At 64.1% G+C, this 224,419-nt stretch carries 199 protein-coding genes, 2 tRNA genes, 4 pseudogenes and 1 riboswitch; of the genes and pseudogenes, 98 read left to right on the top strand and 107 right to left on the bottom strand.

The window, feature by feature from the left end:
- Both tssM and DXT59_RS21335 read right to left on the bottom strand, forming a co-directional pair.
- A partial coding sequence (gene tssM, locus DXT59_RS21340) for a type VI secretion system membrane subunit TssM (RefSeq protein WP_116138846.1) occupies positions 1 to 3,818 on the bottom strand: 3,818 nt, incomplete at its 3' end.
- Positions 3,819 to 3,907: 89 nt separating this feature from the next.
- Positions 3,908 to 4,771 carry a M15 family metallopeptidase gene (locus DXT59_RS21335; RefSeq protein ID WP_116138845.1) on the bottom strand — a complete coding sequence of 288 codons (864 nt, stop codon included), beginning with the start codon at positions 4,769 to 4,771 and terminating at the stop codon, positions 3,908 to 3,910.
- Positions 4,772 to 4,896: 125 nt separating this feature from the next.
- Between DXT59_RS21335 and DXT59_RS21330 the strand changes: the two genes are divergently transcribed.
- Entirely contained in the window at positions 4,897 to 5,787 is an 891-nt protein-coding gene (locus DXT59_RS21330) for a phage tail protein (protein ID WP_116138844.1), read from the top strand.
- 7 nt (positions 5,788 to 5,794) lie between these two features.
- Here DXT59_RS21330 and DXT59_RS21325 read toward each other — a convergent pair whose 3' ends face one another.
- Together DXT59_RS21325 and DXT59_RS21320 are read right to left on the bottom strand one after the other, a co-directional pair.
- Complete coding sequence (locus DXT59_RS21325; RefSeq protein ID WP_116138843.1) at positions 5,795 to 6,925, bottom strand: alpha/beta fold hydrolase; 1,131 nt, start codon at positions 6,923 to 6,925, stop codon at positions 5,795 to 5,797.
- Between the two features lie 143 nt (positions 6,926 to 7,068).
- Complete coding sequence (locus DXT59_RS21320) at positions 7,069 to 8,238, bottom strand: zinc-dependent alcohol dehydrogenase (protein ID WP_116138842.1); 1,170 nt, start codon at positions 8,236 to 8,238, stop codon at positions 7,069 to 7,071.
- 204 nt (positions 8,239 to 8,442) lie between these two features.
- On the opposite strand from DXT59_RS21320, the gene DXT59_RS21315 reads away from it, so the two are divergent.
- The 10 genes from DXT59_RS21315 (at position 8,443) to DXT59_RS21270 (ending at position 25,762) form a co-directional block, all read left to right on the top strand.
- Positions 8,443 to 8,937 carry a YciE/YciF ferroxidase family protein gene (locus DXT59_RS21315; protein ID WP_116138841.1) on the top strand — a complete coding sequence of 165 codons (495 nt, stop codon included), beginning with the start codon at positions 8,443 to 8,445 and terminating at the stop codon, positions 8,935 to 8,937.
- A 55-nt stretch (positions 8,938 to 8,992) separates the two neighbouring features.
- Entirely contained in the window at positions 8,993 to 9,538 is a 546-nt protein-coding gene (locus DXT59_RS21310) for a phasin family protein (protein ID WP_116138840.1), read from the top strand.
- A gap of 377 nt (positions 9,539 to 9,915) precedes the next feature.
- Entirely contained in the window at positions 9,916 to 10,500 is a 585-nt protein-coding gene (locus DXT59_RS21305) for a GNAT family N-acetyltransferase (RefSeq protein WP_240324611.1), read from the top strand.
- A gap of 122 nt (positions 10,501 to 10,622) precedes the next feature.
- On the top strand, positions 10,623 to 10,964 hold the full coding sequence (locus DXT59_RS21300; RefSeq protein ID WP_162878182.1) for a DUF6916 family protein: 342 nt from the start codon (positions 10,623 to 10,625) through the stop codon (positions 10,962 to 10,964).
- Between the two features lie 33 nt (positions 10,965 to 10,997).
- Complete coding sequence (locus DXT59_RS21295) at positions 10,998 to 11,609, top strand: phage tail protein (RefSeq protein ID WP_116138838.1); 612 nt, start codon at positions 10,998 to 11,000, stop codon at positions 11,607 to 11,609.
- A gap of 45 nt (positions 11,610 to 11,654) precedes the next feature.
- Positions 11,655 to 19,772: a DUF4347 domain-containing protein gene (locus tag DXT59_RS21290; RefSeq protein ID WP_162878181.1), complete on the top strand. Its 8,118-nt coding sequence runs from the start codon at positions 11,655 to 11,657 to the stop codon at positions 19,770 to 19,772.
- The gene (locus DXT59_RS21285) at positions 19,769 to 21,385 is read left to right on the top strand and encodes a TolC family protein (protein WP_116138836.1); all 1,617 of its coding nucleotides are present in this window, start codon (positions 19,769 to 19,771) and stop codon (positions 21,383 to 21,385) included. The genes DXT59_RS21290 and DXT59_RS21285 overlap by 4 nt, the downstream gene beginning before the upstream one ends.
- Positions 21,382 to 22,206, top strand: coding sequence for an efflux RND transporter periplasmic adaptor subunit (locus tag DXT59_RS21280; RefSeq protein WP_116138835.1), 825 nt, complete (start codon positions 21,382 to 21,384; stop codon positions 22,204 to 22,206). The genes DXT59_RS21285 and DXT59_RS21280 overlap by 4 nt, the downstream gene beginning before the upstream one ends.
- A gap of 5 nt (positions 22,207 to 22,211) precedes the next feature.
- Entirely contained in the window at positions 22,212 to 23,615 is a 1,404-nt protein-coding gene (locus DXT59_RS21275; RefSeq protein WP_116138834.1) for an efflux RND transporter periplasmic adaptor subunit, read from the top strand.
- Positions 23,616 to 23,650: 35 nt separating this feature from the next.
- Positions 23,651 to 25,762, top strand: a complete 2,112-nt coding sequence (locus DXT59_RS21270) for an HlyD family efflux transporter periplasmic adaptor subunit (RefSeq protein ID WP_116138833.1) — start codon at positions 23,651 to 23,653, stop codon at positions 25,760 to 25,762.
- A gap of 41 nt (positions 25,763 to 25,803) precedes the next feature.
- Here the strand turns inward: DXT59_RS21270 and DXT59_RS21265 are convergent, their stop codons facing one another.
- Positions 25,804 to 26,292 (bottom strand): helical membrane plugin domain-containing protein, encoded by a 489-nt coding sequence (locus DXT59_RS21265; RefSeq protein WP_116138832.1) that lies wholly within the window; start codon positions 26,290 to 26,292, stop codon positions 25,804 to 25,806.
- Positions 26,292 to 29,267, bottom strand: coding sequence for a formate dehydrogenase subunit alpha (fdhF, locus tag DXT59_RS21260; protein WP_116138831.1), 2,976 nt, complete (start codon positions 29,265 to 29,267; stop codon positions 26,292 to 26,294). Before fdhF ends, DXT59_RS21265 begins: the two co-directional genes overlap by 1 nt.
- Before the next feature lie 264 nt (positions 29,268 to 29,531).
- On the opposite strand from fdhF, the gene DXT59_RS21250 reads away from it, so the two are divergent.
- Positions 29,532 to 29,756, top strand: a complete 225-nt coding sequence (locus DXT59_RS21250; protein WP_116138829.1) for an MARCKS-like protein — start codon at positions 29,532 to 29,534, stop codon at positions 29,754 to 29,756.
- Positions 29,757 to 29,763: 7 nt separating this feature from the next.
- Positions 29,764 to 30,288, top strand: coding sequence for a hypothetical protein (locus DXT59_RS21245; RefSeq protein ID WP_240324610.1), 525 nt, complete (start codon positions 29,764 to 29,766; stop codon positions 30,286 to 30,288).
- A 19-nt stretch (positions 30,289 to 30,307) separates the two neighbouring features.
- On the opposite strand, the gene DXT59_RS21240 is transcribed toward DXT59_RS21245, so the two are convergent.
- Positions 30,308 to 31,228 (bottom strand): LysR family transcriptional regulator, encoded by a 921-nt coding sequence (locus tag DXT59_RS21240; protein ID WP_116138828.1) that lies wholly within the window; start codon positions 31,226 to 31,228, stop codon positions 30,308 to 30,310.
- A 107-nt stretch (positions 31,229 to 31,335) separates the two neighbouring features.
- On the opposite strand from DXT59_RS21240, the gene DXT59_RS21235 reads away from it, so the two are divergent.
- On the top strand, positions 31,336 to 32,424 hold the full coding sequence (locus DXT59_RS21235; RefSeq protein WP_116138827.1) for a zinc-binding dehydrogenase: 1,089 nt from the start codon (positions 31,336 to 31,338) through the stop codon (positions 32,422 to 32,424).
- Positions 32,425 to 32,433: 9 nt separating this feature from the next.
- Here the strand turns inward: DXT59_RS21235 and DXT59_RS21230 are convergent, their stop codons facing one another.
- The 4 genes from DXT59_RS21230 to DXT59_RS21215 form a co-directional block, all read right to left on the bottom strand.
- Positions 32,434 to 34,143: a lactate permease LctP family transporter gene (locus tag DXT59_RS21230; RefSeq protein ID WP_116138826.1), complete on the bottom strand. Its 1,710-nt coding sequence runs from the start codon at positions 34,141 to 34,143 to the stop codon at positions 32,434 to 32,436.
- 105 nt (positions 34,144 to 34,248) lie between these two features.
- Positions 34,249 to 35,694 (bottom strand): LutB/LldF family L-lactate oxidation iron-sulfur protein, encoded by a 1,446-nt coding sequence (locus tag DXT59_RS21225; RefSeq protein WP_116138825.1) that lies wholly within the window; start codon positions 35,692 to 35,694, stop codon positions 34,249 to 34,251.
- Positions 35,691 to 36,413: a LutC/YkgG family protein gene (locus tag DXT59_RS21220; RefSeq protein WP_116138824.1), complete on the bottom strand. Its 723-nt coding sequence runs from the start codon at positions 36,411 to 36,413 to the stop codon at positions 35,691 to 35,693. The genes DXT59_RS21225 and DXT59_RS21220 overlap by 4 nt, the downstream gene beginning before the upstream one ends.
- A gap of 2 nt (positions 36,414 to 36,415) precedes the next feature.
- Positions 36,416 to 37,249 (bottom strand): (Fe-S)-binding protein, encoded by an 834-nt coding sequence (locus tag DXT59_RS21215; RefSeq protein ID WP_116138823.1) that lies wholly within the window; start codon positions 37,247 to 37,249, stop codon positions 36,416 to 36,418.
- A gap of 130 nt (positions 37,250 to 37,379) precedes the next feature.
- On the opposite strand from DXT59_RS21215, the gene DXT59_RS21210 reads away from it, so the two are divergent.
- Positions 37,380 to 38,117: a FadR/GntR family transcriptional regulator gene (locus DXT59_RS21210; RefSeq protein WP_240324609.1), complete on the top strand. Its 738-nt coding sequence runs from the start codon at positions 37,380 to 37,382 to the stop codon at positions 38,115 to 38,117.
- On the opposite strand, the gene DXT59_RS21205 is transcribed toward DXT59_RS21210, so the two are convergent.
- Positions 38,110 to 39,321, bottom strand: coding sequence for a multidrug effflux MFS transporter (locus DXT59_RS21205; protein WP_116138822.1), 1,212 nt, complete (start codon positions 39,319 to 39,321; stop codon positions 38,110 to 38,112). The genes DXT59_RS21210 and DXT59_RS21205 overlap by 8 nt on opposite strands.
- Positions 39,322 to 39,425: 104 nt before the next feature.
- On the opposite strand from DXT59_RS21205, the gene DXT59_RS21200 reads away from it, so the two are divergent.
- Positions 39,426 to 40,340 (top strand): LysR substrate-binding domain-containing protein, encoded by a 915-nt coding sequence (locus tag DXT59_RS21200; RefSeq protein ID WP_116138821.1) that lies wholly within the window; start codon positions 39,426 to 39,428, stop codon positions 40,338 to 40,340.
- On the opposite strand, the gene DXT59_RS21195 is transcribed toward DXT59_RS21200, so the two are convergent.
- Together DXT59_RS21195 and DXT59_RS21190 are read right to left on the bottom strand one after the other, a co-directional pair.
- On the bottom strand, positions 40,330 to 40,551 hold the full coding sequence (locus DXT59_RS21195) for a response regulator transcription factor (RefSeq protein ID WP_116138820.1): 222 nt from the start codon (positions 40,549 to 40,551) through the stop codon (positions 40,330 to 40,332). The two genes, DXT59_RS21200 and DXT59_RS21195, sit on opposite strands and share 11 nt — an antisense overlap.
- 159 nt (positions 40,552 to 40,710) lie before the next feature.
- Complete coding sequence (locus DXT59_RS21190) at positions 40,711 to 42,963, bottom strand: multicopper oxidase family protein (RefSeq protein ID WP_116138877.1); 2,253 nt, start codon at positions 42,961 to 42,963, stop codon at positions 40,711 to 40,713.
- A 456-nt stretch (positions 42,964 to 43,419) separates the two neighbouring features.
- Here DXT59_RS21190 and DXT59_RS21185 point away from each other — a divergent pair, with 456 nt between their 5' ends.
- Positions 43,420 to 44,322: a LysR substrate-binding domain-containing protein gene (locus DXT59_RS21185; protein ID WP_116138819.1), complete on the top strand. Its 903-nt coding sequence runs from the start codon at positions 43,420 to 43,422 to the stop codon at positions 44,320 to 44,322.
- On the opposite strand, the gene DXT59_RS31615 is transcribed toward DXT59_RS21185, so the two are convergent.
- From DXT59_RS31615 to DXT59_RS21160, 5 genes are all read right to left on the bottom strand, one after another.
- Positions 44,273 to 44,572 carry a helix-turn-helix transcriptional regulator gene (locus DXT59_RS31615; protein WP_420823409.1) on the bottom strand — a complete coding sequence of 100 codons (300 nt, stop codon included), beginning with the start codon at positions 44,570 to 44,572 and terminating at the stop codon, positions 44,273 to 44,275. The genes DXT59_RS21185 and DXT59_RS31615 overlap by 50 nt on opposite strands.
- 252 nt (positions 44,573 to 44,824) lie before the next feature.
- The gene (locus DXT59_RS21175; protein ID WP_116138817.1) at positions 44,825 to 47,089 is read right to left on the bottom strand and encodes a xanthine dehydrogenase family protein molybdopterin-binding subunit; all 2,265 of its coding nucleotides are present in this window, start codon (positions 47,087 to 47,089) and stop codon (positions 44,825 to 44,827) included.
- On the bottom strand, positions 47,086 to 47,598 hold the full coding sequence (locus tag DXT59_RS21170; protein ID WP_116138816.1) for a (2Fe-2S)-binding protein: 513 nt from the start codon (positions 47,596 to 47,598) through the stop codon (positions 47,086 to 47,088). Before DXT59_RS21170 ends, DXT59_RS21175 begins: the two co-directional genes overlap by 4 nt.
- Positions 47,595 to 48,869: a c-type cytochrome gene (locus DXT59_RS21165; protein ID WP_116138815.1), complete on the bottom strand. Its 1,275-nt coding sequence runs from the start codon at positions 48,867 to 48,869 to the stop codon at positions 47,595 to 47,597. Before DXT59_RS21165 ends, DXT59_RS21170 begins: the two co-directional genes overlap by 4 nt.
- Positions 48,866 to 50,080, bottom strand: a complete 1,215-nt coding sequence (locus DXT59_RS21160; protein ID WP_116138814.1) for an MFS transporter — start codon at positions 50,078 to 50,080, stop codon at positions 48,866 to 48,868. The genes DXT59_RS21165 and DXT59_RS21160 overlap by 4 nt, the downstream gene beginning before the upstream one ends.
- A gap of 283 nt (positions 50,081 to 50,363) precedes the next feature.
- Between DXT59_RS21160 and DXT59_RS21155 the strand changes: the two genes are divergently transcribed.
- Positions 50,364 to 51,293: a LysR family transcriptional regulator gene (locus DXT59_RS21155; RefSeq protein ID WP_116138813.1), complete on the top strand. Its 930-nt coding sequence runs from the start codon at positions 50,364 to 50,366 to the stop codon at positions 51,291 to 51,293.
- A 39-nt stretch (positions 51,294 to 51,332) separates the two neighbouring features.
- Here the strand turns inward: DXT59_RS21155 and DXT59_RS21150 are convergent, their stop codons facing one another.
- Entirely contained in the window at positions 51,333 to 52,448 is a 1,116-nt protein-coding gene (locus tag DXT59_RS21150; protein WP_116138812.1) for an alkene reductase, read from the bottom strand.
- A gap of 197 nt (positions 52,449 to 52,645) precedes the next feature.
- Here DXT59_RS21150 and DXT59_RS31610 point away from each other — a divergent pair.
- Positions 52,646 to 52,729, top strand: a pseudogene (locus tag DXT59_RS31610) (STM2901 family protein); the annotation flags it as partial.
- Positions 52,726 to 53,103 (top strand): DUF1493 family protein, encoded by a 378-nt coding sequence (locus tag DXT59_RS21145; RefSeq protein WP_116138811.1) that lies wholly within the window; start codon positions 52,726 to 52,728, stop codon positions 53,101 to 53,103. The pseudogene DXT59_RS31610 and the gene DXT59_RS21145, both read left to right, overlap by 4 nt.
- Before the next feature lie 173 nt (positions 53,104 to 53,276).
- Here DXT59_RS21145 and DXT59_RS21140 read toward each other — a convergent pair whose 3' ends face one another.
- Positions 53,277 to 53,759: a DUF488 domain-containing protein gene (locus tag DXT59_RS21140; RefSeq protein ID WP_116138810.1), complete on the bottom strand. Its 483-nt coding sequence runs from the start codon at positions 53,757 to 53,759 to the stop codon at positions 53,277 to 53,279.
- Between the two features lie 765 nt (positions 53,760 to 54,524).
- Between DXT59_RS21140 and DXT59_RS21135 the strand changes: the two genes are divergently transcribed.
- The 3 genes from DXT59_RS21135 to DXT59_RS21130 all read left to right on the top strand — a co-directional run bounded on the left by DXT59_RS21135 (position 54,525) and on the right by DXT59_RS21130 (position 57,951).
- A complete protein-coding gene (locus DXT59_RS21135; RefSeq protein WP_116138809.1) occupies positions 54,525 to 54,971 on the top strand; it encodes a hypothetical protein in 447 nt (148 codons plus the stop codon).
- Between the two features lie 234 nt (positions 54,972 to 55,205).
- Complete coding sequence (locus tag DXT59_RS30745) at positions 55,206 to 55,685, top strand: hypothetical protein (protein ID WP_162878180.1); 480 nt, start codon at positions 55,206 to 55,208, stop codon at positions 55,683 to 55,685.
- 457 nt (positions 55,686 to 56,142) lie between these two features.
- Positions 56,143 to 57,951 (top strand): DEAD/DEAH box helicase, encoded by a 1,809-nt coding sequence (locus tag DXT59_RS21130; protein WP_205417461.1) that lies wholly within the window; start codon positions 56,143 to 56,145, stop codon positions 57,949 to 57,951.
- A gap of 91 nt (positions 57,952 to 58,042) precedes the next feature.
- Here the strand turns inward: DXT59_RS21130 and DXT59_RS21125 are convergent.
- From DXT59_RS21125 to ybgC, 8 genes are all read right to left on the bottom strand, one after another.
- Positions 58,043 to 58,118: transfer RNA gene (locus DXT59_RS21125), tRNA-Lys, on the bottom strand.
- A gap of 72 nt (positions 58,119 to 58,190) precedes the next feature.
- Positions 58,191 to 58,940 carry a tol-pal system protein YbgF gene (gene ybgF / locus DXT59_RS21120; RefSeq protein WP_116138808.1) on the bottom strand — a complete coding sequence of 250 codons (750 nt, stop codon included), beginning with the start codon at positions 58,938 to 58,940 and terminating at the stop codon, positions 58,191 to 58,193.
- A 22-nt stretch (positions 58,941 to 58,962) separates the two neighbouring features.
- Complete coding sequence (gene pal, locus DXT59_RS21115) at positions 58,963 to 59,466, bottom strand: peptidoglycan-associated lipoprotein Pal (RefSeq protein ID WP_116138807.1); 504 nt, start codon at positions 59,464 to 59,466, stop codon at positions 58,963 to 58,965.
- A 19-nt stretch (positions 59,467 to 59,485) separates the two neighbouring features.
- Entirely contained in the window at positions 59,486 to 60,778 is a 1,293-nt protein-coding gene (tolB, locus tag DXT59_RS21110; protein ID WP_116138806.1) for a Tol-Pal system beta propeller repeat protein TolB, read from the bottom strand.
- 110 nt (positions 60,779 to 60,888) lie between these two features.
- On the bottom strand, positions 60,889 to 61,875 hold the full coding sequence (tolA, locus tag DXT59_RS21105; RefSeq protein ID WP_116138805.1) for a cell envelope integrity protein TolA: 987 nt from the start codon (positions 61,873 to 61,875) through the stop codon (positions 60,889 to 60,891).
- Entirely contained in the window at positions 61,872 to 62,324 is a 453-nt protein-coding gene (gene tolR / locus DXT59_RS21100; protein WP_116138804.1) for a protein TolR, read from the bottom strand. Before tolR ends, tolA begins: the two co-directional genes overlap by 4 nt.
- A 10-nt stretch (positions 62,325 to 62,334) precedes the next feature.
- A complete protein-coding gene (gene tolQ, locus DXT59_RS21095) occupies positions 62,335 to 63,012 on the bottom strand; it encodes a protein TolQ (RefSeq protein WP_102647856.1) in 678 nt (225 codons plus the stop codon).
- A 151-nt stretch (positions 63,013 to 63,163) separates the two neighbouring features.
- Entirely contained in the window at positions 63,164 to 63,634 is a 471-nt protein-coding gene (gene ybgC, locus DXT59_RS21090; protein WP_116138803.1) for a tol-pal system-associated acyl-CoA thioesterase, read from the bottom strand.
- 195 nt (positions 63,635 to 63,829) lie between these two features.
- Positions 63,830 to 63,929, top strand: a riboswitch (ZMP/ZTP riboswitch).
- 159 nt (positions 63,930 to 64,088) lie between these two features.
- Between ybgC and glyA the strand changes: the two genes are divergently transcribed.
- From glyA to DXT59_RS21050, 6 genes are all read left to right on the top strand, one after another.
- Positions 64,089 to 65,336 carry a serine hydroxymethyltransferase gene (gene glyA, locus DXT59_RS21080; RefSeq protein WP_116138802.1) on the top strand — a complete coding sequence of 416 codons (1,248 nt, stop codon included), beginning with the start codon at positions 64,089 to 64,091 and terminating at the stop codon, positions 65,334 to 65,336.
- A gap of 6 nt (positions 65,337 to 65,342) precedes the next feature.
- Entirely contained in the window at positions 65,343 to 65,822 is a 480-nt protein-coding gene (nrdR, locus tag DXT59_RS21075; protein ID WP_116138801.1) for a transcriptional regulator NrdR, read from the top strand.
- 160 nt (positions 65,823 to 65,982) lie between these two features.
- Complete coding sequence (locus DXT59_RS21070) at positions 65,983 to 66,564, top strand: GspH/FimT family pseudopilin (RefSeq protein WP_240324607.1); 582 nt, start codon at positions 65,983 to 65,985, stop codon at positions 66,562 to 66,564.
- A gap of 424 nt (positions 66,565 to 66,988) precedes the next feature.
- Entirely contained in the window at positions 66,989 to 67,858 is an 870-nt protein-coding gene (locus tag DXT59_RS21060) for a PilW family protein (RefSeq protein ID WP_116138798.1), read from the top strand.
- A 62-nt stretch (positions 67,859 to 67,920) separates the two neighbouring features.
- Positions 67,921 to 68,385 carry a pilus assembly PilX family protein gene (locus DXT59_RS21055; RefSeq protein WP_162878179.1) on the top strand — a complete coding sequence of 155 codons (465 nt, stop codon included), beginning with the start codon at positions 67,921 to 67,923 and terminating at the stop codon, positions 68,383 to 68,385.
- A gap of 59 nt (positions 68,386 to 68,444) precedes the next feature.
- On the top strand, positions 68,445 to 68,927 hold the full coding sequence (locus DXT59_RS21050; protein ID WP_240324606.1) for a type IV pilin protein: 483 nt from the start codon (positions 68,445 to 68,447) through the stop codon (positions 68,925 to 68,927).
- An 80-nt stretch (positions 68,928 to 69,007) separates the two neighbouring features.
- On the opposite strand, the gene DXT59_RS21045 is transcribed toward DXT59_RS21050, so the two are convergent.
- The 4 genes from DXT59_RS21045 to DXT59_RS21030 form a co-directional block, all read right to left on the bottom strand.
- Positions 69,008 to 69,394 carry a DUF3318 domain-containing protein gene (locus DXT59_RS21045; protein ID WP_240324605.1) on the bottom strand — a complete coding sequence of 129 codons (387 nt, stop codon included), beginning with the start codon at positions 69,392 to 69,394 and terminating at the stop codon, positions 69,008 to 69,010.
- 160 nt (positions 69,395 to 69,554) lie between these two features.
- Positions 69,555 to 69,941: a phage holin family protein gene (locus DXT59_RS21040; protein WP_116138795.1), complete on the bottom strand. Its 387-nt coding sequence runs from the start codon at positions 69,939 to 69,941 to the stop codon at positions 69,555 to 69,557.
- A 126-nt stretch (positions 69,942 to 70,067) separates the two neighbouring features.
- Positions 70,068 to 70,370, bottom strand: coding sequence for an ElaB/YgaM/YqjD family protein (locus tag DXT59_RS21035; RefSeq protein ID WP_116138794.1), 303 nt, complete (start codon positions 70,368 to 70,370; stop codon positions 70,068 to 70,070).
- A 339-nt stretch (positions 70,371 to 70,709) separates the two neighbouring features.
- A complete protein-coding gene (locus DXT59_RS21030; RefSeq protein WP_116138872.1) occupies positions 70,710 to 71,900 on the bottom strand; it encodes an acyl-CoA dehydrogenase in 1,191 nt (396 codons plus the stop codon).
- An 82-nt stretch (positions 71,901 to 71,982) separates the two neighbouring features.
- On the opposite strand from DXT59_RS21030, the gene DXT59_RS21025 reads away from it, so the two are divergent.
- On the top strand, positions 71,983 to 72,813 hold the full coding sequence (locus DXT59_RS21025) for an IclR family transcriptional regulator (protein WP_162878178.1): 831 nt from the start codon (positions 71,983 to 71,985) through the stop codon (positions 72,811 to 72,813).
- Here the strand turns inward: DXT59_RS21025 and DXT59_RS21020 are convergent.
- Positions 72,810 to 73,625, bottom strand: a complete 816-nt coding sequence (locus tag DXT59_RS21020) for an EAL domain-containing protein (protein ID WP_116138793.1) — start codon at positions 73,623 to 73,625, stop codon at positions 72,810 to 72,812. The genes DXT59_RS21025 and DXT59_RS21020 overlap by 4 nt on opposite strands.
- 222 nt (positions 73,626 to 73,847) lie before the next feature.
- Here DXT59_RS21020 and DXT59_RS21015 point away from each other — a divergent pair, with 222 nt between their 5' ends.
- The 3 genes from DXT59_RS21015 to fahA are packed head-to-tail and all read left to right on the top strand — an operon-like array spanning position 73,848 to position 77,901.
- Positions 73,848 to 75,203, top strand: a complete 1,356-nt coding sequence (locus DXT59_RS21015; protein WP_116138792.1) for an MFS transporter — start codon at positions 73,848 to 73,850, stop codon at positions 75,201 to 75,203.
- A gap of 47 nt (positions 75,204 to 75,250) precedes the next feature.
- A complete protein-coding gene (hmgA, locus tag DXT59_RS21010; protein ID WP_116138791.1) occupies positions 75,251 to 76,591 on the top strand; it encodes a homogentisate 1,2-dioxygenase in 1,341 nt (446 codons plus the stop codon).
- A gap of 2 nt (positions 76,592 to 76,593) precedes the next feature.
- Complete coding sequence (gene fahA, locus DXT59_RS21005) at positions 76,594 to 77,901, top strand: fumarylacetoacetase (RefSeq protein ID WP_162878177.1); 1,308 nt, start codon at positions 76,594 to 76,596, stop codon at positions 77,899 to 77,901.
- Positions 77,902 to 77,943: 42 nt separating this feature from the next.
- Here the strand turns inward: fahA and DXT59_RS21000 are convergent, their stop codons facing one another.
- A complete protein-coding gene (locus DXT59_RS21000; protein ID WP_116138789.1) occupies positions 77,944 to 78,750 on the bottom strand; it encodes a crotonase/enoyl-CoA hydratase family protein in 807 nt (268 codons plus the stop codon).
- A gap of 167 nt (positions 78,751 to 78,917) precedes the next feature.
- On the opposite strand from DXT59_RS21000, the gene DXT59_RS20995 reads away from it, so the two are divergent.
- Both DXT59_RS20995 and DXT59_RS20990 read left to right on the top strand, forming a co-directional pair.
- Positions 78,918 to 79,475, top strand: coding sequence for a plasmid fertility inhibition factor family protein (locus DXT59_RS20995; RefSeq protein ID WP_240324604.1), 558 nt, complete (start codon positions 78,918 to 78,920; stop codon positions 79,473 to 79,475).
- Between the two features lie 173 nt (positions 79,476 to 79,648).
- A complete protein-coding gene (locus tag DXT59_RS20990; protein ID WP_116138788.1) occupies positions 79,649 to 80,866 on the top strand; it encodes a pyridoxal-phosphate-dependent aminotransferase family protein in 1,218 nt (405 codons plus the stop codon).
- 43 nt (positions 80,867 to 80,909) lie between these two features.
- Here DXT59_RS20990 and DXT59_RS20985 read toward each other — a convergent pair whose 3' ends face one another.
- The 3 genes from DXT59_RS20985 to DXT59_RS20975 form a co-directional block, all read right to left on the bottom strand.
- Positions 80,910 to 81,563 carry a hypothetical protein gene (locus tag DXT59_RS20985; protein ID WP_116138787.1) on the bottom strand — a complete coding sequence of 218 codons (654 nt, stop codon included), beginning with the start codon at positions 81,561 to 81,563 and terminating at the stop codon, positions 80,910 to 80,912.
- 49 nt (positions 81,564 to 81,612) lie between these two features.
- Complete coding sequence (locus DXT59_RS20980) at positions 81,613 to 83,007, bottom strand: selenium-binding family protein (protein WP_116138786.1); 1,395 nt, start codon at positions 83,005 to 83,007, stop codon at positions 81,613 to 81,615.
- A gap of 205 nt (positions 83,008 to 83,212) precedes the next feature.
- Complete coding sequence (locus DXT59_RS20975; protein ID WP_116138785.1) at positions 83,213 to 84,421, bottom strand: MFS transporter; 1,209 nt, start codon at positions 84,419 to 84,421, stop codon at positions 83,213 to 83,215.
- 269 nt (positions 84,422 to 84,690) lie between these two features.
- Between DXT59_RS20975 and xdhA the strand changes: the two genes are divergently transcribed.
- The 7 genes from xdhA to DXT59_RS20940 all read left to right on the top strand — a co-directional run bounded on the left by xdhA (position 84,691) and on the right by DXT59_RS20940 (position 93,836).
- Positions 84,691 to 86,226, top strand: a complete 1,536-nt coding sequence (gene xdhA, locus DXT59_RS20970; protein ID WP_116138784.1) for a xanthine dehydrogenase small subunit — start codon at positions 84,691 to 84,693, stop codon at positions 86,224 to 86,226.
- Positions 86,227 to 86,271: 45 nt separating this feature from the next.
- On the top strand, positions 86,272 to 88,659 hold the full coding sequence (gene xdhB, locus DXT59_RS20965; protein WP_116138783.1) for a xanthine dehydrogenase molybdopterin binding subunit: 2,388 nt from the start codon (positions 86,272 to 86,274) through the stop codon (positions 88,657 to 88,659).
- Positions 88,656 to 89,216 (top strand): xanthine dehydrogenase accessory protein XdhC, encoded by a 561-nt coding sequence (gene xdhC / locus DXT59_RS20960; RefSeq protein WP_116138782.1) that lies wholly within the window; start codon positions 88,656 to 88,658, stop codon positions 89,214 to 89,216. The genes xdhB and xdhC overlap by 4 nt, the downstream gene beginning before the upstream one ends.
- A gap of 295 nt (positions 89,217 to 89,511) precedes the next feature.
- Positions 89,512 to 90,627: an NADH:flavin oxidoreductase/NADH oxidase gene (locus DXT59_RS20955; RefSeq protein WP_116138871.1), complete on the top strand. Its 1,116-nt coding sequence runs from the start codon at positions 89,512 to 89,514 to the stop codon at positions 90,625 to 90,627.
- A 47-nt stretch (positions 90,628 to 90,674) separates the two neighbouring features.
- Positions 90,675 to 92,162 carry a TAXI family TRAP transporter solute-binding subunit gene (locus DXT59_RS20950; RefSeq protein ID WP_116138870.1) on the top strand — a complete coding sequence of 496 codons (1,488 nt, stop codon included), beginning with the start codon at positions 90,675 to 90,677 and terminating at the stop codon, positions 92,160 to 92,162.
- A 52-nt stretch (positions 92,163 to 92,214) separates the two neighbouring features.
- Positions 92,215 to 92,856 carry a DsbA family protein gene (locus tag DXT59_RS20945; RefSeq protein ID WP_116138869.1) on the top strand — a complete coding sequence of 214 codons (642 nt, stop codon included), beginning with the start codon at positions 92,215 to 92,217 and terminating at the stop codon, positions 92,854 to 92,856.
- Entirely contained in the window at positions 92,856 to 93,836 is a 981-nt protein-coding gene (locus DXT59_RS20940) for a LysR family transcriptional regulator (protein WP_116138781.1), read from the top strand. Before DXT59_RS20945 ends, DXT59_RS20940 begins: the two co-directional genes overlap by 1 nt.
- Before the next feature lie 21 nt (positions 93,837 to 93,857).
- On the opposite strand, the gene DXT59_RS20935 is transcribed toward DXT59_RS20940, so the two are convergent.
- The 4 genes from DXT59_RS20935 to DXT59_RS20915 all read right to left on the bottom strand — a co-directional run bounded on the left by DXT59_RS20935 (position 93,858) and on the right by DXT59_RS20915 (position 100,307).
- A complete protein-coding gene (locus DXT59_RS20935; RefSeq protein ID WP_240324603.1) occupies positions 93,858 to 94,856 on the bottom strand; it encodes a helix-turn-helix domain-containing protein in 999 nt (332 codons plus the stop codon).
- Positions 94,857 to 95,021: 165 nt separating this feature from the next.
- A complete protein-coding gene (locus tag DXT59_RS20930) occupies positions 95,022 to 96,986 on the bottom strand; it encodes a hypothetical protein (RefSeq protein WP_240324602.1) in 1,965 nt (654 codons plus the stop codon).
- Positions 96,987 to 97,108: 122 nt separating this feature from the next.
- Positions 97,109 to 99,148 (bottom strand): hypothetical protein, encoded by a 2,040-nt coding sequence (locus DXT59_RS20925; protein ID WP_116138779.1) that lies wholly within the window; start codon positions 99,146 to 99,148, stop codon positions 97,109 to 97,111.
- A 904-nt stretch (positions 99,149 to 100,052) separates the two neighbouring features.
- Positions 100,053 to 100,307, bottom strand: a complete 255-nt coding sequence (locus DXT59_RS20915) for a hypothetical protein (protein WP_162878176.1) — start codon at positions 100,305 to 100,307, stop codon at positions 100,053 to 100,055.
- A 112-nt stretch (positions 100,308 to 100,419) separates the two neighbouring features.
- On the opposite strand from DXT59_RS20915, the gene DXT59_RS20910 reads away from it, so the two are divergent.
- The 9 genes from DXT59_RS20910 (at position 100,420) to DXT59_RS20870 (ending at position 112,494) form a co-directional block, all read left to right on the top strand.
- Positions 100,420 to 101,409, top strand: coding sequence for a GlxA family transcriptional regulator (locus tag DXT59_RS20910; protein WP_116138867.1), 990 nt, complete (start codon positions 100,420 to 100,422; stop codon positions 101,407 to 101,409).
- 107 nt (positions 101,410 to 101,516) lie between these two features.
- Positions 101,517 to 102,986, top strand: a complete 1,470-nt coding sequence (locus tag DXT59_RS20905; protein ID WP_240324616.1) for a mannose-1-phosphate guanylyltransferase/mannose-6-phosphate isomerase — start codon at positions 101,517 to 101,519, stop codon at positions 102,984 to 102,986.
- Between the two features lie 44 nt (positions 102,987 to 103,030).
- On the top strand, positions 103,031 to 104,428 hold the full coding sequence (locus tag DXT59_RS20900) for an undecaprenyl-phosphate glucose phosphotransferase (RefSeq protein ID WP_116138775.1): 1,398 nt from the start codon (positions 103,031 to 103,033) through the stop codon (positions 104,426 to 104,428).
- A gap of 40 nt (positions 104,429 to 104,468) precedes the next feature.
- Positions 104,469 to 105,617, top strand: a complete 1,149-nt coding sequence (locus DXT59_RS20895; RefSeq protein WP_205417459.1) for a polysaccharide biosynthesis/export family protein — start codon at positions 104,469 to 104,471, stop codon at positions 105,615 to 105,617.
- 41 nt (positions 105,618 to 105,658) lie between these two features.
- Positions 105,659 to 107,902: a polysaccharide biosynthesis tyrosine autokinase gene (locus DXT59_RS20890; protein WP_116138773.1), complete on the top strand. Its 2,244-nt coding sequence runs from the start codon at positions 105,659 to 105,661 to the stop codon at positions 107,900 to 107,902.
- A gap of 42 nt (positions 107,903 to 107,944) precedes the next feature.
- A complete protein-coding gene (gmd, locus tag DXT59_RS20885; RefSeq protein ID WP_116138772.1) occupies positions 107,945 to 109,072 on the top strand; it encodes a GDP-mannose 4,6-dehydratase in 1,128 nt (375 codons plus the stop codon).
- A 9-nt stretch (positions 109,073 to 109,081) separates the two neighbouring features.
- Positions 109,082 to 110,032, top strand: a complete 951-nt coding sequence (locus tag DXT59_RS20880; protein ID WP_116138771.1) for a GDP-L-fucose synthase family protein — start codon at positions 109,082 to 109,084, stop codon at positions 110,030 to 110,032.
- Positions 110,033 to 110,038: 6 nt separating this feature from the next.
- Entirely contained in the window at positions 110,039 to 111,226 is a 1,188-nt protein-coding gene (locus DXT59_RS20875; protein WP_116138770.1) for a glycosyltransferase family 4 protein, read from the top strand.
- Positions 111,223 to 112,494, top strand: coding sequence for a glycosyltransferase WbuB (locus DXT59_RS20870; RefSeq protein WP_116138866.1), 1,272 nt, complete (start codon positions 111,223 to 111,225; stop codon positions 112,492 to 112,494). The genes DXT59_RS20875 and DXT59_RS20870 overlap by 4 nt, the downstream gene beginning before the upstream one ends.
- A gap of 45 nt (positions 112,495 to 112,539) precedes the next feature.
- Here the strand turns inward: DXT59_RS20870 and DXT59_RS20865 are convergent, their stop codons facing one another.
- Entirely contained in the window at positions 112,540 to 112,980 is a 441-nt protein-coding gene (locus DXT59_RS20865; RefSeq protein ID WP_162878175.1) for a hypothetical protein, read from the bottom strand.
- Between the two features lie 178 nt (positions 112,981 to 113,158).
- On the opposite strand from DXT59_RS20865, the gene DXT59_RS20860 reads away from it, so the two are divergent.
- Both DXT59_RS20860 and DXT59_RS20855 read left to right on the top strand, forming a co-directional pair.
- Positions 113,159 to 113,734: an LbetaH domain-containing protein gene (locus DXT59_RS20860; protein WP_240324601.1), complete on the top strand. Its 576-nt coding sequence runs from the start codon at positions 113,159 to 113,161 to the stop codon at positions 113,732 to 113,734.
- Positions 113,735 to 113,873: 139 nt separating this feature from the next.
- Complete coding sequence (locus tag DXT59_RS20855) at positions 113,874 to 115,601, top strand: FAD-dependent oxidoreductase (RefSeq protein ID WP_116138768.1); 1,728 nt, start codon at positions 113,874 to 113,876, stop codon at positions 115,599 to 115,601.
- On the opposite strand, the gene DXT59_RS20850 is transcribed toward DXT59_RS20855, so the two are convergent.
- Together DXT59_RS20850 and DXT59_RS20845 are read right to left on the bottom strand one after the other, a co-directional pair.
- Entirely contained in the window at positions 115,591 to 116,754 is a 1,164-nt protein-coding gene (locus DXT59_RS20850) for a glycosyltransferase (protein WP_116138767.1), read from the bottom strand. The two genes, DXT59_RS20855 and DXT59_RS20850, sit on opposite strands and share 11 nt — an antisense overlap.
- Entirely contained in the window at positions 116,751 to 118,148 is a 1,398-nt protein-coding gene (locus DXT59_RS20845; RefSeq protein WP_162878174.1) for a hypothetical protein, read from the bottom strand. Before DXT59_RS20845 ends, DXT59_RS20850 begins: the two co-directional genes overlap by 4 nt.
- Positions 118,149 to 118,410: 262 nt before the next feature.
- Here DXT59_RS20845 and DXT59_RS20840 point away from each other — a divergent pair.
- A pseudogene (locus DXT59_RS20840) lies at positions 118,411 to 119,550 on the top strand (acyltransferase family protein); the annotation flags it as partial.
- Here DXT59_RS20840 and DXT59_RS20835 read toward each other — a convergent pair.
- Complete coding sequence (locus DXT59_RS20835) at positions 119,518 to 120,873, bottom strand: glycosyltransferase (RefSeq protein WP_338065187.1); 1,356 nt, start codon at positions 120,871 to 120,873, stop codon at positions 119,518 to 119,520. The pseudogene DXT59_RS20840 and the gene DXT59_RS20835 sit on opposite strands and share 33 nt — an antisense overlap.
- Positions 120,874 to 121,090: 217 nt before the next feature.
- On the opposite strand from DXT59_RS20835, the gene DXT59_RS20830 reads away from it, so the two are divergent.
- Entirely contained in the window at positions 121,091 to 122,359 is a 1,269-nt protein-coding gene (locus DXT59_RS20830; RefSeq protein ID WP_420823408.1) for an oligosaccharide flippase family protein, read from the top strand.
- A 577-nt stretch (positions 122,360 to 122,936) separates the two neighbouring features.
- Positions 122,937 to 124,667 (top strand): S10 family peptidase, encoded by a 1,731-nt coding sequence (locus DXT59_RS20825; RefSeq protein WP_240324614.1) that lies wholly within the window; start codon positions 122,937 to 122,939, stop codon positions 124,665 to 124,667.
- A 52-nt stretch (positions 124,668 to 124,719) separates the two neighbouring features.
- Here the strand turns inward: DXT59_RS20825 and DXT59_RS20820 are convergent, their stop codons facing one another.
- The gene (locus DXT59_RS20820) at positions 124,720 to 125,502 is read right to left on the bottom strand and encodes a sulfite exporter TauE/SafE family protein (protein WP_116138862.1); all 783 of its coding nucleotides are present in this window, start codon (positions 125,500 to 125,502) and stop codon (positions 124,720 to 124,722) included.
- A gap of 273 nt (positions 125,503 to 125,775) precedes the next feature.
- On the opposite strand from DXT59_RS20820, the gene DXT59_RS20815 reads away from it, so the two are divergent.
- Positions 125,776 to 126,852 (top strand): glycosyltransferase family 4 protein, encoded by a 1,077-nt coding sequence (locus tag DXT59_RS20815; RefSeq protein ID WP_116138765.1) that lies wholly within the window; start codon positions 125,776 to 125,778, stop codon positions 126,850 to 126,852.
- A gap of 9 nt (positions 126,853 to 126,861) precedes the next feature.
- Here DXT59_RS20815 and DXT59_RS20810 read toward each other — a convergent pair whose 3' ends face one another.
- Positions 126,862 to 128,337 (bottom strand): sodium:solute symporter family protein, encoded by a 1,476-nt coding sequence (locus DXT59_RS20810; RefSeq protein WP_116138764.1) that lies wholly within the window; start codon positions 128,335 to 128,337, stop codon positions 126,862 to 126,864.
- Positions 128,334 to 128,549, bottom strand: coding sequence for a DUF3311 domain-containing protein (locus DXT59_RS20805; RefSeq protein WP_116138763.1), 216 nt, complete (start codon positions 128,547 to 128,549; stop codon positions 128,334 to 128,336). The genes DXT59_RS20810 and DXT59_RS20805 overlap by 4 nt, the downstream gene beginning before the upstream one ends.
- Before the next feature lie 406 nt (positions 128,550 to 128,955).
- On the opposite strand from DXT59_RS20805, the gene DXT59_RS20795 reads away from it, so the two are divergent.
- Genes DXT59_RS20795 through DXT59_RS20785 form a run of 3 tightly spaced genes read left to right on the top strand, consistent with a single transcriptional unit; the run spans position 128,956 to position 130,585 of the window.
- The gene (locus tag DXT59_RS20795) at positions 128,956 to 129,606 is read left to right on the top strand and encodes an RNA polymerase sigma factor (protein ID WP_338065185.1); all 651 of its coding nucleotides are present in this window, start codon (positions 128,956 to 128,958) and stop codon (positions 129,604 to 129,606) included.
- A 29-nt stretch (positions 129,607 to 129,635) separates the two neighbouring features.
- The gene (locus DXT59_RS20790; RefSeq protein ID WP_116138860.1) at positions 129,636 to 130,085 is read left to right on the top strand and encodes a hypothetical protein; all 450 of its coding nucleotides are present in this window, start codon (positions 129,636 to 129,638) and stop codon (positions 130,083 to 130,085) included.
- Positions 130,082 to 130,585, top strand: coding sequence for a periplasmic heavy metal sensor (locus DXT59_RS20785; RefSeq protein WP_116138761.1), 504 nt, complete (start codon positions 130,082 to 130,084; stop codon positions 130,583 to 130,585). The genes DXT59_RS20790 and DXT59_RS20785 overlap by 4 nt, the downstream gene beginning before the upstream one ends.
- Here DXT59_RS20785 and DXT59_RS20780 read toward each other — a convergent pair.
- Positions 130,582 to 131,067 (bottom strand): aminoacyl-tRNA deacylase, encoded by a 486-nt coding sequence (locus DXT59_RS20780; protein WP_116138760.1) that lies wholly within the window; start codon positions 131,065 to 131,067, stop codon positions 130,582 to 130,584. The genes DXT59_RS20785 and DXT59_RS20780 overlap by 4 nt on opposite strands.
- 214 nt (positions 131,068 to 131,281) lie before the next feature.
- Between DXT59_RS20780 and DXT59_RS20775 the strand changes: the two genes are divergently transcribed.
- From DXT59_RS20775 to DXT59_RS20765, 3 genes are all read left to right on the top strand, one after another.
- The gene (locus tag DXT59_RS20775) at positions 131,282 to 131,659 is read left to right on the top strand and encodes a YbjQ family protein (RefSeq protein ID WP_116138759.1); all 378 of its coding nucleotides are present in this window, start codon (positions 131,282 to 131,284) and stop codon (positions 131,657 to 131,659) included.
- Between the two features lie 128 nt (positions 131,660 to 131,787).
- Positions 131,788 to 133,182: a DUF1800 domain-containing protein gene (locus DXT59_RS20770; protein ID WP_116138758.1), complete on the top strand. Its 1,395-nt coding sequence runs from the start codon at positions 131,788 to 131,790 to the stop codon at positions 133,180 to 133,182.
- Positions 133,183 to 133,186: 4 nt separating this feature from the next.
- Positions 133,187 to 134,335 (top strand): DUF1501 domain-containing protein, encoded by a 1,149-nt coding sequence (locus DXT59_RS20765; RefSeq protein WP_116138757.1) that lies wholly within the window; start codon positions 133,187 to 133,189, stop codon positions 134,333 to 134,335.
- A gap of 45 nt (positions 134,336 to 134,380) precedes the next feature.
- Here DXT59_RS20765 and DXT59_RS20760 read toward each other — a convergent pair whose 3' ends face one another.
- The 4 genes and pseudogenes from DXT59_RS20760 to DXT59_RS20745 all read right to left on the bottom strand — a co-directional run bounded on the left by DXT59_RS20760 (position 134,381) and on the right by DXT59_RS20745 (position 137,331).
- Complete coding sequence (locus DXT59_RS20760) at positions 134,381 to 135,100, bottom strand: Crp/Fnr family transcriptional regulator (RefSeq protein WP_116138756.1); 720 nt, start codon at positions 135,098 to 135,100, stop codon at positions 134,381 to 134,383.
- 59 nt (positions 135,101 to 135,159) lie between these two features.
- Positions 135,160 to 135,801, bottom strand: a pseudogene (locus DXT59_RS20755) (2-hydroxychromene-2-carboxylate isomerase); the annotation flags it as partial.
- 65 nt (positions 135,802 to 135,866) lie between these two features.
- A complete protein-coding gene (locus tag DXT59_RS20750) occupies positions 135,867 to 136,529 on the bottom strand; it encodes a CoA-transferase (protein ID WP_116138755.1) in 663 nt (220 codons plus the stop codon).
- Between the two features lie 25 nt (positions 136,530 to 136,554).
- Positions 136,555 to 137,331, bottom strand: a complete 777-nt coding sequence (locus tag DXT59_RS20745; protein WP_116138754.1) for a CoA transferase subunit A — start codon at positions 137,329 to 137,331, stop codon at positions 136,555 to 136,557.
- A 317-nt stretch (positions 137,332 to 137,648) separates the two neighbouring features.
- Here DXT59_RS20745 and DXT59_RS20740 point away from each other — a divergent pair, with 317 nt between their 5' ends.
- The 4 genes from DXT59_RS20740 to DXT59_RS20725 all read left to right on the top strand — a co-directional run bounded on the left by DXT59_RS20740 (position 137,649) and on the right by DXT59_RS20725 (position 143,593).
- A complete protein-coding gene (locus DXT59_RS20740) occupies positions 137,649 to 138,854 on the top strand; it encodes a paraquat-inducible protein A (RefSeq protein WP_116138753.1) in 1,206 nt (401 codons plus the stop codon).
- Complete coding sequence (locus DXT59_RS20735) at positions 138,851 to 140,161, top strand: MlaD family protein (protein WP_240324600.1); 1,311 nt, start codon at positions 138,851 to 138,853, stop codon at positions 140,159 to 140,161. Before DXT59_RS20740 ends, DXT59_RS20735 begins: the two co-directional genes overlap by 4 nt.
- Positions 140,158 to 140,736 (top strand): PqiC family protein, encoded by a 579-nt coding sequence (locus DXT59_RS20730; protein WP_116138752.1) that lies wholly within the window; start codon positions 140,158 to 140,160, stop codon positions 140,734 to 140,736. Before DXT59_RS20735 ends, DXT59_RS20730 begins: the two co-directional genes overlap by 4 nt.
- A gap of 178 nt (positions 140,737 to 140,914) precedes the next feature.
- Positions 140,915 to 143,593 carry a hybrid sensor histidine kinase/response regulator gene (locus tag DXT59_RS20725; RefSeq protein WP_116138751.1) on the top strand — a complete coding sequence of 893 codons (2,679 nt, stop codon included), beginning with the start codon at positions 140,915 to 140,917 and terminating at the stop codon, positions 143,591 to 143,593.
- 18 nt (positions 143,594 to 143,611) lie between these two features.
- Here DXT59_RS20725 and DXT59_RS20720 read toward each other — a convergent pair whose 3' ends face one another.
- The 4 genes from DXT59_RS20720 to DXT59_RS20705 all read right to left on the bottom strand — a co-directional run bounded on the left by DXT59_RS20720 (position 143,612) and on the right by DXT59_RS20705 (position 146,630).
- Entirely contained in the window at positions 143,612 to 144,538 is a 927-nt protein-coding gene (locus DXT59_RS20720; RefSeq protein ID WP_116138750.1) for an anti-sigma factor family protein, read from the bottom strand.
- On the bottom strand, positions 144,525 to 145,175 hold the full coding sequence (locus tag DXT59_RS20715; protein ID WP_240324599.1) for an RNA polymerase sigma factor: 651 nt from the start codon (positions 145,173 to 145,175) through the stop codon (positions 144,525 to 144,527). Before DXT59_RS20715 ends, DXT59_RS20720 begins: the two co-directional genes overlap by 14 nt.
- 103 nt (positions 145,176 to 145,278) lie before the next feature.
- Entirely contained in the window at positions 145,279 to 145,668 is a 390-nt protein-coding gene (locus tag DXT59_RS20710) for a cupredoxin domain-containing protein (protein WP_116138749.1), read from the bottom strand.
- Positions 145,665 to 146,630 carry a metallophosphoesterase family protein gene (locus DXT59_RS20705; protein WP_116138748.1) on the bottom strand — a complete coding sequence of 322 codons (966 nt, stop codon included), beginning with the start codon at positions 146,628 to 146,630 and terminating at the stop codon, positions 145,665 to 145,667. Before DXT59_RS20705 ends, DXT59_RS20710 begins: the two co-directional genes overlap by 4 nt.
- Positions 146,631 to 146,798: 168 nt before the next feature.
- Here DXT59_RS20705 and DXT59_RS20700 point away from each other — a divergent pair, with 168 nt between their 5' ends.
- Entirely contained in the window at positions 146,799 to 147,464 is a 666-nt protein-coding gene (locus DXT59_RS20700; protein WP_116138747.1) for a DUF2239 family protein, read from the top strand.
- A 6-nt stretch (positions 147,465 to 147,470) separates the two neighbouring features.
- Here the strand turns inward: DXT59_RS20700 and DXT59_RS30740 are convergent, their stop codons facing one another.
- On the bottom strand, positions 147,471 to 147,728 hold the full coding sequence (locus DXT59_RS30740; RefSeq protein ID WP_162878173.1) for a hypothetical protein: 258 nt from the start codon (positions 147,726 to 147,728) through the stop codon (positions 147,471 to 147,473).
- Positions 147,729 to 147,834: 106 nt separating this feature from the next.
- Positions 147,835 to 148,830, bottom strand: coding sequence for an LLM class flavin-dependent oxidoreductase (locus DXT59_RS20690; protein ID WP_116138745.1), 996 nt, complete (start codon positions 148,828 to 148,830; stop codon positions 147,835 to 147,837).
- A gap of 196 nt (positions 148,831 to 149,026) precedes the next feature.
- On the opposite strand from DXT59_RS20690, the gene DXT59_RS20685 reads away from it, so the two are divergent.
- The 4 genes from DXT59_RS20685 to DXT59_RS20675 all read left to right on the top strand — a co-directional run bounded on the left by DXT59_RS20685 (position 149,027) and on the right by DXT59_RS20675 (position 151,927).
- Positions 149,027 to 149,443, top strand: a complete 417-nt coding sequence (locus DXT59_RS20685) for a MarR family winged helix-turn-helix transcriptional regulator (protein WP_116138744.1) — start codon at positions 149,027 to 149,029, stop codon at positions 149,441 to 149,443.
- Between the two features lie 58 nt (positions 149,444 to 149,501).
- A complete protein-coding gene (locus DXT59_RS30735) occupies positions 149,502 to 149,771 on the top strand; it encodes a hypothetical protein (RefSeq protein WP_162878162.1) in 270 nt (89 codons plus the stop codon).
- Positions 149,772 to 149,871: 100 nt separating this feature from the next.
- Entirely contained in the window at positions 149,872 to 150,750 is an 879-nt protein-coding gene (locus DXT59_RS20680; RefSeq protein ID WP_162878172.1) for a hypothetical protein, read from the top strand.
- A 334-nt stretch (positions 150,751 to 151,084) separates the two neighbouring features.
- On the top strand, positions 151,085 to 151,927 hold the full coding sequence (locus DXT59_RS20675; protein WP_162878171.1) for a hypothetical protein: 843 nt from the start codon (positions 151,085 to 151,087) through the stop codon (positions 151,925 to 151,927).
- A 94-nt stretch (positions 151,928 to 152,021) separates the two neighbouring features.
- Here the strand turns inward: DXT59_RS20675 and DXT59_RS20670 are convergent, their stop codons facing one another.
- A complete protein-coding gene (locus DXT59_RS20670) occupies positions 152,022 to 152,924 on the bottom strand; it encodes an RHS repeat-associated core domain-containing protein (protein ID WP_116138741.1) in 903 nt (300 codons plus the stop codon).
- 271 nt (positions 152,925 to 153,195) lie between these two features.
- Between DXT59_RS20670 and groES the strand changes: the two genes are divergently transcribed.
- A complete protein-coding gene (gene groES / locus DXT59_RS20665) occupies positions 153,196 to 153,486 on the top strand; it encodes a co-chaperone GroES (protein WP_116138740.1) in 291 nt (96 codons plus the stop codon).
- A 44-nt stretch (positions 153,487 to 153,530) separates the two neighbouring features.
- Positions 153,531 to 155,171, top strand: a complete 1,641-nt coding sequence (gene groL, locus DXT59_RS20660) for a chaperonin GroEL (RefSeq protein ID WP_116138739.1) — start codon at positions 153,531 to 153,533, stop codon at positions 155,169 to 155,171.
- 122 nt (positions 155,172 to 155,293) lie between these two features.
- On the opposite strand, the gene DXT59_RS20655 is transcribed toward groL, so the two are convergent.
- Positions 155,294 to 156,160, bottom strand: coding sequence for a hydroxymethylpyrimidine/phosphomethylpyrimidine kinase (locus DXT59_RS20655; RefSeq protein ID WP_116138856.1), 867 nt, complete (start codon positions 156,158 to 156,160; stop codon positions 155,294 to 155,296).
- Between the two features lie 241 nt (positions 156,161 to 156,401).
- Between DXT59_RS20655 and DXT59_RS20650 the strand changes: the two genes are divergently transcribed.
- The 8 genes from DXT59_RS20650 (at position 156,402) to DXT59_RS20615 (ending at position 163,138) form a co-directional block, all read left to right on the top strand.
- Positions 156,402 to 156,572: a rubredoxin gene (locus DXT59_RS20650; RefSeq protein ID WP_116138738.1), complete on the top strand. Its 171-nt coding sequence runs from the start codon at positions 156,402 to 156,404 to the stop codon at positions 156,570 to 156,572.
- 58 nt (positions 156,573 to 156,630) lie between these two features.
- Complete coding sequence (locus tag DXT59_RS20645; protein ID WP_116138737.1) at positions 156,631 to 158,025, top strand: hypothetical protein; 1,395 nt, start codon at positions 156,631 to 156,633, stop codon at positions 158,023 to 158,025.
- Between the two features lie 247 nt (positions 158,026 to 158,272).
- A complete protein-coding gene (locus DXT59_RS20640) occupies positions 158,273 to 158,851 on the top strand; it encodes a YqgE/AlgH family protein (protein WP_116138736.1) in 579 nt (192 codons plus the stop codon).
- Complete coding sequence (gene ruvX / locus DXT59_RS20635; protein ID WP_116138735.1) at positions 158,848 to 159,270, top strand: Holliday junction resolvase RuvX; 423 nt, start codon at positions 158,848 to 158,850, stop codon at positions 159,268 to 159,270. Before DXT59_RS20640 ends, ruvX begins: the two co-directional genes overlap by 4 nt.
- Positions 159,270 to 159,785, top strand: coding sequence for a bifunctional pyr operon transcriptional regulator/uracil phosphoribosyltransferase PyrR (pyrR, locus tag DXT59_RS20630; protein ID WP_116138734.1), 516 nt, complete (start codon positions 159,270 to 159,272; stop codon positions 159,783 to 159,785). Before ruvX ends, pyrR begins: the two co-directional genes overlap by 1 nt.
- 83 nt (positions 159,786 to 159,868) lie before the next feature.
- On the top strand, positions 159,869 to 160,900 hold the full coding sequence (locus tag DXT59_RS20625; RefSeq protein WP_116138733.1) for an aspartate carbamoyltransferase catalytic subunit: 1,032 nt from the start codon (positions 159,869 to 159,871) through the stop codon (positions 160,898 to 160,900).
- Positions 160,901 to 160,967: 67 nt separating this feature from the next.
- Positions 160,968 to 162,245, top strand: a complete 1,278-nt coding sequence (locus tag DXT59_RS20620) for a dihydroorotase (protein WP_116138732.1) — start codon at positions 160,968 to 160,970, stop codon at positions 162,243 to 162,245.
- A gap of 50 nt (positions 162,246 to 162,295) precedes the next feature.
- The gene (locus DXT59_RS20615) at positions 162,296 to 163,138 is read left to right on the top strand and encodes a lysophospholipid acyltransferase family protein (protein ID WP_116138731.1); all 843 of its coding nucleotides are present in this window, start codon (positions 162,296 to 162,298) and stop codon (positions 163,136 to 163,138) included.
- A 90-nt stretch (positions 163,139 to 163,228) separates the two neighbouring features.
- On the opposite strand, the gene DXT59_RS20610 is transcribed toward DXT59_RS20615, so the two are convergent.
- Positions 163,229 to 164,083 (bottom strand): symmetrical bis(5'-nucleosyl)-tetraphosphatase, encoded by an 855-nt coding sequence (locus tag DXT59_RS20610; RefSeq protein WP_116138730.1) that lies wholly within the window; start codon positions 164,081 to 164,083, stop codon positions 163,229 to 163,231.
- Between the two features lie 110 nt (positions 164,084 to 164,193).
- On the opposite strand from DXT59_RS20610, the gene rfbB reads away from it, so the two are divergent.
- Genes rfbB through DXT59_RS20585 form a run of 5 tightly spaced genes read left to right on the top strand, consistent with a single transcriptional unit; the run spans position 164,194 to position 168,259 of the window.
- A complete protein-coding gene (rfbB, locus tag DXT59_RS20605; protein ID WP_116138729.1) occupies positions 164,194 to 165,255 on the top strand; it encodes a dTDP-glucose 4,6-dehydratase in 1,062 nt (353 codons plus the stop codon).
- Positions 165,256 to 165,267: 12 nt separating this feature from the next.
- Positions 165,268 to 166,149, top strand: coding sequence for a glucose-1-phosphate thymidylyltransferase RfbA (gene rfbA, locus DXT59_RS20600; protein WP_116138728.1), 882 nt, complete (start codon positions 165,268 to 165,270; stop codon positions 166,147 to 166,149).
- The gene (gene rfbC, locus DXT59_RS20595; RefSeq protein WP_116138727.1) at positions 166,146 to 166,697 is read left to right on the top strand and encodes a dTDP-4-dehydrorhamnose 3,5-epimerase; all 552 of its coding nucleotides are present in this window, start codon (positions 166,146 to 166,148) and stop codon (positions 166,695 to 166,697) included. The genes rfbA and rfbC overlap by 4 nt, the downstream gene beginning before the upstream one ends.
- Entirely contained in the window at positions 166,690 to 167,640 is a 951-nt protein-coding gene (rfbD, locus tag DXT59_RS20590; RefSeq protein WP_420823406.1) for a dTDP-4-dehydrorhamnose reductase, read from the top strand. The genes rfbC and rfbD overlap by 8 nt, the downstream gene beginning before the upstream one ends.
- Before the next feature lie 40 nt (positions 167,641 to 167,680).
- Positions 167,681 to 168,259 carry an NUDIX domain-containing protein gene (locus DXT59_RS20585; protein WP_116138726.1) on the top strand — a complete coding sequence of 193 codons (579 nt, stop codon included), beginning with the start codon at positions 167,681 to 167,683 and terminating at the stop codon, positions 168,257 to 168,259.
- A 43-nt stretch (positions 168,260 to 168,302) separates the two neighbouring features.
- Here DXT59_RS20585 and DXT59_RS20580 read toward each other — a convergent pair whose 3' ends face one another.
- From DXT59_RS20580 to rfbF, 19 genes are all read right to left on the bottom strand, one after another.
- Positions 168,303 to 169,340, bottom strand: a complete 1,038-nt coding sequence (locus tag DXT59_RS20580) for a glycosyltransferase family 2 protein (protein WP_162878170.1) — start codon at positions 169,338 to 169,340, stop codon at positions 168,303 to 168,305.
- Entirely contained in the window at positions 169,337 to 170,701 is a 1,365-nt protein-coding gene (locus DXT59_RS30730; RefSeq protein ID WP_162878169.1) for a hypothetical protein, read from the bottom strand. Before DXT59_RS30730 ends, DXT59_RS20580 begins: the two co-directional genes overlap by 4 nt.
- A gap of 8 nt (positions 170,702 to 170,709) precedes the next feature.
- A complete protein-coding gene (locus DXT59_RS20575; protein WP_162878168.1) occupies positions 170,710 to 171,756 on the bottom strand; it encodes a nucleotidyltransferase family protein in 1,047 nt (348 codons plus the stop codon).
- 188 nt (positions 171,757 to 171,944) lie between these two features.
- Entirely contained in the window at positions 171,945 to 173,120 is a 1,176-nt protein-coding gene (neuC, locus tag DXT59_RS20570; RefSeq protein WP_162878167.1) for a UDP-N-acetylglucosamine 2-epimerase, read from the bottom strand.
- 26 nt (positions 173,121 to 173,146) lie between these two features.
- Complete coding sequence (locus DXT59_RS20565; RefSeq protein WP_162878166.1) at positions 173,147 to 175,207, bottom strand: hypothetical protein; 2,061 nt, start codon at positions 175,205 to 175,207, stop codon at positions 173,147 to 173,149.
- Positions 175,208 to 175,285: 78 nt separating this feature from the next.
- Positions 175,286 to 176,089, bottom strand: coding sequence for an SDR family oxidoreductase (locus DXT59_RS20560; protein WP_116138721.1), 804 nt, complete (start codon positions 176,087 to 176,089; stop codon positions 175,286 to 175,288).
- Positions 176,090 to 176,115: 26 nt separating this feature from the next.
- On the bottom strand, positions 176,116 to 177,027 hold the full coding sequence (locus DXT59_RS20555; RefSeq protein ID WP_116138720.1) for a Gfo/Idh/MocA family oxidoreductase: 912 nt from the start codon (positions 177,025 to 177,027) through the stop codon (positions 176,116 to 176,118).
- 9 nt (positions 177,028 to 177,036) lie between these two features.
- Entirely contained in the window at positions 177,037 to 178,041 is a 1,005-nt protein-coding gene (gene neuB, locus DXT59_RS20550; protein ID WP_116138719.1) for an N-acetylneuraminate synthase, read from the bottom strand.
- Complete coding sequence (locus DXT59_RS20545; protein WP_116138718.1) at positions 178,038 to 178,658, bottom strand: acetyltransferase; 621 nt, start codon at positions 178,656 to 178,658, stop codon at positions 178,038 to 178,040. Before DXT59_RS20545 ends, neuB begins: the two co-directional genes overlap by 4 nt.
- A gap of 2 nt (positions 178,659 to 178,660) precedes the next feature.
- Positions 178,661 to 179,818: a LegC family aminotransferase gene (locus DXT59_RS20540; RefSeq protein ID WP_116138717.1), complete on the bottom strand. Its 1,158-nt coding sequence runs from the start codon at positions 179,816 to 179,818 to the stop codon at positions 178,661 to 178,663.
- A 50-nt stretch (positions 179,819 to 179,868) separates the two neighbouring features.
- Positions 179,869 to 180,873 (bottom strand): NAD-dependent 4,6-dehydratase LegB, encoded by a 1,005-nt coding sequence (locus tag DXT59_RS20535; protein ID WP_116138716.1) that lies wholly within the window; start codon positions 180,871 to 180,873, stop codon positions 179,869 to 179,871.
- A gap of 71 nt (positions 180,874 to 180,944) precedes the next feature.
- Positions 180,945 to 182,270 (bottom strand): acyltransferase family protein, encoded by a 1,326-nt coding sequence (locus DXT59_RS20530; protein ID WP_162878165.1) that lies wholly within the window; start codon positions 182,268 to 182,270, stop codon positions 180,945 to 180,947.
- Between the two features lie 95 nt (positions 182,271 to 182,365).
- On the bottom strand, positions 182,366 to 184,159 hold the full coding sequence (locus DXT59_RS20525) for a thiamine pyrophosphate-binding protein (protein WP_162878164.1): 1,794 nt from the start codon (positions 184,157 to 184,159) through the stop codon (positions 182,366 to 182,368).
- Positions 184,160 to 184,296: 137 nt separating this feature from the next.
- Positions 184,297 to 185,370: an NAD-dependent epimerase/dehydratase family protein gene (locus DXT59_RS20520; RefSeq protein WP_116138713.1), complete on the bottom strand. Its 1,074-nt coding sequence runs from the start codon at positions 185,368 to 185,370 to the stop codon at positions 184,297 to 184,299.
- 10 nt (positions 185,371 to 185,380) lie between these two features.
- The gene (locus tag DXT59_RS20515; protein ID WP_116138712.1) at positions 185,381 to 186,322 is read right to left on the bottom strand and encodes a glycosyltransferase family 2 protein; all 942 of its coding nucleotides are present in this window, start codon (positions 186,320 to 186,322) and stop codon (positions 185,381 to 185,383) included.
- Entirely contained in the window at positions 186,319 to 186,750 is a 432-nt protein-coding gene (locus DXT59_RS20510) for a GtrA family protein (protein WP_116138711.1), read from the bottom strand. The genes DXT59_RS20515 and DXT59_RS20510 overlap by 4 nt, the downstream gene beginning before the upstream one ends.
- A gap of 42 nt (positions 186,751 to 186,792) precedes the next feature.
- The gene (rfbH, locus tag DXT59_RS20505) at positions 186,793 to 188,115 is read right to left on the bottom strand and encodes a lipopolysaccharide biosynthesis protein RfbH (RefSeq protein ID WP_116138710.1); all 1,323 of its coding nucleotides are present in this window, start codon (positions 188,113 to 188,115) and stop codon (positions 186,793 to 186,795) included.
- Positions 188,112 to 189,179, bottom strand: a complete 1,068-nt coding sequence (gene rfbG, locus DXT59_RS20500; protein ID WP_205417458.1) for a CDP-glucose 4,6-dehydratase — start codon at positions 189,177 to 189,179, stop codon at positions 188,112 to 188,114. The genes rfbH and rfbG overlap by 4 nt, the downstream gene beginning before the upstream one ends.
- Entirely contained in the window at positions 189,176 to 189,946 is a 771-nt protein-coding gene (gene rfbF, locus DXT59_RS20495; RefSeq protein ID WP_116138709.1) for a glucose-1-phosphate cytidylyltransferase, read from the bottom strand. The genes rfbG and rfbF overlap by 4 nt, the downstream gene beginning before the upstream one ends.
- 484 nt (positions 189,947 to 190,430) lie before the next feature.
- Between rfbF and DXT59_RS20490 the strand changes: the two genes are divergently transcribed.
- The 4 genes from DXT59_RS20490 to DXT59_RS20475 are packed head-to-tail and all read left to right on the top strand — an operon-like array spanning position 190,431 to position 195,148.
- Positions 190,431 to 191,276: a glycosyltransferase family 2 protein gene (locus DXT59_RS20490; RefSeq protein ID WP_116138853.1), complete on the top strand. Its 846-nt coding sequence runs from the start codon at positions 190,431 to 190,433 to the stop codon at positions 191,274 to 191,276.
- Positions 191,273 to 192,229: a UDP-glucose 4-epimerase family protein gene (locus DXT59_RS20485; protein WP_116138708.1), complete on the top strand. Its 957-nt coding sequence runs from the start codon at positions 191,273 to 191,275 to the stop codon at positions 192,227 to 192,229. Before DXT59_RS20490 ends, DXT59_RS20485 begins: the two co-directional genes overlap by 4 nt.
- Positions 192,230 to 192,242: 13 nt before the next feature.
- Positions 192,243 to 193,259: an MraY family glycosyltransferase gene (locus DXT59_RS20480; protein ID WP_116138707.1), complete on the top strand. Its 1,017-nt coding sequence runs from the start codon at positions 192,243 to 192,245 to the stop codon at positions 193,257 to 193,259.
- The gene (locus tag DXT59_RS20475; RefSeq protein WP_420823407.1) at positions 193,259 to 195,148 is read left to right on the top strand and encodes a polysaccharide biosynthesis protein; all 1,890 of its coding nucleotides are present in this window, start codon (positions 193,259 to 193,261) and stop codon (positions 195,146 to 195,148) included. The genes DXT59_RS20480 and DXT59_RS20475 overlap by 1 nt, the downstream gene beginning before the upstream one ends.
- A gap of 39 nt (positions 195,149 to 195,187) precedes the next feature.
- On the opposite strand, the gene DXT59_RS20470 is transcribed toward DXT59_RS20475, so the two are convergent.
- From DXT59_RS20470 to DXT59_RS20450, 5 genes are all read right to left on the bottom strand, one after another.
- Positions 195,188 to 196,294, bottom strand: coding sequence for an MraY family glycosyltransferase (locus DXT59_RS20470; protein ID WP_116138706.1), 1,107 nt, complete (start codon positions 196,292 to 196,294; stop codon positions 195,188 to 195,190).
- 104 nt (positions 196,295 to 196,398) lie between these two features.
- Complete coding sequence (gene galE, locus DXT59_RS20465; RefSeq protein WP_116138705.1) at positions 196,399 to 197,433, bottom strand: UDP-glucose 4-epimerase GalE; 1,035 nt, start codon at positions 197,431 to 197,433, stop codon at positions 196,399 to 196,401.
- Between the two features lie 37 nt (positions 197,434 to 197,470).
- On the bottom strand, positions 197,471 to 198,649 hold the full coding sequence (locus DXT59_RS20460; RefSeq protein WP_116138704.1) for a glycosyltransferase family 4 protein: 1,179 nt from the start codon (positions 198,647 to 198,649) through the stop codon (positions 197,471 to 197,473).
- Positions 198,650 to 198,653: 4 nt separating this feature from the next.
- Positions 198,654 to 199,487, bottom strand: coding sequence for a glycosyltransferase (locus DXT59_RS20455; RefSeq protein WP_116138703.1), 834 nt, complete (start codon positions 199,485 to 199,487; stop codon positions 198,654 to 198,656).
- Positions 199,484 to 200,740, bottom strand: a complete 1,257-nt coding sequence (locus DXT59_RS20450) for an MATE family efflux transporter (RefSeq protein WP_116138851.1) — start codon at positions 200,738 to 200,740, stop codon at positions 199,484 to 199,486. Before DXT59_RS20450 ends, DXT59_RS20455 begins: the two co-directional genes overlap by 4 nt.
- 201 nt (positions 200,741 to 200,941) lie before the next feature.
- On the opposite strand from DXT59_RS20450, the gene DXT59_RS20445 reads away from it, so the two are divergent.
- Complete coding sequence (locus tag DXT59_RS20445) at positions 200,942 to 202,336, top strand: phosphomannomutase/phosphoglucomutase (RefSeq protein WP_116138702.1); 1,395 nt, start codon at positions 200,942 to 200,944, stop codon at positions 202,334 to 202,336.
- A 44-nt stretch (positions 202,337 to 202,380) separates the two neighbouring features.
- On the opposite strand, the gene DXT59_RS20440 is transcribed toward DXT59_RS20445, so the two are convergent.
- Complete coding sequence (locus tag DXT59_RS20440; protein WP_116138850.1) at positions 202,381 to 203,226, bottom strand: DUF2242 domain-containing protein; 846 nt, start codon at positions 203,224 to 203,226, stop codon at positions 202,381 to 202,383.
- Positions 203,227 to 203,545: 319 nt separating this feature from the next.
- On the opposite strand from DXT59_RS20440, the gene waaC reads away from it, so the two are divergent.
- Genes waaC through waaA form a run of 3 tightly spaced genes read left to right on the top strand, consistent with a single transcriptional unit; the run spans position 203,546 to position 206,766 of the window.
- Positions 203,546 to 204,487 (top strand): lipopolysaccharide heptosyltransferase I, encoded by a 942-nt coding sequence (waaC, locus tag DXT59_RS20435; RefSeq protein ID WP_240324613.1) that lies wholly within the window; start codon positions 203,546 to 203,548, stop codon positions 204,485 to 204,487.
- Positions 204,488 to 204,509: 22 nt separating this feature from the next.
- A complete protein-coding gene (locus DXT59_RS20430) occupies positions 204,510 to 205,394 on the top strand; it encodes a Kdo hydroxylase KdoO (protein ID WP_116138701.1) in 885 nt (294 codons plus the stop codon).
- A 49-nt stretch (positions 205,395 to 205,443) separates the two neighbouring features.
- A complete protein-coding gene (gene waaA, locus DXT59_RS20425; RefSeq protein WP_116138700.1) occupies positions 205,444 to 206,766 on the top strand; it encodes a lipid IV(A) 3-deoxy-D-manno-octulosonic acid transferase in 1,323 nt (440 codons plus the stop codon).
- A 19-nt stretch (positions 206,767 to 206,785) separates the two neighbouring features.
- Here waaA and ureG read toward each other — a convergent pair whose 3' ends face one another.
- From ureG to DXT59_RS20350, 15 genes and pseudogenes are all read right to left on the bottom strand, one after another.
- The gene (gene ureG, locus DXT59_RS20420) at positions 206,786 to 207,406 is read right to left on the bottom strand and encodes an urease accessory protein UreG (protein ID WP_116138699.1); all 621 of its coding nucleotides are present in this window, start codon (positions 207,404 to 207,406) and stop codon (positions 206,786 to 206,788) included.
- A gap of 19 nt (positions 207,407 to 207,425) precedes the next feature.
- Positions 207,426 to 208,106 (bottom strand): urease accessory protein UreF, encoded by a 681-nt coding sequence (locus DXT59_RS20415; RefSeq protein WP_116138698.1) that lies wholly within the window; start codon positions 208,104 to 208,106, stop codon positions 207,426 to 207,428.
- A gap of 4 nt (positions 208,107 to 208,110) precedes the next feature.
- Positions 208,111 to 208,749, bottom strand: a complete 639-nt coding sequence (ureE, locus tag DXT59_RS20410) for an urease accessory protein UreE (protein WP_116138697.1) — start codon at positions 208,747 to 208,749, stop codon at positions 208,111 to 208,113.
- 12 nt (positions 208,750 to 208,761) lie between these two features.
- On the bottom strand, positions 208,762 to 210,468 hold the full coding sequence (ureC, locus tag DXT59_RS20405; protein ID WP_116138696.1) for an urease subunit alpha: 1,707 nt from the start codon (positions 210,466 to 210,468) through the stop codon (positions 208,762 to 208,764).
- A gap of 48 nt (positions 210,469 to 210,516) precedes the next feature.
- Positions 210,517 to 210,822: an urease subunit beta gene (locus DXT59_RS20400; RefSeq protein ID WP_116138695.1), complete on the bottom strand. Its 306-nt coding sequence runs from the start codon at positions 210,820 to 210,822 to the stop codon at positions 210,517 to 210,519.
- A gap of 18 nt (positions 210,823 to 210,840) precedes the next feature.
- Complete coding sequence (locus tag DXT59_RS20395; protein WP_116138694.1) at positions 210,841 to 211,143, bottom strand: urease subunit gamma; 303 nt, start codon at positions 211,141 to 211,143, stop codon at positions 210,841 to 210,843.
- A gap of 75 nt (positions 211,144 to 211,218) precedes the next feature.
- On the bottom strand, positions 211,219 to 212,109 hold the full coding sequence (locus tag DXT59_RS20390; RefSeq protein ID WP_116138693.1) for an urease accessory protein UreD: 891 nt from the start codon (positions 212,107 to 212,109) through the stop codon (positions 211,219 to 211,221).
- A 62-nt stretch (positions 212,110 to 212,171) separates the two neighbouring features.
- Positions 212,172 to 212,864: an urea ABC transporter ATP-binding subunit UrtE gene (gene urtE / locus DXT59_RS20385; RefSeq protein WP_116138692.1), complete on the bottom strand. Its 693-nt coding sequence runs from the start codon at positions 212,862 to 212,864 to the stop codon at positions 212,172 to 212,174.
- Positions 212,865 to 212,922: 58 nt separating this feature from the next.
- Positions 212,923 to 213,723, bottom strand: a pseudogene (gene urtD / locus DXT59_RS20380) (urea ABC transporter ATP-binding protein UrtD); the annotation flags it as partial.
- 47 nt (positions 213,724 to 213,770) lie between these two features.
- On the bottom strand, positions 213,771 to 214,973 hold the full coding sequence (urtC, locus tag DXT59_RS20375; RefSeq protein WP_420823405.1) for an urea ABC transporter permease subunit UrtC: 1,203 nt from the start codon (positions 214,971 to 214,973) through the stop codon (positions 213,771 to 213,773).
- Positions 214,970 to 216,586: an urea ABC transporter permease subunit UrtB gene (gene urtB / locus DXT59_RS20370; RefSeq protein ID WP_116138689.1), complete on the bottom strand. Its 1,617-nt coding sequence runs from the start codon at positions 216,584 to 216,586 to the stop codon at positions 214,970 to 214,972. The genes urtC and urtB overlap by 4 nt, the downstream gene beginning before the upstream one ends.
- Before the next feature lie 109 nt (positions 216,587 to 216,695).
- The gene (gene urtA / locus DXT59_RS20365; protein WP_116138848.1) at positions 216,696 to 217,994 is read right to left on the bottom strand and encodes an urea ABC transporter substrate-binding protein; all 1,299 of its coding nucleotides are present in this window, start codon (positions 217,992 to 217,994) and stop codon (positions 216,696 to 216,698) included.
- A 340-nt stretch (positions 217,995 to 218,334) separates the two neighbouring features.
- Positions 218,335 to 218,658: a rhodanese-like domain-containing protein gene (locus DXT59_RS20360; RefSeq protein ID WP_116138688.1), complete on the bottom strand. Its 324-nt coding sequence runs from the start codon at positions 218,656 to 218,658 to the stop codon at positions 218,335 to 218,337.
- A gap of 15 nt (positions 218,659 to 218,673) precedes the next feature.
- Positions 218,674 to 219,327, bottom strand: coding sequence for a protein-L-isoaspartate O-methyltransferase family protein (locus tag DXT59_RS20355; protein ID WP_116138687.1), 654 nt, complete (start codon positions 219,325 to 219,327; stop codon positions 218,674 to 218,676).
- 89 nt (positions 219,328 to 219,416) lie between these two features.
- Positions 219,417 to 219,674, bottom strand: a complete 258-nt coding sequence (locus DXT59_RS20350) for a hypothetical protein (protein WP_116138686.1) — start codon at positions 219,672 to 219,674, stop codon at positions 219,417 to 219,419.
- A 108-nt stretch (positions 219,675 to 219,782) separates the two neighbouring features.
- Between DXT59_RS20350 and DXT59_RS20345 the strand changes: the two genes are divergently transcribed.
- From DXT59_RS20345 to DXT59_RS20335, 3 genes are all read left to right on the top strand, one after another.
- On the top strand, positions 219,783 to 220,097 hold the full coding sequence (locus DXT59_RS20345) for a YkgJ family cysteine cluster protein (RefSeq protein ID WP_420823404.1): 315 nt from the start codon (positions 219,783 to 219,785) through the stop codon (positions 220,095 to 220,097).
- Between the two features lie 52 nt (positions 220,098 to 220,149).
- On the top strand, positions 220,150 to 220,743 hold the full coding sequence (locus tag DXT59_RS20340) for a DUF1439 domain-containing protein (RefSeq protein ID WP_116138685.1): 594 nt from the start codon (positions 220,150 to 220,152) through the stop codon (positions 220,741 to 220,743).
- An 81-nt stretch (positions 220,744 to 220,824) separates the two neighbouring features.
- Positions 220,825 to 221,661, top strand: coding sequence for an undecaprenyl-diphosphate phosphatase (locus tag DXT59_RS20335; RefSeq protein ID WP_116138684.1), 837 nt, complete (start codon positions 220,825 to 220,827; stop codon positions 221,659 to 221,661).
- Positions 221,662 to 221,710: 49 nt separating this feature from the next.
- Here the strand turns inward: DXT59_RS20335 and trmB are convergent, their stop codons facing one another.
- The 4 genes from trmB to DXT59_RS20315 all read right to left on the bottom strand — a co-directional run bounded on the left by trmB (position 221,711) and on the right by DXT59_RS20315 (position 223,867).
- Positions 221,711 to 222,466 carry a tRNA (guanosine(46)-N7)-methyltransferase TrmB gene (gene trmB, locus DXT59_RS20330; RefSeq protein WP_116138683.1) on the bottom strand — a complete coding sequence of 252 codons (756 nt, stop codon included), beginning with the start codon at positions 222,464 to 222,466 and terminating at the stop codon, positions 221,711 to 221,713.
- Positions 222,467 to 222,638: 172 nt separating this feature from the next.
- Positions 222,639 to 222,845 (bottom strand): hypothetical protein, encoded by a 207-nt coding sequence (locus DXT59_RS20325; RefSeq protein ID WP_162878163.1) that lies wholly within the window; start codon positions 222,843 to 222,845, stop codon positions 222,639 to 222,641.
- 244 nt (positions 222,846 to 223,089) lie between these two features.
- A complete protein-coding gene (locus DXT59_RS20320; protein ID WP_116138681.1) occupies positions 223,090 to 223,524 on the bottom strand; it encodes a lysozyme inhibitor LprI family protein in 435 nt (144 codons plus the stop codon).
- Between the two features lie 268 nt (positions 223,525 to 223,792).
- A tRNA-Gly gene (locus DXT59_RS20315) sits at positions 223,793 to 223,867 on the bottom strand.
- Positions 223,868 to 224,419: the final 552 nt, after the last annotated feature.

Below are 224,419 nucleotides of genomic sequence, written 5' to 3'. Positions count from 1 at the left end.
CTCGGAGCCGAGCCGCCCACCGCCGCGGCCGCGGCCGTGCGCGCGGCGGCCGCGTCGGCGACCGATTCGGGCAGGCGCACGCCGGCCAAGCTCGCTTGCTGCGGCGTCCCGCCGCCGCCGCTCGACGGCTGCGACGTGCTGATGATCTTCATGCTCAGCGCGACCGTCACGCTGCCTTGCGTCCACGACAGCGCAAACGTGCCGTCGGCATTGCGCGTGCGCTTGGCCGAGTTGATCAGCTTTTCGAGACCGTAGCGGCCGGGCTCGTTGACGAGTTCGATCGTGCGGCCGTCGAACGAGGTCGCGGTCAGCGTGGCGCCGGGCGATCCCTGCGGATTCGGCCAGACGAAGTTGGTCCACTGCGGCGGCGTATTGCGATAGCGCAACTGCTGACCGTCGATGCTGATCGTGTACTCGGTCGTGCCTTGACCCGGCTGCGGCAGGATCTGGAATACGGTCTGCGGTTCGGCCGAGCCGCCGCCCCCTGCCGCCGCGCCCGAGAGCGGCGCCACCCAGCGTGCGAAGCCGTTCGTGAATTCGGGCGACAGCGCGAGGCCCATGCCGCCCCACGTGCGCGGCGAGAGCGTGTCGCCGCGGCGCACGGCGAGCTGTCCGAGCGTCGTACCGACGAACTTCGAGATCGCGCCGTCGGGGCCGAACACTTGCGCGATTTCGCTCGCGCCGGCCTCGACCTTGGCGCCGCTCGCGAACGGGTACTTGCCGGCGAGCGAGGTCTGGAACGTTTGGAAGACCTGCGCGTTCCACACCTTGTTGACTTCGTTGCTGGCCGGTTCGATGACGACGGCGAATGCCTGCATCAGCGGACGCACGAGCAGCGGGCGCAGCGTCTTGCGCTGGTCGTCGCTCAAGCCCGTCAACATTTGCTCGTCGACGAATTTGAGCGAATCGGCGAGTTCCGAGCCGTTGCCGTCGAGCGTTTGCTGCATGAGTTCGCGCGCGCCGGGCCCCGGATCGCCTTGGTTTTTCAGGATGTTGAAGCGCGTGCGGACCTTCGACAGCGTCTCCATATAGCCGCCCAGCAACGACGCGTTCTCTTGCTTGGCGACGATTCGCGCAAGGCCGCTGAACGCGACGCCGACCGGTCCGGCGGCCGTGGTGCCGTCGAGATTGACGTCGAGGTCCACGCCCGCGTTCTGCGCGGCTTGCTGTTTCGACGAGAACAGGCGCTTGAACCAGCCCGTCACGCCGTTCTGAGCCTTTTGCAGCGGGCCGGCGGCGAGCGCCGGGTTGTCCCAGGACGTTTGGTCGTAAGCCGTTTCGAGGACCTTGCGAATCGGCGAGTCTTGTGGATCGCCGAGCCGGTTCATGGCATCGACGGCTTGTCCGAAACTGCCGAAATCGCGCACGGCGATGCCTTGCATGAAGCGTTGCCAGTGTTGCGCGTATTCGGTCTTGTACATGCCGACGAGCGCCTTTTGAATCTGCTCGGGGCTGCCTTCGAGCGTCAGGTCGTCCTGCGAGGAGGTGCCGAGCACCCAGTCCTTCGCTTGAAGTTCCTTCGTCGCCGCATCGCGTATCGCCGGTTTCACGTAACCGAACCACGCTTCGCGCGTGAACGTGCCGGGGATCGCGTAGCTGCCGCCCACGAGATTCGCGTTGTTCTCGCCGACGATGCGCGCGATCGTCATCGGTGCGTAGCGCGTCGATGCGCGCGCCTTGATCTCTTCATAGACACGCTGGCGGGCCGGCATGCCGCGCACGACGCGGCGCAGGTTCTCCCGCGTTTGATCGATCAACGAGAGATTGGCGTCGATCATCGGCCAATCGTCGTCCGATACGCGCGCAAGGTAGAACGTGATCATGCGCTCGGCGCTGCGGATCATCTCGTCGCGCGACATGTTTCCGCGATTCGTTTCGAGCCAGCCGCGCCAGAAGCGCGCCAGTTGATCCGTGAGGTGCGCGGCTTCGACATGGCGTTTGTCGGAGAGCATCAGATACGTTTTGAGCGCGTTGTAGGCGTCTTCGACGTTGGTCGGCGAAGCGTCGCTGTACAGACCGCCTTGGGCCGCATTGCCGTTCGTGCTGACGCCGCCGCTCGCGCTCGTGCCGCCGGCGCGCGCGGACACGGCAATCGCGCCCGACTCCGGCGGACGCGTGAGCGGGGCCAACTGATCGGGATGCGCGTCGACTTCCTTCAAGAACGAGGCGAGATTCTGCGACACCGGATCGAGCATCAATTGCTTGACGCCTCGGTAGTACTCGGTCAACAGGCGCTGTTCCATCCGATCGCCCTGATAAAGTCCGAGCGAGACCGAGATCGGCCGCTTGCGCTTGAATTGTTCGAGTTGCTCGATACGGTCTTCGAGGATGTCCATTGCCTGCAAGCGCGACTGTAGGTCGTTGCGGTTGCTTTGCAAGCGGACGATGTTGTCGAGGTCGGCCTGGACGTTCGAGGCGAGTTGCTGATTGCCGATCGTCGACCAGGTCCAGCCGCCCAGCGCGAGCGCAAGCACGGCGACGAACGCGAAGAACGTGCCGTAGCGCATCCGAGTTTTCGCGGGACTCGCGAATTGCCGCACGGTTTGGCGGTCGGCGAAGATGACCTTAGAAAACAGATCGCGCAGGAAAAACCCGTTCTTGGAGGCGGCTGCCTGCGGCTTGGGCAGATCGTTCACGGCGAGGCCGAAACGCTGGCCGATGCGTTGCGCCGCGGCGCTGCTCGTTTCGCCTTCTTGCAGCGCGCTCGTGAAGTAAAAGCCGCGCAGGATCGGCTTGTATTGGAACGGATTGCTCTCGAACAGCGTGGCGAGGAACACGCGCAGCGCGGGCTTGATCGCCAGAAATTCGAGCGGGAAGCTTAGTTGCCCCGGGGAGAGCATCGTGCCGCGGTTGATCGACATCTGCGCGACGCTGATTTCCTTGAGGCCTTCGTAGAGTTCCTCGAAGCGTTCGTCGAACAGCGCGACGACATCGCGCTTTTCGTCGCGCTCGTAGGGCAGGGTGGCGCCCCACACGCGGTCGTACTCGTGGCGTTCGCCGCCGCTGAAGAACTCGGCGAATCCGGTGATGAGGTCGGCCTTCGTGAACATGACGTAGACCGGCGCGAATACCTCCAGCTTCTCGGTCAGCTCCTGCACGCGCTGACGCAGGCTGCGCGCGAGGTTGATCGTCGCATCGGGGCGGCTGTTCGTGAGCTCGGCGATGCTGGCCGTGACGATGATGCCGTTGATCGGCGCTTTCGGCCGGTAGCGCTTGAGCAGGTTCAGAAAGCCGAGCCACTCGGTGCGGTCTTCCTCGTGGACCGAGTAGCGGCCGGCCGTATCGAGCAAGATGCCTTCGGTCGTGAAAAACCAATCGCAATTACGCGTGCCGCCGATCCCGTGCACGATCGCATCGCTCTTTTCGGCGAACGGAAATTGCAGCCCCGAGTTCAGTACCGCGCTGCTCTTGCCCGCCGCCGGATTGCCGATGACGATGTACCAGGGCAGTTCGTAAAGCGCCGCGCCCCCCGAAACCTGACCGATCTTCGAAGTCTTGATCGTGCGTACCGCTTCGGCCAGACGCGTGCGCAGCACGTCGAGATCCGCGCTCTTCGCGCCGCTCGCCTGCGGCGCTTTGCCGGTCTCGGCTTGCTGCTCGAGCATCTCGCCGAGTTTGCGGCTCGCACGGCGCGCCGCGATGCGCCGCCAGAGCCAAACGGCGACGATCAGGGCGAGGATGACTGCCATCGCCGCGATAGGCCAGGCGAGCGGAAGATCGAACCAGAGGGTGGCGCCGAATAGGACAGCCGCGATGACGATCACCCCGATGACGGTCATCGTGCGTTTGCTGGTCAGCGCATTCAGGAAGCGTTGCATAAGGCTTTAACTTGGCGTTCTAGGTCGAATGGCCCGGCGCTGCGTGGCGCGAGGCTTTTGCGTATCGGCGCGTGGCGTTCGATGTTCGTCTATTGACCGGCTGGCGCGCCGGTGGGTTTGCGCCCTAGGACGAATCCGGGCTTGTGGTATTCAACGTGGCCGAAATCCATCAATTTCCATCGGCCGCCCCATACCAGGCCGACTTGCTCGGCCGTTTGCCCATATAGTTCGTAGCCATGCATGGCCCACGGGTCTTTTTCGGAAATGACGACCTTGCCGTCGCGCAAAAAGGCGTTGTCGGCGGCAAGTCCGTATTGGTGATAGCTCTGATATGCGGCCGCATTGGTCACGCCCCCCAACTGCGCGAGCCGGTTTTGTCGATCCGGGCTCCGATAACCTTCCAAAAGCACCATTTCGTACCCGTACTGCTCGCGCATGATCTTGTACACGAGCAATAGGCGGGTTCTGAAATCGGCATCCAGCAAATTCCAATCGCGGCTGGCGTCGCGCAGTGCCGGACGGACCTGTTCGACTTCTTTGGTCTCGAAGACCTCGGGCGGCAACGGCGGCGGTGGAACGAGCTGCTCGCCATTGAGCAATGCGGCGATTTTCTCGTCCGGCACGCGGGTATCGCCATCGAACTGAAACAATTGGCGGCCGCGCAATGCAATTGCAATCAATGGAGGCGCCGCAAGGATACCTGCCGTAATCAAAATCATCAAGCGCCGCCGAATCAGTATTTTTTTCGTGTCGACAAGCGCGCCATGGGAAATTCTTACTGATTTATCGATACCGCTTCTCAGATGCGACATTCCCCGCGATGTACGGCGCGACATGCGTCTTTGTAATGCAAGGGCGGCCGAGAAGAGGGCGCCGCGCGCGGCGGGCAATAGGAACAAGGCCGCGATGGTGACGGCAACGGCGAAATAAGCGGCGAGTGCAACGGCAATCAAGATGAGCCCCGGGGGGAAATAAATTGTATTTTGTAATGCTTGCTCTTAGAATCTGGCCTGCTTGCCAAGGGAGGCCGGATTCCTATTATCACGGCGAATTAAACTACGATTCAACGAGATACTGAATGAGTGCACCGGAAACCACTTCGAAAGGGCGGCCGAGCCTACTTTCCGAGACGGCGCCCGGTGCCCCGGACAGCAGTTCCCGCATTCTCGCGAGCCTTGAAGGGCGCGTGTCGGCGCAACCGGTTGCTCGACGCCGGCGCTCGAATAAGAAGCCGCTGGCCGCGGCTGCGTTGGCGATCGTCGCGGGCGCCGGCGCCTTAGGCGCCTGGCAATGGCAGCGCACGCAGCCGAGCGGACATGCTCCCGTTGCCGCCGCAACCGTCGCTCACGCCGCAGCCCGCACCGGCAAACCGGAGGGCCCGGCCGTCGCGAGCGGCGTCGCTTCCGCCGCCGTGCAAGCCGCCGCATCGACACCGCAAGCCGCCGTCATCGTCGCGGACGATACGCCGGCGTCCGCCTCGAGCGCCGTTGGGGCCGATCCTTTATCGCGCGCGCTCGCAAGCGGCGTCGCGGCATCGCCGGCAAGCGCACCCCCGGTTCAAGCTGAGAAGGCACCCGCGAAGAGTGCGGCGTCGAGCGCTGCGCCTGCGCATAGCACGCGCGACAATACGAAAAATCGCCACGATAAACAGCAGGCGTCCCATGCCGCCGTGGTCAAACGTCCCAAGGCGCATGGCTCGACGGAACGCGAAGATCCCGATGTCGATTTGCTGGCCGCCCTCGTTGCAAGGACGAAGCCGTATGATGCGCATGCGGCCTCCGATAGCGTCGGTGCGAAAGCCGCGGCCGCGAAGGCGCATCCGGTCAGCTTGGCCGCTCAGGTCAAGCAATGCGATAAGTCGAATTTCTTCGAGGCGCAGGTGTGCCGCTGGCGCGTCTGTTCCGATCACTGGGGCAAGGATCCGGCATGCCCCAGCGCAAACTCGAACGCGAACGCGCAAGCGCGATGATCGTTCGCTAGCGTACCTGCGCGATCCATGTGCCGATGGCGGGCCATGCTTGCGCCAGAGTGCGCGAGCCCATGAACAGCCCGATGTGCCCGCCCGGTACTAGGCGCTTGGTGATCAACGCGGGCGGCGTGCCTAAATACTTCTCGGCGTCGAACACTTGCTCTTTCGTCGTGATGTCGTCGGCTTCGCCGGCCAGCAGGTAGACGGGGCAGGTGATCGTGCGCAGATCGAGCGTCTTTCCGAGGGCAACATAAGTCCCCTTGGCGAGCCGGTTCTCCTTGAAGAGTTGCGTAATCGCTTGGAGATACCAGCGCCCCGGCAAGTCGATCGGATTTTCATACCAGCTCTCGAACGCTTCTTCTTTTTTCAGATAGGCCGGGTCGTCGATGTGTTCGTACAGATCGATATGCTTGGCCATATAGTGCTGCTCGGGATGCATGTTTTTCCAACCGCGCAACATGTACTGTCCTCGCATGAGGCCGCCCCCGAGTTCGACGAGTTCCTCGTAGAACGAGGTGGGATAGGTGTGCGCCATCCGCTTGACCGGGCCATCGCCGGCATCGGTATCGATCGGCGAGCCGGCCAGTACCAGCGACGCCACCTTCTCGGGAAAGCGCGCGGCGTACATCGCCGACATCCATCCGCCTTGGCACAATCCGACAAGATTGACGCGCCCGCCGAGTTCATCCACGCAGACGTTCAATTCGGCGAGATATTGATCGATTTCGAGGTCGCGCATATCCTCGGTCGCCGACTTCCAATCGGTTAGAAAAAGCCGCGTCACGCCGTGTTCGCGCAACGTGGTCATGAGGCTTTGGCCGGGCTGGTAGTCGGCGATCATCGCCGTGTGGCCCGCGTACGGCGCGTCGACGATGGTCGGGAATGCCGCGCTTCCCACGTGCGCCGCCTCGCTCGACGAGTAGTCGCGAAAGAACATCGTGCGCAGATCGAGCCGCACGGTGTTGGGCGTCGCAAGCTGCGGCCGCAATTCGACGTGCAGCTTTTCCTCTTCGGCGAGAAAGGCGAGATTCTTGGCGTAGAGCGCCGCGCCTTCCTCGACCATCGCGCAAGCGGCCGCCATCGGCCAAAATAGCGGCACCCCAAGCGCCGCCAAGTGATGCGGGCGTTTCGCGGACATCGACTCACTCCTTTTCGGCAAGTTCGTTCTATTTCGGCTTTGCGGGCCGGGCCGTTCGCGCGCAGCGTCGCCGCAAACGGCATCAATTGTGTGTCGATTCGGAGTGAGTTCGTCTTGACGCGGGTCAACCCGAGGCGGGCGCCCTATGGTTTGAGCACGACCTTGATGCAGCCGTCGACTTTGTCGCGGAAAGTCTTGTATAAATCGGGCCCTTGCGCGAGCGGCGCGGTATGCGTGATGACGAATGACGGATCGATACGCCGGCGATCGATCAGTTCCAGCAACTCGCCCATCCAACGATTCACGTGCGTCTGTCCCATGCGAAACGTAAGGCCCTTGTTCATCGCGGCGCCGAACGGAATCTTGTCGAGTAAGCCGCCGTACACGCCCGGGATGGAGAGCGTTCCGGCCGGGCGGCAGACGTAGATCATTTCTCGCAGCACATGCGGTCGATCCGTCTCGAGCATGACCGCTTGTTTGACGCGATCGACCATCGAATCGAGCGAGCGTCCCGTGTGCGACTCCATGCCCACCGCATCGATGCATACTTCCGGGCCTTTTCCCTGCGTCAATTCGTTCAAGCGTTCGATGACGCTTTCTTCGTCGAAGTTGATCGGCACCGCGCCCGCCGAGGCCGCCATCGCCAAGCGTTCCGGGATGCGGTCGATGACGACGACTTGTTTTGCGCCGATCAATAGCGCGCTGCGCACGGCCATTTGCCCGACGGGGCCCGCGCCCCAGATGGCGACGGTATCGGTCGGCTGCACGTCGCACTGCACGACGGCTTGCCACCCCGTCGGCAGGATATCGCCGAGAAAGAGCACTTGCTCGTCGGTGAGTCCGTCGGGCACCTTGATATGCGTTTTGTCGGCGAACGGGACGCGCACGTATTCGGCCTGCCCGCCCGCATAGCCGCCCGTCAGATGCGAGTAGCCGAATAGGCCGGCCGTCGCATGGCCGAACACCTTATCGGCCATCGACTTGTTGCGGTTACTACGTTCGCAAACGGAGAAGTTGCCGCGCCGGCACTGGTCGCATTCGCCGCAGATGATCGTAAACGGCACGACCACGCGGTCGCCCGGTTTTAGCGCGTGATTGTCCTTGCCGACCTCGACGACTTCGCCCATGAATTCGTGACCCATGACGTCGCCGTGTTCCATGCTCGGCATGAAGCCGTCGAATAGATGGAGGTCCGAGCCGCAGATCGCGCAGGTGGAGACCTTCACGATCGCATCGCGTCCGTCTTCGATCACGGGATCGGGCACCGTATCGTAGCGAATATCGTGTTTACCGTGCCAACAGAGAGCTCGCATGTCTGTTTCCTTGGAGTGAGCGAAGACGTCCGGTTCGGGTGGGGAAGTCCGCAGCGTGTGATTTCGAGGAACGCCGAAGGTGGGCAGCAACGCGCGTTCCCAAGGGCGCCCGGCCAAGGCACGAGCGTTGCGGGAGTGCGGCAGACCCGAGAGCGCGCGAGTGCGTTCGGGCGCCACTTACTCTTGACATAAAGGACATTCACCATGGCACGCAAAACATTGGACGATCTGTTCATTCACGCTTTGTCGGACATCTACAGTGCCGAGAAGCAACTGACCAAAGCGCTGGGCAAGCTCGCTCGGGCGGCGACGAACGAGCAACTGTCGCAGGCGTTCGAGACGCACCTGCAGGAAACGCACGGTCAAGTGGAGCGCATCGATCAAGTCGTCGAGAAGTGCGGCATCAAACTGAAGCGGATGAAGTGCGCCGCGATGGAGGGCCTGATCGAGGAGGGCGAGGAACTCATCGATGAAATCGAGAAGGGACCCGTTCTCGATGCGGGCTTGATCGGCGCGGCTCAGAAAGTGGAGCACTATGAAATCGCCTCGTACGGCACGCTATGCGCGCTGGCTAAGCAGCTTGGGCAGCAAGACGCCGTGACGCTGCTCAAGGAGACGCTCGAAGAGGAGAAGGCGACCGATAAGAAGCTCACCGAATTCGCCGAGAAGGTGGGCAATCCCCAAGCGAAGAATAGCTAGGGTGCGCACCTGCTTGATTCCCTGTGTTCGTTTCTCTTTCCGATGGAGCCAAACGATGAGTTCACCTGCAATCGACTTTTCGGGCGAAGCCGCGCGCGCGAGTTCCGCGGCGCAAGCGGCGTTCGCGTCGATGGCCGACATCGCCAATCAAACCTTCGACGGTTTCGAGCGGCTGACGCGGCTGAACCTGCAAACGGTCAAGACCACGCTGGCCGAACAGCACGGCATTGCGCTCGCGGCCGTGGACTCGCGCTCGCTGGAGTGGATGATCACGCTGCCGAGCGCGCAAGCGCAGGCCGGGTTCAAGAAGACGCTCGCTTATTGGCAGCACTTGAGCGCGATCGCCACCGAGACGGCCGCGAACAACGCTGGCGCGAGCTGGGAAGGATTGAGCGCGTGCACGAACTGGCTCGCGTCGGCGTATTCCGAGGCCGCACAGTCGCGCACCGGCGGCCCGCTCGTCCTCGCCTCGCCCGACGAAACGCTACCCGTGCCGGTGGAGGAGCCGAGCCTCGCGGCGAGCGGCAAGGCAAGCGGCAAGAAACGTTCGATCGATATCGTCGACGATTCTGGAAATGTCGTTTCCTCGGTGAAGCAGTAGTATTCGTTTCGAATAAAAGTGGCGCGTCGATTCTGAGATTGCGATAAGCCGTTTTTTACCGATTAATCGACGCAAGATATATCGCGCCAACGTTTGCGACCGCGTTAAACGGGGCGGGTGCCTCGCTTAACGCGCGTCGCGTCTCTTCCCAATTTCTGGCCGATCCGCTCGGGCTCTGCCTTTGCCGCGAGCGGCGTCCTGTCGATCCGGGTATCTCCGTAGCGATTGCACGACAGACGCGATTGCTAGTGACGATTCTCTAGACTAATATCCAGGTCGTTAAGCCGGGGCTAACAATTGTTGATTTTCTCGGGCCGATTGACCACGGCTCGGAGCAAATCGAAGCTCTTCCCTCACCACGATAGTTGAGATCTCAGTTGGCCGATCACGTCGAAACCAACGCGGCGGTTCAATCGCAGCGCATTGCCGGTGTCGGCGATCGGTTGCTCGTGCGTCCGGCGCTCGAATGCGACCGCGCGTTTCTCTACAGCGTGTTCGAAAGTACGCGCGCGGAAGAATTCGCGCGGTCGGGATTGGACGAGCAGCGCATCGCGCAGTTGCTGGCCGAACAGTTTTCGATGCAGGACAAGTATTACCGCAGTCACTACCCGAACGGCTGCTTCGATGTTATCGAGTTGGACGGGTGTCCGATTGGTCGGCTTTATCACGATTGGGGCGGCAGCGAGGCGCGGTTGATCGATATCGCATTGCTGCCGGCGCATCGCGGAGCGGGCATCGGAACGCGGCTTTTGCAGGCGTTCGTGGCGCACGCGGCGGCGCGAGCGATGCCGATCGTGCTGTATGTCGAAATGGACAACCGCGTCCAGGCGCTTTATCGCCGGCTCGGCTTCGAGGCGGACGGCGAGAACGGCGTGTATCTGCGGATGCGGCGTCCCGGCGTGGCCTTCGAAGGTGCGCATGCGTTGCCTGTGCGAGGGCTGGTGTGCGACGGCGAGAGGTGACGCCGAGCGGTAAGTGCATAGGTGGCGGTTCGCTCTCGGGCGGCCGCGAATAAGTAGCGAACGAGAAACCACGGTCGGCCTAGCCGCCCGCAATAGATTCACCGATAGAGCCGGGGGCTTGCTTGTCGTCTATTCCTTCTCACGCGGAGTTGCTCGAGGCCATCGGGCAACGCTTCACGTTTGGCGCATCGAACGGAGCCACGCTCGAGGCCATCCTCGCGCATGCGCCTGCCGGCATTCCCATGAACGACAGTTACGTCTGCTATTCGGCAACGTTCGAGTTGCCCGCGGGCGCGTATTTGCCGCAAGACGTCTATCGAATCGAATCACCGGCGGGCCGTTCGTGGCAGTTGCTCGCCACGCCGACCCCGCCAACCCAGGATGGACGCTCGACGGTCACGATCGTCGTGCATTGCCGTGCGGACGAGTGGGCCGAACCGGCCGGCTCCCGCGATGTTGTTTAACGAATCGATTCAATTCACGACAGGAGACGTTCGATGAGTGATCCGTTTTTGGGCGAGATCCGGATGGCCGGCTTTAACTTCGCGCCTTACGGCTGGGCGCAGTGTCAGGGGCAGACGATCGCCGTTTCTCAGAACCAGGCGCTGTTTTCGCTGCTTGGGGTGTCCTTCGGCGGCAACGGCGTGAGCACGTTCCAATTGCCGGACTTGCAAGGCCGCTCGCCGGTGGGCATGGGGCAGGGGTTGGGGCTGTCCGCCGTGACCATCGGCGAGCAAGGCGGCGCCGAGAATACCCAGTTGCTGTCGTCGAACATGCCGCAGCATACGCATACGGCCACGGTGACGGGCGGCGGTACGGTGACGGGAGCGATTTCGATTCCGGCGACGACGGCCACGGGCAACCAGAGCGGCTCGCCGAGCAATACGGCGGTGCTCGGGCCGTGCAGCATCACCGGTCACGCGGGCAGTCTTTACAGCACGGGCACGCCGAATACGACGCTTGCGCCGTTCAACGTCAGCCTGCAAGCGGCGGCGCCGGCAGTGCAAAACAGCATCGCGGGCAGCGGTCTTCCGTTCTCGCTGCGCAATCCGTATCTCGGTATCAACTTCATCATCGCGCTGCAAGGGATCTTCCCCTCGCGCGGGTAATGAATGCGTGCCGCGCGAGCGGCACGGCTTTTAGGACATCAAGCGATGAAATTCGCCGCCAGCCTCTCGAAGCTTCTCGCCGCCATGCGCGCATCCGAACCGAGCGCGCGCAGCGCAACGGCCGTGACGCCGGCGCCGCTTATCGTCGCGCTCGAGCCGCGCATCGTCTATGACGCCTCGGCCGCGTCCATCGGTGCTGCCGTCGCGGCCCAGCACCATCAGGCGAGTGCCGAGGCCGGCGCGGCGAGCGTGGCGCGCGGTTCGGCGGCGAGCGCGGCGGAGCCCGGCTTGGCCTTGCAGTCGCAGATGGCGACGGCGGCCGCACGTGCCGTGGACTCGGCGGCGGCGCAGGCGCGCGCGGTGCACGGCTATATGCCGCCCGGCGTCGGGGCGCAGGCAGCGATCGTCGTGCCGCGGCAAGGCGACGCCGCTTCAGCGAACGGCGGTGCGGGCGACGCACCGGTTTTCCGAGCCGTGCACGGTTTTACGGATGCCGTTGCCTCGGCGGCGGATAAACAGGTCGTCTTCATCAATTCGAACGTTTCCGATTATCAGACGCTGATTGCCGGTCTCCCGCAAGGTACGCAATACGTCATTCTCGATTCGACGAAGGACGGTCTTGCGCAGATTGAACAGTATCTGCAACAGCACCCGGGCGTGGGTGCCATCCATCTCGTCTCGCATGGCTCCGACGGGCTGGTGCAAGTGGGCAGCACTTGGCTCAACCAAGGCGATCTATCGGCATATAGCGCGGAGCTTTCGCAGATCGGCGCGGCGATGAAGCCTGGTGCCGACTTTTTGATTTACGGCTGCGACGTCGCGCAAAACGCTGACGGTAAGGCGTTCGTACAGCAGATTGCCGCTATTACGGGGCTCAACGTGGCGGCATCGACCGATGCCACCGGCGCGTCCTCGCTCGGCGGCGATTGGACGCTCGAATACGACGCCGGTGCGGTGCATACCGGCGTGATTTTTTCAGCGGCGGCGGAGCGAGCCTACGATCGCGTGCTTGCGGTCTATGACGAAACCTATGACGCCGATGTCGGGTTCGATACCGGCCCAACCGGCGTTACTTCGACTACGTTGGACGGCCTGGTTTATACAGGCGACCAGCCGGTCGAATATAACGTTTACGGCGGCGCGTCATTGCCGAACAGCAACTCGGGCGGCGAGTTGATCGTCAACGGGCCGGGCACACCGATGTCGACGTTGACGATCCAGCGGCAGGACGGTGCGTTGATGGCGAGTCTAAACTTCGACATCGACATATTCGTCAGCAACGACGTTACGGTACAGGGACTCGATTCCTCGGGCGCCGTTGTCGGGACGATCGACCTGAATGTGAACGCAGGCGCCACCGCCTATACACCAGGTCATACCGCAAGCAGCACCATATTCCATGTCGATCTGTCCAGCAATCCGGCGTTCTCGCAGATCAAGAGCCTGAAATTCATAGAGTCCAGCGGGAACGGTACCCCTCTCGCCCCTATTCTGGACAACATCGTTTATCTCGCCCCCTCATCGCCGCCGGCGCTCACGGCCACAGGCGGTTCAACCGCGTTTGTCGCGGGCGACAACGTCGCTTCCACGCCCGTTGCCGTCGATGCGGGCATTACGCTGACCGACGGCAATTCGAGCACAGCCGTAAGTGCCACCGTGTCGATCACGGGCAATCTGCACACTAGCGAAGACCGGCTCGCCTTCACGAATACGAGCGCAGCGACCTACGGCAATATTGCATCGTCGTACAACACGTCCACCGGGGTGCTTACGCTGACGTCCGCCTCGGGAACCGCGTCGATCGCGCAATGGCAGGCCGCATTGCGGGCTGTGACCTATACGGATACGGCGGTCACGCCGAATACGGCCACGCGCGGGATCGCCTTCCAGGTGACGAACGACGGCTATACCGCCGGCAACAGCACCAGCAAGTCCGTAACGGTCGCCGACACCGATCAAACACCGAAGGTGACGACGGCGAGCCATACGGTGAGTTATCAAGCGGGCGGATCGAACCCGACGATCGACACGAGCATAACCGTCACCGATCTCGACAACACGACCCAATCGTCGGGCACCGTATCGATCAGCGGCGGCTTCCATAGCGGCGACGCGCTGAACTTCACGAACGACGGCTCGACGATGGGCAACATCTCGGGTTCGTACAATGCGGGGACCGGCGTGTTGACGCTGATCTCGGCAGGGGCAACGGCGACGGACGCGCAATGGCAGCACGCGCTGGCGGCGGTGACCTTCTCGAGCACGAGCACGACGCTCGGCAATCGCACGATTTCCTTCGCCACGAGCGACGGCACGAAAACGAGCGCGGCGGCGACCGATACGGTCAATGTGATCAGCCCGGTCCAAGTCACGACCGATTCGGGCTCCGCGGCATTCGTGGCCGGCGACAACGCGACCTCCGCACCCGTTGCGGTCGATTCCGGTTTGACGGTGACCGATACCGCTGCGACGACGCTCGGATCCGCGACCGTCGCTATCACGGGCAACTTTCAAAGTACCGAAGATGCCCTCGCGTTCACGAACGACGGCTCGACCATGGGCAATATCACCGGGTCGTACAACACGGGAACCGGTATTCTGACGCTGACGTCTGCGAGCGCGACGGCCACGCTGGCGCAATGGCAGAGCGCGCTGCGATCGGTGACCTATACCGACACCGTCGTCACGCCGAACAACGCGACACGTACCGTCGCGTTCACCGTTGTCGATGGCTTGGGCAATACGAGCGCGACCTCCACGCGTACCGTCACCGTTACCGACACCGACCAAACGCCGATCGTACACGCGACAGGAGGGACAACGAATTACGTGGGCGCATCGGCGGGGGTGACGATCGACAGCCACGTCACGGTGAGCGATCTCGACAACACGACGCAGACCTCGGCCACGGTCGCCGTGACAACCGGTTTTCATACCGGCGATGTCCTGAGCTTCACGAATGACGGCTCGACGATGGGCAACATCCAAGCGTCGTACAGCGCGGGGTCGGGCGTGCTGCTGCTAACCTCGATCGGCGGCACCGCGACGAATGCGCAATGGGCCAGTGCGCTAAGCTCCGTTACGTTCTCGAGCACGAGCACGACCTACGGCAATCGCACCATCTGGTATCAGGTCAACGACGGTACGAAGAACAGCGCGCAGGCGGCGGATACGGTCCACATGACGGCGCCGCCCGCGATCACGACCGATTCGGGCTCGGCGGCGTTCGTCGCTGGGGATAACGTCCCTTCCACGCCGGTGGCGATCGATTCGGGCCTAACGGTAACGGACGGCAGCGCGGCGACATTTGCGTCCGCGACAGTCGCGATCACGGGCGGCTTCCAGAGCGCTGAAGACCAGTTGGCGTTCGCGAACGACGGCGCGACGATGGGCAACATCGCGGCGTCGTACAACGCGACGACCGGTGTAATGACGCTTACGTCTAGCGGTGCGACGGCCACGCTTGCCCAATGGCAGAGCGCACTGCAGTCGATCACATATACCGACACGGCGGTCATACCGAACAACGCCACGCGCACGATCAGCTTTACGGCGGTGGACGGCGCGGGCAACACGAGCGCCACAGCCACGCGCACGGTAACGGTGACGGATACCGACCAGACGCCGAAGGTATCGACGACGGGCGGCACGACGAACTATGTCGCCGGCACGGCGGCCGCGACGATCGACGGGGGCATCACGGTCAGCGACGCCGACAATACGACGCAATCGTCGGCGACGGTCTCGATCACGGGCGGGTTTCATAGCGGCGACGTGCTCTCGTTCACCAACACGAACTCGACGACGTTCGGCAACATCGTCGGGTCGTATAACTCCGCAACCGGTGTGCTGACGTTGACCTCGTCGGGGGCGACGGCGATCGATGCGCAATGGTCGAACGCGTTGTCGGCAGTGACGTTCTCGGCTGGCGCGAGCGCGACGCCAGGCAATCGCACCGTTTCGTTCGCCACGAGTGACGGTACGAAGACCAGCGCAACGGCAACCGATACCGTCACGGTGCTCGGCCCTCCGACGATTACGACCGACTCGGGCTCGGCGGCGTTCGTCGCCGGCGATAACACCGCTTCGACGCCGGTGGCGATCGATTCGGGCTTGACGTTGTCGGACGGCGTTGCGCCGACGCTGGCTTCGGCTACCGTGGCGATTACGGGCAACTTCCATAGCGGCGAAGACGTCCTCGCGTTCACGAATAGCAACGCGACGACGTTCGGCAATATCGCGGCTTCGTACAACGCGGCGACGGGCGTGCTGACGCTCACGTCGTCGGGTGCGACGGCTACGCTCGCGCAGTGGCAAGCGGCACTCGATGCCGTGACCTACACCGATACGGCGGTGACGCCGAACAACGCGACGCGCACGATCAGCTTCTCGGCGGTCGATTCGGGCGCGAACACGAGCAACACGGCGACGCGCACGGTGACGGTGACCGATACCGATCAAACGCCGATCGTGTCGACGACGGGCGGCACGGCGAACTATGTCGGCGGAACGTCCGCCGTGACAATCGACGGCGGTGTCACCGTAACCGACCACGACAACACGACGCAAGCGTCGGGCACAGTCGCGATCACGGGCGGGTTTCACAGCGGCGATACGCTGGCGTTCGTCAATACCAATTCGGCGACGTTCGGCAATATCGTCGGATCGTATAACGCCGCAACCGGTGTATTGACGTTGATTTCGTCGGGCGCGACGTCAAGCGATGCGCAATGGTCGAATGCGTTGTCGGCAGTGACGTTCTCGGCGGGCGCGAGCGCGACGCCGGGTAATCGCACGGTTTCTTTCGCGGTCAACGACGGAACGAAGACCAGCGCGATAAAGACCGACACGGTCGCGGTACTCGGCCCGCCGACGATCACGACCGATTCGGGTTCTGCTGCCTTTGTCGCGGGCGATAACACCGCTTCCACTCCGGTGGCCATCGATTCGGGCCTGACGTTGACCGATGGCAGCGCGCCGACGTTGGCCTCCGCCACGGTGGCGATCACGGGCAACTTCCAGAGTGGCGAAGACGTCCTCGCGTTCACGAATAGCAACGGGGCGACGTTCGGCAATATCGCGGCTTCGTACAATACGGGCACGGGCGTGCTGACGCTGACCTCGTCGGGTGCCACGGCCACGCTCGCGCAATGGCAAGCGGCGCTCGATGCGGTGACCTACACCGACACGGCGGTCACGCCCAACAACTCGACGCGCACGATCAGCTTCTCGGCGGTCGATACGGGCGCGTACACGAGCAACACGGCGACGCGCACGGTGACGGTGACCGATACCGATCAAACGCCGATCGTGTCGACGACGGGCGGGACGACGAATTATGTCGGCGGCACCTCCGCTGTGACGATCGATGGCGGCATCACGGTCAGCGACTTGGACAACACCACACAATCATTGGGCTTCGTCTCGATCACGAGCGGGTTCCACAGCGGCGATACGCTCTCATTCATCAATACGAGTTCGGTGACGTTCGGCAACATCGTTGGGTCGTATAACGCGGCAACAGGTGTATTGACGCTGACCTCGTCGGGGGCGACGTCGAGCGATGCGCAATGGTCCAACGCGTTGTCCGCGGTGAAATTCTCGGCGAGCGCGAGCGCGACGCCGGGCAATCGTACGGTGTCGTTCACGACGAACGACGGTACGAAGGACAGCGCCGCGGCAACCCGCACAGTCGACTTGCTCGATCCGCCGACGATCACGACCGATGCCGGTTCGGCCGCATTCGTCGCGGGCGATAACGCGGCATCGACGCCGGTTGCCATCGACTCGGGCTTGACGTTGACCGACGGCGGGGCGCCCACATTGGCCTCGGCCACCGTGGCGATCACGGGCAACTTCCATAGCGGCGAAGATGTCCTCGCGTTTACCAACAACAATGCTGCGACGTTCGGTGATATCTCCGCTTCGTATAACGCGGCAACGGGCGTCTTGACGCTGACTTCCTCGGGTTCGTCCACGCTCGCGCAGTGGCAAGCGGCGCTCGATGCGGTGACCTACGCCGACACGGCGGTCACGCCGAACAACGCGACGCGCACGATCAGCTTCACGGCAATCGATTCGGCGGCGAACGCGAGCAACACGGCCACGCGCACGGTCACGGTGGCCGACACCGACCAAACGCCGATCGTGACGGCAACGCGCGGGACGGCCAGCTACGTGACGGGCGCAACGGCGGCGATCGTCAATCCGAACGTAACCGTGACCGATCTCGACAATACAACGCAATCGTCAGGCACCGTTTCGATCGCGAGCAATTTCCATAGCGGCGAGGATGTGCTGTCGTTCACGAATACGAACGCGGCAAGCTTCGGCAACATCGCGGGAACGTTCAACGCGGCGACAGGCGTGCTGACGCTCACCTCGTCGGGTGCGACGGCAACCGACGCGCAGTGGGCGAACGCGCTGAGCGCCGTGACGTTCGCTAGCAACGGCACGCACTTCGGCAACCGCACCGTATCGTTCGCCACGAGCGATGGCGTCAAAACGAGTGCCGCGGCCAGCGCAACGGTGTCGTTCGTCGACAAACCTCACGTCACGCTCGATTCGGGCGCGGCATCGTTCGTCGCCGCCGACAACGCCCCCTCGACGCCGGTCGCCATCGCCCCTGGCCTCACGCTCGCCGATGCCAGCACGACGCTCTCGTCGGCGAGCGTGGCGATCACAGGCGGCTTCCACGCGGGACAAGACGTGCTGACGTTCACGAACGACGGCGCGACGATGGGCAACATCGCGGCCGTCTACGACGCGAACACCGGCGTGCTGACGCTGACGTCGGCGGGCGGCACGGCCACGCTCGCGCAATGGCGCTCGGCGCTCGCCTCGGTCACCTACACCGATACGGCCGTGAAGCCCGATAGCACCGCGCGCACGATCAGCTTCACGGTGACGGACGGCAACGGCACGGCGAGCGACGCGACTTCGCGCGCCGTCACCGTGACCGACACCGATCAAACGCCGACGATCGCCGTCAGCGGCAACGCGACGTTCACCTGGCAAGCCACCGGCTCGACGCCTGTGGCGGTGGCACCGCAAGTGACCGTGGGCGACCGCGACGCGACGGCGACGCTGACGTCGGCGCAGGTGCGGATCACGGGCGGCTTCGATGCCTCGCACGATACGCTGGCGCTGGCCGGCGGCACGGCGGCGGGCGGGATCACGGCGAGCTACGATGCCGCCACCGGCGTCCTCACGCTGACGAGCAGCTCGGCGACGCTCGCACAATGGCAAAGCGCGCTGCAGTCGGTCACGTATTCGAATTCGCAATTCCGGGCCACGGGCAGCCGCACGCTGAGCTATACGATCAGCGATGGCGTGAAGACGAGCGTTGCCGCGGCGAGCACGGTCACGATCGTCGCCGGGCCCTCGGGCGGCACGCCGACGGCGGCCTTGCCCGTCACGACGACGCCCGCGGCGGCCGCGTCCACGGCCACCGGATCGTTTGCGACCGGCCCGGACAACACGGCGCCGCCCGATGTGCTCGACGAATTGGGCGCCACACGCACGATCGGGTCCGTGCCCGCCGTGCCGACGATGACGTTCTCCGATCCGAATGCGCACACCTCGGCGTTCTCGCTCAATCGGGCAACGGTGTCGCGCTTCGACGCCACCGCGCTGAACGCGGCGTTGGCGGTTACGCCGTCGCCGTTGCCGACGTCGTTCTCCGATCTAGCGGTGCCGGTGCCGGAGCACGATCCGTTCTCGATCGACGTCGCGACATTGTTGCCGCCGTCGCAAGCGATGGGCGGCGGTGCGTTCGACGTGACCGTGAGGCTCGCCGACGGGCGCTCGCTGCCGGGCTGGCTGCACTACGACGCGGCGAACGGCGCGCTGCGCGGCAAGGTGCCCGCGGGCGTGCAAGACGTGCGCATCGTCGTCGAAGCGCGCGATGCGTCCGGGCATATCGCACGCCGCGAAGTCGTGCTCGCGCCGCATGCGCGAGGCACGGCGCACGATATCGCGCATCCGGCGCGGCCGGGCGCGCATGCGCATACGCATTCGATTTCGAACGGCCATGCCGTTCGCGGCGCCGGGCAGCCGCTAGCCGCGCGCCCCGCCGGCAAACCGTCGCTCGATCAGCAATTCGCGCAGGCGCGCGCGGCGCTTCACGTCCAGCGCCCGAGCGGCGCCGTGCGCCGCGTATGAATACGAACTTCCGTCATCTTCCCAAACCAATGAGCGCTCAAACGACCATCGCCGAACTCAATCGTTCGTTCCCACGCGTCCCCGAGACGATGCGGGCCGCCAGTCACTTGCGCCGGTCGCTGATCGGCGTCGCGGTAGCCGCGTTGTGGCTATCGGGCTGCGCGATTCATCCGGTGCCGTTCACCGATGCCGAGCGTACGCAAACGGCGCATGCCGATCGCACCGCGATGTTCGCGGACCAGCCGGCGCTCTCGGGTCCCGTGACGCTTGAAGAGGCGATGGCGCGCGCGATTCGCTACAACCTCGACCATCGCTTGAAGATGATGGAGGAGGCGCTCGCGCAAAAGCAACTCGACCTCGCGAGCTTCGATATGCTGCCGAAGCTGACCGCGCAGGCGGGGTATTCGAACCGCAACAATTTGCTCGTATCGTCGTCCGAGGACTACTTCACGCGCGGCGAGTCGCTGCCGCCTTCGTTCTCGAGCGACAAGAACGACCGCACGGCCGATCTCTCGTTCTCCTGGAACATCCTCGACTTCGGCGTGAGCTACTTCGAGGCGAAAGAGCAAGCGGACCGCGTGCTCGTGGTCGAGCAGCGCCGCCGCAAGGTCGTGCAGTTGATGATGCAGCAAGTGCGCGAGGCGTATTGGCAAGCAGCGGGAGCGGAGCGTTTGTCGAGCCGCATTCAGCCGCTGCTCGTGCAGGCGAAGCAGGCGCTCGACGAATCGCGCCAATCGCAATCGGAAGGGTTGCGCTCGCCGCTCGATACGCTCGGCTATCAGCACGCGCTGCTCGACATCATGCGTCAGCTCGAAGCCGTGCGCGATCAGCTCGACGAAGCGAAGCCGCGGCTCGCCTCGCTCATGAACATCGCGCCGGGGACGGACTTCAAGCTTGCGCCGCCCGAAGGCTTCAGCGTGCCGGCGTTCGATATGCCGATGCCGCAAATGGAGGAGACGGCGCTCGAGCGCCGGCCCGAACTCGTCGAGGCGAGCTACAACGAACGGATCAGCGTCAACGAGACGCATAAGGCGATCGCCAAGCTGTTGCCCGGGATCGAATTGCAACTCGGGACGCACTACGACAGCAACAGCTTCCTCATGTTTCATTCGTGGCGCGCGGCGGGCGTCAACGTCAGTTGGAATCTGCTGAACCTGCTCAATCAGAAGAACATTCGCGGCGCCGCCGATGCCCAGCACGAAGTGGCGCGCGCGCAGCAGCTCGCGCTCTCGATGGCCGTGCTGACGCAAGTGCACGTGGCGAGCGCCGAGTTGTCGGCCAAGCAGCGCCAGTTCGATTTGTTCAAGCAAATGAACGACGTCGATGCGCAGATCTTGCAGCACACGCACAATGCAACGGTCGCCAGCGCACAAGGCAAGCTCGAGGAGATTCGCGCGGCGACTTCGGCGATGATGTCGGAGTTGCGCCTCTATCAAAGCTACGGCGAACTCGAAAGCGCATATGGGCAATTGCTGGCCACGCTCGGTCTCGATCCGGTGCCGGCCGGCGTCGGCAACGGCACGGGCGATTTGAAGACGATCGAGCAATCGATCGAGACGGAGCAAGCGCGCTGGGCGTCGTTCGGCAGCGCGGACGGAGTCAAGAAACAATGAATCGATGGTGCAGGGCAGGGCTTCGCAGTGCGGCCCTGATGATGGTGGTCCACAGCGCATTGGCCGCGGCGCCGCAAGCCGCGGCTCCGCATTCGCCGGCTCCGGCGGTTCCCGGCGCACCCGCCGCCGCGCTCGCTGCCGGCCATCCGCAAGATGACGGCCGTATCCGTATTCAACTCGTCGCGCGCGATCAAGTCGATCTATCGAGCGAGATCAGCGCGAAGATCGCCTCGATGCCGTTTCGCGACGGCGATGCCTTCCGCGCGGGGCAAACGCTCGTTTCGCTCGATTGCTCGCTCTACGCCGCGCAGCTTCGGAAGGCGCAAGCCGAAGCCGACGCGGCCGTGCAGCTCAAGCGCGTCGACGACCGGCTCTCGCAATTGCATTCGATCGGCGAGATCGACGTGCAGCAGGCCGATGCGAAGGCGAAGGCCAGCGCGGCCGAGGTTGCCTATATGCAAGCCACGGTTCGAAAATGCGGTATTTCCGCACCGTTCGACGGGCGCGTCGTCAAGCGCAGCGCCGCCGCGCAGCAGTTCGCCGAACCGGGCAAGCCGTTGCTGACGATCGTCGATACGAGCCACCTCGAATTGAAGATGATCGTGCCGTCGAAATGGCTTGCATGGCTCAAGCCGGGCCATGCGTTGAGCGTCAACGTCGATGAAGTCGGCAAGACCTATCCGGCCACCGTCGCGCGCATCGGCGCGCGCGTCGATCCCGTGACGCAGACGGTCGACGTCACCGCCGCGCTCTCGGGCCGCGCGCCCGAGTTGTTGCCCGGCATGAGCGGCTGGGCAAGCTTCGCCGACGCGGGCCGCTGATCGCCATGAACGCTCCGCTGCAGATCGAGGCGGGTACGCTCGCGGTCCTTTGGCAGTTGTCGGCGCGCGCGCGGGAAGCATCGAGCGAAGAGACGCTCGGATTCGTCATGGTCAACGAATCGCTCTCGCTCGTGCCCTATCGCCAGGCGGCATGGTGGCGCGCGCGAGCGCCCGTGCCCGGTGCGGTGGCGGCTGTTTCCGGCCTGCCGCAGAGCGATCCGGGCGCGCCCTACGTGCAGTGGCTGGGCCAAGTTTGCCGTTTGCTCGAGCGTCGAACGATCGACGGGCAAACGGCTGCGCGGCAAGCTCAAGCGCCGGACGGTGCTGCCGCGCAGGGTACCTGGCCGCATGCGCTAACCGCCGATAGTTTGCCGGAAGCACTTGCCGCCGATTGGAACGACTGGTGGCCGACGCACGCGCTCTGGGTGCCGCTCAGCGATCGCGCGGGCCATTCGCTCGGCGGTGTCGTCTTTGCGCGCGAGCAGCCATGGACGCATGTGGACGAAGCGTTGTTCGCCGAATTGGCGCGCGTGTGGTCGCATGCGCTCGCCGCCTTTGCGCCGCGCGCGTCGTGGCTCGAACGCGCCAAGCTGACGGTGAGTGCCGGCAAGCATCGGCGCCGCGCGCTGGCCGCCGTCGCCTTGGCGCTCGTCGTGCCCGTGCCGCTGACCGTGCTCGCTCCGGCCGAAGTGACGGCCAAGGATCCGTTCGTCGTGCGCGCACCGCTCGACGGCGTGATCGATCGGCTATTCGCGCAGCCGAATCAGCGCGTGGCGGCTGGCGCGCCGCTCTTTGCGCTCGATTCGACGGCGCTGGCCTCGCGCTATGCGTTGGCGAACAAGAATTACGCGACGGCTCAGGAGGAATACCGGCAGACGGCCCAGCTTGCCGTGACCGACGACAAAGACCGCCTCGATATGGCGCTGCGCAAAGGCAAGCTCGACGAAAGCGCGATCGAGCTCGACTACACGGCGCACGAACTCGCGCGGGTAAGCGTGAACGCGCCGCGCGCGGGCGTGGCCGTCTTCTCCGATCCGAACGATTGGAACGGCAAGGCCGTGTCGATCGGCGAGAAAGTCATGCTGCTCGCCGATCCGGCCAGCGTCGAGCTGACGGCCTACGTACCCGTTGCCGACAACGTCGACGTGGTGCCGGGCGCGACGCTTACGCTTTACCCGAAAAGCTCGCCGCTGGCTTCATACGATGCGCGCATCGATACGGTCGCCTATCGAGCCGAGCCGACGCCTGAAGGCGTCGTCGCATACCGCGTCAAGGCGACGTTCACGGGTTCGGCCAAGCCGCCGCTCGGCGTTATGGGGACCGCGCGCATTCACGGCCGCTGGGTGCCGCTTGCCTACTACCTGCTACGCCGGCCGTTGGCGACGGTTCGGCAGTGGCTCGGCTGGTAGGCCGTGGCCCGTGCAACAAGTGAGCTAGCACTTCGATGCCCCGCCTTCCGTCCCTTCGCCAAGAACTGAGCTTGACGCCCGGCGCCGCCACGCCCGATGGCGCACCGACCTGGATGCTGCACGACCCGGCCGGCAATCGCTTCTTTCAGATCGGCTGGCCCGCGTTCGAAATGCTCTCGCGCTGGCCGCTCGACGATGGCGAGGCGATCGTCGCCTCGGTCAATGCCGAGACCACGCTGCGCTTGACGCTCGATGACTTCGAGTCGCTCGTGCGGATGCTGCATCAGCAGCACCTGCTCGTGGCGGCGAGCCCGGCCGACACGGGGCGGCTCGCGAGCGCGGCCGCGGCGAGCAAGCTCTCGCATGCGATGTGGCTGCTCAAGCACTATTTGATGATCCGGGTGCCTTTGTGGCGGCCGATGCCGTTTCTTAGGCGTTTCGCGCGCTATGCCGAGGTCGCGTATCGGCCCGCGTTTTGGATCGTCGTCGCGCTGACGGCGATGGCGGGCCTCGTGCTCGTCTCGCGCCGATGGGATGAATTCATCCATACGTTTCACGGATACGCCGATCTGCGCGGCGTGATCGCGGTGGGCATCGCGCTCGGGTGCGCCAAGGTATTGCACGAGTTCGGGCACGCGTTCACGGCGCATCGCTATGGTTGTCGGGTGCCGACGATGGGCGTCGCGTTGCTCGTGATGGTGCCCGTGCTTTACACCGATACGACCGAGGCGTGGAAGGTGCCGGGCCGGGCGGAGCGATTACGTATCGGCGCGGCGGGGATGCTGACGGAACTGGCGTTGGCGGCTTTCGCGACCCTCGCCTGGAGCGTACTGCCCGATGGGCCTGTGCGCGCAGGTGCGTTCTTGCTCGCGACGACCACATGGATCGGCACGCTGACGATCAACGCGAGCCCGTTCATGCGCTTCGACGGCTATTTCCTGCTGTCGGACTGGCTCGACATGCCGAATCTGCACGATCGCGCATTCGCGTTCGGGCGCTGGTGGATGCGCGAACGATTGTTCGGCCTCGGCGATCCTCAACCCGAGCCGTGCGCGCCGAGGCGCCGGCGCTTTCTGATCGCATTTTCGTTTGCGACCTGGCTGTATCGGCTCGCCGTCTTTTTCTCGATCGCGCTCGTCGTTTATCACGCGTTCTTCAAAGCGCTGGGCCTCGCACTCTTTTGCGTCGAGTTCGGCTGGTTTATCGCGCGGCCGATCGTGCGTGAAGCGGTCGCTTGCTGGCGCGCTCGCGCGTCGCTGCGGTGGCGGCGAGAGACGCGGCGCACGGCGTTCATCGGCGCCTCGCTTGCGGCGCTGCTCGTGCTGCCCTGGCATGGCGGCGTGAACGCGCCGGCTGTTTTTGGGCCGCTGCGGGCGCAGGGCTTGTACGCCCCGGAAGCCGCGACTGTGACGGGCGATGCGTCCGTTGCGCATGACGGCGAGCGCGTGCACGCGGGCCAAGTGTTGGCCGTGCTGGCTTCGCCCGATCTCGCGCATAAACTGCAAACGGCGCAGGCCGAGGAGACGCTGCTGCGCTGGCAGGTCGAGCAGCAGTCGTTCGACGCTCGGCTGCTCGAGCAAGGCGTTGCGCTGCAACGGCGCTGGGAGGCGGCGCGCGAAACGGTGAAGGGGCTCACGGCGCAAGTGGCGCAGCTCACGCTGCGCGCGCCGTTCGACGGCGTCGTGCAAACCGATGACGAGTTGGCACCCGGCACGTGGCTGCCGCGCGGCGAGCATGTGTTCGATGTCGTGGGGCCCGCGGGCGTGAAGGGCGAAGCGTTCATCGGCGAGAACGATGCCGCGCGCGTGTCGCCGGGCGACCGCGTGACATTCGTCGCGTCGGTACCCGAACTGGGGGCATTGACTTGCACGGTGGCGGCCGTCGATCGCGTCAACGTCGCGACGCTCGATACGCCGTCTCTCGCTAGCGTCTACGGCGGGCCGCTGCCCGTGCAGACGCAGCCCAATACGCATCAACTCGTGCCGCTCGCGGCGACTTACCGCGTACGCATCGATGCGTGTCCGGCGACGAAGGCTTGGCCGCGCGAGGTCGTGGGCGAGGCGGCGATCGGTGGTTCGCGGCAAAGCTTCGCCTGGCGCGGGTTGAAGTGGCTCGCCTCCGTGTTCCAGCGCGAAAGCGGTGCGTGAGGTGGACAGGCAGGCAATCGGCCGCCGGTCGATGGCGCCCGCTATGCCGAACTCGGTTTGCCCGAGAACATGGAGATGGGCTTCTCGGCGGGGCGTTCCAACCCGGCCGAAAACGCCTTCATAGCCTCGATGAGCGGTATCAAAGCTTGCCAGAGCGCATCGTCGTGCAGCATCTTATAGGCGCCCGTGAAGCCGGGCGCCGTATGCCCTTCGCGGTCGGCATCGGGTTGCCAAGCGCCGACGCATTTGAGCGCATCGCTCAACGCGAACATCGTTTTATAGAACTGGCTCGGTTCGATACGCGAGAGCGCCATCAACACGATCGATAGATTTTGGATCGCGTTCAACGTACCGGGCCTGGCGAGCCCGTCGACGAGAACCTGCGCGACGGGGCTCTTCGCGCAGACCAGATCGTTCGCGAACCGCAATATGCCGTGCTCATGCAGGCTTCGCACGAGACGGTCGAGCGCTTCGCGCGCGTCGGGTTCGGTCCTGGAAGGCTCGGGTTCGTAATCGATGGGTTCGGCCATCAGAATCTCTCCGGATGAGGCAGCGGGCGAGGCGGCTCGACATAGTCTTCGCGCGCCCATTTCACCGAGGCGTCGATGCCGGCGTTCGGCGTGCGCGTGTGATTGCGGTAGTTGTTGCTCGGTAGCGGCGGCCCGCCGTTCGGCCGCGGCAGACATTCGAGCTTGACCGCGAGCTCTTTGTACGCGGGCGTGTTGACGTCGGGATCGTGATGCTCGCCGGTCATTTCGTTGATGCCGGGTTTGCCTTGGTGGATCGGCAAGAACAGCGTATTGCCGCGCACACGGTCGGTCACGAGCGCGATCATGTCGGCCGATCCGCGGCGCGAGGTCAGCCGCACCCACGTGCCGTCGACGATACCGCGCGCCTGAGCGAGTTCGGGACTTACCTCGACGAACCAGTTCGGCGCCTCGCGCCAAATGCGGGGGCCGCGCCCCGTTTGGTTCGTCGACTGGAAATGTTCGAGCATGCGGCCGTTGTCGACGAGCAAGTCGTACTCTTCATCGGCTTCTTCGGCGGGCGCTTTCCATTCGAGCGGATAGAGTACGGCGCGTCCATCGTCGGTATGGAAGCGATCGGTGTAAAGCAGCGGCGTATCGGTGCCGTCCGCCTTGACGGGCCAGACGAGCGAGCGCCATCCTTCAAGGCGCTCGTAGCTGACGCCCTTGAACATCTCGGCGATGCCGGCCACCTCATCCATGATTTGCGACGGATGGGTATAGCGCCAGTCGTGCCCCATGCGCGCCGCGAGGTCGGTCGAGATGCGCCAATCGGGCCGGCTCTCGCCGAGCGGCGGCATGACTTCGTAAAAGCGCTGAATGCGCCGCTCGGTGTTCACGAACGTGCCGTCTTTCTCCGTACTGGGGCAGCTCGGCAGCACCACGTCGGCGAACTGCGCCGTACGGCTCAAGAAGATGTCCTGCACGACGAAAAAGTCGAGGTTTTTGAACGCCTCGTGTACGTTTTCCGAATCGGCGTCGGAAAACGCCGTCTCCTCGCCGATCACGTACATCGCGCGGATGCGCTTTTGCGCCGCTTCCTCGACCATCAAGAAGTTGTCTTGGCCGACCTTGTCGGATAGACGTTCGGGCTCGACGCCCCACGCCTTCGCCCATTTCGCGCGGATAGCCGGATCGGTGACCTTCTCGTAACCGGGGTAGACGTTTTTCAAGCAGCCGAAGTCGCTCGCGCCCTGCACGTTGTTATGGCCGCGCATCGGATAGCCGCCTGTGCCGGGGCGGCCGTAATTGCCGGTCACGAGCAGCAGGTTCGACAGCGCGGTGCTCGCGTCGGCGCCGTGGCTATGCTGCGTGATCCCCATGGCCCACAGCAGGCAGACGCTCTTCGCCTCGCCGATCATTCGCGCCGCCCGTACGAGTTCCGCTTGCGAAATGCCCGTGACTTGCTCGGCGAATTCGAGCGTGAACGGTTCGAGCGAGCGCCGGTATTCGTCGACGCGATTGACGCGGTTGGCTAGGAATTCGGTGTCGGCTAGGCCATGGTCGAACATATATCGAGAAAGCGCCGAGGCCCATACGAGATCGGTGCTCGCCTTGGGCCGCAAGTACAAGTCGGCGCGCTCGGCCATTTCGTGGCGGCGTGTGTCGACGACCAGTAGCTTCTGCCCGCGGTGCTTGTGCGCGGACTTGATGCGCGAGGCGATGACGGGGTGGTTTTCGGCGGTGTTGCTGCCGACGATGATCACGAGGCCCGCCTGTTCGATATCGGCAATCGTGCCCGCATCGCCGCCGTAGCCCACCGTTCGGAACAGGCCCATCGTCGCCGGGTTCTGGCAATAGCGCGACGAGTTGTCGACGCTGTTCGTGCCGATGATGAGGCGCGCGATCTTTTGCGTGAGATAGGCTTCCTCGTTGCTGGCTTTGCTCGATCCGATGAAGCCGATGCTGTCGGCGCCGTGCCGGTCGCGGATGTCGAGCAGCTTGCGCGCAACGAGCGCCAGCGCCTCGTCCCAACTGGCCGGACGAAAGCGGCCGTGTTCGCGGATAAGCGGGGTGGTGAGACGTTTCTCGTCATTGATGAAGTCCCACGCGAATTTGCCTTTGATGCAAGTGGAGATGCCGTTGGCGGGTGCCTCGGCCATCGGTTGAACTTTCAGCAGATGACGTTCGCGCGTCCACATCTCGAACGAACAGCCGACGCCGCAGTAGGTGCACACGGTCTTGGTGCGCTTAATCTCGGGTTGCCGCCAATGCATGTCCATGACCGAAATACCGGTGATGGGCGGCGCACCGATCGTGTTTTCGAGCGCCTTGACGACTTCGATCAGCGGCCGTTTCAGCGCTTGCGGCATCGCGGTGAAGGGCCCGGCGTCGGGCTGCATCGTTTTCTCCAGCAGCGCATTGCACGGACATACGGTGACGCAATGACCGCAGCTCACGCAACTCGATTCGTCGATGCTCTGGCCGCCGTCCCAGAGCACGCGCGGGTGTTCCATCGTGTAGTCGATGCTCAGCGTCTCGTTCACTTCGACGTTTTGACAGGCCTCGACGCAGCGTCCGCACAAGATGCATTGGTCGGGGTCATAGGTATAAAACGGGCTGCTCTGGTCTTTTTCGTAGGGCTTGCGCCGGTAGGGATAGCGCTGGATCGGCGGGTTCATCTCGGCGACCGTGTTGTGCAGCGTGCAATCGCCCGTGTTGTGCTCGCAGACGGTGCAATACAGTTCGTGCTTGGCGAGTATCCGATCGAGGCCCTCGTGCCGCGCGGCCTTGGCTAGCTCGCTGCCGCTGACGATCGCGAGGCCTTCACGGCTGCGCACGGTGCAGCCGCGTACGAGTTGCCCGTCGACCTCGACCCAGCAAACGTCGCATGTTTGTAATGCGCCGAGCGACGGGTGGTAGCAGACATGCGGCAGATGCACGCCGTGCGCATCGAGGAACTCGACGAGCGGTTGGTCGGAACGGCCGCTCAGCGCTTTGCCGTCATAGGTCAGCGTGCAGGAGGTCGCGTCTGCCATGAATGTCCCCATCGTTGCGTCGTTCGGTTCGGCTGCTGCCGCCCTGCGTATCGTTCGGCGAAACGTCAGCAGTCCGAAACGATGTCGAAAGCGACGAGGCAACGATGCGAAACAGCGACAAGCGAACAGCCGTCAGCATCGTTCGTTCCCGCTCGATGCTCGCCACGCCGGGCGCGATGCGAGCGCCGCGTGCGCCTTGGGATCGACGGCGCGGCACGCGGGATGCTTAAGTCGTTAAACGCTGTTTCGAGGACGGAGAATTCCATGTCGAATGCGCAAGAACGCGAACGCGGTGGCCAGCAAGACGAACCCGTGCAGGGGCAGCCGGTGCCGGGTCATACGGAAAACATGCCCGTTGGACCGGACATGCCGCAGTCCCCTGGTGGCGGAGCAATGGAAGACACCGGCCCGGGAGCACGGCCGGACACCAAGCCCGGCACGCCGCCGGGCACGCAAAGCGAGCGCGATCGGTTGCGCGGTGAGAGCTGAGGGCGCGATGGCAAAACCACTGACGTTATTAAGGATCGGCAAGCGTGCCGCCGGTGTGGCCGAAGCTTCGCGCGGCTCGCTCGATTTACGGCGCGCGGCGGCGTCAGGAACCGTAGCTGGGTTGTGCGCGGCGGGGGCGGCGGCGTATTGCGCGAGGCAGGAGGGCGCCACGGCCTATGCGCCGCTCAATGCCGTCACGCATTGCGTTTGGCCTGAGCGTGCGCAGCGCGAGCAAGGTTTCAGCGTGCGGCACACTGTATTCGGGCTCGGCATCCACCAAGCGGCGGCGATTTTTTGGGCGCTGCTGTTCGAGCGCATCGTGCCGCGCGAGCCGCGCCGGCATCCGGCGGCGCTGCTCGCGGCCGCTGCCGGGACGGCGGCGACCGCTTACGTCGTCGACTACCACTTCGTGCCGAAGCGCCTGACGCCGGGCTTCGAAGCCCATCTCGGGCCGCGCTCGATGACGCGCGTTTATGCCGGCATCGCCTTGGGACTCGCCGCGGCGGCGTTGCTGCGTTCGTCCAAGCGGTGAGATGACGCCGCCCGATACCTCAGAGCGGCCAATACTCGCAGACATCGGCGAGTGCATTGCGCAGCCAGATGCTCGCGGGATCGAGCTGGCTGCGCGGATGCCATGCGGCGAACATCGTAAAGCCTCGCGCCTCGAAGGGTAGATCGAACATGTCGAGCGTGTCGCGGTAGCGCGTGACGAGCCGTGACGGCAAGGTCGAGACATAGTCCGTCCGCGCGAGCAGCTCCGGCACGACGGTGAAGTGCTGCACCGAGAGTGCCACGCGGCGTGCGCGTCCGATCGCCTCTAGATGCTCGTCCATGAAGCCGAAGAAGCTGCCGCCGCTCGTGGAGACGAGCACGTGGTCGAGCGCGCAGTACGTATCGAGATCGAGCGGGGCCGCGCCGCGCGGATGCCCCTTGCGTTGCACGAAAACGAAGCGTTCCTCGTAGAGTTTGCGCGCCTTGGCCCAGGCGGGCACGCCGCGTTCGGAGCCGATCAGCAGATCGATTTCGCCGCGCTCGAAACGTTCGATGCCGGCCGCGTGCTCCGAGGCCACGAAGGCCAATTGCACGTTGGGGCCCGCGTGGCCCGCCCACCATTGCATCAATCGGAATCCCAGCACGGCTACCGCTTGGTCGCTCCCGGCGATCGTGAAGCTGCGCGTATCGGCAAGCGGATCGAACGTCGGTTCGCTGCGCACGACGGCTTCGAGTTGCGCGAGCGCTGCCTTGAGCGGCGCCATGAGTTCGGTCGCGCGCACGCTGCGCGTCATGCCTCGGCCGCTCGGTGCGGGGATCAAGAGCGGGTCGCCGAAGATTTGCCGCAAACGCGCCAACTGCGTGGACACCGCCGGCTGCGTCAAATGCAGCCGCTCGGCCGCTCGCGTCACGTTCGACGCCTCCAGCAAGGCGTCGAGCGAGACGAGCAGATTCAGATCGATACCCCTGAGATCAACCATATTGATAGGTCGGATTGCATTAATTGACTTCAAGAATACGTTGGCCCTCGCTACAGTTCAACCGTCCGATCTCGATCGGCGCCAACAAACTGAACGGAGGGAAGACGATGAAAGCATGGATGCTCGACGAACCCGGCAAACCGCTTGCGCTGCGCGACCAACCCGTGCCACGGCCGCGGCGTGGAGCCGTTTTGCTGCGGATGGAGGCGGTGCCGCTGCTCAGCTATACGCGCGCCTATCTCGAGGGCAAGTTGCCGTATGCGTTTCCACCTGGGCCGTTCTCACCGGGGACCAACGGCATCGCCCGCATCGAGGCGGTGGGCGAAGGCGTGTTCGCCTTCCGGCAAGGACAGCGGGTGGCCGTCCATCCATATTGGCGAGCCGACGAAGGCGTCGCCGAGCCGGAGCAGGCGTTGATCGGCTTGACCGGCATCAGTGCCGGTAGTGCGTCGATGCTGGCCGATTTTCCGCACGGCACGTTACGCGAACTCGCCGAGTTTCCCGCATCCATGCTCGTCGCGCTGGACGGCCTCGATGCGCTGCCGTCGACTCGGCTCGCCGCCCTGGGCAAGTTCTCGGTGCCGTTCGGCGGTTTACGGCGCGGTGGGCTCGCGGCCGGCGAAACGGTCGTGGTCAATGGCGCCAGCGGCTACTTCGGATCGGCGGCGGTGCTCGCGGCGTTGGCGCTCGGTGCGAGCCGCGTCGTGGCATTGGGCCGCCGCGCGCAAGCGCTGGCGCCGCTCGCGGAGTTGGGACGCGGCCGCGTGAAAAGCGTCGTACTGACCGGCGACGGGGCCCGCGACGTCGGTGCGATCCGCGAGGCGGCGGGCGGCGGCGCCGATCTCGCGTTCGATATGGTGGGCCATGCAACCGATGCGGAGGCGACGCTAGCGGCACTGCGCAGCTTGCGCCGCAATGGACGGCTCGTGCTAATGGGAAGCATGGAAACGCCGCTGCCGATCCCTTACGGCGAAATGCTGATCAACAACTGGGCGCTGATCGGCAACTTCATGTACACGCGTGCCGATTACCTCGCGCTGGTCGCACTCGTGGCGTCGGGGCAATTGTCGCTCGACGGCGTCGATATCGCCGCATATGCCTTCTCGCAATTGGAAACGGCGATCGACCGCGCGGGCAGTGCACAAGGGCTGCAATGCACGGTCGTGTCGAACGAAGGCGATCGCGCGTGGGGCTGAGGCGCGGCTTCAATTCACGAGCATGCCCGTGAGCCAATAGGCCTGCGCGAGCGTCATGATGCCGACCACGGCTGCAAAGAGCAGGCTATGACGCAGCGTGAAGCGAAACAGAGACGCTTCTTGGCCGACGAGGCCCGTCGCCGCGCACGCAACCGCAATCGACTGCGGCGAGATCATCTTGCCGGTCACGCCGCCGGTTGTATTGGCGGCGACCAGCAGGGTATCGGACACGCCGATTTGATGCGCGGTCGTATGTTGCAGCGAGCAAAAGAGGGCGTTCGACGACGTATCGGAGCCCGTCAGGAACACGCCGAGCCAGCCGAGCAACGGCGAAAACAACGGAAATGCGGCGCCCGTGCCGGCCAGCAGCAGCGCAAGCGTCGAGGACATACCCGAGTAGTTTTCGACGAAGGCAAACGCGAGCACGAGACCGATCGACAGCACGGGGCGCCGCAGTTCGCCGAGCGTTTCGAAGAACGTGTGAGCGGCGACGCTCGGACGCATGCGAAGCAGTACGGTCGAGATCAACGCCGTCAGAAAGATTGCCGTGCCGACGGCGGAGATGAAATCGAGCTTGAAGACGGCATCCAAGGCTTTGGGCGTCGTGACGATCGGTGCCGCCTTGAATACGAGCCGATCGAGCCCGGGTACGTGCAGCGAAAGCACGGTGCTCGCGAGCGCGCCATGCGCCGCGAACAAGGCTTTGAACGAGGGCAGACTCCAGATCGTGACGATGATCGTGAGCAGGCCGAACGGCGCCCACGCGCGCAGCGTTTGAGCGCTCGTGTACGGCGAGTGTTGCCGGCTCGTTCCGGCTACACGCATCGCGGCGGGCGTGCCGCCGAAGCCCGAGAGCGCCGCCGCGCCGCCACCGGTCGCGGCGACTGCCGATTGCGTCGCGGTGCGCGGCTGCCAGAGCTTGAGGAATGCGGTCAGCGCGACGAGGCTGACGAGGGCCGAGGCGATGTCGGGCAGTTCCGGTCCGATATGGTTCGAGGTGAAGTACTGCGTGATCGCGAAGCTGCCCCCGGCGACGAGCGCGGCGGGCCACGTTTGTTTGACGCCGCGCACGCCGTCCATGATGAATACGAGCCAGAACGGCACGAATAGCGAGAGCAGCGGCAATTGCCGGCCGGCCATCGCCCCGACATGGAACGCGTCGATTCCCGTGACTTGTCCGGCGACGATGATCGGAATGCCCATGGCGCCGAATGCGACGGGTGCCGTGTTCGCGATCAGACAGAGCCCGGCGGCATAGAGCGGGCTCAAGCCGAGCCCCACGAGCAACGCCGCTGTAATGGCGACGGGCGCGCCGAAGCCCGCGGCGCCTTCGAGAAACGCGCCGAACGAAAACCCGATCAAGAGCACTTGCAGCCGCCGATCGTCGGTGATCGACAGCACCGAGGCGCGGATGATCTCGAATTGCCCTGTCTTCACGACGATCTTGTATAGGAACACGGCCGTCACGATGATCCAGGCAATGGGCCACAGGCCATAGGCGAATCCGTATCCGGCCGCCGCGAATGCCATTCGGGCCGGCATGCCGAACGCCGTCACGGCGACGAAGAGCGCGAGCGCAAGCGTAATCGCTGCCGCGACATGGCCCTTGAGTTTCATGACGGTAAGCGCCGCGAAATAAAACACGATCGGGATGGCGGCGGCCAAGGACGACAGCGCGAGGCCGCCGAGCGGTGTATAGGTTTGGCTCCAGATTTGCATGTCGGTCTCCTCCGTAAATGCAAAGACAAGGCAAGGCCCGGCCGCGTCGCGATGCGCGCGGCCTGAGCGTGAATCGCCTGTTGCCGGGCTGTGCCGGCGCGTCGTTTATTCGGGTTGGCCGCGTGCGCGCAGCATGTCGGCTAGGCTGCGCGGCGCAGGCCTGAGCGGCGTGCGATGGTCGGTCCATCCCATCTGCCGTGCGGGGGCCAGCGCGGCGAGGCGCGTCGCGGCCCAACGAAAGAGGCGATAAACGCGCGGGTGGGCGAATGCGCCGCGCCAAAACCGCCAGACGATATGTTCGCCGCGCGTGTAATTCGCACCTTGGCCGCGCAGCGGGTGTGCGACGTGATCGTCGGGTGCGCGGTTCGCCTCTGTGCGCAGACGGATCAGCAATCGCGGGATGGGAATGCGCACGGGGCACACGTCCCCGCACGCGCCGCAGAGCGACGATGCGGTCGGCAGGTCGGCCGTCGCTTCGAGACCGAGCAGATGCGGCGAGATGAGCTTGCCGATCGGGCCGGGATAGGTCGTGCCGTAGGCATGACCGCCGATTCGCGTGTAGACGGGGCAGTGATTCATGCATGCGCCGCAGCGGATGCATTGCAGCGTCGCGCGCAACTCCTCGTCCTCGTACGCTTGCGTGCGGCCGTTATCGAGCAGGACCACGTGCATCTCGCGCGGTCCGTCGAGTTCGCCCTCGCGGCGCGGGCCCGAAATCAAATTGAAGTAGGTGGTGATCGCTTGGCCCGTCGCCGAGCGGGTGAGCAAGCTCGCGAGCGGCAGGATGTGCTCGAGCTTGGCGACGACTTTCTCGATGCCGACGATCGCGATATGGACATCGGGTACCGACGTCGAGAGTCGGCCGTTGCCTTCGTTTTCGACGAGCCATAACGTGCCCGTGTCCGCTGCCGCGAAGTTCGCGCCCGAGAGTCCGATGTCGGCATCGACGAACGCGTGGCGCAGCGCGCGTCGTCCCATTTGAATCAGGGCATCGACGTCTTCGGTGTATTCGGCCCCGTGGATATGCGTCTCGAACAAGCGCGCAATGTCCCGCTTCGTTTTATGGATGGCGGGCATGACGATATGCGAGGGTTTTTCGTCCGCCAGTTGCACGATGAATTCGCCGAGATCGGACTCGGTACACGTGACGCCGTGCTCGGCCAGATAGTGATTGAGTTCGATCTCCTCGCTCGCCATCGATTTGCCCTTGATGACGCGCTTGGCTCGATGCGCCTGCGCAATCCCCAAGATGACGGCATTGGCCTCGTCGGCCGTGGCGGCCCAATGCACATGCGCGCCTGCCGCGATGAGATTCGCTTCGAGTTGCGTCAGCAATTGGGGCAAGCGGGCGAGCGCGTCTTGCCGGATCGCTTCGCCTAGATCGCGCAGCGCCTCGCGTTCGTCTGCATCGGGAAACTGCGCGGTGCGCTTGTCTTGCAAGAACGACATCGCGCCGCGAAAGCTCGCGCGCAACGCGGGATCGTCGAGCGCCTCGCGCGCGCGCGTTTTGAAGTCGTTCGGCGCGACGAAATGAAGATGACGACTACTCATCGACGATCCTCCGCTGGGGCCGCGCCGGCGCCGCCGTCGTTCGTCACGATGACGACCCACAACCGGCGCGGGCCGTGCGCACCGTATGCGAGCGTTTGCTGAATATCGGATGTCTTCGACGGGCCCGACACGAGTGCCAAATTGGCGGGCATGCCTGCGCCCCAGCGCTCGGTGCGAGCCGCCTCGTGCAGGTCGCGATGCAACGTATCGGCATGTACCAGGGTGATATGCAGCGGCGGGGCAAGGGAGATCGTGCGCGGCGAGCCGCGGTCGGGTTCGATGATGACGGTGCCCGTTGCCGCAATACCGGAGCGCGCGACCGTGAACCCCGCTTCGACGGTATCGAAGAGTTCGCGCTTCCACGTCTCGATCGGCTTCGCGAACGCGAGCGGCTCGATCGTGCCGGGCAGGGCGGCGGCGAGTAGCGCGCCCTCGGCCCGCGCCGGATCGAGCAGCAGCCGCCGAACGCCCGCATCGGCGAGGCGGCGTGCCAAATCCGGGGCCCACGTCGCCGCGCTCGCGCGCCAAACGTCGGCGTGCGCAGCGCTCAGCGCACGTTCGAAGGCATCCACGCGTTGCGCGCGGGCCGCTCCGGCAAGGGGGCGCCAGATGGCGTAATGCTCGTCGATGCGGCGATCGAGCGAGGCCGTATCGCGCTTCGGTGAGGAAGCCGCGGCGGCTTGCAGCCGCCCCAAGATGCGTTCGCGAGACGTGAGCATGATTACTGGTCCTCCGTCTTCGATGAACGCCCCTGCACGGCCCGTGCATCTCCGCCCGTGCGCCGCCATAGGAAAGTGGCGAGATGCTCGACCGCAAGCGGGGCACCCTCGTGCCGCGCCGCATGGCCGATGTTGAGCATGCAGCCGCAGTCCGCCGTCACGAGCCGATCGCACCCCGTCGCGCACGCCGATGCGACTTTGTCGCGCACCATCGCGCCGGAGATATCGGGGTGCTTGAGCGAGAAGGTGCCGCCGAATCCGCAACATTCCGCTTCGCGTTCGTGATCGATCCGTGCAACGCCGGGGAGCGCATCGATCAGTGCGACGCCGTGCTCGCGCGTCCCCATTTCGCGCCGCGCCGCGCACGACGTATGCAATACGACGCGCTCGGTTGGCGGCTGCTCGTCAGGTTGCGCGGCAGGCACCGCATCGGCGAAATCGACCTCGAGCACGCGTACGAGGAATTCCGCGAGTTCATAAATCCGCTCGCCGAGCCGCTCGGCTCTCGCTTCGTTGACGGGGTCGCCCACAAAGAGCCGTGGCCAATGATGGCGCATCATGCCGGCGCAGGATCCGGAAGGCACGACGATGGGCCAGGGCTGGGGAAACAAATTCAATTGGGCTCGCGCGACCGCGCGAGCGTGTTCGGGATTGCCGCTGCTGTAAGCGGGTTGTCCGCAGCAGCTTTGCGCTCTCGGAAAATGCACCGTCAGCCCCTCGCGTTCGAGCAGGCGAACGGCATCGAGGCCCGCTTGCGGAACGAATAGATCCACGAGGCAGGTGGCGAACAGATAAACATCCGTTGGCCGGCGGGGCGGGTAGTGCCGATGCGGCATGTCTCTCTCCAAAGCCGTATTTCGACGACGGCATTGGGCGCATAATTGCGGCAATCGCCGAGGACCGCAAATTGGTTGGACCACCATGGCGATGCGCTCGCCGGACGGCGGTCGGGGGGAGGACAGGCGGATGAAGCAGATTAAGCAGATTAAGCAGACGATAGGTGACCGCTCGCGCGTGCAGGCCACGATGCGCGCATTGGAAACGGCGTTGCTCGACGGCACGTTCGCAGCCGGCGCGCGGCTGCCGGCCGAGCGCACGCTGGCGGAGCGTTACGCGGTCTCGCGCAATACGGTGCGCGAGGCGATCCAGCGATTGGCCGCGCGCGGGCTCTTGCTGAGCCGCCCGGGCGCGGGCGTATACGTGACGGACCGTTTGCGGACCGGGGTCGCGTCGCCTTGGGGCGAGCTCGTCGCCGACCATCCGGCGCTGCGCGAAGACATCTTGGAGTTCCGCCGCGTGCTCGAAGGTGCGACGGCGTACTTCGCGGCGATGCGTGCCACGAAGGACGAGATCAAATCGATCGAGACGTTGATGCGCACGCTCGAGAACGCGCGGCGCGACGATGACGTGGCGGCCGAAGCGCAAGCCGATACGCGGCTGCATGAAGCGATCGCGAAGGCATCGCACAACGCCATGTTTTTGCATCTGCATGCTGGCGTGCTGGGCGTTTTGCGCGAGCACATCACGATCAACGGGACAGGACTGCGCGAACAGGGCGGCGATTCGTCGGCATTGTTGCTCTTGCAGCATCGCACGCTCTGCGATGCGATTTGCGCGCGCCGCCCCGAGGAAGCGCGCACCGCGATGCAGACTCACATCGATTTCGTGCGCGCCAAACTGAACGAACGCACGAAGCTCAGCTAACCGTCGCGCGAATATTGGTCCAACCACGCGACCGGCGCAGCACGGGGAACGCCACGCATCCGATCGCCGCGACGGCCGTGACGAACCCGGCGAGGGCGGCGACGGTGCCGGGCAGGGCCGCGACGAGATAGATGGCGAGGGACCCGGCGATCATGTGCATCGCGCCCATGAGTCCCGACGAGGCGCCGGCGCTTTCGGGAAAGCTCGTGACGCCGCCCGCGAAGGAAAGCGGGAGCATGAAGCCGTTCGCGAGCGTCACGACCGAGATCGCGAGAATCATCGGCAGCGGCGTGGCGCGGCCGAAGCTCGCGGCGATCAAGCATGCCGCGCCGGCGGCGAGAATGGCGAGGCCCACGCCGATGAGCCGGTCGATGCCATATGTTTTGGCGAAGTGACGCGACGTCAAATTGCCGGCGATATAGGTGACCGATAGGCTCATATAGCAGTAGCTGATCGTCTTCGTCGACAGCCCCATCCCCACCAGCAGCACCGGCGAGGCGGCGAGATAGCCGAGATAGACCGCATAGCCCACGCACAGGATCAGCGCGTACGACCAAAACCGCGACTGGACGAGCAGCATCGGGTAGCTACGGAACGTGCGCGCCAGATTGCTATGCCGATTCGCCTTGGGCACCGTCTCCGGAACGTAGACGGTCAGCAGCACGGCGGCGGCAATTCCCAGCGCGGCCGTGAACAAGAACGGCGCGCGCCAAGAGACGTAGGTCGTGATATAGCCGCCGATGAGCGGTGCGAGCGCGGGCGAGGCGCCGACGATCGGCATGATCGTCGTGAACGTATGCGCGGCTTTCTTCGCATCGAAGATATCGCTGACGATCGCGCGGCCGATAACCATCCCGGCGCCCGCGCCGAGTGCCTGAACGATGCGTGCGAGACCGAACGCCGTGACGTTCGGGGCCAGCGAGCAGCCGACGGAAGCGGCGGCATAAAGCAGCATGCCGCCGATGACGAGACGGCGCCGTCCGTAGGCGTCCGAGAGCGGACCGTAAAGCGCTTGCGCGAGCGCGAGCCCGACGATGTAGACGCTGAACGTGTGCTGCAAGGCGGAGATAGGCGTACCAAACGCCCGTGCCGCCAGCGGCATGCCCGGTAAATTGATGTCGGAGGCGACGAGTCCGCTCGCGCTCAGTAGGACGAGCGTCACGAGCAGTACCCCTTGAGGAATGGTGCGGCGAGCCTGATGCATGGCGATGCTTCCATGGTGCTGATCACAGGACGGAAGCTTAGCGACTCGATATAATGCCGTCCAAGACTTAATCGATCACAGTTGATGCGAAAAAGGACTCAACCATGGAGCTGCAGCAACTGAGGTACTTCGTGGCGGTGGCCGAAACCGAGCATGTCGCGCGCGCCGCCGAGCGGCTGCACATCTCCCAGTCGCCGCTTTCCCGGCAGATCCGGCAACTCGAGGATCATCTCGGGTTGCAACTGTTCGAGCGGATCAAGCAGCGCGTGCGGCTCACGCCGGCCGGGCGCGATTTTCTCGAACAGGCGCGCGCTTTGTTGAGCCAGGCCGAGCGTATCGAGGAACGGGCGCGACAGGTCGGCAAAGGCGAGGCGTGCTCTCTGTCGATCGGGTATTGCGAGGGCATTATTCACAACGGGCGGTTGCCGGCCGCGCTGCGCCATTTCAGGGCCACGCATCCCCGGGTCAATTTGAAGCTCGCGGCCATGCGCTCGGGCGAGCAGATCGATGCGCTCGAACGGTCGCTGATCGACATCGCGTTCGTCTATAACCTGCCGAAGCCTAGCGAATCGCTGACTAGCCGTTTGCTGACGAGCGAGCCGTTCGTGCTCGCGATCGCGGACGATCATCCGTTAGCGGCGAAGCCGGAGATAGCGCCGAGCGATTTGGACGGCATGCCTTGGATCGCTTTGCCGAAGGCGCTGAACCCCGCGGCGCGCGAGCGCTTTCTAGCGGCCTGCGCGGCATCGGGCTTCACGCCCGATATTCAATTCGAGGTGGCGCAGGTTTCGACGACGCTCGGTCTCGTCAGCGCGAGGCTCGGGGCGGCGGTCATGCAATCGAGCATGCAGCGGATGAGCCCGCCCGGGGTCGTGTTCAAGCGGATCGACTGGCTGCCGCTGGCGGTGGACATCCACTTGTTGTGGCGCGCGCGTGCGCAGACGGCGGGCGTACGTCACTTTATGCGAGCGCTCGAAGAAACGGGGGAGACTGCCGCGCGCCAAGCGCTCAGCGCTTGAGCAGATCGTGCGAGTAGGCGAGCGCGACCACGTGGCTGCGGCTCGATGCCTTCAGTTTCTCGCGAATGTTGGCGACGTGAAATTTGACCGTGCGTTCGCTGATGCCGAGGATGGCGCCGATCTGCGCATTCGTTTTGCCTTCCTTCAGCCAATCCAACACCCCGAATTCGCGCTCGGTCAGCGGCGCGAACACCTCGTTCAAATGGCTCATAGCTTCTCCGCTTGCGCGCCCCGCGCCGCGTTTTCGTCATACGCGGCGGGGCCCTGCTAGGCATACCGGAGAAAGCATATAGCGACGAGCCCCGCGAATGCCATCGGCCAAGTCACATGCAGGCTATGTGCGATTGACCATGCCGCCGCGGGCTTCCCATCACTTCGCCGCGAACGTCTGCGTATTGCCGGTACCGCATATCGGCGCCGTGAAGGCCAGTTGGGCCGAGCGTTGCTTGCCGTAGCGCAGCGTGTCGACAAACGCATCGACGTTCGCCTTGGCGCGCGTGAGCGGGGCCGTCAAGTGCGAGATCAGGGCCGTTGTCGGCGTCACGATCGAGACATTGGCCATCATCCCCGCGTCCTCATGGTCGAGCACATGGCAGTGCATGACGAATTCGCCCGTGAAGTCCTTGTACTGCGTGCGCATGACGACCGTGTAGCCGGGTTTGATGAATATGGTATCGAGAAATACGCCGCGCAACGTGCAGTACTCCGCATCGCCGGTGGCCAGCTCGGCTGCCGTGCAATTGCCGCTCGAATCGTAGATCGAGACGCCATGCGTGTTGAGGACATCGACGATCTCGAACGGATTCACGTGGATATGAAAGATGTGTCCGCCGTTGCCGCCGGCGGCGATGCGCCATTCGTCCGTCGTGCCGAGGACCGCCGTATAGTCGATCCGCGCGGGATCGTATAGCTGCGAGTTCATGACGAATTGCGGCTTGCCGTTCGCGACGGCGACGTTCATCAGCATCGGCACTTGCTTGTTGATCGGCCCGGTGAGCGGCTGCTCCGGCGCGTAGACATGCGTGTCGAGCGTACGCAGATTCGCCAGAACGTCGGCGGGCAAATCGCCGTTCGCATCGACGAGCGAATTGCGCACGTATTGCCAGTATTTCGAGTGACCGAGGCCGTCGGGCGCATAGTCGGGCACGGTGGTGCCTTGGCCGATGCGCACGAACGCGAGCAAGCGGCGATCCTTGACCTTGTCGGCGCCGGATTGGTACGCGATCGTCGATGACGCATCCGCGGCTTCGTCGAGGATGCAATACAGCCCCGGCTGCGGGAATGCAACGAGCACATCGCGGCGATAACCGGGGTTCAGCGTATCGACGTCTTCCTCGATCATGGCATCGCGGGTCAACCCGTCGTCGGCGATTTCCACTTGCTTCACGACTTCTCCGCCGCACAGTTGATCGAGCGTGGTGGCAGTTTGCGCGCGGGTGTGCGCGCCGGCCAATAGCGCCCGCGCGGCTCGCGCGGCGTTGTCGATGTCGCTCGCGCTCGCCACGGCGTTCCGGGTCCCACCGACGACCGCCAGATTCGCTTGCACCACTTTCAGGTTGATCGTGTCGCGATCGCCGCCGTGCACGAGCCGCCAACGCTGAATCTGGCCCGCCGGCAAAAAACCGGTGGCCGTCGGAAACATCGGCTGCACGACACCGTTGATTTGCGTAAAGCGCCCGGAGATCTCCCACGTCGAATTTTTCTGGCCCGTGTGACCGGGGCGCGGATCGGCCACGAAGTTCAACTGGTTCGTGTAGTTGCGCAACTCGCCCACGCTGCCGGACGGGCACACCCATGCGAACGTTACGGGATCGGCAAGCGGGGCGGTGGCTTGCGCATCGGCGAAGCAGCCGTATTCGATCTGCTGGAACAGGAAGACGTGTTCGGGGAACGGCGTGCCCGAGCGATCGTGCAGGATCGTATCGATGTCGGCGAGGCCGCCGTTGGCCGCGCGATTGGCCGCCGTGCGTTTACCGCGAACGATCAGCACGCCTTCCATACCGCTGGCGGCGTCGATCGCGGTCGAGCCGTGGTGGTGCGAGTGATACCAAAACGTTCCGGCCGGATGGTCGGCCGGAATTTGGTAAGCGTAATTGGCCGAGCTGCCCGGCGGGACGCTCATGAAGACGTTGTCGCTATTGCCGGAAGGCGAGACATGCATTCCATGCAGATGCAAATTCACGGTGTTGAAGCAATGCGGACTGTCGTGCGATGGATTTTGCGGGCACGTCGCGTCCGATTCGGCCGGCAACGTATTGTTGACTTGCATCTTCAACGTTTGCCCGGGATTGACGTAAATCGTCGGCCCGGTCGGGCATCCATTGTAGGCGCGCACGTTGACTTGGTCGTAGGCGTCCGTCAAAGGGTTGTAGATGCTGTAGGACGAGTAGCCCGCGGTCAGCGTGATCAAGCTCGATCCATAGGCGACATAGCCGGGGCCGCCGCAGACGGGCGTTGCCAAGGCCCGGGCGCCGCGTGCGACGGGCTGTGCGAGCGCGGCTCGCGGACCGGGATCGAGATCGACGAACGAACGCGCCGAGCTTGGCGCAGCCGCCGCAGGCGCGCAAAGCGAGAGCGACGCGCAAGCCGCCACCGCGGCGAGCAACCGAGTGAACAACCGCATAAATAACTCCGCGTAGCGATCGGTATGGTGTGGGGGAATTGCAAACGTGCTGTAAGCCGGGCCGGCGAACTGCTCGGCACTCGCCACTAGCACTTGGAAAAGCCTAGCAATGAAGCGATTAAAAAAGAATTTCTGCGCCTGAAATGAATGTTTATTGTCCGAAAATCACTTTTTTATTTGATTACGGGCGGAATCGGAGGGCCGAAGGCTGCGCCTTCTGGCGCGTTCGTCGGTCAAGTTCGCAGGAAAAAATTCATAACGTTGTGAGTGCGGACGCTAAGCTTCGGGGATGGCGACCTGGGTCCCGCCGAAAAGTACACGCGCAGACGCCTAGTGTACGGCGTACGGGCGGCGCGATCGAGGTTCCGGCATCCACACGCGCGAGATGGAGCGCCGTGCTTTACTTTTGCTTAAAAAGTGATCTATAAACCAAGTCGTTTTGTTTTCAAATCAAAAATGAAGATCACACTCGACGAGTTGCAAGCGTTCGTGAGCGTTGTCGATAGCGGTTCCATTACTGCCGCCGCGCAGCAGCTCGACCTGACCGTGTCGGCGACGAGCCGCACGTTGGGACGGTTGGAGGAGAAGCTCAAAACCACGCTGCTGCGGCGTACCACGCGGCGGCTCGAGCTGACGGAGGAGGGGCGCGCGTTTCTGAGCGACGCGCGAGCGATTATCGCGTCGGTCGAGGGCGCGGAGGAGCAAATGGCCGCGCGCCGGGAACGTCCATCGGGGCGGCTGCGCGTGGATGCCGCAACGCCGTTCATGCTGCACGTGATCGTGCCGCTCGTGCAGGGCTATCGGGCGCGTTATCCGCAGGTCGAGCTCGAACTGAACAGCAATGAAGACATTATCGATTTGCTGGAGCGGCGCACCGACGTCGCCATCCGGATCGGCCCGCTCAGGGATTCCACGTTGCATCGCAAGGCGGTCGGCCGTAGCCGCATGCGCATCCTGGCGAGTCCCCCCTATCTCGACGCGCATGGGCACCCCAAGCGCGTAAGCGATCTGTCACGGCACGCGTTGCTGGGATTTACTCGGCCCGAGACCCTCAATGTCTGGCCCATAGCCGGCGTGGACAATGAGCCGTATCGGATCGCGCCGGCCATCGTTTCGTCGAGCGGAGAAACCCTACGACAACTGGCCTTGGCGGGGGCGGGTATCGTTTGCCTGTCCGACTTCATGACCGCGGGCGATCGTCGCGACGGGGCGCTGGTGCAACTCTTTGCGCGTCAGACGCAAGAGGTATGGCAGCCCATCAACGCGGTGTACTACCGCAATACCGCGACCTCGGCGCGCGTAGCTTCATTTATCGATTACCTGATCGACGCCGTGCGCGGGACGGAATTCGCCCGCTAGTTCTATCGCGCCAGGCCGCGGGTGTTTGTCCGACGATCCGCTTGAAGACTCGCGTGAAATGGGCCTGATCATTGAAGCCGTATTTGTGGGCAATATCGGCCGTGCAAATGGAGCGCGCGACCAAATCGGACTGGGCGGCGGCGATGCGCGCGTTCAATCTCCATTGATGGGGCGTTTGTCCCACGCCCAGCCTAAACGCCCGAAAAAAATGGGCGGTGGATTGATTGACGGACGCGGCGACTTCCGTCATCGACAGCTCGGCGGCCAAGTCGGACTCAAGGATAGTCAGCGCATCGCACAGCCACGTAATCCGGCGCACGCCGCGAGGAGCGAGGCCCTGAGATCCGGCACTTTCGAGGTTTATCGTCATGGCGCTCCACCGTCGGGTCGGCCGCAAACCGGGCCGCAGTAAAAGTCTGCCTGACGGGGCCGGCAATTTACACCGGTTCAGAATCAAGACATATTTGAAAGAAAATCAAGAATCGTTTCATATTGCCTCTCCTCACGCTTCTATCAGCTTTCTGAGCTTCTCGCCCGCGAGCGGCAACTCGCGTATTCGCTTCCCGGTGGCATCGAACAAGGCGTTGGCGAGGGCGCCGGCGGTCGGGCCCATCGAGGCTTCGGCCGCGCCCAGGAACGGGGCGCCCGGACGATCGATCAAATGCACCTCGATACGCTGCGGAACCGAGGAAAATCGCAGGATCGGATAGGTGCCCCAGTCGAAACTGCGGATACGCTCGGTGTCATAGCGCAGCGCCTCGTAGAGCGTCCAGCTTGCCGACTGCACGATGCCGCCTTCGATCTGATTGCGAATGCCGTCCGGATTGACGATCTGCCCGGCATCGACCGCGGCCACCGCGCGTTCGAGCGTGACATGGCCCGTTTCGGGCTCGACCGAGACCTCGACCGCCATCGCCACATAGGCCATCAAATTCTTGTACTGCGCGAAGGCGAAACCCACGCCGTGATTTCGGGCGCGGGGTGGCCGCGGCCAGCCGAATCGACGCGCGGCCAATTCGATGACGTCACGGGCGCGCGCATTGCGCATATGCCGTAGACGAAACTCGACGGGATCGATGCCGGCCATGTGCGCCAGGTCGTCCATCGTGCTCTCGATCGTCAATACGTTGAAGTGCGCGCCCAGGGACCGCATCGCCGACGTTTGCAAAGGCATCGTCGGCGAGAAGTTGTTCATCACGTCCATGTTGGGCAGCGAGTAGAGCGGAATCCCGTTCCGGTCACCGCCGCCCTCCGGTTGCAGCATCGGCACGGACGGCGCGGAAACGAACGGCTTTTCCAACATGCGTGCCGGCAACAGGCGACCCGCGTTGACGATGCGTTCGTTATGCGAACTGCTCCATAGCGCGTACTTCCAGTCGACGATCTGTCCGCTCGAATCGAGGGAAGCCGTGACTTCGGTGACCATCGCGGGTGTGAAGTGATCCCACGTGTGTTCCTGTTCGCGCATCCACTGGACGCGGATCGGGTGTCCCGGCATCGCGCTGGCGATGAGCGCGGCGTGGGCCGCCACGTCGTCCGCACCGTTATGGCCGTAGCATCCCGAGCCTTCCGTGTGGATGCATCGAACGTTCGCTTTCTCCATCGAGAGCATTTCGGCCAGCGCATCGCGCAGCGGATAAACGCCTTGCGAATGCGTCCAGACCGAGAGCGATGCGCCGTCGAAAATCGCGACGGCGCAAGATGGCCCGATCGAGCCGTGCATCAGATAGCGCTTCGTAAAGCGCGCGCTTAGCGTCTTGACCGCCGGCGCCGCCGGTTCATGGAAATCGGCGATCTTGATCTTCTGCGTCGAGATCTTCTTTAGATCGTCGTGGACGGTGTCCGGATTGGGCAGCGCTCGCCCGGCCGTCCATCGGCTGCTTGCCGAGAGTGCGCGTTGCGCCACGATCGCCTGCCATTCGCCCTCGGCGACGACGGCAAGCATGCTGCCGTTGCGGGCGATCTTGACGACGCCGGGCATCCTCGCGACCGCCGCTTCGTCGCAGGAAATCAATTTGGCGTCGTAGACGGGAGGCATCACGACGCGGGCATGCAGCATGCCCGGAAGCGACATGTCTTGGACGTAACTCACGCCGCCCGTGACTTTGGACGGTATGTCGAGCCGCGGCACGGACGTGCCGATCGTCCGGAACGTCTTCGGGTCTTTGAGCGGGGACTTGGCGCTGGCCATCCGGTGCAGATCGACGAGGCCGACCGCTTGCCCATAGGTCATCTCACGTCCGTCTCTCGTGCGGATGACGGCGTCGGTCACGACGAGCACCGCGCTGTCGACGTTGAAGTGCTTTGCGGCCGCATCGACGAGCAGTGAACGAACCTGGGCAGCCGCATTGAGTAGGGCGCTGCCGCTATCGGCGATCGTATGGCTGCCCGCCGTCAGCCCTTCGTCGGGCGATGCGCCTGTGTCCGCCGTCAGGAATGTGATCAACGGCGGCGCCATGTCCAACTCTTCGGCCGCGATTTGCAGCAGCGCGGTGCGCACGCCCGTCCCGAGTTCGACCTTGCCGGTGAACACGGTGACTTTTCCCTCGGGCGTGATCTTGATCCAAGCATCGAGAAAAGGATTGGTTTTGAGACTCCCCGCGAGCGCTTGGGTAGCTTTGCCGATATGGACGGCCGCGCCTTCATCGGCAATGACTTCTTGCGCGAACGCGGCCTTGCCCGGCGCCATGCTGAACGCGACGAACAAGGCGCCGGAGATCATGAACCGCCGGCGGCCCTCGTCGATGAAATCGTCTTGGTTGCTCATCGTGTGGCCTTCGCTTGCGTGTGAAGTTGTGCCGTGGCGGACGCGCCTTCGGGCTCGGGCAGACCCGCGACTTCTCGAATGGCGGCGAGAATACGCGTATGCGTGCCGCACCGGCAGAGGTTCGGTTCCATATGCGCGCGCACTTCCTGCTCGGTGGGGTGCGGGTTGCGCTCCAGCAGCGACTGGGCACGCATGATCATGCCGGCGATGCAATAGCCGCATTGCGCCGCTTGATGCTTGATGAACGCATGCTGCAGCAGCCCCGGATGCTCGGCCGTGCCGAGGCTTTCGAGCGTTCGTACCGGGCGCGGACCGATCGCGCTAACGGGTATCACGCAAGAGAAGGTGGCCTCCCCGTCCACGATGACCGTACACGCGCCGCATTGGCCCATCCCGCAGCCGAACTTGGCGCCGTGCAGTTTCAGATCGTTGCGCAAGACGTAGAGCAGCGGTGTCGATGGATCGATGTCGAGCCGATGTTGTACGCCATTCACATTGAGGGAAATCATTGCGCGCGGTCCTCCTTTCTGAGTTGTGCGGCCATCGACTCGACGTCGCGCCAGGCCGGCTTGTTCGAATAGGCTCCGCGCAGGTACGCGGCGAGGTCGGCGATTTGACGATCGTCGTAGACGTCGATAAAAGCGGGCATGTAGTTCGTCGCGTCCTCACCGTGCCAGTTGATCCCGTTCAGCATCATCTGCACCGCGTTGCGCGGCGTCGATGCATTGACGGCGGTGCTGAACGCGAGCGTCGGCCGCTCGCCAATCACTTGCATCGGCGATCCCGGGCCGTGGCATTGCGCGCACGATGCGTTGAACAAGACGGCCCCGCGCTGCTCCGCGGCCGTGGTCTCGCGTTGCGATGCCTGCGCAACCGAGGGCGGGGCGGCTTTCTGAAGCGAGAGGATATAGGTGGCGATGGCCTCGACGTCCTGTTCGGGCACGGTTGCGAGATCTCTGGTGACGGGCAGCATCGGCCCCGCGGCGGCGCCGTGCTCCGAGGCTCTTCCCGTTCGCAGATAAGTCACGAGCTGCGCCTTCGTCCAGGGCTTGGCGGCGCTGCCGAGCGCATTGAGCGCGGGTGCTTCCCAGCCGTCGACGATGCCGCCGTCGAACGCCTGGCCGGATTTTTCTCCGCCGATTGCGTTTAGCGGCGAGTGGCACGATGCGCAATGCCCGAGCCCATCGACGATCAACTTGCCCTGGTTCCACTGGACGTCGTGCGTGGAATCCGCGTTGCGCGGCCCGGGACGTAAGAACAGCACATTCCAAAACGCCACGAACTGCCGGAAGTTCAGTGGAAAGATCAACTGGTTGCGCTGTGTTGCGACGTTCACGGGTTCGCGGCTCATCAAGTAGGCATACGCTGCCGAGATCTCGTGGTCGGACATGCGCGTGAAGTGAACGTAAGGAAACGCCGGATACAGGTGGTGTCCGTCGCGCGCGATTCCGTAGCGCACCGCACGCTTGAACGCCGCTTCCGACCAAGTCCCGATCCCGGTCTGCGAGTCGGGCGTGATGTTCGTCGCGTAGATCGTGCCGAACGGTGTGTGCAATGGCAGGCCACCCGCGAAGGGCTTCCCGTCCTTTGCCGTATGGCACACGACGCAATCGCCGAGCGCGACGATACGGGCGCCTTCTTGCTTGAGCGTTACGTCGAAACTATCCGGTGAAGGCGTGGCGATCGGGGCGATCGACGGCTCGTACACGATGGCAGACGCAACCGCGAGCCCCGCGACGATCAGCCCGGCGAGACCGATCCAAAGTCCCCTACGTTTCATGGCGTTGGCGTCCCTGTGTTTTTTGCGGAAAAAAGAAAATGAGCGAAAGCGATCAGCGGGAACGCGGCGGCGACGCCGGAGATCAGCGTCCAGCCGCCGTATTGGTACAGTACGCTCGCGATTGCCGAGCCGATTGCGCCGCCGACGAAGATCGTCGTCATATAGAGCGCGTTCAGACGATTGCGGCTTTCGGCATGCAGCGCATAGATCTCTCGTTGGCCGAGCACCATGCTCATTTGGACGGCGAAATCGAGCACGATGCCCGTCACGACGAGGCCGATCCAACCAGACGATGAGTGCATGAGCGCGGGTGCGAAGGCGAGGGCGCCCGCGATCAGGGCGATGAACGTCGCGCGAATCGAATGGCCCGCATCGGCGAGACGGCCTGCCACCGGCGCGGAGGTGGCGCCGATTGCACCGACGAGCGCAAAGAGCCCAATCTCCGATTGTGAGAATCCGTAGTGCCGCGTCAATTCGACCGGCACCGCTGTCCAAAAGAGGCTGAACGAGGCAAACATCAAGCCTTGGTATAGCGCTCGTTGACGCAGCACAGGCATCGTCCGCACCAGATGCACCAGTGATCCGATGAGCTCGAAGTAGGTCGCGCTGTGATCGGGCTGCCGCTTGGGAATCGTGAGCGCGAGGATCGAAGTCACCAGAGCCATCAAGACTGCCGCGGCGCCGAACACGAAGCGCCACCCGAAATGATCGGCCACGACACTCGAGATCGGACGCGAGAGCAAGATGCCGAGCAGCAAGCCGCCCATGATCGTGCCGACGATGCGCCCGCGCGAGTGATGCGGTGCGAGATGGGCGGCGAGCGGAATGAGAATTTGCACGGCAACCGAACTAAAGCCGATCAGCAGCGAAATGATGAGAAACCATCCGGCCGATTGCACGAACGTGGCGGCGGCGAGACTCGCGATCGACACAAGCGCCGTCGTGATCATGAGCTTGCGGTTTTCGAGCAGGTCGCCGAGCGGAACGATGAAGAACAAACCGAGCGCATAGCCGATCTGCGTGAGCGAGACGATGAGGCTCGTCATGCCGCCGGACATATGCAGCGAGGGCCCAATGAGTTCGGTGATCGGCTGAGCGTAGTAAAGGTTCGCCACGATCGCGCCGCAACTGAATGCGAAGAGCGCGATGAGACCTTGAGTGAGTTGCGCGGCCGGCGCCCCGCCGTGCAGCGACTCCGAGGGGGAAGACATGAGGGGACTCCTTGTTCCGATAAGATCGCATCGATGGTGCTCAGCTTAGGCTGGTGCTCTGCCGTACGACAATGGGAGCGGCGTGCAAACCGGCGTTGCGTTTTGCGCAACGGTGCGACGGCGCAATGAGCATCGAGTCGCAGCAAGATTGCACGGGGCTCGCTAAAAAGTCCTGAACTGCCGCTGAAATTTTCGGAGCGCGGATGACGCTTGGCCGAATTCGGACGCGCAAGCCGCCGGATGAGACGCGCCATTCCAAGACTTAAAGAGGACAGTTAGCGCTATGGATAAACTGCTTGCCCTGAATACGCTGCTCGAAGTCGCCGATGCCGGTGGCTTTGCGAAAGCCGCGCAGCGTCTGGGCGTGGCGACTTCATCGGTAACGCGGCTCATGGACGCGCTGGAGGAAGCCGTCGGTACGGCATTGCTCACCCGCACGCCGCGCCGCGTGAGCTTGACCGATGCCGGTGCTGCGTACGTCGAACGGATTTCGAAGGTGCTCGACGAGCTCGCCGATGCCGACGAAAGTATCCTCGATAGCGGCGCCGATCCGGCGGGGTCGTTGCGCGTGACGGTCCCATCGAGTTACAACCGAATCGTGCTCGCGCCGCATTTCGTTGCTTTCCTCAACGAGTATCCGCGTGTAGCGCTCGACGTCGTCGTGGCGGACCGCTTTCTCGATCTCGCGCTGGAGCGGATCGACGTCGCCGTGCGGATCGGGCTGCCCTCGGAAAATCCGAATCTCGTTGCGAAGCCGCTCGCGGAGAACCCCCGTTTCGTCGTTGCCAGCCCGGAGTACGTTGAGCGAGCCGGCATGCCGCTCATGCCCGCGGATCTGGAGGAGCGCGAATGTCTGCGGATCACCTATGGCGGGAGTTATCGAGCCCGCCAGGTCTGGACCTTCTCGCGCGGCGACGACGTAGAGAAGGTCAACGTGCGGGGACGGTTGATCTCGAACAACTTGGACATGTTGCTCGAAGGCGTGCTCGCCGGTCACGGCATCGCGCTTTTGCCGGACTGGCTCGTGAACGAGCATCTCGCGGCGGGCCGCCTGATACGGTGCTTTGGCGACCGCAGCGTGACGCCGTTAGGTGGGCAAGCCGTTGTGTATGCCGCGTACCTTCCGAATCGTCGCCAGTCGACGAAAGTTCGCGCCTTGCTGCAGTTCTTGGAAGCGCGGATCGGATGCAATCGGGGCGATGCAATGCAGTAGGCGCATCGCCGCGATTGCGCCGGATCTTTGCCATCGAGATTACGCGGCAATCGGAGGGTAATCGATGTATCCCGTTTCGCCGCCGCCGAAGAACGTGCTGGCGTCGGGCTCGTTGAGCGGACGCTCTTCGCGCAATCGCCTTGGGAGATCCGGATTGGCGATAAAGGCTCGGCCGAACGCGATGATGTCGGCGCGGCCGCCTTCGAGGGCCTGCTTCGCCGAGTCGGGCGTATAGCCGCCGGCGAGCATCAATACGCCTTCGAACCGCTCGCGCATGAGCTTGATGATGGTGTCCCAGCGCGGATCGTACTGCTCGTCCTTGACCGTGCCGACGATGGCCGGCTCGACGAGGTGCAGGTAGGCCAGGGCGCGTTCGTTTAGGCGCTCCGCGATATAACCGAAGGTCTGTTCGGGCGTGTCGTCGCCCATGCCCATGAAACGACCCATCGGCGTGAGCCGCACGCCCACGTTGTGCGCGCCGACTTCGGCACTGACCGCATCGACGATTTCGAGCAGCAGGCGCGCGCGGTTTTCGATGCTCCCGCCGTATTCGTCGCTGCGGCGATTGCTGCTGCTGTTGATGAATTGGTCGAGCAGATAGCCGTTGCCCGCGTGGATCTCCACGCCGTCCATGCCCGCGGTCATGGCATTGCGCGCGGCGGCGCGGAAATCGCCGACGATCTCGGCAATCCCTTCGCGCGTCAGGGCCTGCGGGACGGGGACATCGGCCCATACGCCCTTGCCGGCCTCGTCGACGACGAACGTTTTGCCTGGGACGGGCATCGCGCTCGGGGCGACGGGCAAGCCGCCGCCCGGTTGGAACACCGGATGAGACACGCGACCGACGTGCCACAGTTGTAGGAAGATCGTGCCTCCTTCGGTATGGACCGCCTCGCTAACGGAACGCCAGCCTTCTACTTGTTCGGGCGTGTGGATGCCCGGGGTCCATGCATAGCCTTGGCCTTGTTGCGAGACTTGCGTGGCTTCGGTGACGATCAACGCGGCGCTCGCGCGCTGGCGGTAGTACTCGACGTTGATCGAAGTGGGGATGTTGCCGGGTTGGCCCGCGCGCGAGCGAGTGAGCGGTGCCATCGCAATGCGGTGCCGTAGCGTGTGGCGGCCTAGTTGCAGCGGTTTGAACAGCGTGTCGGACATTTCGTTCTCCGTCGGTTCGGTTTTAGTGGTCCAAAAGTAACGGCAATTCGAACGAAGGAGAATCCGATCACGGCGCTATTCAGTTTTGCGTTGGGCGCAACCGTTGGGGAGGGGGCGAAAGGGCTGTGTCGTGAGGTATCCGACTAGCGCCTGTCTGTCGGCGGCCACGTGACTCCATCGTGTACAGTACCGGCTTCGCGCGGGATTCGTTCATGATCATGCGCAATACGGTAGTGACCTACAACCGCCTTGCGAAACCGGATGATCGGATATCCCTATGAACGATACAACTTGGGAGCGCCTGGAGGCGTTCGCACGGGAAGAACTCGGGCAACCTCTATTTGGCGGCCGACTGAAGTTGCAGCCTACGTCGCGCCTCGAGGAAGACCTCGGCCTTACGGGGCTCGACGCCGTCGAATTCATCGATAAATGGGCGGAGACGTTTAACGTGCAGGCGGACGGCTTTCCGTATAGGCGCTACTTCGGACCGGAAGGCCAGCAGCTACTGTCGTCGTTCATGGGGCTGTTTGCGAAGCGCTTTCGCCGGACGGCGCTCGTCCCTTTAACGTTGGGGATGCTCGCCGAAGCCATGCGTCGTGGGAAGTGGGATACCGCGGAAATTGAGGCGACGGCACAGAGCGGCGCAGGACAATAGCGCGGGTGATACTTCCTTGCTAGGACGTATTGGATTAAACCAATGAGCAACGGATTAAAAGGAACGATCGCGTGGGGGGCAGTTCTCGAATGTTCCGCAAAACCCTGTCCTGCAACGCGAGAGGTGCCATAGGTTCCAAGACCAGTGGCTGATCATCAGCTTGATCTACCCGCCTAAGCGCAAGCCGTCTGACGAGCGGCAGGGCTCGCTTTTCTAGCTTTGGACGCTGAGATGTGCTCGACATCCGCACCGCAATGCTCTCGCACTGCGCTGGCGACCATCGAGCGGTGGCAAAGGTTGAAATCAGCTTCGTAGCAGAGCAGCGCGCAGTTCGACGAATTCACCAGATCGGACAGGTTCGCAATAGCCGTCTTTTGTGTCTTAAGGTACTTAAGGAAGCTTTCGGTGTATCGCTTCCAGTCGCCATCTTCGCGGTAACGGTCGCGCACGGGCTTCGGGCAACCGAGGTCGACTATGTGAACATATTCGAGGCCCGACACGTTTAGCGTGCTCGCCAGCGCTTTCTTTGAGAAATCAGGTTTGCGCGACAGCGGCAGTTCCCGGACGTCCACTACGGTCTCTATGCCATGCTCCGCGAGCAGTGCCAGAAAAGTGCCGATGTCCAGCCCTTCATAGCCAATGGTGAAAACAGTCATGGATGTACTCCGGCGCGGGGTGGTCGGGTGACGATACCAGTCAGCCCGGCGAAGAACCGGACTTGCTTCCGGTAAGTTGCAAGGGATTCGCCGTTCATTCGGGACGCTATCGGAACGGCTGGATGGCCCTGTCGGGGTAGTGGCGCAGTTTCAGATGTACATGCCGTCTGCGATCACAGGGAGCACTATCGCCGCCAGTCTTTGGAATCTGCAGCGCATCAGGGAACGTTGGCTCGACCTTAAACTGCGCGCGATACCGGCTTAGCGAGATGGACAGCATATTTGCATTGATCTAATTGTCCCGCGCTAGCTTCGCGACCGCTGCACCAAGTTTACATGCAGCGGCGGAAAGCCATTGTCGAAACTCGCCATCAGAATTCGGGCGTGTCTTGCGGCTCCCCGGCCTTGCTTCTGGCTCTGTCACAGTGGTGTCGATTAAGTCAAAAACGATGAGCACGACTTCGATGTGGGTTTTCGCCGTCGTCTGCGGCGGTCGTCGCGAGACGCCAACATTTTGTACGCAACATTTGCCATCAGATGTTCACTGAAAAGTAGTGCAAGATCGGGTAACGTAATGTTGACGCAAGAATTGCCTAGAACGATTCATGCGAAGTTGGCCCCGAATTTTCAGACGGATGGACAGAGACGCAATGCCACCACCGAACATGTTAAGTTGTATGCATTCTTAAAAATGGGGGCGCCGTTGATCAACGGATGCGGGAGCGCAACCGAGCTTGGTTCCTAAGTGGCTTCGGAGTTCGACTCATGCGGGCGCTGATTATTTTCATAGGCTGTGCAATAGCGGTTGTGCGACAAAATTCGAGCTATGCCGATATCGGTGTCAGTGAGCCGAAGTGGTTTTCCCCACCCATGGTTTACGAGCTTCCGCATCAGCTGTCGGTGCCACATGTGGAAGACGTCCGTGACATTGCAAAGATTGGGAATTTCACGAGTGACGGAGCGACGATTGAAATTGTCCTCATTGGAAACGGGGGACGGCTGTACGGCGGGACAGGTGAGGCGCGCAAGATAGGAGGCGGCCTCTACATTCTTTCCGCCGATTCAGTTGACCACTGCTCTTTGCGCATCCACGTTAGTCGATCGCGTATTGGTATCGAAGGGCTTCGTTCCAGGCATGATTCTGGCAGGTTTTGTCCGGTCAAAATTCTCTGGTTACCAGCGAAGCTACATGCGGAGCAGGTACTGCGCTAAATAGCTCACTTGAGAGATGCTTCGTGGTGACAAGCATCAGTAGCCTTTGGGGGGATGTTTATTTTGGATGTTGGGTAACTATAGCTCGATGGCTTTTACGCGCCAACAGGTACGAGTCTAATTTCTGCACTGAATACCTATATGCGCGGCGCGTGACGAACAGTGCGACGTTGCTTGATGTCGCTCAGAGATCCTATGTTGCGGCTCGAGCGACCATAACATGAGAGTAAAATCTTGGCGATGTTTGACGGAATACGCAGAAAAGCGAGTTTATGTTTCGCGGTGGTTTTTATTTTTCTTCTTACCTCGCCGCTAGTCGCGTCTGCCGATGTTTGTCCAGAGCGTGGCGAGATGATAAAGACCATACTGTATAAAAAAATCGTTAAATGTCCTGCGGGGGCGTTGGTGATAGTTGGGAAGAAAAATCCCGCAAAGTATCAAAGTTGTTTGGGTGATGTCCCCGTTTCGGAGGAGATCGTTTCAATTAGGCGGAGAGGCGGGAGGCTTAGAGTGCTACCTTCTGTGAACGATCTTGATGCCAATGGTTACGATCTGGATCAAAATAAAGTATGGATGACAGCGAAGGTCGTATGTGGAGGCCGGAATGGGATTGTCGTCACATATTGGGGTGGTGGAAATTGTGATAAATGCGAAAGGGAAATCAGGTATCTGTTCAATGATTATGGCGATCTGCAAAGTGCTGAGGTGAAGTAGCGCTTATTGCGGGCCATTGTTTGATGCTAATATTAGAGCATCATATTTAAAAGACATTCGATCGAATTTTCAATTAAATCTACGATGAGTGTTGAGAGGGTACCAGGGGCAGGCACCAGTTGATCCCGTCCGGACAACCCGAGGTGCCCCGGAATCTGGGCGATGTTGCTGTCCAGCGGCCAGCCCAAACTGCTCGTGTTCCGCTGCATCGTGCTGCCGAAGGGTCGGCCATTCTACCCTGAGGCTGACAGGTGCAAGCCGCAAGCGGGCCGACGGTGCGATGCCATCGACGCCCACATCGGGCGCGGGAATGGACGCGAGCCCCGTCGCTGCATCGATCCATGTGCCGGCTCAGCTATCGTTGCAAGCCCGAATGCCCGTCACGTTATATTCGGGCATTGCAGCAGATCAGAGCGTGGTAGATTGCCGATATTCCAATAAATTGATTATTCCGAGTATGGCCACGATCGTCCCGTCGCTTTCGTCGTGCGTGGGCAAAATGCAGGCTGGGGAACGCCGCTTTGCCGAACGACTTGAACAAAAACTGGAGAGTGATTACCTGATCTGGTATGACGTGCGTGTTGCGTCGATGCAGTCCTATCCAGATTTTGTGATTTTGCATCCTCAGCGAGGATTGCTTGTCCTCGAGGTAAAAGACTGGAAACCGTCTACCATCGTCAAGGCCGATCCCAGTGAGTGGCAGATCCTTGGGGAGCACGGGCCGAAGGCAGTCGCCAATCCACTAGAACAGGCTAGGGGTTACACGCTGGAGATTATCGATGAACTTCAGCGGGATCCGCAGCTCGTGCATCCGGTGGGACATTCCCATCAAGGGAAACTGGGTTTCCCTTGGACGTATGGTGTAGTGCTACCTAACATCACTCGCAAACAATTCATGGACGGTGGGCTCGATCGTGCGATCGATCCGAGCCGCGTGATCTGCTCCGATGAAATGACCGAAGCGGTTGACGCTGAGCAATTTCAGCAGCGACTGTGGCAGATGTTCAAGTATCAGTTCCGCGAGAAGCTGACGGTGCCGCAAATCGATCGCATTCGGTGGATTTTATTCCCCGAGGTTCGAATAACGCCCCGGCAGCAGTCGCTGTTCGAGCACGAACCAGACCTTCCGGACATCATGGCGGTGATGGATCTTCAGCAGGAACAACTTGCGCGCAGCCTGGGGGACGGCCACCGTGTGATTCACGGTGTCGCGGGCTCGGGCAAGACGATGATCCTTGGATACCGAGCCGAGTATTTGGCCAGCCGCTCCGAAAAGCCGATCCTGATCCTCTGTTTCAGCGAACCGCTATCCAAGCGGCTGAGGAGCTGGATGGATGCGAAGGAACTGAACGGGAAGGTTGACGTCCGTAGTTTTCATGGCTGGTGTCGTAACCAGTTGATCACGTATCACCAGCCCTTGCCTACGGAACAGGGCGCCGATTTCTTTCCAGCATTGGTTCAGCGTGTCATCGAATGCGTCGACCGCGGCCACATTCCGGCGGCGCAGTATGGCGCGATTCTGATCGACGAGGGGCACGACTTCGAGCCGGCCTGGTTCAAACTGGTGGTGCAGATGGTGTCGCCGGACAGCAACCATCTACTGGTGCTGTATGACGATGCGCAATCGATCTTCAAACGATCGAGCCATCGCGGATTCAGTTTCAAAAGCGTTGGCGTTCAGGCCCAGGGGCGGACGACGATCCTGAAGATCAATTACCGTAATACTCGGCAGATCCTCGAACTGGCCGCACTGATTGCGAAAGACATTCTCGACCCGAAGGCAACCGACGATGACGGCGTGCCGTTGATCCGTCCGGTCAGTTGCGGGCGGGAAGGGCCTCAGCCGCTATTGATCAAGCTTCCATCGCTGCGGGACGAAGCGACTGAAATCGCTCGGCGCCTAGCCCAGGCGCATCAACAGGGGGTCGCGTGGCAAGACATGGCGATTGTGCATCGAACCAGGTGGGTCGGCCAAGTTTGCGTTGACGCGCTGGAAAAAGCGAAGATCCCCTACCAGTGGCAGCAGCAAAACAAGAAGGCCTACTCGCCGACGTCCGACTTGGTAACGGTCCTCACCATGCATGCCAGCAAAGGCTTGGAATACCCGTTTGTCGCGATTCCAGGTGTAGGCCTGCTATCGGCGGCTGAGGGCGACTTAGAGCAGGAAGCCCGCTTGTTCTATATCGCTGCCACGCGCTCGACCGACCAGCTTTTGGTGACGGGTAGTGGCGATTCCTTGTTCATGCAACGGCTATTTCCCGGTTGAAGCCCGACGCCGTTTGCTCCGCACGATTACACAGGAATTGCACAAAAACAAAGGGCTTACGACGCTCGCGCGTGTAAGCCCTTGAATTTCTTGGTAGGCCGTACTGGATTCGAACCAGTGACCAACGGATTAAAAGTCCGCTGCTCTACCAGCTGAGCTAACGACCCGAAGAGGCGAGATTATAGCGACCCTTGGAAAGCTCGTCAACGCCGAGCTTCAAAGTCCGCGCAACCCCATCTCTACTTGATCTGCGCCAGCTTCTGCTGCGCGGTCTGCGCCACGTCCGACCCGGCGTACTGCGAAACGATCGTCTGCAACGTCTTACGCGCCGCGGCCTTCTGGCCTTGCTCGAGTTCGTTGTTCGCGATCGCCAGCAGCGCCTCGGGCGCGCGCGGATGCTGCGGGTAGTTCTTGACGATGTTTTGCCAAATCGCCGTCGAGCCCTTGTAGTCCTTCAGCGCATAGAGCGCGTTGCCGAGCCAGTACTGCGCCGTCGGCTGGTAGGGGCTTTGCGGATACTTGGCGACGAAGCTGCGGAAGGCCGCCGCCGCGCCTTTGAAGTCGCCGCTGCGAAACTGCTGCGATGCCGCGTTGAACGCATCCGTTTCACCGGGCTGCACCGTGCCTTGAACTCCATCGACCGTCTCGCTCTGCGGCTCGAGCTTCTTGAGCCGTCCGTCGAGATCGGTGTAGTAGTCCTTTTGCTGCTTCTGCAGGGTGGTGACCTGGTTCGCCAGATCCTCGTTTTGCCCGCGCAGCGTCGCGATCTGCTGGTTGAGCTGATCGAGGCGCCCCTGTTGATCGATCAAGGAGCGCTGAGCCGCCGACAACTGACTCGTGAGGTTGTCCGTCTTCGCTCGCAAGTCGAGGATGGCCTGACGGGCCTGGTCGTCGTCGAACAGACCCGCGTGAGCCGGCCCAGCGACGAGCGCCGAGGCCGCCACGCATACGGCTGCGGTACCGCGCAGCCAGGAGAAACGGTGCGTCATACGCGTTGTCACCCGTTACGAATTACTGATAGATGATGTCCGCGCGGCGGTTTTGCGCCCACGAAGCTTCATCGTGACCTTGCGCCATCGGCTTTTCCTTGCCGAGGCTCACGGCTTCCATTTGCGATGCCGGCACGCCGTCCGCTTCCAACGCTTGCAGAACCGCTTGCGCACGCTTCTGACCCAGCGCCAGGTTGTACTCGGACGTGCCGCGTTCGTCGGTGTTGCCTTGGATCAGGATGTGACGTTGCGGATGGCTTTGCAGGTATTGCGCGTGCGCCTTCAGCAGCGAATCGTAATCCGACTTGACCGTGTATTGGTCGAAGTCGAAGTACACGCTGCGCTTGGCCAACGGGCTGTTCGGATTGCTCAGCTCGTCAACCGTGACCGGCGCGACGGTGTTCTCGCTCGGCTGCGTGCTGACCGCGCCTTGCGTCGGGTTTTCATTCAGCTTCGTGCCCGAATGGCAAGCTGCCAATGCGCTCACGAGCGCCACGGCAAACGCGATACGAAGTTTCGACATCATTTCTTACTCTCCTTGTGTGTCATTGCATAAAAGGACCCCAAGACGGCTCGGTCACAACGCCGCCCCGAACGGACAAAATTTGCCGAGTTCGACCATCGGTCGAAACAGCGGCCAGCACGCCACGGCCGTTCACTTGAGTGGCGTAAAGAACGTATTGACCATTCGCCGCGAAGCTCGGCGATTCGTCATGTGTCGTGTCGGTCAGGGCCGTGGCGACGCCGGTCTCTAGGTCCTGGATGTAGAGCTTGAAGGCCCCGCCCACACGCGAGATGTAGGCGAGTTCCTTGCCGTCCGGGCTCACGCGCGGGCTCGTGTTGTAGTTCCCCGTGAACGTCACGCGCTGCGCGCCGCCGGCGCTCTCGCCCTGTGCGGGCATCTTATAAATTTGCGGTTGACCGCCCCGGTCGCTCGTGAAGTAGATCCACTGGCCGTCGGGCGAATAGAAGGGCTCCGTATCGATCGACGTGCTGTGCGACAAACGGCGCAGCCCGCCGCCGTCCGCATTCACGGCGTAAATCTGCGTATTGCCCGTCAGCGTCAATGCGACCGCGACGGTGCGACCGTCCGGCGACCACGCCGGCGCGCTGTTGCTGCCTTTCTGATCGGAGATGACGACGCGGCGCCCCGTCGGCAAATCGTGGATGTAGACGATCGGCTTACGCTTTTCGAACGAGACGTAAGCCACCTTCGTGCCGTTGGGCGACCAAGCGGGCGAGATGATCGGCTCGGGGCTCGAGAGCGCGACGTGCGCGTCTTGGCCGTCCGAATCCGAAATCTGCAGTTGATACCGGTTGCCGACTCTCACCACGTACGACAGCCGCGTCGCGAAGGCGCCGCGCGTGCCGAGCAGCTTCCAATAGATGTAATCGGCGATCTTGTGCGCGGTCAGCCGCAAGCTGTCCGGCGGCGTCGTGAACGACAGACCGCCGAGGCTTTGCCCCTTGACCGTGTCGTAGAGCCTAAAGCGCACGTCGTATTGACCGTTCGCCGTGCGCTGAACGCTGCCCGCGACGAACGCATTGGCGCCCTTGACCTTCCAGGCGCCCAGGTCGACGGAATCGGTTTCGGAGATGGGTGCGGAACCGGCATCGATCAACGAAAACTTCCCGCTGTGCTGCAGATCCTGACGCACGATTTCACTGACGGATTGCGGCGCCCCGGTTTCGCCGGCGAAATTGGCCGTCGCGATCGGAAACTGCGTGGAGCCGACGCCCGTGACGAGCACGTTGAGCTGCGCGTGCGCCGAGGCGGCCGACGCGATCAGGCATGACGCCAATAAAGTCCGCAAGCCTAGTTTCGTCATCAAACTCATGCTGAAAATCCCAAAAAACGAAAAAGTGGCACGACAGCCAAGAGACTCTCGGATGCACGAATCGTTCCTGACAGGGGCCGGATCATCGAGGCGCGCATCCTAGCGTTCGGTCAGCCCGCCGGCCGCAGCGTGATCAGGAACGTCGCCGGCGCGCGCCCGTTCGTATCCAGCGGCATCGGATTCGAGGCGTTCACGGCGTTCAATGCGGCCTGATCCCATTGGGCGTTGCCGCTGCCCTTTTGAATCGACGCCGACAGTACCTGGCCGTCCGGCGCGCAGTGGACCGAAACGATTGTTTCGAGCCCGGCTGTTTCGCCCGCCCAAATAATGTTCGGCCGCACGCGCCGGCGCACCTTGTCGGCATAGCCGGGCGACGCGGCTGTGCCGCCCGAGCCGCTGCCCGTGCCGCTCTTCGCGAGCCCGTTGCCGCCTTCGCCTTGGCCCGCCATGCCTTGCAGTTGCGCGAGCCGCGCGCGCCGCTCTTGTTCGAGCTTCTGCTTGGCCTGCTGCTGGGCGGCCGCCGCCTTTGCCTTCGCGGCTTTGTCGGCCTCGGCTTTTTGCTGGGCCTCTTGCTGTTGCTTAAGTTGCGCCTGCTTTTCCTGTTCCTGCTTCTTCAGTTGCGCTTGCTTTTGCTGTTGCTGCTCCTGTTGCTCGCGCAGCTTCTCGGCCTGTTCCTGCTTGAGCTTCTGAGCGGCAGCGGCCTTTTGCGCCGCGAGTTCCGCTTGACGCCGCTCTTGCTCCTGCTGCTCCTTCAACGCCTTTTGACGCTGGACTTCGGCAAGCTCGGCCGCGCGGGCCGCCTCTTGCTGCTTACGCTTCTTTTCTTGCAGCGCGATATCGGCCTGTTCTTGGTCGACCGGCGGCGCCGGTTCCACGCGTACGGGCGGCGCGGGAGGAGGGGGCGTGGGCGCCGGCGTGGGCGAGATATCGGTCCAAATCTCGGCTTCCGCCCCGGCCGGCGTGCTGTTTTGCCAATGGATGCCGTGGTACAGGAACAGTCCGAGCAGCACGTGCATCACGAGCGCGAGGGCGAACGCGCGCCACGTCCCGCGTTCGCGAGGCGGTTGAAGCGGATAGACGGACTTCTTGCGGTTCATTGCGATTTGACGAGCAAGCCCACACGCTTGACGCCGCGCGCCTTCAAGTCGGACATCACTTTCATGACCGCGTCGTACTGCACGGTCTTGTCGGCGGCGATCACGACCGGTTGATCGGGATGCGACGCCTGGCGCTCGGTCACGAAGCTGTTCAGATCGGCGCGTGTCATCTGCTGTTCCTGCTCGGAGCCGCCCGTATCGTCCTTGTAGCGCACGCTGATCTTGCCGTCGGCGCGAATGTTCACGACGACGGGCGGCGTTTGCTGCTGCGGCGCCGCCCCGCCGACCGTGGGCAGATTCACGATCGAGGGCGCGACGAGCGGTGCTGTCACCATGAAGATGACGAGCAGCACCAGCATGACGTCGATGTAGGGCACGACGTTGATGTCGGCCATCGCGCGGCGCGAACGGCCGCCGCGCATGCTGGATCGGTTGGTGGAGCCGGCCATCGCGTGCTCCTTAATGCGCCTGGCGCTGCAAGATGTTCGAGAACTCTTCGATGAACGTTTCGAAGCGGATCGCGAGGCGATCGATATCGTGAGCGTAGCGGTTATAGGCGACCACGGCCGGAATCGCCGCGAACAGACCGATCGCGGTGGCCGTCAGCGCTTCGGCGATGCCGGGCGCGACGTTCGCGAGCGTGGCTTGCTGCACGTTGGCCAAACCGCGGAACGCGTTCATGATCCCCCACACGGTGCCGAACAGGCCGATATACGGGCTGACCGAACCGACCGACGCGAGGAACGCCAGATTCGCCTCCAGCACGTCCATCTCGCGCTGGAAGGCCGCGCGCATCGCGCGGCGCGCGCCGTCGAGGATCGCGCCCGGATCGTTGATCCGCCTTTCCTTGCCTTTCAAGAATTCGCGCATGCCCGATTCGAAAATCCGCTCGAGCCCGCCGATCGTATGGCGGTTGTTGGCGGCGCTTTGATAGAGCGCCTGGAGATCGCCGCCCGACCAGAAATCGCGCTCGAATTGCTCAGTTTGCGCCCGCGCCCGCCGGATGGCAAACCACTTGCGGAAGATGAACGTCCACGACATCAGCGAGAGCAGCAGCAGCAGCCCCATCACCGCCTGCGCGAGCACGCTCGCGTTCAGGACGAGGGAAATAATCGACAAATCTTGTGCGTTATTCATAAAAAGTAGGCTTATGCGTCAGAACGGCGAGGTCCTGCAAGCTACGCAAAGGCTAGTAGTCGGCCACTTGAAAGCCTTATGCATCAAGGCGGAGCCCCGTTTGGTATCGACCGGCACGATACTAGTTCATCGACGTAGTCCTCAACGGAAATTAAGCGTTTGCCGTTGACACGCTCCCGATAAATGCGCGCGGATCGCGCCGCAGCGCATCGGATACGGAGCCGGGCAACGCCACCGGCTTGAGCGTGGCAAGCTCCACGCAGCCGACGCGAATCGTGCCGACGGCGAGCAGCGCATCCTCGCGCCACGCCTCCTGGACGAATTCGACGCTCGCCTTGCCGAGCCGCTCGATGCGGTTCGCGATGGTCAGCAAATCGTCGAGCCGGGCCGGCGCGCGGTACTGCACGGCCGTTTGACTCACGATGAAGACGATGCCGTGCTCCTCGGCGAGCCTGCGTTGATCGATGCCGCACGCACGCAGCCATTCGGTGCGCGCCCGCTCGAAAAACTTCAGATAGTTCGCGAAAAAGACGATGCCGCCCGCATCGGTATCTTCGTAATAGACGCGGATCGGCCAATCGAAGCTAAATTGCACGCCGCGATGGCTGGTTGGCTGGTTCATGGCCCGGCATTTTACCGGATGTGCCAACCGGTCTCGAAAATGCGCGGGCAGGGCCGCCGGTACTGGGTTTGCGGGTTTTCGACCGGGGCGGCCCGGGGGCAGGACGCGCTGTGCGGCGCGCATCCCGAGCCGAGCCGGGGGCAGGCCTGCCCCTTAACATTGCCTAACGGGTGCGCTTCACATAAACTATCGCGCTCATCCCTGCGTGACTGGCGATAAAACCCTTCGGGGTCAAGGTGGAGCGACCCACCGTGAAGCGCAGGGTGCCGTTTTGCCGTTCGCCTGGGCAGCCGAGTGATGGTGCGCCGTCGTTTGCGTCGCCAGCGGTTGTCTCGCCCACACAACGGAAATCTCCGCCACGTCTGGGCTGGCCTTCCGCCAGCAGCGCAAGCGTACGACCGGTACGTGTCCCGCGCACGATTCGGCCAACCTGACCACCCTTAACGGAACGCGTATGTTTGACAGAGCCCAAAGCACCATCGCCAACGTCGATCCTGAAATCTGGAACGCCATCCAGCAGGAAAACCGCCGCCAGGAAGAGCATATCGAGCTCATCGCGTCGGAAAACTATACGAGCCCGGCCGTGATGGCCGCCCAAGGCTCGCAATTGACGAACAAGTACGCCGAGGGCTATCCCGGCAAGCGTTACTACGGCGGCTGCGAGTATGTCGACGTCGTGGAACAGCTCGCGATCGACCGCGTCAAGGCGCTGTTCGGCGCCGAGGCCGCCAACGTGCAGCCGAACTCGGGCTCGCAGGCGAACCAAGGCGTGTTCTTCGCGATGCTCAAGCCCGGCGACACGATCATGGGCATGAGCCTGGCCGAAGGCGGCCACCTGACGCACGGCTCGCCCGTGAACATGTCGGGCAAGTGGTTCAACGTCGTCAGCTACGGGCTGAACGAAGCGGAAGACATCGATTACGATGCCGCCGAAAAGCTGGCGCAAGAGCACAAGCCGAAGCTGATCGTCGCGGGCGCCTCGGCGTTCGCGCTGAAGATCGACTTCGAGCGCCTGGCGAAGATCGCGAAGTCGGTCGGCGCTTACCTGATGGTCGACATGGCGCACTATGCGGGCCTCATCGCCGCCGGCGTGTACCCGAACCCCGTCCCGCACGCGGATTTCGTCACCACGACCACGCACAAGAGCTTGCGCGGCCCGCGCGGCGGCGTGATCTTGATGAAGGCCGAGTACGAGAAGCAGATCAACTCGGCCATCTTCCCCGGGATCCAAGGCGGCCCGCTGATGCACGTGATCGCCGGCAAGGCTGTGGCATTCAAGGAAGCGGCGTCGCCCGAATTCAAGACGTACCAGCAACAAGTCGTGGAAAACGCTCGCGTCCTGGCGGAAACGCTTGTCAAGCGCGGTCTGCGGATCGTGTCGGGCCGCACCGAAAGCCACGTCATGCTCGTCGATCTGCGCGCCAAGAAAATCACGGGCAAGGCCGCCGAAGCCGCACTGGGCGCCGCGCATATCACCGTCAACAAGAACGCGATTCCGAACGATCCGGAAAAGCCCTTCGTGACGAGCGGTATTCGTCTGGGCTCGCCCGCGATGACGACGCGCGGTTTCGGTCCGAAGGAAGCCGAGCAAGTGGGCAACCTCATCGCCGACGTGCTCGACAATCCGGAAGACGCGGCGACGATCGAGCGCGTGCGTGCTCAGGTGAGCGAGCTCACGAAGCGCTTCCCCGTCTACCGCTAACCGGCTATGCGCTGCCCCTTCTGCCGGCACGAAGATACGCAAGTGGTCGACTCGCGCGTATCGGAGGACGGCGCCGCAATTCGGCGGCGCCGGCGCTGCCCAGCCTGCGACAAGCGTTTCACGACGTACGAGCGGGTTGAGTTGACGCTGCCGGCGGTGGTCAAGAAGGATGGCAGCCGCAGTGAATTCGACCGCCGCAAAATCGCGGCGAGCATGCGGCTCGCGCTGCGCAAGCGCCCCGTGTCCGCCGAGGCCATCGATGCGGCGGTGGCCCGCATCGAATATCAATTGCTCGGCAGCGGCGAGCGCGAAGTGCGTAGCGAACGGTTGGGCGAACTCGTGATGAACGAGTTGCTCGCGCTCGACAAGATCGCCTATGTGAGGTTTGCTTCCGTGTACCGGCGCTTCGAAGACGTATCCGAATTCGAGGATGTGATCGAGGAGTTTCGCCGGCCGAAGCAAGACAAGCCCACGCGCAAGCGCTGATCTCTTTTCTGCTTTAACCACGCCTTTTCTCCGCTGCAATCGATGAATGCGCCATTGTCGGCCGCAGGGGTCGTGGCGCTCCATTAGGCCGAACGGACGATGGTGCCGCGCGGCGGGACTCGCTAGATTGTCGACGTGTCGACGATCGGAGCGAGCAAAGATGCAAGACGTATTCGGGCCTGGCCACGTTCGCCGGGCCATGCGCCGCGGCGGTTTTTCACTCGTCGAGCTACTCGTCGTCATCGCGTTGACGGCATCGGCCGCCGTGGTCGCGGCGCCCATGTTCTCGGCCTGGCATGCACGCGATCGTGTGGACGGGGCGGCCAGAGCGCTGCTCGCAAGCATGACGTTGGCTCGGGGCGAGGCGATCGCCCGTGGGGTTCGCGTCGTCGTGTGCGCCGTCGATGGCACGGCTCGTTGCGCGCCTAGCTTCGAGCCTTGCCCACGGGGCGCCATCGCGTGGTCGTGCGGCTGGGCGGTCGTCGCGGACCCCGGGCCCTCGGCGCAAGCGTTGCGCGTCTATCGGCGAGCGCCGGGCGTCTCCATCGCCGCGCGCACAGTGCCGGTCGAATTCACGCCACCGGCTGGGCAGGTCATCGGTGGTTTTCGCCGCTTCGAACTCGCGGCGGCGGGTGCGATCGGGGCAAGCGATGCCGATCGTTTGCGCCGGTGTATTCGCATCGCCGCGGGTGGACGGCCGAGGCTGGACCGCGGCGGATGCGATCGGGGCCGCGGCGCATGAATACGAGCCGCTGCAATACGCGCGGATGCGCTGGCGCTTCCTTGGTCGAGGTGTTGGTGGCGTTGTCACTCGTTGCCGTTTCGATGCTCGGCGTCGCCGCGGCTCGATTGGCGGCGCTGCACGAGGCCGACACGTCCACGCGGCGCGCCCGGGCCTCATGGCTGGCCGCGTCGATAGCCGAGACCATGCGATTGCCCGAGGGACATTCGGTCCTGCTCGAGTATTCGCGAGCGCGCGCACAGGCGATTGCGCCGGGTACAAAGGTTGAGATAAGCGATGGCCGGGGCGATATCGCTTCTGTCGTCGTGCATTGGCCGGGCGGGGCCGAGCACGGGCGCCCTCCCGATTCAGACCCTTGCTCGGCCGCTGATGGCTACGCGCCCGCGTCATGTATCGCACTCTCGTTCTTCGCGGGAGGGAAATAATGCGAGCGAGGCTGGACGGCGCAATACGGGCGCTTGCGCGTGCGGCGAGACCACGCTCCTCGCGCGGGCAACGCGGCCATTTGCTGCTCGAGTGGTTGATCGCTGCGGCGATCGGGCTAGGCGTGCTAGCCGGCGCGTTGGCCTTGTATCGAAGCCATCGCGAATCGTTCGATCGGGCGGCCGATGGGGCTCGCATGTATGAGGCGGCAGCCGCGGCGCTGATGCTCGTCGGACAGCAGATCCAGCTAGCCGGGTTTGCGCCCGTCGGCGAACCGGCGCTAAAGGCCCACGTCTCTCCAGGCGTTTTCGGTTGTCAGTCCGCTCGGCTCGTTGCCGGCAACGAGCCCGATGAGCTGGGCTGTATCGGCGATCGCGCGGTTCGCGCAGGGTCGGACGAGATCGTCGTGCGCTATATCGACGATGCGGTGGCCACTTGGCGCGGGGCCTCGGGCGAGGCGACTGATTGTCTCGGGCAAGGCGTCGGGCGCTCCGGAGCACAGGCTACGATCGTCAACCGGTTTTACGTCGCTCAACCGCCGCGGCGTGGCGAGCCGGAACTGTATTGCGCCGGCAACGGGGGCGGTGGGACGCCGCAGCCGATTGTCGAAGGGATCGAGCGAATGGAAATCCGCTATTGGCTGCCGGGGGCCAGCGAACCCGTTCGTGCGAGTACCGTCTCCCTTACGCCGGTGCGGTGGGCCGAAGTGCTGGCGGTCGACTTATGTGTCGTTGCGCGCGGACGGCGCATCGTGGGCGCCGGTGGCTTCGTCGGTTGCGACGGGCAGTATGTTTCGAGCGATGACGGACGCGCTCGGTTGTCGTTGTCGCGTCGTGTGGTTGTGCGCAACCAGGCTGGGACGCTGCTATGACGGTCCTCCGTTGTCGTCGATCGTGGCGTCGCCACAGAGGTGTCGCGCTGCCGAGCGCATTGATGCTTGCTTCGATGATGTTGGCGACATCGGCTGCGTGGCTCGAGGTGTCGATGGCGCGAAACCGATTCGACGACAATCTGCGCGAGCATTTGCGGGCGTCGCAAGCGGCCGACAGCGCGCTGGCCCTATGCGTCCGCGACTGGCGCGCCGGCATCGCACCCGCGCATCCCGCGTGGCATACGGCGCCGGCGCAGCGAACGGCTTTCGACGGGCTTGCCGCGTACGAGCCCGTGCCGTCGTGGCCCGGTTCGGCGCGCCCGCCGCACTGTGTGATCGAAGCCGTGGGCCCCGATAGCCTCGAAGGCCCCGAAAGCGATGAACAAGCGCGAGCCTATCGAATCACCGCACGTGGGTTCGGTGCGCTCGAATCGACGCAAGCTTGGCTCGAACTGACGATTGCGCGCGAGTCGGGCCGGGAGCGGCAGGCATGGCGGCGCATCCTGTCCGCGCCGACCACGAACTAATGCCGCTGGCAGAGCATCATCCACCACAACGACGAATCGGGAGAGAGATGAACGACGCCATGATGCGAACCCCTCCGGCCTCCGCCGCAGCACTCGCTCGTCTCCAACGCACGAACGGGACGGGCTTTTCGATGCTCGAAGTCGTCATTGCGCTGGCTGTGGCAGCCGTGCTGACCGCATACGCCATACCGTCATATCGGGCCTACTGCGCACGAGGCCACCGGATCGATGCCGTGATGGCGTTGCATCGGGCCGCGCAACATATCGCCGCCGATGCCTCGCCGTTACGGACAGCGCCTCGGTTGCCCCCCGGCCTCGATCGTGTGCCGGAGCGGGGAAGGGCCGTCTATCGGCTGGAGGTGTCCGCGAACGGCGAGGCAAGCGGGGGATACGCGCTTAAAGCGATTCCCGAGGCCGATGGCCCGATGCGCGGCGACGCGTGCGGGGTGTTCGTGCTCGATGCCCTTGGATTCCGTTCGAATCTGGGCGCGGCGATGGGCGGCGCCAGTGTCGAGCGCTGCTGGGCCGGGCGGGCGATTTAACGAGAAGTCCGGCTACGGCTCATGAGCCGCCATGCCGGGCGGGCACGCGCTTATCGCTTATCGTGAGGCAACGGGCGCGGCTACTCGCTGGCTTCGTCCGCGCCGCCCGCTTCGTCGTGCCGGTGCGAGAAATGACTCCAGGCGCGCAGCCCGGCGAAAGCGGCCGCACCCAAGGCGCCCCATTTGAGCAACGGCTTGGCGCCGGCGGCCACCGTCGCACGCAGCGGCTTGCCTATTACGAGTGACGCCAGCGAAGTCACGAGCGGATGTTGGAAGACCCAATCGCTGATCGTTGCATTGACGCCGCGCGCCGACGGCTTCCCGCGCGTGCGGCCCAATCCCGGCACGAGCAGCTTGATCCAACCGAGGCTGGCGAATTTGCGCTGTAGCTCCGCGCGCGCTTGAATGAATTCGGCACGCTCGACCTCGGCGCGCAGCAACAGCAACTCCTTGCGGACGGCGCGCATCTGCGGGGTGCTGGCGTCCCGCACCGAGGAACGCTTACGGTGTGCCGAGCTTGAGGAGGGGATTTGGTTCATAGGGGCGCAGGTTCGAAGAGCCGAAAGGGCCGGAAATCGCAACGAGGGGCGCGCCGCACGACAGCGCAAGTCCGGCGCGCGGTCGCGATCACGGTTCGCGGAACATGTCGCGGTCCTTCTCGAATTCGTGCAAGACGGCCTCGAACACGATCGGCGCCGCGCGCAAGCCGCTACGCGCGCGCAGCGCGCAGATGAGCGCGCCGATCGCGTAGACGCCGGTGATGCCGGCCAGCACTTGCCAGCGATAGGTGTCCCAGAAGGCGACGGCAACCAGGGCCGTCAAGCTGATGAGCGCCATCAGCGCGAAGATCGCGGCGACGAGCCCGAGGAAGATCACGGCGACGAGGCGCTCGCGCTCCTCGGCCAACTCGATGCCGATCAGCTCGAGGCGCGCGTGAAACAGGGCGAGCACCGATCCGATCATGCGGCGCAACGGCCCGTGGCCGGCGTGCTGCGAATGCGTATCGTTTGGCATGGATTGGCGAAAATGCATGCAATGCGACGGCCTGCATTGGCGGAGCGGGCGTCACCCGGCTCCGGCCATGCTCGGCAAAAGCCCGCGGATGGAAGGACGCGGGCCGCCCTTCGCGCGCGGGCGCGGTTATTTGCGGTTGATCAGCAGGCCGACGAGCACGCCCACGCCGGCCGCGATACCGATGGCCGTCCATGGATGTTCGTGGACATAGTCGTCGGTGGCGCGTACGGCCTTCTTGCCTTTCTCGACGACAACCACTTGGACGTCCGCCGCTTTTTCCTTCGCTTGCTTCAAGCGGCCGAGCGCGGTTTCGCGCAATTCGGAAGCGCGTTCGCCGGTCGCGCTGGCCGCTTGCTTCAAAAGGTCCTCGGCGTCGGCGAGGACGGTACGGATATCGGACATCAATCTCTCCTTGTTGACTTCTGACATTAGAGCCCCCTTGTATCGTGCACGCGTGCATCGTACCAAAGATAGGACGATCGGCGGTGTGCTGCGGCCTAGTTCGCGCCGCGCACGAATCATTCCCGGCGGCGCACTCATACGCACTCATAGTATGCAGGCACGAACGCACGCCGAGTCGACGCAGGTCAGGTCATCCGCAGTGTCTTGGCGGCGAGACGAAATTACAAAGACGTGGGCAGTCGAGCGCGGATGCCTGCCGAGGCGGCCCAAGACGAAACCGGCCGCACGCCTCAAGGAGCTTGCGGCCGGTTTGGTTTGGGCTCGACGCAGAGGATTCGTCTGAAGTGAGCAAGCCGATCGATTCGATCAGAAGAACGCCTGAATCCCGGTTTGCGCGCGGCCGAGGATCAGCGCGTGGATATCGTGCGTACCTTCGTAGGTGTTCACGACTTCGAGATTGACGAGATGGCGCGCCACGCCGAACTCGTCCGAAATGCCGTTGCCGCCGAGCATGTCGCGGGCAAGCCGCGCGATTTCGAGCGCCTTGCCGCACGAATTGCGTTTCATAATCGACGTGATTTCAGTGGCGGCCGTGCCTTCGTCCTTCATGCGTCCGAGGCGCAGCACGCCTTGCAGGCCGAGCGTGATCTCGGTTTGCATATCGGCGAGTTTCTTTTGAATCAACTGGTTGGCCGCCAGCGGGCGGCCGAACTGCTTGCGGTCGAGCACGTATTGGCGAGCCGTGTGCCAGCACGATTCCGCGGCCCCGAGCGCGCCCCAGGCGATTCCGTAGCGAGCCGAGTTCAGGCAGGTAAACGGGCCGCGCAAACCGCTGACGCCCGGCAACATGTTCTCCTGCGGGACGAACACGTCGTCGAGGACGATTTCGCCCGTGATCGACGCGCGCAGCCCAACCTTGCCGTGGATCGCCGGCGCCGTCAGCCCCTTCCAGCCTTTTTCCAGAATGAAGCCGCGGATCGCATCGGCGCCGTTCTCCTCGAGCTTGGCCCAGACCACGAACACGTCGGCGATCGGCGAGTTCGTAATCCACATTTTCGCGCCCGAGAGCGAGTAGCCGCCGTCGACCTTGCGCGCCCGCGTGACCATGCTGCCCGGGTCCGAGCCGTGATTCGGTTCGGTCAAACCAAAGCAGCCGATCCATTCTCCCGTGGCGAGCTTCGGCAGATATTTGGCTTTTTGCGCGTCGGAGCCGAACTCGAAGATCGGCACCATGACGAGCGAGGATTGCACCGACATCATCGAGCGATAGCCCGAATCCACGCGCTCGACTTCGCGCGCGATCAGGCCGTAGCTCACGTAGTTCAATCCCGGGCCGCCGTACGTGTCGGGGATCGTCGGGCCGAGCAGGCCGAGTTCGCCCATCTCCCGGAAGATCTCGATGTCGGTCCGCTCGTGACGGAATGCTTCGGTGACGCGCGGCAGCAGTTTGTCTTGCGCGTAGGCGCGCGCGGCATCGCGCACCATCCGTTCGTCTTCGCTCAACTGCTGATCGAGCAGCAGCGGGTCGTCCCACTGAAACCGGGCGGCGTCGGCCATCGTCATCTCCTTTCGATGCTTGACTAAAGTTCCGCTATGCGGAACACTGTTTTGCAAATACGATCGAGTTTATCACCCGCCGATGCGCGCTTCCACCGTTCGCTCTTCAACCGGTCCCGTCGCCGAGCCGCTTTCACTCTCGGAGGACATCGACGATCGCAAGTTCGTCGTCGCGCTCGCTCGTGGGCTCGAGCTCTTGCGGGCTTTCCGGCCCGGCGACACGTTGCTCGGCAATCGCGATTTCGTCGCGCGCACGGGACTGCCGAAAGCCACGGTCAATCGGCTTGCCTACACGTTGACGGTACTGGGCTACTTGCGTTTTGACGAAACGCTCGGCAAGTACGCGCTGGATGCGGGCGTGCTCTCGCTCGGCTTCGGTCTGCTGGCCGGCACGGACACGCTGGAGTTGGCGCGTCCGCATATGCGCACGTTGGCGCGCGAGGTCGGGGCGGCGGTCTCGCTCGGTTGCCGGGACGCGCTGGACATGATCTATCTGGAGACGATCCGCAGCGAGACAGCGCTCACGCTCGGCCTCGCGTCGGGTTCGCGGCTATCGATGCTGACGAGTTCGATGGGGCGGGCCTATCTGGCCGTCATCGGCGCTGAGGAGCGCGAGGCCTTGCTCGCCGAGCTGGAAGCGGCCGGTGGCGAGGATCGCCGGGAGCGAGCCGCGCAAGTCCAAGCTGCTAGGCGCGAGGTCGGGGCGTTCGCGCGCGAGGGTTGCTGTTTTTCGTTTCGCGACTGGCATGACGACGTCAATGCGGTGGCCGTGCCGTTTCGCGATCCGCGCGACGGCCGCTGGCTCGTGCTCAGTTGCAGCGGGCCGGCCTCATCGATGGGGGAAGCGATGTTTCGCGAGCGCATCGGCCCGCGTCTACGCGCGTTGGCGCGGCGCCTGGGCGAGGCGCGCTAACGCAGCGCGCAAGCCTTCTTCGGCTCGAACAGCGGGCCTTGGACGAAGCGGGCGCCGAACTGGGCCAGCGTGTCGAACTGCGCCTCGGTGGCCACGCGATCGAAAATGAGCGGAATGCCGAGCCGGTTCGCGTACGCAATCAGCGGCTTGGCCATCGCATCGCGCAGCACGGCGCCGCCGTCGATCTTGATGAAGTCGAGCCGCGCCATGTCCGACACCGACAAAATATGCCCGGCATTGGGCAGATTGCCCGCCACCTTGAAACCGTAGCGCTGGTAACTGTTGGCCAGGTAGCCGAGAAACGTGCGGTGCGCCACGGCGGCGCTCGGCAACTCGATGATGACGCGCGCCGGATTGAGCCCGAAGCCGATCAGCACCGACGAGAAGTGCTGCCCGTGGTCGTATTTGACGCTCTTGAGCAGCCGTTCGTGCACGCGCAGGAAAAGTAGGCCGTGGCGCTGCGCGCCGAAGAAATTCACGGCGTGCAGCGTCCGCGCCAGGCGATCGAGCGTCACGAGTTCGCGATCGTCGGTGACGGTGTCGAACGGATCGAACGTTTCGCCGTCGGCACGCTCGGTCAACGCCTGGAAGCCCAGTTCGTCGCCGAACCGGTCTGCCTTTTCAGGCGAACTCCATAGCGTCTGCATACCGCTCATGCTGACGTCGAAGATGGGCTGGTAGGCGCTTTGCAGCCGAACGTCATGAAAGCGCGCAAACGCGACCTGCTCGCGCTCGTCGAGCGATAAGTGCTCGCGCAAGGAGGGGTGATCGGCGGCTCGCGCAACGAGCGCGGGAATGGTTGGCGGGATCATCGGGGGAAATAAGGCACGCAGACGATAGTACCAGGCTGCGCGTCATCGGCATCAGCTAAATACTTATATCTACAGTATCGCCGAGGCTTCCATCGGGGTTTACGTTGATTTAACTATGCGTAATCCGTTTTACTATGCGTAAATTCGGTGAGACGGCGGCGACGCCCGACGTAGCGACGCCCGACGAGATCACCGCGGATACCCAACGAGGAGACGAAGACGATGAGCAGCCAGCCGACGCAAGCCGACATCATCGAAGTCGAGCGCGCGCTCGACGCCAAGCACCATCCCGCCTTTCATTTCATGTTGCTGGCCCTGACGGCGCTTGCGCTCGTTATCGACGGTTTCGACGCCCAAGCGATGGGCTATGTGGCGCCGAGCGTCATTGCCGAATGGCATGTGTCGAAGGCCGCGCTCGGGCCGGTCTTCAGCGCAAGTCTGTTCGGCATGCTGCTCGGCGCGCTCGGTTTGTCGGTGCTGGCCGACCGCATCGGCCGCAGGCCCGTGCTCATCGGCGCGACGCTGGCGTTCGCCTTGCTGATGCTGGCGACGCCGTTCGTGACCACGATCCCGCAACTGATTGCGGTGCGTTTCGCGACCGGGCTGGGGCTCGGCTGCATCATGCCGAACGCGATGGCGCTCGTCGGCGAGTTTTCGCCGCAAGCGCATCGCGTGAAGCGGATGATGCTGATTTCTTGCGGCTTCACGGTCGGCGCCGCGCTCGGCGGCTTCGTCAGCGCCGCGCTGATTCCGGGCTACGGCTGGCGGTCGGTGTTCTACGTCGGCGGCGCCGTGCCGCTCGCGCTCGGCATCGCGATGGTGTTCGCGCTGCCCGAATCGCTGCAGTTTCTCGTGCTCAAGGGGCGGATGGAGCAGGCCAAGGCATGGCTCGCGACGTTCGATCCCGCGCTTGCCCTCGGCCCGGCGACGCGCCTCGTCGTGCGCGAGCGCAACGACGGCGGCGCGCCCGTGGCGGAACTGTTCCGCGCCGGGCGCATGCCGGTCACGCTCTTGCTGTGGGCGATCAGCTTCATGAATCTGATCGACCTCTATTTCCTTTCGAACTGGCTGCCGACGGTCATGCGCGCCGCGGGGTACACCGCCGGTACGGCCGTGCTCGTCGGTACGACGCTGCAAACGGGCGGCGTCATCGGCACGCTGTTGCTGGGCTGGTTCATCGAGCGCTACGGCTTCGTGCGCGTGCTCATCGTCTCGTTCGCCGGCGCCGCCGTCTCCGTCGGGCTCATCGGCAGCGTGGCGCATATGCTGCCTTGGCTGCTCGTGGCCGTGTTTGCCGGCGGTTTTTGCGTCGTCGGCGGGCAGCCCGCCGTCAATGCGCTTGCCGGTCAGTACTACCCCACGGCGCTGCGCTCCACCGGGATCGGCTGGAGCCTCGGCATCGGCCGGGTGGGCTCGGTACTCGGGCCGCTCGTGGGCGGGCAACTGATCGCGCTGCAATGGTCGGACGCCGCATTGTTCCGCGCCGCCGCAGTGCCGGTGCTGTGCTCCGCCTTGTTCGTCATCGCGCTTGCCGGCGCGACGCGCGGGCGCCGGGCCGGCTCGCCGGCCGCCGTTTGACCGTGTGCGTCCCGCATCGATTTATCGTTTAACGGAGAACTTCAGTCATGCAAGACGTCTCTCGCCGCGACGTGGAGCCCGGCTACCAGTCCGGTTTCGCGAACGAATTCGCCACCGAGGCGCTGCCCGGGGCGCTGCCGGCCGGCCGCAACTCGCCGCAGCGCGCGCCTTATGGGCTTTACGCCGAGCAACTCTCGGGCACGGCCTTCACGGCGCCGCGCGCGCATAACCGCCGCAGTTGGCTCTATCGGATCCGGCCCGCCGCGGTGCATCGGCCGTTCGAGCCGTTCGTCCCGCGCACGGCCGAGGGCAAGTCGCGGCTCGTCGCGAACTTCGCCGAAACGCCGGCTACGCCTCCGAACCAATTGCGCTGGGATCCGCTACCGATGCCGGCCGAGCCGACCGACTTCGTGGAAGGCCTCGTCACGATGGCCGGCAACGGCGCGGCCGAGGCGATGTCGGGTTGCGCGATTCATCTGTATGCCGCGAATCGTTCGATGACCGATCGATTCTTCTACAACGCCGACGGCGAATTGCTCATCGTGCCGCAGGAAGGGCGGTTGCGCATCGCCACGGAAATGGGTGTGCTCGAGCTCGAGCCGTGCGAAATCGCGGTCGTACCGCGCGGCGTGCGTTTTTCGGTGACGCTCGCCGACGGACAAGCGCGCGGCTACGTCTGCGAAAACTTCGGTGCGCTGCTGCGTCTGCCCGATCTGGGCCCGATCGGCTCGAACGGGCTCGCCAATCCGCGCGACTTCCTCACGCCGCACGCGGCTTATGAGGACCGAGAGGGAGCGTTCGAACTCGTCACGAAGCTGAACGGTAAGCTGTGGCGCGCCGATATCGGCCACTCGCCGCTCGACGTCGTCGCCTGGCACGGAAACTATGCACCGTACAAGTACGATTTGCGCCGTTTCAACACGATCGGCTCGATCAGCTTCGACCATCCCGATCCCTCGATCTTTCTCGTGCTGCAATCGCAAAGCGATACGCCGGGTGTCGATTCGATCGACTTCGTGATTTTCCCGCCGCGCTGGCTGACGGGCGAGGATACCTTCCGCCCGCCTTGGTTCCACCGCAACGTCGCCAGCGAGTTCATGGGGCTCGTGCACGGCGTATACGACGCCAAGGCGGAGGGGTTCGTGCCCGGCGGCGCGAGTCTGCACAACTGCATGTCCGGCCACGGGCCCGATGCGGACACGTTCGAGAAGGCGTCAAAGATCGATACCAGCAAGCCGCAAAAGGTCGGCGATACGCTCGCGTTCATGTTCGAGACGCGCACGCTGCTCAAGCCCACGCGCTTCGCGCTCGATAGCGTGCAATTGCAAGCGGACTATTTCGAGTGCTGGCAAGGCTTGACCAAGCATTTCAATCCGGAACGGCGATAAGCATGACCCAAGATCTTTCGACAGCGCTCGCGCAAACGCTCGACCCCGCCAAGCGCAGTTGGCTCGCGTCCGCCAACGACGCGGCTTGCGATTTCTCGATCCAAAACCTGCCGTTCGGCATCTTTACTGACGTGCGCAATCCGGCGCCGCGCGCGGGCGTGGCGATCGGCGACTGGATCGTCGATCTCGCCGCGCTGCGCGCCGCCGGGCGACTCGAACTCGATGCCGATGAAGACGTGTTCGCCCGTGCGTCGCTCAATGCGTTCATCGCGCTCGGGCGCGATGCGTGGCGCGGCGTGCGGATCCAATTGAGCGCGCTGCTCGATGCGGCGTGCGCAACGCTGCGCGACGACGCTGCGTTGCGCGAGCGCGTTTTCGTGCCGATGCAAAGCGCGACGATGCATCTGCCCGTCGAGATTCCCGGCTACACCGACTTTTATTCGTCGAAGGAACATGCGACGAACGTCGGCTCGATGTTCCGCGATCCGAAGAATGCGCTGCTGCCCAATTGGTCGGAGATGCCGATCGGCTACAACGGCCGGGCCTCGTCGGTCGTCGTCAGCGGCACGAGCGTGCGCCGCCCGATGGGGCAATTGAAACTTCCCGACGCGGACCGCCCCGTCTACGGCGCGTGCCGCAAGCTCGACATCGAACTCGAGACCGGCTTTATCGTGGGGCGTGGCAATGCGCTCGGCGAGCCGATCGCTTGCGGCGAGGCCGAGGATCATATTTTCGGCATGGTGCTGCTCAACGATTGGAGCGCGCGGGATATACAGCAGTGGGAATACGTGCCGCTCGGGCCGTTCAACGCGAAGACGTTCGCGACGACCATCTCGCCCTGGATCGTGACGCTCGACGCCCTCGAGCCGTTCCGTGTCGCGCAGCCCGAGCAGACGCCTGAACCATTGGAATATTTGCGGCATGAAGGGGCGCATGCGTTCGACGTCTCGCTCGAAGTGCGGCTGCGTCCGGACGGGGCGAACGAAGCGACGACGATCGCGCGCACGAACTTCAAGCACATGTACTGGACGATGGCTCAGCAACTCGCTCATCACACCGTGTCGGGATGCAATACGCGTGTGGGCGATCTGATGGGCTCGGGCACGATCAGCGGGCCGACGGAAGATTCGTTTGGTTCGTTGCTGGAGTTGACCTGGAACGGGGCTCGACCGTTGACGCTAGCGGGCGGCGGCACGCGCACGTTCATCATCGACGGCGACGAGCTGACGCTCGCCGGCTGGTGTCAGGGCGAAGGCTACCGCGTGGGCTTCGGAGCGTGCGTCGGCAAGATCTTGCCGGCTCGTGGCTGAATGATGGTCTAACGCAGCACCGCAAGGCGGGGCGCCCGCGAACTACCGCTGCTCGTCGGCCGCCTCGCCGTGACGTCCGGCGCCCGCCGCGAAGCGGGCGGCCCCGGCGAGGCCTTCGTCGAGTAGAGCTCGATAGCCCCCGGCGCCCTCGCGGCGCAGTGCTTCGGCCAAATCGCCCAACGCGCTGTTTTCGATCGCCGAGCGGCGGTCGGCGAGCAAGGCCGCTTGCGGCAGCGCGGCAAGTTGCGCGGCCAGCGCTTCGGCGGCCGTGCGCGCCTCGCCATGGGGTACCACGCGGTTGGCGAGCCCGATCGCCAACGCTTCCTCGGCGTGCACGGGCCGCCCCGTCAGAATCAAATCGAGCGCGCGCGACAGTCCGACCAAACGCGGCAAGCGAATCGTACCGCCGTCGATGAGCGGCACGCCGAAGCGCCGGCAAAACACGCCGAGCACGGCATCTTCTTCCACGACGCGCAGATCGCACATCGCCGCGAGTTCGAGCCCGCCCGCGACGGCGTGACCGGCGATCGCGGCGATCACGGGTTTGGACAGCATCATGCGCGTCGGCCCCATGGGTCCCGCGCCGCTGCCGTCGGGCCGCGCTTCGTTGCGGCGTGCTTCGTCGTTCATCGCCGTCAAATCGGCTCCCGCGCAAAACGTCCCGCCAGCGCCGAACAATACGCCCACGCGCCAAGCGCTCTCCGACTCGAAGCGCGAGAACGCGTTCGCGAGCGCCTCGGCGGTTGGCCGGTCAACGGCGTTTTTACGCTCGGGGCGATCGAGCACGATTGTTGCAACACCATGGGCGGATGCTTCGATCCGGACATGCGCACCAAAGATTTCTCGCATCGCTCGTCTCTCTTGTTGGGACCCGCGGCGGCCAAGGTTCAGACCGATGTGTCATATTTGTCACGGAATCGTCATCATCCGAGGATACCCTTGCCGGTTTCCTCGGCGAAACGAACGCCGATGGGCTGGCGCCCAGCGCCAGGAATGCCAACAATCATACGTTCGTCATGTCCACGTCCGCATTGATTCATGCGGTTGCTCTCGCACCCTCGGCCGGCCCCGGCCCGGTCTGGCTCGTTCCGCTTGCCAACCATCCTCACTACGATCACGTGCGCCTAAAGCGCGTGTTCGAAGACGACCAGAGCCGCCATCGCGTCGTGATCGTCGACGCTCGCAAACTGCTCGAATGCGCCGGGCGCGACGATACCGATTACGTGCTGCCGCCCGTCGGCAATTGGCACAGCGGCAAGGTCAAGGGCATCCGCGATTTCCTCGACCCCGACAACGAACGCATTCCCGCCATGCCGTACGTGACGATCCACGCGCGGCGCGTGCGCGGGATGCTCGGTTGGCTGCGGCTCAAGCACGAAGGCGTCGTCGGGTTCCGCAACGGCCAGCACCGCGCGCGCTATCTCGCGCACGCCGGCGCGGTCGCGTTCCCCGTCGAGGTGCATGAACGCGAGGCGGCGTTGCTCGCACAGCTATGCGGCTATGTGGCGCCGCCGGCGACCGTAACGGACGGTCTGTCCACGCCTTCGTCGGAATCGCCGCCGACCGTCGCGTAAGCGCGGGCCCGCTTTCGGTGACGCATTCGGTAGAAAATCCTTGCGGATGGTCCGAAATGGGGCAATGATCGGGACTCCCCCTCGCCGCATCGCACCAATCGAAGCATGAGCAGCGTAACCATCGCGGCGGGGTCGACTCACCCCTTTCGCGCGACGCGCCTTTACGCCTAGCCATGTCCAGCCACGAGCCCTCCATCCCTTGCCCCGACGTCGTGTCGCTCGACGCGATCCTCCCCGAAGAACCGCTGTTGATGATGGGCGCCGGCCCCGTGCCGATTCCGGCGGCCGTCGCCAAAGCCAATGCCATCGTCATCAATCACCTCGGGGCCACGATGTCGAAGGTGATCGGGCAAGTGAAGGAGATGGCGCGCTACGTCTTTCAAACGCGCTCCAAATGGGTGTTGGGCGTGGCCGGCCCCGGCTCGGCGGCGATGGAAATGGCGATTTCCAACCTCGCTTGGACGGGTACGCGCGTCCTGTCGATCAAGAACGGGTTTTTCAGCGCGCGGATGGCCGAGATGGCCAAGCGCTGCGGCGCCCACGTCGCCACGCTCGACGTGGCCGACGGCGCCGTGGCCAGCCTTGCCGAAGTGGCCGACGCGCTCGCGCGCGAGCGGCCCGAGATCGTGACGATCGTCCAAGGCGAGACGTCGAACACGATCTGGAATCACGAACTGAAGGAAATTGCGGCGCTGGCGAAGGCGGCCGGTGCGCTCGTGGTCGTCGACGCCGTTTGCACGCTGAGCACGATGCCGCTCGAGATGGACGCTTGGGGCATCGACGCCGTCATCACCGGCGGGCAAAAAGGCTTGTCGTCGATTCCGGGCGTCTCGCTGATCGCATTCTCGGACGAAGCCTGGCACCGGATGAAGACGCGCACGCAACCGGGCGCCCATTGGTGCCTCGACGCTTCGCTCGCCGAGAACTTTTGGCACAACGCCGGTTATCACTACACGGCGCCCGTGTCGGGCGTGCTGGCCCTGCACGAGGCGTTGCGCCTTGTCTGCGCCGAAACGCTGGAGAAACGCTTCGCGCGCCACCTGAAGTGTTCCCTCGCATTGCAAGCCGGCGTATCGGCCATGGGGCTGGCGCTCTTCGCGCCCGAGCCGTGCCGGCTGAACTCGGTCGTCGGCATCTCGACGCCCGCGCAACTGAGCCCCGGCGACATCTGCGGCCACATCTCGCGCCATCATCAAGTGGAGATCTCGGGATCGTTCGGATTGCCGATCGTGCGGATCGGGCAGATGGGCGAGCAGTGCCGCGAACACAACCTGTTCCGCACGCTGCATGCGCTCGGTCGCACGATGCTCGAATTGGGCGCGCGCGTCGACCTGCCGGCCGGCGTCGCGGCGCTCGAACAGTCGCTCTCTGAGAATGCGCGCGGCCGTTGAGGCAAGCCCGGGCGCCGGTTCGGCGCTGCCGCGCTGCCGCGCGTCAAGCTAGCGCGAGCAACGCCGTGCCCGTCAGCGCGAGCGCGCCCGACCAAATCCAGTCGAAGTTGATCCACCCGCGCCGCAGCATGCCGAGGCCGAAGTACTCGTAAGCCGCGAATGCGATCGCGGCGCTCGTCGCCGACGCCACGAGCGTGTGGACAATAGTGACGAGCGCCGCGGGACCGAGTGTGTCTCCGAGTGCGCTGGTCAGACTCGCTTGCGCCGCGGCGCCGCAGATCGGCATCAAGGCCGGAACGAGCATGAGCCCCGCGCCGTGAACGGTGGCGGTGGCCGCCGACCACAGCGCAAGCCCCGCGGCGCCCGCCGTCATGCCGACGCGCACGCGATGCCGATGCCCGTACAGCAGGTGATAGACGGCCCAGCCGAGCAGCACGATCCCCGCGACGATTTTCAACGGGCCGGCATGGACCGCGAGTCCCAGCACGAGGGCCGAGGAGGTGACCGCGAAGATCGAGACGGCGTGGCCCAGCGCGAGCGGCGGCAACGCCGCCACGAGCGCCGTGCGGCTTTTGCGTTGCAAACCGAGCGCGGTGGCGAACAGCCAGCCCATGGCCGGATTCACGCCGTGAAAAATCCCGCTGCCGACGACCGCGAGCCACGGCGCGGCCGCGCTCGCTTGCGAGGCCAGGGTCATGGTCGCGTCCCTCCCGGCGCAGCGGCCCGGATCGTTCCGACCGGCGTCCTCAAGGGTAGCAATACGAGTCGGACGACGCGTCGCCGCCTTCGAGGCGAATCTGATGCGGCCGATGGCTCTTCGGCCATTCGAGGTAAAACTCGCGGTCGAACGACAGGCCTCCGTCCTCGGGCGCGTCGAGCTTCACCATCCAGCCGTCGATGCCGTCGGGGTAGAACTGTTCGTCGATGGCGCCGTACAGCGAGTTGGTGAAGTAGACGCGGCGGCCGTCGCGGCTTACCTCGACCATTTGCGGCCCGCCGTTCAAAGGCTGGTCGCCGCTGCGCGGGTGCGGCGTGCGCCCGGCGATGCCGCCGATGCGCACGGAGCCCACGAGTTCGGGGTGATGCGGATCCGATACGTCGTAGCGGCGCATCTCGCCCGTGCCCCAGCATGCGACGTATAAGAACCGGTCATCGAGCGAGAGCGCGATATCGGTGACGAGCGGCGGCACGGCGCTGAAGCGTTTGAGCATCGGCGGCAGCAGGGCAGGGTCGGCCGGCTCGGCGGGAATCTCGATGACCTTGCGCGCCGCCCAGCGATCGCCGTCGCGGTACCAGGTCCAAATCGATGCGGACAGATCCTTCAAGCTGATCACGGAGTTGACGAAGCCGTGCGCCTTGGTCGGATCGTGCGCGGGCCGCAATTCGAAGACGAGCTGGTTTTCCTCGCCGAAGTCGATCGTCTGCTTGTGCTTGCGCGTATTGAGGTCCCAGAAGTGGAGCCGGTGGCCGTACTGGCCACCCAGGAGGATCTCGGGCACCAGGCCGTTTTCGAACGTGGCGGGCAGCCCCCATTCGCTGGAGACGAGCGTGTCGTAGCCGAGGTGCCACCAAGCGTCGTAGGCGAGTTGCTGCGGCCCACGGTCGATTTCCCATTGACCGCGGATATCGAACGAATCGTGATCCATCAGAAAAATGCCGCCGGGCGCATCGCCTTCGGCGTTCGCGAGCGAGACGACGAAGATGCCTTGCGGGCCGCAGTGGATCGTGTGCGGCCGTGTATAGCCGGACTTGCGCGCGACCTCGTCGGGTTCGAGCACGCGCACGATCTTCGGCCGGCGCGGGTCGGGTTTCGTATCGAGCACATGAATGCGCGAGCTGCGCAGACCCGGGACGATTAAATAGCGGCGTTCGGAATGCGGATGCGGCGCGTTGGGGCAAAGATGAGAACTGCATGCATTCCAGCCGAAATGATGCAATTCATCGCCGGTGTTCGGCATCGCGACGCGTTCGACGATTTTGCCGTAATCGGGCGAACCGGGATCGAGATCGACGACCGCGAGTTCGTCGGGTACGCGCCGCGTGGGATCAAAGCTCGCGACGTACGCGAGCGTTTCTCTCGGGGCTTGCGCGGCGAGCCGCGCGGAAGGGTAGAACGTCGGATCGGGTTTCCAGGACGACATAGCCCTCTTCCTCTCTTTTTGGGATGAGGGGCATATCCTAAGAGTCGAACAATGGAAAAAGCAAGGAAGGAAAAGGAATAAGAATAAAAGAAACGCGAAAAAACTATCCCGGACAGAATTACCCATTAATTCTGGTGGTTGTTATTTAATTAGCGCTTCCTTTTCCAATACAAAACAGTCGTTCCAGGTATCGACGGCCGCGAGCTCAGGCCGTCGCAGCTAGACGCCGGCCGCGCGCGTGGCGTAGATAGAGCGCGAGCGAGAGGACGGCCGCTGCCGCGGAGGCGATCGCCGCGACGAGGAACACCGACGGATAGCCGAATTCCCCGGCCACGTAGCCGGCGAGCGGACCCATGACGCCGAGCGAGAGGTCGAAGAAGACCGAATACGCCGCGAGCGCCGCGCCGCGGCTAGCGGGTGGAACGAGTTCGACCGCTTCCACGCCGAGCGAGGGGAACACGAGCGCGAAGCCGAAACCCGTCATGGCCGCGCCGACGAGCGCGGCGTGCGGCGCCTGCGCGAGCCAGAGCGTGAGCAGGCCGGCGCATTCGAACGTCAACGAGACGAGGGCCACGCGAAAGCCCCCGTACGTGCGGATCGCGTTGGCGAACAGCAGGCGCGCGCCGACGAAGAACCAGCCGAATAGCGTCAACGCCAGCGCGGCGTGCGACCAGCCGCGCGCCGCGTAATACAGCGCGATGAACGTCGCGATGGCGCCGAAGCCCGCGGCGCCCAGTGCCAGGCCGACGCCGTGCGGCAGAACCCGCACGAATACGCTCGCGTATCCCATGCGCTCGCCGTGAACGAGCGGAACGTCTTGCAGCTTGCGCGCCAGCATGTAGCCGATCGCCGCAAGCGCGATCGTCGCGACGCCGAGCGCCCATGGCCCGACGGCGTGATCGAGCGCGGCGCCCACAGGTGCGCCGATCGCCAGCGCGCCGTAAGTGGCGATGCCGTTCCAGGAAATGACGCGCGCGTTGTGCGTCGCGCCCACGCGACCGATTCCCCAGAGAATCGCGCCCGTCCCGACGCAGCTTTCCCCGAAGCCCAGTGCGAACCGGCTAGCCACCAGCACGACGAGGCTCACGGCCGGCCACGCCTGGCAAGCCACCGCGAGCGCCAGCAAGGCGCCGCTGCCGCAGCAGGCGGCAAGGCCGATGCCGACGGTGCGCTTGGGACCGAGGGTGTCGGAAAACCGTCCCGCGTGGGCCCGCGAAAACAGGGTCGCAGCATATTGCACGCTCACCGCCGCGCCGGCCAACACGGAACCCAAGCCCAGTTGGCTTTGGACGAACCCCGGCAGGACGGGCAGCGGCAACCCGATGATCAAGTAGCAGATGAACGTAAAGAAAACGACGGGAACGATCCGAGCGGTGGCGGCACGATCGGATAAAACGGGGGAGGCGGCGGACATGGGCAAGCGCAATGACAGTGTCGGCGGCGATGGTAAGGGAAAACCAGGGTTGAAGCCAGGCCGACAGTATGAAACGAAGAGCGTATTGTGACATGGAACCGGTTTCCTCGCTCGACGTCGTCCGCCAAACGGATGAATCGGCTGCCGGATATATCGGTGCGAGCGTATGAGCGGCATGCGAACGCGCCTATGGGTGGCGCATATTGGCGGTGCTACTTTTCGATCAAAGGACGACAAGCGTCTCTTCCGGTTATTCGCCTCCCACGACCATGAGCCAACCAATCCGTTTTTATCACCGCAATGCCATCCGCGAAGTCACCGATGTGCCCGTCACGCGCACGGTTTTGCAATACCTGCGCGAAGACGTCCATTGCACCGGCACGAAGGAGGGCTGTGCCGAGGGCGACTGCGGCGCATGCACCGTCGTCGTGGCCGAACCCGACGGGGCGGGCAGCGTCCGGTTCGCGGCCGTCAACGCCTGTATTCAATTTTTGCCGACGCTCGACGGCAAGGCGCTGTTCACGGTCGAGGACCTGCGCCAGCCCGACGGCTCGCTGCATCCCGTGCAGCAGGCGATGGTTGATTGCCACGGCTCGCAATGCGGGTTTTGCACGCCCGGCTTCGTGATGTCGATGTGGGCGCTGTACCGCAAGCATGGGGGTGAAGGCGACGCACCGGCGTGTGCGGGCGCCGGCGGCTGCGTGCCGTCGCGCGCCGAGATCGCCGACGCGCTGACCGGCAACCTATGCCGTTGCACGGGCTACCGGCCGATCCTCGACGCGGGCGAGCGGATGTTCGACCTGCCGGGCCCCAAAGCGCCGGTGGATGTGGCCGCGCTTGCTCGCACCTTGGCCGGCTTGCAGCGCGAGGGAACGTTCCATTACGAGCACGGCGGCGATTCGTTCGATGCGCCGCGCACGGTGGCCGCGCTGGCGCAACTGAAGCTCGAGCGCCCGCGGGCGCGTCTGCTCGCGGGCAGCACCGACATGGGGTTGTGGGTGACCAAGCAGATGCGCGCGCTGGGCGACCTCGTCTATCTCGGCCGGGTAGCGGAGCTTACGCGGATCGAAACGTCGGGAGAGTGGATCGAGATCGGCGCCGGCGTGACGGTCGAGCGGGCCTACGCAGAACTGGCCGGCCATTACCCCGAGTTGACGGAGATGTGGAAGCGCTTCGCGTCGTTGCCGATCCGCAATGCGGGCACGCTCGGCGGCAACGTGGCCAACGGCTCGCCGATCGGCGACTCGATGCCCGGCCTGATCGCCCTGGGCGCGCGCGTCGTCCTGCGCGGCGCCGATATCGAGCGCGAGCTCGCGCTCGAAGACCTCTACCTCGCCTATCAAAAGAAAGACATGGCCGAGCACGAGTTCGTCGCTGCGCTGAAGGTGCCGGCGCGCACGGGCGAGCGCAAGCATTTGCGCTTCAGGACGTACAAACTCTCGAAGCGGTTCGACTCCGATATCTCGGCCGTGTGCGCCGCCTTCTCGTTCATTCTTGAGGGTGAGACCATCCGCTCGCCGCGCATCGCGTTCGGCGGGATGGCTGCCACGCCCAAGCGCGCGTCGCAGACGGAAAGCGTCTTGGCCGATGCGGCGTGGCATGAAGCGACGGCGCAAGCGGCGATGCAGGCGCTGGCCCGCGACTATGCGCCGCTCAGCGATATGCGGGCGACGAGCGACTACCGCCTGCAAACCGCGCAGAACCTGCTTTATCGCTTCTGGCTCGAGACGCGCCCCAACGATCCGTTGCCGCCGCAAGCCTTGAACGTGCGGCTCGTCGACCTCGAAGCGCCGGCGCAAGCATAAGCGTCCCGAGAACGCCTGCAAGGAAGACAAACGACAGAGACACCTATGAACCAGCAAGCCGAACCGTTTTTGACCGAGCTGGCAGCGGACGAACCCGAGCGCGCGGCGTTTCGCCAAGTACACGTGTCGCGTCCGCACGAGTCCGCGCACTTGCACGTGAGCGGCCGCGCCACCTACACCGACGACATTCCGCTCGTGGCCGGCACGTTGCATGCCGCACTCGGGACGTCGCCGAAGGCGCATGCGAAGATCGTGTCGATGAACTTCGACGCCGTGCGCGCGACGCCGGGCGTCGTCGCCGTCTTCACGGCGGAGGACATTCCCGGCAAGAACGACTGCGGGCCGATTATTCACGACGATCCCGTGCTGGCGGACGGCATCGTCCAGTATGTCGGTCAGCCGATGTTCATCGTCGTCGCCACGTCGCACGACACCGCGCGCTTGGCCGCGCGGCGCGCGCGGATCGAATTCGAGGAATTGCCCGCGGTGCTGACGGCGCAGGCCTCGCGCGCGGCCAATCAGTCCGTGCTGCCGCCGATGAAGCTCGCGCGCGGCGAGGCCGCCGCGAAGATCGCGCGCGCGGCGCATCGCTTGGGCGGCGAGCTCTTGCTCGGCGGCCAGGAGCAGTTCTACCTCGAAGGGCAGATCGCGTACGCGGTGCCCAAGGACGACGACGGCATGCACGTGTGGTGCTCGACGCAGCACCCGACCGAGATGCAACACCATGTGGCGCACGTACTCGGCGTCGCCTCCCATAACGTGCTGATCGAATGCCGCCGGATGGGCGGCGGTTTCGGCGGCAAGGAATCGCAGTCGGCGCTATTCGCTTGCTGCGCGGCGCTCGCCGCTTGGAAGCTTTTGTGCCCCGTGAAGCTGCGCCCCGATCGCGACGACGACATGATGATCACGGGCAAGCGCCATGACTTCCATTACCGCTACGAGGTCGGCTATCGCGATGACGGCGTGATCGATGGCGTCTCCGTCGATATGACCTCGCGCTGCGGTTTCTCGGCCGATCTGTCGGGTCCGGTGATGACGCGTGCCGTTTGCCATTTCGATAACGCTTATTGGCTGCCCGACGTCGATATCGCGGGCTTTTGCGGCAAGACGAACACGCAGTCGAACACGGCGTTTCGCGGCTTCGGCGGTCCGCAAGGGGCATTCGCGATCGAATACATCATCGATAGCGTCGCGCGGTCGCTCAAGCTCGATCCGCTCGAGGTGCGCCGGCGCAATTTCTACGGCAAGACCGAGCGCAACGTGACGCCGTACGGGCAGACGATCGAGGACAATGTTATCCACGAGCTCGTCGACGAACTCGTCGCGACGAGCGACTACCATCGCCGCCGCGAGCAAGTGCGTGCGTTCAATGCGACGAGCCCCGTGCTCAAAAAGGGCATCGCGATTACGCCCGTGAAGTTCGGCATCGCGTTCAACGTCACCCATTTCAATCAGGCCGGTGCGCTCGTCCATATCTATACGGACGGCTCCGTGCTCGTCAATCACGGCGGCACCGAAATGGGCCAGGGGCTCAACACGAAGGTCGCGCAAGTGGTCGCGCACGAACTCGGGGTCGGCTTCTCGCGCGTGCGGGTGACGGCGACCGACACGAGCAAGGTGGCCAATACGTCGGCGACGGCCGCTTCGACCGGCTCGGACCTGAACGGCAAGGCCGCCCAAGACGCTGCGCGCCAATTGCGCGAGCGCCTGGCCACGTTCGCGGCCGATCGGTTCGGCGAGGGGAACGTCAAACCCGGCGACGTCGTGTTCGCGAACGACCTCATCCGCGTCGGGGAACGCGCCCTGCGATTCGAAGAGGTCGTCGCGAAGGCCTATCTGGCGCGCGTGCAACTGTGGTCGGACGGCTTTTACGCGACGCCCAAGCTCTACTGGGACCAGCAAAAGCTGCAAGGGCGCCCGTTCTACTACTACTCGTATGGCGCGGCCGTGTCCGAGGTCGTGATCGACACGCTGACGGGCGAGATGCGCGTCGTGCGCGCCGATGCTTTGCACGATGTGGGCGCGTCGCTCAATCCGGCGCTCGACATCGGACAGGTCGAAGGCGGCTTCATCCAAGGGATGGGGTGGCTCACCACCGAGGAGCTTTGGTGGAACGCGGACGGCAAGCTCATGACGCACGCGCCTTCGACGTACAAGATTCCGACCGTCAACGATTGCCCGCCCGACTTGCGCGTGCGTCTGTTCGAGAACCGCAACGCCGAGGACAGCATTCACCGCTCCAAGGCGGTCGGGGAGCCGCCGCTGCTGTTGCCGTTCTCGGTGTTTTTCGCGGTTCGCGACGCCGTCGCGAGCGTGAGCGACTACGAGGTCAATCCGCCGCTGAATGCCCCGGCCACGGCCGAGGAAATCCTGAAGGCCGTGGCGGCCGTGCGCGCGGCGCGCGCGGGCGCCCTCACCGGGAGCGCGGCATGAAACCGTGTGTCTTCGCGCCGGTATCCGGGTCCCCCGCAGGTGCGGCGCCGCTCCATGTCGTGCTGTTCGGCGCGGGCCACGTCGGCCATGCGCTCGTGACGTTGTTGGGCGCGCTGCCTTGCGTCGTTCAATGGGTCGATGCGCGCGACGAATGTTTCCCCGACGAAGTGCCCGCGAACGTGCAGATCGAGGCGACCGATACGCCGGAGGCGATCGTCGACGCCGCCCCGCCAGGCGCATGCCTGCTCGTCATGACGCATAACCACGCGCTCGACTTCGCCTTGGCCGAGCGGATCATGCGCCGCACGGACTTCCGCTACTTCGGCATGATCGGCTCGAAAACCAAACGCGTGAAGTTCGAACGACGCCTGATCGAACGTGGCGTCGAACCCGAACGCCTGCACGAGATGGTCTGCCCGATCGGGGTGCCGGGTATCGTCGACAAGGCGCCGTCCTCGATCGCGGTGGCCGTCTGCGCCCAATTGATGCAGGTGCTATCGAAACGGCGAGCGGCGGCTTGCGCCGTCCCGCGGTTCCCCGCGACCGCCGAGCGGTAAGGCGATCGGTAGCGTGGTGGGCGGCCGGATCGCGCCCGGCCGCGCGGGGCAAGGGCAAGGCACCGCCAGGGCGGGCGATCCGTCGCCGTCCAGGTTCGCCCGTCGCCGCGCTTTGCACCGCGTTTGTCGATGCGGGCAGCCTTTCTCGCAGCATTTTCCCTCGGCATCCCTTATGCTGCTCGGCGATGCGCTGTGCAGCGGAGTCCCGTTTGCGCCCCTGCGGGCGGGGCGCCGCGTTCGTCCGCGCCGCGCCAGTGCGCGCCTGCCGCGCGCCGAATCGATCGAGGAACCCGCTATGAGCCGTTTGTTCGAGCCGATGACCATCGGCAATCTCGCTTTGTCCAATCGCATCGTCATTGCGCCGATGTGCCAATATTCCGCCGAAGGGGGGAGCGCCACCGATTGGCACATGATCCATCTGGGGCAGCTCGCGCTGTCGGGCGCCGCGATGCTGATCCTCGAAGCGACGGCCGTCTCGCCCGAAGGGCGCATCTCCCCGGCCGATCTCGGCCTGTATTCGGACGAGAACGAGACGGCTCTCGCCCGCGTGCTCAAGGCCGTGCGGACCTATTCGCCGATCGCGGTGGCAGTGCAGCTCGGCCACGCGGGCCGCAAGGGATCGAGCCGTGCGCCGTGGGAAGGCGGTACGCAGATCCGCTCGAACGAGGCGCTCGGCTGGAAGACGGTGGCTCCGTCGCCCGTGCCGCATTCCCATGACGAGGAGGCGCCGGCCATGCTCGATCGAGCGGGCATGGACAAGGTCCGCGACGACTTCGTGGCCGCCGCCAAGCGGGCGGCGCGCCTCGGTATAGACGGCATCGAGATCCACGCCGCGCACGGCTATTTGCTGCACCAGTTCCTTTCGCCGATCGCCAATCACCGGGACGACGAGTACGGCGGCAGCCTCGAAAACCGGATGCGCTTCCCGATCGAGGTATTCGAAGCCGTGCGCGCGGCGTTTCCCGCCGAGCGTCCCGTTTGGGCCCGCATTTCGGCGACCGACTGGGTGCCGGGCGGGTGGGATGTCGAGGGCACCGTCGCACTCTCGAACGAATTGAAAGCGCGCGGCTGCGCGGCGATTCACGTGACGACCGGCGGCGTCTCGCCCGAACAGGCGATCAAACTCGGCCCGGGCTATCAAGTGCCGTACGCTCAGCGTGTCAAAGCCGAGGTAGGCTTGCCCACGATCGCGGTCGGCCTCATCACCGAACCCGAACAAGCCGAGGCGATCATCACGGACGGCGAAGCAGATGCCGTCTCCCTCGCGCGGGCCATGCTCTACGATCCGCGCTGGCCGTGGCACGCTGCGGCCAAGCTCGGCGCTCGGGTCTATGCGCCGAAGCAATATTGGCGCTCGCAGCCGCGCGAGTACAAGGATCTGTTCGTCGGCGCAGCCTTCGGTCAGCGCTAACGATGCGGCAGGATCAAGACCCGCCGCGCAAGCCGCGGCTGCCCCGTATGCCGAAGGTGCTGCGCGCGCCGCGCCCGCCGCGCTTCGTGGCGCGCGTGATCGCGGTCTCTTGGCGCGATCTGGCCGTCTCGACGGGGCCGATTCTCTTGATCTCGGCCGCGGCGATCTGGCTCGCCATTCGGCTGATCCAGCCCGCTCCGCCCAATACGCTGACGATCTCGGCGGGGCCGGTGGGCAGCTCGTTCTGGAACGCGGCGCAGCAATACAAGGCGATCCTCGCGCGCAACGGCATCGCGCTTCAGGTGTTGCCGTCCGCGGGATCGCTGCAGAACCTCGAACGGCTGGCCGATCCGAATGCGGCCGTGGACGTTGGTTTCGTCCAAAGCGGGGTCACGCTGACGGCTCAAGGGACGCAAGCGGCCGCGGGGGCGTCGGACAGCGCGGCTGCCTCCGCGGCCTCGTCCACCGCCGGCGCCCAACGCGCCTCGGGCGCGGCGCAGGGCGCCACGCCGCCCGAGCATCTCGTCTCGCTCGGCAGCGTCTCCTACGTGCCGCTCGTGATTTTTTACGAAGGACGCGAGCGTCCGCTGTTGTCGGCCTTCGCCGGCGGGCGGCTCGCGATCGGTCCGGAGGGCAGCGGAACGCGTGCGTTGGCGCTGGCGCTGTTGCGCGCCAACGGCATCGTGCCCGATCACGGTACGACGCTCTTGCCGCTCACGGGCGAAGCGGCGGCCCGCGCGCTGACGGAGCACCAGATCGATGCAGCCTTCCTGGCCGGCGATTCCGCGCAGCCGCCGGTCATGGCCAAGCTGCTGCGCACGCCGGGCGTGCGCCTCTTCTCGTTCTCGCAAGCGCGCGCCTACGCGCGCCGCTTCCCGTATCTGACGGATATCGAACTGCCGATGGGGGCGTTCGATCTCGGCAAGAACTTGCCGCCCGCGCCCGTGCATACGGTGGCGCCGACGGCAGAACTCGTCGCGCGCGATTCGCTGCATCCGGCGCTGTCCGATCTGTTGATCGAAGCGGCCAAGCAAGTGCATTCGCGCGCGAACCTGCTGCAAAACGCGGGCGAATTTCCGTCGCCGGTCATGCACGATTTTCCGATCAGCGACGATGCGGCCCGTTACTACAAGTCGGGCAAAAGCTTCCTTTATCGTTTGCTGCCATTTTGGCTGGCGAGCCTCGTCGACCGGCTGATCGTGCTCATCGTGCCGATCGTCGTCGTGCTGATTCCGGGCGTGAGGCTGATTCCGTCGTTGTACGCTTGGCGCGTCAAGTCGCGTATTTACCGGTGGTACGGCGCGCTGATCGCGATCGAGCGCTCGGCCCTCGACGAAACGGCCAGCGACGAAGAACGCGCCGCCTCGCTGGCCAAGCTCGTCGAGATCGAGGCGGCCGTGAACCGGCTGAAGATGCCGCTCGCGTACGCCGATCAGTTCTATGTGCTGCGCGAACATATCGGATTCGTGCGAACGCGCCTGGCGCAAGCGTGGGGTGAGCGCGCGGCTACGGACACGGAGGCGGGCGGCGCGTAATATGCGTGACATGCTCGCCCGCGAGCGGCAACCGGATCCACCGGAGAACTTCATGACTCAACCGATCGACGCGGCGTCGCCGCTGTGGTTCTACGATTTCGTGTCGCCGTTTTCTTATCTGCTGCTCGAGCAGCACGACAAATGGCCGAGCATGCCGTTCTCGCTCGTGCCGGTCTCGGTCTATGCGCTCTATCGGCATTGGGGTCAGCGTCCGACGAACGAGGTGCCGCAAAAGCGCACGTTCGTCTATCGGCACGCGCTCTTTCGCGCGGAACAGCTCGGGATCGCGTTCAAGATGCCGCCGGCTCACCCGTTCGATTCCACCAAGGCGCTGCTGCTCGCCGCGGCGATCGAGGCCGACGTGCCGACCGTCTGTTCGATGTTTCGCTTCATTTGGCGCGAAGGGCGCGATCCGTCCACGCCGGATGGTTTTGCCGACCTGTGCCAGTTGCTGAACGTGCCGCACGGCGAACGCCTCATCGAGCACCCCGATACGAAGGCGCGTTTGCAACGCAACTTCGACGATGCGCTGGCGCTCGGCGTATTCGGCGTGCCCACGTTCCGCTTGCATCGCCAGTTGTTTTGGGGCGAGGACGCGCTACCGATGGTGCTCTACTGCGCGCGTTCCCCCGGTTGGCTCGAATCGCCCGAAGTCAAACGGATCAGCGCGTTGCCGAGCGGGATGGCGACGTGATGGAATCGACGCGTCGCGAGAGCCATATCGAACCCGAGGCGCGCGGCGCCGACGCGCTCGATATCTGGCTGCTGCGCGTCTTGCGGACGCTGTTGACCGAGCGCAGCGTCACGCAAGCCGCCTTGCGATTGAACCAGACGCAGCCCGCGATCAGCACCGCGCTGCGCAAGCTGCGCGAGACGCTCGGCGATCCGATCCTCGTGCGCGGCAAAACGGGCATGGTGCCGACCGAATTCGGCGCGTCGCTGCTCGGACCGGCGCAGCGCGCATTGCGCGACGTCGATTTCGTCGCGACGCCGCACGGCAACTTCGAGCCGGCCTCGACGCGGCGCACGTTCCGTATCGCCGCGCCCGATTATCTGAACGACTTTTTCATGCCGACGCTGATCGCGCGCTTTCGCGAGGCGGCGCCGCAAGCGCGGCTCGAGATCGATTCGCTCAATCCCGGGCTCGATCACGGCGCGGCGCTCGACGCGGGCGAGCTCGATCTCGTTCTCGGCAATTGGCCGAAACCCGATACGCGTTTCGCGCGCAGCGATTTGTTCAGCGACACCGTCGTCTGCATGATGCGCGCCGATCATCCGCTTGCGCACGAGGCGCTCACGCTCGAACGTTATCTCGGGGCCGCGCATCTCGCACCGACGCCTTATAGCGGCGCGCGGCGCAACGCGATCGAGATCGGGCTTGCGCGAGCGGGCGCCGCTCGGCGCGTCGTCACGACGCTGCCGTACTTCGGCCTCGTGCCGCAGGTGCTGCTGCACTCGGACCTCATCTTCACGACGACGCGCCGCTTCGCCATGCACTACGCGCGCATATTGCCGCTGGCCGTGTGCAAGGCGCCGATTGCGTTTCCACGGATCAAGTGCTATCAGATGTGGCATCCGCAACCGGACCGGCCGCATGACCTTGCCTGGTTGCGCGCTTTGGTCGACGACGTATCGGCGCAACTGACGGCGCGTTCGCGCAAGAGCGAAACGTAATCGGCACGAGGCGATCGATGCTCAACGCTGCCCGGCGCGGCGCCGTTCGGCCATTCGATATTCGGTCGGCGAGATCGACAAGCGTTTGCGAAACATCTTGGCGAGACCGTCGCCGCTGCCCACTCCGCAGCGGCGCGCGATCTTGTCGACCGGCAGATCGGTGCCCGCCAAAAGGACGCAACTCGCGTCGAGGCGCGCGCGGACCAAATATTCCGACGGTGTGATCCCCATCTGCGATTTGAAGCGCCGCAAAAAGCTGCGCTCGCTCATCGCCGCGACCTCGGCGGCCTTCGCGACCGAAATCGGCCGGCCGAAGTTTTCGCGGATCCAGCGCGCCGCCGTGTCGATCTTCTCGCGCGTACCGCCATCCTCGAGTTCTCCGAGTACGGCGCCGAGCCGGCGCCATGCACCCGGCGCGGCCCGCTCGGCGATCGCGCGCGCGGCTTGCGCGCCGCGGTCGCGCTTGACGATCGATAGCGCGCAGGCCACGGGGCCGAGCGGATCGTCGAGCGCGGTGGCCGGCTCGGCATGCGTGGCAGGGCGAGGCAATGGCGCCTGGGCGTGCGCGAACGGGCCGCCCGCCGCATCGCGGGCCGCGGCGCTCACGGTGGCGGCGAGGATGGCCGCGCCTTCGCCGAGTGCTTTCACCGCTTGCGTATGTTGCAATAGCGCACCTAAGCGGCGGACGAACGATTCGTCGGATGCAAGACGCGCGGCGCCCCGCCCACCGGGGATGAAAAGCGCATGCAAGGGCGTCGCCGCTTGCGTATCGAGATTGTCGGACCACACGCGCATCGTGGCGCTGCTGGCGATGCTGCCGCCCGTGCTCGACAAAACCAACAGAAGATAAGGCTCGGCGACCGGGCCGGGCGATAGGCTCGCGGGCGCGGGTGTGGGTACGCAGACGCCGGGCGCGCCTTCGCTTTGAAGCTCGTCCGCGAGCCGGAACACTTCGGCGATGGAACTCGCTTCGACGAGCGAGAACCCGTCGAATACGAGGATAGCGATGCGCTTGGCCATGTGGGAGCAGGCGTGACGTGCCGCGCGCATGCGAAGCAGGCGGCGCGAGTGCAATGCGTCGCATGGTATGCGCGAGCGGCGCCGGCACCGCAACCTAGTCGGAAAAACGCGAGATGTTGTCAGATGCCTTCGATACCGCGATGAGGGCCGCATACGCGTCACCTGTTATCGGCCGCCATACCCGGCGGGCGCCGTCACGTTCGCCAGCATGGCCCGCGCGTTGGTCGAGACGACGTAGATCGGCGCCTCGCTCAACGTCAGTGCGACGCGGCCATGACGGTAAGGCAGGCGCGCCGCATTGCCCATGGCGTCGAAGACGACGACCTCGCCGGACGCGTCCGTATCGTCGACCTTGAGCGCGTATGGCACCTGATAGGTGGCGCTAAACCCCGAAGCCGCGTTCCAGTGCGCGTTATCGTGCGTCCAGAGCGCCGTGACGACCTTGCCCCCGTTCAGCCGCTGAAACGCGTAGCCGTAGACCCCGGCCGGTACGTCGTTCAGGCGGCCAAGCGTCGCGGTGCCGTCGATCAGGCGCGTCATCGCGCACACGGCCATCGCGGCCGGCTTGGGGCTGATCTCGCGCGCGCCGTAGGCGCCTCTCGCGTGTTCGAGATCGAAGAACAGACCGTAACCGGGCGGCGACTCGGGTATGTCCGACGAATAGAAGACGTAGGTCATGTCGACGCCTTCTCCAAGCAAGATCAGATGCGTGCGCGCCACCACGGCGCCCTGAGCGAAGAGCACGTTTTGCGTGGGAAAGTCGGTGCCGTATTGCGTGCCGACGTCGTAGCTGATGCCGGTTTCCGTGGCGAACAGCTTCGCCCCGGGTGACAGCGTGCGTTTCATCCATGCGCGCAATTCGCGCAACGAGGCGGGCAACGCGTTTGCGGCCGCGGCGGGATCGGGATCGGTCGCAAGCCGCTCGGGCGGGTGCGACGGCGACGTACCCGCATCGTAGTAGCCGTGAATCGTGAGGCCGTCCAAGTAACGGCCGATGCGCAGCGGCGTGAGACGCGTGAGCCAGCGCAGGTTTTCGCGCACGGACGCATTGGTGGGGCCCATGACGATCGCATGAGGATCGGCGCGGTGGATCGCCTCGTAGGTCGCGCGGTACATATCGACGAAATGTGCGTCGGTGTCGCGCCACGGTAGGCCGCCGTCGTAATCGGGCTCCCACGTGACTTGATAGTAGTTGTGTTGCTGCGTGGGGAAATAGCGCGCGCGGATGCGGGCGGAATCGGTGCCGACGCGGTTCAGATAGCTCGCGTAGGCCGCCTCCGATACGGGCGCGAAGCTATGGGTCGCGGCGCCCGTCGGGCTCGCCCATGCGGGGATGCCGTCGAGCTGAATCAGCCGCATGATGTCGCCTTGCCTGAAATACGGTGCGAGCGTGTCGGGGCCCGGTTGGAACGTATTGGGTCCCTGCGGTTCTTCGATATACCAACCGCGCGTATCGTTGGCCCACGATAGGCCGAGCACGGGGTAGAGCGGGCGGTACCCGTCGCCCTCGCAACATCGCTCGCCCGCGCGTAGATAGTTCGCGCCCTGGCCGCCGAACCGGTGCTGATCTTCGTGCGGATAGGTAACAGGCGGCAGTACCGATGAAACGTCGGGCAAGACGCCGAAGGTGGCGATCCCGGCGGGACGCGTGCCGCGCCGCGGTAGCCGCCCGCCGCCGTGGACGAGCGATGCCATCAGCGCGAAGTAGCCCGCGCGCGAGGACGTGCAACGCAGCGAAACGCGCGTGTTGCCGGCGTCCACGCGTAGCTGCCCGCCGGCACGCACCACGTTCCATGCATCGCGAACTTCCCATTCGATCGTGTCGGCTTTTGCGGTTCGCGCCGCGATCGTCAAAGCGAATGACGTGCCGAGCGGCACGAGGCGCGTGCCGTCGCCGTCCGGCATGTCGGCGTCGATACCGTCCGTCAGGGCATGTCCCGGCTCGCCGGAAGCGGCCGGCATGCCCGGAAGCGCCGTGCAATCGAGTTCGCCTCGTGCGGACAGCGCGCCGGGAACGGCGGAAGGGTCATCCACGCGAGCGGGCTTCGAGGCGGTGCTGTTCGTCTCGGGAGCGGCGCGTCCGCAAGCGGTCAGCGAGATGCAGAGCAGGGTCAGGATAGCGAGATGCATGAGTCGCCTCGGGCCGGTGCGACGTTGCGATGTCGATCGACCCTAGACTCCACCACGCCGCGCGGCGGCCTACCGTGCCCCATCGAACGCAATCGGATGGAACGCGGCCGCGGAGCGTCCGGTTACGGGCCAGCGTAGCCGGACGGAACCGTCGTGTTGGCCTGCATGAGCGCGGCATTGACCGAGACGACGTAGATGGGCGACTCCGTCAGCGTCAGCGCGACTTGGCCGTTGGCGTAGGGCACGGTGGCCGCGTTGCCCATCGCATCGAGGACGGTGACTTGTCCCGACGTGCCCGCGCTGTCGACATGCAGCGTGTACGGCACGCCGTAGGTCGCGCTAAAGCCCGACGTCGCGTTCCAGTGTGCGTTGTCGTGGGTCCATAGGGCTGTCACGACTTTACCGCCGCCGAGCTTTTGGAATGCGTATCCGTAGACGCCGGCCGGTACGCCGTTCAGGTAACCGAGCGTACGGGTTCCGTCGAGTATGCGCGTCATCGCGGCGACCTCCATGGCCGCCGGCTTCGGGCTGATATTGCTCGCACCGTAGGTGCCGTTCGCATCGTTCAGATCGAAGAACATGCCGTAGCCGGGCGGCGAGTCGGGCGTGTCCGACGAGTAGAACACGTAGGTCATGTCGGCGCCTTCCCCGAGCAACATGAGGTGCGTCCGCGCAACGACGGCACCGTGCGCGAAGAGGACGTTCGGCGTCGGATAGTTGGCGCCGTACGAGGTTCCCTGGTCGTAGCTGATCCCGGTTTCGGTCACGAACAGCTTCGCGCCGGGTTTGAGCAGACTCGTCATCTCGGCGCGCAACTCGCGCATCGACGCGGGCAGCGCGTTCGCGGCCGTGGCCGGATCGGGATCGGTGGCGAGGCGCTCGGGCGGATGCGAGGGCGACGTACCCGCATCGTAATAGCCGTGTATCGTCAGACCGTCGAGATATTGAGCGATGCCAAGTGGCGCGAGCCGTTTGAGCCACGCGGTGTTCGAGCGTACCATCGACGCCGTCACACCCATGACCACGGCGTTCGGATCGGTCGAATGCAGCCCGTTGTAGGCAGCCTGGTACATCGCGACGAGATTCGCATCGCTATCGGCCCACTGCGTCGGGCCGCCACCGTCCGGTTCCCAGGTGATCTGATAGTAGTTTCTCGCTTGATTCGGGAAGTAGGCCGCGCGGATCTGCGCCGAATCGGTCCCGACACGGCTCGCGTAGTTCTGGAACGCCGACTCCGAGGCGGGGGCATACGCCTCGGTTTTCGCGCCGGTGGGGCTGGCCCAGCCCGGGATACCGTCGAGTTGAATCAGCCGCATGATGTCGCCGGCCTTGAAGTACGGGGCAAGCGTGTTCGTGCCGGGGACGAACGTGTTGGCCCCGTTCGGCTCTTCGACGTACCAGTTGCGCGTGTCGTTGGCCCACGACAAGCCGAGATCGGTATCGAGCGGCCGATAGCCGTCGCCGTTGCAACAGGTTTGTCCTGCTTGCAGGTAATCGGTGCCTTGGCCGCCGAAGCGATGCTGATCTTCGTGCGCGTAGGCGGGTGCCGGGAGCAGCGCCGATACGTCGGGACGTACGCCGAATGTCGCGATGCCGCCCGGACGCGTGCCCAGCGAGGGCAGGGCATTCGTCGATGTCACGAGCGAAGCCGCGACCGAAAAGTAGCCCGCCAACGTGGAAGAGCAACGGAGCGTGACGGTCTGCGGGCCGGTGTTCACGCTGAAACGTCCGCTCGCGCGCACGGCGTTCCAATTGTCGAGGACTTGCCATGAGACGGTGTCGCTCGTCCCTGCGCGCGTCGTGATCGCCAGATCGAACGGGCTGCCGAGCGCGAACGTGCGCGTGCCGTCGCTGCCGGGCGTATCGGCTTCGATAGCCGGGCCGGTACCTCCGGCCACGGCCGGCGCCGACGGTTGCCCGCAACTGAGCGCCTGGCCGCCGGCCGCGACGATCGCGGCGGGGGTGCTCGACTGACCCCCGGGCGCCGGGCTCGATGCGCCGGCACTGCCGCTCACCGCCGAGTTCGAACTGTTGGCGGCGCTCGAGGGGGCGCCGGAGCTTCCGCCGCCGCCGCCACAAGCGGTCAATAGTGAAAGCGCGGCGACGGCCGCGCAGCGGTGCAAGTAGAGGCGGCGTACATGAGTGGGCAAATAAGGCGTCATCGATCGTCGTGTCTATTCGGTGCACCGATGCTTCGCGACGAGGCAAAGCGCGGCGCCGCGCATCGACGGGCGCGATACGCGTGGTTTCGCCAAGGGCGAGGTGAATGGGGATGGTGTGCGTGCCGCGCGGGCGAGGCCGGTCCTGCCGCGAGCGCGAACGGTGGAATAACGTGCGATGAATCGGGTATCAAGCCGCCTGCGGATCGAACATTAGATCGAGCGTCAGGTCGGACGAAAGCCTGATTTCACACGAATCGCTGCCGAGAGACTACAAGCTTTAGCGTCCTTTTTGGAGCGTCGGATCTAGTCGATTTGCGCACGGCCGTGTGGCGGATTCGTACGCTTGGGCGAAGCGCGCGGCGCGCACGTGGGCGGCATCCTTCATATCGACGGATGAATAAACGGCGGCGCCTGCGCAAACATTACCGCTTTCGGCGCAGTCTGCGAAACGCGCGAGGGGGACGGGCGCCGGACCCGCCGTGCCGTCGTTTCGAGCGCAGGCGAGGCCTCGGGACCATCGGATGCTGCGCCGCGCAAGCGGGCCGCCTGTCTCTCTCGAATGACCATCGGACGAAAAATCGAAATACAGATAGCTTCAAGGGCATTGCCGCATTGATTGCGATTTTCAATCGCGAAGAATGAATCATGAATGAAACATGCAATCAACGGATTTCAATGTTTTCGTGCTTGTTTTCGAGCCAATGGAAAAGACGCGACCGAACGCGAGACGCCGCTCGAATCCGGCCCGGGAGGCGCGCTTGCATAGTCGCCAATGTGGCCTCAACAACACAGCAATCGAGACGCAACCATTATCGTCTGCCTATGCGTTCGTGCGCATGCGGCCGTTACCGAAGCCGCGCGCGGTGCGTATCCAGGCAGTACCGGTGAGCGGTCGCCGCTCATCTCACTCGATCGGCTCGATCAAGCCGGCGTCTTCAAGCAACATCTCGGCCGCACAAGAAAACTTCGGGGAACCTAGGCGTCGAAAGCGCTTGCCGTCGGGCATGGGTTTTGCCGGGGCGGCATGGCGTTTTTCGGCTAAATGGCGGGCAATAGCGACGGCTTTTTTCGTGAATTGTCCGATTTGCCCAGGCATGCGAGACAGGTTGTAAACATCGGTTAAAGCATTAGGCGGTATCCGCCTAACGCTATCAGACAAGATGTCGCCGAATTACGTCATGCGATCGGCACTGCGTACGGGCTCTGCCTACGATGCACTGCACTACGAGGGGATCCGGGCCATGCCGGCGATGATTCGTGAGGGAAATGTCATGCCTTACGCGAGTACCGAACCCGCACTGACAGGATGGTGGCGCGCCAGTGCGCAAAACGCGCCCACCGCCACCCGCAGGATTGCGATCTTGCTGTTCGACGGCTTCTCGCTGCTCGGGACCGGCCTCGTTGCCGAAGTGTTCCATGCGGCCAACGAGTTGGCTTGCACGAGCGCCCATCACTTGCAGGCCTACGACATCGCGTTCCTCTCCGCGGAGGGCGGCAACGTGCGCTGCGCATCGTCGGTACGCGTCTGGACCGACGGCCTCGACGCTCGCCACTACACCGGCTTCGACGCATTGTTCATCGCCGGCGGCAAAGGGGCGCACGTCGCGGCGGGCGACGAGCGCTTGATCGGCTGGCTGCGCCACGTACAGACGAAGACGGCCAACATCCGCTCGATCGGCGAAGGAAGTCTGTTGCTCGATGCGGCAGGAATCGGCGCGATCGACAAGGTTTATCACTTCGGCTCCTATCTGCGGCAGACCGCGCGCGAGGACGATGCCGACGAACGCCTCGAGCCGATGAAGGGCGCGTTGACGATGGTCAAGCGCGATCTTGGCGTCGAACTCGCGCGGGCGGTGGCCGAACGCTTGATGCCCGGATCGAGCGCGCGTTTCATGCCGTTGCTCGGCGACGGCTGCGCGGCCAGCGCGGGCGACAAGATTCGCGCGGCCGCGCGCTGGCTGCAAGAGAACTGCGAACGGCCCATTTCCATCGCCGATGCCGCGCAAGTCGCCGCGATGAGCGAACGCAATTTCTTGCGCCGCTTCAAGCTCGAACTCGGCATGACGCCCTCGGACTATTTGTTGCAGGCGCGCCTGGCCATCACCTGCAGCCTGCTGATCGATTCGGAGTTGCCCGTCGATAAGATCGCGCGGCGCAGCGGCATGGGCAACGGCGATCGTCTCGCCAAGATCTTCCGCAAGCGAATGATGATTTCGCCCACCGAATTCCGCTCGCAAGGCCGCCGCGGGGCCGGCGGTTGAACGGGGGCGTCGCTATGAGGTATGCCGTGCAACGAGAGCACGCGCAGCGCCCGGGCGCGCCACGGGTCGTCCCCCCGCGCGCGGCCGCCGGCGAACGCCGCCCGCCCCTGCCGTGCCGCCGGCTCGTTCCCGTCGTGCTGGCGGGTGGGGCGGGGACGCGCTTATGGCCGATGTCGCGCGAGCGCTATCCGAAGCAACTGATCGACGTGATCGGCGCCGACTCGCTGTTGCAAGCGACCGCGCATCGCCTGGACGGTTTCGCGCCGGGTTGGGACGTGGCCGATGCGCCGCTCGTCGTATGCGGCGACGAGCACGGTTTCATCATCGCCGAACAGTTGCGCTCTTGCGGCGTGACGCCGCGTTTGATCGTCGAGCCCGAGCGCCGCGATACGGCGCCCGCATTGACGTTGGCCGCGGCGCTCACGTGCGAGCGCGACGGCGATGCGATCCTCGTGGTGATGCCCGCCGATCATGCCATCGCCGACGTCCGTGCGTTGCAGCACGCGATCGAATTGGCGGCACGGCATGCGCAGCGCGGCGAAATCGCGGCATTGGGTGTGCCGCCGACGCGGCCCGACACCGGCTTCGGTTACGTGCGCGCCGGCGAGCCCTGCGGCGACGGCGCGTATCTGATCGATCGTTTCGTCGAAAAACCGCCGGCCGAGGTGGCCGCGCAATATGTCGCGCACGGCGGCTATTGGTGGAACAGCGGTATCTTCGTGCTGCGCGCCTCCGTCTGGCTCGAAGCGCTCCGGCGCGTTCGGCCCGAAATGCACGCGGCGTGTCTCGCGGCCGTCGCGCGAGGCGCGATGCGCGACGCGCGTTTCGAGCCGGAACGCGAGGCCTTCGCCGATGCGCCGGCCGATTCGATCGACTACGCCGTCATGGAGCGGATCGGCGGCCCCCAAGCGCCTTGCGCCGGGATCGTCGTCCCGCTGCAAGCGGGCTGGTCCGACCTCGGCTCGTGGGATGCGGTATGGGATGCGCTGCATAAGGACACCGACGGCAATGTCGCACGCGGGCGCGTCGTGCTCGAGGGCGCGGTCTCCACCTACGCGCATGCCGAAAGCCGTTTGGTGGCCTGCGTCGGCACGACGGACGTCGTCGTCGTGGAAACCCCCGATGCCGTCCTCGTGGCCGACCGTTCGCACGTCCAGCGCATCAAAGGGCTGGTCGCGCGTATCAAGGCCGAGCACGCGCCCGAGGCCGAGAGCCATCGCAAGGTGCGGCGCCCATGGGGTTTTTACGATTCGATCGACCAAGGCGAGCGCTTCCAGGTCAAGCGTATCGTCGTGGCGCCGGGTGCGCGGCTCTCCTTGCAGATGCATCACCACCGCGCGGAGCATTGGGTCGTCGTGCGCGGTACCGCGCTCGTGACGCGCGGAGACGAAGAGTTTTTGCTGAGCGAGAACGAATCGACCTTCATCCCGCTCGGCGTGCGGCACCGGCTCGCCAATCCCGGCAAGCTGCCGCTCGAAATTATCGAAGTGCAGTCGGGCGCCTATCTCGGCGAGGACGACATCGTGCGCTTCGAAGACAACTACGGCCGCTGCAAGAATGATAGGGCGAGTCCCTGAACGCGAGGGCGAGGGGACCGCCCGCCTCGTTGCGGAGAACGCAAATGCGTGAGATACAGGGTTTCATGACGCGGCTGTCCGATGCCGGCATCGTGTTGGCCGGCGCGGCGCTTGCATCCGATGTTCGGTTCGCCGACGCGCAGCGGCACGATTTCGTCGCGCCCTTCGTCGCGCTCAGCACCGCCTGCGTGCTGGTCTTGTTTCCGGCATTCGGCGTCTACGATTCGTGGCGCGGGCGCTCCAAGCGGATGCTGGCGGGGCAGGTCGCGCTCGCTTGGCTCGTCGCGCAGGCCTGCGCGCTTACCGCGATGTTTTCGTTGCGCGAGATCGACTACGTCTCGCGATTGTGGTTTGCCTATTGGAGCGCGCTTGCCGGCGCGTCGTTGATCGTCTACCGGCTCGCCGCGCACGCCGTGCTCGCGCGGTTGCGGCATGCGGGGATCAATCTGCATCAGGTCGCGATCGTCGGAGCAGGCCCGCATTGCGACGCCATCTTGCGCCGCATCGAGGCCGCTCCCGCCACGGGCTTTCGGGCGGCGGCCGTACTCCTCTTGCATCCGCATACCGCAGTCGAGGGCGGCCGATCGGCCAGCGGCGGCGTGCGCCGTTTCGTCGATCTCGATGCCTTTGCGCGCTATGTCCGCGGCAGCGATTTGCATGAGGTTTGGCTTGCGCTGCCGCTTTCCGAGGAGCGCACGATCCTGCGCATCGTTGCCGAGTTTCGCGACGATCTGGTCAATATTCGCTTCATGCCCGACGTGCGCTCGCTGGCGTTGTTCGAGAGCGGCGGCGTAATCGATTTGCTCGGCGTGCCGGCGATCAATCTCGTGGCCTCGCCGCTCTCGCCCCGTGCGTTGCTGACGAAAGACATCTTCGATCGACTCTTCGCCGCGTGCGCATTGCTCGGCCTTTCGCCGCTGCTTGCCGTTATCGCCGTGGCCGTCAAGCTGTCCTCACCCGGGCCGGCCCTGTTCAGGCAAAAGCGAAAGGGTGCGGACGGGCGCATCTTCACGATGTACAAGTTCCGCACGATGCGGGTCCATACGGAAGCCCCAGGCGTCCTGCGACAGGCGGTACGTCACGATCCGCGCGTGACGAAGCTCGGTGCGTTTCTGAGGCACACGAGTCTCGACGAATTGCCGCAGTTCTTCAACGTGCTGCGCGGCGACATGTCCGTGGTCGGACCGCGTCCGCACGCGCTCGAGCACGACGATCTCTATCGAAACGTCGTGGCCGGTTATATCCACCGTTACCGGATCAAGCCCGGCATTACGGGCTGGGCGCAGATCAACGGTTATCGCGGCGAGACCGACCGTATCGAAAAAATGGAGCGGCGCGTCGCGCACGATTTGTACTACCTCGGCAATTGGTCCTTCGGTCTCGACATGCGAATCATCGCGGCGACGATCGTCAAGGGATTCGTCCACAGCAACGCGTACTAGGCCGCCCGCCACTTCGCGAACCATCGGCACGGAGGACGTCATGTCCGGATCGAACCCGCACATTCGAACGATATATTCATTAGGAGTACTGATCGGTACGTTTCTGCTGCCGGCCTGTTCGCTCGTACCCGGTCAGCGCATGGTGACGCCGCCGGCCATCGCACAGGCGGGGGGAGAGTACAGCACCGAGCCTAGCCAGAGCGTGCAGGTGCCGATCACCGATATCAACCTGAAGCTGATCCGTTCGATGAACGAGCAAGCGCAGCAGCACCCGATCTCGGACCAAACGCAAGCGCTCTTCGGCCGACCGGCGCCGTACCGCGTGGGGCCCGGCGATGTCCTGCAGATCACCGTCTGGGACCATCCGGAGCTCGCCGCCGCGCTCGGGCAGCCGACGCCGACGACGCGCACCGACGACGCGGCGCCCGGATTCGTCGTGGATGAGGCGGGCAATCTGCAGTTTCCATACGCGGGGACCGTGCACGTGGCGGGAGATAGCGTCGACCAAGTGCAGCGCAAGATCGTCGGCCGTATCAGCAAGGTGTACAAGAAGCCCGAGGTGACAGTCCGGGTGGCTTCGTTCCGGGCGAAGGCAATCTATATCGACGGCGACGTCGGCAAACCCGGGTCGATTCAGATCAACGACATTCCGATGACGTTGACGGAGGCCATCGGTCGCGCCGGCGGTTTCACGAGCGCGGCCGACCAAAGCCGCGTCACGCTCGTTCGGGAGGGCAAACGCTACCCGATCAGTTTCGCCGAACTCGTGCGCGGCGGACATAGTCCCTCCGAGATCGTGCTGCGGCCCGGCGACATGGTGCACGTCGGTTCGCGCGACGAAAACGGCGTCTACGTGATGGGCGAAGTCAATAAACCCGCGACCGTCATGCCGATGCGCGACGGCCGTCTCACGCTGGCCGAAGCGCTTTCGCAAGCCGGCAGCCTGAACCCCGCGACGGCGCAAGCGAAGCAGTTGTTCGTGATCCGCGATTCCACGGGCAGCAATCCGCAGATTTATCACCTCGATGCCACCTCGCCGGTCTCGATGGTGCTGGCGAACCAGTTCGAGCTGGAGCCGAAAGACGTCGTCTACGTCGATAACGGCGCGCTCGTGAAATTCAATCGCGTCTTGAACTTGTTCCTGCCGGCGATCAACGCGGCGATCACGGGCGTCGTCGTGACCAAGTGATCCGGCCGCCAAGCGGCATCCCTATGAGGCGAGCAACCATCATGGCTATCGACTTCGAGCATCGCTATACCGATTTGGGCTCCGGCGAGGAATTGCGCCTTGCCGACTATTTGCATGCCATTGCGACGAATTGGCGGCTCGTCGCGACGACGACGCTCGTCGTCACGCTGCTCGGCTCGGCCTATGCGTTCTTGGCCCGGCCCGTGTACAAGTCCGACGCGATCATCCAAGTCGAGGAGAATCCCAACGCAGGCAACGGTGCCGCAAACGAGCTCCGCCGGCAGATCGAGCCGTTGTCGCGGATGTTCGAAACGAAAGCGACCACGGCCGCGCAGATCGAATTGCTGAGGTCCAGGCTGGTTACGGAAGGCACGGTGCGCGACCTGCATTTGGATATCGGCGCGCAGCCGCGCACGCTGCCGATCGTCGGGTATTTCACCACGGCGCTGACGACCGGCAAGTTCGGCTTCACGATGCCGCCGTTCGTGGACCTCGGCGGTTTTGCTTGGGGCAACGAAACCATCGAGGTGTCGCGCATGGACACGCCCGGCGCTCTCTTCGGCAAAACCTTTACGGTGACGGTGGGCGAGGGTGGCACCTTCACGTTGAGCGACCCCGACGGCATCGCGATCGCAAGCGGACGCGTCGGCGACGATGTGACCGGTGCGACGGCGGCGGGTCCCGTGCACGTGCGCGTCGATCGATTGACGGGCCGCGCCGGCACGCGTTTCGACCTGACACGCTCGTCGACGCTCGATACGGTCGAACGACTGCAGAAAGAGCTCAGCGTCAAAGAGACGGCGCTGCAATCGGGCGTCATCGCGTTGACCCTGCAAGGTGCGAATCCGGCGTTGACGGCCGATGTCGTGAACGGGATCGCCCGCCACTTCATTCAGCAAGACGTCGATCGGCGTTCGGCCGAAGCCGAACATACGCTCGCGTTTCTCGACCAGCAACTGCCGCAGCTACGCCGCGAACTCGACGCGGCCGAGCAGCGCTACAACACCTTCCGCAATAACCACGGAACCGTCGACTTGAGCGAGGAAAGCCGCTTGCTGCTGCAACAAGCGGTCGAGAACAAGACCAAGCTTGCCGACCTCGAGCGGCAGCGTGTCGACCTGTCGCAGCGCTTCACGTCGAGCCATCCGGCCGTGGCCGCGCTCGATGCGCAGATCGCACAGCTAAGAAGCGCGCAGGCCGAGATGACGAAGAGCGTCGCCGCACTGCCGGACACGGAGCAGACTGCGTTGCGCCTGCTCCGCGACGTGCGCGTCGATACCGAGCTTTATACGAACATGTTGAATAGCGCTCAGCAACTGCGGGTGGCCAAGGCCGGGCAAATCGGCAATGTGCGCGTCGTCGACTTCGCCGAGGCGCCCGATAAGCCCGTCTGGCCCAAGCGTGCGCTGATCGTTTTCTTCGCATTCGGCGGCGGACTGTTCATCGGCATCATCGCGGCGTTCATACGCAAATCGCTCTACGGCGGCGTGGAACGCGCCGACGAAATCGAAAGCGCGCTGGGTGTGCCGGTCTTCGCCGTGGTGCCGCGCAGCGGTCTGCAATTGCGGCTGCAGCAAAACGTCCTCATGCGCCGTCAAGGGCTGCACGTGCTGGCCGCGCATTCGCCGCAGGACATTGCCGTCGAAGGCGTGCGCAGCCTGCGCACGTCGCTGCAACTGTCGCTCGATCAAGCGCCGAACAATATCGTCATGCTGACCGGATCGCGTCCCGATGCCGGCAAATCGTTCCTCTCGGTCAATCTCGCCGCGCTCGTCGCCTCGGCCGGCAAACGCGTGCTCGTGATCGACGGCGACATGCGCCGCGGTGAAGTGCATTCGCATTTCGGCGTCCGGCACCAACCGGGGTTATCGGACGTGTTGCGCGGCGGCGATCTCGACAGCACGATTCAGCGCGAGTTGCTCCCCGGTCTCGACGTGCTCGCCAAAGGCTCGTTGCCGACGCATCCGTCGGAGCTCTTGATGAGCGATCGGTTCCGCGAGGTGCTGCAAGCGCTCGCGTGCCGGTACGACCTCGTCATCATCGATACGCCGCCCGTGCTGGCCGTGACCGATTCGACACTGATCGGCAAGTATGCGGGCACGACCTTGCTCGTCGTGCGCTACGGGCGGCATCCGATCGGGGAGATCGGCGAGACGGCGAAGCGGCTCGAGACGGGCGGCGTGAATCTCAAAGGCGTGCTGCTGACCGACGTGCCGCCGGCCATGCCGCTGCTGGGAGGTTCTTATAGAGGCGGCTATTACGGCTACGAAAGCACGGCCGAGTAAGCACGCCGGACGAACGACGATAGCGATGACGAGGAGCCGAACATGAACCGCAAGGTGGCATTGATCACGGGTGTGACGGGGCAAGACGGTGCGTACCTGGCCGAGTTGCTGCTGGAGAAGGGCTACGAAGTGCACGGCTTGAAGCGGCGAACGTCGCTGTTCAATACCGATCGCATCGATCACCTTTATCACGATCCGCACGAGAACGGGGAGGGCGGGCGGCAGTTGCATCTGCACTATGGCGATCTCACCGATTCGACGAGTCTGCTGCGTGTGATCCAAACCGTGGAGCCGGACGAGATCTACAACTTGGCTGCGCAAAGCCATGTGGCCGTTTCGTTCGATGAACCGGAGTACACCGCGAACGCCGACGGGCTCGGCGCATTGCGTATCCTCGAAGCGATTCGCGTGCTCGGTTGGCAGAGGCGTACGCGGTTCTATCAGGCATCCACCTCGGAGTTGTATGGGCTCGTGCAAGAGACGCCGCAGCGCGAGAGCACCCCGTTCTATCCGCGCAGCCCGTACGCGGTAGCCAAGCTGTTCGCGTATTGGACGACCGTCAACTACCGCGAAGCGCATGGTATCTACGCTTGCAACGGCATCTTGTTCAACCACGAATCGCCGGTGCGGGGCGAAACGTTCGTTACGCGCAAGATCACGCGTGCGTTGGCGCGGATCGCCGTGGGGCTGCAGCGCGAGCTGTATCTGGGGAATCTATCGGCCCGGCGCGACTGGGGCCACGCGCGCGATTACGTCGAGATGCAATGGCTCATGCTGCAGCAAGACACGCCCGAGGATTTCGTCATCGCCACGGGCGAACAGTACAGCGTGCGCGAGTTCGTGCAGCGAGCGGCGGCCGAGCTCGGTATCGAGGTCCGCTTCGAGGGAAGCGGGCTCGACGAAGTCGGCGTCGTCGAGCGTGCGCCGGGCCGCGAGACGCGCGTTTCGCCGGGCGAGGTCATCGTCCGAGTCGATCCGCGCTATTTCAGACCGACCGAAGTCGAAACGCTGCTCGGCGATTGCACCAAGGCGCGCGAGAAGCTCGGGTGGCAGCCGAGCACGCCGTTTGCGGCGCTCGTACGCGAGATGGCGCTAGCCGACTATCAAATCGCGCGGCGCGACGCGCTCGTGACGATGGCGGGATTCAAGGCGCTCGAGCACCACGAGTGAGGTGTGGCGATGAACCTCGAGCCACGCATATTCGTCGCCGGGCATCGCGGCATGGTGGGCTCCGCGCTGATGCGCGAGTTCGCGGCCCACGGCTACCATCTCGTCACGCGCGGGCACGAAGCGCTCGATCTGACCGATCAACGGGCCGTGCGCGCGTTTTTCGCCGCCGAGCGAATCGATATCGTGTTGCTGGCGGCCGCGCGCGTCGGCGGCATTTTGGCCAATTCGATGCGGCCCGCAACCTTCATCTACGAGAACCTCGCGATTGAGGCCAACGTGATCGATGCGGCCTATCGAGCCGGCGTCTTGCGGCTCGTGTTTTTCGGGTCGTCCTGCATTTATCCCAAGCAGTGTCCGCAGCCGATTCGCGAAACGTACCTGTTGAGCGGCGCGCTCGAACCGACGAACGAACCTTATGCCATCGCGAAGATCGCGGGGCTCAAGCTGTGCGAAGCCTACAACCGGCAATACGGCACTCGCTACGTCGCGCTGATGCCGACCAATTTATACGGCCCGAACGACAACTACGATCTATCGGGCTCCCACGTCTTGCCGGCGCTGATTCGCAAGGCGTACGAGGCCGTCGAATCGAAGGCCGCCACGCTGACGGTATGGGGCACCGGCGAGCCGCGGCGTGAGTTTATGCACGTGGACGACCTCGCGAGCGCGACCCGTTTCGTCATCGAACACGATATACCCGACGGTGTGTACAACGTCGGCGTCGGCGCCGATCTGACGATACGCGAATTGGCGCAGCGCGTGGCGGCCGTGGCGGGTTTTCGAGGCGAGCTCGTCTTCGATCGCACCAAGCCGGACGGTACGCCGCGCAAGCTGCTCGACGTGTCGCGCCTTGCTCGCATGGGCTGGCACGCGACGATCGGGCTTGCCGAAGGCATCGGGGCGACCTATGCGGACTACGCTGCGCGGCAGCGCGCGGCCAATGCGGCATCTAACGGATGAGCGAGCATGAGCTCAACAGTGACGATCTTTCACAACGTCGTCTGGTCGCGTCATAAAGGCGCGGTGTTCTCGGCGCTGTACAACCTCTCGGCAGCGGGCACGATTCGGTATGCGATGGTGCAGATCGCCGATACGGAGACCGACCGAATCGGCTTTTCCGAAGTCGATTACTCGTTTCATCGATACCCCATGCGAAAGTTGTTCGATGGCTGTTACGAAGACGTTCCCGTGTGGAAGATGGTGGTTCGGCTCACCTCGGAGGTACTCAAGAGCAAGTCCGAACTGATCGTGTTGCCCGGCTATCATCGGCCGGAATACTGGGCGATGCTGGCCGCGTGCATCGTGGCGCGCAAGCCGCGCGCGGTGTTTTGCGATTCGACGGCCCTCGATCGTCCGCGCCGTTTGATGACGTCGATTCCGAAGCGCATCTTCTTTTCGTTGTGCGACGGTTATTTCGGCTTCGGCGAACGCAGCCGCGAATATTTGATGTCGCTCGGCGCCAAGCGCGAGCGGATATTCGTGCCGTGTCAGGCGGCGGCCCTGCCGCGTTCGTTCTCCCGCGAGCGGGCGTTGGGCGAGCGCTTGCGCGCACGCCGGCAGGGCGAGCCCGTCTTCCTTTACGTGGGTCGGCTATCCGAAGAGAAGTCGATCGATACGCTGCTCGATGCGTTCGGGCGCGTATGCGCCGAGTTGCCGCAGGCGCGGTTGCGTATCGTTGGGACAGGGGGGCTGCACGATGCGCTGGTCGCGCGCGTGGTCTCGCTGGCGCTATCGAGTGCCGTGCGGTTCGTCGGCAGCTTGCAGGACGAGCCCCTGTCGCATGAGTATTTCGGTGCGACTTGCCTCGTTTTGCCGAGTCATAGCGAGCCGTGGGGACTCGTGGTCAACGAAGCGCTGAGTCATGGATGTCCGGCGGTGGTCAGCGACCGCTGCGGTTGTGTGCCGGAACTGATCGTCGAAGGGGAAACGGGATTGTCGTTTCCCGCCGGCGACGTCAACGCGCTCGCCGTGGCGCTGGCTCGGGCGCCGCAGGCGTTCGTCGACGTCGAGCACACGGCGCGCGCTTGCATGGCGCGAATCGCGCGATTCGATCCGCGCTCGGCGGCCGCGAATATCGAGCGCGGCTGCGCGACAATGCTGCGCATGCGCGAGGATGGCCGCACCGCGGCGCGAGCGAGCGGTATTCGGCGATGAAGCTCCTTATGTACGGCCTCAATTACGCCCCCGAGTTGACGGGCACGGGCAAGTACACCGCCGAAATGGCCGAGGCGCTAGCGGCACGCGGGCACGAGGTGCATGTCGTCTGCGCGCCGCCTTACTACCCGGCTTGGCGCGTTGCGGCCGGTTGGTCGGCCTGGCGCTACGCGGCGGAGACGCGCGCGGGCGTGAGCGTGCGGCGCGCGCCGCTCTGGGTCCCCGCGCATCCGCGCGGCGCGACGCGCGTGTTGCACCTGGTCTCGTTCGCGTTGACGTCGATCTTGCCGATGCTGGCGCAGTGGCGCTGGCGGCCCGACGTCGTGATGGCGGTCGCGCCGACGCTCCTCTGCGCGCCCGTCGCGCTTGCGCTCGCGCGTGCGACGCGGGCGAGCGCCTGGCTGCACGTGCAGGACTTCGAGGTGGAGGCGGCGTTCCAGCTAGGCTTGCTCAAGCCTGGGTATGCGGCGCGTCTCGCGCATGGGTTCGAGCGAGCGGTGCTGAGGCGGTTCGATGTGGTGTCGTCGATTTCGGAACCGATGGTCGGGCGATTGGTCGCCCTCGGTGTTGATCCGGCACGCGCGCTGTGTCTGCCGAATTGGGTCGATGCACGGGCCATCTATCCGCTTGGGCGAGCAAGCCCGTACCGGGAAGAACTGGCGATCGCCGCGGGCGAAAAGGTGGTGCTGTATGCGGGGAATATGGGCGCGAAGCAGGGGCTTGAATATCTGGTGTCGGCTGCTGCCAGGCTCGTCCGACGCGCGGATGTTCGATTCGTATTTTGCGGCGACGGCGTATTGCGTGAAGCGGTGGCCGCACGGTGCGCGTGCTTGCCGAACTGCGTGACGATCGGGTTGCAGCGAGCCGAGCGGTTAAACGAATTGCTCAACGTAGCCGACGTGCACGTATTGCCGCAGCGGGCCGACGCGGCGGATCTCGTGATGCCCTCGAAGCTCGCGGGCATGATGGCGAGCGGGCGGGCGATCGTCGCGACGGCGCGCGAGGGGACGCAAATCCATCGCGTGGTAAGCGGGCGAGGGATCGTGGTGGAACCCGAGGACGAAGCGGCATTGGCGGGGGCGATCGAGACCTTGGTGGACGATGCGCGATTGCGCGCGCGATTGGGCGCCGCCGCGAGGCGATACGCGGTGCGCGAGTTGTCGCTCGATGCAGTGATCGAGCGGCTCGAGCAGCGGGTGGTCCCGGGTGGTGGGGGTGGGCGGTTGGACATCGCATTGAAAAGGATCGGGCAGGGCAGCGTGAGATAATCGTGCTGATCTTCGGATTGGGGCAGAGACGCTCGATCGGTGGTGCTACCAAGGCATCCGATAAACCTGCCCCACGGCCTTACCCACGTCCCCCGACCCGTGATAAATCGACAGAGCCGATTGTGTCGGCGACTGCGATCCGGGATCTGCGGTGTTTCCCTTCGCATTGCCCGTGGCCTGCGTATTCGCCGTGCCGGGCCGCATGCGCTTGGCGTCGGCTAGGGTTGGGCCAAGGGTTTGCGTCTTGTAGCCCTCGTTGCCGTAAAGATCACCGGCTGGCGCGGGTCCGCCCAGCAGCGCTTCCGGCTCGCCGCCGAGCGATTCGATCCGGTCGTCCTTGCGCTGTGGTTGAGTCAATCCTTGCGCCTGCTTGCTCATCGCGACACGTCCGAGGTCGTCGTCGCGCTTTTGACCATACGTCATTCCCGCGATGCAAAGGCACGCGGCGAAGCCTGCGACACACCGCCAGGTGAATCCAATGCCCATGGCTGCCTCCCACCGTCCCCTCGGCACGATGATCATCGTCACGCGCGCAAGCACGCGTGCCCCGACAAAACACAGTCGCTCACCGCCATGCTCACAGCACCGATACGACGCTTCAGGACACCCGCACGATAATCGAGCCTGCATGCAGGAGAGAACACGCACGGCGGGAACAACCGAAATGGACCGTCATACCCAAGAGATCCCCGTCATCGACCTGAGCCGCGCGGGTAAAGGCAACTATGTCGCCAAGCGCGGGTGGCTCGTCCAAGCGCTTTGGTTCGTCCTCGAAGCGTGCGTCGTGAACAACAAGCTCAATCCGAGTTCGGCCCTGCGCGTGACGCTATTGCGCGCCTTCGGCGCCAAGATCGGCCGGCATTGCCGCTTCGTGCATCCGCTGCGCGTCAAAGCGCCGTGGAATCTCGAGGTCGGCGACGACTGTTGGTTCGGCATCGACGTATGGCTCTATAACCAAGCACCCATCCACATCGGCTCGCACGTCTGTCTATCGCAAGGCGCGTTTCTCACGACCGGCTCGCACGATGCCGCGGCGACGATGGATCTGCGCGTCGCGCCGATCGTCATCGAGGACGGTGTCTGGATCACCTCGAAATGCGTCGTGCAAATGGGCGTGCGTATCGGCCGCTCGGCACTCGTTACGCCGCTCTCGGTGGTTCATCGATCGCTGGCCGCCGGCGGCGTCTACGGCGGCAATCCTTGTCGCTTCTTGCACCCTCGCTTCCCCCAAGCACGCTGATCCTCGCGGGTTCGCGAGCCACGCCTCGCGCACGGCGGCAACGCCTGTGCGCCTGCGCCCGGCCATGGCGGTAGGCGCAGACATCTTGTCGGGAAGAGGTGGCGCACTGGCCTGAAGATCAGAGAAAAAGGGGGAAGCCATGTTCATCGATACGCGCGGCATCGACGAAGGCCGAGAGATCGAGACGACCGTATGCGTCGTCGGGGCGGGCGTCGCCGGGATTACGATCGCGCTCGAATTGGACCGGTGCGGGATCGACACCTGCTTGCTGGAAAGCGGCGGCTACCGGCCCGACGAGGACACGCGCGATCTCTATCGAGGTGAAAACGCCGGCTTGCCGTACGCGTTCGCCGACGGCAGCCGCAGCCGCTACTTCGGCGGCAGCAGCAACTGCTGGGGCGGCTGGTGCCGTCCGCTCGATCCGTGGGATTTCGATAAGCGCGACTGGGTGCCGGGCAGCGGTTGGCCGTTCGGATTCGATGAGCTCGCGCCGTACTACGCACGCACGCATGCGCTGCTCAAGCTCGGACCGGACAACTTCGATCCGCCGTTTTGGGAGCAAGCGATCGGGCGCCATGACGTGCGGCGCATCCCGCTCGTGACGGGCGATCTGCGCGACACCATCGCCCAATTCAGTCCGCCCGCCCGCTTCGGCAAACTCTATCGCGGCGATCTCGAACGCTCGCCGCATATCCGCGTGTTCCTGCATGCCAACGTCGTGCATATCGATACCGACGCCGCCGCCCATCATGTCGAACGCGTGCAAGTGGCCACGCTCACGGGCCGGCGCATGAGCGTCACGGCGAAGCGCTTCGTCCTGGCGGCCGGCGGTATCGAAAATGCGAGACTCCTGCTCGCGTCCAATCGCGTGCAGGCCGCCGGGCTCGGCAACGCGCACGACAACGTTGGCCGGTATTTCATGGACCATCCGCGCATCATGTCGGGCAGCGTGCGCTTCGCCCCCGGGTGGGCGCGCAATAAGCTCTATGACATCAAGTATCACTACCAAAACGCAGCCGTCGCCGCCTACGGCACGCCTATCTCGTCGCAATTCGCGCCGACGCCCGCCGTGCTGCGGCGAGAAAAGTTGCTCAATTCGCGCGTATGGTTCTTCTCGGTGTTCTACGGCGAGGGCAGCGACGGCGCGCAGGCATTGATCCGCTGCAAACAAGCATTGCTGCGTAAAGAACAGCCGGGCTGGCGCTTGAGGGACGATCTTGTCACGATGCTTAGGCATCCCATCGATACCGCCGGATTCGGACTCACGCGTGCCGTCCAGCCGCGCGCCCTGATCCGCGACGTCAAACTGCAGGCGATCGTGGAAGCGCAGCCCAATCGCGAGAGCCGCGTCACCCTCGCTGAGCAGCGCGACCGGCTGGGCATGCCGCGCGTGAAGGTTGCTTGGCGGCTCACCGAGCTCGCGCAGCGCACGTTCGACCGTACGTTCGAGTTGTTGGCGCAAGAGCTACGGACAAGTGCGGTTGCGCAGGTCAGGCTCGATCCGCCGCTCGCGGGCCGTGCTTGGCCCGCGTCGCTCGAAGGCACCTGGCACCACATGGGCACGACGCGGATGCACGAATCGGCCCGAGAGGGCGTCGTCGATCGGGATTGCAAGGTATTCGGCATCGACAATCTATTCGTGGCGGGCAGTTCGGTGTTTCCGACGGTCGGCGCAAACTTTCCGACCATCACGATCGCCGCGCTTGCGCTGCGTCTGGCCGGTCATCTCGTGAAGTCGCTGCATACGCCCGACGCCGTGGTCGTTCCCGCCTCGCTATGCCATGGCGCGGACGACAATACGGCTGTGCCGCTCGTCCCCGTGGCCGTACCGTTTGCATCGGCGTTGATGCGACTCGTCAGGCATTGAGACCGCGATCCGGCTCGAGGACATCGAGCAACGCGCGCGCATGCGCTTCGATCGTAAAGCGCGTGGAGAACGCGAGCCGTGCCTGCGCGCGCATGCGCTCGGCGCAAACGGGATCGAGCGCAAGCCAGCGGCGCAGGTTTGCCGTTGTGCCCTCGATCGTGTCGGATGCGACGAACCCCGCTTGATCGGCATCGACCTCGCGCCAGATGTTGACCTTGTCGGAGATGAGCACGGGAATTCCGCTCGCAAGCGCTTCAGTCACGGCAATGCCGAAGTTCTCCTGATGCGAGGGAAGCACGAACGCGTCGCTCGCGGCGAAGGCGCCCCACTTCATGTCGTGCTGCAGCAGACCCGTCCAAGTGACGCGCGTGGCGACGCGCAGTTCGCGCGCGAGCGCCTGAAGCCGCGAGACGACACCGGCGTCGCCCGTGCCGGCCATGACGAGATGCAGCCCGGGTTCGGCGGGCGCAATGCGCGCGAATGCTTCGAGCAGCAGATCGCAACCCTTCTTCGGATGGAGCCGCCCGAGAAAGAGCAGCACGCGTTGCGTTGCAAGCGTCGGGTAGGCTTGCCGGAAACGAGCGCGTAGGCGCGCCGCATCGCCCGGCGGTGCCGGCGTTCCGCAGGGAACGATTCGTTCGCGTGCGCGGTAGGGTTTGAACGATTGCCGCGCAAGGAAGCGCTCTTCGCCGGTCGTAAAGAGCACGGCGCGTGCGTCGCGCAGAACGCGATATTCGCCCCACGGCCAATACAAACACTTCTTCAAATGTTTGAGTGGAAAGGCGTGCTTGAACCACGGATCGAGCATGCCGTGCGCGAACACGTAGTACGGGACGCTAAGGCCTTGCAGCGCCTGCCGCGTGGCCAGTCCGTGATATTGCCAAAGCCCGTGAACGATCACGGCGTCGAATCGCGGGGCATGCATGCGCAGCCAAACCGGTGCTTGCGGCGCGAAGCCGTACGTTCCTCGACCTGGGCCGAGCGCTGTCACCGGCACGGGCGCATCGGCGAGAAACGGCGCATCGGGGGCGTCCAGCGTCGCGACTTCGACCGCGTGCCCGAGCCGCGCGAGCGCGACGGCGCTGTGCCGAACGGCTTGCACCGGCCCGCCCGCGGCCGGGTCCAAAGAGGGCAATACGTGCAGCAGGTTCATGGTGCGACGGCGTCGGCGTTTGTGCTCGACGATCGTTGCGAGGGGGTATAGGCCGCGCAGCGTCTTTCCGACCGCGCCGATCGCGCAAGTCGCGCGTGCATCGCGACCATGAGTCCGAGCCCGAGGCCGAAGACGAGCCCGGAAAACCGCGGGCCGAGCGGGTTGCCGCCGACGGACGCGGCCGGAAGGGCGGCCGTCAGCAGGATCGCGCGGCCGAGCACGGGCAGTTGCGGCGTATCGGGCGCGCGGGCGCGACGGCGCCGATAGAGGATCGCGCAGCGCGCCAGCGCGTAGAGCAGCACAAGCGGAAGCGCGAGCCCGAACAGCAGACCGCCCGCGAAGAATTGGTAGACCCAGAAATTGTGCCCGGCCGCCCAGTCTCGTTCGGCGTAGAAGTCCTTCTTGCTCATTTGCCCCGCGAGGTCGGGCAAATACGCGGGCGAGTAGCCGTAGTCATGGCCGTAGCCTTTGCCGATGAGCAGCGAAACGGGCGAGGAAGTGACCTGATCGTATTGATCGCGCATCTCCGCGAGGCGCGTGATGGTCGTCGGATCCTCGCCTGTCTTCGTCCCCGATTTGGCGAAGTCGATTCTTTGCACCCAGTGCTGGGCCACGTCCGGAAACCATGCGGCCGCCGCGACAGCCATGCCCGCGAGCAAACAGGCGGTGATAAGCGCGCGCATGCCCGCGCGCGCGAGACGGCGGCTTCCGGCCGCGCTCATCCAGATCGCGAGTACGAACAGCAAGGCCGTGCCGAGGAGCAGCGAGCGCGTGACGCTCAACAGTTCGATGACGATGGTGGCCATGAATAGGCTCAGCGTGAGCATCGTATAGCGTTTCGCGACGACGAACTCATGCAGCAGCACGCCTTGCAAGGCCAGGAACGTAACCGAAACGATCCGATAGCGGACCTCGGCCAGGGACCCCGCGACCATGAAACCGAATAGGCAGGTGAACGCGAGACTGACGACGTTGGCCCAAAAGAGTGCCTTTTCGAACTGTTCCAGCCGCGCCTCTTGCCAGGGCCTGCATCCCACGGCGAATCCGAGTTGAAACAGCACGAACGGCAACAGCACGCGCACATATTGGCCGAGGCTGTTTTCTTGGAGCCATTGCGTTGCGAGGCTCGCGGGTACGGCCAGCATCAACGACGTCGTCACCCAAGCGCGCAACGCCGAGCGGTGCCGCACGCGCGGACCGATGAGCAGCAATACGATGCCGGCGGCCACGACAGGGACCACGAGCGCGATTTGAGCCAGATGGCCGTCGTTCGTCGCGGCCGCCTTGTAGTCCATGGCGAGCGGGAACACGAACAGCCAGATCAATGGACGTGTCAGCGGGTTCGTCGCCATGCGCCGCATGCCCGGAGCGAATCGGTATCGCGCCTCTCTCATGTCGAAGCTGCTCCTACTCGTTGACGGCGCGAGGCCCCAATCAAGAGCCGACTATACCGCTCGGCGCCATCGCGGGGCGCGCCTGTGGCGGCGCTCGCCTAGCGTTCGGCGGAAGCGTACGGCCGTGGCCCCCGGGGCGTGCCGGCGACGAAATGGAACTTGTCGGCTGACAGCGCGAGATTGGCGGATGCGTATGCGATGGGCGGCCGAAGATCGAAGGGCTCGAATCCAGCCCGGCCGGTCGCGGGAGAAGGACGTCACGATGATCACAAATGTGTTCGGGAGCGCGAAGGCGATCGTACGCGATCGAGCGATCGAGCTCGACTTCTTGCGCGGGATCGCGATCATCGCCGTCATGGGCTATCACTTCAGGTCCGTCGATCCCGGGTCGGCGCTTGTCTCGATCGCGCAATACCCGTTCACGCATTTCGGCCGCGAGGGCGTGAATTTGTTTTTCACGTTGAGCGGCTTCCTGGTCGGCGGGCTTCTGCTCAGGCAATACGCCGAGCAGGGCGCGATCGATGCGCGCCGTTTCATCGTGAGGCGAATCTTCAAGATTTGGCCGGCGTACTACGTGCTGATCGCCTTTCACGCGATGGCGCGGCGCCACCCGCTAGACAGCTTTCTCGTGCAAAACCTCACGCATTTGCAAAACTACCTCGGCACGGCGATATCGCAGACATGGAGTCTCGCCGTGGAAGAGCACTTCTATCTGCTGCTGCCGGCGGTCCTGCTCGTGTTCGCGCGGTGGCGGCTCGGGGCTCGTGCCATCCTCGTCGCGCTCGGCGGTGTCTGCCTATTCGTACTCGTCATACGTTCCATGGCCGTCGGCGAGGGGCGGCTCGACGCGGCGTTCTCCTTTACGCAATACCGCATCGATAGCTTGCTCGCGGGGGTGATGCTGGCCGTAATCTATTGGATGGCCCCCGGGCTTTACCGTCGTTTCGCGCGGCGTACGCCGATGCTCGTGATTGCCGTGTGCCTGTTAGTGCTGTGGCTCGGATTCGGGACGTCGAATACCGCGCTCGACGAAAGCATCGGCTATACGATTCAGTCGGCCGGTTTCGTCGCGCTGATCGTGCTGATGCTCGAACACGCGCGCGCGCTGCGCCGAACATGGTGGTTCCGGGCCGTGGCGTGGGTCGGCGTGTATTCGTACGGCATCTACTTGTGGCATTCGATCGCGCTCGCGCCCGGTTCGCTGTTTATCGCCAAGGCGACGGCGGCCGGCGCGCCTCGCTTTATCGTCTGGTTCGGGGCGTTCGCGTGTCAGGCCGCGATCGCGATCGGCGTGGGATACGTCACCACGAGGGCCATCGAATTTCCGTTCCTCAAGTTGCGCAACGCGCTCTTTCCGGCAAGCCGGTCGTCATCGACGCGGGTCCTTGTCGACGTTAGCGGGTCTGAAGCAACCGTGCGCCGCCTCGCGCAGCGTGCGCTTAAAGCGCCCGAGCGTGTTTTGCCGCAGGAGCGCGCAGCGCCCGGGCGTTGCGATCGTTTCGCCGGCATCGCACGGCCGCGCGAATGCCCGTTCCAGGCCGCTGACGATGGATGGCACGGAAAGGTCTTCGAGCACGGGCCCGAGTGCGCCGCCGGAACAAAACCAGCCGATCAACCCCTCGCAGGTGGCGATGACGGGTTTGCCGAACCGATACGCTTGGACGAGCACGCCGCTCATCCCGTAGTGTCCCTTGTAGCCGAGCCACAGCACGTCGCACGCGGAAAATAGATCGCGCTCCATATCGCTGTCGATGAAGTCATCGATCGTCAGCGGCTTCGGTGCGAGTCCGCGGGCGTGCGAACGCAGGAAGGAGCGCGTTGCCTCATCCTGCTGGCCTGCGACGATCAGCGTGGGAGGGTGTGCCATATGCTGGAGCGCCGCGACGAGTTCGCGAATCCCCTTGCGTTCCGTGATCGATCCGTAGACGAGCACGTGCGGCCCGGGCCCGAGCTTCAGGCGCGTGCGGGCCGTCGCCGCATCAACGGCGCGCGTATCGGGGAATGCATCGGCTAAATAGGCGATGCTGGCTCTCCTCGCGCTATCGGTGCGGGTCCGGTCGCTCCACTGCGGCAACGTGGGATCGATGGACAGCAGCGTTGTTAGCCCGCTCGTGCGAAGCGCGCGTGCAAACAGCTTCGCCTTGATCGCGTTGACGAGCGGGCGAGCGGGCGTGTCCACGCCGACCTGCCGATGATGAAACGTCGTCCGCATGGTGATGCCGGCCCAGGGCGTTTCGCCGAATGGCGATCCGAGAAACGGCAAGGCGTACAGGAAATAGTCGAGATAAGGGGCGAGCGCGAAGGCGATTGGCGCGCGGGCCGATACGCTCGCATACGCATGCGCGAAGTAACGGTGGTGACGCGCGTAGGGGATCGCATCGGCGCATGACGCGAGCGCGTTCGCCGGTGCGGGATCGTCGACCCATGCGAGATGGAGTTCCGGCCGGCGCTCGCCCGCGATCGCACGTGCGAGTGGATGACCTGCATTGGCCGGGCGCGTGGCGATGACGCAGCACTGACCCGCTTCCATATACGCTTGCGCGGCCCACTGTGCGTAACGCCACCGGTGTCCGGTGAAGTCCGGCTCGACGATCAGCACCACGGGACGTACCGCATGCATTTGGGCGCCGGCAAACGGAGCAGAGGACTGTCGATGCGCGCAGGCGTCGATCGCCTCGTGCAAGGGCCCGCTCGCGACCGGCTCGGATTCGGCAGATGTTTTCATCGACAAAGTGAGGCGTTCTCGTGCGCACGGTAGCACCGGGTTATGCGCGCGAGCCGCCAAACTCTCGCCCGTTCCGGCACGCGTGCGCGGGCCGATCGGCCATGGCGGATCCTCGCTACGAGATGGCGCTTTTCGGCGGCGGCGGCGCGTTACTTTGTTGTTCGTGCCGCGTCAGGTCCCGCGGCGAGCGACGCGGAGCGCATCGAACGTGAACACACTGCGCGGCACTCGGGCGAGATCGGCCGATTCGACGCCGAGCGTCTCAAGATCGCTGCGCGCGAGCCTGGCGCCGGGGGCGGCCACCTGGGTGCTGGCCCAGCAGTGCGCAGTCCGCGGTCTCGTCGCGCTCAAGTTCCTCGCGATCGGGCGCATCCTCGGGCCCGGCGCGATCGGCAGCGTCAGCGTCGCGCTGCTTGCGGTCGCGATCGCCGAGTCGCTGTCGGACACAGGGCTCGCGCAAGCCGTCGTGCAGCGCCCGCAGGCACCGGCGCGCGGCGAACTCGGCGCGGTACTGACGGCGCTCGTTGCACGCGGCGTATGTGTCGCGCTGGTTCTCCTGATCGCGGCGCCGTTCATGGCGGCTCAGTTTCACTTGGGAGGGGCGCTGTTGGTTCAAATGGCGGCGGCGTTGCCGCTCGCGCGTGCGCTGGCGTCGCCAAGCTACTACGTCGCGCAGCGCGAGCGCCGGTTTGCCCATATCGCGGCGATCGAGATCGGCGCGGCGCTGCTCGATTGCTGCGCGGGCCTCGCCTTTGCGCTCTCGGGGGCGGGCGCTTACTCGGTGTTGGCCGGAATGCTGCTCGGCGAAAGCTTGAAGAGCGCGCTGAGTTGGCTCGTCTTCGCCCCGCGTCCACTGCTTTCGCCGCGCTGGTCGGGGATCGGCGATTACATCGATTTTTCGCGTTGGATTTGGGCGGGCAGCGTCGTCAACCTCGTGCTCAATCAATTCGACAAGGTCGTCGTCGGAAGGATGCTCGGGCCGGCGCAACTCGGTGCCTATCAAATGTCCTCGCGCCTTGCACAGTTGCTGCTCGCCGACGCGGCGATCGCGCTCGCGCAGTACCTTTTTCCCACCTTCGCCGCGCGTTATCGGACCGATGCGAACGAGGCCGCGCGGCTCGTGAAACGTTGGCTCGTGCTGGGCACATGCACGGTCGCACTCGTCGTCGTCGCACTACGCCTGCTTGCCATGCCGTTGTTCGCGTGGGTGCTCGGTCCCCAGTGGCTGCCTGCCGTACCGCTGTTTCGCATCTTCGTCGTCAACATGGCGCTCGGCGCGCTCATTGCCGTGCTCGTGGCTTACCTGCGCGCACGCGGCGACGCTCGCGCGGTCGCGCAAGCATCGGCGATGCAGGTCGTCGTCCTGATTGCCATCGTGCCCTGGGCCGTGCATCGGTGGGGCGCCGCGGGCATCGCGTGGGGGATGACGGCCGGGCTCGCCACGGCCGGCCTTTGGATGCTCTATCGGACCTTTTCGTCTCGCTGAGCTGCTGCCCGGACGCTGTCGCCATGCTTTCGCGCATTCGCCGATCGCGAGCTACGACGATTCGTATGGATACCAATGCTTTAAACGCCGATATCAATAAAGAATGAAGGATCGGTATATTCAAATTCAAGGCGATTAGTCTTTCGTGCTGTAAGGTGATGAATTATTTTTCATTTTCTTAGTGATTTTGAATCGGCGAAATATTGCCGTCGACTGTGCTTGTCCGCGTTTGGAGGGGCGTGGATGAGAATTCGACTTGAGTGGATCCGGAATACGTCACGTTAAGAAATGATATTGGGTTTAATACGGAGCGCCGAAGCTTCGGGGCGGCGTATTGCCTAAAATATTCGCTTTCAATACTAATGCTTAATGGCCCGTCGATTAAGACGGATTCGAGCGCGCATCGGATCGTGGCGACGATATCGAATGGGACTGCACAGGCCGCGCACGAAGTCGATGCGGAAAACAATCGGAACACGCGTCTCACGCGGTGGTATCCGACGTGGTTCTCAGAGAGGTGGTCATCATCATGAACAAACTTGGGTTGTCGAGAAGCGACGCGGCGTCTAACGGCGTCATGCCCGGCAAGTGGGCTCCCATTGCGGCCGCCGCCCTCGCGGCGATTTTGCTGGCCGGTTGCGGCGGCGGCGATTCCTCTCCCGCTGGCGGCGGCGCCGCGGCCAATTCGGCGGCGACGCCTGCCGCCGGCGCGGCGTCGAGTCCGAGCGCGGCTACGCCGCCGGCCGATCAAGCATTGACGGACACGGATGTCTACGGCACCGGTCCGAACGATTCCGTTGCCGATGCGACCGAGGGCGTGGCCGTGTCGCACCATACGGTGACGATCGGCGGCAAGGCAATCGCCTATACCGCGCGCGCGGGCCACTTGACGACGATCGATGCCTCCACGTCGCAGCCCAATGCCAAGATGTTCTACGTGGCCTATACGGCCGACAACCCCGATCCGACGAAGCCGCGGCCCGTAACGTTCTTCTATAACGGCGGCCCGGGCTCGTCTTCGGTGTATTTGTTGCTGGGCTCGTTCGGGCCGAAGCGGATTCAGTCGTCGTTCCCGAACTTCACGCCGCCCGCGCCGTACAAACTGCTCGACAATCCAGATAGCTTGCTCGATCGCTCGGATCTCGTCTTCATCAATCCTGTCGGCACCGGTTATTCGGCGGCCATCGCCCCGTTCAAGAACAAGGATTTCTGGGGCGTCGATCAGGATGCCCACTCCATCGACCGTTTCATTCAGCGCTATTTGACGCTGTATAACCGGTGGAATTCACCGAAGTTCTTGTTCGGCGAATCGTATGGGACGGCCCGTAGCGCCGTGGTGTCGTGGGTGCTGCACGAGGACGGCATCGAACTGAACGGGATCACGCTGCAATCGTCGATTCTCGACTACTCCAATGCGGTGAGCGCCGTCGGGCTGTTCCCGACTTTGGCGGCCGACGCGTTCTACTACAAAAAGGACAGCATTTCGCCGCCGCCCACGGATCTGACCACCTACATGGACCAGGTCATGAAGTACGCGACGAATACGTTGATCCCGCTCGAGCAAGCGCCGAATCCGGCCGACGGCGGATTCGTCAATACGCGGTTGAATATGACGTTGCCCGTGGCGCAGCAGATGTCCCAGTATCTGGGCGTCGATCCGATCGCGCTGATTCAGGAGTACGGCAATCCAGCCGGTTTCGGCAACTTCTTCGGCACGCTCGTTCCCGGTATCGCCATCGGTCAATACGATGGCCGCGCCACGTCGATCAATACGGGTATCGGCCCGTTCATCCTGCCCAACGCGGGCAGCAACGATCCGTCGATCACGAACGTCGCCGGCGTCTACACGGTGGAATGGAACGACTATCTGCGCAACGGTTTGAAGTACACATCCACCTCGTCGTTCGTCGATCTGAACGATCAGGTGTTCAACGGCTGGGACTTCAGCCACGTGGATCCGACGGGCGCGGCCAAGGGCGGCGGCAATACGCTCTATACGGCCGGCGATCTGGCCGCGACGATGACGCTGAACCCAGATCTAAAGGTGTTCTCGGCCAACGGCTATTTCGATGCGGTGACGCCGTTCTTCCAAACGGCGCTGACGCTTGCGAGCATGCCGATCGATCCGTCGCTGCAGTCGAACATCCTGACGCGCCGCTATCCGTCGGGACACATGATCTATCTCGACAACGGCTCGCGCACGGCGATGAAGGGTGATTTGGCCAAGTTCTACGACACGGTCATGGCCAATCGTCCAGCCATCATGCGCGTCCTGAACCGTCAGCATCCGCCCGCCTCGGCGAAGTAAAGGCGCCCCCGCGCGGCGGGAGGGCCGGTGTTACCGGTTTTCGCGCCGTGCGCTACGCCCAGACTAGGCGCGCGCCGACGAGCACGAGCACGGCCGCGAGCAGGTTGCGCAGCACGGCTTCGGGTGCACGCGCCGAGAGATGGCTGCCGAGCACGATGCCCGGCAGCGAACCGATCAGCAGTGACAGCAGCATCGCCACGTCGACGGAGCCGAGCAGCCAGTGACCCATTCCGGCCACGAGCGTGAGCGGCACGGCATGGGCGATATCGGAACCGACGATGCGTGGGATGGCCAAGGCCGGGTAAAGCAGCAACAAGACCGTCACGCCGATGGCGCCGGCGCCGACCGACGTTAGCGATACGAGCGCGCCGAGCACGGCGCCCGTTGCAATCGTGAGGACGATCGTGTGCCCGGGGCCCCCTTGACGCGGCATGCGCGTGGCCAGCGCGGCGAGTTTGGGACGGAATACGAGCGAGATCGACGTGATCAGCAGCGCCACGCCCAATACATGCTGGATCACCGAGGTCGTCGCTTGCGAATGCATGCCGTAGCGCTGCAGCAGCCACAGTGTGACGGCGGCGGCCGGCACGCTGCCGCAGGCGAGGCGCCCCGTCACACGCCAATCGATCGAGCCTTTCATCCCATGCACGAGCGTGCCCGCCGCTTTCGTGACGGCGGCGTATAGCAGGTCGGTCCCAACCGCGGTCGTCGGATGCACGCCGAACAGCAGCACGAGCAAAGGCGTCATCAGCGAACCGCCCCCCACACCTGTCAACCCGACCAGAAAACCGACGCCGAGGCCGGAAGCGGAATACATGAGGTTGATGTGGGACATGAGCGCCATGCGATCGAAAGCGGCGCTACGGCCGCGGAGGACAAGAGCCTGATTGTATGCGTGGGGCGCAAGCTTCGATAGAACCATCGGCGATATCGTTAGAACATTTGGCGATAATCTTATGCGGATCGGCCGGTGCGCTCGAACGGGACGGGTGGCGGCCGATGGCGACTAGAAGATGGCGACGAGCGGATGGCTGCGCGCGATACCGTGCGCTTGTCATCTTCTCCATCGCGGCACCGCGCACGTCGGCTCGCGCGGTCCGCCATCGCTATGCGCATTCTTCAATTGGTCCTCGCGCCGCGCTTGTCGGGCGCGGAAGTGCTCGTCAAGGGGCTGGCGATCGCGCATCGGCGCGGCGGACACGCGGTCGGCATCGCCTCGCTGTTGCCGGCCGAGGATGATTTCGCGGACGCGGCGTGCGAGCTTGCGGCGCACCGCGTGGAGTGCCGCTTCGCGCCGCGGCGCTATGAGCGTCTGGCTCGGCTTGCATTTTTATACCGAACGGTCCGTTCTTTCGCGCCCGACATCCTGTTCGCGCATACGACGATCCCCGCGCTGTACGCCCGCGCGTTGCCGCTTTCCGTCCCCATCGTCTTCGTGATGCACTCGGGCATGAACGATTTCACCGAGAACCGCTGGCTGCGCTACGTGGAGTATCTGTTGTCGCGCCGCGCTCGTGCCGTGATCGGCGTCTCGCAGCGCAACGTCGATCAGTACGCGGCGACGATCGGCTTGCACGGCGCATCGTTCGTGGTGCCGAACGGGGTCGATGCCGGCAAGTTCCGCGATTGCGTGAGCGGGCGCGGCGCGAACGTGGAGGGGGGTGTTCAGCGTATCGTGCAGATCGGCCGGTACATGCCGGAGAAAGGGCAGATGGAAACGGTGCGCGCCTTTGCGCAAGCGCTCGCGCAAAGGCCCAACCTACCGCTGCGCTTGCATTTGTGTGGCGGCATCGAGGATCGCGCCTATCACGCGCGTGTCGTCGCGCTGGTCGATCGCCTCGGGATCGGTGCATATGTCGTGATCGACGGCCCGCGCACCGACGTGCCGGAATTGCTCGCGCAAGCCGATGTCTTCGCGATGCCATCGCATTTCGAGGCGCACAGCATCGGCTTTCTGGAGGGACTGGCTTCGGGCGTGCCGATCGTCGCGAGCGCGATCGAGGCTTTCGCGTTCGCGGGCCGCTATGCGGGCGTGCGTCTGGTCGATGCGGTCGACCCTTTTGTCTTTGGCCGCGCCCTGATCGAAGCACTCGAGATGCCGCGCTCGGTTCGCCCGCTCGACGGGCTGACGCTGGAGGACACGGCTGCGCGATACCTCGACATCGCGCAGCGCGTGCTGGCGTGAATCGCCGCCTTAGAGCGTGCGGGCCTGCGAATGACCGGCGGCGCGAGGTTGCGTGATGGCGCTGACCACGATCAGCACCACGACGTTGAGCGCGAGCGCGGCAAGCCCGATGTTCACGTCCTTGAGTTTGTCGGGCAGGAACGGGAACCATTGCCCGATGCTCGCGTGCGTCAACGTCGTATAAGCGACGACGGCCACCCCCGCCACAATGCCGGCGAACGCGCCTTGCTTGGTTACCCAATTGCGCGTGGCCAAACTCGTCAGCACGGCCGGGAACAACTGCGTGACGAAGCTATAGCCCATCAACAGCAGCGCCACGATCGTCTCGCCGCCGCGCAGCGTGAAAAATACCGCCACGAGCGCGATGACCGGTACCAGGACCCGCGCGAACTTGGTGACGGTCGCGTCCGTCGCTTGCCGATCGATCGCGCCGCGATAGACGTCGTTCGCAAGCAGCGTGGCGGCCGCATTGAGAATCATCGAGCCCGGTACGAGCGCGGTCAATACGCCCGCGGCGCCGATCACGCCGACGAACCACGGGTCGAACGCCTGCAGCGAGAGATGGAACAGCGACAAGTCGATGTCGCTGCCTTTCAGGCCGGGCACTTTCAACGTAGCGGCGAAGCCGACGAAAAAGACGAACAGCAGGATAAGCTGATAGAGCGGCAAGACAGCCGCATTGCGCCTGAAAATACGTTCGTCGCGTGCGGTATAGATCGAGCCGAACGTGTGCGGCCACATGAAAAAGCCCAGCGCGGTCAGCAACACCGTCGACTGGAACCAGACGACGCTCGAGCCCTTCTCGGGGAAGGTCAGGAAGCCGGGCTTGGCCGTGTCGATGGCATGGAACATCGGCGAGAAGCCGCCGTAGTAATGCAGCGGCAGATAGAGGCCCAGAAAGATGACGATCGCGAGAATCATCAAATCCTTCACCACCGAATTCCACGCCGAGCCGCGCACGCCCGAAACCGTCACATAGAGCGTGACGACGACCGCGCCGATCCAAATCGCGGCGCTGGGCGAGATCGCACCGTACGAGGCCGTCGTCACGATGATGCCGAGCCCCTTGAACTGCAGCACGAGGTAGGGCACGAGCGCGACGACATCGACGATGGCCACCAATACGCCGAGCGAGGGACTCGCGTATTTGCTCGCGAGAAAGTGCGGTTGCGAGACGAGGCGATGCGTTTTCGCGTAGCGCCAAATCGGCGGCAGCAGCCAATACGAGAGGATATAGGCGAGGGTCGCGTACGAGAGGATGTAATAGGCGGGCGCGCCCTTGCCGTAGGCAAAGCCGCTGCCGCCGAGGAACGTGAAGGTCGTGTAGATTTCGCCGGCCATCAGCAGGAAGACGAATGCGGTGCCGAAGCTGCGTCCGCCCACGGACCACTGTTCGAGGTTCATATCGTGGCCGCGGCGGGCGCGCACCCCGAGTCCCAGCGCGACGAGCGTGACGGCGGCGATGATGAGAAGCGCGCTGCTCATGACCGAGCCTCCTCGTTGCCTTGGACGCCGCCGCGGTTGGCCGGATCGAGTTGATAGACGACGGCCATGATGACGGCGCTCATGACAACCCAAAACACGATCCAAGCGAGGACGAGCGGCATGCCGAGAACGAGCGGCTCGACGCGATTGACGAACGGAACGCCGAGCAAGATGCCGGCGAACGGCAGCACGGCGAGTAACCGAAGAACCATGAAAAACACTCCTTGCGAGGAAACGCCGGGCCGCCCCGCGTTTGCCTTACCCCTTCGGGACCTGGCCGGCGCCCGGTCGGAGGCATTCTTCACGCTAAGGCGGTGGAGGGACGACGGTCTAGCGAATCCGACTCTATGCCGTTTCCGCGCGCGCCGTAAACAATTTCAAAAAAATGTGCGATGAATAGATGGAATGCCGCGGTAGTGTGCGCAACGCAAGTGCCGGCGCGTGCGCAACAGGAGCGACGGGTTTTTGCGGCGGTGCCCGTTTAAGACTCGAAGCGGCGCCCAAGCGCCGGAAACGAAGCGTGGACCAGAGCGATGACGACGAGGGGCGAGCGGTGACGAGCAAGGGCATGTGGATTTTGCGGCGGTGCCGCATCGTGTCCGACGACGAAGGCTTGCGTTGAGCGGGCACGACGCCGATCCCGATGCGGAGCTGATCGCGCGCGTGGGGCGCGACGACGCGTCGGCGGTGCGCCAATTGGTCGCGCGCAAGTTGCCGCGCGTGCTGGCGCTTGCCGCCCGCATGCTGGGCGATCGCATGGAGGCGCAGGATGTGGCGCAGGAAACGTTCGTACGCGTTTGGAAACAGGCGCCGCATTGGCGCGTGGGCGAAGCGCGCTTCGACACGTGGTTGCACCGGGTAGCGCTGAATTTGTGCTACGACCGGTTGCGCACGCGGCGCGAAACCGTGGACGAATCGGCGGCTGTTTCTTCGGCTGCGTCGCCCGCGGACTCGCAGCCCTATCAGGCGCTGCCCGCGGCGGGCGAGCCGGAGGCGGCGCTCGAGGCGCGTCAGGACGGCGAGCGCGTGCGCGCCGCGCTTGCGGCCTTGCCGCCGCGCCAGCGCGAGGCGCTCGTGCTGACCTATTACCAGGAACTCTCGAATGCGCAAGCGGCGAGCCTCATGGGCTTGAGCGTCGATGCGCTGGAGAGCTTGCTCGTGCGTGCCCGGCGCGGCATGCGTACCCAACTCGCGCAAGAGGAAGCGGCGCGCGGCGCTCGCTCCGAGACGAGCGCTGCCCGACGGACGACCGCCCCACGTAAACAATGACGACTTGCAAGGATCGATCGATGACGACGATGACGCTTAAGCGATTCGAGCAGATCGTCGAGGCCTACGGCGCCGACCCGCGCCGCTGGCCCGACGACGAAAGGGACGCGGCATGTGCATTCGCGCAAACGCATCCGGCCGACGCGCGGCCACGCCTGGCCGCAGCCGCCGCGCTCGATGCAGCGCTGGACGCGGATGCGCCCCTGCCGGTCAGCCGCTCGCTGCGGCGCCGCATCGTCGCGTCGGCCAATCGACGGGACCCATGGCCGTTCGGATGGCGGTTCGAATCGCGGCCCGCGCGGCGCTGGCTGCCGGGGGCCGCGCTCGCGGGCGCCGGGGTCGCGGGGCTCGTCGCGGGCGCCGTTGCAATGTCGCTCTTGATGGTCGGCGCCGAGCCGCCGAATCCCGCGCATGAGAGCGCGTATCTCTCGACGTCGTTCGGCTTCGACGCGTCGGGCGCGGAGGGGGGCATCGAATGACGACACGCGCGATCAAGGCTCTTTTCGTCGGCTCGCTGGTGCTGAACGTATTTCTCGTCGGCGCGATCACCGGCGGCGCCTACCGGTGGTTCGCGACGCAACGCGCCGAGCGGGCCGCGCCGCAGGCGTTGCGCTACGCGGCGCAGGAGCTTTCGCCCGAGCGCCAGCGGCAGTTTCTCGATGCGTTGAAGCAGGCGCGGCGCGACGCCCGCGCGATCGGGCAGCAGGCGCGAGAGGGGCGGCGCGAAGTGCTGCGGCTCGTCGCGGCGCCGCAATTCGATCGCGCCGCGCTAGACGATGCGCTCGCGACGACGCGCCATGCCGATAGCGCGCTGCGCGAGCATATCGAGGCGGCCGTCGCCGATTTCGTCGCCACGCTGACACCGGCCGAGCGCGTCACCTTCGCGCAAGGTTTGACGCTGCGCGGCCAGTGGCGCCAGCCTAAGCCGGCCGCCGAGAAAAAACCGGACGAAGCCGGCTCGGCACCGCCGGCGCATTAGATCGAAATGCCCTGCATCCGATGGGCGAAGCGGGCGCGTTCGGCGCGATCCATCAAAGCGAGGAATTCGTCGGTCTGCATATGGACCAATTCCTCGTGATCGCCCGCCTCGAAATACACCTCGGGCTGCTGCGCGAGCGTCTCATCGAGATAAGTGATCATTCCATACTCGGTACACACGGGCGGCACGGCACCGGGCTCGCAGTCCTTGAACAGCTCGCGCATGTCGGTTTCGCTAGCGAGCGTCAGATGGCGTCCCGTCATCTCCCAGATTTCGGATAGCCGCACGGCATGCGTCGACGGCAGCACCGCGGCGACATAGCCTTGCTCGTCTTCCAATAACACCGTCTTGGCTAGGCGCTCGCCCGGCACGTGCGCGGCCGAGGCCGTTTCGATACTGGAGTGGCTGTAGGGGTGATGCAGAATTTCATAGCGGCAGCCCTTGTTTTGCAGGCATGCCTCGAGGGTGGCAGACATCGACATGACGGACCTCCGTCGGAGGAAAAGAGCGATCGAACCGCGCTCGGCGGGTGCAAGGCACGAGGGGAGGGCGGCGTTCTCATAGAATAGGCCGTTTGCGCGCGGCTGCCCAATCTGTCGTCGGCACGGCGGCGCAAGCGCGGGATAAGCCGCCGGCGGGGACCATCGCCGACAATCGGAACAAGGCGGAACAAGGCGGAACAAGGAGAACAAAAACATGAACGAATCGCTTTCATCGTTGCACCGGTCGCAACGCATCGGGCGCGAGTACGTCACGACGGCGCTCGAGTTGCCCGGTTGCCGGATCGAGCGTTCGCTCGGCGTCGTGCGCGGCATCGTCGTACGCTCTCGCTCCGTCATCGGCGCCGTGGGCGCCTCGTTGCAAACGCTGTTCGGGGGGAACATCACGCTCTATACGTCGCTGTGCGAACGCGCGCGTGCCGATGCCTACGAGCATATGGTCGAGCACGCGGCCGACCTCGGGGCCAATGCGGTGATCGCCGTGCATTACGACGCCACCGAAATCGCGGCCGGCGTGACCGAGGTGCTCTGCTACGGCACGGCCGTGCAGGTCAGGCCGTCGGCCGCGGTCTGAACGGCTGCCGGCAGCGGGCGTGCCCCGTTGCCGCGGTTTCGCAAAAAATTTCCCTCGATGCGACGGGCGACGACGCCACGCTCCGTTTAATCAGCGTACCGATGCCAATCGATACCCACGAGGGGAATATGACCGATTCACCGCACTTGAGCGAGGCGGCCATCGCGCTGAACCGCTTCGGCCTCGGCGCGCGCGCCGACGAGCCGCCGCCGGCCGACGCGAAGGCGTGGCTGCTCGCGCAATTCGATCGATACGATCCGAGGCCGCCCGTTTTGGCGCAACTGCCGGACTCCTCGTCCGTCGCGCGGGAACTGGGCGCGGCACGGCAGCAAGCGGCAAGCGGCGCTGATCAAGACGCCAAACTCGCGGCTCGCAACATGTTGCGCGACGAGGTGCGCGATGCGTATCGCAATGCCGTCGACGCCCGCGTGCAAAGCGCACTGACGACCGATACGCCCTTCGTCGAGCGGCTCGTCCACTTTTGGAGTAACCACTTTGCGATTTCGACGGAGAAGCCGCAAGTCGCCGCGCTAGCGGGTGCGTTCGAAGCCGAAGCCATTAGGCCTCATGTGCTGGGCCGCTTCGAGGACATGCTGTTCGCCGTCGAGCGGCACTCGGCGATGCAGGTGTTCCTCGACCAAGTCGGCTCGGTCGGACCCGACAGCCGCGCGGCCATGCGCGCCGATGCCAAAGCGGGGGAACGCGGGACCAAACGCGGGCTGAACGAAAATCTCGCCCGCGAAATCATGGAGCTGCATACGCTTGGCGTACGCACGGGCTATACGCAGAGCGACGTCACCGAGTTCGCACGCGCGTTGACCGGTTGGAGCGTCGTCGGCGCCAAGGGCATGGGCGGCACGCCGGGCAGCTTCGTTTTTCGCGAACCGCTGCACGAGCCCGGCGAGCGCACCATCATGGGCCGCACTTATGCGCAAGCGGGCGAGGCTCAAGCGCAGGCGGTTCTGCGCGATTTGGCGGCGGCGCCCGCGACGGCGCATCACATCGCCGCGAAGCTCGCCCGCCATTTCGCGGGCGACGATCCGAGCCCGGCGCTGGCGGCCCGCTTGGCCCAGGCGTTCGCCTCGAGTGGGGGCGATCTACCCACGGTCTACCGAGCGCTCATCGCTTCGCCCGAGCCGTGGACGAGTACGCCGGTCAAGTTCAAGACCCCATGGGATTGGACGCTCTCCGCGTTGCGCGGCCTCGGCGCGAGCGATCTCGGCGGTGTGAAGGCCGCGCCGCTTCTGACCCAACTCGGTCAACCGGTTTGGCGCCCCGGCTCGCCGGCCGGCTATGACGATATCGCCGCGAGCTGGGCGGCGCCCGACGCACTCATGCGTCGCGTCGAACTCGCGCAGCGAATCGCGGCGCGCGTCGGCGATCGCGTCGATGCGCGCACGCTCGCGCCGAAACTGACCGTGGACTCGCTCGACCCCGCCACCGCGCTCGCGATCTCGCGCGCCGAAAGCGCCCAAACGGCGCTGGCGCTGCTGCTCGTGTCACCCGATTTCCAACGGAGATAAAGCGATGATGTCACGTCGTCAATTCCTGAGCGCCGCGGCGGCCGGTGCCGGCGCGCTGCTCGTCGCGCCGCGGATGGTACTCGCGAGCGTGGAGTCGGAGCGCCGCTTCGTTTTCATCATTCAGCGCGGCGCGGCCGACGGCTTGCACATCGTCGTGCCGTATGCCGAGCCGGCCTATGCGGCGTTGCGAGGCCCGATCGCCGTCGATCCGTCGAGCGCGACGCGGCTCGACGGGACCTTTGCGCTGCATCCGTCGCTGCAGCGCATGGCGCGGTTCTACGCGCAAGGGCAAGCGATGTTCGTGCATGCCGTGGCCACGCCGTATCGCGACCGCTCGCATTTCGACGGTCAAAACGTCTTGGAGACGGGAGGCAACGCGCCCTATAGCGTACGCGACGGGTGGCTGAATCGGCTCGTCGCGCTGGTCGGGCCGAGCCGCGCGCAGGCGATCGCGTTCGCGCCGACCGTGCCGCTCGCGCTGCGCGGCCGGCTCGAGGTGGCGTCGTACGCGCCGTCGGCATTGCCCAGCGCGTCGGAGGACTTGCTCATGCGCGTCGCGGCGCTCTACGAGCGCGATGCTCAACTGGGCCCGCTCTGGCAATCGGCGATGGCGGCCCGCGACATGGCGGGCGGCGAACGGGCGCGCGGCGATGCCGCCGGCATCGGCAAAGTCGCGGCGAGCTTTCTTGCGCGGCCGGACGGTCCTCGCATCGCGATGATCGAAACGCTGGGCTGGGATACGCACACGGGGCAGGAGCCGCGCTTGAAAACGCAATTGAAGGCGCTCGATGCGATGCTCGGCGCCTTGTGCGACGGCCTCGGACCCGTATGGGACAAGACGACGGTGATCGTCGCCACTGAATTCGGCCGAACGGCCGCCGTGAACGGCACCGGCGGCACCGACCACGGCACCGGGACCGCGGCGATGCTGGCGGGCGGCGCCGTGCGCGGCGGCCGCGTGTTAGCCGATTGGCCGGGATTGCGCCCGGCCGATCTTTATCAAGGCCGCGACCTGCGTCCCACGCTCTCGCTGGACGACGTCATTGCCGGCGCGGCGAGCGAGACGTTCGGACTCGATCCCCATCGCACGGCCGCGGCATTGTTCCCGCAGACGAAGTCGGCCAAACCCGTGACCGGGCTGGTTAGCGTCTGAACGCGCGTCGCGCCGCTTGGTTTTCAACGGTGCCGCACGAGGGGGTTAGGCGCCGTAATTGCGAAGCCGCTCCAAATCGACGACGGTAATGCCGCCGTACTCCAATCGCACGACGCCGTCGCGCTGGAGCGCCTTCAACGATTGGTTCGCGACTTGGCGCGTGATGCCGGAGAGCAGACCGAGCTCTTCCTGCGTGATCTCCAAGTGATCGCCGCCGCCCGGGTAGAGGACGGGGTTGAACAGCGAGGCGATGCAGCGGGCTAGGCGCGGCGTTGGCTCGAGCATGCGATCGTATTCGAGCAGGGCCATGAAATGGCCGAGGCGCTCGTTCAATTGGCGCACGAGGAAGCGGTTGAACACGACGCTGTGCTCGACGAGCCACATGAAGGTCGCGCGGTCCATGAATGCCATGCGCGTGTTGCGCAGCGCGACGATCTCGTAGCGCCGCGGCTCGTTTTTGAGGACGGTGCCCTCGCCGAACCAGCCGCCCGCCGGCACGCCCGTAAACATCACGCTGCGCCCCTCGCGCGACACGGTGCCGACTTTGACGAGGCCGGTAATCACGCCGGTCCAACTCTCGAGCACCGTATTCTTCGGACAGATGCAGGCGCCGCGCGCGAAGGTTCTTTCGACGATCCCCGCGCAGGCCCGCTCGGCTTCCTCGTCGGGCAGATCGATCGACCAAGCCGCGATGTGCGCGAGCCGGGCGCGGCCGATGCCTGGGCGGCCTTCGCCGGTGACACTATCGCCGAGGCGAGTCGTCATCGGCTCGCGGCGGGTGAGTCGGCATGATTGGCCGTGTCGGGGGCGGCAGCCGGCGCGGCCCGCCGCACGCCGACGGGCAGTTGGCTCACGCGCCGCACCTCCGGCGAATCGAGCCACGCACGCGATCCGGCGCACTCGATGAAGAGTTCGGTGGCGTCCTCGCCCCAGAACAACTCACCGTCGAGCGCGAAGGTCGGCACGCCGAACACTTGCAGCGAAATCGCCCGATCGGTGTTGCGCTTGAGCGCCTCCTTCACGGACGGCTCCTCGACGGCCTGGACGCCTTCCGGGAAACGCATCGCCTCGCATAGGGACGCGAAGCCCTCGGGCGTGGCCGCGTCCTGTCCGTCGCGCCAGATGTGCCGGAAAATCCGGCGGATGACGTCGAGCGAGCCGCCCATCGCGATCGCGAGCCGCAGAGCCTTGATCGGATTGAACGGATGGGCGGGCGGCATCCGGTAGTCGATGCCGAGCCGCTGCGCGCGATAGAGCGCATGCCGGTAGGTGAACACGCGCTTGGCCGCGATTTCGGCAGGGCCCTTGTGCCCCCAGTGAGCGAGCAGCGCACCGAGCACAATGGGCGTCGGTTCGATCTGGAGCGAGGCGGGTAGCCTATCGAACTGTTCGAGTTGCAGATACGCGAACGGCGAAACGAAATCGAAAAACCATTCGGCGCTGCGCCCGGCGGCTTGGATGGACATCGACGATTTCCTCAAGAATCGGTGATAGACGGCCCGATCGGCGGCAATCAAGCCGCCAATGTGCGTCACGCCGGGGAGACGGCGAACGGCGCGCCGGTCATGGCGCGCACATCGTCGAGTGTCGCATGCGAAATGATTTCGCGCAGCACGAGTCCGGTGTCGGTGACGTCGAATACCGCGTGTTCGGTCACGATCACCTTGACGCAGCCGCGTCCCGTCAGCGGCAGCGTGCAGCGAGGCAAGATTTTGGAGCGGCCGTGTTTGTCCGTATGCGCGAGCGCCGCGATGACCTTCGGCGTGCCATGGCATAGGTCCATCGCGCCGCCAATCCCGGGCCACCATTTACCGTCGCGCTCGCAGGCCCAATTGGCGAGGTTGCCGAGCGCATCGACTTGCAAGGCACCGAGGATCGTCACGTCGAGATAGCCGTTGCGCATCGCCCCGAGCGAAGTCGCCAAATCCATCAGCGCGGCGCCCGGCGGGAGCACGATCGGCTCCGTGCCGGCGTTGGTCATGTCGCTATCGACGTCGGCCGGTGCGAGCGCTCCCGCGAAGCCGAACGCGCCGTTTTCGGTATGCAGAATCACGCCGGCGTCGGCATCGAGATAATGCGCGGTCAGCGTTGGAATGCCGAGGCCGAGATTGACGACTTCGCCGGGGTGCAACTCCTTGGCGCAGCGCGCGGCGATCCGATGTTTCGGGGAGGCGAGGGAAGCGGGGCTTAGCATGGGTTTCTCTCAGAGGCGTTGATCGTCAAGCCGGTTCGGCCGTGCGTGCTTCTCGCGGCAGCCGCCCGAGCTTGGCCCATTGGGCTTTGTATAGCGCGTGCTGTGCGTCGAGAGTCAAGCCTTGCACGACGGCGTCGACGAATACGCCGGGGCAGCCGACGCGCTCCGGCGCGATCGTTCCCACCTCGACGATTTCATTGACCTCGACGACCGTATAGCGGCCGGCCATGGCGATATCGCGCTGGTTTTGCAGCGATGTGCCGCGAAACTCGACGTTTCCGAACGTATCGGCGCGCCACCCTTTGATGATCGAGACGTCGGCTGTGAGCGGGCGTTCGACGAAGAACGCGCGGCCGTCGAGTTCGAGCTTTTCCTTGGGGGCGCCGCGTGCCGGGAAGATGCCGGGTTGATCGAGAATGCCGATGCCCACGGGAATCAGTACGCCGCCGAGCCCCATCGCACCGGCGCGGACTTTTTCCGCCCATGTTCCCATCGGGAAAAATTCGGCGACGCGCACGGTGTCGGCCAAGTAGGCCGAGGTTGATTCGTCGGTCGTTCCGACATGGGTGCCGATGAACTCCGCCAATTGCCCCGATGCGAATAACCGTGCCTTCAAAAACCCGCCGCGCAGCCCGGGCGTGTTGGCGATGAGCGTGATGTCGCGGATGCCGCTTTCGAGCAGCGCCTCGATGCAGCAGGCCGCTTCGCCGGCACCGACGAATTCGCCGAGCATGAGGCGCATGCCCGAGCGCAGCGGCGCGAGCGCCTCCTCGATCGATTTGACTTTGTTCGGGTATCGCATGGCTGTCTCCGTCTTTGCCTTCTCGTATGTACTCGCGGCTTGCAATGCCTGGACTGCCCACCGGCCGCCGTTTGCATGCCGCCGCCGGCCAATGAGCTTGCCGAACCGCTGCGGCGCAGTGTAGGCGGGCGCGGCCCAGCAAGTTGTCTTTTGGATGACAGTTGCCTCGATCGGGCGGGAACGCTGCGTGCTTGCTCCGCATTTGTCCTTCGTCCCTTTTTTCGGGCAACGTGTCTTACGAGGTGGAGCGGCAATATGACGGGTCGTCTGAATCGGTTGGTTTTCTGGGCGCGGTATGGGTTGGCGCGCAACGCGGCATGACCATCGGCTGCCCGGAATGCGGCGCGCTCGCCGATACCTCGGCCTTGGCCGGGCGCACGCTGGCTCGCTGCCGCGTTTGTCACTATCCGCTCGAGCGCGCAAGCGGGCGCTCGGTTGCCGCGGCGCTGGCCTGCTCGTTGGCGACGTTCGTCCTGCTGCTGCCCGGCAACCTTTCTCCGCTGATGACCGTGCATATGCTCGGCGCCGAGCGTTCGGCCCAACTCGGCTCGGGCATCGTCGTCATGTGGCGGCAGCATTTCGAGTTGCTGGCCATCGTGCTGGGCTTGACAGGCATCGTCTTGCCGCTGGTCCGTTTTTCGGCGTTATCGGCCGTGTTGGCGGCCGTTCTTTGCGGTTGGCGGCCGGCATGGCTCGGGCGGTGTTATCGCTGGGCTTTGTGGCTCGACGCCTGGGCCATGCCCGACGTCTACTTGATCGGCTGTTTCGTGGGCTATACGCGCGTGACGCAGGAGCTCACCGGCTCGATCGACGCGGGCGGTTACTGCTTCGTCGGGGCGGCGCTCATGTCGATGCTGACGCGCGCGACGCTCGATCGGCGCACGGTTTGGCGCGCGATTGAACCGGAGCGGCGCGTCGCACCCGGCGAGCGCGTGCTCTCGTGCTCGGCGTGCGATCTCGTGGCGCCGGTGGCCCATGCGGGGCGGCCTTGTCCGCGGTGCGCGCTCATCTTGCGCAAGCGCAAACCCGATGCGCTCGCCCGAGCCACGGCGCTCAGCGTGGCCGCATTCGTGCTCGCGTTCCCCGCCAACCTCTATCCGATGACCGTCTCGCATCAGCTCGGTCACGATGTCTCGCACCGGATCATCGACGGCGTCTCCGAGCTGTTCGAAGCCGGGCTCTGGCCGCTCGGGATCCTGATCTTCGGCACGAGCATCGCCATTCCGTTCATGAAGCTGGCGGGCATGGCGTGGTTCGTCGCATCGGTGCTGTGCCGGTCGGACCGTCATCTGCGTACGAAGACGTTCTTATACCGGCTCATCGACGAGTTGGGACGCTGGTCCAACGTCGATGTTTTCACGATCGCGGCGTTCGTGCCGCTGATTCGTTTCGACGGGTTGGCCGATGCGCGCCCGGCCGACGGCGCGACGGCTTTCGCTTTCGTCGTGATACTGACGATGGCCGCGTCGCGCGCATTCGATCCACGCCTGATGTGGGATGCGGCGCAAGCGAGGCGCACGTGACCGAACCCGTGGAGACGCGCACCGAGGCCGCCGATCTGAGGCGCAGCCGCTGGCCCGGCTGGATTTGGGCCGTCCCGATCGCGGCGATCGGCGTGGCGAGTTGGCTCGGGATTCGCGCGCTCGTGCGCGGCGGCGAAAGCGTCACCATCGTGTTCGACAGCGCGTACGGCATGAAGGCGGACGATACCGAGGTGTCGCTGCACGGCGTGAAAGTCGGAGAAGTGCGCGATGTCGAACTCGATACCGATGGCCGCCATGTCGACGTCACGGCTGAGATTCGCCGCAGTGCGCAGCCCTATCTGCGTTCGGGCACGCGGTTTTGGGTCCAGGGCGCGCAGTTCGATTTCAGCGATCCGTCTTCGGCCAAGGCGATGATCGGCGGGCCCGAGATCGTCATGGAGCCTGGGCCGGGCGCGCCGGCACAGCGGTTCCAAGGCGCCGATCGACGCGATACCCCCGGACCCTCTGCTGTGAAATACGTCGTGCGCTTCGCCGGCGCGGTGGGCCAGCTCGACGAAGGCGCGGCGGTGCGGTTGCGCGGATTCCGAGTCGGCCAGGTCGAGCACGTCGCGCTGCATTACGACCCGCGCACGGGTACGCTCGATACGCCCGTCGAGATCGCGCTCGATCCAGCCCGGCTCGGCTTGCCCGACGGCGTGAAGCCGGCCGACGGCAATTGGCGACCGGTCGTCGACGACATGCTGCGGCGCCTGATCGCGGCGGGGCTGCGCGCGCGGCTGACGCAAGATCCGCCGCTCGTGGGTTCGCGCGTCGTCGCGCTGGACTTCGTGCCGGGCGCCCCGAGTGCGACGCTGACTCGCGAGGGCAGCGACACACAGGTCCCGAGCGCGCCGTCCGGCGAGATCGACGCGATTTTGGCGAAGACGGATGACATCGTGTCGAAGGCCGATCACGTGATGACCAAGATCGATGCGCTGCCGATCGAACAAGCCGGCGACGACATCCGCCATATCACCGGGCGGATCCGCAGGTTATCGTCCTCGCCGCAAATTGCCGACAGCTTGGATCACCTCGATCGTTCGGTCGCGCAGATCGATCGTACGCTGGGCGAGGTGTCGCCGCAGATCGGACCGCTCGTGGCGCAGTTGCGGCAGACCGCGCGCGAGGCCGACAGCGCGGTCGCGGCGGCGAACCGGACGATCGGCGGCGATCCGATGCGTCAGAACGATTTGCCCGAGGCACTGCGCGAACTGACCGATATGGCGCGCTCCGTCCGCGCGTTGGCCGAGTATCTCGACCGGCATCCCGAGGCGCTCGTGCGCGGTAAAGGAGGGAAAGGACAATGACGCCGAAAACGACGATCGCGCTCGTATGCGCCGCCGCGCTCGCGGCATGCGGCAGCAGTCCGCCCACCCGGTATTTTTCGTTGGACGCGGTGGCGCCGGAGGCACCGGTCGCCGCCTCCGCGATGGCTCCGGTTCAATTGGGCGCCGTTCGCGTGCCGGCCTTGCTCGACCGGCCCGAAATCGTCGCGCAGGACGCGCGCTACGAGCTTGCGGTGCGCGAGAACGACCATTGGGGGGCACCCCTCGCGCCCATGATGCGGCGCACGCTCGCCCAGGATTTGCTGACTCGCCTGCCCGCGGGCGCCTTCGTATTGCCCGATGCGCCGGCGCCGGCCGGCGCGCGCGGGATCGTGGTGACTGTCCTGGACGTGCGCGCGGACGCGGACGGCCGTCTGACCTTCGAGGGCAGTTGGACCTTGACCGCTGGCGAAACCGGGGCGGCCGTGATGACGCAGGAGGTGTCGCTGAGCGAGCCGATGCCGTCCGCGGCGTCCCCCGAGATCGCCGGTGCGCTGAGCCGTGTGCTCGGACGGTTGGCGGATCGGATCGCGGCGACGCTTGCCGACCGAAGGTAAGCCGGCCGGCCTCGACCGGCAAGGATGCCGGCGCACGCTTCCTTGGGTCCGAAGCTTGCTGCGCCCGATCGTGAAGGCCGCCGGCGCGGCCTATCATCGGACGAGATGCCTTCGCTCTTACCGGAGCTGAAGTTCGTTCCCCGAACGCGCGGCGCAGGCGCCGCGAGGAATTGCATTTATGGCTGTAGCCGGACACTCTCCCTATTCATGCGGCCATGCCGAGGGCCACTTCGTTCGCTTCTACGAGGCGGGATCCCCGCTGATCGACGAAGTGACCGAGTTCGCCGATCGCGCGCTGCGCCTAGGCGGGCACGCGATCTTGATCGCCACCCGAGCGCATTTGGCGGCCCTGGGCTCGCGGTTGCGCGGATTCGGTTGCCCCGGCGAGGCGCAGGCGCAGCATTCGAGCCGGCTCGTCACGCTCGATGCCGAGCTTACGCTGTCGCGCTTCATGGTCGACGGCTGGCCCGACGAGCAGCGGTTCGTCTCGACGGTCGGCGCGGTGGTGGCCGCCGCCGCGGCCACGGGCGGCGGCCCGGTGCACGCATTCGGCGAAATGGTCGGGGTGCTCTGCGAGCGCGGCGAATACGAGGCGGCGCTGCGGCTCGAGGCGTTGTGGAACGAACTCGCAAGCCGGTACACGTTCACGCTGTTTTGCGCCTATTCGCAAACCCTCTTTGCGAGCGCGGAGCAAAGCGCCTTATTCGAACACGTATGCTCGGCGCATACCCATGTTTTGCCCAGCGAGTTATTGAGCCGGACCGACGAGACGCAAGCGCACCGGCTAGTTGCGGTATGGCGGCAAAAAGCAATGGCGCTCGAGCGCGAGATCGAACGGCGCGCGCAGGCGGAGGCGGCGCTCGTGCGGCGCGAGCGCGAGCTGGCCGACTTCGTCGAAAACGCCGCCGAAGGGTTGCATCGGATCGCGGGCGACGGGACCATCGTCTGGGCCAATTCGGCGGAACTCGATCTGCTCGGCTATGCGTACGACGAGTACGTCGGGCATCCGATCTCCGAGTTCTACGTGGAGCGCGCCGTGATCGAGTCCATTCTCGAGAAACTGGCTGCCGGCGAGACGATTCGCGATGAACTCGTTCGGTTGCGTTGCCGCGACGGCAGTATCAAACATGTGCTGCTGCATGCGAACGCGATGTTCGAGAACGGCAAACTGCTTTATACGCGCGGCTTTACGCGCGATGCGACCGACCGCATGAAGCGGCAGGCGGCCGAGCGCCAGCGCGACGGCTTGTTCATGAACGCGCCCGTCGCCGCCGCGCTCTTGAGCGGGCCGACGCACGTATTCGAACTTGCGAACCGGCGGTTTCGCGAGTTGGCGGGCTATGCCGAATTGACCGGCCGGCGTTACGCCGAGGTGTTTCCCGAGAGCCAGCACGGCGGGGAGATCGGCGCTCTGTTGCACGCGGCCTTCGAGCGCGGCGAGCAAATGGTGCGGGAAGACTTCCGTATCGATATGACGCGCCCCGACGGCGCTTTCGAGCCGCGGTACTTCACGTTCCACCTCGAACCGTTGCGCTTGGACGGCACGACCGTGGACGGCGTCATCGCGGTCGCCGTCGAGGTGACCGAGCAAGTCCGTACGCGCGCCCGTTTCGAAAAATCGCATGCCGAGCGCGAACGGCTCCTCGCGGAGTTGCGCGAGGCGAGCCGCGCCAAGGACGAATTCTTGGCGATGCTGGGCCACGAATTGCGCAATCCGCTGTCGCCGATCGTCACCGCCTTGCGGCTGATGCGCATGCGCTCCGAAGGCGGCACGTTGCGCGAGCAGAACATCATCGCGCGCCAAGTCGATCATCTCGTGCGGCTCGTCGACGACTTGCTCGACATCTCGCGTATCACGCGCGGCAAGATCGACCTTAAAAAGCAAACGGTGCGCGTGGCCGACGTCCTCACGAACGCCGTCGAAATGGCGAGCTTTCTGATCGAGCGGCGCGGGCATCGGCTGACGATCGACGTCGATCCGGATCTCGTGTGGAACGCCGATGCGACGCGGCTCGCCCAAGTCGTCTCGAATTTGCTGACGAACGCTGCCCGTTATACGCCGCCGGGCGGCCGGATCGACGTTCAAGCCAAGCGCGAGCGCAGCGGGATGATCGCCGTCAGCATCCGCGACAACGGCGTGGGCCTCGCACCCGAGGTGTTGCCGCGCGTTTTCGACTTGTTCTTTCAGGGCAAGCGTAACCTCGATCGTGCCGAAGGCGGCTTGGGAATCGGCTTGGCGCTCGTGAAGAACCTCGTGGAAATGCACGGTGGCGGTGTCAGCGCGGCGAGCGACGGGCCGGGGCGCGGAAGTACGTTCGTCATTCGCGTGCCGGGCGGGCGCCGGGCGGCGGCAGGTGACGACGGGCCAAGCGCCGCCGGCGAGAGGGGAGGTCCGGAACCCGTCAGCCGAGGCCATGCGGCCGGCACCGCCTTGGACCCGGGGCGCCACCGGGTCGAGGAGCCTGGCATCGCGGGGCGGCGCGTGCTGCTCGTCGACGACAACGTCGACGGCGTGCAGGCGCTCGCGGAGCTGTTGCGCGAGTGCGGACATCGGGTCGAGGCCGTCTTCGATCCGGCCAGCGCGTTGCGCCTCGTGCCGCGGTTCGAGCCCGAGATCGCCGTCATCGATATCGGCTTGCCGGGGATGGACGGTTATGAACTCGTGCGTCGGTTGCGGGCCGAGCAGGCAAGCCGGTCGTGTCTGTTCGTCGCGTTGACCGGGTATGGGCAAGACGCCGACCGCCAGCGCAGCCGCGCCGCCGGTTTTCATCATCACTTCGTCAAACCGCTCGATCCGGGGCGGCTGCTCAGTCTCATCGATGGTGTCACGCCGCGCATCGATACGAGCGCGGCGTGACGAGGGCCGGCCGCGCCCTCATCCGGCATTGGGCTGCGCCGGCCGGCTCAAGCGCGCCGTCAGCGCTTGGCGCAAGCGCATGAGTACGGCGGGTTCGGCGTCGCTCACGGCCCACCACAGCATGCCTTGATCTTGCCAGTTCGCGAGCGCGTAGCCGTCGCTTGCCAGCCCGGCCGGCGCTTCTCGCGCCCCGGCTGCGGTTTGCGGCATCACATACACATCGATGATGTGCTTGCGATAGCGATAAACGAGCACCGCGACGCGATGGTGGCCGATGTAATCCAAGCGGCCTCCGGTCAGCGCGAAACCCTCGGCGGCGAGATCCTCGACGGGAGGCGCATAGTCGATGCGACCGTTGAACCACGGCTTGACGGTATGCTGGTCGGACGAAACCACATCGATATCGTGCCCCGACAGTTGCGCGCGGACGTGACTGGCGACGAGTTCGTCGACGAACGTTGCGCTTGCGCTTCGAGGCCGGGGTGCGACGAGCGCGACGCTTACGGCAAGCGCGACCGCGGCGACGGCGATCCCGGCCGGCCATGCGAGCGCCGAGGCGGGGCCTCGTCCTCCAGCCTTTACCGGCGTGCCGCGCGGGGTGCGCCATGCATCGCGCGCCCAATCCCATAGGCCGCGGCCGCGGGACCGGGCGGGCGGTTCGACGGCCTGTGCTCCGGCCTGTCCTTGCCATGCTTCGTCTGTGCTTCGCTCCTGCGCCGCGGGGGTGGTGGCGGGCAGCGCCGCGAGAATGCGCGCTCGCAGCGCGTCGGGCGCGCGAAAGTAATCGGCGGCGCGTGTCGCGTCGCTTACGGCCCGTAGCATCTGCGTTTCGCGCCGGCACTCGGCGCATTGGGCTACATGCGTTTCGACACGTAGCGCCTCGGCCGCCGACAGTTCGCGGTCGTGTGCGGCACCGAGGAGCGGGCGGGCTTCATTGCAGTCCATCAGGGCTCTCCTTGGTGGTCGTATTCGTGGCGCGGCGGCTATCGCCGCGCAGCGGCGCGAGCAAGGCGGCCAGCTTGTGCCGGCCACGCGCGAGGCGCGACATCACGGTGCCGATCGGCAAATCGGCGACGAGCGCGATATCGCGGTAGCTCATCTCTTCCAACTCGCGCAGGATCAGCACTTCGCGAAACTCGACGGGCAATTGTTCCAACGCCGCGTGTACGAGCCGCGTATGCTCGCCCTGCAACATCAACGTCTGCGGATCGGCAAACGCCGACGAGGTTTCGTCGAAAAGGCTCGTTTCGTCGAGGTCGTCGTCGAGCGGCGCGAGCTCGAGGCTGTTGGCGCGCCGCCGCCATTCGGTGTACCAGGTGCGGCGCACGATCGAGAGCAGCCAAGGCCGCGCGTTATCGCCGCGGAACGAGCCGAAGAAACGGAAGGCGCGCACGAACGCCTCTTGCACGATATCGTCGGCATCGCCCGCGTTGCCGCTCAACCAACGCGCGAGGTTGTACGCCGCATCGAGATGCGGCAGGGCCAGTTGCTGAAAACGGCGGCTGAGTTCCGCCTCGGCGCGTTCGTCCGGGGCGCGGCATGGCGCGGGTGTGCGTCCCGCTCGTTTGTCTGTCTCGGCCACCGGGGGCGCCTCCTTGGTTGACCGCTGCGATACCGAAGATGCGTCGTGGGTATTCCCGCGCGCCAGCGTTGCCTCGTTTGCGGTGCCGACGGACATCATCGCCTCACCGTACGACGATCTTGCCGACCATCATCGGATGGATCCCGCAAAAATAGGCGTAGGTGCCCGGTTTGTCGAGTACGGTCGAAAACGAGTCGTCGGTATCGAGCGCCTTCGACGGTTTGAACGCGCCGGCCGCGCTCACGACCGTATGCGGTTCGTCGTCGCGATTGGTCCAGACGATGCGGGCGCCCGCCGGCACCGTCAACTCCTTCGGTGCGAAGGCGAAGTCGTGGATTTCGATGCGATAGGCGTGGGCGTCGTTGCCCGCGGACGCGGCGTCGCCCGTTCCGTTCGAAGCCGCAACGGCTGCGGGTGCATGCGTCAGCGCGGCACCCGCAAGCAAGAGAACGATGCGCAAGAGCGTGCGGCGGTCTGTGGCGAAGCGGCTCATGACAGGGTCTCCTCCGTCAGTGCGAGCGTGCGGCCCGCTTGGACATGACGCACTTCGCGTACGCCCAGATAGGAGGCGAGTTGTCCCGGCGGCACCTCCTTGAGCGGCCCGGGCCCCGGGCCCACACCCGGTGCGGGCTGCGGATAGGCGGTCGAGCGCGCCGTATAGAACGAGACATTTCCTTCCACCTTCTGCTGGATTTGATGGATATGGCCGTTTAGGACGGTGACCGAACCGAAGCGGCGCAGCATCGTGAGCGCTTCGCCCGCGTCGTCGGTGCCCCAGCCCCAGGCGGGGTAGAGCGACCAGAGCGGCATGTGCGCGAAGACGACGATGGGCGTTTCCGATGAACGCGACGCCAAATCTTGCTTGAGCCAGGCGAGTTGGTCGGGTCCGAGCCAGCCGAGACCGCCGCCTTTCAGATTGAGGACGTTCACGAGCGCGACGAAGTGCACGCCGCGATGATCGAAGCTGTACCAGCCTCCGTCCGTTTGCTTTTCGCCGAAGCGCTCGAAGAAGGCGCGGCCGTTGTCGCCGATGACGTCGTGTTCGCCCGGTACGAAGAAAGCGCGCCGCGTGTTCGAGCCGCGCACGAGTTGATCGACCGTATCGAATTCATCGGGGCGAGAAAGATGCGTGAGGTCGCCCGTGTGGAGCAGGAAATCGGGCTGGAGGCGTTGTGCGTCGATCCGAGCCAGGGCGGCTTTGAGCGTACCGGCGACGTCCGGATTCGGCGCTTTCGTGAAACCGATATGCGAATCGCTGATTTGGACGAAGCTGAAGCTCGCGTTTTTGAGCGCATCCGCGGCGGTGTCGGCGTCGGCCTCGCCGCCTAGCGCGCGCGCCTGCAAGACGCCGGCATGCATCGTCCATAGCGTGCCGGTGCCGGCCCAAGCCATGCATTTGAGAAACCGGCGGCGGTTCATGGCCGCGCGTTCGTCGCGGTCGTCATCGTGATTCATGGTGGTCTCCTCGGAGCTAACGGTGGGGGCGGGCCAAGCGCGCGGCGGCCGCTCGGTCTTCGAAGAGCAGTACTGAAGGATGGGCGCGGATATTCCCGGCCGTTGCGTTTAATATTTTATCCGGGTAATATTTGCGGTGTTGATCGATTGCTTCCGAAGGAGCGCCTAATGCCGCATCGCCCCGAACCGTCTTTGTTCACCGCTTTCGACGGCCACCGCCATTTGTCGTCGGGCACGCTGCCCACCGTTGCGCTAGCGGGCAAGCACGCCGTTGCGCGGGGCGCGGCGGGGCCCGTACTGTTGTTCAATAACGCGACGGGCCGCTCGATCGACGTCGATACGCGCGGCTCGGACGAGCAAGTGCGGGAACGGTTGAGCCGCGAGCCGGGCGCTTGCGAGCCGCTCGGGGTGCGAGCGCCAACCGGCGACGAAGTGGCGGGTGCCGGAGAGGGCGCCGCGCCGCGCGGCCGAGGCCGCCCCAAGCTGGGTGTCGTTGCACGGGAAGTGACGCTGCTGCCGCGCCATTGGGAATGGCTCGGCGCGCAGCCGGGGGGCGCCTCCGTGGCGTTACGCAAGCTCGTGGACGAAGCGCGCCGCAGGAATGCGCAGCGCGACGAGCGGCGCGCGGCTCAGGAGCGGGCGTACCACTTCATCTCTGCGATGGCGGGCGATCTCCCGGGCTTCGAAGAAGCGACGCGCGCGCTTTTTGCCGACGATGCGGCCGGCTTCGATGCATTGTCCGCCGCGTGGCCGGCGGACATTCGGCGCCATGCGGGCTGGCTGGCGTTCGGCGATGCGACGCAACCGACGCCTGCAGCCGGTTCGCAGTCGTAGCCGGGGTTATTTCGGTTGCGCGTCGCTCGCGGGCGGGCGGCGGGCGATGGGGTCGCGCGTCGGCTTGTCGGGGCGTTTGATCGGCATGTTGTCGGGATTGTGCGCGTTTGCCCCGCTTGCCGGGGCTTGGGGCGCTTGAACCATCGAGGCGCCGACGTTGGTGGCCGGCGGTTGTGCCCAAGCGGTTTGACACGCGCAGGTAAAGACAGCGGTCAATGCGACCGTCATTGCCGCATGGTTTGCGTTTCGCTCCATCGAATTCATCGCCGACTCCTACACAGCGGCAGCCGGCCGGAATCCCGTGCGGCGCCGCCTCGTCTTAAACCGATCGAGCAGCAATCGAGGGACCCGCTCGGCTGCCCGCCGGTCCTTAGGCCGAGGCCGCCATCGCATCCCGCACTTGCGCGCCGATTTCATACGATCGCAGCCGCGCGGCGTGATCGTAGATTTGCCCGGTGAGAATCAGTTCGTCGGCTTGCGTCTGCGCGATGATCGATTCGAGCGCCGCGCGCACCGTCTCGGGACTGCCCACCGCCGCGCAAGCGAGGGAATGCCGCACGCCCGCCAGTTCGATCTCCGACGCATTCAATTGCTCGACGGGCGGCGGCAACTGCCCGGGCGTGCCGCGCCGCAGGGCGATGAATTGTTGTTGCAGCGACGTGAAGAGCCGTTCGCCCTCGGCATCGGTATCGGCCGCGAACAAATTCACGCCGACCATCGCATAGGGTTTCGCGAGCGCGGCCGATGGACGGAATTGCGAGCGGTACACATGCAGTGCCGTGAGCAGATGGTCGGGTGCGAAGTGCGACGCGAATGCGAACGGCAGACCGAGTGCGGCGGCCAATTGGGCGGAGAACAGCGACGATCCGAGCAGCCAGATAGGGACGTTCAGGCCCGCGCCCGGCACGGCGCGCACGCGTTGGCCGCTCGTGGGCTCGGCGAAATAGCGCTGCAGCTCGACGACGTCGTCGGGAAAGCGCTCGGCGCTCTCGTGCAGATCGCGGCGCAGCGCGCGGGCCGTCGTCTGATCGGTGCCGGGTGCGCGGCCGAGACCCAGATCGATCCGGCCGGGGTACAGCGAGGCGAGCGTGCCGAACTGCTCGGCGATGACGAGCGGCGCATGATTCGGCAGCATCACGCCGCCCGAGCCGACGCGGATCGTTTTCGTCCCGCCGGCGATGTGGCCGATGACGACCGAGGTCGCGGCACTCGCGATACCGGGCATGTTGTGATGTTCGGCGAGCCAATACCGCAGATAGCCCCAGCGCTCGGCGTGTTGGGCGAGGTCGAGCGAATGGCGAAAGGCATCGGCCGGCGTTTGGCCTAGCGGCACGGGGGATAAATCGAGAACCGAGAACGGAATCATCGTCGAGATGACCGCGAAGGCGCGGCTGCGCGCGGCACGATACGCCTTCGTCGGTAGCAGAGCAATAGGAACGGGGATTGTGCCAAACGCGGGTTATCGGTGCTGGCGACGGCAAATAAGCCATGCGGCCGGAAGGGCTTCTAGCCATCGGGGCATGTCGTTGCATAGCTAACGAATCTACCGTAAAATAGCGGATATGTTCGATCAATGCCTTTACTTCAATACGTCGGCGCTTGCGCGCCGGCTCGAGCGGGAATGGGCCGAGGCGTTTGAGCCCTTCGGCGTCACGCCACCGCAAGGTTTCATGCTGCGGGCGGTGTTGGATCGCCCGGGCCTGCTGCAGCACGAACTTGCGGATGCATTGTCTATCGCGCGTCCGACCGCGACGCGGGTGCTCGACGGTCTCGAGGCGCGCGGTTATATCGAGCGTCGGCGTGTGCCAGGGGATGGCCGTGAAGTAGCGATCTTTCCGACGGCCGCGGCGCGGGAGTTGAAGCAAGCACTGAACGACGCGAGCGGCGAAGTCACCGCGAAGTTGAAGGCGCAAATGGGCGGTCCGGCTTTTGCGGACACCGTGTCTAGGATTCGCGCGGTGCGCTCGGCTTTGACGTGAGCCGCTTTTTTCGCACGAATAGTTGCATCCCTAATTAAATTGACGAAGGAGTGACAGTATGTCCGACGCCGACTTGGGGTTCGATGGACAAACAAGGCGGGCTCGTACTCCCGGACCCGACACGCGGATGCGAGGGAGTTCGGCTGCCCGCGGTGGCGACACGGGCGGGAGCAACGGGTTCAAGTCCGAAATGACGCGTATCGCCGCGTTTTTCGGTTCGACTTGGCTAGCGGCCGCGGCACTCTATCTGGGGCGGCACAGCGTCGGTGTCATCGCCTTGAGCGCGGTGCTCGTGTTCGCCGGATTGGATTTGTTCAGGCCGGAATGAGCGGCGACTCCGGAAACGAAATCAGTCGATTCCGATAGCGCGAGAGCCGTCTTCCTAGGATATTCGCTGCCCGATACCACTGGCTTAAGGGGATGGGCGAATGAATAGGGATGCCACGCGCGGCTGTTTTACAGGCGTTCGGTGGGGGCGATTGACGTTGGGCGTGGTCGCCACGGGCGTGCTGTCGCTCAGCGTGCATGTCGTCATGCTGCAGGTGCTGCACGTGCCTTATCCGGGCGCGGTCTTGCGTACGAAACTGCCCGACGTGCTCAATGGCGCCCTCATGATTTGGGCGGCGATTTGGGTGTATGACGTTTTGCGGACGCAATGGGACGGGCGCTCTGCCTGGCTTTGCTTGGCGACATTATTCGCCTTGCTCGCGGGCCTGAATGAGACGCTGCGCGCGGCGTTCATGAGCGGATATTGTTCGACGCATACGCCCGTACGCTGGCTGATCGGGCTTCTCGCGAGCCTGCGGCCTTTTACCGCTTACGCCGTCGCCGCCGGCTTCGCGGCCGGTATCGCTCAGTTCCGGTCGAAGACGGTCCGCATTGGCGGCACCGCGGCCGCTGCGCTCGTATCGGCGTACTTCATCGGGCCGGCACTGGTGGCCGCCGACGCGGCGATCCGCGCGCAAGCCGCGCGATGGATGCCTGACGGCGGCTGGTGCACGCTCCCTTACGGCATCGATGTGCTGGTTCCCGCCTACCTGACGTTTATCGAACCCGTTTTTCTTTGCTTTGCTTGCGCGATTTTGGTTTGGAACCGGCTGCCTGGGGGCGCGCCGGGGCGTACGGCTGCGTTCGTCTTGCTGATTCTCGCGTTAAAGCGGCATGTTCTAGCGTCGCTCCTTTACGCGATCTACGCACCCGGACCCGCCATGACCGCTCTTGCAAGCGTAGGCCAATTTTCATTGGAGGCCGCCGCGCTCGCGGGCTTGACGGCGGTGAGCTGGCGTTGGGCCCGGCCGGCGAAATGAGCGTCATGAATCCGAAACCAAAACGCATATTTCTAAAGTGGGGTTGCTGTTTTTTCTCGCGCATGTAATAACAACACGCCTTTTCCTTGCGGCAGCGTAATTGATACTCAAAATAATACTGGTGTTTACGACCGCTTAACAGTTCTAGTGCCTCGATGCTTGTTTGAATAGAGCGGCACGTGAATCGACTTGAATAAAGCCGCGCCGGTGCCTATAAAATGTTGGCTCATTCGTTTGAGCGGTTTAACCAAATTCGTAAACCCGATTATCTATCGCCTAGCGTCGCGCGCGGGCTGGACCCGCTTGCGCCTACGCATTTAATTAGGAGACGCATATGAAATTCCCTGCGGGATTATCGATCGTCGATGGCTGCTTCGGTCGGGGATGGATGAAACGTTGTTCAAGTGCATTGCTCTTCGTGCTCGCCTTGGCTGCCGCACCCAGCGTTCTCGCGCAGGCCACGCAGGTGGGGACAGCGAGCGTGACCGCCTGCGCGGCAAACGGCAGTGCGACCGTCACGATCGCCGGATCGAATACGACGGTCCCACTCGGGTGCCTCAATCAAGCGCAACGAACTTCGCCCGGAACCAGCGATGTGACGGCCGGCAACCTCAACGTGTCGATCTTAGGGTTGGTCAATGCCGCGAACGTCTCGTCAGTGGAATCGATCGCGCAATACGCCAATGCGCCGAACACGACGCAATTGACGGGTTCAACCCAAGCTTCTTCCGTGAGTCTGGCTCAAGGCCTCGTGTCGGCGAACAACGTCCGGGGGCAACTGAGCTGTACCGCGGACACCGGCGATCGGACGCTTCATTGCGCGGCGAACAGCACCATCGGGCAAATGACGATTGCAGGCCAGAGCGTGACGTTGCCGACGCCGATCCCGCGCAACTACACGTTGCCGGTGCAGGGCAATCTGACGGTGACGGTGCTGGGCCTGCCGGTGACGGTTGGCGTGACGGGTACCGCGGTCCTCAACGAAGCGGTTGCGGGTGGAGTCAATAGCCCGACCGTGACGGTACGCCAGCACAACGTGCATTTGACGCTGGGTGGCGGGACGACGATTCCGGGCGGACAGCTTTTGAACGTCCATCTCGATCTCGTCGACGACGTGACGGCTAGCGCCACTGTGCCTAATCAAGGTAGCTGGTTTACGGCAGTGCAGATCCAGTAGGGTTCGCGATCGGTGCGTCGTCGCTTGCGCAAGACGGAAGGTATTTGAACGTTTGGCGCGATGGCCACGGACGACGCACCGGTGCGGCAAATCGTCAATCGGCAAGGTCGTACAATATCCGAAGTATTTCAAAGACAAAACGATGGCAGTTATAGCGCATCCCGTAGGAGTACGGTAGCTTGGTAAAAGCCCGTCGCTCAGCCTCGAATGCGGCCATAAAATGGGGGGAATATTTCTCGTTCAATACAAAGAGCACCCTTTTGTTAATCATGTACTGTACTTTTTCCGAAAGCAAGGAGCGGTACCGGGGGTACTCGGCGCTGCTCGGGATTCTGCTGTATATGTAGTTGCGGTATCCGCCTTTTGAGTATTTGGCTTGGTAGGCCGAGTCGATCGACCCTTCTGCATCTCGCATCAATTCATACTGTCCCTTGTTGAAGTACAAGACGGAGTGCCCTGATTCGACAATCCCGGGCCGGGTGTTCGCCTGGACGACCACCCGGCCCGATTCGAAATGGTCGAAGAATTCATCGACCGTTTTTACTCGTTTGCCCATCAAAGGCAGCACCTCGTTCAGCGTCGCGATGCGCTCCACGCTTGTCTCGACCAATCCATGCCAGTGATGGAACGCACTGCTCGCGAGTTGCCGCTCGCGCGTGCCGAGCGGTTTGTCCGCTAACGAAGCGGATGCGGCTCCGATCGATTGATTGCGTGGGCCGCTATCCGCAGCCTCGGTTGCCGTCGTTCCCAAGCGTTCGGATTCCTCGGACAACACTGTCTTCCAAGCGTGGCCATCCGGGTCGGCGCGGTTGACGGGGTCGGCAGCGCAGTACGCGTAGGGATTCAAGCCGCCCGCGTCGAACGGGCTTTCGCCGTCCGGCGCGTTGAACCGCATCAGGGACGGCAGGTACCACCGATAGCCGTTTCCGAGCGGGTATCCCCCGATGGCGGGATCGCCATAGGCGCCGGTGAAACCACTTGATGTGGGAGCGTGCATGCTCGAGCTCCGTGCCCGGGGAATAGGGCTAGATTACCGGTGCGGCAAAACGCCGGCCCTGGAAAGGTTGATAGGTGGAGGTACCGCCGCCGCGTCGGCTATGTCCCCTATGCCCCCCAAAAAATCTCCTCGCACCCCTTCTTGAATTTGCCAAAGTCGGTCCATATAATTAGCACTCGCTGCACATGAGTGCTAACAAAGGTTTCGTCCGGGTCGCCGCAGGCGGCCTTAACCTAAGCGTTTTTCAGTCTCAAACCAGAGAGGAGTAAGCATGAACCTTCGTCCTTTGCACGATCGCGTCATCGTGAAGCGTTTGGATCAGGAAACCAAGACTGCCTCGGGCATCGTGATCCCTGACGCCGCCGCCGAGAAGCCGGATCAAGGCGAAGTGCTCGCGATCGGGCCGGGCAAGCGCAACGATAAGGGTGATCAAGTCGCGCTCGACGTGAAGGTCGGCGATCGCGTCCTGTTCGGCAAGTACGCCGGCCAGACCGTCAAGGTCGACGGCAACGAACTGCTGGTGATGCGCGAAGAAGACATCATGGCGGTCGTTCAGAAGTAAATCCCGTCAGGTCGATATTTCTAAAGAATTCAAGGAGTTGAAAGATGGCAGCTAAAGACGTCGTATTCGGCGACAGCGCTCGCGCCAAGATGGTTGAAGGCGTGAACATCCTTGCGAACGCAGTGAAGGTCACGTTGGGCCCGAAGGGTCGCAACGTCGTCCTCGAGCGCAGCTTCGGCGGCCCGACGGTCACGAAGGATGGCGTGTCGGTCGCCAAGGAAATCGAACTCGAAGACAAGCTCCAGAACATGGGCGCGCAAATGGTCAAGGAAGTGGCTTCCAAGACCAGCGACAACGCCGGTGACGGTACGACGACGGCTACGGTGCTGGCTCAGTCGATCGTCCGCGAAGGCATGAAGTACGTCGCATCGGGCATGAACCCGATGGACCTGAAGCGCGGCATCGACAAGGCCGTGCAAGCCGCCGTGGAAGAGCTGCGCAAGATCAGCAAGCCCTGCACGACGAGCAAGGAAATCGCGCAAGTCGGCTCGATCTCGGCGAACAGCGACTCGTCGATCGGCGATCGCATCGCCGAAGCGATGGACAAGGTCGGTAAGGAAGGCGTGATTACCGTCGAAGACGGCAAGTCGCTCGCCGACGAACTGGAAGTCGTCGAAGGGATGCAATTCGACCGCGGCTACCTGTCGCCGTACTTCATCAACAACCCGGACAAGCAAGTCGCCGTCCTCGAAAACCCGTTCGTGCTGCTGCACGACAAGAAGGTTTCGAACATCCGCGATCTGCTGCCGGTGCTCGAGCAAGTGGCCAAGGCCGGCCGTCCGCTGCTCATCATCGCTGAAGACGTCGAAGGCGAAGCCCTGGCGACGCTCGTGGTCAACAACATCCGCGGCATCCTGAAGACTGTTGCGGTCAAGGCGCCTGGCTTCGGCGATCGTCGCAAGGCGATGCTCGAAGACATCGCGATCCTGACGGGCGGCCAAGTGATCGCCGAGGAAACGGGCCTGACGCTGGAAAAGGCCACGCTGCAAGAACTCGGTCAAGCCAAGCGTATCGAAGTGGGCAAGGAAAACACGACGATCATCGACGGCGCCGGCGACGCGAAGAACATCGAAGCGCGTGTGAAGCAAATCCGCACGCAAATCGAAGAAGCGACGTCCGACTACGACCGCGAAAAGCTGCAAGAGCGTGTCGCGAAGCTGGCTGGCGGCGTGGCCGTCATCAAGGTGGGCGCGGCAACCGAAGTCGAAATGAAGGAAAAGAAGGCACGTGTCGAAGACGCGCTGCACGCCACCCGTGCCGCCGTTGAAGAAGGCATCGTTCCTGGCGGCGGCGTTGCGCTGATTCGCGCTCGCGCTGCGATCTCGTCGCTGAAGGGCGCGAACGCCGACCAAGACGCGGGCATCAAGATCGTGCTGCGCGCGATGGAAGAGCCGCTGCGTCAGATCGTGACGAACGGCGGCGAAGAAGCCAGCGTCGTCGTGGCAGCCGTTGCCGCGGGCAAGGGCAACCACGGCTACAACGCCGCGACCGGCGAATACGGCGACCTCGTGGAAGCCGGTGTCGTCGATCCGACGAAGGTGACGCGTACGGCGCTGCAAAACGCCGCTTCGGTCGCCGGCCTGCTGCTGACGACGGATGCAGCGGTTGCCGAACTGCCGAAGAAGGATGCTCCGATGCCTGGCGGCATGCCCGGCGGCATGGGCGGCATGGGCATGGACATGTAATTTCGGCATGACGGCTTCTGCCGTCGGTCGAAATCGCATAACGGGCACGCCGCAAGGCGTGTCCGTAGCCGATAAGAACCCGCAAGCGATTGCGGGTTTTTTTATGGGCGCTCGGTTCGGGGCTAAGCCCGCGACGGTTTATGCCGCGTCGGGTCCACGCCGATCGGCAGCGGGGCGGGCGTGTCCTCGTCGTCGCGTGCCCAGAAGAATCGATCGGGCATATAAGCGCCCATCCCGGGACGGAATGCTTGCCGCACCGCTTGATAGAGGTATTCCTGCGCCTCGCGGACCGCTTCGGCCGGTTCCTGCCCATTTGCCAGCAAGGCGGCGACCGCCGCACCGAGCGTATCCGTGATGCCCATGAGCCGTTGTTGCGGACGGTCCCACATATCCTGCCGGAGCTGACCTTCCTCGCTGAACAGCGTATTGACGAGCCGATGCGTACCCGTTTGCGTCGAAAGCACGTACTCCGCGCCCTGCGAAAGCAAGTGCGCGATGGCGCCGTCCAAACTGGGGGCGTCCGCGTCGCCGTCCGGCTGGGCGAGCGCGATCAGCGTCGATTGGTCGGCGATGAGGACCGTTGTTTGCGGCGCGAGCAGATCGGCGATCGACTCGCGCAGTTCGTCGGCCGCCAACACGTGTTCGTCGTCGACGGTAAAGTCGGGGGCCAGAATCAGCGGAATATCGTCGTAATCGGACACGACCTCGGCGATCGCGCTGACGACTTCGGCGCGCGTGGCCGCGCCGACTTTGAAAGCGGCGATCGGCATGTCCTCGAGCAGCATGCGCGCCTGGGTGGCGACGACGTCGGGGTCGAGCCCCGTCACTTCGTCGCAGCTAGCCGAATCGCGTACCGTATAGCCCGTAAGTACCGATACGCCGTGGCAACCCATGCTGGCGAGCGTGAGCAGGTCGGCCTGCAAGCCGAAGCCGCCGGTGGGGTCGGACAGGCCGAAGGTTAGAACGATCGGAGGGGCGGCGCTTTGCATGGAATAGGGCATCAGTCTTTGAACCGCGAGCGGCGAGCCGGCCGGCTCGCCTGCGCGGTCGGTTCATTATGCGGCCTAATGCGCTTCGATGGCACGAAACGAACCCAGGCTTTACCCGCGAACAGGCAATGGCGCCCGACGATAGGCGGCCGGCGCGATACGCGGATTCCTAGCCATCGCCACCCCAAAAACGGTACCATCATGGCTCTTTGATCAACGGATCTTTCAACGCGATACAAGAATGGAATACAAACAGTGGATGTGCCTGATTTGTGGCTGGATCTACGACGAAGAGGCCGGTCTGCCTGAAGAAGGCATTGCCCCAGGTACCCGCTGGGAAGACGTTCCGATCAATTGGACGTGCCCCGAATGCGGGGCGCGCAAGGAAGATTTCGAGATGGTCCAGATCTGACCTCCGGCTCGCGCGGCCCGAGCTTTGCGGCTCGGGCCGCTTCGCATGCTCCCACGCCATGACAATCGCCGACTCGCCTAGTCTCGAGGCCTTGCCCAATCCGCGCGGTGGCGCGGTGCCCGAGGCCGAAGCCGCATTGGTGGAGGCCCGGCAGGCCAGCGAGGCGCAATTGGCGGTGGTCGGGCCGTTGCTGCGTGCCGCACAGGCGTTGCGCCAAGCCGGCTGGTTGGCTTCGCAGCGTTTCGTCGATGCGCTCGTACTCGTTTCTCCCTACGCGAACGACGAATTTCTCCCGCGATTTCGTGCGGCGCTGACCGATTTCCATGCCGCGCTCACGCGGCACAATCTGCGCGAGCTGGCTTGCTCGCCGGCGCTTTTTTCTCACTATCGCGAACTGAACGCCCAGGTGGCGCGCCATACGCAAGGCTATGTCGTCGCGTTCGAGGATCTCGCGCTGACCGGCCGGCCGATTGCGCCCGCGACGTTGCGTGAGACATCCGGGGCATCGTTGCGCGTGTTGCGTGCCCGGTACGAGCAAGCGCTGCTGCCGGTGCTCAAGGAGCATGAGGGCGTGAGCGCCGCGCTCGACGAACTCGACGCGTGCATCGCCGAACTCGCCGGCGACGACACCTACGACGTGTGGCGCTTGGCTGGCGCATGTGCCCGTGCGTTGCGCGTGAGCGGCCGGGCTCGAGCCGGCGATCCCGACGCGAAGCGCTTTTATGCGCGATGCAATCTCTTGCTTGCCGAGCAAGGCCAAGGGGTGCAACTGGCGCCTCGATCGTTCGTCCGGGCGGCCCTCGCTTCGTTATGGCGCGATTACGCGCTATACGGCGCGGCGGCGGAGGATGCCGATTCCGTCCAGATTCTGCACGACTATGGACTGACGGTCGATTGGCATGTCGCGGCGACGCAAGCGTCCGAGGCGGCGTGGGAGGCGAGCGCGGCGCAAGCCGAGGCGGCAACGGCTGCGGGCGCTCCCGCGGCAGGCGGATCCGTTGCGCGCGACCTCGGCGCGCTCTCGGTGAATGTCTACGCTTACGAGGATTTTCTGCAGACGGCCGACGCCGCGATGGCCGCGCTCGCGGTCGGCACGGACGCGGCGTTTGCCGCCGCGACACCCGATGCGGCCGCCGCCGAGCATGCCGGGCAAGCCGCCTACCGGCTCGGCGCCGCGGCCCAGGCATTGGGACTCGGTCATGTGGCGTTGCTGGCCGATGCCTTGGGGCTCGCTTGGCGCCGGCAAGCCTATGCGGCGCGCATAGGCGCGGCGTCGTTCGCCCCGGCGCGGCGTCCGATGGAGCAGGCAGGAGAGGCGTTGCGGGCGATGTTGCTGCGCGTCGCGGCCGGCTTTGCACAGCCCGATTCGGCGGTGCCGCTGGCGCTGCTCGTGCAAGCGATCGAGCGCGCCGTTCCGGCCGCGGCGCCGGCGCCATCGTCTTCCATTTCTTAAGCGCTGCAAGACTTCCCCAATTATCGATCTGCGTGTCTCGTTGGCGGGACGCAGCGCCGCGAGCCCCTTCCTTGTCCGAACGGCTAGCCGCCGCGGGCGAGCGGGACATGCGTGATAGAGTGCGGGGAACATAAGGTCGCCGCGGGCGGGCGCGAACCGTGCGCCGTTCGCGGTTTGCAAGCCGCCCTTGCGTGCCGGCGCTCACTTGCGGCGTCCAACGTGCACTGTCTTTGCTAAAATTCGAACCATGCCTAAGAGTAACGATCGCATCAACCTGACCAACCAGTTCCTGATCGCCATGCCCAATATGGCGGATCCCACGTTTTCGGGGACGGTGGTCTACCTTTGCGATCACAGCGAACGCGGTGCGCTCGGCCTCGTCATCAACCGGCCGACCGATATCGATCTCGAATCGCTGTTCAGTCGCATCGACCTGAAGCTCGAGATCGAGCCGCTTCTTCACGTCCCCGTATACTTCGGCGGTCCCGTCCAAACGGAGCGCGGATTCGTTTTGCACGAGCCCGTCGAGGGCAGTGCCTATACGTCGTCGATGGCCGTGACGGGCGGGCTCGAAATGACGACGTCGAAAGACGTCCTCGAAGCGGTGGCGAGCGGCAAGGGTCCTCAGCGTTTCCTGCTCACGCTCGGCCATGCGGGCTGGGGCGCGGGTCAACTCGAAGACGAAATCTCGCGTAACGGATGGCTGACCGTTGAAGCCGATCCCAAGATCGTATTCGACGTGCCGGCCGAGCAACGTTTCGAAGCCGCGCTGGCGTTGCTCGGCGTGACGCCATCCATGCTCTCGGGCGATGCGGGTCACGCATGAGCGAAGGCGTTGGGCGTGAGGCGACGCTGCTTGCGTTCGACTACGGAGAAAAGCGGATTGGGGTAGCGATCGGTAACGTGCTGACGCGGCATGCGCGCGCGCTCGTCGTCGTCCCGAACCGCAATCGCGAGTTCCGCTTCGAAGCGATGGCCAAGCTGATCGGCGAATGGAAGCCGGACGCGCTCGTGGTCGGGCTGCCGTGTCATCCCGACGGCACGCCGCACGAAATGACGCAACTTGCGAAACGCTTCGGCAATCAGTTGAACGGGCGTTTCAATCTGCCTGTCGCATGGGTGGACGAGCGCTACAGTTCCGTCGAGGCCGATCTCGATATGCGCGAAAGCGGGCGCGTCGCCGACATGCGCGATGCCGAGGCGGCACGCATCATTCTTCAACAGTACCTGGACGGGCTTTCTTGATGAGTTCCATTGATGCCGAAGCGTCCTATGCGACGCTCCTCGCCCAGATTCGCGACGCCTACGGCGTATCGTTCGGCGCCGCCGACGGTCCCGTTCTCGCGGGTATCCACAGTGGTGGCGCATGGCTTGCCGAGCGTCTGGCCCGCGATCTCGGTGCGAAATTCTTCGGCGTGGTCAACGTGGCGCTGCACCGCGACGATTACGCCAAAAAGGGACTGCACAGCCAAGCGAGCCCGACCTCGTTGCCGTTCGACGTCGATGGCCGCCGCATCGTCCTCGTCGACGACGTTTTGCATACAGGACGTACCGTCCGTGCGGCCGTGAACGAGTTGTACGACTACGGCCGTCCTGCTGCGATCGAGCTTGCCGTGCTCGCCGAGCGCAGCGGCCGTGAAATGCCGATCGAGGCGCGATTCGTCGGCGTCCATGCCGAAGTGGCCGCCGACACTACGCTCGTGCTCGAGCGGGCAGGCGAAACGCAATTCACGTTTCGCACCGAAGCGCGTGGCGAGTGATCCGCCGCTCTTGTTTTCCGGCGCGGCGCGGCGGCCCAAGAGCCGTCGCGCGCCGCGTCCCCCTTGTTTGAATTAGACCGACCATGAACACCGTCACCCCGGGCCGTGCCGATCACGGCGGCGAGTCCGCACCCGCCGAGCGTTTCCGCTACGGCTTTCTCAAGGGCAACCCGCAACTCACGAAAAACGGCGAGCTCAAGCATTTGCTGACGATCGAAGGGCTCCCGCGCTCGATCGTCACGCACATCCTCGATACCGCCGAGCAATTCGTGAGCGTGACCGATCGCGAAGTGAAGAAGGTGCCGCTGCTGCGCGGCAAGTCGGTGTTCAACCTTTTCTTCGAAAACTCCACGCGCACGCGCACGACGTTCGAGATCGCGGCCAAGCGTTTGTCGGCCGACGTGCTCAATCTGAACATCAACGCGTCTTCGACGAGCAAGGGCGAGTCGCTGCTCGATACGATCAACAACTTGTCGGCCATGCATGCCGATATGTTCGTCGTGCGGCACGCGTCGAGCGGCGCGCCGTATTTGATCGCCGAGCATTGCGCGCCGCACGTGCACGTGATCAATGCGGGCGACGGCCGCCATGCGCACCCCACGCAAGGTCTGCTCGACATGTACACGATTCGCCACTACAAGCGCGATTTCACCAATCTGCGCGTGGCGATCGTCGGCGACATCTTGCACTCGCGCGTGGCGCGTTCCGACATTCACGCGCTGACGACGCTCGGCGTGCCCGAGGTCCGCGCGATCGGTCCGCGCACGCTGTTGCCGGGCGGCCTCGAGGAGTTGGGCGTGCGCGTCTATCACAACCTCGACGAAGGGCTGAAGGACGTCGACGTCGTCATCATGCTGCGCCTGCAAAACGAGCGCATGAGCGGCGCGTTGCTGCCGTCGGCGCAGGAGTATTTCAAGAGCTGGGGGCTCACGCCCGAGCGGCTGGCGCGTGCCAAGCCCGATGCGATCGTCATGCATCCGGGGCCGATGAACCGCGGCGTGGAGATCGATTCGCAGGTGGCCGACGGCCCGCAATCGGTGATTCTCAATCAAGTGACGTTCGGAATCGCGGTACGCATGGCCGTGATGAGCATCGTCGCCGGCAACAACGAATGAACGGGCAGTGTCGCGACGCACGGCGATGGCGATGAGCGAGCGACGTCAAAGAGAATAAAGGCAGCGCATGAAGATTCATATCCAAGGCGGCACGGTGATCGACCCGCAAGCGGGCACCGAGCAACGGACGGACGTTTTTATCGCCGACGGCAAGATCGCCGCGATCGGCGCCGCGCCCGCCGATTTCAAGGCGGACAAAACGATCGACGCGAACGGGCTGTGCGTCGCGCCGGGCTTCGTCGATTTGTCGGCGCGCCTGCGCGAGCCCGGCTACGAGCATAAAGCGACGCTCGATTCCGAGATGGCGGCGGCCATGGCGGGCGGGGTGACCACCCTGGCGTGTCCGCCCGACACCGACCCGGTGCTCGACGAGCCCGGTCTCGTCGAGATGCTCAAGTTTCGCGCGAGCAAGCTCAATCGGGCGAACGTGCATCCGTTGGGCGCGTTGACGGTCGGCCTGAAGGGCGCGGTCATCACCGAGATGGTGGGATTGACCGAAGCCGGTTGCGTCGGCTTTACTCAGGCCGATGAACCGATCGTCGATACGCAAGTGCTGCTGCGCGCGCTGCAATATGCGAGCACGCATGGTTATACGGTTTGGCTGCGTCCGCAAGACGCTTATCTCGCCAAGGGCGGGGTGGCGGCGAGCGGCGCCGTCGCTTCGCGCTTGGGCTTATCGGGCGTTTCGGTCGCGGCCGAGACGATCGCCTTGCATACGATCTTCGAGTTGATTCGCTCGACGGGCGCGCGCGTGCATTTGTCGCATCTGTCTTCGGCCGCGGGCGTGGCGCTCGTGCGCGAGGCGAAGGCGGAGGGGCTGGCGGTTTCTTGCGATGTCAGCGCGAATCATATTCACTTGATCGACGTCGATATCGGTTACTTCGACTCGCAATTCCGCCTCGATCCGCCGCTGCGCACGCAGCGCGATCGCGAAGCGATTCGCGCCGGGCTCGCGGACGGCACGATCGACGCCATCTGTTCGGCCCACACGCCCGTGGACGACGACGAGAAGCTGCTGCCGTTCGCCGAGGCTACGCCCGGCGCCACGGGGCTCGAATTGCTGCTGTCGCTGACGATCAAGTGGGCCGATGAAGCGAAGTTGCCGCTGGCGCGCGCCCTCAGCCGGATCACGTGCGAGCCGGCGAAGGTCCTCAAGCTGCCGGTTGGCACGTTGCAGACAGGAGCGGCGGCGGACGTCTGCGTGTTCGACCGCAATGCGTACTGGCGCGTCGAGCCGCGCGCACTCAAGAGCCAGGGGCACAACACGCCGTTCCTCGGCTACGAGTTGCCGGCCCGCGTGCGCGCGACGATCGTCGCCGGGCACGTAGCGTACGAGCAAGCCTAGGGCCGGGTGCGCGATGCATCCGCCGAACGAATCCTGAACCGCCGATCGCGATGAAACTTGCTTTAGCCAAACTCCGGCTCGTTTTGCACCTGCTCAGAGGGATGTGGATCGTCGCCGTCCGTTTTCCTCGCATGTCGGAGGCGAGCAAGCTCGAAGTCAACCGGGCCTGGTCCATCAAGATGCTCCGGCTCGCCGGTATGCGTCTTGTCGTCCATCACGACGAGAGGCGCGTCGATCACGGTGCGCTCGTCGTGGGCAACCACGTGTCTTGGCTCGATATCTACGTCGTCAACGCATGGCGTCCGACGCCGTTCGTCTCGAAGGCGGAGGTGAGAAAGTGGCCTGTCGTCGGTTGGCTTGCTCACCGCCTGGGTACGATCTTCATCCATCGCGAGAAGCGTCGCGATGCGCATCGCACGATGCACGAGATCGTCGAACGGATCTCGTCGGGCGGCGTGGTGTGCGTGTTTCCCGAAGGGACGACGTCGAGCGGTGTCGAGTTGTTGCCGTTTCACGCGAATTTGTTCCAGGCGGCCGTTTCCGCGCAGTGCAAGGTGCAGCCGATTTGTCTTCTGTACGAAGATAGCGAGGGCCGGCAATCGACTGTACCGGCATATATCGACGACCTCTCGCTCGGGCAGTCGCTCGATGCGGTGCTGCGCGGCGGGCCGTTCACGGCGCATTTGTATGTGGGTGAAACGATCGAGCCGATGAGCGACCGGCGTGCGCTGTCGGCGGCGGCGCGCGAGGCGGTGGGGGCGGGGTTGGGCGAGTTGCAGGCACGAATGGGGCCTGCGCTTGATGAAGCTCGCGAGCCCTCTGTAACAACCGCATCCGAGCGAGAAATCGGCGACGATCCTTCGATCGAGAGCGCACTTACGCCGCGTCAATGATGGGGCGGCCTGAACGGCCGACCCTCCGCTCGTGGGCATACGCCGTCCGTGGTGAAGACCAAGGTCCCAGTCCCTGTCCGGTACACGGGATCAATCTCCCTGCCCGGCTCCCGCGCATTCGCCGCACTCGACCTGAGCGACCGTACGCTCGCGCGGGTCTGCCGCGAGTCGGACGGCCGAGAGCCGGTTGCCCCAAACGCACCCCGAATCGAGCGCGATCAAATTGTCGCGCAGCATGAGTCCGAGCGCCGCCCAATGGCCGAACACGATCGTAACGTCCTGGGTGCGGCGTTGCGGGACATCGAACCATGGCAGATGATGCGGCGGCGCGGAAGCAGGGCCGCCGTTCGCCGCGAATTCCATCGTTCCGTCCGGCGTACAAAAGCGAATCCGGGTGAAAGCGTTGAACGCGACGCGCATCCGATCCTTTCGTTTGAGATCGGGTGACCAGCGGCGCGGTTCGTTACCGTACAGCTCGCCGAGCGCGTTCTTCCAATCGGCGCCGCGCAAGGCTCGCTGTAGCTCGTCGGCGAGTTCGAGCGTCAGCGTGAGGTCCCATTGGGGCAGCACGCCCGCGTGAACCATGAGCACGCCGTTTTCGTGGTGAGCGAACGGGCGATGGCGCAGCCACTCGAGCAGGGCCGGCGCATCGGGCGCCTTGAGGATTTCCGCGATCGTGTCGCTGTCCTTCATCTTGCGAATCCCGGCGTGAACCGCGAGCAAATGCAGGTCGTGGTTACCGAGCACGGCGCGCGCGCGGTCGCCGAATCCGGCAACTTCGCGCAGGGTGGCCAGGGAATCGGGGCCGCGATTGATGAGGTCGCCGGCGAACCACAGGGGCGTATCTGGCGAAGGCGATAGCGTGTCGAGCAGACGCCGCAGCGGCGCGTGGCAGCCTTGGAGGTCGCCGAAGGCGAGAGGAGCGCGAGAGAGGTGATCGTTCATCGATGTGAGGAGCGAGGCCGAGGAGCGGCGGCGCCGCCGTATAATTGGCGGCATCCAAGCGGCCGCATGGCGAATGCTTTTTCGGGCCAGGCTTATCCTATAGGAACTTCATGATTCTCGTAACGGGCGGCGCCGGTTTCATCGGCGCAAATTTCGTGCTCGATTGGCTGCGCGGCTCAGACGAAGCCGTGCTGAACGTCGATAAGCTCACTTATGCCGGCAATTTGCGCACGCTCGAGTCGCTGCAGTCGGATCCCAGGCACATCTTCGCTCGGGTCGATATCTGCGACGCCGCGGCGCTCGACACGTTGTTCTCGACGCACCGTCCGCGCGCGGTCGTCCACTTCGCCGCGGAGAGCCACGTCGATCGGTCGATTCACGGGCCGGCCGACTTCGTACAGACGAACGTCGTAGGCACCTTCGTGCTGCTCGAGGCTGCGCGAAGGTACTGGGCCTCGCTCGACGATAGCGCACGAGCGGCCTTTCGCTTCCTGCACGTTTCGACGGACGAGGTTTTCGGCTCGCTCTCGCCGGCCGATCCCCAGTTCTGCGAAACCACGCCGTACGCCCCCAACAGTCCTTATTCGGCCACTAAAGCGGGCTCGGATCACCTCGTGCGGGCGTATTTCCATACCTATGGTCTGCCTACGCTCACGACGAACTGCTCGAACAATTACGGCCCCTACCAATTTCCGGAGAAGTTGATTCCGCTCATGATCGCCCACGCGCTGGCCGGCAAGGCGCTGCCCGTGTATGGCGACGGCAGGAACGTACGCGATTGGCTCTACGTGAGCGACCATTGCAGTGCGATTCGCGAAGTGCTGGCACGCGGCGAGCCGGGGCAGACCTATAACATCGGCGGATGGAACGAAAAAGCCAATATCGAGGTGGTCCAGACGATCTGCGATCTGCTCGATGCGGCTCGGCCGAAGGCGCAAGGTTCGTATCGCGATCAGATCGCGTTCGTCAAGGATCGTCCCGGGCATGATCGGCGTTATGCGATCGACGCGCGCAAGCTCGAGCGTGAGCTTGGATGGAAGCCCGCGGAAACCTTCGAGACCGGACTTGCGAAGACCGTGCGCTGGTACCTCGAGAATCAACCTTGGGTGGACGAGGTGGCGTCGGGCGAGTACCGCAAGTGGGTCGAAACCAATTACACGAAGCGCGTCTGAGGAGAGCGCCCCATGTCGCGTAAAGGCATTATTTTGGCCGGGGGCTCAGGCACCCGGCTTTATCCGATCACCAATGTCGTGTCGAAGCAGTTGCTGCCCGTCTACGACAAGCCGATGATCTACTACCCGTTATCGACGTTGATGTTGGCGGGCATTCGCGATGTTTTGATCATCTCGACGCCGCAGGACACGCCGCGTTTTACCGCGATGCTGGGCGACGGCAGCCGCTGGGGGATGAATCTGCAGTATGCGGTACAGCCGTCGCCCGATGGGCTCGCGCAGGCCTTCATCATTGGCCGCGAGTTTATCGGCGCCGATCCGAGCGCGTTGATCCTCGGCGATAACATCTTTTACGGCCATGACCTCGCCGGGCAGCTCGAACGCGCGAATGCGCGCGACTCGGGCGCGACGGTTTTCGCCTATCACGTGCACGATCCCGAGCGCTACGGCGTCATCGAGTTCGACGCCGGATTCAGAGCGATCTCGATCGAGGAAAAGCCGGAGCAACCGCGCTCGAGCTATGCGGTGACAGGGCTTTATTTCTACGACGAGCGCGTATGCGACGTCGCCGCCGAAATCAAACCGTCCGCGCGCGGCGAACTCGAAATCACGGACGTCAACTCGCGCTACTTGGCCGACGGCGCCCTGAGTGTCGAAATCATGGGCCGCGGCTACGCATGGCTCGACACCGGTACGCATGATTCGCTCATCGAGGCGGCGACCTTCATTGCCACGCTGCAAAAGCGTCAGGGCTTGATGGTGGCGTGTCCCGAGGAAATCGCGCTGCGTCGCGGGTGGATCGATGCCGAGCAACTCGCCAAGCTCGCTGCTCCGCTCGCCAAGAGCGGATACGGGATGTACCTGCAAAGCATTTTAAAGAGCCAGATCGCATGAGTATTCAAGTGACCCCGATGGCGCTGAGCGAAGTCAAGCTGATCGAGCCGAAGGTGTTCGGCGATGCGCGCGGCTATTTTTTCGAAAGCTTCAATGCACGTGAATTCGAGTCCCAAGTGCAGCCGGGCGTGCGGTTCGTGCAGGACAATCATTCGCGCTCGGTCAAAGGCGTGCTGCGGGGCATGCATTACCAAATCGAGCATGCCCAGGGAAAGCTCGTGCGCGTGGTCGAAGGGGCAGTGTTCGACGTCGCGGTGGACATGCGGCGAAGCTCGCCCACGTTCGGTCAATGGGCCGGCGCGGTGTTGTCGGCGGACAATCGTAAGCAGATGTGGATCCCGCCGGGGTTCGCGCACGGTTTTGTCGTTTTATCGGACGAAGCTCAGTTTCTGTATAAGACCACGGATTATTGGCATCCGGAGTTCGAGCGCTGTCTGTTGTGGAACGATCTGGCCGTCGGAATCGTCTGGCCGATCGATTTTGAACCGACGCTTGCCGCCAAAGACGCGGCGGGCAAATCGCTTTCGGAAGCCGAGTCTTATGCCTGAGCATTTTGACGATGGTTCGATGCGGGGGGCGCCACGTACGATCTTGCTGACCGGTGCGAACGGCCAGGTCGGATTTGAATTGGCGCGAAGCCTGCAAGGATTCGGGCGCGTCGTCGCATGCGATCGGTCCGCACTGGATTTGGCCGATCTCGCGAAGGTGCGCGATGCGGTTCGCGAGATCCGGCCCGCGCTCATCGTCAATGCGGCGGCTTACACGGCCGTGGACCAGGCGGAAACCGACGTCGATGCCGCGATGCGAATCAACGCGCAGGCGCCCGGCATTCTTGCGGAGGAGGCCGCCCGTATACACGCTCCGTTAGTCCATTATTCGACCGACTACGTATTCGACGGCCGCGCGCCGAACGCCTATGTGGAGGACGATGAAACGAATCCGCAGAACACGTACGGGCGAAGCAAGCTGGCGGGCGAACAGGCAATCTCCGCAGCCGGCGGTGCGCATTTGATTTTTCGTACGAGTTGGGTGTATGGGGCGCGTGGCAAGAACTTCTTGCTGACGATGCTGCGGCTCGGCGGCGAGCGCCCGGAGCTTCGAGTCGTCGCCGATCAAATCGGCGCGCCGACGTGGTCGAACACGATTGCCGTGATGACCGCCAACGTACTGGCGCAAGCGATCGGCACCGGTGCCAAAGACGATGCTCCCTGGAACGACTGGTGGCGCGAGCGCTCAGGCGTCTACCACCTGACGGCTGCGGGCCAGACCTCGTGGCATGGGTTTGCCGAGGCGATTTTCGAATTGGCTGGGCTCGCCAAGAAACCTACCGTGCATGCGATTCCGGCATCGGCATATCCGACACCCGCCACGCGCCCGAGCAATTCCCGGTTATCCAACGATAAGCTCGCTCGCACTTTTGGGCTGCGCGCGCCGGAGTGGCGGGAGGCGCTGAGCTTGTGCCTCGCCGGCGGGGTGTCGTCAAGTGGTTAAGCACTCTTCTCGACGCGCAACAGCTTCTACATGAACCCCCATGACTGAACGGCAAAGCATTCGCATCACCGCGACAGACCCGCTATCGCATGACTACCGGCTACTCGAGAAGGTCGAATTCGACTACGAGCGGCGCGACGGCGTGACGCAATCGCTGACGCGCGAGATCTATCACGTCGACGACGGCGTCTCGGTGTTGCCCTACGATCTACGGCGCCGCACCGTACTGCTCGTGCGGCAATTCCGGCTCCCGGCTCATTTGCGCGGCGATAATGCGTTTATGCTCGAGGCCCCCGCGGGCTTTCTCGAGGGCGGCGAGATCGAAGCATGCGCACGCCGTGAGGTGGAGGAAGAAACCGGCTATCGAATCGGAGCGCTCGAAAAAGCGTTCGAAGCCATGATGGTGCCGGGTTGCATCACGCACGTCGTCCATGGCTTTGTCGGACCGTACACGCCGAGCGACCGAGTGGGCCCCGGCGGTGGCCTAGCGCACGAGGGCGAGGACATCGATGTGATCGAGCTACCCATCGACAAAGCGATTGCGATGATGGCTACCGGCGAGATCGTCGACGGCAAGACCATCATGCTGCTCCAATACCTCGCCTGGCGTGTGTTTTAGGCCGCGGTAGCGGTCCATCGTCAGCGAGGCGCCGAGGCACTCCTCAGTTGCGCGTACCGGCGGTCCTCAATCGGTTCCATACGAAATGAATGCCGCGGCGGAAGTCACCGTTGGCGATCCGGCCGATGAACGTTGCGCCCGCGCCCCACGCAAGCGCCAAGGGACGCGGCAGCGTAATGATAGGCGCGACCCAAAAACGGAACAGCGGCCTGCGGCCAAAACGCGCCGCGAATCGGCCATAGGTCGCGCGTAGATCCCCTTGCCGGGCGATGCGTTGCCGCAGCAAATTGAAGGGGTGGTACGACTTGAGCATGCGCGTCTCGAACTGCTCGATCGCGGAAGCGGGCAGGCCTGCCGGACGATATGAATCGAGAATGCGCCCCAGCCGCTCGACGAAGACTTCGGAGAAGTCGTAGCCGCCCGAGTTCGCACGCTTGCAGGCAAGAATGTAGTCGGTCAGATAGACGTTTCGCTTCGCGAGCAGCGCCGCGTAGACGACAAGGTGCACCTGCACGAGATTGCTGCCACAAAACTGTCTCGCATCGATTTCGGTTTGAATTCGGCGATTGATGACGCAGGCCGAAATGAACGTGATCAGCGGTCCGATCGCCGCGAGGAAGTCGCCAATATTTTCGAAGATCTCCACGCCTCCGTGCCCGCCGGGAAACTCACGCTCGGGGTCGTTTTCATAGCCGAACGGACGCAAGCAAACGACGCCATAGTCATCTTGCTTCAACCGGTCGAGCAATTGAGCGAGTTCGCCGCGCACATAGAGATCGTCATCGCCCATGATTTGCACGTAGTGCCCGCGCGCCTCGTTGAAGCATTGCGCGATGTTGGCGTCGGATCCGATATCGATCGTGTTGCGAATGTACCGAATGGGCAGCCCGTGCGCGATCGCGCGCGCGACGACACCGGGCGTGTCGTCCGTCGAGTGATTGTCGGACACGACGACTTCGACGAGGTCTGGGGCGATGGCTTTGCATTCCTCGACGAGCCGCTGCAGATTGAGTTCCAGATAGCGTGCGCGGTTATAGGTCGGAATGGCGATCGTAAGAAGGGGCAACGTTTCGTCGCTCACGCTTGGTGTCTCCAGGTGTGGTTGCAGTGCCGCCAGATCGCGACGGATACCGGCAGGTTCACGCAGATATTGACCGCGGCAAGCACGGCAACGAGGCCTGCTGAGGAATGCCGCGCAGCCGCCCAAATCAGTACGGGCGTACTGACGAGCGTCGTCGCCGCGATAAGCGGCATGAGCGGCTCTTTGCGGTAGCTGCGCAGATGCGTCGAGAGTCCGCCGATCAGTAAGTTGGCCAGCATGAAGCCGAGCAGGGCTGTCAGCTCCCAAAACGGCAGCACCCGATGAACGTAAGCCGTGTGCGAGAGCAAGCGGTATGCGGCCAACGTTGCGGCGGCGCCTGCGATGGCCACGGCCGAAGAAACGGCGTAATCACGGACAAATAATCGATCGAGCGCGGCCCAATCGCGTTGCGCCGCGGCACGTGCCATGGCGGGTACGCGCCGGGTCAGCCACGATTGGGCAACGAGGCTGATCGTATTGACGATCGTCAGCGACAGACCGAACTGGCCCGCGACGACAGCACCCTGCGTATGGAACAGCACGGGCGTATTGATCTGGGTGAGCAAATAACCGCACAGCCAGTTGACGGCAAGCCTCCACTGCAATGGCCATACTTCGCGCCGCCAAGCGAAATCGCGTCCCACCGTACGCCATGCCATAACGATGAGTTCGCGGCGGTAACTCACGAGCCATGCGATCGGAATCAGGAGCGTTGCCGTCGGGACCATGACGGTCGCCCACAGGCTTGCGCCGGCGGCCAAAGCCGCCCAAGCGGCAAGCGAACCGCAAATGGCTGTGCCCAAGCGGATGGCGTAGACCTCGGTGATTCGGCCCGTCCCTTCGAGCACGGAAAGGAAGGGCATGAAGACTAACCCTGCCGCCGTCACACCGCACAGGACGATCCATTGCGCCAGCCAATGCGGCGCGGCACCTGTTTTTGAGCCGAAGAACAGCAGGCCGCCCGGCAATAAAAGCGCGGCGAATGCGATTGCGCTTATCACGTACCAGCGCGAAGCGCGGCCGACGAGCGCGCGGAAGTGATCGGCTCCCTCACCTTCGACGGTAAAATCGGCACGCCATCGCAACCCGGAGAATGTGTGCGCCGCCACTTGCACCAGCACCGTCGATAGTCCGAGGTCGAATAGCGTGTAGAGCGCTGCGACGCTAAGGAAGCTGTAGTACCACCCTTGCAGTTCGGCCGATAGGAAGTGTACGGCCAGCACGGTGGTGATGAGGCCAGCGCCCGCCTGCCAAAGCCTTTGCGATAGCACCAGCAAAAGATCGCGCGGCAATGCGCGAAGCACCAGGGCGCGAGCCTTCGTCGGGCGTTGCGCCCGCTCGGGCGCGGGGCGCTCGGTCATCGCTCGTTTCAGAACAGCTTCGCCGCGAGGTCGTAGTCGCTGGGCCGGCCGACGTCCAACCAGTGCTCGAAGATCGGAAAGCACGATACCGGCATCGACTGCTGCGTCAGCGTATGCGCGACATCGGTCATGTTGTACTTGCCCGATTTCGGCAATACCTCGAAGACCTTCTTAGATAGGAAGTAGATGCCGCTGTTCACGAGGAAGCTGAAGCTCGGCTTCTCCTCGATATGGGTAACGAAAGAGTTCTGCTCGCTAATCACGCCGAACGGCACCTGGAAGCTGTATTGCGTCGCGGCGATGGTCATCGCCGAACCGCTCTTCAAGTGGTAGGCGAGAAACATGCCGATATCGAGGTTCGTCAATATGTCGCCGTTGAACACGAGTGTGTTCTCATCGACACTCGGCAAAAGCGATAATGCGCCGCCAGTGCCTAGCGGCTCTTCTTCGTGCACATACTGGATCTCTACGCCGAACCGCTCGCCGTTACCGAAGTGGCTCGTGATTTTTTCCGGCAGGTAGTGCGTTGCGATAAAAATTCGATTGGCACCGTGGCTGATCAGCTTCTCGATGCTAATTTCGAGCATCGGCCGACCGTTGATTTGCAGCATCGGCTTGGGCGTGTCCGCCGTGAGAGGACGCAGCCGCGTTCCGAATCCACCGGCCATTACCACGGCCGTGAAGTTACGGTTGATATAGCTCGGCGAATGATCTGCGGCGGAGTGATCGATGATGGCGACGGGGTTTCCGTCCACGTCCACGAGAACGAGCTGGCGCAGGTTATGTTCCCGAAACAGCTCCTTGCGTTCGTTCGGCGCCGAGTGAATACTCGCGGTAATGGGTCCCGGACGCGCCGTCTTCGCTTTCACTTCGTTAATTTCGCGGGCGCTGTCGTCGAGCTTGCAGCCTTCCAAGAAGGCGCGGCGCACGTCGCCGTCCGTAATCACGTTGATGAAGCGTCCCGTTGCGTCATACAGCAACGCGCACGCGACCGGGCCGCTAGCCTGGATGCGAGCGATAACGTCCGATATCTTGGAATCAAGCGTTACGCTCAAGTGAGCGAGTTGGTCGGAGGCCTTCATAGCGGGAGATAGAGCGGAGGATGAGCGAATTGAATCTTAGGCCACGAGGGCCGAATCCGCTGATAAAAACCGGATCCGGCTAGGGCGACGGCTCCCCCTCGAGCGAGTAGAGAGCAGTTTTGGCCCAAGTAGCGAATCATAGCATGCACTAGGTGCGCATTCTAAGCGGTGGTGCCGGAGCAGCCGATGTCGTAGAACGACTTGTCGCGCACGGCCTTCAAGTCGACATCCAGAATGGCTTCCACGATCGATCGGCTCGTGCCCGGGCGGTCGTAGGGGTTCGACGCCGCGGCTGCCCGCGCGCGGAAATCGGCGCCGATAGCAGTGGCGATGGCCGCTTCAATAGCGCTTGTCTGCGGCACGCAATGAAGCACGCTCTCGCTACGGATTCTTCCTTGCTGGCGGGACCCGATGTCGACCGTGGGGACGCCAAGGCTCGGCACCTCGATAATTCCGCTGGAAGAGTTTCCGACTACGGCGGCCGCATATCGCGCTGCCGACAGATAGAGCGTGACGCCGAGCGACATCGAAAAGCGGAAGCGTCCCGGCCGCGCCTGCGCGGCAAGCGCGAGCATGCGATTGAGTCCGCCTCCGCCCGGGTCCGCGTTCGCGCCCGTAAATGCGCAAACATGGCTCGGAAACGCGTCGAGAGCGCTCAGCAGCGCCTCCAACTGCTCGTCGGGCGGTTGTACTTCGAGCGTGGCCGGATGGAATGTCACCAGGAAATACGGCTGTTCCGCGGCAAGCTCAAGGCGCCGCTCCACCTCGGACTTCGAAAGAAGCGGTAGGCTCTTGATGTTCTCGACGCCGAGCGCGCCGACGTTGAACACACGCTCGGGCGCTTCCCCCATCTGAACCACGCGCCGACGGTACGCCTCGGTGCTCGTGAAGTGCAGGTGGCTCATCTTCGTGATCGCATGCCGGAACGCATCGTCCATTGCCCCCAGCGTGAGTTCGCCGCCATGGATGTGTGCGATCGGCACCTTGCAAACGGTAGCTGCCGCGGCTGCTGCCAATGCCTCGAAGCGATCGCCCAATATCACGAGCAAGTCCGGGCTTAGCCGCTTCAGAGCTTCGCCATAGCGCATGATGCCAAGGCCCATTGCCGTGCAGACGTTGGTCTCGGTGCCGCCGTCCATGAGGATTTCGACTCGCTCGTCGATCGGTAGCCCATCCGATTCAATCTCGCGCCAGGTATTACCTAGCGATTCGGCTAGATGCGCGCCGGTAACGAGCGTGCATAAGCGGACGCCGGGGGCAGTCTCGACGGTTCTCATGAGCGGCCGCAGCAGGCCATATTCGGCGCGCGTTCCGGTGAAAAAGCAGATCGTCTTCATGTCCTGTCGTTCGATGCGTTGATCGATTACCAGGCGCTGGCGCCCAACGTCCAAACGCCGTAACCGAGATTTTTCGTATCGATCAGCGCCGGGTGACTCTGTCGAGCATACGGGAGATCGCTCGCGTCCGAGTAGACGAGCTTGTAGTCGTCGCCATCGGAAAAGTATAGGTAATTGGGCTGGCCAAAGTGAACCCGCATGGTGTCGGGGCGCGCCATATATGTGGGAAATAACCCGGGGATGTCACCCACGACCGGGCGTGGGCCGACATTGCCGTTGTCGAACAGAGCGTGTTGCGCCGCCCCGCAGGGCGTGCCAGCGACCGTCGTCGGGTAGCAACCGTGATCGCGCCGGTAGGCGGCGAGCGCCGCGGCCATATCGAACATTTCCGCAGCCCGAGCATCCGCCTCGATATACTCCTGCGCCGTGCTAAGCACGAAGTATTGGGCGGCATCCGTTTGCCACGCAGCGTTGCCCAGCAGGTACTCGTACACCAGGGGCAGCACGCGCGCGGCCGTGAGCGGCACCGGGCCGTCTTCCATCGACACGATCACGTGCGGCTTGCGAAAGTCGTAATCGCGGATGTTGAACCGTCGTCTGAGCGTCTTATCTGTGATCAATGCGACGTTTTTCGGCCATTGTACGTACTCGCTTACGGACAGACCGAAATGGTCGCGCCCACCGTATGCCGAGATAAGGTTGCCCGTGTACTCGTAGTTCCAAATGGTGCGGTCGCCGATTCGGCTCGAGCGGGTTTTGTCATCGAACACGAATGTCCGGTCGTCGCGCAATTGATCGCGATGATCACGTAAATACGCAATCGTGGCGGTTTGACGCAGCCAGTCATGCCATAGGTTGATGCCTGTCATGATGCCTGCGCTGATCGACGTGGCGAGGACATACGCGAGCACTAGGTCGCGGCCATAGCGCTGCAGCAACGGTACGCGGGCGAATGCGCGATCGAGCGTGTCAATGAGTGCGAGCAGGATCAAATCGATCGCGGCAACAGCCGGCAGGATGTTGCGCGCATCGTAAAAGCTCATGAGCTCGGGTGTCTTGCCGACCACCACGTAAGGGTACGCGGCGGCCGCGAAGAACAGTATGCCCAGCGCCAAGTGCAAACCGATATCTCGCCAAGGGGTGCGCATCGAGCGGCGCGGTAATAGCCGTAGGAGCCCGAAGCAAATCAGCGTGGCTGCGATTAGCCCTACGGGCGGCACGGTGCGTAAGCCGATGGCGAAAAAGTCGCGTAGTACCGGGCGTATCAGCGTAAATGACGTCCCGATCGCCGACAGGACAAGATGAGCATCGATTGAGTTATACGAGCCGTAGAGCTGCGATTTCGCAGTCGTCAGTCTCTTCACCAAAATAAAGACGATCGGAAGCGCGAGCAACGACACGTTCTGTCGGGCAAAGTCGCGCAGGACCGGCTTCGATTGACTCCAAAAGGTGTGTACAGCGCCGCGTAACGCGGCTAGTTCGATCCATCCCGCCGCGCGGAGCGTCCTCTGAAAGTTCAGGCTCCGTTGTATTTCTCCCAATACAAGGAGTGCGAGCAGCAGCGCGTACAGCACAATGAGAGAGTTGAGATAGAACGAGAAAAACAGCAGAGCCAGTGCTACCCAACGTAAGAGAGGCGACCGCCGGCGAGCGCCGAGCAGAATCGCGACGCCGAGCCAAAACGCAGCGATGTAGACGTTATAAAGTGCAACGCTCGTTAAAAAACGAATCATGGCGACATGCGTCGCGCAATAGATCAGAAAGAACTGAAACGCCGACATGCGCGTAACGCGAGCGTACCGATGCAGCATGAGGGCGACTATCGCGCCGGTCGAAATCCATGCGATGAGCGCCGTGACGCGCATGGCGATCGAAGGCGAGGGAAGTCCGTTGATGATTGTCGTCAGGTAGCCGCCCCACCACACGCCCAGCTCTTTGCCGATTTGGATATTTTCGGCGGCGTTGTGAAACAGCCAGACCCAATCGTCCCAAAAGTAGCCGGGATTCAATACGACGAGCACGGTGCTGCCGAACATCGCCAGAAGGGCGATTGGCAGGCACCGAATCCAGAGACCCAAGGATTTCATCAATACATTCTTCTTTCTAGATTCTTCGACGCGAGACGCAGGCAGCGCGCTTGACTACCGTAACAGGCAAAGACCAGCTCACCAGGCACACCAGCCGCCGTCGATCACGAGGTTCTGCCCAGTTACATAGGCGGAAAGATCGCTCGCGAGGTAGACCGCGGCACCCTTGAAGTCTTCTTCCACAGCCATTCTCTGCAACGGCGTGCGCTCGATATATCGCTTGGCGAATGCTTCCGGCTGATTGCGCCACACGCCGCCGGGGCTGATCGTGTTGACACGAACCGCTGGAGCGAGCGTCGTGGCGAGCCAGTTCGTCAGTTGGATCAGCGCGCCTTTACTTGCGCCATAGGCCGCCGGATTGCCCATCGATGTGCCTTCGTACAGCCTCCAGTCGGGTCCGACGACGCCGTACAGCGACGCGACGTTGATCACCGATCCCTTACCGGACGCCTTCAGGTACGGCAATGCGGATTGCACGAGTTCGAATACCGAGGTCACGTTCACCTCGAAGGCCGCCCGCCATGCGGGCGTTTTTTGTTGCTCGAACGGTACGGCCCAGCCTTCAAGCTGGGACGTACCGACGAAGGCCGCGCAATTGACGAGGACATCGAGGCCGCCGCACAAATCGGCGACGCGTGCGGGCAAGCTGCGCACGGCAGTTTCATCGGCCAGTTCCAGCTCGAACGTTTCGATGCGGGCGCCGGTACGCGCGCGGATTTGCGCCGCGCGCTCGGTCAATTGGTCCGCTTGGCGGTCGACGAGGACGACCGTCGCGTTCGCTTCGGCAAGCGCCTCCGCCATCGCCGCGCCGATGTGGCCGGCGCCGCCTGTTACGACAGCCGTCTTGCCGGCCAGCGACATAAGTTCTTCGATCTTGCGCATGCTGAGTCCGTTTCTTGATAAAAAGATTAAGGCCGGATCCATGAGCCGGCCGTCGCCGCGGCTTCCGCCGCGTCGACGAAGCGTACGACTTCGATGCCCTCGGCGAGCGTCGCGAGCGTCGATGCGTCGTCGTTTACAAACGCTTCCAACTGTGCCCGATAGGTGACGTCGCGCTCGGGAGCGAGCTGTGTCGTTTCTCCGTTGACGGTCAGCAGGCCGCCCACGAGGTCCAGCGCGGCGCTCAAGTCCGGGCCGTTGAGCGTGATGGTGCGCTGCGGCTTGCGATCGAGGTAATTGATTCCGATCGATACCGCCGGACAACGCGCATTGACGGAAAGCATCGAAAAGACGTCGTCGCTATCGATCTCCAGATCGCTGAAATGACCGCCGAGTGCAGCGACGCGAGCAGCCGGACCACACAGCCAGAGCGCCAAATCGACCTCGTGCGACAAGTCGCGCAGTACGCCTCCCCCCATCGACTTGCTTGCCGAATAGGTTTTACGGTAGTCCGCCGCTGGGCGCCATTGCGGTAGGTACTGCCCGGCCTGAAAGCTGGCGCAAAAAAGCGGCCGGCCCGCAACTTCCGCCCGCAGTGCCTGCACGAGCGGGTGAAAGCGCAGGTTGTAAGCGGCATAGACCCGCATGTCGCCGGTTTCCGGCAGGGCGCTAAGCGAATCGAATATGGGCTTTTCGATCAGCACAGCACCCGCGAATCCCGCGACGCGCAGCGCGTGGATCGCGTCAGCGTGTTGCGCGGTCGGATTGGCGATCAGCACGCGCTCCGGCCTGAATCGCGCGAGCGCATCCGCGATGCTGTCGAACCGGGGATAGGGGCACGCTTCGTTGCGTGAGACGCAGGCGACATCCATGCCGAGGGAGGCCGCGATGCGGCCGTGCCGGGCGCCGATCGACCCGTAGCCGACGATAAGCATTCGCATGGAGTTTCCTCAGAGCGGTTCGTCCTGCGCATAATCGCGCGCGGCTGTCGTCCCAATGATTTCGTCCCACCTTGTCGGCGACAGCCCGTTTCCGGGCCGCCGCACCGCAAGGTTCTCGGCCGTTAGTACTTCACCTTTCGCGATAGGCCGCCCCGCCACGATGCTCTTGCGCGCGACCGCTCGATTGGGCAGTTCCGATGCGGTTGGGCGCTTACGGCCGTCTCCCAAGGCGGCGCTGACGCGGCGGATCGCTCCGACCATGGCGGCGAGCTCCTCCGGCTCCAGACTAGCTTTGTGATCGGGGCCCTCCATGGATCTGTCGAGTGTGAAGTGCTTCTCGATGACCTGCGCCCCGAGCGCTGTTGCGGCAATCGGAATTTCGATTCCCCGGGTGTGATCCGAGTAGCCGATCGTTGCTCCCGGAAACGCTGCGCGCAAAGTCGCCATTGCCCGAAGGTTCACTTCTTCTGCGGGCGCGGGATATTCGGTCGTGCAATGCAAAAGCGTGATGTCGGCGATCGCGATGCCGGCCGACTCGAGCGTTTGCACGGCTTGCTCTACCTCGCCGAGGGTCGCCATCCCCGAAGATAGAATCACGGGCTTGCCCTTTGCGCCTAGCGCGCGCAGCAGCGGCGTGTTCGTCAAATCTCCCGACGAGACCTTGAAGGCTTCCATCCCGATGCCGTCCAGGAAATTCGCGGCCTCCAAATCGAAGGGCGTGGACATGAATTTGACCCCGCATTTTGCGCAATAGGCGGCCAGATCGGTGAACGCCTCAAGGGGCAACTCCAGGCGCTTGAGCATCTCGAGTTGCGTTTCTCCGCTACCGGTCGTCGCCTGTTGATAGGCTGCTTTCGGCGCCGCACGTGTGGCGAGTGCCTCCGCGCGAAACGTTTGAAATTTGACATAGTCGACGCCGGCGGCAGCCGCTGCGTCGATGAGCCGGTATGCAAGCTCTATCGAGCCGTTATGGTTGACGCCGGCTTCGGCGATCACCGTACAATGGGGAATCATCGGGACTGATCTCCAAGATAGAGCGTATCGTTGGGTACTGATTTGCGAACGCGCGCGCCCATGGCAATCAGCACGCGATCGCCGATCGCAATGCCTTCGCGACAAACGGCGCCGCTGCCGATCAACGTACCGCTACCCACGCGCGCTGCGCCGTTGATGACGGAAGCCGTCGCTACATGGCAGTGATCGCCGACAACGGCATCGTGTTCGATCAATGCACGGCTGTTCACGATGGTGTTCGCGCCGACTTTCGCATCGGGGCCCACCTGGGCGAAGTGCATGACGATCGTGCCGTCGCCGATCGTGGCACCGCGGCCGACTCGGGCCAAGGGCGAAACAATGGCGGGTAGGGAAAAGCCGAGTTGGCGCAGGCGCTCGTACAGGCGCATGCGCACGTTGGGCGTTTTGATTTGTCCGACCGTTACCAACGCATTCTGATAGTGGCGGGATAACTCGTCGAGTTTGTCGTCGTGGCCGATGACGGGATAGCCCAACACTTCACGCGTCTCGCAGCCGGGAGCTTCGACGATGCCCGCGATCGTCCATCGACGTTCAGCTTCGATTACGTCGATGACGGCTTTGCAGTGGCCCCCTCCACCAATCAGAAGGATGTTCATCGTTACGCCGAGGGGTGCAGCACGCCGCTCGGAATGTTGATGAGCCGGTCGGCGATCGATTGCGTCGTTGCCAGCGGGCCGTGCGGCGCCTCCGCAAACATGGGCAGCGTATGCAGCGGTTCCCAAACCGGCCGCGTCATTACGCCTGCTTCGTTGGTTGCGTCCAGACAGGCGTCGCGCTCGTTGCGGTCGGCCAGCAAAATCGCGCACAACCAGTAGTTCGAATACGTTCCCGGGCGCTCCGTGACGACCTCGATACCGGTGCCTGCGAATGCCTGCACGTAGCGATCGACGAGCTCGCGTTTGAATGCGACAAATTGGTCCAGCCGCTCCAATTGCGCACAGCCGAGCGCGGCATTGAGGTTGGGTAAGCGAAAGTTGTAACCGATCGCGTCGTGCTCGAAGCGCCAGCGATGCGGGACCTTGGCGGTCGTCGTCAAATGCTTGGCGCGCTTGGCGACTTCCGAGTCGTTGGTCATGATGGCGCCGCCGCCGCCCGTCGTACAAATTTTGTTGCCGTTGAAACTGAGGGTGCCGAGTAGGCCGAAAGTGCCGCAATGCGCGCTGCCGACGCGGCTCCCCAGTGCTTCGGCCGCGTCCTCGATTAACGGGATTGCCCACTTGCGGCAGACATCGGCAATTTCCTGGATACGGGCCGGTAGTCCGAACGAGTGCATCGGCACACAGGCCGCTATACGGCGCCCCGTCGCCCGGTGCGTGCAACCGCGACTCGAGCGTTCGCATTCACGTTCGAGGAACGCTTCGAGTGCGGCCGGCGACATGCCTAGGGTATCCGCGTCCACATCGACGAAAGCCGGCACGGCGCCCGCGTGCGCGATCGAATTGGCTGTCGCGACGAAACTGAGCGATTGCGTAATGACCAGGTCATCGCGCTCTACTCCGGCAAGCAACAACGACATGTGCAAAGCCGTCGTGCCATTCGTCGTGGCGACGACGTGTGCCGCGCCCGTGATCTCTTGCAACATGCGCTCGAACTGGCTGACGTATTCGCCCACCGACGAGACGAACGTCGATTCGATGGTTTTTAGAACGTAAGCGCTTTCGTTACCCTCGAAAATGGGGGCGTGTAGCGGCAGGAAGCCATCCGGGCGGCGATACGCCTCACGCACGGCTTGCACAATCGTGGCTGCTCGGTCCATAGGAGTGTCTCTGGTATAGATGAATCGATTCGGCGGGTTTGCCGATCACCTTACACGTTGTAGCGATCGGCCTTGTAATTCGCCAAATTGGCCGGATCGGTAAACCATTCGACCGTTTTCGCCAGCCCGCGGCGGAAGCCGTCCACGCCGGCGTATTCAGGCGCCCAGTTCGTGAGGTCGCGTAGCCGGCGATTGTCGGCCAGCAGGCGTTCCACCTCGCTCTTTTCCGGACGCAGACGTTGCTCGTCGGTCTCGATGGCCACTTCCACGCCCATCGTTTCCGCGATCATGCGGACGGTGTCGCCGATACTGACCTCGAAGCCGCTCCCGGCGTTCAGCACTTGACCGAGTGCTTGATCGCTGTTCATCACCGCTTCAAACGCGCGCACGGTATCCGTAACGAAATTGAAGTCGCGGGTGGGGTGCAACGAACCGAGCTTGAGGTTGCGTTGACCCGCAGCAATCTGGGTGATGATGCTCGGGATGACCGCGCGGGCCGACTGACGCGGACCGTACGTGTTGAACGGACGCAGCACGGCGACAGGCGTCTCGAACGACATGTAGAACGAAAGAGCGATCTGGTCGGCGCCGATTTTCGAGGCTGAGTATGGCGATTGTCCTTGGAGCGGATGCGATTCGTCGATCGGCACGGTCCGGGCGGTGCCGTACACTTCGCTCGTCGATGTATGCACGACCCGCGCACCGAGGTCTCGCGCGGCTTGCACGACATTGAGCGTGCCTTTTACGTTCGTGTCGACGTACGTATCGGGCGAATGGTAGGAATAGGGGATAGCGATCAACGCCGCCAGGTGCAGGACGACGTCGCAGCCTTGTACGGCTTTGCGTACGCCGTTCGGATCGCGGATGTCGCCGGCAAACACGTCGAGCGAGGACTTGATGTCGGAATCGGCCCGATCGAGCCAGCCCCAAGAATTAAACGAGTTGTACAAAACGAACGGGCGAACGTCGTAGCCCGCGCGAACGAGGTATTCGGTGAGATGAGAGCCGATGAAACCATCGGCGCCGGTGACGAGGATTCGTTTATTCGTCGACATTGTCGTTCCTTGCATGATCTCGCGACGTACGCGAGTGTTACTGTACAGGGTAAGTTCGCGCCTGAGACAGACTACGGATGGGCGATATCGCACTCGCGAATCGGTCGCGGTGAGATGCTTTTTCGATAAAAAGAGACAATTCTCTTACGACAAGGCATTTCCCAATACCGATATGTCAACCATGAGGCCGCGAACAGTATGATCAGAAATGCGATCGATTTCGCAATCATCTCGGGCACGAGGGCGGCGAGAGTGTCGTGGGGTTTCACGAGAAAGAGCGGAAACAGGTTGCCGTGCAGCATGTACAGCGAGTAGCTGATTTCGCCTGCGCCAAGCAGAGGCCACCAGCTCGCCAGCTTTCCCAGCCAACGTTGGCTGCGGCAGATGAGATAGATCGCTGCGGGAACGGCGACAGCATAGCCGCTATAGATTCGATTGCCGCCAAACAGTTTGGGATAGTCGAACAGCACCTGATCGGCAAACGAGCCCGCGATGTAGGCGCAGGCGATTGCGCCAATGACGCGCGCCAATGCGCGGGCCTGAGGCGACTCCGTCTGATTGTTTCGTGCTAGCCAAATTTCTGCAATCCCTACTCCAGCTAGAAACTCGAACAAACGTCCATACGGCGAGTAATATACTAGCCAACTTCCAACGTCCAGAGAGGGTACGGCGCCCAGTGCGTTTTCCAGGGCAGTTCTTACTGCATCGAGTTCCGAAAACTTTACGAAGAGTATGCGCCCAAAGATCGCGGCAACGGCGATTGCTACGCCACGCGCCGTCGAGTGCCGCTTAAAACCCCCGTACAATGCCAGCGGAATGAAGAATAGATAGAGGAATAGCTCGGCGCTGATAGACCAAGAGTTATTCGCGTATTCCTGCGAGATCGAAAGATTGAACCCGTTAAGCGTGGCATAAAACCATGACTGCATGCCGGCAAGGTAGGCAGGCAGCGATGCGGAGTAAGCACTGGCAGCCAATTGCCGGCCCGAATGAACGGCACGCCCGACATTGACCGCGTAGTTAATGAGAATGATCGGAAGATAGAGCGGATAAAGGCGGGCAAGCCGCGCGAACAAAAACTTCATCACGCCGCTTTCGCGATCGCTGGCGAGACGGTCCGCATAGTTGTAGTGGATGACAAAGCCGCTTAGGACGAAAAAGACGGACATGCCTAGGAGTCCGCACTTCTCGAGCGGCATGGCTGCAACCGTGCTCCTCAGCGGCTGTAGCATGAGAAGCCCCATGTGATGCACGACGACCAGGAGCGCGGCAATGCCGCGCAAGCTAGTGAGCGCATCGATGGATGGGCGTTGAGTAGCGGGGGGAACTGTATTTTCCATATCGCGTTCGCCGGCAATGGGGGCAGGGCGCAGCAAGATCGTATTCAGACTCAACATAAAGAAAGACTTCGGGCGCAACGGCATTGCTACCGCTGCGCCCGGCCAAGCGACTACGACCGCGCATGCTCAAACGGGCTGCCGCGGCCCGATGTTCAATCGTCGTTATCGAACATCGTCATGTTGCGTTCGAGCTCTTCGCGAGGCAGCAGGGGATCCATGTCCTCCATCGGGCGAGATCCGAGCGTGCCGTCCGGTTTCAGGTACGAGCTAGCGCGGAACCGCTGTTGCTCCTGCGATATCGACATCTCCACGATCCACGGATCTTTATCCGCAAAAACCGTTGCGATGGCGTCGCGCAATTGCTCATTGCGCTCGATCAGCATGTGCTTAAGCCCGAATGCCTCCGCGAGTTTCTTGAAGTCGGGGTTGCCGACGCCCGAGTGGCGATCGGTGCCGACTTCGCGACCTTCGAAATAACGGCGTTGGGTGTTGCGGATACTTTGATAGCCATCGTTGTTGCTGATGAACAGCTTCGCATTCAGATGATTCTGCGAGAGGAACATCAGCTCCTGAATGTTGAACAGCACACTGCCGTCGCCCGTTACCAGCACGCCGCGCCGTTCGCGATCCGCTACGCAGGCCCCGATGACCGCCGGCAAGTCCCAACCCATCGAGCCCATGCAGGCGCTCGTGAATCCGAATTGTCCTTCCTTCACGCGGTGGTTTTGGTAGGCGATGATGCAGCCGTCGAGCGAGTTGCCGCTCACGACGATATCGGTATCGCCTAGCTGTCGCGACAGTTCGTCATAGGCCGCGTAAATGTCGACGTGATCCTTTTGCAGGTGCTCGGGCGCGGGCATGGGCGGGTACTCCCGCTTCCACATCGCGCACGCGTCGAGCCAACGCTGGGTCGGCTGATATTGATGATCCTTGACGCGGGCGAGCAACGCTTCGATGAACTGCTTGGCGTCCGCGAGTACCGATACGTCGATGGTGATGTTCTTCTTGACCAGATCGCCGCGATCGATGTTGACGTGTACCTTTTTCGCCTTTGGCGCAAACTTATCGCTGAAGCCGATGGCGGAGATCGAGAGGCTCGTGCCTATCGCGAGCACCAAATCGGAATTTTGAAGCGCAAAGTTCGCTCGACGTTGACCGCCCGGCCCAATACGGCCTTGATAGAGCGGATTGTCTTCCGCCAACAGATCCATGCCGCTGATGGTCGACAGCGCCGGCACCTTCAATTGCGCAACGAGTTCGCGGAATGCGCTGCGCGCATGGCCCAGCGCGATACCGTTACCGCCGATCACGACCGGCCGCTTCGAGGCGAGCAGCATTTGCGCGACTTGATCGACGAGCGCTTCGTCCAAGGGGGGCGTGGACGGCTCTTCCGGGGTATAGCCGCGTTGCGCATCCGGTTCGATCATCGCGGATTGAATGTCGAGCGGCAGATTCAGCCAGACGGGTCCCGGACGTCCGGCACGCGCCAGATAGAGGCATTTCTCGAGTTCGTAACGCACGTCTTCCGGGCGCATCACGGTGACGCAATGCTTCGTCACTGGCTTGGCCATCGGCTCAATATTGATTTCCTGCGGGCCGACTTGGCGCTGGAAGCTGTAATCGGCCATGATGGCCGTACGCACCTGACCCGAGATGACGAGCACGGGGATGGAGTCGACGAATGCTCCCGCGACGGCCGACAGGGCGTTGGTACTGCCGGGGCCCGTGGTGACGAGACAGACGCCCAAGTTTTCCGTCACGCGCGCATAACCTTCGGCGGCAATGGCGCATGCCTGCTCATGGTAGTTGCACCAGTAGCGCAAATCTTTCGAGCGGCCGACCGCGTCACACAAGTACATGATGCCGCCGCCCGACACCATGAAGACGTCCTTTACTCCAGCTTCCGCCACACGCTGGAAGACATAATCCGAGACACTGATCGCCATACGATTTGCCATTAAAAATTTGGAATACTTTGCCTCGCGCTCCGAGGCCCCATCATTACTACTCGACTTACACCGCGTTCAAGCCCCGCGTAGCGTCGGCTCTGCTGCGTTCGAAGGCCGTATGTTCAGTCACGGGGCTAGTTACCCACCTCGCGCGAACGATGCCAAGCGAGCGTACGCGCGATTGCGTCGTCGATCGGCACGAACACGTCCAATCCGAGTTCCTCGCGCGCACGCGCAACCGAAGGCAGGTAGGCCGACGGTTTCGCGCCCGGCACGGGCGTACCTTTGATCTGCACGCGGCTCGTACCACCCGCCACGCGAGCGACTGTGTGCGCAAGGTCGCCGATCGAGATCGCTTGCTCGCCACCGACGTTATACGGTACACCCGATCGCCCCCGCGCCAGGATGCGCACTAACCAAACCACGAGATCGGCCGCGTACAAATACGAGCGCAGCGGCGTGCCGTCGCCGCCGACCACGACGTCGCGTCCGGCCAGTGCGTCACGCATGAAATTGCCTATCGCGTAGTTGGCCTCGAGGGGCAAGTGGGGCCCGACGAACGCAAAGCACCGAGCGATCAAAGCCCGAAAGCCCACCTGCTGCGCGGCCACCGACGTCATGATTTCCATCATGCGCTTGGACTGGCCGTATACGATTCGCTCCGAGGCATAGTCGGCAAGGCCGGCTGGGCCCTCGACGCAGCGGTCGTCGACTATCGAATCCATCGGCGAGTACACCGCGCCCGAGGTCGTCAGCAACAGTGCTTCCGAGCGGTGCCGAGCGGCCATGTCGATAAGCCGCTGCGTGCCGCCAAGCGCCGCGTTCAAATGGCGCTGAGCCCAATCGTTCGATTGCTCGAGGTTCGTCTCGGAAGCGGCATGAACGATGTGGCTGCAGGCATCGCCGGGGAATTCGAAATCCGCCAGGCCGCCGGCGACAAAAGCCAGTCCCGGACGACCCTTCAAATGGGGCGCGCGTTCGGCAAGAAAGCGCTCCGGGGAGCGGCTCAGCACGGTGAGGCGCAGGCCGAGTCCGCGCGTTTCATTGGCCCACAACAAACTTTCCAGCAGCCATTTGCCGAAAAAACCGGTACCGCCGGTAATGAACAGATGGGCTCCGCGCAGGCGAGCCCAGTCTTCGTCGAGGTGCCGGGCGACGTGCTCGAGATCTTCTTGAAACAGCGTGAAGCCGTTCGGAATGACGCGCATGTTCTCGCTCTCAGTCAAAATTGATCCGCTCTTTCTCGACCACCATCGGCCGCTTCACCGTATGCGTGACGAGCAGGCCGACGTATTCGCCGAGCAGGCCGAGAAACAGAAACAACATGCCCATGAAAAAGAACACGCCGATGCCCAGCGGCGCGAGTCCCATTTGAAACTGATCCCACGCGAGCAGCTTACGGATGAAGTAGTAGACGCCCGTTAGAAAGCTCAGTCCGCTCAGGCCGATGCCGATCATCGTCGCGAGCCGCAGCGGTGCCTTCGAATGGTTGACGATGCCGAGCAGCGCGCTGTCGAGATAGACGAGGAACGTGCCCTTGGAGATGCCGCGCTTGCGTACCGGCTTGTCGAATGGAACCTCGGCGCGCTCGTAGCCGATTTCGCAAATCAGGCCGCGGAAGTAGGGGTACGGGTCCTCGATCTCGCGCAGGATGTCCATGACGGCCTTGTCGTAGAGGCCGAAACCCGTGAAGTTTTGAACCTGCTCGACTTCGGAAATGCGCGTGATGAGCTTGTAATAGGCCTTGCGCATGATCGGCATGAGGCCTCGCTCCTCATGCTTGCGGCGCACGCCGATCGCAACCTTATAGCCTTCTTCCCACTTGCGGATGAATTCGAGGATCAGCTCGGGCGGATCCTCGAGGTCGGACGCCATGCCGATCACCGCGTCGCCTTGCGCCAGCAACAGCGCGTGATAGGGCGAACGGATGTGCCCGAAGTTGCGCACGTTGACGATCGCCTTCAAATGCTTGTCGCGCGCGGCGATCTCTCGAATCACATCGACCGTTCGATCGGTCGATGCATTGTCGATCAGCAAAATTTCATAGTCGTACTGCGGCGCTTGTTGCATGACCGCCGTGATGCGCTGATGCAGCTCGGCGATGTTGTCTTGCTCGTTGAAGCATCCGGCAACGATGCTGATTAGTTTTCTTTCGCTCATCCGCGCTGGGTCTTTCTAAAAGTAAATCGATCGTGACCGGCGTACGACACCACGACGCTCACTACCATCAACAGGCCCTGGGCGAGCCAAAAGGGAATGCCTAGGATGTTGACGAGCAGCCAAAGCCCCGCGATGCCGATCACCGCACTGCCGCCGTAGACGACATAGCAGCGCAGGTATTCGCGCAACCACCCGTCGCGCGAATTGAACACGAACAGCTTGTACGTGACGAACGCCTCGGTGATGCACACGACGTTCGCGAGCACACCGATGACGACGATGTGCAGATGCGGACGCAGCAGGTAGTACAGACCCACCGTCGCAAAATACCCGAAGGCCGTATTGGCACCGCCGACGATGAGATAGCGCAGCATCTTGTTGCGCGTCTCTCGGTCGGCGCGCAATGCCGTCATCACCTTGGTCAGCATGGTTTCGATCGACGCGTCGTGTTCATGGTAGCGATCGGGGCCTTAGAAGTTGACGCCGAGGAACGTCTCGATCTTTTCGGCGATGTAGTCGAGCTGAGCTTGGCCGAGACCCGGGAACGTGCCGACCCAGAACGTATCGTTCATGATGATGTCCGTGTTCGTCAGCTCGCCGCTGATGCGGTAATTGCGGCCGATCATATACGGCTGGCGCGTCAAGTTGCCCGCGAACAGCAAGCGCGTACCGATCTTGTTTTGATCGAGGTACGTGAGCAGATCCACGCGGCGCAGGCCCGCCTCGGGCTTGATCGTGATCGGATAGCCGAACCAGGAGGGATCGGACTGCGGGGTGGCTTGCGGCAGGATCAGCAGTTCCTTGCAGCTTTGCAGACGTTCGGTCAGATAGGCGAAGTTACGGCGGCGCGCCTCGATGAACTCCTGCGCGCGATCAAGCTGCGCCAAACCGCAAGCGGCCTGCATATCGGTGATCTTGAGGTTGTAGCCGAGGTGCGAATACGTGTACTTGTGATCGTAACCTTCGGGCAGGTTGCCGAGCTTCCAGCAAAAACGCTTGTTGCAGGTGTTGTCTTTGCCCGGCGCGCAGTAACAGTCCCGGCCCCAGTCGCGGAACGATTCGGCGATCAGCTTCAACTCGGGGTTGTTCGTGAACACGGCGCCGCCTTCACCCATCGTGATGTGATGCGCGGGGTAAAAGCTTAGCGTGCCGATATCGCCGAACGTCCCGACGAGCTTGCCGTTATAGGTCGAGCCAAGCGCGTCGCAGCAGTCCTCGATGAGCCACAGGCCGTACTTCTTGCACAGCGCCGTGACGACGTCGAGGTTGTACGGATTACCCAGCGTGTGCGCGAGCATGATCGCCTTCGTCTTCGGGCCGATCGCCGCTTCGATCTTGGAGGCGTCGATGTTGTACGTGCCGAGCTCGACGTCGACGAACACGGGCACCGCGCCGAACTGAATGATCGGATTAACCGTCGTCGGGAAGCCCGCTGCCACGCCGATGACTTCGTCGCCCGGTTTGATTGCGCGATCGCCGAGCTTCGGCGAGGTCAGCGTCGAAAACGCGACCAGGTTGGCCGACGATCCGGAGTTTACCGTGATCAGATATTCGACACCGATAAAGCGCGCGAGCTTTTGCTCGAATGCTTCGTTGAAGCGGCCGGTCGTGAGCCAGCCGTCGAGTGACGCCTCGACCATCAGTTCGAGTTCACGCGCCCCGATGACCTTGCCGGACGGCGGGACAGTCGATACGCCGGGCTCGAATGTCGGCGTTTGCGTCGAGAGTGCGCCGTACTGACCGACGAGTTGAATAATCTGCTCGCGCAGTTGTTGCTGGGTGTCAGAAGTCATTGCTGTTGGTACGCGTTGATTTGTGAAAGAGTTACGGCTCGCATGTCGGCCTGCTGCAACGAGGCTTGATGCCACTCCACGATCCGATCCACGGCTTGTGCGAGGCTCCAGCGGGGAGCCCACCGAAGGAGGGTGCGCGCTTTCGCGCAGTCCAGCTTCAAGTGATGGGCTTCATGAGGTTGCGGTGCGTCGTCGCGTATCCAGCTAGCGCCGTCGCCCCAACGTTTCACGAGCCGTTCGACGATCCATTGCACGGGTTGCGTGTCCGCTTCGTCCGGGCCGAAATTCCAGCCGCCGACGAACTTGGGCCCATCCGTATAGAGGCGTTCCGCCAGCACCAGATAGCCCGAAAGCGGTTCGAGCACGTGTTGCCACGGGCGAATCGCGTGCGGGTTGCGAATGCGAACGGGCGTGTTCGCACCGATGGCGCGCATCATGTCGGGAATGAGCCGGTCGCCGGCCCAGTCGCCGCCGCCGATTACATTACCGGCCCGCCCGCTCGCGAGCGCCACGCGGTGCTCGTCGAATGCGGCCGGATTGAAGTACGAGTTGCGGTAGGCGTCGGTGACGAGTTCGGAGCAGCCTTTGCTGTTGCTATAGGGATCGAACCCGCCCATCGGTTCGTTTTCGCGATAACCCCATACCCATTCGCGGTTTTCGTAGCACTTGTCGCTCGTCACGTTGACGACGGCGCGCACCGACGGCGTACGCCGGACCGCTTCGAGCAAATGAACCGTGCCCATGACGTTTGTCTCGTACGTCAGGACGGGCTCGCGATACGAGAGCCGAACGAGCGGCTGCGCCGCGAGGTGAAAAACGATCTCGGGCTCATGCTCGGCGTGCGCGCGCGCAAGGTGCTCGAGGTCGCGCACGTCGCCGATCACCGATTTCATACCTTCGCCGACTCGAGCGGCTTCGAACAGGCTCGGTTGCGTGGGGGCGGGCAGGGAATAGCCGAGTACATCGGCGCCCATCTGCTGAAGCCAGAGGCAGAGCCAGCCGCCTTTGAAGCCGGTATGGCCCGTGACGAGCACGCGCTTGCCGCGCCAAAACGCCGCGTTCATCGCCACACCTTCCACGGGGCCTTCTCCGAGCTCCAGAGATCCTCGAGATGGTTCTTGTCCCGCAGCGTATCCATCGGCTGCCAGAAGTCGTCATGGAACCACGCTTGCAGTTGCCCTTCGTGCGCGAGCTTTTCCATCGGGTCGCGCTCCCAAATCGTTTGGTCGCCGTCGATGTACTCGATGACCTTCGGCGAGAGGACGAAAAAGCCGCCGTTGATCCAAGCGCCGTCGCCGTGCGGCTTTTCTTGGAAGCTGCGCACGGCGGTGCCCTGCACGTCGAGCGCGCCGAAGCGGCCCGGCGGTTGCGTGGCCGTGAGCGTGGCGAGCTTGCCGTGCTTGCGGTGAAATTCGATCAGCGCCGTAATGTCGATGTTGCCCACACCGTCGCCGTAGGTGAAGCAAAAATCCTCGTTGCCCAGATAGGGCGCCACGCGCTTCAGACGCCCCCCGGTCATGGTCTGCTCGCCCGTATCGACGAGCGTCACGCGCCACGATTCGGCATTGTTCTGATGCACTTCCATCTTATTGTTCGACATATCGAAAGTGACGTCGGACATATGAAGGAAGTAATTTGCGAAGTACTCCTTAATGACGTAGCCCTTGTAGCCGCAACATATGATGAAATCGTTGACGCCGTGGCTTGAGTAAATCTTCATGATGTGCCACAAGATGGGCCGCCCCCCGATTTCGATCATCGGCTTGGGCTTAAGATATGTTTCCTCCGAGATTCGGGTGCCCAAACCACCAGCGAGCAGCACTGCTTTCATCTTGATTGCGTCCTCATTGCCGAAAAAGGGGAACGTGTGTAGCGAAACAGGCGCTCGAGCCTGCGTGTCGGGATAGTCCGATCGTAGGTCGCAGCGGCCGTTCGCCGCCGCGGTGGCAACGCGGCTACGTGCTAGCGCGTTTGAAACGCACCGGGACAGGCGCCTCGGCGGCGGGTCTCCGAACGGGGCGATAGCGTGCCCTCAAATCATTCACTCATGCGAGCGCAACTCGCACCGACCGAAATCGCAAAATTATACACAATGGCTCTTCGCCGACGCCGCGTATCGAAGTCCGCGGTATTGTACGAGCTTGCGCAAACGTTTCGCAATCCTCGACGGGGCGCGGGGCGGGCTCGCCCAGCCGCGGGCGGCGCCGTGCTTTTCACCTCTTCGCACCGGCGATGCCGAGCTCCCGAACATGCCGCCGGTTGTCCAATCGCCCCGGTTTGTGCACACTCACGCATCTTTGCCGCCGCCTGCACGTATGACTGTTGTTTCCGCGCCACGCGCCCCTCTCGAAGACTTGTCGATATCCGTCGTCGTTTACCGCCCGGATCCGTCCTTGCTCGCCCGCACGCTCGAAAGCCTGGCGGTTGCCTGCCGGGCGCTCGCGCAGGCGCGGCCGGGGTTCAAGGCGAGTTGTTGGCTCATCGATAACGGAGGCTTTCAGGGCGCTGACGAGCCGCTCGATGCATTGGCCCGCGCGGGCGTGCAATGCAAGCCGGTCAGCGGTCACGGCAACGTCGGCTACGGGCGCGGCCACAACTTGGCGATCGCGGAGGTCCGCAGCCGTTTCCATCTCGTCCTCAATCCCGATATCGACCTGGCCGAAGATGCGCTCCTGAAGGCCGTCGATTTCCTAGCGGATCATCCGGAGGTGGGGCTCCTCGCACCGCGCGTAGGCGATGACGAAGGCGGCCTGCAGTACCTATGCCGTCGTTACCCGACGGTGTGGGACCTGTTCGTTCGGGGCTTTATGCCTGCACGCGTACGTTCCGCTTTCGAACGGCGGCTTGCGCGCTACGAGATGCGCGCCGAGATCAACGAGCGCGACGTCGTGTGGGATCCGCCCATCGTCAGTGGCTGCTTCATGCTGTTTCGCACCGATGTCTTGCGGCAACTGGGCGGATTCGACCCGCGGTACTTTCTCTATTTCGAGGATTACGACCTTAGCCTTCGTGCGCATGCCGCTGCCCGTGTGGCATACGTTCCTTGCGTGCGCGTCGTGCATCATGGCGGAGGGGCGGCGCGAAAAGGCAGGGCGCACATCCGCATGTTCGCCGCATCGGCGTTCAAGTTTTACAACCGGTTCGGATGGAAGCTGTTATGAAGCGCATCGTCGTGACGGGCGCGAACGGATTCGTGGGCCGTGCGCTGTCCAGTAGGCTGCTCGAATCCGGGCACGCCGTCACGGGCCTTATTCGAAGCGACACGGATTGCATCGACGGTGTGCGCCGCTGGGTCCATGCCGAGCCCGATTTTCGCGAACTCGCGCAAGCGTGGCCCGCCGAACTCGATCCCGATTGCGTCGTCCACTTGGCCGCTCGCGTGCACGTCATGCGCGACGCGTCGACCGATCCGCTGGCCGCGTACCGGACCACCAACGTGGAAGGTTCGCTGCGCGTCGCGCGTGCTGCCCGGGAGCGGGGCGCGAAGCGCTTTGTCTTCGTAAGCAGTATCAAGGCGCTGGCCGAACGTGACGGCGGCCGTGCGTTACGTGAGTCCGATCCGCCGCGTCCCGAAGACGCCTATGGGCGCTCGAAGCAGGAGGCCGAGGCCGCGCTGCGCGAGTTCGGCGCGCGCACCGGGCTCGAGATCGTGATCGTGCGTCCGCCTCTCGTCTATGGTCCGGGCGTGCGCGCCAATTTTCTACAATTGATGGGCGCGATTGCGAAAGGCATCCCCTTGCCCCTCGGGGCGATCGAGGTGCAGCGCAGTCTCGTCTATGCCGGAAATCTGGCCGATGCGCTCGTCGCTTGCGTCGAAGACCCGCGTGCCGCGAACGAGTCCTTCCACGTGACCGACGGCCACGATCTGAGCGTATCCGAGTTGGCCGCCGCGATCGGCCGGCATTTGCATCGCCGCGCCCGGCTGTGGCGTATCCCCGTCCCCTGGCTGCGCGCGGCGGGGAACGTGCTCGGCCGCGCGGATCAGGTGGGCCGGCTCGTCGACGGCCTGCGGGTCGATAGTGGCCACCTGCGTGCTACCCTCGATTGGAAGCCCCCCTATACCGTTGACGAGGGCCTTGCCGCTACCGCGGATTGGTACCGGGCCACTCATTGATCATTGCTTAGCTATGCTCCTTTACGCTCATAGCGTCTGGACGACGGTTGCCGTTTTGCTCGTCGCCGCGCTTGCTTGTGCCGCCATTCTTGGATGGTTGCTACGTACCGGTCTTGCCTGGCGGTTAGCCACCGATGTCCCCAACGAGCGCTCGCTCCATGAGCGGCCCACCCCGCGCGTCGGCGGCTGGGGCGTCTCGCCCGTGGCGAGTCTCGCGATCGCCTTCGCGGCGCCGACGCTATGGCCGATTGCGGCGGCGGCGCTCTCGCTTGCGATCGTCTCCCAGATCGACGATCGGCGAGGACTGCCCGCGCGCGTCCGGTTCGCGGCGCATGTCGCAGCCGTTTGCGCGGTGCTCGCCGTCTACGGCGCGGCACTACCATGGTGGGCGTTGGCGATGCTCGCGTTCGCGCTCGTGTGGCTCATTAATCTTTACAACTTCATGGACGGCGCCGACGGCCTAGCGGGCGGCATGGCCTTATTCGGCTTCGGCGGCTACGCGCTCGCCGCGCTCGTCGGCGAGCATGGCTCGCTCGGGCTTGCGCTCGCGTGCGCATCGGTGGCCGGCGCCGCGGCGGGGTTTCTCCGGTTCAACTTTCACCCCGCTCGCGTGTTTCTCGGCGATGCCGGATCGATCCCCCTAGGCTTTCTCGCGGGCGCGCTCGGCTTTTGCGGCTGGCTCGGGGGCGTATGGCCGATTTGGTTTCCGGTGATGGCCTTCTCGCCGTTCATCGTCGATGCATCGGTAACGCTCGCGCGGCGTCTCGCGCGCGGTGAACGCTTCTGGCAAGCGCATCGAGAGCACTACTATCAACGGATGGTTCGCTCGGGGCTCGGGCATCGCCGCACCGCCCTCTATTGGTATGCGGCGATGGGACTGGGCATAATGCTCGCGATCGGTTGCCTGAAACTGCCCTTCGAGTGGCAGTGGGCGACTTTTGGTGCGTGGCTTGCCGCGCTTGCCGCCGCCGGCATCGCGGTCGATGTCAGGTGGCGCCGCTTCATGCATGCTTCCGCCGGTTTGAAATGATGACCTGGATTCGCCGAAACAAAGCAACGCTGCTTTCGTTGAGCGCCTTCGTGTTCGATATGGGTATGTTGGCGCTCGTTTGGGAGAGCGCGTACCTCCTGCGCTTCAACGGTCAAATTCCTCCCGCGTTTTGGCACGGCGGGCTGCACGCGCTCGTGTGGGTGCTCCCTTCGTACGCCGTCATGTTTTTCGCGTTCGGTCTGTATCGAGGGATTTGGGCGTTTGCGAGCCTGCCTGACTTGTTACGCATTGCGAAGGCGATCGCGGCGGGCGCGCTCGTGACGATGGTCGCCTCGCTGATGCTGCAGCCCGAACCCGTTACGCCTCGCTCGGTCCTTATCGTGTCGCCGCTGTTGCTGTTCTTGGGGATGGGAGGCGCCCGTGCCGTTTATCGGGCGTCGAAGGAGTTCTATCTGTACGGCGGGCTCGTCTCCGAGGGCAAACCGGTCATCGTCCTCGGCGCCGGCCGCGCGGGCGCCAGCCTTGCGCGCGAGTTGTCGCGCTCGCGCGAATGGCGCTTGGTGGGCCTGCTCGATGACGATACCGCCAAGCACGGCAGGGAGATATACGGCTACAAAGTGCTCGGCAGCATCGCGGACCTGTCGGCCATCGCCGCGAAGTTCAAAGTGGAATACGCCATCATCTCGATTCCCTCCGCCTCGGTCGACGTTCAGCGCCGGGTGGCAACGCTGTGCTTGCGCGCCGGAGTGCACGCGATGGTGCTGCCGGCGTTGACGGCGCTCGTGCCCGGGCAGGGTTTTCTTTCCCAAGTTCGACAGATCGATCTCGAGGATCTATTGGGGCGAGAGCCGGTGCGAATCGATACGATGGGCCTGCGGGAGTTATTGAGCGGACATGTCGTGATGGTGACCGGCGCGGGCGGATCGATCGGCTCGGAATTGAGCCGGCAGATCGCGCGCTTCGCGCCTGCGCAACTGGTCGCGCTCGATATTTCCGAATTTGCGATGTATCGCCTCGTCGAGGAACTGCGCGAACGGTTTCCGGCGGTACCCGTGGTGCCGGTCGTCGGCGATGCGAAGGACTCGTTGCTGCTCGACCAGGTCATGGCGCAACACTTGCCGCATATCGTCTATCACGCCGCGGCTTATAAGCATGTCCCGTTGATGGAGCAGGTCAACGCCTGGCAGGCCGTGCGCAACAACGTACTGGGCACCTATCGCGTCGCGCGGGCCGCTATGCGCCATGGCGTGAAACGCTTCGTGCTGATTTCGACCGATAAGGCGGTCAACCCGACGAACGTCATGGGCGCGAGCAAGCGGCTGGCGGAGATGGCGTGTCAGGCGTTGCAGCGGGCGAGTACCCAGACGCGGTTCGAGACGGTGCGCTTCGGAAACGTCTTGGGCAGCGCGGGCAGCGTGATTCCGAAGTTTCAGGAGCAGATTGCCAAAGGCGGCCCCGTGACCGTGACGCACCCGGAAATTACGCGCTTTTTCATGACCATTCCCGAGGCGTCGCAATTGGTGTTGCAGGCATCGAGTATGGGGAACGGCGGCGAGATCTTCATCCTGGACATGGGCCAGCCCGTCCGAATCGTCGATCTAGCGCGCGATCTGATTCGCCTGAGCGGCTATAGCGACGATCAGATCCGGATCGAATTTACCGGGTTGCGACCCGGAGAAAAACTGTTTGAAGAATTGCTGGCGGACGACGAAACGACGTTGCCGACGCCTCATCCCAAACTGCGCATCGCTCGTGCGCGAGACGCGGACCAGGCACTGCTGGATGAAATTCTTCCGTGGCTGATGCAGCATCGCGCTTTACCGGACGAAGAAGTCAGGCGCGATTTGCGGCGATGGGTGCCGGAATACCAGCCTAGTCGACCGCCGGAGTTGCAGGTACTTGCTTCCGGCACCTCGTCCCGGTCATAGCTCGAGGTGCGCCGCGTTTTCGCGCCGACCGGCGCTGGCTCAGCGCCGGCGTCCCTGGTGCCGGAACACCAGCCACCTCGGCGATTTGAATCGCACGATGCTCACGTAAAGCCAGACATAGGTCGCGGCAAAAAAGACGACGAACACGAACAAATGCACCGTGTGTTGCCAAAAGAGCGTGGCGGGAATCACGCCGATCAAGCAAAGCAGCCATAGATAGGGCGACGTGAACGAATTGCGCCGAGTGAGTTCGTGCGCGGTCTTCGTGCCCACTGCCCACCGCATCAGCCGTTTGTAAACGAGCATGTGCAAGTGCACGCCGTCCGGGATGCCCGGTGACATCCCGCGCACGAACTTCTTTCGATAAATCGAAAAGCAGGTTTCGAAGATCGGATAGACGAACAGCAGCACCGGGTACCATGCGGACACCTCCCGGTGGCGCATGACAAGCGCGATCGCGAGCTCGGCGAGCATGAACCCGAGGAAGTAAGCGCCGCCGTCGCCGAGGAAGATCAGTCCGGCCGGGAAATTCCAGATGAAGAAGCCGAGCACCGCGCCCATCATGATGAGCGAAGTGGAGAGCACGACGGGGTCGGATAAGCGAAACGCGACGTAGGCCAGCGAGGCGAACATCATCAGCGCAACCATCGAGGCGAGGCCGTTGAAGCCGTCGATAATATTCACCGCGTTGGCGAGGGCGGCCACCGCCAGGACAGTCACGCAGAACGAAACCGCCCCATACGAAAGCACGAAATCGAGAGGCGGCACGCTGATTCGGACGATGGCGATATCGAGCGCGAAGTAGGTGATCGCGGCTGCGCTCATCGTTGCGACGAGTCGAACGGTGGGCGTGACGCGTTTGGTGAGGTCTTCGATCAAGCCCGACGCAAACGCCGGCAAGCCGCACGCGGCCAGCGCGAAAATCCCGTGCGCGACGGCGGGGTAAGGGCGCAGCAACTGCACGGCCGCGCCCAAGAGCCCAAACACGATGCCGATGCCGCCCACACGCGGAACCGGACGCGCATGAAATTTTTGAACGCCGACTAAGTCGCTATCGACCGAAAACTTTTCGTGCAAGTGCGCATAGCGCACGACCAGCAGCGTGATCAAAAGCGAAATGAAAAAACCGAGCGCGAAACTGAGCATGATCGTGGCGTGTATGCGGACGCGGAATTATACGGCCCGGCCTCGACGGTTCGTGCTTCCGTCGGCGGAGCGCCGCGCAGGCAATTGCGTGCGCGCGCCGGGCGTCAGTCGGCAAACCCCTGCGGATTCATCTGCTGCCACCGCCAGTGGTCCTCGCACATCCGCTCGATCCCGTACTGCGCGCGCCAGCCGAGCAGTTTTTCAGCGAAATCGGTGCTCGCGTAGCATGCCGCCACATCGCCGGGCCGTCGCGCGACGATCTCGAAGGGCACCTTGCGCCCCGATGCCGCCTCGAACGCGCGCACGACCTCCAGCACGGAATAACCGCGGCCCGTGCCCAAGTTCGCGACGAAGCTCGCATCGCGCGCCGCCAGCGCTTTGAGCGCCGCGATATGCCCGCGTGCAAGGTCCACGACATGAATGTAATCGCGCACGCCGGTGCCGTCCGGCGTATCGTAATCGTCGCCGAACACACGCAGTTTGTCGCGCTTGCCTACGGCCACCTGCGCGACGTACGGCATCAAATTGTTGGGCACGCCCGCCGGATCCTCGCCGATCAGCCCGCTTTGGTGCGCACCGACGGGATTGAAATAGCGCAGCGTCGCAATCCGCCAGGCGGGATCCGCCTGTTCGACATCGCGCAGTATCTGCTCGCCGATGACTTTCGTCTGTCCGTAGGGGTTGGTTGCCGAAAGCGGAAACGATTCGTCCACGGGGCAGCGCTCGGGCATCCCGTAGACTGTCGCCGACGAGCTGAAGACGAGCGTCTTGATATCTCGCACGCGCATCGTATCGAGCAGCACGAGCAGGCTATCGAGGTTGTTGCGGTAGTACTCGATCGGCTTGGCGACGGATTCGCCGACCGCCTTCAAGGCGGCGAAATGGATCGCCCCGCCGATGGCGTGCGCATCGAAGACGCGGGCGAGCGCTTGTTGATCGCATACGTCGATGTCATAGAACGGGACCTCGCGTCCGGCGATGCGTTCGATCCGGCGCACGGCTTCGCGCTTGCTATTGACGAGGTTGTCGACGATCACGACCTCGTAGCCGCTCGACAGCAATTCGATGGCCGTGTGCGAGCCGATGAAGCCGGCTCCCCCCGTGACGAGGATCGCTCCTCGTAGCGCGTTGCTGATCATTGCATTCTCCGAATGTTGTTCGCGGCTAGCGCCTTGCTCACCGCAGACGCCGCTCAAATATCCCGGCGCCCGTCAGTGTAAGCAGCGTCTGCCGATAACGCTCCACGACGAGCGCTTCATCGAACTCGGCCGTGACTTTGTCGCGTCCGCGCAGACCCATCGCGCGCCGGGCCTCGGGGTTCATCGTCAAAATCTTCTCGAGCGCGTCCGCGAGCGCTCGCGCGTTTTTTACTTCGCACAGTAGCCCAGTGATGCCGTCTTGCACCACCTCCCGGCACCCCGGCACGTCGGTCGCCACGATGGGGCGCCCCATCGCCGACGCTTCCATGAGCGTGCGCGGCACACCTTCCCGATAGGACGGCAGCACGACACAATCGGCATTCGCGATCATCGGGCGCACGTCGTGCGCTTCACCAAGATACTCGACGATACCTTCTTTCACCCACGCATCGATATCGGCTTGCGTAATTGCGCTAGGGTTGTCCACGCCGGCGGGCCCGAGCAGTTGGAACCGCGCCTGCGGATAGCGCGCGCGCAGCATGCGCGCGGCTTCCACATATTCGCCGACGCCTTTGTCCCACAGCAAGCGCCCGATCAATACGAACGTGAGATGTCCGGCTTGCGGCAGCGGCGTCAAAGCGAAGTGATCGATATCGACGCCCTCGCCATGCAGCAGCCTCGCCCGCTCGGGGTGCGCCAGCAGACGCTCTTGCAAAAACGCCTGTTCATCGTCGCGGTTGAGGAACCAGACTTCCCGCGGAAACCGGAACGCAACCCGGTAAAGCGCCTTGGCGACGCGTGCCGCGTGGCTCTTTTGGATGAAGACGTAGCCGAGGCCGGTCGTCACGGCGATCGACGGTACGCGTGCGAGCCAGGCCGCCAGCGTGCCGTAGATGTTGGGCTTGATCGTGTAATGAAACACCACGTCGGGCCGGATGCGGCGATAGTGGCGGTACAGCGCCGCGAGCGTTCGCAGATCGTCGAGCGGATTCGTGCCTTTCGAAGCGACGGGCAAGTCGATGCATTCGCAGCCCATTTGCTCGAGAAGCGGGAACGTGCGATCGCGCGGGGCGAGCACGATCACGCGTACGCGCTTGGCCACGAGCATGCGAATCAGCCCTTGCCGATACGTGTAGATCGCAAAACACGTATTGCAGACGAGGCAGACCGTGAGCGGCGCGCTCGCTGGACTATCCGTGGATAGGGAAGCGTTCATACGTTCAGGCCGCATGCGTGGCGAAAAGCGCGCGTTTGATCTTTTGCAGGGCCGCATAGGGCGTCAAGAAATGCAGCAGATTCTTGGCGAGCCCGAGCCAATCGTAGACGTTGGCCGCATTGAAGTAGCGCCATTGCAGCTTCAGCGTCGAGACGATCTGGCTGCGCCGCTTCGTGGCGCTGATCCCGCCTTCGTTCAGTTCGTAATACAACCCAAGCTCGGGCAGGTTCGCGCAGTCGTAGCGTTCCATCAACCTTAGGAACAAATCGAGGTCCTCGGCGGCGCGGTACGCGACACGGTAGTTGCCTACCGCGCGCACCGCATCCACACGCAGCATCATCGACGGATGCACGAGCGAGGTCCGGAAAAAACGCAGCCGCCGCACGCCGGCCGGATCGGCGGCGGGCCTCAGCGAAAACAGCGGCGCGCCCGTACGCGAGACGACTTGCGTCCACATGCCGAGTCCGGCCACATGCGGATGCGCCTCGAGGTAGGCGCGCTGTTTCTCGAGCCGCCGCGGGGCGGCGAGATCTCCCGCGTCGATCCGTGCGGCGTAGCGATAGCCGCGCGCGGCCAGCGCTTCGATGCCCGCCTGGAGCGCGCGCTCGATGCCGCTGTTTTGCGGCATGCGCACGATTTCGATGTCCATGTTCGGTAGGCGGGGAGCGACGATCGGCTCGGCGCTGCCGTCGTCCACGATCAATACGTGCACGGGCGCGCGCTCGTCGAACGAGGCGAGCGTCCGTTCGACGTCGGGCTGCGCGTTATAGGCCGGCATCAACACGGCGACGTCGCCGAGCATGTCCTGCGGGGTGGAGCGGGCGGAAGGCGTCGTCATGGGCGCAACTTGAATCGAATGTAATAGACGTTGACGGCAACCGCCGCGGCGTAGCCGGCGGCCAGCCCCGCCAGCGCGCCGAACGCGCCGAGGCGCGGGATCGCAAGCCGATTCACCGCGAAGGCGACGGCCAGCGCGAGCAGCCATTTCGTGAGAAGCACGAACTTCGCTTGATACTTCAGGAGCACGAGATTGCCGATGGCCTCGATGCCTGCCGGCACCGAAAGCCAGACGCACCAGCGAAAAATCGGGATCGCGCTCACATAGTTCGGGCCGAAGACGCGCGTGATGACAAACGGGGCGAGCGCATCGAGCACGAGCGCGCCGAACACCATGACGCCCGCGGCGAGCACCATCAGGCGGATCACGTTGCGCATCAGATGCGCGCGGTCCTGCACGCGGTAGACGAACGCCGGTGCGATCGTTTGGGCGAGCATCAAGGCGAGCGCGATCCAGTTTTCGTTGATCTGCTGCGCGGCCGAGTAGCGGCCGAGATCGGCGAACGAGATCGCGCGCTCCAGCATCAAGCGATCGAGCTTCAAGAACAAATACATGCAGACGAGGCCGACCCAGAAGACGGTGCCGGCGCTCGCGAAATGGCGCAGCAAACGAGGTTCGACGCGCCACCCGAGCTTGCCGCCATGGCGCCGCGCGTAGTAACCGACCAAGATGACGCCGATAACGGCCGCCTCGAGCGCCCAGAGCCAAGCGAAATGCGGTGCGGCCGCCGCCGTTCGGACGAACAGATAGACGAGCCCGAGCTTGACGATCGCCGTGGCCATGCTCGTCACCAGTTGCGGCTTGCTGTAGGTCAGGCTCTGAAGCCACGAATTGATCACACCGATGAACGGCTCGCGAAACAGCATCGTCACGGCCAGTCCCGCGAGCATCGCGCCGACGACGGGATCGAACGCGCCTGCCGCGATGGCGGCCCAGGTACCGGCGAGCGCGAGCGCCGAGACCGAGATTCGTAAGACGAAGGCGCTCCCAATGACGGTGCCCAGATCGCCTTCGCCGCGTTGGACGATGGTGGGTACGAGAATTTCGGCGCCGCAGACCCAGGTGATCGGCGCGAGCACGAGCAGCAGCGTGTTCGCGTATTGCCACTTACCGAACACGTCGGGCCCGAAATACCGCGCAAGCAGGCCCGCGATCGCGATCGCGACGACGATCTGCGTGAGCCGCTCCAGGCCCAGCCAGACGATGTTGGCCGCGGCCTTCGCGATGTCGGGATGGGCAATGCGCCTCAGCATGGGATGAAAGGCAGGAATCTTGCTCGTCATGCCGCTGCCGGCATGGAAATGGCGCGCTTTTCGGCCGTGTTCTCGTACGGCCGTGCAGCGAAGGGGCATATGCGCATTAAAATGGGCGCGACGCGCCGATCGAAAAACCGCAATTATAAGTGGGTTGCCGGCGCCAGCATCTTTCCAATCGCAGCCAAAAGAGAGCCATCAATGATCTCGCAATCCATCTTCAAGGCGTATGACATCCGAGGCGTCATCGGCAAAACTCTGGACGAAAACGTCGCTCGGCTCGTCGGGCGGGCGTTCGGCAGCGAAGTGCGCGCGCAAGGCGGCACGGGCGTCGTCGTCGCGCGCGACGGCCGTTTGTCGGGTCCCTCGCTGATCAAGGCGCTCGCCGAAGGGCTGCGCGCCGCCGGGGTCGACGTGGTCGATATCGGCATGGTGCCCACGCCCGTCGGCTATTTCGCCGCGAGCGTACCGCTCGCGCTCGCAGGCGGGGAGCGCCGCATCGATTCGTGCATCGTCGTGACCGGCAGTCACAATCCGCCCGATTACAACGGCTTCAAGATGGTGCTGCGCGGCGCCGCCATCTACGGCGAGCAAATCCAGGCACTCTATCGCCGCATCGAAAAGGACGATTTCGCTAGTGGCAGCGGCGGCTATGAGCAATACGATATCGCCGACACGTATATCGAACGCATCGTCGGCGACGTCAAACTCGCGCGGCCGATGAAGATCGTCGTCGACGCCGGCAACGGCGTCGCCGGCGCGCTCGGGCCGCGGCTTTTCAAGGCGCTCGGCTGCGAACTCGTCGAGCTGTTTACCGAGATCGACGGCAATTTCCCGAACCATCACCCCGATCCGGCCCACCCCGAAAACTTGCAGGACGTCATTCGCGCGCTGAAGGAAACCGATGCCGAGATCGGCTTCGCGTTCGACGGCGACGGCGATCGTCTCGGCGTCGTGACGAAAGACGGGCAAATCATTTATCCCGACCGCCAACTGATGCTGTTCGCGCAAGAAGTGCTATCGCGCAACGCGGGCGCGCAGATCATCTACGACGTCAAATGCACGCGCAATCTGGCGAAGTGGGTGCGCGCGAAGGGCGGCGAACCCGTCATGTGGAAGACGGGGCACTCGCTCGTGAAGGCGAAGCTGCGCGAAACCGGTGCGCCGCTCGCGGGCGAAATGAGCGGCCACGTCTTCTTCAAGGATCGCTGGTACGGGTTCGACGACGGCCTGTATACGGGCGCGCGCCTGCTCGAGTTGCTCTCGCGCGAGCAAGACCCGAGCAAGGTCCTCAACGATCTGCCCAATTCCCTGTCCACGCCCGAACTGCAACTGAAGCTGGAAGAGGGCGAGAACTTCGAATTGATCGGCCGTCTGCAGAAGGAGGCGCGCTTCACAGGCGCCGATGAAGTGATCACGATCGACGGTTTGCGGGTGGAATATCCCGATGGTTTCGGGCTCGCGCGTTCGTCGAATACGACGCCCGTCGTCGTGTTGCGCTTCGAGGCCGACAGCGAGGAAGCGCTCAAGCGCATTAAGGACGATTTCCGCCGCGTGATCGTCGCGGCTAAGCCCGACGCGAAGCTTCCCTTCTAAACGCCATGCGTGCGTGAGCCAGGCCGTCTAGGCGGCCCGCTCGGTCATTGCGGCACAGCCAGGGCCGGCTCGGAAGCCGGCGCGGGCTGTGCCGCCGGCGTTTGCGGGTTGCTCGGCACCGGGTTCGCATTCTTGACGGGATCGGCCGGTCCGAGCGCCACGGGCAGCGGTGCCGACGCCGAAACGGCCGGTGCGGCCGCCGGCACGGCGGGGCTCAGCAGCGAGGCCGCGGGCGCGACGACGGTGGTCGCCGCCGAGGCGGCCGGCGTTTCGATCAAGCGGGGCGCGCCGGGCAGCGTGGTCGCCGTGACGGCGGCGGTGGGTACGGGCGCGGTTTTGATCAGCGTGCTGACGTAGTGCTGGACCGAATCGAAGAACCGGTCGTAAAAGGCGTTCGATTGAATCGTTTCGCTCGATACCTTCACCATTGCGTCGCTGTTGGAGCGGATCGGCAGCGAGACAGATCCGAGCAGGCTCAAACCGACGCTGGCCGACGTATCGCTCTTTTTCAGCGTATAGCCGCTTTGGATGGCGTTCGCATAGACGATGCTGGAGCCGTCCGCGTCGATGCCCGGCGTGCAAACGACGTGAAATTCCACCGTCACGTGCGAGTCGCCGCTCGGTTGGAAGTCCTTGGTCGCATCGATTCGATCGGTTTGCGTGAGCGTCGTCAAATACCCTTGGTTCAGCAACGCACGGCGTACCGCTTCGCAGGCGTCGGCGTTGCCGACCTTGAACGTGCGCGAGAACGGGCTCGCGCCCGTATCGAACATTTCCTGCTGGAACTTCGGCTGCGGCGCGCTCGAGCAAGCGGCCAAAGCCGCCATGGCCGTCAGGGCGGCGAGGGTGCGTGCCGCGCGGACTCGGAATAGGCGAAACGAACTGGACATGATACGGATTTGATTGCTGCGCGCGGGTACGCACGTGATTCGAACGACGAGCATTGTAGTGCCTTCCGGCACACGAGGCAGGCGCTCAAGCAACCGGCGCCGTGACATCATGGCACTTCGCCCGGCGAGCGTGCGGCACAGCGCGCGGCGAAAACGGGCCGCGGGCGCGGTAGAATCCCAGCCCTTCAGGCAGTGCTCGGCGCACGGCGTTCCCTCCCTTGAGCGCCGCGCCCCCTAGAGCCGTACCTTTCTTTTTTCTTTCAGCGTGCAAAAGATACTGCTCGTTCGCGTATCGTCGCTCGGCGACGTCGTTCACAACATGCCGGCCGTCGCGGACATCCGGCGCCTTTACCCCGATGCGCAGATCGACTGGCTCGTCGAAGAGAGCTTCGCCGATCTGGTGACGCTCGTGCGTGGCGTGCGCCGCGCCATCCCGTTTTCGTTGCGGCGCTGGCGCAAGCGGCTTTTCTCGCCGGCTACGTGGCGGGAGATCGGGGCTTTCCGGCGCGCGCTGGCGGCCGAGCGTTACGACCTCGTCATCGACTGCCAGGGCCTGATCAAGACGGCCTGGGTTGCAAGCTGGGCCCGCGGGCCGCTCGTCGGGCTCGGCAACCGCACCGACGGTGCGGGCTACGAATGGCCCGTGCGGTTTTTCTACGATCGCCGCGTGCCGATCGCGCCGCGTACGCACGTGGTCGAGCGCACGCGGCAACTCGTGGCGCAAGCGATCGGCGCGCCGCCACCCGCGCCGACCGACGAAATCGACTTCGGGCTCGATTCGTCGCAAGCCGCGCGCGCGTTGGCCGGACTCGGGCTGAACCTGCCCGTGCCCTATGTGGTGCTCGTGCACGCCACGTCCCGCGCCGATAAGCAATGGCCCGACGCTTCGTGGATCGAGCTTGGCCGCGCATTGGTCGCGCGGGGCGCGTCGCTGGTCCTGCCTTGGGGCAGCGACGCCGAGCGCGCGACGAGCGAGCGGCTCGCCAAGGAATTCGGGGCGGCGGCCATCGTGCCGCCGCGTCTGTCGTTGCCGGCCGTCGTCGGGCTGCTCGATGGGGCGGCGGCGACCGTCGGCGTGGATACGGGGTTGGTTCATATTGCCGCGGCGCTCAAGCGTCCCACCGTCGAGTTGTACAATTTCGCGACCGCATGGCGCACGGGCGGCTATTGGTCGCCGCGCGTCGTCAATCTGGGCACCGCCGGCGATCCGCCGACGCTGCAACACGTGAAGACCGCATTGGCCGCATTCGGCCTGCTGTAACCGCTCGCGCTTAGACGGGACCATGAACGAATCGCAAATCCTCGAAGTGAACTGCACCGATTGGGCGGGCTCCGACCTGTCCGTCACACGCGATACGCTGCGCGTGGCGCTCGAAACGGGCAAGGTCCTGTATTTCCCGAATCTCCGTTTCGCGATCGAAGGCGGGGAGACGGCCTTGCTCGACCCGGCGCTCGCCGATCCGAAACGCAAGAACATCAGCCTCGATCCGAACGGCGGCGCATTGCACGGCGTCGCCGGCGATGCGGTCACGCAATCCGCCGTGCGCGCGCTCGTTGCGCGTTATCAGACGCAGGCGCGCATGCTCGTCGACTGTTTGGTGCCCGAGTACCGCGACGCGTTGCGTCCCGCGCCCACGAGCTTGCGTCTCATGCGCGTGGAAACGCGCCACACGTCGTGGCGCAAGGACGACAGCCGGCTGCATGTGGATGCATTCCCGTCGCGGCCCAACCGGGGCGAGCGCATCATGCGCGTGTTCGCGAACGTCAATCCGCGCGGCGAGCCGCGCGTGTGGCGCGTCGGCGAGCCGTTCGAACAAGTGGCGCGGCGCTTCTTGCCGCAGATCAAGCGGCAGGTCCCCGGCTCGGCGTGGCTTCTGAACGCGCTGCAGATCACGAAGTCGCCGCGCAGCGCCTACGATCATTTGATGCTCAATCTGCACGACAGCATGAAAGCGGACCTCGAATATCAAAAGTCGTGTCAGCAAGAGACCATCCCTTTCCCGCCCGGCAGTACGTGGATTTGCTTTTCCGATCAAACCTCGCATGCGGCGATGTCGGGGCAGTTCATGCTCGAGCAGACGTTTTTCCTGCCGGTACGCGCGATGGTTCAACCTGAATGCGCGCCGCTCGGCATTCTCGAGCGGCTCGAAGGCCGCGCCCTGGTTTGATGCCGGTGCGCCTGAGTGCGCCAGAAGCGGCGGCGCTGGGAGGGCCGGTATGTTGAGGTTCGTCTATCGCGCGTTGTGGTGGGTCGTCGCGCCGCTTGCCGTCTTGCGTTTGCTGATCCGTTCGCGGCGCGAGCGGGGCTACCGCGAGCATATCGGCGAGCGTTTCGGTTTTGCGCGCGGGCGGCTCCCCGAGGACGACGCGCCGCTCATTTGGGTGCACGCCGTCTCGGTCGGCGAAACGCGCGCGGCCCAGCCGCTCGTCGCCGCGTTGATGCAAGCGCGGCCCGACGCACGGCTGCTCGTCACGCACATGACGCCGAGCGGGCGGGCCACCGGCGTGCAGTTGTTCGGTGAGCGCGTGCTGCGCTGTTATCTTCCGTATGACCTGCCGCATGCCGTGCGCCGCTTTTTGCGCGCGTGGCGGCCCTCGCTCGGTATCGTCATGGAAACGGAAGTATGGCCGACGCTGATCGACGAATGCCGTGCCGCCGACGTGCCGCTCGTATTGACCAACGCGCGGATGTCGGCGCGCTCGCATAGGCGCGCGGCCCGTTTCGGCGCGGCCACGCGCGAAGTCTTCGGCGGGTTCACGCGCGTGCTCGCGCAAAGCCCCTCCGATGCCGAGCGGCTCACTGCGCTCGGCGCGCGCAACGTCGCGGTGCTCGGCAATCTGAAGTTCGATATGGCCACGCCCCCCGATATCGTCGCGCGCGGCCGGGCTTGGCGCACCGCGATCGGCGCCCGGCCCGTGTGGGTGGCCGCCAGTACGCGCGAAGGCGAGGAGGCGCTCGTGCTCGACGCCTTCACCGCGTTGGCAACCGAAGACGCGCTGCTGATTCTCGTGCCGCGTCATCCGCAGCGTTTCGACGAAGTCGGCGCGCTGATCGAACGGCGCGGTTTGCGTTCGATCCGGCGCTCGGCCTGGGGCGGCGCATCGCTCGCGGCGGCTGCCGCCGCCTCGGTGGCGAACGAACCGCTTCCGGGCGACGTGAAGGTGCTGCTCGGCGATTCGATGGGAGAGCTTGGCGCGTACTACGCGGCGTCCGATGTCGCCTTCATCGGCGGCAGTCTGTTGCCGTTGGGCGGCCAGAACCTCATCGAAGCGTGCGCGGTCGGCGTGCCCGTGTTGATCGGTCCGCACGTGTTCAACTTCACGCAGGCGACGGCCGATGCCGTCAGCGCGGGCGCGGCCGTGCAAGTGGCCGACCCGGCCGACCTGGCTCGCGTGCTCGGCGAACTGTTTGCCGATAAGTCGAGGCGTGTGGCGATGGGGGCCGCGGCGTCGGCGTTTGCCGCGCGCCATCGCGGTGCGACGGCGCGCACCGTGGAAGTCCTCACCGCACTGCTTCCCCCCGAAGGCGCGGCCGAGTAACGCATCGAACCGCGCCGGCCTAGCCGGCGAGCAAGCCCTTGCGTTCGATGAACGCGATCACATCGGCAAGCCCGCTTTGGGTTTTCAAGTTGCACATGACGAACGGCCGCTCGCCGCGCATCGTTTTCGCATCGGCGGCCATGATTTCGAGATTGGCGCCGACGTGCGGCGCGAGGTCGATCTTGTTGATGACGAGCAAGTCCGACTTCGTGATGCCGGGGCCGCCCTTGCGCGGAATTTTTTCGCCGCCGGCCACGTCGATGACGTAAATCGTCAGATCGGAGAGCTCGGGGCTGAACGTTGCCGCGAGGTTGTCGCCGCCCGATTCGATAAAGACGATGTCGGCATCGGGAAAGCGCTTGAGCATCCGATCGACGGCTTCCAGATTGATCGACGCATCTTCGCGGATCGCCGTATGCGGGCAGCCGCCCGTCTCCACGCCCATGATCCGCTCGGGCTCTAGGGCGCCGGCCACGGTCAGCAGGCGCTGGTCTTCCTTGGTATAGATGTCGTTCGTGATGGCGACGAGATCGTATCGATCGCGCATCGCCTTGCACAGCATTTCGAGCAGTGTCGTCTTGCCCGAACCTACCGGGCCGCCTACGCCGACGCGCAGCGGCGGCAGTTTCTTGGTTCTCATTGCTTGATGCCCTTTCGATTTACGACCGGAAAAGCCGTGAATATTGTGTTTCGTGCCGAGCGCAAAGCACGCCCAGCATGGGGGAGAACGTGTTGATCCGCTCGGGCGGCGTATCGAGCGCGCGTGCGACGGCCCGATCGATGACCGCGCGCGCGGCCACCAAGATCCGCTGCCCCGCGAGTTGGCCGAGCGGGACGGCTTTGATGGCCGCGGCGACCTGATTCTCGGCCCAGGCGAACGCGTAGGCGGCCAGCGCCGCATCGACCGGTACCTCGTGAATCGCCGCGGCGAATGCGAATGCCGTCGGCTGCGAGAGCGGCGTCAGTCTCTCGAGCGTCGCTCGCCGCGCCGCGTCGCCCCATTCAAGCGAGCATGCGAGCTGTTTCAGCGACCATCCCATCTGCTCGGTCTCGCGTCTGAGTTCGGCGGCTTCTCGGCTCGCTAGGAATTCGCGGTCGGCCTGCATGAGCGCAGGCGCGTCGTGCCGCTGCCAGCGCGCGAACTGATGCGCGATGAACGGCAATTCGCCGCGCGCGAGCACATGCAGCAAGCCGTTTTCGATCCATTCGCACGCCGTGCCGGTGTCGCCGATCCATTGCGCCTCGACCGCGGCCTCGAGGCCCTGCGAATAACTGAACGCGCCGATCGGCAGGGCCGGCGAGGCGAGATGCAATAGGGCGGTCAACTCGGCGAGGCGCATGGTTTCAATGCTTCTCGGAATGGTTGTGTCCGCAACTGCTGCCGTGAACATGATCGTGCTCGCGATGATGAGCGTGACCCTCGCCGTGGTCGTGACCATGACCATGTCCGGCTTCGTGTCCATGGCCGTGACGCTGGACGAACACTTGTTGCGCGAGCGCGTAGTCCTCGGCGAACGTGGCGTCGTGACCATGACGGTGCCCGCCGCCGTAAGCACCCGACTCGGGGTGAAACGGCAGCGTCGCACGTTCGACGCGCGCGCCGAGGCGCGTGAGCATCGTTTCCAGTACCGGGTCGGCTTCGAGCTTCAGATAGTCGGCACCGATTTCGACGGGCGTGTGGCGATTGCCCAGATGATAGGCCGCTCGCGTGAGGGTCAGTGCATCGGAGGCGCGCACGACCAGCACGGCCTCGGAGGCTGCGATCACGCGCACGAGCGCGCCGTCGTCGGCGACGAGGACGTCGCCGCCGGCAAGAATGGTCCCGCGCGGCATGACGAGCGCGATCTCCTCGCCCGTGTCGAGCACCGCCGCGAGGCGGCTCTTGCAACGCGCGTCGTAGGCGAGCGTCAGCGTGGGCGCGCGCGCCACGAGTGAGGCGGCGAGCTTGGCGGGAGGGGAAACGCGTTTATCGATCGTACGCATTGGCCGGGTGAATCAAAAAAGGAAATACCGCTGCGCCATCGGCAAAACCGATGCCGGCTCGCAGGTGAGCAACTCGCCGTCCGCGACCACCTCGTACGTTTCGGGATCGACGCTGATCGCCGGCTGCCAGGCGTTGTGAACCATGTTCGCCTTCGACACCGTACGGCATCCGCGTACCGGCACCACGCGCTTTTGCAGCCCGTAACGTTCGGCGACGCCCGCATCGGCCGCCATCTGCGAGACGAAGGTCAGCGACGTGCGGGCCAGCGCCGCGCCACGGGTTGCGAACATCTCGCGGTAGTGCACGGGCTGCGGCGTCGGAATCGACGCATTCGGGTCGCCCATTTGCGCGAGCGCGATCATGCCGCCCTTGAGGATCAGCGTGGGTTTCACCCCGAAAAACGCCGGTTCCCAAAACACGAGATCGGCCCACTTGCCCGGTTCGATCGAACCGACTTCATGAGCGATCCCATGGGTGAGCGCGGGATTGATCGTGTACTTCGCCACATAACGCTTCGCGCGGAAGTTATCGTTGCGCGCGTTGTCTTGTGCAAGCGAGCCGCGCTGCACCTTCATCTTATGTGCGGTCTGCCACGTGCGCAGGATGACTTCGCCCACGCGCCCCATGGCCTGCGAATCGGAGGAAAGCATCGACAGCGCGCCGAGATCGTGCAGGATATCCTCGGCCGCGATCGTCTCGCGCCGGATTCGCGATTCGGCGAACGCGAGGTCTTCGGCGATCGAGGCGTCCAAGTGGTGGCAGACCATCAACATGTCGAGATGCTCGTCGAGCGTATTGATGGTGTAGGGGCGCGTCGGGTTCGTCGACGACGGCAGGACGTTGGCCTCGCCGCAGACCTTGATGATGTCGGGCGCGTGGCCGCCGCCCGCGCCTTCCGTGTGATAGGTATGGATCGTTCGGCCCTTGAACGCGGCGACGGTCGCCTCGACGAACCCTGCCTCGTTCAACGTGTCGGTGTGGATGGCGACTTGCGTGTCGGTCTCGTCGGCCACGCTCAGGCAGTTGTCGATCGCGGCGGGCGTCGAGCCCCAGTCCTCATGCAGCTTCAGGCCGATGGCGCCCGCCGCGATTTGCTCGACGAGCGGATCGGGCAAGCTCGTGTTGCCTTTACCGAGGAAGCCGAGATTCATGGGCCAGCCGTCCGCGGCTTGCAGCATCCGCTCCAGATGCCACGGACCGGGCGTGCACGTCGTCGCATTCGTTCCCGTGGCGGGACCCGTTCCGCCGCCGAGCATCGTCGTCACACCCGAGGCCAGCGCTTCCTCGATCTGCTGCGGGCAGATGAAGTGAATATGCGTGTCGATGCCGCCGGCCGTCACGATGAGGCCTTCGCCCGCGATGATTTCGGTGGCCGCGCCGATGGCGATCGTCACACCGGGCTGAATGTCGGGGTTGCCGGCCTTGCCGATCGCGGCGATGCGACCGTCCTTGATCGCGATGTCGGCTTTGACGATTCCCCAGTGATCGAGAATGACGGCGTTCGTGACGACCGTATCGGCCACTTCACGCGCGACGCGCTGCGATTGCCCCATGCCGTCGCGGATGACCTTCCCGCCGCCGAATTTCACTTCCTCGCCGTAGATGGTGAAGTCGCGCTCGATCTCGATCGTGAGCTCGGTGTCGGCGAGGCGAATGCGATCGCCCGTGGTAGGACCGAACATTTCCGCGTAGGCGCGGCGGCTGATGCGTAAAGTCATGACGGTTGGAAGTCCTATGGATCGACTAATGATGAGTGCGGCGAGTGCTCACAACGGTCCCATCACCTTGCCGTTGAAGCCGTAGACGGCGCGCGCGCCGGCCAACGCGACGAGTTCGACGGTGCGCGACTGCCCCGGCTCGAAGCGCACGGCCGTACCGGCGGCGATGTTCAGCCGGAAGCCGCGCGCTTGTTCGCGATCGAAGGCGAGTGCCGGATTCGCTTCGTAAAAGTGGTAGTGCGAGCCGACTTGCACCGGACGGTCGCCCGTATTGGCGACGCTGAGCGTGCGCGTTTCGCGGCCCGCGTTCAATTCGATCTCGCCGTCTTCGGTCAGGATTTCACCGGGAATCATGATGAGCGTGTGCCTGCGTCAAGGAATCGGATGGTGGACGGTCACGAGCTTGGTGCCGTCGGGGAAAGTCGCCTCGATCTGGATCTCGGGAATCATTTCGGGAACGCCTTCCATGACGTCCTCGCGCGTAAGCAGTGTCGTACCGTAGTGCATGACTTCCGCCACCGTTTTGCCGTCGCGCGCGGCTTCCATCAACGCGGCGGAAATGAAAGCAACCGCTTCCGGGTGATTCAGTTTCAAGCCGCGTGCGCGGCGTCGTTCCGCCAGCAGGGCGGCGGTGAATATCAGCAGCTTGTCTTTTTCTCTAGGCGTCAGTTTCATGGCGCGCGGGGCTCAAACGGGGTGATGAAAGATCGGACGGCGGCTCGTGCGATGCCAGCCGGCGATTGCTATGCTTTAAGTACTCCAAATGCGCAGGGCGCGCGCATCGACGCCGTGCACGATCGGCCGCAGCGTATGCCAGCACTGCGCCAGCGTATGTTGCAGCGCCTCCATGGAATGCGCGAGCGCGCGCACGACGAGGACGCCCGGCGTGACGCACGATACGCCCGCGCGTTGTCGATCGTCGAACGGTAAGCTGGGTGCCAGTTTTTCCGCCAGCGTGTCGTCGCAACCGGGGCCGATCGCCCATAGCGTTCCATACGCAGGATGACCGCCGAGCCCCTGGTGCACCATGCGCAGGGCATCGTCCGCCGTCAACTCGGCTCGTTCGAACCACAGCAATTCGCCCGATGCTTTGACGATGCGCGCCGTGCTCGACAGGGCGCCGGCGGACCAATGCTCGCCGGCCGCGACGCGCCCAAGCTGCGTCGCATCCCAACCGATCGCGCTGGCGCCTTCGGCCAGCGTCAGCGTGAACTCGAGCGCCACGCGCGCATCGTCGAAGACGATATTGTTTTGCGGCAGCCAATCGAGCTTCGCCCCGGCGCCCACATCGATGGCGATGCGCTGGCGCGCGAGGCGTCCGTTCGACTTGTACCATTTGGCCGCGCCCGGCGTCGTCAGCACGGCGTGAGACAGTGGGCCGAGCGAGACGTCGAGCGTCAAGTCGTCTCCCCCCGCGATGCCCCCGGGAGGATGAACGACGACCGCATGGCAGATCGATTCGCCTTCCGGATAAAGCGGTTTTTGCACGCGCAGCGGGCCTTGATGCAAACGATGCGCGAGGGTCGTGCGCGCGTTGCGCCGCTCGAAGCCCAGTGCAAGGCTTGCTTGCCAGCCTTGGCTCGCGCGCGGCGCCGGTGCGTGAGCCGCAAGCGCTGAAGCGTCCAATACGTGTGAAGACATGAAAAGCGTGGGGCGTGGGATAGGCGCGCGTCAAGATGGGATCGAGCATAGCACCGCGCATGTCAGACCGCGATCATCTCGCGAACGCCGCGTGCATCCATCTCGCTGCCCGCGCCGCTCGCGACGATTTCGCCGCGCCGCATGACCCAATAGTGATCGGCCAGGGCCTTGGCGAAGTCGTAATACTGCTCGACGAGCAGCACGGTCATCCCCGTCTCGTCGACGAGCTTGCGCAAGGTCCGGCCGATTTCCTGAATGACCGAGGGCTGGATGCCTTCGGTGGGTTCGTCGAGGATCAGCAATTGCGGCTCGCTCATCAGCGCGCGGCCGATCGCAAGCTGCTGTTGCTGACCGCCCGACAAATCGCCGCCGCGCCGTCTGCGCATCTCTTGCAGGACGGGAAAGAGCGCGTAGATGCGTTCGGGTACGCGCGAGACGCCGCGCTTACTGGCGGCGCCCACGAGCAGGTTTTCCTCGACGGAGAGCCGCGCGAAGATATCGCGGCCCTGCGGCACGTAGGCGATGCCGCGCGCCACGCGTGCCGGCGGCGCGAGGGCGTCGAGCGTTTCGCCGCGCCACGCGATCGTGCCGCTCTTGGCGCGGACGACACCCATCAGGCAGCGCATCAACGTCGTTTTACCGACGCCGTTGCGGCCGAGCAGAACCGTGAGCGAGGCGGCGGGCACGTGCATCGTCACGTCGCGCAAGATATGGCTGCCGCCGTAGAACTGATTGAGTCCGGTTACATCGAGCATCGAAGCTGTCCTTGTCGATACGGTCGAGTGAGGCTGGAGCGTTTCATCGATTCGAGCCTTAGCGGCCAAGGTACGATTCGACGACTGCCTCGTCGCGTTTGACTTCGTCGAGCGTGCCTTGAGCAAGCACGCGCCCCTCGGCCATCACCGTGACGCGCCCGTGCGTACCCGCGAGCGCCGCGACGAATTCCATGTCGTGTTCGACGACGATCATGGAGCAGGTTCCGCGCAACCGATCGAGCAAGGCGGCGAGCGCCATCGTCTCGTCGTCGGTCATGCCGGCGGCGGGTTCGTCGAGCAAGAGCAATGCGGGCTGCTGCATCAACAGCATGCCGATCTCGAGGCGCTGCTTTTGACCATGCGAGAGTTCACCCGCGGGCCGCCATGCCTCCTCACCGAGGCCGATCGTGGCGAGCGTCTCCTCGATGCGCAGGGCGGCGTCGTGCGTCAGGCGCGCGCGCAGCGACGCATGCCAGCGTTTGTCGGTTTTCATCGCGAGTTCGAGGTTCTCCCATACGGGATGGGCCTCGAACACCGTCGGCTTCTGGAACTTACGGCCGATGCCCGCGCGCGCGATCGTCGGTTCGTCCATGCGCGTGAGATCGAGCGTCTGACCGAGGAAGACGCGTCCGTGATCGGGCCGCGTGCGGCCGGTAATCACATCCATCATCGTCGTTTTACCGGCCCCGTTCGGTCCGATGATGCAGCGCAACTCGCCCGCATCAAGCGTCAGCGACAAACCGTTCAACGCGCGGAAGCCGTCGAAGCTGACCGTCACGTCCTCCAGATAGAGGATCGTGCCGTGCGTGATATCGATGGCGCCGGGGGTAACGAGGTGCGCCATCGGCGCGTCGCCGGAGGGTGGGGCGAGCAGCGTCGTGCTGTCGTCGGTGGTGTGTATCGTCTTCATTGGCGTGCCCTGCCTCGCGCGAACGATGCCGCCAGTCCGGCGAGCCCGCGCGGCAACGCGAGCGGGACGACGACGAACAGCGCACCGAGAAAGAACAGCCAATACTCGGGCAGATAGGCCGTGAACGCGCTGCGCGCCGCGTTGACCGCGAAGGCTCCGGCAATCGGCCCGAGCAACGTCCCGCGCCCTCCCACCGCTACCCAAATCGCCATTTCGATCGAGTTGGCGGGGGACATCTCGCTCGGATTGATGATGCCGACTTGCGGAACGTACAGCGCCCCCGCGATCGCGCAGAGCATGGCCGAGAACGTCCAAATGAATAGCTTGTAGGCGAGCGGGCTATAACCGAGAAACATCAAACGCGTCTCGCTGTCGCGCATGGCCGTGACGACGCGTCCGAGCTTCGAGGTAACGATGGCGCGCGCGCCGACGAAGGCCAGCACGAGTACGCCGAACGTCAGCAAGAAGAGCGTCACGCGCGTGGAAGGGTGAGCGATCGGAAAACCGGCGATGCGTTTGAAGTCGGTGAAGCCGTTGTTGCCGCCGAAGCCCGTTTCGTTCCGATAAAACAGCAGCATCGCCGCGTACGTGAGCGCCTGCGTGATGATCGACAGATACACGCCTTGAACGCGCGAACGAAACGCGAAGAAGCCGAAGGTCCACGCGAGCAGCGCGGGCACGACGAGCACGAGCACGAGCGCGTACCAAAGGTGCTCCGTGCCGTGCCAGAACCAGGGCAACTCGTGCCAGTTCAGGAACACCATGAAGTCCGGCAGGTCGCTGCCGTAGACGCCGTCATGTCCGATCGCACGCATCAAGTACATACCGATCGCGTACCCGCCTAGCGCGAAAAACAGACCGTGCCCGAGGCTCAAGATGCCGCAATAACCCCAGACGAGATCGAGCGCGAGCGCGGCGATGGCGTAGCACATGAACTTGCCGCCGATCGTCAACGTATAAGCCGACAGATGAAAGGCGCTCGATGCCGGCAATAAGAGTGCGGCGATCGGTGCGCCGCAGCCGACGATGAGCACGAGCGCGAGCAGCATGGCCCATGCGCGGGGAGAGAGCAACGCGCGCCGTTCCGGCAGTGCGAGGCCGGCGGTGGGCGGTGGGGCCGTCCGCGCATGACGCCCTTCGCGCGAACCGGCTTTTTGCGCGGCCCCGGGAGAGGTGAGAGAACGCATTGCTGGCCTCATGCGCTGCGTCCTTTCAGGGCGAACAGCCCCTGCGGACGCTTCTGAATGACGAGGACGATCAGCACGAGCACGGCGATTTTCGCGAGCACCGCGCCGGAGACCGGTTCGATGGCTTTCGACAAGATGCCGAGTCCGAAGCTGCCGATTACCGTGCCGGCGAGTTGCCCGACGCCGCCGAGCACGACCGCCATGAACGAATCGACGATATAGCTTTGTCCCAGGTCTGGGCCGACATTGCCGATCTGCGATAGCGCGCAGCCGCCGAGGCCCGCGATGCCCGCGCCGAACGCGAACGCGTACGAATCGACGAATGCCGTCTTTACGCCGACGCACGCCGCCATCGCCCGGTTCTGGGTGACGGCGCGCACGAAGAGCCCGAGCCGCGTGCGCGTCAGCACGGCCCATGCGATGACGACGACAGCCAGCGAGAACGCGAGGATGACGATGCGGTTGTACGGCAGGATGAGGTTTTGCATCACCGTGACGCCCCCGGTCATCCACGCCGGATTCGTGACTTGCACGTTTTGAGCGCCGAAGAGCGTGCGTGTGGCTTGCATGAGCACGAGGCTCGCGCCGAACGTCGTCAGCAGCGTTTCGAGCGGCCGGCCGTAGAGGCGCCTGAGCACGAGCCGCTCTAGTATGACGCCGACGAGCGCCGCGGCGGCGAACGAGGCGGGTACCGCCGCAAGCGGATACCAGTCGAACGCGGCCGGCGCATAGTGACGGAACGCGTTTTGCACGACGTAGGTGGCGTAGGCGCCGATCATCAGAAATTCGCCGTGCGCCATGTTGATGACGCCAATCACGCCATAGGTGATCGCGAGGCCCAACGCCGCGAGCAGCAACACGCTGCCCAGCGAGACGCCGGCGAATAGCGTTCCGGCGATACGGCCGTTGCGCGTCATCGCGTCGAGCGCATCGATGCCGCGCTGCGCCGCCGCGCGCACTTCGGGATCGGGTTCGGCGAAGCTGCCGTCGGCGCGCTGCGCGACGAGCGGGCGCAGCAACGGATAAAGCTCCAAGTCACGCCGCGCCGCCAACAGTTGCACGGCCTCGAGCCGTTTGCTCGCGTTGGGATCGGTGAGCGCGGTCGTGGCCCATAAGACATCGAGACGGCGTTTGAGCGCCGGATCCGTTTCCTTTGCGCGAGCGGCTTCGACGAGCGCCTTCATCGAGGGGTCGGGGTTCGCGAGCAGCGCGTCCGCGGCGCGGCGGCGTACTTCCAGATCGGGGGACGCCAACTGCACGCCGGCCAATGCGTGGACGAGCTTGCTGCGCAGGCGATTGTCGAGCATGACGGGCTGGGCATCGCCGATCGTGACGAGTTGGCCCGAAACGGCGTCGCGCGCTTGCGTGTCGTCGGGGCTTTGCGCGACCAGCACGGCGCCCGCATCGGTGGCTAGCGCGCGGTCTTGGGCAAGCGCGCCGAGCACGGCCAACGCCGCGGGATCGTCATGCTTGGCCGCGAGCGCGTCGATCGCGGCCGCTTTCGCATGGAAGTCGTCGCCGGCCAGCGGGGCCACGTCCGATGCCGACAGCGCGAACGCCGGGCAGTTCGCGAGCGAGTAGGCAAGCACGGCCGCTAAGAAGCCGCGGCATAAGAATCGATTCATGAGTCGTGGCGCGAGAAAGACGACGGTCCAAGGGCAGGCGACGGCATCGCGCGGCGCAGGGACGCGCTCGCGATGCCGTGCCCCGGCTAAGCGTTAAGCGTGCAGCCGCCTAGACGAGCCGGCGCCTGCGCAAGAAGTCGCCGATCGAACTGACCACGTCCGGCTTGCCTGCGTTGCCCGCGATGAACGGGCTCCACGGTTGCGCGCGAACGGGTGCCTTCGTCTTCCAGACGATGTTGAATTGCCCATCGCCGCGAATTTCGCCGATCATGACGGGCTTGTGCAGATGGTGGTTGCCGTCCATCGTCAATGTGAAGCCCGAGGGGGCAGCTACGCTTTGGCCGATCATCGCGACGCGTACCTTATCGACGTCGGTGCTCTTCGCTTTTTCGACGGCTTGCTTCCACATATGAATGCCGACGAACGTGGCTTCCATCGGATCGTTCGTCACGCGTTTGGCGCCGCCGGCGAGGTTCTGCGACTGGACCCACTCGGCCCATTGCGACTTGAACTTGGTGTTGGCCGGGCTGCGCACCGACATGAAGTAGTTCCACGCGGCCAGATGGCCCACGAGCGGTTTCGTGTCGATCCCGCGCAACTCTTCCTCGCCGACCGAGAACGCGACGACGGGCGTATCGGTCGCCTTGATGCCTTGATTGCCGAGTTCCTTATAGAACGGCACGTTCGAGTCGCCGTTGATGGTCGAGACGACCGTGGTCTTCCCGCCTTGCGCGAACGCCTTGATATTGGCGACGATCGTTTGGTAGTCGCTGTGTCCGAAGGGGGTGTAAACCTCTTGAATGTCTGCGTCGGCCACGCCCTTCGAGTGCAGGAAGGCGCGCAGGATCTTGTTGGTCGTACGCGGATAGACGTAGTCGGTGCCGAGCAAGAAGAAGCGCTTTGCGCCACCGCCTTCCGCGCTCATCAGGTATTCGACGGCGGGCAGCGCTTGCTGATTGGGTGCGGCGCCCGTATAGAAGACATTGCGCGACATCTCCTCGCCTTCGTATTGAACGGGGTAATAGAGCAGACCGTTCAATTCCTCGAAGACGGGCAAGACCGATTTGCGCGAGACCGACGTCCAGCAACCGAATACGCAAGCGACTTTTTCTTGGGTCAGCAGTTGGCGGGCCTTTTCGGCGAAGAGCGGCCAATTCGATGCGGGGTCGACGACGACGGGCTCGATCGGGCGGCCCATGACGCCGCCGTTCTTGTTGATGTCGGCGATCGTCATGAGCGCCGTGTCTTTGAGCGACGTTTCGGAAATCGCCATCGTGCCCGACAACGAATGCAAGATGCCGACCTTGATGGGTCCCTTCGACGATTGCGCGCGAACGAATGGGGCTTGTCCCGCGAGCGCAAGCGCGCCGGAGAGCGTACCGAGCTTCAACAAGCTACGACGTTTCATGTGCTTCCCCTTGCCGGTGCTGAATTGACGTTTATTGGAGTACGTCGCGCATCGCGTGCATCGAGACAAACCGACGGCCGCGAGCGGACCGCCGAGCAACGCAAGGGGTATGCCAATCGAGCCATGGCAACGGTGAGGCCGCAATGGTGGGCGTTTGGCGCGATAGGGCGCTGCCCAACGATCGGGCAGGCGGGGTCAAGTTGGTGCGCGCCGGCGCCGAGGGTGAGCGCGACGCGCGATGTTGGTGAAGCGTTTTAGGGTAAGCGCTGCGCCGGCCGAAAAAAAAGCCGGCCTTGCATCGGGCCGGCTTTCCTCGCGGTAATGGTATCGATGGTACCGATCAATAGAGCGGTACTTTCGGATCGACCTGGCGCGACCAGGCGTCGATACCGCCTTGGAGATTGAAGACGTTCTTGAAGCCGCGCCCTTCGAGGAACATCGCCACGTTGGCGCTGCGCGCGCCGTGATGGCAAATGCAAACGATCTGGGCTTCGTCGTCGAGTTCTTCGCTGCGCGCGGGGATATCGCGCATCGGAATGTCCACGGTCCCGGCGATGTGCGCGGTCGCGACTTCCCAGGGTTCACGCACGTCGAGCAGCACGGGCGCGGCGCGCGAGGTATCGGCCAGCCATTCGGCGAGTGCGGGCGCGGTCAGATTTTGCATGATGGCGATCGAAAGTTAGAACTTGAACCGCGGCGGTTGAACCGCGTTGACGAGCGGCTCGATGAAGGTTTCGAAGATGTCGGCCATGCGGAATTGCTTTTCGTCGACGCGCGTGATGATTTGCGCCTTCATGACGGGCGCCGTGCCGACGAACGCCGCGAGACGGCCGCCGATCTTCAGTTGCTCGAGGATTTCCTGCGGCAGCACCGGCAGACCGCCCGAGACGCAGATCACGTCGTACGGCGCGCTTGCGGGCCAGCCGCGCGCGCCGTCGCCGAGCGCGACTTCCGCGTTCGTCACGCCGTTTTCGGCGAGATTGCGTTTTGCTAGCTCAGCGAGTTCCGGCTTGATCTCCACCGTCAGTACGTGGCGTGCGCGATGGGCGAGCAGGGCGGCCATGTAGCCGGAACCCGCGCCGATTTCGAGCACCGTTTCGTGCTTCTTGACCGCCAACTCTTGCAGCACGCGCGCTTCGACGCGCGGGAAAAGCATATGCTCGCCGGCGGGCAGCGGCACTTCGAGATCGGCGAATGCGAGTTCGCGGTAGGCGGCGGGAACGTAGTCTTCGCGCTTGACGACCGACAGCAGATTCAGCACGTCCTGGTCCAGCACGTCCCAGGGGCGAATTTGTTGTTCGATCATGTTGAAACGGGCTTGCTCGATGTTCATGGCGACTTGACGGACTTGGACGTAGCGGTTCGGTACGACGGAAAGAAACTTTCGAATTGTACCAAACCGGGTGCCCGCCGCCGTGTTCTTCAGCGTTTGCTACGTTTGATCTGCGCTTCGAAGGCAGCGTCGAGCTTGCTGACTTTCTTGGGCTTGGCCGGCGAAATGGCGTCGACGAAGGCGACGAACGTATCGAGCGGCAATGGTTCGGAGAGCGGCAACTCGACGCCGCTCGCGCGATCGACGAGACGAAACAAACCGCCGGGCATCCCGATGGCGGCGTAATGAGCGTTGCCGGTGCGCTCCTTGAGCCTTTGCACCGCTGAAATGGCGCGCGTACCGCGCATGCTGCGATCCTCGTAAAATCGTGGGCGAAGCATCTACTTTACCAAGGATGCGGGTTGGCGCGCCCGTCGCGCCGGCGCCGGTCCAACCTATCGATTCGAGCCATCGTATTGAACGCCCCCGCCTCGCCTATTCATTCTCCCGCCGCTCCTGACCCGGAACACGCCTGCCGCCCGGGGTGCGGGGCTTGTTGCATCGCTCCCTCTATCACGAGCCCGATTCCCGGGATGCCGAACGGCAAGCCGGCCGGCGTGCGGTGCGTCCAACTCGATGAAAACGCCCGTTGCCGGATCTTTGGGCACCCGGAACGCCCGGCCTGCTGCTCGGGTTTGCAGCCGCAGCCGCAGATGTGCGGGGCCACGCAAGCGCATGCGTTAGCATGGCTGACTCAACTGGAAGCGGATACCCGGCCGGCTGAGCGGTAGGGCGGATATCGGATGGAAATACCGGGCCGATCGGAACACTAGGAGGTTATGCATGACGAATGTTGTCGCGCCGCGCCGGCGTCGATTGTTGGGGATGGCTTGCGCGGCGTTGGCCGGCGCGAGCATCGGTTTGTCGCTGTCGGCGTGCGCGAGCTCGACGTTTCCGTTCATTCCCGACCACTACACGTTCTCGCGCGAGCAGGTGCAGGCCGCGGTCGCTCGCAAGTTTCCCTATCGGCACACCGTGTCGCAGCTATTCAACGTGGCGCTGACGAATCCCATCGTCGGCTTCGAGCCCGGCTCCAATCGCGTCACCGTCCATGTGGACGCGCACGTCGAAAGCCCATTTCTACAGCAGCCGGTGGACGGCGGTTTCCTGGTGACGAGCCAGCTTCAGTACGACGAGCCGAGTCACGCGGTCGTGCTGCGCTCGCCGAGCGTCGAGCGCGTCGATGTCGGCGGCGAGGCGCGGGCGTACCGGCAACAAATCGAAGCGGCCGGCGCGCTGGCGGCCGCGCAGTGGCTCGACGGCTATCCGATCTATACGTTCAAGCCCGAGCAACTCCAGTTCGGCGGCGTGAACTTCGAACCCGGTACAATCACAATCCTTACAAACGGCATACGCGTCCAAATCGTCGAAAAATGACGACGGCGCGGCCGCGAGGGGCCGCGCCCGTACGATCGTCCGGTCCGCTCGCACTGCACCTGTTCGATAGAGAGGGCATCGATGGACTGGATTTTGATCGGTAAGGCGTTGATTCTCGGCGTGGTCGAAGGGCTGACCGAATTCCTGCCCGTGTCGAGTACGGGGCATCTGATCGTCGTCGGCAGTTTGCTCGATTTTGGCGGCGACGCCGCGAAGACATTCCACGTCGTCATCCAGTTCGGCGCCATTCTCGCGGTCTGCTGGGAATACCGGCAACGTATCGGGCGCGTGGCGTCGGGGGTATGGGGCGATTCGACGCAGCGCCGGTTTGCGCTGAACGTCGTGATTGCGACGATTCCGGCCGTGTTGCTGGGGTTATCGTTCGAATCCGTCATCAAAAGCGCATTGTTCGCGCCGGTGCCCGTGGCGGTCGCACTGGTCTTAGGGGGTATCGTCATCTTATGGGCGCAGGCGCGCGAGCGGCGGCGCGGCGCGGCGGCGGGCCGGATTCGCACGATCGACGAATTGCGTCCGCTCGATGCGCTGAAGGTGGGGTTCGCGCAATGCTGCGCGTTGATACCGGGTGTATCGCGCTCGGGCTCGACGATCATCGGTGCCATGCTGCTCGGCGTCGAACGGCGCGTGGCTACCGAGTTCTCGTTTTTTCTTGCGATTCCCGTGATTGGCGGCGCGACGCTTTATGAGCTCGTCAAACACCGCGGCATGGCATTCGTCGATAACGTCGATATCTTCACGGCGGGCACCGCCGCGGCCTTCGTCAGTGCTTTCGTTTGCGTGCGCTGGTTGTTGCGCTATCTCGCCACGCACGATTTCACGGCGTTCGCGTGGTATCGCATCGCGTTCGGGATGATCGTACTCGTCATCGGCTATAGCGATGTGTTGAACTGGGGCGCGTAGCAGTTTGGGTTTGGCGCCCCCGTTGTGGATGCGGGGGCGCGGCGTTCGATTAGCGGCGCTTGAACACCAGATCCCATACGCCGTGGCCGAGCCGCAGGCCGCGGCGCTCGAACTTCGTCACGGGGCGGTACTCGGGCCGCGGCGCGTAATCTTGCGCCGTGTTTTCCAGCGACGGATCAGCGCTCAGGACCTCGAGCATTTGTTCGGCGTAGTTTTGCCAATCGGTGGCGCAGTGCAGGTAGGCGCCGGGCTTCAGGCGCGACGCCAGCAGCGCCACGAACGGCGGCTGAATGAGGCGGCGCTTGTGATGGCGCGCCTTGTGCCACGGGTCGGGGAAAAAGATGTGGACGCCATCGAGCGATCCGGGTTCGATCATCTGCTCGATGACCTCGACGGCGTCGTGCTGAATGATTCGAATATTCGTCAGCCCTTGGTCGCCGATGAGCTTCAGAAGCGCGCCCACGCCGGGCTCGTGCACCTCCACGCCGATGAAATCGTCACCCGGCCGGGCGGCGGCGATTTCCGCAGTGGTCGCGCCCATGCCGAAGCCGATCTCGAGCACGCGGGGAGCTTGCCGGCCGAATACGGCATCCCAGTTGGCGGGGCTTGGCGCGTAGGGGACGACGAAGCGCGGACCCCACTCGTCGAGCGCGCGGCGCTGACCCGTGGAGACGCGCCCGGCGCGCGTCACGAAGCTGCGGATGCGGCGCGGATAGCGGGGGGCGTCGGCGGAAGCGGGTGCGGGCTCGGCGGCGTCGCCGGGGGCATCGGGCGGCAGGCCCGTATCGTTCGGATCGTGAATCATCGTTATCAACAGTCGAAGGCGCTGGCGCCCGCCGAATGAAAAAGCCGCCAACGCGGGCGGCTTGCGTGTCGGGCGCTTGCCGGCGCGGGGCCGGCTTCAAGTAGTGGGCGAGATTGTAGACGAGAGCGCGGCGCGCGGGAAATTCCGTTGCCGCTTTGGCGTGCCCGAGGCCTTAGTCAGAGACGACGACGTGCATCCGATTCGGAAATTCGAGCCGGAATTCGCGCGTGCGGCCGACGCGCACGTCCAGCAGCAATCGCTCTACTTCGTGGATCATTTGTTGGCTGCGCTCCGCGTCGTGGGGCGGCTTGTCGTGCATGTCGGCGACGAGTGCTTGGCGCGTATCGACGAGCAGGCCGACTGCGCTCGTGCGTGACATGAAATACCGTTCCATCTTTATCGGTTGCGCAAAAAGTGGGCAGGCGGCCGAACGACTCGCTGACTCGAGGGTTGGCCGAGCCTGATATCGACAACGGCGGGCGCCGGAAATTCCGCGAACGCTGCAAAAGTATGATCAATATTTGGGGCGGGGCCGACCGTCATTTGCGCGCGCACGCGGATGCGGGGATCGCCGACGCGGATATCGTGGGGGTGGCCCGCACGTTTTCAAGGCAGGGCTAGGGTTAGGGGCAGCTATCCGAGGAGAGGCTCTGCATGATTTGTTTGGTGCGGTCGGTGGTGCATACCGCGAGCGCGGCCGACTGCATCGAGCCGTCGCTCCATTGCCGCTGCGCCGATTGCCGGCACGTTTCGTCGCGGCGCCGCTGCCAAGCCGCCACTTTTTGCGCCAGCACGGCGCCGCATTTCGGGAAGGCGGCCCGTTTTTCGTCGAGGAGCCGAGTCAAGGTGCGTTCGGCGGCGAGTTCGTCGCGCCAGGCGCAGAGCTTCATACTATTGCGGTTTGCGTTGCAGTCGGCGAGGAGCGCCGTGACTTGCGTGGGGCTGACGCCGGTGCGTTTCGCTAGTTCGTCGATAAGCGTTTGCGCAGGCGCCGCCATGGCGACCGATAGGAAGCCGAGCAGTAGTAGGATGCGTTTCGCGAATGTTTCCGCCGACATGGCAGGCTCACGTCATCAGAGGCAAATGCCGACTCCGGATGAGGCGCTTGGGGGACATACGGCCGGAAGGGGCGTGGGAGCGCGGACCGGGCGCGCGAGCCGTTTGGTGCTTAAGCAGAAGCGGGCGGCGCGGGCGTGCAACGTAGTGTCCGGGACAAGCCGAAGAGCAGTATAGCAAGTCTGGCGGGAGGGCTGGGTTGCGGCGGGAGAGGCTTGATGCGTGCCGAGGTGTCCCGATAGGACGGACGGCATCAGCCTGAGTGCTGTGTGGAGCGGGCGATGGGAATCGAACCCACGTCTCTAGCTTGGGAAGCTAGGGTAATAGCCATTATACGACGCCCGCAGAGCCGGTGATTGTACAGGGGTTTGGATGGTTTGGGGAGAGCGGTGTCGCGGTCGCTGGCATCGAAACTGGCATGGCTCGACGATGGAGCGGTGGCATGGCTTGGGAATGGTGAGCGGTTGGCCGGGATTGGCCAGTCGCATGGTCCACCGCCCGACGTTTGAAGGTCCAGACGCCCCCGCTATTGGCCGTCTAGTCGACGGGGTCTATTCACGTAGACCTAATCTCAGCGCTTGTAGAGTTGTAGCTAACGCCGATTGCGAGTCTTGCATCTTGGTCGGACTGAATTTCTCCTGGCGGACGTTTCGCCGCATGTCGTGCTTGCCTTAATCACGTCGTCCAAAAATTGTAAATTTTTGCTTGTGACCAGCGTCTTCTGTCAGTAAGAAGGCGCGATCGGATACTGAAACAATGGTTGCGTATGCAGTTGCACCATTGGGATAAAGATCCGATAGGTTGGGTAAGTGGAGCTAACGTCAATAGTGGTGTATGAACAAATTGACGGCGATCGATTTCAAGCGGCGAGTTTCTGCTGAACCGGCCGATCGTCTT

Origin of the sequence: Trinickia diaoshuihuensis (genome assembly GCF_003390925.1) — a bacterium.
In the GTDB taxonomy this organism is placed as follows: Bacteria; Pseudomonadota; Gammaproteobacteria; order Burkholderiales; family Burkholderiaceae; genus Trinickia; species Trinickia diaoshuihuensis.
This window is presented reverse-complemented; position numbering and strand designations above follow the sequence as displayed.

Coding starts and splice junctions, on each gene's coding strand:
- DXT59_RS21330 (WP_116138844.1), top strand. CDS start 4,897: ATGAGTGCACCGGAAACCACTTCGAAAGGGCGGCCGAGCCTACTTTCC.
- DXT59_RS21325 (WP_116138843.1), bottom strand. CDS start 6,925: ATGTCCGCGAAACGCCCGCATCACTTGGCGGCGCTTGGGGTGCCGCTA.
- DXT59_RS21320 (WP_116138842.1), bottom strand. CDS start 8,238: ATGCGAGCTCTCTGTTGGCACGGTAAACACGATATTCGCTACGATACG.
- DXT59_RS21315 (WP_116138841.1), top strand. CDS start 8,443: ATGGCACGCAAAACATTGGACGATCTGTTCATTCACGCTTTGTCGGAC.
- DXT59_RS21310 (WP_116138840.1), top strand. CDS start 8,993: ATGAGTTCACCTGCAATCGACTTTTCGGGCGAAGCCGCGCGCGCGAGT.
- DXT59_RS21295 (WP_116138838.1), top strand. CDS start 10,998: ATGAGTGATCCGTTTTTGGGCGAGATCCGGATGGCCGGCTTTAACTTC.
- DXT59_RS21290 (WP_162878181.1), top strand. CDS start 11,655: ATGAAATTCGCCGCCAGCCTCTCGAAGCTTCTCGCCGCCATGCGCGCA.
- DXT59_RS21285 (WP_116138836.1), top strand. CDS start 19,769: ATGAATACGAACTTCCGTCATCTTCCCAAACCAATGAGCGCTCAAACG.
- DXT59_RS21280 (WP_116138835.1), top strand. CDS start 21,382: ATGAATCGATGGTGCAGGGCAGGGCTTCGCAGTGCGGCCCTGATGATG.
- DXT59_RS21275 (WP_116138834.1), top strand. CDS start 22,212: ATGAACGCTCCGCTGCAGATCGAGGCGGGTACGCTCGCGGTCCTTTGG.
- DXT59_RS21270 (WP_116138833.1), top strand. CDS start 23,651: ATGCCCCGCCTTCCGTCCCTTCGCCAAGAACTGAGCTTGACGCCCGGC.
- DXT59_RS21265 (WP_116138832.1), bottom strand. CDS start 26,292: ATGGCCGAACCCATCGATTACGAACCCGAGCCTTCCAGGACCGAACCC.
- fdhF (WP_116138831.1), bottom strand. CDS start 29,267: ATGGCAGACGCGACCTCCTGCACGCTGACCTATGACGGCAAAGCGCTG.
- DXT59_RS21250 (WP_116138829.1), top strand. CDS start 29,532: ATGTCGAATGCGCAAGAACGCGAACGCGGTGGCCAGCAAGACGAACCC.
- DXT59_RS21245 (WP_240324610.1), top strand. CDS start 29,764: ATGGCAAAACCACTGACGTTATTAAGGATCGGCAAGCGTGCCGCCGGT.
- DXT59_RS21240 (WP_116138828.1), bottom strand. CDS start 31,228: ATGGTTGATCTCAGGGGTATCGATCTGAATCTGCTCGTCTCGCTCGAC.
- DXT59_RS21235 (WP_116138827.1), top strand. CDS start 31,336: ATGAAAGCATGGATGCTCGACGAACCCGGCAAACCGCTTGCGCTGCGC.
- DXT59_RS21230 (WP_116138826.1), bottom strand. CDS start 34,143: ATGCAAATCTGGAGCCAAACCTATACACCGCTCGGCGGCCTCGCGCTG.
- DXT59_RS21225 (WP_116138825.1), bottom strand. CDS start 35,694: ATGAGTAGTCGTCATCTTCATTTCGTCGCGCCGAACGACTTCAAAACG.
- DXT59_RS21220 (WP_116138824.1), bottom strand. CDS start 36,413: ATGCTCACGTCTCGCGAACGCATCTTGGGGCGGCTGCAAGCCGCCGCG.
- DXT59_RS21215 (WP_116138823.1), bottom strand. CDS start 37,249: ATGCCGCATCGGCACTACCCGCCCCGCCGGCCAACGGATGTTTATCTG.
- DXT59_RS21210 (WP_240324609.1), top strand. CDS start 37,380: ATGAAGCAGATTAAGCAGATTAAGCAGACGATAGGTGACCGCTCGCGC.
- DXT59_RS21205 (WP_116138822.1), bottom strand. CDS start 39,321: ATGCATCAGGCTCGCCGCACCATTCCTCAAGGGGTACTGCTCGTGACG.
- DXT59_RS21200 (WP_116138821.1), top strand. CDS start 39,426: ATGGAGCTGCAGCAACTGAGGTACTTCGTGGCGGTGGCCGAAACCGAG.
- DXT59_RS21195 (WP_116138820.1), bottom strand. CDS start 40,551: ATGAGCCATTTGAACGAGGTGTTCGCGCCGCTGACCGAGCGCGAATTC.
- DXT59_RS21190 (WP_116138877.1), bottom strand. CDS start 42,963: ATGCGGTTGTTCACTCGGTTGCTCGCCGCGGTGGCGGCTTGCGCGTCG.
- DXT59_RS21185 (WP_116138819.1), top strand. CDS start 43,420: ATGAAGATCACACTCGACGAGTTGCAAGCGTTCGTGAGCGTTGTCGAT.
- DXT59_RS31615 (WP_420823409.1), bottom strand. CDS start 44,572: ATGACGGAAGTCGCCGCGTCCGTCAATCAATCCACCGCCCATTTTTTT.
- DXT59_RS21175 (WP_116138817.1), bottom strand. CDS start 47,089: ATGAGCAACCAAGACGATTTCATCGACGAGGGCCGCCGGCGGTTCATG.
- DXT59_RS21170 (WP_116138816.1), bottom strand. CDS start 47,598: ATGATTTCCCTCAATGTGAATGGCGTACAACATCGGCTCGACATCGAT.
- DXT59_RS21165 (WP_116138815.1), bottom strand. CDS start 48,869: ATGAAACGTAGGGGACTTTGGATCGGTCTCGCCGGGCTGATCGTCGCG.
- DXT59_RS21160 (WP_116138814.1), bottom strand. CDS start 50,080: ATGTCTTCCCCCTCGGAGTCGCTGCACGGCGGGGCGCCGGCCGCGCAA.
- DXT59_RS21155 (WP_116138813.1), top strand. CDS start 50,364: ATGGATAAACTGCTTGCCCTGAATACGCTGCTCGAAGTCGCCGATGCC.
- DXT59_RS21150 (WP_116138812.1), bottom strand. CDS start 52,448: ATGTCCGACACGCTGTTCAAACCGCTGCAACTAGGCCGCCACACGCTA.
- DXT59_RS21145 (WP_116138811.1), top strand. CDS start 52,726: ATGAACGATACAACTTGGGAGCGCCTGGAGGCGTTCGCACGGGAAGAA.
- DXT59_RS21140 (WP_116138810.1), bottom strand. CDS start 53,759: ATGACTGTTTTCACCATTGGCTATGAAGGGCTGGACATCGGCACTTTT.
- DXT59_RS21135 (WP_116138809.1), top strand. CDS start 54,525: ATGCGGGCGCTGATTATTTTCATAGGCTGTGCAATAGCGGTTGTGCGA.
- DXT59_RS21130 (WP_205417461.1), top strand. CDS start 56,143: ATGGCCACGATCGTCCCGTCGCTTTCGTCGTGCGTGGGCAAAATGCAG.
- ybgF (WP_116138808.1), bottom strand. CDS start 58,940: ATGACGCACCGTTTCTCCTGGCTGCGCGGTACCGCAGCCGTATGCGTG.
- pal (WP_116138807.1), bottom strand. CDS start 59,466: ATGATGTCGAAACTTCGTATCGCGTTTGCCGTGGCGCTCGTGAGCGCA.
- tolB (WP_116138806.1), bottom strand. CDS start 60,778: ATGAGTTTGATGACGAAACTAGGCTTGCGGACTTTATTGGCGTCATGC.
- tolA (WP_116138805.1), bottom strand. CDS start 61,875: ATGAACCGCAAGAAGTCCGTCTATCCGCTTCAACCGCCTCGCGAACGC.
- tolR (WP_116138804.1), bottom strand. CDS start 62,324: ATGGCCGGCTCCACCAACCGATCCAGCATGCGCGGCGGCCGTTCGCGC.
- tolQ (WP_102647856.1), bottom strand. CDS start 63,012: ATGAATAACGCACAAGATTTGTCGATTATTTCCCTCGTCCTGAACGCG.
- ybgC (WP_116138803.1), bottom strand. CDS start 63,634: ATGAACCAGCCAACCAGCCATCGCGGCGTGCAATTTAGCTTCGATTGG.
- glyA (WP_116138802.1), top strand. CDS start 64,089: ATGTTTGACAGAGCCCAAAGCACCATCGCCAACGTCGATCCTGAAATC.
- nrdR (WP_116138801.1), top strand. CDS start 65,343: ATGCGCTGCCCCTTCTGCCGGCACGAAGATACGCAAGTGGTCGACTCG.
- DXT59_RS21070 (WP_240324607.1), top strand. CDS start 65,983: ATGCAAGACGTATTCGGGCCTGGCCACGTTCGCCGGGCCATGCGCCGC.
- DXT59_RS21060 (WP_116138798.1), top strand. CDS start 66,989: ATGCGAGCGAGGCTGGACGGCGCAATACGGGCGCTTGCGCGTGCGGCG.
- DXT59_RS21055 (WP_162878179.1), top strand. CDS start 67,921: ATGCTTGCTTCGATGATGTTGGCGACATCGGCTGCGTGGCTCGAGGTG.
- DXT59_RS21050 (WP_240324606.1), top strand. CDS start 68,445: ATGATGCGAACCCCTCCGGCCTCCGCCGCAGCACTCGCTCGTCTCCAA.
- DXT59_RS21045 (WP_240324605.1), bottom strand. CDS start 69,394: ATGCGCGCCGTCCGCAAGGAGTTGCTGTTGCTGCGCGCCGAGGTCGAG.
- DXT59_RS21040 (WP_116138795.1), bottom strand. CDS start 69,941: ATGCCAAACGATACGCATTCGCAGCACGCCGGCCACGGGCCGTTGCGC.
- DXT59_RS21035 (WP_116138794.1), bottom strand. CDS start 70,370: ATGTCAGAAGTCAACAAGGAGAGATTGATGTCCGATATCCGTACCGTC.
- DXT59_RS21030 (WP_116138872.1), bottom strand. CDS start 71,900: ATGGCCGACGCCGCCCGGTTTCAGTGGGACGACCCGCTGCTGCTCGAT.
- DXT59_RS21025 (WP_162878178.1), top strand. CDS start 71,983: ATGCGCGCTTCCACCGTTCGCTCTTCAACCGGTCCCGTCGCCGAGCCG.
- DXT59_RS21020 (WP_116138793.1), bottom strand. CDS start 73,625: ATGATCCCGCCAACCATTCCCGCGCTCGTTGCGCGAGCCGCCGATCAC.
- DXT59_RS21015 (WP_116138792.1), top strand. CDS start 73,848: ATGAGCAGCCAGCCGACGCAAGCCGACATCATCGAAGTCGAGCGCGCG.
- hmgA (WP_116138791.1), top strand. CDS start 75,251: ATGCAAGACGTCTCTCGCCGCGACGTGGAGCCCGGCTACCAGTCCGGT.
- fahA (WP_162878177.1), top strand. CDS start 76,594: ATGACCCAAGATCTTTCGACAGCGCTCGCGCAAACGCTCGACCCCGCC.
- DXT59_RS21000 (WP_116138789.1), bottom strand. CDS start 78,750: ATGCGAGAAATCTTTGGTGCGCATGTCCGGATCGAAGCATCCGCCCAT.
- DXT59_RS20995 (WP_240324604.1), top strand. CDS start 78,918: ATGTCCACGTCCGCATTGATTCATGCGGTTGCTCTCGCACCCTCGGCC.
- DXT59_RS20990 (WP_116138788.1), top strand. CDS start 79,649: ATGTCCAGCCACGAGCCCTCCATCCCTTGCCCCGACGTCGTGTCGCTC.
- DXT59_RS20985 (WP_116138787.1), bottom strand. CDS start 81,563: ATGACCCTGGCCTCGCAAGCGAGCGCGGCCGCGCCGTGGCTCGCGGTC.
- DXT59_RS20980 (WP_116138786.1), bottom strand. CDS start 83,007: ATGTCGTCCTGGAAACCCGATCCGACGTTCTACCCTTCCGCGCGGCTC.
- DXT59_RS20975 (WP_116138785.1), bottom strand. CDS start 84,421: ATGTCCGCCGCCTCCCCCGTTTTATCCGATCGTGCCGCCACCGCTCGG.
- xdhA (WP_116138784.1), top strand. CDS start 84,691: ATGAGCCAACCAATCCGTTTTTATCACCGCAATGCCATCCGCGAAGTC.
- xdhB (WP_116138783.1), top strand. CDS start 86,272: ATGAACCAGCAAGCCGAACCGTTTTTGACCGAGCTGGCAGCGGACGAA.
- xdhC (WP_116138782.1), top strand. CDS start 88,656: ATGAAACCGTGTGTCTTCGCGCCGGTATCCGGGTCCCCCGCAGGTGCG.
- DXT59_RS20955 (WP_116138871.1), top strand. CDS start 89,512: ATGAGCCGTTTGTTCGAGCCGATGACCATCGGCAATCTCGCTTTGTCC.
- DXT59_RS20950 (WP_116138870.1), top strand. CDS start 90,675: ATGCCGAAGGTGCTGCGCGCGCCGCGCCCGCCGCGCTTCGTGGCGCGC.
- DXT59_RS20945 (WP_116138869.1), top strand. CDS start 92,215: ATGACTCAACCGATCGACGCGGCGTCGCCGCTGTGGTTCTACGATTTC.
- DXT59_RS20940 (WP_116138781.1), top strand. CDS start 92,856: ATGGAATCGACGCGTCGCGAGAGCCATATCGAACCCGAGGCGCGCGGC.
- DXT59_RS20935 (WP_240324603.1), bottom strand. CDS start 94,856: ATGGCCAAGCGCATCGCTATCCTCGTATTCGACGGGTTCTCGCTCGTC.
- DXT59_RS20930 (WP_240324602.1), bottom strand. CDS start 96,986: ATGCATCTCGCTATCCTGACCCTGCTCTGCATCTCGCTGACCGCTTGC.
- DXT59_RS20925 (WP_116138779.1), bottom strand. CDS start 99,148: ATGACGCCTTATTTGCCCACTCATGTACGCCGCCTCTACTTGCACCGC.
- DXT59_RS20910 (WP_116138867.1), top strand. CDS start 100,420: ATGCCTTACGCGAGTACCGAACCCGCACTGACAGGATGGTGGCGCGCC.
- DXT59_RS20900 (WP_116138775.1), top strand. CDS start 103,031: ATGCGTGAGATACAGGGTTTCATGACGCGGCTGTCCGATGCCGGCATC.
- DXT59_RS20895 (WP_205417459.1), top strand. CDS start 104,469: ATGTCCGGATCGAACCCGCACATTCGAACGATATATTCATTAGGAGTA.
- DXT59_RS20890 (WP_116138773.1), top strand. CDS start 105,659: ATGGCTATCGACTTCGAGCATCGCTATACCGATTTGGGCTCCGGCGAG.
- gmd (WP_116138772.1), top strand. CDS start 107,945: ATGAACCGCAAGGTGGCATTGATCACGGGTGTGACGGGGCAAGACGGT.
- DXT59_RS20880 (WP_116138771.1), top strand. CDS start 109,082: ATGAACCTCGAGCCACGCATATTCGTCGCCGGGCATCGCGGCATGGTG.
- DXT59_RS20875 (WP_116138770.1), top strand. CDS start 110,039: ATGAGCTCAACAGTGACGATCTTTCACAACGTCGTCTGGTCGCGTCAT.
- DXT59_RS20870 (WP_116138866.1), top strand. CDS start 111,223: ATGAAGCTCCTTATGTACGGCCTCAATTACGCCCCCGAGTTGACGGGC.
- DXT59_RS20865 (WP_162878175.1), bottom strand. CDS start 112,980: ATGGGCATTGGATTCACCTGGCGGTGTGTCGCAGGCTTCGCCGCGTGC.
- DXT59_RS20860 (WP_240324601.1), top strand. CDS start 113,159: ATGGACCGTCATACCCAAGAGATCCCCGTCATCGACCTGAGCCGCGCG.
- DXT59_RS20855 (WP_116138768.1), top strand. CDS start 113,874: ATGTTCATCGATACGCGCGGCATCGACGAAGGCCGAGAGATCGAGACG.
- DXT59_RS20850 (WP_116138767.1), bottom strand. CDS start 116,754: ATGAACCTGCTGCACGTATTGCCCTCTTTGGACCCGGCCGCGGGCGGG.
- DXT59_RS20845 (WP_162878174.1), bottom strand. CDS start 118,148: ATGAGAGAGGCGCGATACCGATTCGCTCCGGGCATGCGGCGCATGGCG.
- DXT59_RS20835 (WP_338065187.1), bottom strand. CDS start 120,873: ATGAAAACATCTGCCGAATCCGAGCCGGTCGCGAGCGGGCCCTTGCAC.
- DXT59_RS20825 (WP_240324614.1), top strand. CDS start 122,937: ATGCCCGGCAAGTGGGCTCCCATTGCGGCCGCCGCCCTCGCGGCGATT.
- DXT59_RS20820 (WP_116138862.1), bottom strand. CDS start 125,502: ATGTCCCACATCAACCTCATGTATTCCGCTTCCGGCCTCGGCGTCGGT.
- DXT59_RS20815 (WP_116138765.1), top strand. CDS start 125,776: ATGCGCATTCTTCAATTGGTCCTCGCGCCGCGCTTGTCGGGCGCGGAA.
- DXT59_RS20810 (WP_116138764.1), bottom strand. CDS start 128,337: ATGAGCAGCGCGCTTCTCATCATCGCCGCCGTCACGCTCGTCGCGCTG.
- DXT59_RS20805 (WP_116138763.1), bottom strand. CDS start 128,549: ATGGTTCTTCGGTTACTCGCCGTGCTGCCGTTCGCCGGCATCTTGCTC.
- DXT59_RS20790 (WP_116138860.1), top strand. CDS start 129,636: ATGACGCTTAAGCGATTCGAGCAGATCGTCGAGGCCTACGGCGCCGAC.
- DXT59_RS20785 (WP_116138761.1), top strand. CDS start 130,082: ATGACGACACGCGCGATCAAGGCTCTTTTCGTCGGCTCGCTGGTGCTG.
- DXT59_RS20780 (WP_116138760.1), bottom strand. CDS start 131,067: ATGTCGATGTCTGCCACCCTCGAGGCATGCCTGCAAAACAAGGGCTGC.
- DXT59_RS20775 (WP_116138759.1), top strand. CDS start 131,282: ATGAACGAATCGCTTTCATCGTTGCACCGGTCGCAACGCATCGGGCGC.
- DXT59_RS20770 (WP_116138758.1), top strand. CDS start 131,788: ATGACCGATTCACCGCACTTGAGCGAGGCGGCCATCGCGCTGAACCGC.
- DXT59_RS20765 (WP_116138757.1), top strand. CDS start 133,187: ATGATGTCACGTCGTCAATTCCTGAGCGCCGCGGCGGCCGGTGCCGGC.
- DXT59_RS20760 (WP_116138756.1), bottom strand. CDS start 135,100: ATGACGACTCGCCTCGGCGATAGTGTCACCGGCGAAGGCCGCCCAGGC.
- DXT59_RS20750 (WP_116138755.1), bottom strand. CDS start 136,529: ATGCTAAGCCCCGCTTCCCTCGCCTCCCCGAAACATCGGATCGCCGCG.
- DXT59_RS20745 (WP_116138754.1), bottom strand. CDS start 137,331: ATGCGATACCCGAACAAAGTCAAATCGATCGAGGAGGCGCTCGCGCCG.
- DXT59_RS20740 (WP_116138753.1), top strand. CDS start 137,649: ATGACCATCGGCTGCCCGGAATGCGGCGCGCTCGCCGATACCTCGGCC.
- DXT59_RS20730 (WP_116138752.1), top strand. CDS start 140,158: ATGACGCCGAAAACGACGATCGCGCTCGTATGCGCCGCCGCGCTCGCG.
- DXT59_RS20725 (WP_116138751.1), top strand. CDS start 140,915: ATGGCTGTAGCCGGACACTCTCCCTATTCATGCGGCCATGCCGAGGGC.
- DXT59_RS20720 (WP_116138750.1), bottom strand. CDS start 144,538: ATGGACTGCAATGAAGCCCGCCCGCTCCTCGGTGCCGCACACGACCGC.
- DXT59_RS20710 (WP_116138749.1), bottom strand. CDS start 145,668: ATGAGCCGCTTCGCCACAGACCGCCGCACGCTCTTGCGCATCGTTCTC.
- DXT59_RS20705 (WP_116138748.1), bottom strand. CDS start 146,630: ATGAATCACGATGACGACCGCGACGAACGCGCGGCCATGAACCGCCGC.
- DXT59_RS20700 (WP_116138747.1), top strand. CDS start 146,799: ATGCCGCATCGCCCCGAACCGTCTTTGTTCACCGCTTTCGACGGCCAC.
- DXT59_RS30740 (WP_162878173.1), bottom strand. CDS start 147,728: ATGAATTCGATGGAGCGAAACGCAAACCATGCGGCAATGACGGTCGCA.
- DXT59_RS20690 (WP_116138745.1), bottom strand. CDS start 148,830: ATGATTCCGTTCTCGGTTCTCGATTTATCCCCCGTGCCGCTAGGCCAA.
- DXT59_RS20685 (WP_116138744.1), top strand. CDS start 149,027: ATGTTCGATCAATGCCTTTACTTCAATACGTCGGCGCTTGCGCGCCGG.
- DXT59_RS30735 (WP_162878162.1), top strand. CDS start 149,502: ATGTCCGACGCCGACTTGGGGTTCGATGGACAAACAAGGCGGGCTCGT.
- DXT59_RS20680 (WP_162878172.1), top strand. CDS start 149,872: ATGAATAGGGATGCCACGCGCGGCTGTTTTACAGGCGTTCGGTGGGGG.
- DXT59_RS20675 (WP_162878171.1), top strand. CDS start 151,085: ATGAAATTCCCTGCGGGATTATCGATCGTCGATGGCTGCTTCGGTCGG.
- DXT59_RS20670 (WP_116138741.1), bottom strand. CDS start 152,924: ATGCACGCTCCCACATCAAGTGGTTTCACCGGCGCCTATGGCGATCCC.
- groES (WP_116138740.1), top strand. CDS start 153,196: ATGAACCTTCGTCCTTTGCACGATCGCGTCATCGTGAAGCGTTTGGAT.
- groL (WP_116138739.1), top strand. CDS start 153,531: ATGGCAGCTAAAGACGTCGTATTCGGCGACAGCGCTCGCGCCAAGATG.
- DXT59_RS20655 (WP_116138856.1), bottom strand. CDS start 156,160: ATGCAAAGCGCCGCCCCTCCGATCGTTCTAACCTTCGGCCTGTCCGAC.
- DXT59_RS20650 (WP_116138738.1), top strand. CDS start 156,402: ATGGAATACAAACAGTGGATGTGCCTGATTTGTGGCTGGATCTACGAC.
- DXT59_RS20645 (WP_116138737.1), top strand. CDS start 156,631: ATGACAATCGCCGACTCGCCTAGTCTCGAGGCCTTGCCCAATCCGCGC.
- DXT59_RS20640 (WP_116138736.1), top strand. CDS start 158,273: ATGCCTAAGAGTAACGATCGCATCAACCTGACCAACCAGTTCCTGATC.
- ruvX (WP_116138735.1), top strand. CDS start 158,848: ATGAGCGAAGGCGTTGGGCGTGAGGCGACGCTGCTTGCGTTCGACTAC.
- pyrR (WP_116138734.1), top strand. CDS start 159,270: ATGAGTTCCATTGATGCCGAAGCGTCCTATGCGACGCTCCTCGCCCAG.
- DXT59_RS20625 (WP_116138733.1), top strand. CDS start 159,869: ATGAACACCGTCACCCCGGGCCGTGCCGATCACGGCGGCGAGTCCGCA.
- DXT59_RS20620 (WP_116138732.1), top strand. CDS start 160,968: ATGAAGATTCATATCCAAGGCGGCACGGTGATCGACCCGCAAGCGGGC.
- DXT59_RS20615 (WP_116138731.1), top strand. CDS start 162,296: ATGAAACTTGCTTTAGCCAAACTCCGGCTCGTTTTGCACCTGCTCAGA.
- DXT59_RS20610 (WP_116138730.1), bottom strand. CDS start 164,083: ATGAACGATCACCTCTCTCGCGCTCCTCTCGCCTTCGGCGACCTCCAA.
- rfbB (WP_116138729.1), top strand. CDS start 164,194: ATGATTCTCGTAACGGGCGGCGCCGGTTTCATCGGCGCAAATTTCGTG.
- rfbA (WP_116138728.1), top strand. CDS start 165,268: ATGTCGCGTAAAGGCATTATTTTGGCCGGGGGCTCAGGCACCCGGCTT.
- rfbC (WP_116138727.1), top strand. CDS start 166,146: ATGAGTATTCAAGTGACCCCGATGGCGCTGAGCGAAGTCAAGCTGATC.
- rfbD (WP_420823406.1), top strand. CDS start 166,690: ATGCCTGAGCATTTTGACGATGGTTCGATGCGGGGGGCGCCACGTACG.
- DXT59_RS20585 (WP_116138726.1), top strand. CDS start 167,681: ATGACTGAACGGCAAAGCATTCGCATCACCGCGACAGACCCGCTATCG.
- DXT59_RS30730 (WP_162878169.1), bottom strand. CDS start 170,701: ATGACCGAGCGCCCCGCGCCCGAGCGGGCGCAACGCCCGACGAAGGCT.
- neuC (WP_162878167.1), bottom strand. CDS start 173,120: ATGAAGACGATCTGCTTTTTCACCGGAACGCGCGCCGAATATGGCCTG.
- DXT59_RS20565 (WP_162878166.1), bottom strand. CDS start 175,207: ATGAAATCCTTGGGTCTCTGGATTCGGTGCCTGCCAATCGCCCTTCTG.
- DXT59_RS20560 (WP_116138721.1), bottom strand. CDS start 176,089: ATGCGCAAGATCGAAGAACTTATGTCGCTGGCCGGCAAGACGGCTGTC.
- DXT59_RS20555 (WP_116138720.1), bottom strand. CDS start 177,027: ATGCGAATGCTTATCGTCGGCTACGGGTCGATCGGCGCCCGGCACGGC.
- neuB (WP_116138719.1), bottom strand. CDS start 178,041: ATGATTCCCCATTGTACGGTGATCGCCGAAGCCGGCGTCAACCATAAC.
- DXT59_RS20545 (WP_116138718.1), bottom strand. CDS start 178,658: ATGAACATCCTTCTGATTGGTGGAGGGGGCCACTGCAAAGCCGTCATC.
- DXT59_RS20540 (WP_116138717.1), bottom strand. CDS start 179,818: ATGGACCGAGCAGCCACGATTGTGCAAGCCGTGCGTGAGGCGTATCGC.
- DXT59_RS20535 (WP_116138716.1), bottom strand. CDS start 180,873: ATGTCGACGAATAAACGAATCCTCGTCACCGGCGCCGATGGTTTCATC.
- DXT59_RS20530 (WP_162878165.1), bottom strand. CDS start 182,270: ATGTTGAGTCTGAATACGATCTTGCTGCGCCCTGCCCCCATTGCCGGC.
- DXT59_RS20525 (WP_162878164.1), bottom strand. CDS start 184,159: ATGGCGATCAGTGTCTCGGATTATGTCTTCCAGCGTGTGGCGGAAGCT.
- DXT59_RS20520 (WP_116138713.1), bottom strand. CDS start 185,370: ATGCGCGTCATTCCGAACGGCTTCACGCTGTTTCAAGAAGATCTCGAG.
- DXT59_RS20515 (WP_116138712.1), bottom strand. CDS start 186,322: ATGAGCGAAAGAAAACTAATCAGCATCGTTGCCGGATGCTTCAACGAG.
- DXT59_RS20510 (WP_116138711.1), bottom strand. CDS start 186,750: ATGCTGACCAAGGTGATGACGGCATTGCGCGCCGACCGAGAGACGCGC.
- rfbH (WP_116138710.1), bottom strand. CDS start 188,115: ATGACTTCTGACACCCAGCAACAACTGCGCGAGCAGATTATTCAACTC.
- rfbG (WP_205417458.1), bottom strand. CDS start 189,179: ATGAACGCGGCGTTTTGGCGCGGCAAGCGCGTGCTCGTCACGGGCCAT.
- rfbF (WP_116138709.1), bottom strand. CDS start 189,946: ATGAAAGCAGTGCTGCTCGCTGGTGGTTTGGGCACCCGAATCTCGGAG.
- DXT59_RS20490 (WP_116138853.1), top strand. CDS start 190,431: ATGACTGTTGTTTCCGCGCCACGCGCCCCTCTCGAAGACTTGTCGATA.
- DXT59_RS20485 (WP_116138708.1), top strand. CDS start 191,273: ATGAAGCGCATCGTCGTGACGGGCGCGAACGGATTCGTGGGCCGTGCG.
- DXT59_RS20480 (WP_116138707.1), top strand. CDS start 192,243: ATGCTCCTTTACGCTCATAGCGTCTGGACGACGGTTGCCGTTTTGCTC.
- DXT59_RS20475 (WP_420823407.1), top strand. CDS start 193,259: ATGACCTGGATTCGCCGAAACAAAGCAACGCTGCTTTCGTTGAGCGCC.
- DXT59_RS20470 (WP_116138706.1), bottom strand. CDS start 196,294: ATGCTCAGTTTCGCGCTCGGTTTTTTCATTTCGCTTTTGATCACGCTG.
- galE (WP_116138705.1), bottom strand. CDS start 197,433: ATGATCAGCAACGCGCTACGAGGAGCGATCCTCGTCACGGGGGGAGCC.
- DXT59_RS20460 (WP_116138704.1), bottom strand. CDS start 198,649: ATGAACGCTTCCCTATCCACGGATAGTCCAGCGAGCGCGCCGCTCACG.
- DXT59_RS20455 (WP_116138703.1), bottom strand. CDS start 199,487: ATGACGACGCCTTCCGCCCGCTCCACCCCGCAGGACATGCTCGGCGAC.
- DXT59_RS20450 (WP_116138851.1), bottom strand. CDS start 200,740: ATGCTGAGGCGCATTGCCCATCCCGACATCGCGAAGGCCGCGGCCAAC.
- DXT59_RS20445 (WP_116138702.1), top strand. CDS start 200,942: ATGATCTCGCAATCCATCTTCAAGGCGTATGACATCCGAGGCGTCATC.
- DXT59_RS20440 (WP_116138850.1), bottom strand. CDS start 203,226: ATGTCCAGTTCGTTTCGCCTATTCCGAGTCCGCGCGGCACGCACCCTC.
- waaC (WP_240324613.1), top strand. CDS start 203,546: ATGCCGGCCGTCGCGGACATCCGGCGCCTTTACCCCGATGCGCAGATC.
- DXT59_RS20430 (WP_116138701.1), top strand. CDS start 204,510: ATGAACGAATCGCAAATCCTCGAAGTGAACTGCACCGATTGGGCGGGC.
- waaA (WP_116138700.1), top strand. CDS start 205,444: ATGTTGAGGTTCGTCTATCGCGCGTTGTGGTGGGTCGTCGCGCCGCTT.
- ureG (WP_116138699.1), bottom strand. CDS start 207,406: ATGAGAACCAAGAAACTGCCGCCGCTGCGCGTCGGCGTAGGCGGCCCG.
- DXT59_RS20415 (WP_116138698.1), bottom strand. CDS start 208,106: ATGCGCCTCGCCGAGTTGACCGCCCTATTGCATCTCGCCTCGCCGGCC.
- ureE (WP_116138697.1), bottom strand. CDS start 208,749: ATGCGTACGATCGATAAACGCGTTTCCCCTCCCGCCAAGCTCGCCGCC.
- ureC (WP_116138696.1), bottom strand. CDS start 210,468: ATGACTTTACGCATCAGCCGCCGCGCCTACGCGGAAATGTTCGGTCCT.
- DXT59_RS20400 (WP_116138695.1), bottom strand. CDS start 210,822: ATGATTCCCGGTGAAATCCTGACCGAAGACGGCGAGATCGAATTGAAC.
- DXT59_RS20395 (WP_116138694.1), bottom strand. CDS start 211,143: ATGAAACTGACGCCTAGAGAAAAAGACAAGCTGCTGATATTCACCGCC.
- DXT59_RS20390 (WP_116138693.1), bottom strand. CDS start 212,109: ATGTCTTCACACGTATTGGACGCTTCAGCGCTTGCGGCTCACGCACCG.
- urtE (WP_116138692.1), bottom strand. CDS start 212,864: ATGCTCGATGTAACCGGACTCAATCAGTTCTACGGCGGCAGCCATATC.
- urtC (WP_420823405.1), bottom strand. CDS start 214,973: ATGAGGCCAGCAATGCGTTCTCTCACCTCTCCCGGGGCCGCGCAAAAA.
- urtB (WP_116138689.1), bottom strand. CDS start 216,586: ATGAATCGATTCTTATGCCGCGGCTTCTTAGCGGCCGTGCTTGCCTAC.
- urtA (WP_116138848.1), bottom strand. CDS start 217,994: ATGAAACGTCGTAGCTTGTTGAAGCTCGGTACGCTCTCCGGCGCGCTT.
- DXT59_RS20360 (WP_116138688.1), bottom strand. CDS start 218,658: ATGCAAAATCTGACCGCGCCCGCACTCGCCGAATGGCTGGCCGATACC.
- DXT59_RS20355 (WP_116138687.1), bottom strand. CDS start 219,327: ATGAACATCGAGCAAGCCCGTTTCAACATGATCGAACAACAAATTCGC.
- DXT59_RS20350 (WP_116138686.1), bottom strand. CDS start 219,674: ATGCGCGGTACGCGCGCCATTTCAGCGGTGCAAAGGCTCAAGGAGCGC.
- DXT59_RS20340 (WP_116138685.1), top strand. CDS start 220,150: ATGACGAATGTTGTCGCGCCGCGCCGGCGTCGATTGTTGGGGATGGCT.
- DXT59_RS20335 (WP_116138684.1), top strand. CDS start 220,825: ATGGACTGGATTTTGATCGGTAAGGCGTTGATTCTCGGCGTGGTCGAA.
- trmB (WP_116138683.1), bottom strand. CDS start 222,466: ATGATTCACGATCCGAACGATACGGGCCTGCCGCCCGATGCCCCCGGC.
- DXT59_RS20325 (WP_162878163.1), bottom strand. CDS start 222,845: ATGTCACGCACGAGCGCAGTCGGCCTGCTCGTCGATACGCGCCAAGCA.
- DXT59_RS20320 (WP_116138681.1), bottom strand. CDS start 223,524: ATGTCGGCGGAAACATTCGCGAAACGCATCCTACTACTGCTCGGCTTC.